General features: G+C 74.9%; 180 protein-coding genes and 2 pseudogenes (1 of these 182 running past the window's edge). 117 read left to right on the top strand and 65 right to left on the bottom strand.

Translation table 11 applies throughout. The annotated features are described in order from the left end of the window. Nucleotides 1–25: 25 nt before the first annotated feature. Complete coding sequence (locus tag E1B22_RS11235) at nt 26–1,279, bottom strand: ROK family transcriptional regulator (RefSeq protein ID WP_135225720.1); 1,254 nt, start codon at nt 1,277–1,279, stop codon at nt 26–28. 226 nt (nt 1,280–1,505) lie between these two features. Between E1B22_RS11235 and E1B22_RS11230 the strand changes: the two genes are divergently transcribed. The 6 genes from E1B22_RS11230 (at nt 1,506) to E1B22_RS12945 (ending at nt 7,816) form a co-directional block, all read left to right on the top strand. After that, complete coding sequence (locus E1B22_RS11230) at nt 1,506–2,393, top strand: MoxR family ATPase (RefSeq protein ID WP_135225719.1); 888 nt, start codon at nt 1,506–1,508, stop codon at nt 2,391–2,393. Nucleotides 2,394–2,703: 310 nt separating this feature from the next. Then, a complete protein-coding gene (locus E1B22_RS11225; protein ID WP_135225718.1) occupies nt 2,704–4,059 on the top strand; it encodes an XdhC family protein in 1,356 nt (451 codons plus the stop codon). After that, entirely contained in the window at nt 4,056–5,204 is a 1,149-nt protein-coding gene (locus tag E1B22_RS11220; RefSeq protein WP_135225717.1) for a pseudouridine-5'-phosphate glycosidase, read from the top strand. The genes E1B22_RS11225 and E1B22_RS11220 overlap by 4 nt, the downstream gene beginning before the upstream one ends. 140 nt (nt 5,205–5,344) lie before the next feature. Beyond that, nucleotides 5,345–6,280, top strand: coding sequence for a carbohydrate kinase family protein (locus E1B22_RS11215; protein WP_167758921.1), 936 nt, complete (start codon nt 5,345–5,347; stop codon nt 6,278–6,280). A 268-nt stretch (nt 6,281–6,548) separates the two neighbouring features. Further along, nucleotides 6,549–7,313: a PfkB family carbohydrate kinase gene (locus E1B22_RS12950; RefSeq protein WP_207669875.1), complete on the top strand. Its 765-nt coding sequence runs from the start codon at nt 6,549–6,551 to the stop codon at nt 7,311–7,313. A 98-nt stretch (nt 7,314–7,411) separates the two neighbouring features. Beyond that, a complete protein-coding gene (locus tag E1B22_RS12945) occupies nt 7,412–7,816 on the top strand; it encodes a PfkB family carbohydrate kinase (RefSeq protein ID WP_207669874.1) in 405 nt (134 codons plus the stop codon). A gap of 420 nt (nt 7,817–8,236) precedes the next feature. On the opposite strand, the gene E1B22_RS11200 is transcribed toward E1B22_RS12945, so the two are convergent. From E1B22_RS11200 to E1B22_RS11175, 6 genes are all read right to left on the bottom strand, one after another. Beyond that, complete coding sequence (locus tag E1B22_RS11200) at nt 8,237–10,357, bottom strand: CocE/NonD family hydrolase (RefSeq protein ID WP_135225713.1); 2,121 nt, start codon at nt 10,355–10,357, stop codon at nt 8,237–8,239. A gap of 464 nt (nt 10,358–10,821) precedes the next feature. Then, nucleotides 10,822–11,196 (bottom strand): hypothetical protein, encoded by a 375-nt coding sequence (locus E1B22_RS11195; RefSeq protein WP_135225712.1) that lies wholly within the window; start codon nt 11,194–11,196, stop codon nt 10,822–10,824. Nucleotides 11,197–11,333: 137 nt separating this feature from the next. Beyond that, nucleotides 11,334–13,946: a long-chain-fatty-acid--CoA ligase gene (locus tag E1B22_RS14145; protein WP_371413472.1), complete on the bottom strand. Its 2,613-nt coding sequence runs from the start codon at nt 13,944–13,946 to the stop codon at nt 11,334–11,336. A 27-nt stretch (nt 13,947–13,973) separates the two neighbouring features. After that, the gene (locus tag E1B22_RS11185; RefSeq protein WP_135225711.1) at nt 13,974–15,779 is read right to left on the bottom strand and encodes an AarF/ABC1/UbiB kinase family protein; all 1,806 of its coding nucleotides are present in this window, start codon (nt 15,777–15,779) and stop codon (nt 13,974–13,976) included. Nucleotides 15,780–16,136: 357 nt separating this feature from the next. Continuing rightward, on the bottom strand, nt 16,137–16,697 hold the full coding sequence (locus E1B22_RS11180; RefSeq protein WP_135225710.1) for a PH domain-containing protein: 561 nt from the start codon (nt 16,695–16,697) through the stop codon (nt 16,137–16,139). After that, the gene (locus tag E1B22_RS11175; protein ID WP_135225709.1) at nt 16,694–17,521 is read right to left on the bottom strand and encodes an NTP transferase domain-containing protein; all 828 of its coding nucleotides are present in this window, start codon (nt 17,519–17,521) and stop codon (nt 16,694–16,696) included. Before E1B22_RS11175 ends, E1B22_RS11180 begins: the two co-directional genes overlap by 4 nt. Before the next feature lie 337 nt (nt 17,522–17,858). Here E1B22_RS11175 and E1B22_RS11170 point away from each other — a divergent pair, with 337 nt between their 5' ends. From E1B22_RS11170 to tnpB (E1B22_RS11140), 7 genes are all read left to right on the top strand, one after another. Next, the gene (locus E1B22_RS11170) at nt 17,859–18,545 is read left to right on the top strand and encodes a TetR/AcrR family transcriptional regulator (protein WP_135225708.1); all 687 of its coding nucleotides are present in this window, start codon (nt 17,859–17,861) and stop codon (nt 18,543–18,545) included. A gap of 100 nt (nt 18,546–18,645) precedes the next feature. After that, entirely contained in the window at nt 18,646–19,074 is a 429-nt protein-coding gene (locus E1B22_RS11165) for an SCP2 sterol-binding domain-containing protein (protein WP_135225707.1), read from the top strand. A gap of 397 nt (nt 19,075–19,471) precedes the next feature. Continuing rightward, complete coding sequence (locus E1B22_RS11160) at nt 19,472–20,518, top strand: alcohol dehydrogenase family protein (RefSeq protein WP_135225706.1); 1,047 nt, start codon at nt 19,472–19,474, stop codon at nt 20,516–20,518. A 234-nt stretch (nt 20,519–20,752) separates the two neighbouring features. Next, nucleotides 20,753–21,880, top strand: a complete 1,128-nt coding sequence (locus E1B22_RS11155; protein WP_243123394.1) for a R2-like ligand-binding oxidase — start codon at nt 20,753–20,755, stop codon at nt 21,878–21,880. Beyond that, a complete protein-coding gene (locus tag E1B22_RS11150) occupies nt 21,877–23,655 on the top strand; it encodes an aldehyde dehydrogenase family protein (RefSeq protein WP_243123393.1) in 1,779 nt (592 codons plus the stop codon). The genes E1B22_RS11155 and E1B22_RS11150 overlap by 4 nt, the downstream gene beginning before the upstream one ends. A gap of 139 nt (nt 23,656–23,794) precedes the next feature. After that, nucleotides 23,795–24,658, top strand: a complete 864-nt coding sequence (locus E1B22_RS11145) for a YhfC family glutamic-type intramembrane protease (protein ID WP_135225705.1) — start codon at nt 23,795–23,797, stop codon at nt 24,656–24,658. A gap of 356 nt (nt 24,659–25,014) precedes the next feature. Next, complete coding sequence (tnpB, locus tag E1B22_RS11140) at nt 25,015–26,283, top strand: IS607 family element RNA-guided endonuclease TnpB (RefSeq protein WP_135225704.1); 1,269 nt, start codon at nt 25,015–25,017, stop codon at nt 26,281–26,283. Here the strand turns inward: tnpB (E1B22_RS11140) and E1B22_RS11135 are convergent. Further along, nucleotides 26,270–27,952, bottom strand: coding sequence for a hypothetical protein (locus E1B22_RS11135; RefSeq protein ID WP_243123882.1), 1,683 nt, complete (start codon nt 27,950–27,952; stop codon nt 26,270–26,272). The two genes, tnpB (E1B22_RS11140) and E1B22_RS11135, sit on opposite strands and share 14 nt — an antisense overlap. A 350-nt stretch (nt 27,953–28,302) precedes the next feature. On the opposite strand from E1B22_RS11135, the gene E1B22_RS11130 reads away from it, so the two are divergent. Next, nucleotides 28,303–28,986 (top strand): Crp/Fnr family transcriptional regulator, encoded by a 684-nt coding sequence (locus E1B22_RS11130; RefSeq protein WP_135225703.1) that lies wholly within the window; start codon nt 28,303–28,305, stop codon nt 28,984–28,986. Nucleotides 28,987–29,056: 70 nt separating this feature from the next. On the opposite strand, the gene nirK is transcribed toward E1B22_RS11130, so the two are convergent. The 4 genes from nirK to E1B22_RS14140 all read right to left on the bottom strand — a co-directional run bounded on the left by nirK (nt 29,057) and on the right by E1B22_RS14140 (nt 33,449). Next, nucleotides 29,057–30,190, bottom strand: a complete 1,134-nt coding sequence (nirK, locus tag E1B22_RS11125) for a copper-containing nitrite reductase (RefSeq protein WP_135225702.1) — start codon at nt 30,188–30,190, stop codon at nt 29,057–29,059. A 536-nt stretch (nt 30,191–30,726) separates the two neighbouring features. Further along, nucleotides 30,727–30,993, bottom strand: a complete 267-nt coding sequence (locus tag E1B22_RS11120) for a 4Fe-4S binding protein (RefSeq protein WP_243123391.1) — start codon at nt 30,991–30,993, stop codon at nt 30,727–30,729. 124 nt (nt 30,994–31,117) lie between these two features. Beyond that, complete coding sequence (tnpB, locus tag E1B22_RS11115; RefSeq protein WP_135225701.1) at nt 31,118–32,386, bottom strand: IS607 family element RNA-guided endonuclease TnpB; 1,269 nt, start codon at nt 32,384–32,386, stop codon at nt 31,118–31,120. Nucleotides 32,387–32,543: 157 nt separating this feature from the next. Further along, nucleotides 32,544–33,449, bottom strand: a complete 906-nt coding sequence (locus E1B22_RS14140; RefSeq protein WP_135225700.1) for a DUF2249 domain-containing protein — start codon at nt 33,447–33,449, stop codon at nt 32,544–32,546. A 260-nt stretch (nt 33,450–33,709) separates the two neighbouring features. Between E1B22_RS14140 and E1B22_RS11105 the strand changes: the two genes are divergently transcribed. Next, nucleotides 33,710–34,192: a CopD family protein gene (locus E1B22_RS11105; protein ID WP_135225699.1), complete on the top strand. Its 483-nt coding sequence runs from the start codon at nt 33,710–33,712 to the stop codon at nt 34,190–34,192. A 238-nt stretch (nt 34,193–34,430) separates the two neighbouring features. Continuing rightward, entirely contained in the window at nt 34,431–35,510 is a 1,080-nt protein-coding gene (locus E1B22_RS11100; protein WP_135225698.1) for a multicopper oxidase family protein, read from the top strand. 307 nt (nt 35,511–35,817) lie between these two features. On the opposite strand, the gene E1B22_RS11095 is transcribed toward E1B22_RS11100, so the two are convergent. The 4 genes from E1B22_RS11095 to E1B22_RS11080 all read right to left on the bottom strand — a co-directional run bounded on the left by E1B22_RS11095 (nt 35,818) and on the right by E1B22_RS11080 (nt 40,622). Beyond that, a complete protein-coding gene (locus E1B22_RS11095; protein WP_135225697.1) occupies nt 35,818–36,930 on the bottom strand; it encodes an Mrp/NBP35 family ATP-binding protein in 1,113 nt (370 codons plus the stop codon). Nucleotides 36,931–37,162: 232 nt separating this feature from the next. Then, the gene (locus tag E1B22_RS11090; protein WP_243123389.1) at nt 37,163–38,320 is read right to left on the bottom strand and encodes a glycosyltransferase family 2 protein; all 1,158 of its coding nucleotides are present in this window, start codon (nt 38,318–38,320) and stop codon (nt 37,163–37,165) included. A 97-nt stretch (nt 38,321–38,417) separates the two neighbouring features. Continuing rightward, the gene (locus E1B22_RS11085; protein ID WP_135225696.1) at nt 38,418–38,972 is read right to left on the bottom strand and encodes a DoxX family membrane protein; all 555 of its coding nucleotides are present in this window, start codon (nt 38,970–38,972) and stop codon (nt 38,418–38,420) included. Between the two features lie 345 nt (nt 38,973–39,317). After that, nucleotides 39,318–40,622: a sulfurtransferase TusA family protein gene (locus E1B22_RS11080; RefSeq protein WP_135225695.1), complete on the bottom strand. Its 1,305-nt coding sequence runs from the start codon at nt 40,620–40,622 to the stop codon at nt 39,318–39,320. A 291-nt stretch (nt 40,623–40,913) separates the two neighbouring features. Here E1B22_RS11080 and E1B22_RS11075 point away from each other — a divergent pair, with 291 nt between their 5' ends. Next, a complete protein-coding gene (locus E1B22_RS11075; RefSeq protein ID WP_135225694.1) occupies nt 40,914–41,714 on the top strand; it encodes a DUF2249 domain-containing protein in 801 nt (266 codons plus the stop codon). Between the two features lie 186 nt (nt 41,715–41,900). Here the strand turns inward: E1B22_RS11075 and E1B22_RS11070 are convergent, their stop codons facing one another. The 3 genes from E1B22_RS11070 to E1B22_RS11060 all read right to left on the bottom strand — a co-directional run bounded on the left by E1B22_RS11070 (nt 41,901) and on the right by E1B22_RS11060 (nt 44,265). Further along, nucleotides 41,901–42,218 carry a metal-sulfur cluster assembly factor gene (locus E1B22_RS11070; RefSeq protein WP_135225693.1) on the bottom strand — a complete coding sequence of 106 codons (318 nt, stop codon included), beginning with the start codon at nt 42,216–42,218 and terminating at the stop codon, nt 41,901–41,903. Next, the gene (locus E1B22_RS11065) at nt 42,173–43,840 is read right to left on the bottom strand and encodes a hypothetical protein (RefSeq protein WP_243123387.1); all 1,668 of its coding nucleotides are present in this window, start codon (nt 43,838–43,840) and stop codon (nt 42,173–42,175) included. The genes E1B22_RS11070 and E1B22_RS11065 overlap by 46 nt, the downstream gene beginning before the upstream one ends. A 269-nt stretch (nt 43,841–44,109) precedes the next feature. Continuing rightward, a complete protein-coding gene (locus E1B22_RS11060; protein WP_243123386.1) occupies nt 44,110–44,265 on the bottom strand; it encodes a hypothetical protein in 156 nt (51 codons plus the stop codon). A gap of 279 nt (nt 44,266–44,544) precedes the next feature. Here E1B22_RS11060 and E1B22_RS11055 point away from each other — a divergent pair, with 279 nt between their 5' ends. Both E1B22_RS11055 and E1B22_RS11050 read left to right on the top strand, forming a co-directional pair. Continuing rightward, complete coding sequence (locus tag E1B22_RS11055; RefSeq protein WP_135225692.1) at nt 44,545–44,922, top strand: PH domain-containing protein; 378 nt, start codon at nt 44,545–44,547, stop codon at nt 44,920–44,922. Nucleotides 44,923–45,308: 386 nt separating this feature from the next. Then, the gene (locus tag E1B22_RS11050; protein ID WP_167758919.1) at nt 45,309–46,973 is read left to right on the top strand and encodes an aldehyde dehydrogenase family protein; all 1,665 of its coding nucleotides are present in this window, start codon (nt 45,309–45,311) and stop codon (nt 46,971–46,973) included. 78 nt (nt 46,974–47,051) lie between these two features. On the opposite strand, the gene E1B22_RS11045 is transcribed toward E1B22_RS11050, so the two are convergent. From E1B22_RS11045 to E1B22_RS11035, 3 genes are all read right to left on the bottom strand, one after another. After that, nucleotides 47,052–47,489, bottom strand: coding sequence for a DUF2267 domain-containing protein (locus E1B22_RS11045; protein ID WP_135225690.1), 438 nt, complete (start codon nt 47,487–47,489; stop codon nt 47,052–47,054). A gap of 145 nt (nt 47,490–47,634) precedes the next feature. Then, nucleotides 47,635–49,149: a 2-oxoacid:ferredoxin oxidoreductase subunit beta gene (locus tag E1B22_RS12940; RefSeq protein ID WP_207669871.1), complete on the bottom strand. Its 1,515-nt coding sequence runs from the start codon at nt 49,147–49,149 to the stop codon at nt 47,635–47,637. Further along, nucleotides 49,142–51,046, bottom strand: a complete 1,905-nt coding sequence (locus tag E1B22_RS11035; RefSeq protein WP_135225689.1) for a 2-oxoacid:acceptor oxidoreductase subunit alpha — start codon at nt 51,044–51,046, stop codon at nt 49,142–49,144. Before E1B22_RS11035 ends, E1B22_RS12940 begins: the two co-directional genes overlap by 8 nt. Before the next feature lie 390 nt (nt 51,047–51,436). Between E1B22_RS11035 and E1B22_RS11030 the strand changes: the two genes are divergently transcribed. From E1B22_RS11030 to E1B22_RS11020, 3 genes are all read left to right on the top strand, one after another. Beyond that, nucleotides 51,437–52,714, top strand: coding sequence for an MFS transporter (locus tag E1B22_RS11030; RefSeq protein ID WP_135225688.1), 1,278 nt, complete (start codon nt 51,437–51,439; stop codon nt 52,712–52,714). A 314-nt stretch (nt 52,715–53,028) separates the two neighbouring features. Beyond that, a complete protein-coding gene (locus E1B22_RS11025; protein ID WP_135225687.1) occupies nt 53,029–53,829 on the top strand; it encodes an enoyl-CoA hydratase/isomerase family protein in 801 nt (266 codons plus the stop codon). A gap of 245 nt (nt 53,830–54,074) precedes the next feature. Continuing rightward, nucleotides 54,075–55,427 carry a uracil-xanthine permease family protein gene (locus E1B22_RS11020; RefSeq protein ID WP_135225686.1) on the top strand — a complete coding sequence of 451 codons (1,353 nt, stop codon included), beginning with the start codon at nt 54,075–54,077 and terminating at the stop codon, nt 55,425–55,427. Between the two features lie 6 nt (nt 55,428–55,433). On the opposite strand, the gene E1B22_RS11015 is transcribed toward E1B22_RS11020, so the two are convergent. From E1B22_RS11015 to E1B22_RS10955, 11 genes are all read right to left on the bottom strand, one after another. Beyond that, nucleotides 55,434–56,408, bottom strand: coding sequence for an ABC transporter ATP-binding protein (locus E1B22_RS11015; protein ID WP_135226121.1), 975 nt, complete (start codon nt 56,406–56,408; stop codon nt 55,434–55,436). A gap of 104 nt (nt 56,409–56,512) precedes the next feature. Beyond that, a complete protein-coding gene (locus tag E1B22_RS11010) occupies nt 56,513–57,637 on the bottom strand; it encodes an ABC transporter ATP-binding protein (RefSeq protein WP_135225685.1) in 1,125 nt (374 codons plus the stop codon). A 181-nt stretch (nt 57,638–57,818) separates the two neighbouring features. Continuing rightward, nucleotides 57,819–59,600 (bottom strand): gamma-glutamyltransferase family protein, encoded by a 1,782-nt coding sequence (locus tag E1B22_RS11005; RefSeq protein WP_135225684.1) that lies wholly within the window; start codon nt 59,598–59,600, stop codon nt 57,819–57,821. 140 nt (nt 59,601–59,740) lie between these two features. Further along, nucleotides 59,741–60,274 carry a chromate transporter gene (locus E1B22_RS11000; protein WP_243123384.1) on the bottom strand — a complete coding sequence of 178 codons (534 nt, stop codon included), beginning with the start codon at nt 60,272–60,274 and terminating at the stop codon, nt 59,741–59,743. Nucleotides 60,275–60,571: 297 nt separating this feature from the next. Beyond that, nucleotides 60,572–61,498: an ABC transporter permease gene (locus E1B22_RS10995; protein ID WP_135225683.1), complete on the bottom strand. Its 927-nt coding sequence runs from the start codon at nt 61,496–61,498 to the stop codon at nt 60,572–60,574. Beyond that, the gene (locus E1B22_RS10990; RefSeq protein WP_207669870.1) at nt 61,495–62,454 is read right to left on the bottom strand and encodes an ABC transporter permease; all 960 of its coding nucleotides are present in this window, start codon (nt 62,452–62,454) and stop codon (nt 61,495–61,497) included. Before E1B22_RS10990 ends, E1B22_RS10995 begins: the two co-directional genes overlap by 4 nt. A gap of 346 nt (nt 62,455–62,800) precedes the next feature. Next, a complete protein-coding gene (locus E1B22_RS13535; RefSeq protein ID WP_243123383.1) occupies nt 62,801–65,380 on the bottom strand; it encodes an ABC transporter substrate-binding protein in 2,580 nt (859 codons plus the stop codon). A gap of 538 nt (nt 65,381–65,918) precedes the next feature. Continuing rightward, nucleotides 65,919–66,902 (bottom strand): NAD(P)H-quinone oxidoreductase, encoded by a 984-nt coding sequence (locus E1B22_RS10970; protein WP_135225682.1) that lies wholly within the window; start codon nt 66,900–66,902, stop codon nt 65,919–65,921. Continuing rightward, complete coding sequence (paaI, locus tag E1B22_RS10965; RefSeq protein WP_135225681.1) at nt 66,899–67,396, bottom strand: hydroxyphenylacetyl-CoA thioesterase PaaI; 498 nt, start codon at nt 67,394–67,396, stop codon at nt 66,899–66,901. The genes E1B22_RS10970 and paaI overlap by 4 nt, the downstream gene beginning before the upstream one ends. A gap of 188 nt (nt 67,397–67,584) precedes the next feature. Beyond that, a complete protein-coding gene (locus E1B22_RS10960) occupies nt 67,585–68,910 on the bottom strand; it encodes a phenylacetate--CoA ligase family protein (RefSeq protein ID WP_135225680.1) in 1,326 nt (441 codons plus the stop codon). A 417-nt stretch (nt 68,911–69,327) separates the two neighbouring features. Then, nucleotides 69,328–70,080 (bottom strand): molybdenum cofactor guanylyltransferase, encoded by a 753-nt coding sequence (locus E1B22_RS10955; protein WP_135225679.1) that lies wholly within the window; start codon nt 70,078–70,080, stop codon nt 69,328–69,330. A gap of 602 nt (nt 70,081–70,682) precedes the next feature. On the opposite strand from E1B22_RS10955, the gene fdhD reads away from it, so the two are divergent. The 12 genes and pseudogenes from fdhD (at nt 70,683) to trpA (ending at nt 89,422) form a co-directional block, all read left to right on the top strand. After that, on the top strand, nt 70,683–71,579 hold the full coding sequence (gene fdhD / locus E1B22_RS10950; RefSeq protein ID WP_135225678.1) for a formate dehydrogenase accessory sulfurtransferase FdhD: 897 nt from the start codon (nt 70,683–70,685) through the stop codon (nt 71,577–71,579). A gap of 75 nt (nt 71,580–71,654) precedes the next feature. Further along, nucleotides 71,655–74,075: a molybdopterin-guanine dinucleotide biosynthesis protein MobB gene (locus tag E1B22_RS10945; RefSeq protein WP_135225677.1), complete on the top strand. Its 2,421-nt coding sequence runs from the start codon at nt 71,655–71,657 to the stop codon at nt 74,073–74,075. A 105-nt stretch (nt 74,076–74,180) separates the two neighbouring features. Then, nucleotides 74,181–76,532: an FdhF/YdeP family oxidoreductase gene (locus E1B22_RS10940; RefSeq protein WP_135225676.1), complete on the top strand. Its 2,352-nt coding sequence runs from the start codon at nt 74,181–74,183 to the stop codon at nt 76,530–76,532. Nucleotides 76,533–76,866: 334 nt separating this feature from the next. Beyond that, on the top strand, nt 76,867–78,126 hold the full coding sequence (locus tag E1B22_RS10935) for an OFA family MFS transporter (protein WP_135225675.1): 1,260 nt from the start codon (nt 76,867–76,869) through the stop codon (nt 78,124–78,126). 635 nt (nt 78,127–78,761) lie between these two features. Further along, nucleotides 78,762–80,357, top strand: coding sequence for a trypsin-like peptidase domain-containing protein (locus E1B22_RS10925; RefSeq protein WP_243123380.1), 1,596 nt, complete (start codon nt 78,762–78,764; stop codon nt 80,355–80,357). A gap of 925 nt (nt 80,358–81,282) precedes the next feature. Then, the gene (locus E1B22_RS10920) at nt 81,283–83,001 is read left to right on the top strand and encodes an anthranilate synthase component I family protein (RefSeq protein WP_243123379.1); all 1,719 of its coding nucleotides are present in this window, start codon (nt 81,283–81,285) and stop codon (nt 82,999–83,001) included. Beyond that, nucleotides 82,998–83,567, top strand: a pseudogene (locus E1B22_RS10915) (aminodeoxychorismate/anthranilate synthase component II); the annotation flags it as partial. The gene E1B22_RS10920 and the pseudogene E1B22_RS10915, both read left to right, overlap by 4 nt. 258 nt (nt 83,568–83,825) lie before the next feature. Beyond that, nucleotides 83,826–84,866: an anthranilate phosphoribosyltransferase gene (gene trpD / locus E1B22_RS10910; RefSeq protein WP_135226117.1), complete on the top strand. Its 1,041-nt coding sequence runs from the start codon at nt 83,826–83,828 to the stop codon at nt 84,864–84,866. Then, entirely contained in the window at nt 84,863–85,786 is a 924-nt protein-coding gene (locus tag E1B22_RS10905; RefSeq protein ID WP_135225674.1) for an indole-3-glycerol-phosphate synthase, read from the top strand. Before trpD ends, E1B22_RS10905 begins: the two co-directional genes overlap by 4 nt. Then, nucleotides 85,783–86,640, top strand: a complete 858-nt coding sequence (locus tag E1B22_RS10900; protein ID WP_207669869.1) for a phosphoribosylanthranilate isomerase — start codon at nt 85,783–85,785, stop codon at nt 86,638–86,640. The genes E1B22_RS10905 and E1B22_RS10900 overlap by 4 nt, the downstream gene beginning before the upstream one ends. A 341-nt stretch (nt 86,641–86,981) precedes the next feature. Next, the gene (gene trpB, locus E1B22_RS10895; RefSeq protein ID WP_243123377.1) at nt 86,982–88,343 is read left to right on the top strand and encodes a tryptophan synthase subunit beta; all 1,362 of its coding nucleotides are present in this window, start codon (nt 86,982–86,984) and stop codon (nt 88,341–88,343) included. Nucleotides 88,344–88,564: 221 nt separating this feature from the next. Beyond that, nucleotides 88,565–89,422, top strand: coding sequence for a tryptophan synthase subunit alpha (gene trpA, locus E1B22_RS10890; RefSeq protein WP_243123376.1), 858 nt, complete (start codon nt 88,565–88,567; stop codon nt 89,420–89,422). Nucleotides 89,423–89,498: 76 nt separating this feature from the next. Here trpA and E1B22_RS10885 read toward each other — a convergent pair whose 3' ends face one another. The 4 genes from E1B22_RS10885 to E1B22_RS10870 form a co-directional block, all read right to left on the bottom strand. Continuing rightward, nucleotides 89,499–89,864, bottom strand: a complete 366-nt coding sequence (locus E1B22_RS10885; RefSeq protein ID WP_135225673.1) for a hypothetical protein — start codon at nt 89,862–89,864, stop codon at nt 89,499–89,501. A 98-nt stretch (nt 89,865–89,962) separates the two neighbouring features. Beyond that, entirely contained in the window at nt 89,963–91,174 is a 1,212-nt protein-coding gene (locus E1B22_RS10880) for a DUF4097 family beta strand repeat-containing protein (protein WP_135225672.1), read from the bottom strand. Beyond that, on the bottom strand, nt 91,171–91,662 hold the full coding sequence (locus tag E1B22_RS10875) for a DUF2089 domain-containing protein (RefSeq protein ID WP_135225671.1): 492 nt from the start codon (nt 91,660–91,662) through the stop codon (nt 91,171–91,173). Before E1B22_RS10875 ends, E1B22_RS10880 begins: the two co-directional genes overlap by 4 nt. Continuing rightward, nucleotides 91,659–93,149 (bottom strand): MFS transporter, encoded by a 1,491-nt coding sequence (locus E1B22_RS10870; protein WP_256369310.1) that lies wholly within the window; start codon nt 93,147–93,149, stop codon nt 91,659–91,661. The genes E1B22_RS10875 and E1B22_RS10870 overlap by 4 nt, the downstream gene beginning before the upstream one ends. A 317-nt stretch (nt 93,150–93,466) precedes the next feature. On the opposite strand from E1B22_RS10870, the gene E1B22_RS10865 reads away from it, so the two are divergent. Beyond that, nucleotides 93,467–94,423, top strand: coding sequence for a TIGR01777 family oxidoreductase (locus E1B22_RS10865; RefSeq protein ID WP_135225670.1), 957 nt, complete (start codon nt 93,467–93,469; stop codon nt 94,421–94,423). A 49-nt stretch (nt 94,424–94,472) separates the two neighbouring features. Here the strand turns inward: E1B22_RS10865 and E1B22_RS10860 are convergent, their stop codons facing one another. The 4 genes from E1B22_RS10860 to proC all read right to left on the bottom strand — a co-directional run bounded on the left by E1B22_RS10860 (nt 94,473) and on the right by proC (nt 98,389). Continuing rightward, the gene (locus tag E1B22_RS10860; protein ID WP_135225669.1) at nt 94,473–95,834 is read right to left on the bottom strand and encodes a class I SAM-dependent rRNA methyltransferase; all 1,362 of its coding nucleotides are present in this window, start codon (nt 95,832–95,834) and stop codon (nt 94,473–94,475) included. 62 nt (nt 95,835–95,896) lie between these two features. Further along, on the bottom strand, nt 95,897–96,607 hold the full coding sequence (locus tag E1B22_RS10855; protein ID WP_167758918.1) for a PaaI family thioesterase: 711 nt from the start codon (nt 96,605–96,607) through the stop codon (nt 95,897–95,899). Beyond that, on the bottom strand, nt 96,604–96,924 hold the full coding sequence (locus E1B22_RS10850; protein ID WP_135225668.1) for a 4a-hydroxytetrahydrobiopterin dehydratase: 321 nt from the start codon (nt 96,922–96,924) through the stop codon (nt 96,604–96,606). The genes E1B22_RS10855 and E1B22_RS10850 overlap by 4 nt, the downstream gene beginning before the upstream one ends. Nucleotides 96,925–97,516: 592 nt before the next feature. Next, nucleotides 97,517–98,389 carry a pyrroline-5-carboxylate reductase gene (gene proC / locus E1B22_RS10845; protein ID WP_135225667.1) on the bottom strand — a complete coding sequence of 291 codons (873 nt, stop codon included), beginning with the start codon at nt 98,387–98,389 and terminating at the stop codon, nt 97,517–97,519. An 824-nt stretch (nt 98,390–99,213) separates the two neighbouring features. On the opposite strand from proC, the gene E1B22_RS10840 reads away from it, so the two are divergent. From E1B22_RS10840 to erpA, 8 genes are all read left to right on the top strand, one after another. Then, nucleotides 99,214–100,323 carry an amino acid ABC transporter substrate-binding protein gene (locus tag E1B22_RS10840; RefSeq protein ID WP_243123372.1) on the top strand — a complete coding sequence of 370 codons (1,110 nt, stop codon included), beginning with the start codon at nt 99,214–99,216 and terminating at the stop codon, nt 100,321–100,323. A 149-nt stretch (nt 100,324–100,472) separates the two neighbouring features. Continuing rightward, entirely contained in the window at nt 100,473–101,651 is a 1,179-nt protein-coding gene (locus E1B22_RS10835; protein WP_135225665.1) for an amino acid ABC transporter permease, read from the top strand. Beyond that, nucleotides 101,652–102,758 carry an amino acid ABC transporter permease gene (locus E1B22_RS10830; protein ID WP_135225664.1) on the top strand — a complete coding sequence of 369 codons (1,107 nt, stop codon included), beginning with the start codon at nt 101,652–101,654 and terminating at the stop codon, nt 102,756–102,758. Between the two features lie 347 nt (nt 102,759–103,105). After that, nucleotides 103,106–103,834 (top strand): amino acid ABC transporter ATP-binding protein, encoded by a 729-nt coding sequence (locus E1B22_RS10825; RefSeq protein ID WP_135226111.1) that lies wholly within the window; start codon nt 103,106–103,108, stop codon nt 103,832–103,834. Between the two features lie 297 nt (nt 103,835–104,131). Next, a complete protein-coding gene (locus tag E1B22_RS10820; protein ID WP_135225663.1) occupies nt 104,132–105,346 on the top strand; it encodes an NAD(P)/FAD-dependent oxidoreductase in 1,215 nt (404 codons plus the stop codon). Nucleotides 105,347–105,753: 407 nt separating this feature from the next. Beyond that, complete coding sequence (locus tag E1B22_RS10815) at nt 105,754–107,547, top strand: 2-oxoacid:acceptor oxidoreductase subunit alpha (RefSeq protein ID WP_243123371.1); 1,794 nt, start codon at nt 105,754–105,756, stop codon at nt 107,545–107,547. Then, nucleotides 107,540–108,400 (top strand): 2-oxoacid:ferredoxin oxidoreductase subunit beta, encoded by an 861-nt coding sequence (locus tag E1B22_RS10810; protein WP_135225662.1) that lies wholly within the window; start codon nt 107,540–107,542, stop codon nt 108,398–108,400. Before E1B22_RS10815 ends, E1B22_RS10810 begins: the two co-directional genes overlap by 8 nt. 182 nt (nt 108,401–108,582) lie before the next feature. Beyond that, nucleotides 108,583–108,957, top strand: a complete 375-nt coding sequence (gene erpA / locus E1B22_RS10805) for an iron-sulfur cluster insertion protein ErpA (RefSeq protein WP_135225661.1) — start codon at nt 108,583–108,585, stop codon at nt 108,955–108,957. A gap of 238 nt (nt 108,958–109,195) precedes the next feature. Here erpA and cimA read toward each other — a convergent pair whose 3' ends face one another. The 3 genes from cimA to E1B22_RS10785 all read right to left on the bottom strand — a co-directional run bounded on the left by cimA (nt 109,196) and on the right by E1B22_RS10785 (nt 113,179). Continuing rightward, nucleotides 109,196–111,340: a citramalate synthase gene (gene cimA, locus E1B22_RS13530; RefSeq protein ID WP_243123370.1), complete on the bottom strand. Its 2,145-nt coding sequence runs from the start codon at nt 111,338–111,340 to the stop codon at nt 109,196–109,198. 831 nt (nt 111,341–112,171) lie between these two features. Then, nucleotides 112,172–112,630, bottom strand: a complete 459-nt coding sequence (locus tag E1B22_RS10790) for a DUF4395 domain-containing protein (protein WP_135225660.1) — start codon at nt 112,628–112,630, stop codon at nt 112,172–112,174. A 183-nt stretch (nt 112,631–112,813) separates the two neighbouring features. Next, on the bottom strand, nt 112,814–113,179 hold the full coding sequence (locus tag E1B22_RS10785; RefSeq protein ID WP_135225659.1) for an antibiotic biosynthesis monooxygenase: 366 nt from the start codon (nt 113,177–113,179) through the stop codon (nt 112,814–112,816). Between the two features lie 436 nt (nt 113,180–113,615). Here E1B22_RS10785 and purE point away from each other — a divergent pair, with 436 nt between their 5' ends. The 18 genes from purE to E1B22_RS10695 all read left to right on the top strand — a co-directional run bounded on the left by purE (nt 113,616) and on the right by E1B22_RS10695 (nt 138,004). Further along, nucleotides 113,616–114,515: a 5-(carboxyamino)imidazole ribonucleotide mutase gene (gene purE / locus E1B22_RS13525; protein ID WP_243123369.1), complete on the top strand. Its 900-nt coding sequence runs from the start codon at nt 113,616–113,618 to the stop codon at nt 114,513–114,515. Next, nucleotides 114,512–115,960, top strand: coding sequence for an adenylosuccinate lyase (gene purB, locus E1B22_RS10775; protein WP_243123367.1), 1,449 nt, complete (start codon nt 114,512–114,514; stop codon nt 115,958–115,960). The genes purE and purB overlap by 4 nt, the downstream gene beginning before the upstream one ends. Before the next feature lie 190 nt (nt 115,961–116,150). Further along, nucleotides 116,151–116,885, top strand: a complete 735-nt coding sequence (gene purC / locus E1B22_RS10770) for a phosphoribosylaminoimidazolesuccinocarboxamide synthase (RefSeq protein ID WP_135225658.1) — start codon at nt 116,151–116,153, stop codon at nt 116,883–116,885. Next, entirely contained in the window at nt 116,882–117,466 is a 585-nt protein-coding gene (gene purS / locus E1B22_RS10765) for a phosphoribosylformylglycinamidine synthase subunit PurS (RefSeq protein ID WP_135225657.1), read from the top strand. The genes purC and purS overlap by 4 nt, the downstream gene beginning before the upstream one ends. A 12-nt stretch (nt 117,467–117,478) precedes the next feature. Continuing rightward, complete coding sequence (gene purQ, locus E1B22_RS10760; protein WP_207669867.1) at nt 117,479–118,396, top strand: phosphoribosylformylglycinamidine synthase I; 918 nt, start codon at nt 117,479–117,481, stop codon at nt 118,394–118,396. A 206-nt stretch (nt 118,397–118,602) separates the two neighbouring features. After that, a complete protein-coding gene (locus E1B22_RS10755) occupies nt 118,603–121,338 on the top strand; it encodes an AIR synthase-related protein (RefSeq protein ID WP_243123365.1) in 2,736 nt (911 codons plus the stop codon). Further along, nucleotides 121,236–122,732, top strand: coding sequence for an amidophosphoribosyltransferase (gene purF, locus E1B22_RS10750; RefSeq protein ID WP_243123879.1), 1,497 nt, complete (start codon nt 121,236–121,238; stop codon nt 122,730–122,732). Before E1B22_RS10755 ends, purF begins: the two co-directional genes overlap by 103 nt. Continuing rightward, nucleotides 122,729–123,826, top strand: coding sequence for a phosphoribosylformylglycinamidine cyclo-ligase (gene purM, locus E1B22_RS10745; RefSeq protein WP_135225655.1), 1,098 nt, complete (start codon nt 122,729–122,731; stop codon nt 123,824–123,826). The genes purF and purM overlap by 4 nt, the downstream gene beginning before the upstream one ends. A gap of 7 nt (nt 123,827–123,833) precedes the next feature. Next, complete coding sequence (gene purN / locus E1B22_RS10740; protein WP_243123364.1) at nt 123,834–124,721, top strand: phosphoribosylglycinamide formyltransferase; 888 nt, start codon at nt 123,834–123,836, stop codon at nt 124,719–124,721. Then, a complete protein-coding gene (locus E1B22_RS10735; RefSeq protein WP_243123362.1) occupies nt 124,718–126,652 on the top strand; it encodes a bifunctional phosphoribosylaminoimidazolecarboxamide formyltransferase/inosine monophosphate cyclohydrolase in 1,935 nt (644 codons plus the stop codon). Before purN ends, E1B22_RS10735 begins: the two co-directional genes overlap by 4 nt. 222 nt (nt 126,653–126,874) lie before the next feature. Next, nucleotides 126,875–128,173: a phosphoribosylamine--glycine ligase gene (gene purD, locus E1B22_RS10730; RefSeq protein ID WP_135225652.1), complete on the top strand. Its 1,299-nt coding sequence runs from the start codon at nt 126,875–126,877 to the stop codon at nt 128,171–128,173. A 765-nt stretch (nt 128,174–128,938) separates the two neighbouring features. Then, nucleotides 128,939–130,303, top strand: a complete 1,365-nt coding sequence (ribD, locus tag E1B22_RS10725) for a bifunctional diaminohydroxyphosphoribosylaminopyrimidine deaminase/5-amino-6-(5-phosphoribosylamino)uracil reductase RibD (protein WP_135225651.1) — start codon at nt 128,939–128,941, stop codon at nt 130,301–130,303. A gap of 80 nt (nt 130,304–130,383) precedes the next feature. Next, nucleotides 130,384–132,696: a 3,4-dihydroxy-2-butanone-4-phosphate synthase gene (ribB, locus tag E1B22_RS14135; RefSeq protein WP_135225650.1), complete on the top strand. Its 2,313-nt coding sequence runs from the start codon at nt 130,384–130,386 to the stop codon at nt 132,694–132,696. Continuing rightward, nucleotides 132,672–133,148 carry a 6,7-dimethyl-8-ribityllumazine synthase gene (gene ribH / locus E1B22_RS10715; RefSeq protein ID WP_135225649.1) on the top strand — a complete coding sequence of 159 codons (477 nt, stop codon included), beginning with the start codon at nt 132,672–132,674 and terminating at the stop codon, nt 133,146–133,148. The genes ribB and ribH overlap by 25 nt, the downstream gene beginning before the upstream one ends. Before the next feature lie 334 nt (nt 133,149–133,482). After that, nucleotides 133,483–135,042, top strand: a complete 1,560-nt coding sequence (locus E1B22_RS10710; protein ID WP_243123360.1) for a spore germination protein — start codon at nt 133,483–133,485, stop codon at nt 135,040–135,042. 108 nt (nt 135,043–135,150) lie between these two features. Continuing rightward, nucleotides 135,151–136,323 carry a GerAB/ArcD/ProY family transporter gene (locus tag E1B22_RS10705; protein WP_135225647.1) on the top strand — a complete coding sequence of 391 codons (1,173 nt, stop codon included), beginning with the start codon at nt 135,151–135,153 and terminating at the stop codon, nt 136,321–136,323. A gap of 137 nt (nt 136,324–136,460) precedes the next feature. Further along, nucleotides 136,461–137,600, top strand: a complete 1,140-nt coding sequence (locus E1B22_RS10700; RefSeq protein ID WP_167758916.1) for a Ger(x)C family spore germination protein — start codon at nt 136,461–136,463, stop codon at nt 137,598–137,600. A 164-nt stretch (nt 137,601–137,764) separates the two neighbouring features. Further along, entirely contained in the window at nt 137,765–138,004 is a 240-nt protein-coding gene (locus E1B22_RS10695; protein WP_135225645.1) for a hypothetical protein, read from the top strand. Between the two features lie 336 nt (nt 138,005–138,340). Here the strand turns inward: E1B22_RS10695 and E1B22_RS10690 are convergent, their stop codons facing one another. Further along, the gene (locus E1B22_RS10690) at nt 138,341–138,970 is read right to left on the bottom strand and encodes a TetR/AcrR family transcriptional regulator (protein ID WP_135225644.1); all 630 of its coding nucleotides are present in this window, start codon (nt 138,968–138,970) and stop codon (nt 138,341–138,343) included. A 242-nt stretch (nt 138,971–139,212) separates the two neighbouring features. Here E1B22_RS10690 and E1B22_RS10685 point away from each other — a divergent pair, with 242 nt between their 5' ends. From E1B22_RS10685 to E1B22_RS10645, 9 genes and pseudogenes are all read left to right on the top strand, one after another. Then, a complete protein-coding gene (locus E1B22_RS10685; protein WP_135225643.1) occupies nt 139,213–140,058 on the top strand; it encodes a polysaccharide deacetylase family protein in 846 nt (281 codons plus the stop codon). Between the two features lie 749 nt (nt 140,059–140,807). Beyond that, nucleotides 140,808–141,887, top strand: coding sequence for a hypothetical protein (locus tag E1B22_RS10680; protein WP_135225642.1), 1,080 nt, complete (start codon nt 140,808–140,810; stop codon nt 141,885–141,887). Between the two features lie 87 nt (nt 141,888–141,974). Beyond that, nucleotides 141,975–142,465, top strand: a pseudogene (gene tnpA / locus E1B22_RS14130) (IS200/IS605 family transposase). Nucleotides 142,466–142,728: 263 nt separating this feature from the next. Beyond that, nucleotides 142,729–145,557 carry an FtsX-like permease family protein gene (locus tag E1B22_RS13965; RefSeq protein WP_135225641.1) on the top strand — a complete coding sequence of 943 codons (2,829 nt, stop codon included), beginning with the start codon at nt 142,729–142,731 and terminating at the stop codon, nt 145,555–145,557. A gap of 119 nt (nt 145,558–145,676) precedes the next feature. Then, nucleotides 145,677–146,417, top strand: a complete 741-nt coding sequence (locus E1B22_RS10665; protein ID WP_207669864.1) for an ABC transporter ATP-binding protein — start codon at nt 145,677–145,679, stop codon at nt 146,415–146,417. Between the two features lie 180 nt (nt 146,418–146,597). Continuing rightward, the gene (gene moaA / locus E1B22_RS10660; protein WP_135225639.1) at nt 146,598–147,680 is read left to right on the top strand and encodes a GTP 3',8-cyclase MoaA; all 1,083 of its coding nucleotides are present in this window, start codon (nt 146,598–146,600) and stop codon (nt 147,678–147,680) included. A 114-nt stretch (nt 147,681–147,794) separates the two neighbouring features. Beyond that, on the top strand, nt 147,795–148,373 hold the full coding sequence (locus E1B22_RS10655; protein WP_135225638.1) for an HD domain-containing protein: 579 nt from the start codon (nt 147,795–147,797) through the stop codon (nt 148,371–148,373). A 151-nt stretch (nt 148,374–148,524) separates the two neighbouring features. Continuing rightward, on the top strand, nt 148,525–149,379 hold the full coding sequence (locus E1B22_RS10650; protein ID WP_135225637.1) for a cobalamin-binding protein: 855 nt from the start codon (nt 148,525–148,527) through the stop codon (nt 149,377–149,379). Beyond that, complete coding sequence (locus tag E1B22_RS10645; protein ID WP_135225636.1) at nt 149,339–149,683, top strand: hypothetical protein; 345 nt, start codon at nt 149,339–149,341, stop codon at nt 149,681–149,683. The genes E1B22_RS10650 and E1B22_RS10645 overlap by 41 nt, the downstream gene beginning before the upstream one ends. 37 nt (nt 149,684–149,720) lie before the next feature. Here the strand turns inward: E1B22_RS10645 and E1B22_RS10640 are convergent, their stop codons facing one another. Then, the gene (locus tag E1B22_RS10640; RefSeq protein ID WP_207669863.1) at nt 149,721–151,685 is read right to left on the bottom strand and encodes a hypothetical protein; all 1,965 of its coding nucleotides are present in this window, start codon (nt 151,683–151,685) and stop codon (nt 149,721–149,723) included. Nucleotides 151,686–151,938: 253 nt separating this feature from the next. Here E1B22_RS10640 and E1B22_RS10635 point away from each other — a divergent pair, with 253 nt between their 5' ends. The 5 genes from E1B22_RS10635 to E1B22_RS10615 all read left to right on the top strand — a co-directional run bounded on the left by E1B22_RS10635 (nt 151,939) and on the right by E1B22_RS10615 (nt 158,450). Beyond that, a complete protein-coding gene (locus E1B22_RS10635; protein ID WP_135225635.1) occupies nt 151,939–152,739 on the top strand; it encodes an enoyl-CoA hydratase-related protein in 801 nt (266 codons plus the stop codon). 370 nt (nt 152,740–153,109) lie between these two features. Beyond that, nucleotides 153,110–153,799: a (2Fe-2S)-binding protein gene (locus E1B22_RS10630; protein WP_243123358.1), complete on the top strand. Its 690-nt coding sequence runs from the start codon at nt 153,110–153,112 to the stop codon at nt 153,797–153,799. Further along, nucleotides 153,783–156,332, top strand: coding sequence for a xanthine dehydrogenase family protein molybdopterin-binding subunit (locus tag E1B22_RS10625; RefSeq protein WP_135225633.1), 2,550 nt, complete (start codon nt 153,783–153,785; stop codon nt 156,330–156,332). Before E1B22_RS10630 ends, E1B22_RS10625 begins: the two co-directional genes overlap by 17 nt. Then, nucleotides 156,329–157,477: a xanthine dehydrogenase family protein subunit M gene (locus E1B22_RS10620; RefSeq protein ID WP_243123356.1), complete on the top strand. Its 1,149-nt coding sequence runs from the start codon at nt 156,329–156,331 to the stop codon at nt 157,475–157,477. The genes E1B22_RS10625 and E1B22_RS10620 overlap by 4 nt, the downstream gene beginning before the upstream one ends. Before the next feature lie 58 nt (nt 157,478–157,535). Beyond that, a complete protein-coding gene (locus tag E1B22_RS10615) occupies nt 157,536–158,450 on the top strand; it encodes an SDR family NAD(P)-dependent oxidoreductase (protein ID WP_135225632.1) in 915 nt (304 codons plus the stop codon). Here the strand turns inward: E1B22_RS10615 and E1B22_RS10610 are convergent. Beyond that, nucleotides 158,372–160,450 carry a glycerophosphodiester phosphodiesterase family protein gene (locus E1B22_RS10610; protein WP_243123354.1) on the bottom strand — a complete coding sequence of 693 codons (2,079 nt, stop codon included), beginning with the start codon at nt 160,448–160,450 and terminating at the stop codon, nt 158,372–158,374. The two genes, E1B22_RS10615 and E1B22_RS10610, sit on opposite strands and share 79 nt — an antisense overlap. Nucleotides 160,451–160,743: 293 nt before the next feature. On the opposite strand from E1B22_RS10610, the gene E1B22_RS10605 reads away from it, so the two are divergent. The 6 genes from E1B22_RS10605 (at nt 160,744) to aceB (ending at nt 170,740) form a co-directional block, all read left to right on the top strand. Next, a complete protein-coding gene (locus E1B22_RS10605) occupies nt 160,744–162,276 on the top strand; it encodes an FAD-binding oxidoreductase (RefSeq protein ID WP_243123353.1) in 1,533 nt (510 codons plus the stop codon). Then, nucleotides 162,273–163,577, top strand: coding sequence for an FAD-binding oxidoreductase (locus E1B22_RS10600; RefSeq protein WP_135225631.1), 1,305 nt, complete (start codon nt 162,273–162,275; stop codon nt 163,575–163,577). The genes E1B22_RS10605 and E1B22_RS10600 overlap by 4 nt, the downstream gene beginning before the upstream one ends. A 78-nt stretch (nt 163,578–163,655) precedes the next feature. After that, the gene (locus tag E1B22_RS10595; RefSeq protein WP_135225630.1) at nt 163,656–165,131 is read left to right on the top strand and encodes a (Fe-S)-binding protein; all 1,476 of its coding nucleotides are present in this window, start codon (nt 163,656–163,658) and stop codon (nt 165,129–165,131) included. A gap of 181 nt (nt 165,132–165,312) precedes the next feature. After that, nucleotides 165,313–166,725 carry an FAD-binding oxidoreductase gene (locus E1B22_RS10590; RefSeq protein ID WP_243123350.1) on the top strand — a complete coding sequence of 471 codons (1,413 nt, stop codon included), beginning with the start codon at nt 165,313–165,315 and terminating at the stop codon, nt 166,723–166,725. A 404-nt stretch (nt 166,726–167,129) separates the two neighbouring features. Next, nucleotides 167,130–168,602, top strand: coding sequence for an Nramp family divalent metal transporter (locus tag E1B22_RS10585; RefSeq protein ID WP_135225628.1), 1,473 nt, complete (start codon nt 167,130–167,132; stop codon nt 168,600–168,602). 542 nt (nt 168,603–169,144) lie between these two features. Next, a complete protein-coding gene (gene aceB / locus E1B22_RS10580) occupies nt 169,145–170,740 on the top strand; it encodes a malate synthase A (protein WP_135225627.1) in 1,596 nt (531 codons plus the stop codon). A 170-nt stretch (nt 170,741–170,910) separates the two neighbouring features. Here the strand turns inward: aceB and E1B22_RS10575 are convergent, their stop codons facing one another. Next, a complete protein-coding gene (locus E1B22_RS10575; RefSeq protein ID WP_243123349.1) occupies nt 170,911–171,867 on the bottom strand; it encodes a co-chaperone YbbN in 957 nt (318 codons plus the stop codon). A gap of 148 nt (nt 171,868–172,015) precedes the next feature. On the opposite strand from E1B22_RS10575, the gene E1B22_RS10570 reads away from it, so the two are divergent. The 8 genes from E1B22_RS10570 (at nt 172,016) to E1B22_RS10535 (ending at nt 179,274) form a co-directional block, all read left to right on the top strand. Beyond that, nucleotides 172,016–172,456 (top strand): hypothetical protein, encoded by a 441-nt coding sequence (locus E1B22_RS10570; protein WP_135225626.1) that lies wholly within the window; start codon nt 172,016–172,018, stop codon nt 172,454–172,456. A gap of 161 nt (nt 172,457–172,617) precedes the next feature. Then, entirely contained in the window at nt 172,618–173,082 is a 465-nt protein-coding gene (locus tag E1B22_RS10565) for a CopD family protein (RefSeq protein ID WP_243123348.1), read from the top strand. A 477-nt stretch (nt 173,083–173,559) separates the two neighbouring features. Continuing rightward, nucleotides 173,560–174,150 carry a GTP cyclohydrolase I FolE gene (gene folE / locus E1B22_RS10560; protein ID WP_135225624.1) on the top strand — a complete coding sequence of 197 codons (591 nt, stop codon included), beginning with the start codon at nt 173,560–173,562 and terminating at the stop codon, nt 174,148–174,150. An 86-nt stretch (nt 174,151–174,236) separates the two neighbouring features. Further along, nucleotides 174,237–176,045 carry a PLP-dependent aspartate aminotransferase family protein gene (locus E1B22_RS10555; protein ID WP_135225623.1) on the top strand — a complete coding sequence of 603 codons (1,809 nt, stop codon included), beginning with the start codon at nt 174,237–174,239 and terminating at the stop codon, nt 176,043–176,045. Nucleotides 176,046–176,175: 130 nt separating this feature from the next. Continuing rightward, complete coding sequence (gene rpsD, locus E1B22_RS10550; protein WP_135225622.1) at nt 176,176–176,781, top strand: 30S ribosomal protein S4; 606 nt, start codon at nt 176,176–176,178, stop codon at nt 176,779–176,781. Between the two features lie 79 nt (nt 176,782–176,860). Continuing rightward, complete coding sequence (locus tag E1B22_RS10545; RefSeq protein ID WP_135225621.1) at nt 176,861–177,073, top strand: acetyl-CoA carboxylase biotin carboxyl carrier protein subunit; 213 nt, start codon at nt 176,861–176,863, stop codon at nt 177,071–177,073. A 70-nt stretch (nt 177,074–177,143) separates the two neighbouring features. Then, entirely contained in the window at nt 177,144–178,685 is a 1,542-nt protein-coding gene (locus E1B22_RS10540; RefSeq protein ID WP_135225620.1) for an acyl-CoA carboxylase subunit beta, read from the top strand. Nucleotides 178,686–178,878: 193 nt separating this feature from the next. Continuing rightward, entirely contained in the window at nt 178,879–179,274 is a 396-nt protein-coding gene (locus tag E1B22_RS10535; protein WP_135225619.1) for a response regulator, read from the top strand. 521 nt (nt 179,275–179,795) lie between these two features. Here the strand turns inward: E1B22_RS10535 and E1B22_RS10530 are convergent. Beyond that, complete coding sequence (locus E1B22_RS10530) at nt 179,796–180,293, bottom strand: SH3 domain-containing protein (RefSeq protein ID WP_135225618.1); 498 nt, start codon at nt 180,291–180,293, stop codon at nt 179,796–179,798. Between the two features lie 590 nt (nt 180,294–180,883). Here E1B22_RS10530 and E1B22_RS10525 point away from each other — a divergent pair. Further along, nucleotides 180,884–181,741 carry a LacI family DNA-binding transcriptional regulator gene (locus E1B22_RS10525; protein WP_135225617.1) on the top strand — a complete coding sequence of 286 codons (858 nt, stop codon included), beginning with the start codon at nt 180,884–180,886 and terminating at the stop codon, nt 181,739–181,741. An 89-nt stretch (nt 181,742–181,830) separates the two neighbouring features. Here the strand turns inward: E1B22_RS10525 and E1B22_RS10520 are convergent, their stop codons facing one another. Continuing rightward, nucleotides 181,831–182,094 (bottom strand): DUF3243 domain-containing protein, encoded by a 264-nt coding sequence (locus E1B22_RS10520; RefSeq protein ID WP_135225616.1) that lies wholly within the window; start codon nt 182,092–182,094, stop codon nt 181,831–181,833. Between the two features lie 162 nt (nt 182,095–182,256). On the opposite strand from E1B22_RS10520, the gene yfmH reads away from it, so the two are divergent. The 6 genes from yfmH (at nt 182,257) to E1B22_RS12920 (ending at nt 187,969) form a co-directional block, all read left to right on the top strand. Further along, the gene (yfmH, locus tag E1B22_RS10515) at nt 182,257–183,555 is read left to right on the top strand and encodes an EF-P 5-aminopentanol modification-associated protein YfmH (protein ID WP_135225615.1); all 1,299 of its coding nucleotides are present in this window, start codon (nt 182,257–182,259) and stop codon (nt 183,553–183,555) included. Next, on the top strand, nt 183,555–184,928 hold the full coding sequence (gene yfmF / locus E1B22_RS10510) for an EF-P 5-aminopentanol modification-associated protein YfmF (RefSeq protein ID WP_135225614.1): 1,374 nt from the start codon (nt 183,555–183,557) through the stop codon (nt 184,926–184,928). Before yfmH ends, yfmF begins: the two co-directional genes overlap by 1 nt. A 455-nt stretch (nt 184,929–185,383) precedes the next feature. Beyond that, entirely contained in the window at nt 185,384–185,851 is a 468-nt protein-coding gene (locus tag E1B22_RS10505; protein WP_243123346.1) for a hypothetical protein, read from the top strand. Between the two features lie 387 nt (nt 185,852–186,238). Continuing rightward, nucleotides 186,239–186,625, top strand: a complete 387-nt coding sequence (locus E1B22_RS13960; RefSeq protein ID WP_305791199.1) for a twin-arginine translocase TatA/TatE family subunit — start codon at nt 186,239–186,241, stop codon at nt 186,623–186,625. A 3-nt stretch (nt 186,626–186,628) separates the two neighbouring features. Then, nucleotides 186,629–187,426, top strand: coding sequence for a twin-arginine translocase subunit TatC (gene tatC, locus E1B22_RS10495; RefSeq protein ID WP_135225612.1), 798 nt, complete (start codon nt 186,629–186,631; stop codon nt 187,424–187,426). Nucleotides 187,427–187,513: 87 nt separating this feature from the next. Next, nucleotides 187,514–187,969: a hypothetical protein gene (locus E1B22_RS12920; RefSeq protein ID WP_207669862.1), complete on the top strand. Its 456-nt coding sequence runs from the start codon at nt 187,514–187,516 to the stop codon at nt 187,967–187,969. A gap of 60 nt (nt 187,970–188,029) precedes the next feature. Here the strand turns inward: E1B22_RS12920 and E1B22_RS10485 are convergent, their stop codons facing one another. From E1B22_RS10485 to E1B22_RS10475, 3 genes are read right to left on the bottom strand one after another with little or no spacing between them, the layout of a single operon-like run. Next, nucleotides 188,030–188,740: a hypothetical protein gene (locus E1B22_RS10485; protein ID WP_135225611.1), complete on the bottom strand. Its 711-nt coding sequence runs from the start codon at nt 188,738–188,740 to the stop codon at nt 188,030–188,032. 54 nt (nt 188,741–188,794) lie between these two features. Next, complete coding sequence (locus tag E1B22_RS10480) at nt 188,795–190,291, bottom strand: M20/M25/M40 family metallo-hydrolase (protein ID WP_305791198.1); 1,497 nt, start codon at nt 190,289–190,291, stop codon at nt 188,795–188,797. Between the two features lie 9 nt (nt 190,292–190,300). After that, entirely contained in the window at nt 190,301–190,945 is a 645-nt protein-coding gene (locus E1B22_RS10475) for an NUDIX hydrolase (RefSeq protein ID WP_243123345.1), read from the bottom strand. Between the two features lie 423 nt (nt 190,946–191,368). Between E1B22_RS10475 and E1B22_RS10470 the strand changes: the two genes are divergently transcribed. The 5 genes from E1B22_RS10470 to yjjX all read left to right on the top strand — a co-directional run bounded on the left by E1B22_RS10470 (nt 191,369) and on the right by yjjX (nt 195,947). Beyond that, complete coding sequence (locus E1B22_RS10470; RefSeq protein WP_135225610.1) at nt 191,369–192,154, top strand: AzlC family ABC transporter permease; 786 nt, start codon at nt 191,369–191,371, stop codon at nt 192,152–192,154. After that, nucleotides 192,121–192,444 carry an AzlD domain-containing protein gene (locus tag E1B22_RS10465; protein ID WP_135225609.1) on the top strand — a complete coding sequence of 108 codons (324 nt, stop codon included), beginning with the start codon at nt 192,121–192,123 and terminating at the stop codon, nt 192,442–192,444. The genes E1B22_RS10470 and E1B22_RS10465 overlap by 34 nt, the downstream gene beginning before the upstream one ends. A 500-nt stretch (nt 192,445–192,944) precedes the next feature. Beyond that, nucleotides 192,945–194,054, top strand: coding sequence for a sensor histidine kinase (locus tag E1B22_RS10460; RefSeq protein ID WP_135225608.1), 1,110 nt, complete (start codon nt 192,945–192,947; stop codon nt 194,052–194,054). 292 nt (nt 194,055–194,346) lie between these two features. Beyond that, nucleotides 194,347–195,000 (top strand): response regulator transcription factor, encoded by a 654-nt coding sequence (locus E1B22_RS10455; RefSeq protein ID WP_243123344.1) that lies wholly within the window; start codon nt 194,347–194,349, stop codon nt 194,998–195,000. A gap of 314 nt (nt 195,001–195,314) precedes the next feature. Further along, nucleotides 195,315–195,947: an inosine/xanthosine triphosphatase gene (gene yjjX, locus E1B22_RS10450; RefSeq protein WP_135225607.1), complete on the top strand. Its 633-nt coding sequence runs from the start codon at nt 195,315–195,317 to the stop codon at nt 195,945–195,947. A 531-nt stretch (nt 195,948–196,478) separates the two neighbouring features. Here the strand turns inward: yjjX and E1B22_RS10445 are convergent. The 3 genes from E1B22_RS10445 to E1B22_RS10435 all read right to left on the bottom strand — a co-directional run bounded on the left by E1B22_RS10445 (nt 196,479) and on the right by E1B22_RS10435 (nt 200,606). After that, nucleotides 196,479–197,054, bottom strand: coding sequence for a DinB family protein (locus tag E1B22_RS10445; RefSeq protein WP_135225606.1), 576 nt, complete (start codon nt 197,052–197,054; stop codon nt 196,479–196,481). Nucleotides 197,055–197,948: 894 nt separating this feature from the next. Continuing rightward, the gene (locus E1B22_RS10440; protein ID WP_135225605.1) at nt 197,949–198,827 is read right to left on the bottom strand and encodes a 2-oxoacid:ferredoxin oxidoreductase subunit beta; all 879 of its coding nucleotides are present in this window, start codon (nt 198,825–198,827) and stop codon (nt 197,949–197,951) included. 3 nt (nt 198,828–198,830) lie between these two features. Further along, nucleotides 198,831–200,606 carry a 2-oxoacid:acceptor oxidoreductase subunit alpha gene (locus tag E1B22_RS10435; RefSeq protein ID WP_135225604.1) on the bottom strand — a complete coding sequence of 592 codons (1,776 nt, stop codon included), beginning with the start codon at nt 200,604–200,606 and terminating at the stop codon, nt 198,831–198,833. Between the two features lie 427 nt (nt 200,607–201,033). Here E1B22_RS10435 and E1B22_RS10430 point away from each other — a divergent pair, with 427 nt between their 5' ends. Further along, nucleotides 201,034–201,294 (top strand): alpha/beta-type small acid-soluble spore protein, encoded by a 261-nt coding sequence (locus E1B22_RS10430; RefSeq protein WP_135225603.1) that lies wholly within the window; start codon nt 201,034–201,036, stop codon nt 201,292–201,294. 91 nt (nt 201,295–201,385) lie between these two features. Here the strand turns inward: E1B22_RS10430 and E1B22_RS10425 are convergent, their stop codons facing one another. The 4 genes from E1B22_RS10425 to bshA all read right to left on the bottom strand — a co-directional run bounded on the left by E1B22_RS10425 (nt 201,386) and on the right by bshA (nt 206,120). Beyond that, the gene (locus tag E1B22_RS10425; RefSeq protein WP_135225602.1) at nt 201,386–201,820 is read right to left on the bottom strand and encodes a methylglyoxal synthase; all 435 of its coding nucleotides are present in this window, start codon (nt 201,818–201,820) and stop codon (nt 201,386–201,388) included. 541 nt (nt 201,821–202,361) lie between these two features. Further along, nucleotides 202,362–203,927, bottom strand: a complete 1,566-nt coding sequence (locus E1B22_RS13955) for an oligosaccharide flippase family protein (RefSeq protein WP_135225601.1) — start codon at nt 203,925–203,927, stop codon at nt 202,362–202,364. Between the two features lie 248 nt (nt 203,928–204,175). Further along, a complete protein-coding gene (locus E1B22_RS10415) occupies nt 204,176–204,538 on the bottom strand; it encodes a S1 RNA-binding domain-containing protein (RefSeq protein ID WP_135225600.1) in 363 nt (120 codons plus the stop codon). A 31-nt stretch (nt 204,539–204,569) separates the two neighbouring features. Beyond that, nucleotides 204,570–206,120: an N-acetyl-alpha-D-glucosaminyl L-malate synthase BshA gene (gene bshA, locus E1B22_RS10410; protein ID WP_243123343.1), complete on the bottom strand. Its 1,551-nt coding sequence runs from the start codon at nt 206,118–206,120 to the stop codon at nt 204,570–204,572. Between the two features lie 289 nt (nt 206,121–206,409). On the opposite strand from bshA, the gene E1B22_RS10405 reads away from it, so the two are divergent. From E1B22_RS10405 to E1B22_RS10375, 7 genes are all read left to right on the top strand, one after another. Continuing rightward, nucleotides 206,410–207,759, top strand: a complete 1,350-nt coding sequence (locus E1B22_RS10405) for a M20 family metallopeptidase (RefSeq protein ID WP_135225599.1) — start codon at nt 206,410–206,412, stop codon at nt 207,757–207,759. Between the two features lie 130 nt (nt 207,760–207,889). After that, nucleotides 207,890–208,792, top strand: coding sequence for a diphthine--ammonia ligase (locus tag E1B22_RS10400; protein WP_243123341.1), 903 nt, complete (start codon nt 207,890–207,892; stop codon nt 208,790–208,792). A 140-nt stretch (nt 208,793–208,932) separates the two neighbouring features. Next, complete coding sequence (locus tag E1B22_RS10395; protein WP_135225598.1) at nt 208,933–210,885, top strand: AarF/ABC1/UbiB kinase family protein; 1,953 nt, start codon at nt 208,933–208,935, stop codon at nt 210,883–210,885. A gap of 45 nt (nt 210,886–210,930) precedes the next feature. Next, nucleotides 210,931–211,182: a DUF1232 domain-containing protein gene (locus E1B22_RS10390; RefSeq protein ID WP_135225597.1), complete on the top strand. Its 252-nt coding sequence runs from the start codon at nt 210,931–210,933 to the stop codon at nt 211,180–211,182. A gap of 504 nt (nt 211,183–211,686) precedes the next feature. Then, nucleotides 211,687–212,268 carry a sulfite oxidase-like oxidoreductase gene (locus tag E1B22_RS10385; protein WP_135225596.1) on the top strand — a complete coding sequence of 194 codons (582 nt, stop codon included), beginning with the start codon at nt 211,687–211,689 and terminating at the stop codon, nt 212,266–212,268. A 224-nt stretch (nt 212,269–212,492) separates the two neighbouring features. After that, nucleotides 212,493–213,266 (top strand): response regulator transcription factor, encoded by a 774-nt coding sequence (locus E1B22_RS10380; protein WP_135225595.1) that lies wholly within the window; start codon nt 212,493–212,495, stop codon nt 213,264–213,266. Between the two features lie 4 nt (nt 213,267–213,270). Next, on the top strand, nt 213,271–214,755 hold the full coding sequence (locus E1B22_RS10375; RefSeq protein ID WP_135225594.1) for a cell wall metabolism sensor histidine kinase WalK: 1,485 nt from the start codon (nt 213,271–213,273) through the stop codon (nt 214,753–214,755). Here the strand turns inward: E1B22_RS10375 and E1B22_RS10370 are convergent. After that, entirely contained in the window at nt 214,739–215,071 is a 333-nt protein-coding gene (locus tag E1B22_RS10370) for a sulfurtransferase TusA family protein (RefSeq protein ID WP_135225593.1), read from the bottom strand. The genes E1B22_RS10375 and E1B22_RS10370 overlap by 17 nt on opposite strands. A gap of 149 nt (nt 215,072–215,220) precedes the next feature. Beyond that, a complete protein-coding gene (locus E1B22_RS10365; protein ID WP_135225592.1) occupies nt 215,221–216,402 on the bottom strand; it encodes a YeeE/YedE family protein in 1,182 nt (393 codons plus the stop codon). A 405-nt stretch (nt 216,403–216,807) separates the two neighbouring features. On the opposite strand from E1B22_RS10365, the gene E1B22_RS10360 reads away from it, so the two are divergent. From E1B22_RS10360 to E1B22_RS10350, 3 genes are all read left to right on the top strand, one after another. After that, nucleotides 216,808–218,460 carry a hypothetical protein gene (locus E1B22_RS10360; RefSeq protein ID WP_135225591.1) on the top strand — a complete coding sequence of 551 codons (1,653 nt, stop codon included), beginning with the start codon at nt 216,808–216,810 and terminating at the stop codon, nt 218,458–218,460. A gap of 156 nt (nt 218,461–218,616) precedes the next feature. Then, nucleotides 218,617–219,591, top strand: a complete 975-nt coding sequence (locus E1B22_RS10355; RefSeq protein WP_135225590.1) for a fumarylacetoacetate hydrolase family protein — start codon at nt 218,617–218,619, stop codon at nt 219,589–219,591. Nucleotides 219,592–219,923: 332 nt separating this feature from the next. Then, entirely contained in the window at nt 219,924–220,901 is a 978-nt protein-coding gene (locus tag E1B22_RS10350; RefSeq protein WP_135225589.1) for a ketopantoate reductase family protein, read from the top strand. Nucleotides 220,902–221,046: 145 nt separating this feature from the next. On the opposite strand, the gene E1B22_RS10345 is transcribed toward E1B22_RS10350, so the two are convergent. The 3 genes from E1B22_RS10345 to E1B22_RS12740 all read right to left on the bottom strand — a co-directional run bounded on the left by E1B22_RS10345 (nt 221,047) and on the right by E1B22_RS12740 (nt 224,752). After that, on the bottom strand, nt 221,047–223,002 hold the full coding sequence (locus tag E1B22_RS10345; protein WP_243123339.1) for an adenine deaminase C-terminal domain-containing protein: 1,956 nt from the start codon (nt 223,000–223,002) through the stop codon (nt 221,047–221,049). Between the two features lie 380 nt (nt 223,003–223,382). Beyond that, nucleotides 223,383–224,468 (bottom strand): HAD hydrolase family protein, encoded by a 1,086-nt coding sequence (locus E1B22_RS10340; RefSeq protein WP_135225588.1) that lies wholly within the window; start codon nt 224,466–224,468, stop codon nt 223,383–223,385. Between the two features lie 44 nt (nt 224,469–224,512). After that, on the bottom strand, nt 224,513–224,752 hold the full coding sequence (locus tag E1B22_RS12740; RefSeq protein ID WP_167758914.1) for an aspartyl-phosphate phosphatase Spo0E family protein: 240 nt from the start codon (nt 224,750–224,752) through the stop codon (nt 224,513–224,515). 706 nt (nt 224,753–225,458) lie between these two features. On the opposite strand from E1B22_RS12740, the gene E1B22_RS10330 reads away from it, so the two are divergent. The 5 genes from E1B22_RS10330 to E1B22_RS10310 all read left to right on the top strand — a co-directional run. Beyond that, nucleotides 225,459–225,950: a pyruvoyl-dependent arginine decarboxylase gene (locus E1B22_RS10330; RefSeq protein WP_243123876.1), complete on the top strand. Its 492-nt coding sequence runs from the start codon at nt 225,459–225,461 to the stop codon at nt 225,948–225,950. A 469-nt stretch (nt 225,951–226,419) separates the two neighbouring features. After that, nucleotides 226,420–227,310 (top strand): N-acetylmuramoyl-L-alanine amidase, encoded by an 891-nt coding sequence (locus E1B22_RS10325; RefSeq protein WP_135225585.1) that lies wholly within the window; start codon nt 226,420–226,422, stop codon nt 227,308–227,310. A gap of 385 nt (nt 227,311–227,695) precedes the next feature. Further along, nucleotides 227,696–228,397, top strand: a complete 702-nt coding sequence (locus tag E1B22_RS10320) for a hypothetical protein (RefSeq protein ID WP_243123337.1) — start codon at nt 227,696–227,698, stop codon at nt 228,395–228,397. Beyond that, nucleotides 228,382–229,299: a coenzyme F420-0:L-glutamate ligase gene (locus tag E1B22_RS10315; protein ID WP_243123336.1), complete on the top strand. Its 918-nt coding sequence runs from the start codon at nt 228,382–228,384 to the stop codon at nt 229,297–229,299. Before E1B22_RS10320 ends, E1B22_RS10315 begins: the two co-directional genes overlap by 16 nt. A gap of 300 nt (nt 229,300–229,599) precedes the next feature. Further along, on the top strand, nt 229,600–230,686 hold the 5' portion of the coding sequence (locus tag E1B22_RS10310; protein ID WP_135225584.1) for a long-chain fatty acid--CoA ligase. 566 nt of this gene lie beyond the right edge of the window; the window shows 1,087 of its 1,653 coding nt (coding positions 1–1,087); the start codon lies at nt 229,600–229,602; its stop codon lies beyond the right edge, outside the window.

Here is a 230,686-nt window from a genome sequence, read left to right as displayed (position 1 = left end):
CCGAAAGGGCGGGTCGCCTCTTCGCTTAGCCCCCGGCCCCCTGGGGCACCGGCCCCGAGGGGGGCAGCGCCTCAGCACCCATGGTGAAGGGCGACTGGAAGAGACCCTGCAGCGCCAGCAGCGCGGCCCCGCGGGCCACGCTGGTTCGACCCAGCTGGGTGGTGGCCAGCTTCACCTCCCCCGTGCCGAACCGGCGGCGCCCCAGCTCCCGGCGGGCCGCCTGGAGGAAGGACGGGCTGCGGATGGACCGGCCCCCCAGGACCACCACTTCGGGGCTCACCAGGTTCGCCAGGATGGCCAGACCGGCGCCCAGGGCCCGCCCGCCCCGGGCCAGCACTTGGCGAGCCAGGGGGTCTCCCGCCGCCTCGGCCGCCAGGAGGTCGTCGAAACCGGCGGGCGCCGGGCCGGCAGGCTGGTGCCGGAGGGCGGCGAAGCGTTCCAGCATGGCATCGGTGGAGGCGATGGCCTCCACACAGCCCCGCCGGCCGCAGGGACAGGGCGGGCCGCCCAGCTGCACCGGGCAGTGGCCCAGCTCGCCGGCGCCGCCGGCCCCGCGGTACAGCTGGCCCTCCAGCACCAGGCCCGCGCCGACGCCCGCGTCGGCCAGGACGAAGGCCAGGTTGCGGCTCTGGGGATAGCCGAGGACGTGTTCGGCCAGGGCCCCGGCATTGGCGTCGTTTTCGATCCAGACCGGCACCCGGAACCGCTCCCGGAGCAGGTCCCGCAAGGGCACGTAGGACCAGCCGCGGAAGTTGGGCGGCTGGATCACCGTGCCGGCACTGGCGTCCAGCGGGCCGGGCACACCCACCCCGATGCCCACCAGGCGCCGGGGATCCACCCCGGCCTCCTTCAACAGGCCGCCGGCCATGGTGGCCAGCCGGGCCACGTCGTGCTCGGCCGTCTCGCCCCGCGGCTGGCCGGCCTGGGCACGGACGCCGCCCTGCAGGTCGCTGAGCACCACGGAGATCTGGTCCCGGCCCAGCTCGGCACCCAGGACGAACCCGGCCTCCGCCCGCAGGTGCAGCCGGGTGGCGTGGCGCCCACCCGTGGCCTGCTTCTGGCCTTCCTCCACCAGCCCGTCGCGGATCAACTGGTCGACCAGCCGGGATACGGTGGGCAAGGCCAGTCCGGCCCGGCGGGACAGTTCGGCCCGGGACAGCGGCTGCTGGCGGAGCAGGGAAAGGATCAGGGTGCGGTTGTGGAGCCGCAGCAGCTGGGGCCGGCCGGAAGGTGCGGCCAAGCCCTTGCCCTTGCCCTGCTGTGGGGGCCGGCGCTTCATGGTGCGGTGGCGGACCTCCCAAGATAATTGCTAACGGTAAATAACTTAGTTGGAACCGGCCCCGTTTCCTGCCGGCCCCGGCTCCCAAAGACCCCAGCCGGCCCGCGGAGGGCCGTGGAAGCCGCCGGGCTGGGGGGAATCGGCTGGCCGGCGGCGAATGGCCTTTCCTGACGCAACGCAACGGAGCACGGGGTGCGGAACCCCGACCTGCGGGAGGGACACGGGGGTGCATGAGGCCGTTCAGGACATCCTGACCCGGCTGGCGGAACGGGGCTACATCGGCGACCGGTCCATCGCCACGGCGATCCACCTGGCGATCCGGCTGGAGAAGCCCCTCCTCATCGAGGGGCATGCCGGCGTGGGCAAGACGGAGATCGCCCGGGTGATGGCCGATGTCCTGGAGACCGATCTGATTCGCCTGCAGTGCTATGAAGGGCTCGATGCTGCCTCCGCCCTGTACGAGTGGAACTACCCCCGCCAGCTGTTGCGGATCCGGATGCAGGAGGGGGACCGGCGGGATGCGGCGGAGCGGGAGGCCGAGATCTTCTCCCCGGAGTTTCTGCTCAAGCGGCCGCTGCTCGACGCCATCACCCGGGAAGACCGGGCGCCGGTGCTCCTCATCGACGAGGTCGACCGGGCCGACGAGGAGTTCGAAGCCTTCCTGCTGGAGGTGCTGGCCGACTTCCAGGTCACCATTCCCGAGCTGGGCACGATCCGGGCGCAGCACCGGCCCTTTGTCGTCCTCACCTCCAACCGGGTGCGGGAGCTGTCGGAGGCCTTGCGGCGACGCTGCCTGTACCTGTGGATCGGCTATCCCGACTTCGCCAAGGAGACGCGGATCGTGGAGGCCCGCCTGCCCGGCATCAACCGGCGGCTGGCCGAGCAGATCGTGCGGTTCATCCAGCGGCTCCGCACCCTCGGGTTGAACAAGCCGCCGGGGGTGGCCGAGACCCTGGACTGGGCCCGGGCGCTGGTGGCCCTGCACCGGGACGAGCTGGACGAGGAGACGGTGGAGGCGACCCTGGGCTGCGTCCTCAAACACGTGGAAGACGTGGAGCGGCTGGGCCGGGGGGAGCTGCAGAAGATCCTGGCCTCGGTGCGGGGTGAGCCGTAGGCGGCCTTGATGGCGGCGTGGGGGCCGGCGTGGGGGTGGCGTTGGGCGGTATTGTTGGGGGAGGCGTGGGGCCCGGCGCTGGGCGGCCCGTCCCGGGGCGGGTTCGGGCGGGCCGGAGAGGGTGCGCCGGGGACGGCGTGGGGTGGCTGGCTGCCGCCGGCCCGCCGGCGGGCAACCGGGGGAGAGCCCCGGGGATGGTCGGGTAGAGTCTCGGAGAGTTTGGAAGCGCCCGGGAGTGGCCGGGCGATTTCGGGAGAGTTCGGGAGAGTACGGGAGGGCGATCGGGAGAGTCCGGGAGAGGGGTGGAACCATGGAGGCGGTGACGGCAGCCATCCTGGCGGCCCTGGAGGAGGGCCGGACGGGTGCGGTGGCGACCATCACCCGGGCGCGGGGGTCCACCTACCGGCGGGAAGGGGCCCGGATGTGGATCCCCGCTGCGGGCGAGCCGGTGGGCAGCCTGAGCGGCGGCTGCCTCGAGGGCGACGTCTTGGCCGTGGCGGCGGAGGTCATCGCGACCGGGCGACCCCGGCGGGTCGGGTACGATATGACGGCCGACGACGATGCCGTCTGGGGCCTGGGTCTGGGCTGCAACGGGGCGGTCGACGTGCTGGTCGAGCCGCTCCAGCCCGCGCACGGGCAGGTGCTCCGCTGGCGGGAGCAGGGGCATCGCCTGGCCGTGGTGGTGCCCCTGCCGCCCCTGGAGTCCCGGAACCCGGCGGGGGCCGAGCCGGCAGCGGGCACCCCGGGCCGTTCGGACGCGAGCGGGGCGGTGGCCGGCTGCGCGACGGCGTGGCCGGACGAGGACGACGGCGTCTCTCCCGGGGCCAGTGCCGGCGCTGCCCCGGGAGCTCTGCTGCCCGGGACGGCGGATGGCAGGATGGAAGGCAGGCCGGACGATGGGGTGACGGGGGCTCGCGCAACCGGGCACGCGGTTGGGGCCGCTGCCGGCCGGTTCGTCCCCCGCCGGCAGCTGGTGGTGTGGGCGGGCGGCGGCAGCGAGGGCTCTTTGGGCTCGCCAGAACGGGACGCCCACTGCGCCGCCGCGGCGCGCGAGTGGCTTTCCGCCGGCCGCACGGGCACCCTGGCCGTGCCCGGGGAGGGTGAGTTCTTCATCGAGGTCCTGCTGCCGCCACCGGTCCTCCTGGTCTGCGGGGCCGGGCACGACGCGGTGCCCGTGGTGGAGGCGGCGGCGCCCCTGGGGTACGACGTGGTGGTGGCGGACAGCCGGCCGGCCTTTGCCCGGCACGACCGGTTCCCCCGCGCACGGCGGGTGGTGCACACCCACCCCGAGGACTTGCGGCGCCACATCGCCCTGGACGACCGCACCTTCGTGGTGATCATGACCCACAACTTCTTGCAGGACGTGGGCTTTCTCGAGGCCGTCCTGGACAGCCCGGTGCGGTATATTGGCCTTCTGGGCCCCCGCCACCGGGCGGAGCGGCTTTTTGACGAACTTCGCCGGCGCGGGATCGAGCCGGCGGAAGAACAACTGGCCCGGATCCATGCCCCGGTGGGGCTTGACACCGGGGGCGAGACGCCCGAGGAGATCGCCTGCAGCCTGCTGGCGGAGGTGCAGGCGGTGCGGTACGGCCGGAAGGGCGGGTTCCTCCGCGACCGGCCGGGCCCCATTCACCCTCGGGCCGAGGAGGAGCGAGCACGAGGATGACGTCCCAGACCCGGTCCCAGCCCCCGTCCCAGGCCGGGGCGTCCCCGGCACGAGAGGAGGGTCCCGGCGGCCCGGTGGCCCCGGCCGGACCGGCGGCGCCACCCGCCCCTTTCCGGAGCGGGACTCGCACCGGGCTCCAGGGCGGGTTCCCCCCGGGTTCCCCACCGCCCCGGTTCCACCTGGGGGACGAGGTGCGGGAGGCGCTCAGCCGGGGCCGGCCGGTGGTGGCCCTGGAGTCGACCATCATCGCCCACGGTTTTCCCTATCCTGACAACCTGGAGATGGCCCTGGCGGTGGAAGAGGAGGTCCGGCGGGCCGGTGCCGTCCCGGCCACGGTGGCGATCCTCGACGGCTGCCTGCGGGTGGGGTTGAACCGAGCGGAACTGGAGCGGGTGGCCCGGAGCCCCGACCTGCCCAAGGCGTCCATCCGGGACTTGCCGGTGCTGTGCGCCCTTGGGCGCAGCGCCGCCACCACCGTCGCGTCGACGGCCCAGGTGGCGGCCTGGGCGGGCATCGACGTGTTCGTTACGGGCGGCCTGGGCGGGGTCCACCGCGGCTGGGGACAGACCCTGGACATCTCGGCCGACCTGCCGGCCCTGGCCCGGCTGTCCCTGGTGGTGGTGTCGGCGGGGGCCAAGACGGTGCTGGACGTGGCGGCGACCCTGGAGTACCTGGAAACCCACGGCGTCACGGTGCTGGGCTACGGGACCAGCGAGTTTCCGGGCTTCTACCTGCGCTCGACGGGGTTGCCCGTGGACGCCCGCATCGACTCCCCGGACGATGCGGCGGCGGTGCTACGGGCCCGGCGGGCTCTTGGGCTCCCGGGTGCCGTGGTGGTGGCCAATCCCATTCCCTCCGCCGACGCCGTGGACGAGGCGGAGTTCAACCGGTGGCTGGCCCAGGCCGAGGCCGACCTGGCGGCCGAGGGGGTGAAGGGCAAGGCGGTCACGCCCTTCCTGCTGGCCCGGCTCCACGCCCTGAGCGGGGGGCGGACGGTGGCCGCGAACCGCGCCCTGGTGTTGAACAATGCCCGGCTGGGCGCGGCCATCGCCCGCAGCCTGTGCGGGCTGTCGCCTTCCCCGGCCACCTCCGGACCGGAAGAACCGGCCGCCCGGGGGCGGGGAGGGCGCCCGGTACTGCGGTGAGCACCATGGACAGAAGGCGTCCAGGGCCGGACATCACGGGGGTGCCGCCCGCCGGCATGGCGGGCGGCCGGCCGTCAGGACGCCCGTTGCCGCCGGCGGGGCGCCCCGTTCTTCCGATCCGGCGGGAGGGGCCCGTGGTGGTGGCCGGTGACCTGGTGCTGGACCTGGTGGTCCAGGTTCCGGAGCGGCTGCACCGCGGCAGTGACACCTGGGGCGCCCTGCACCCCCGCCAGGGCGGCTCGGCGGCCAACACCGCCGCCTGGCTGGCCCGGTTGGGGGTACCCGTGGTGTTTTGCGGCAGGGTGGGCCGGGATCCGCTGGGCCACGCCCTGGTTGTCGCCCTGGAGGCCGAGGGCGTGGAGGTCCGGGCCGTCCCGGACGACCAGGAGCCCACGGGCGTTATCCTGGCGCTGGTGGGACCGGATGGGGAGAAGTCCATGGTGATCGGCCCAGGGGCCAACCACCGCCTGGAGGCGGGCGACCTGCCGCCCGGCCTGGTGGAGGGGGCCAGCCTCTGCTACCTCACCGGCTACTCCTTCTTCTGGGAAGATGCCCGGGATGCCGCCCGGGCGGTGATGGCGCGGGCGCTGGAGGCAGGGGTGCCCGTGGCCGTCGACGCCTCGTCGGCGGCGCTCCTTGCCCGCCAGGGAGCCGAGGGCGTGCTGCAACAGTGGCAGGGCGTCTCCATCCTCTTCGCCAATGAGGAGGAGGCGGCGCTGCTGGCGGGCGGTATTCTCGGGGATGAGGTGGCGGAGCGGCTTGGCGGGCTCTTTCCGCTGGTGGGGATCAAGGCCGGCCCGCGGGGCGCCTGGGGGGTGGCCTGCGGCCGCCGCTGGCGGGTCGAGGCGCTGCCCGTGCCGCGGGTTGTCGATACGACGGGCTGCGGCGATGCCTGGAATGCGGGCATGCTGGCCGGCCTCCGGGCGGGCCTTGATCCTGAGGCGGCCGCCCGGCTGGGGCGATTCGTGGCGGCCTGGGTGGCCCAGCGGCCGGGTGCCGTGCCGCCAGGCTGGACGGCGGCCGACAGGCAGGCGGTCTGGGATCACGCCGGCCAGGCGGCGGCCGACGTGCCCTGACGGCAAGGCGGCCTGGGACCCTCTGGCCAGCCGCGGGCGGAGCGCCGCCAGGGCAATGCGGCCTGGGATCTCGCCGGATAACACCCGGCCGGAGCGCCCCGAGGGGCCGGGCGGGCTTCGGCCTCCCCGGCGAGGGCCTGGCCAGAGAATCGGGGCCAGTCGGATGGCACCAGAGGCCCTTTGGGAAAGAGGCCCAGCACCCCGGGGGTGGCAGGGGGAGTCCATGATGGAACCGCAAGACGGGCCCGTCAAACGACAAGGCGGCTCCGTGGAACCACCGAGTGGCGCCAGGGGATGGCAAGGCGGGTGGGCTCCGTCGTCCTGTGCACCGGCCGCTGGTGCGCCTGGCGTCGAGTCCCGGCCGGCGGGGCGCCTGCCCGCTTCCCGCGCGGCCGTGGTGGTGGCGGGCAGCCTCAACATGGACCTGGTGGTGGTTTGCCGCCGCGCCCCCGAGCAGGGCGAGACGGTGTCCGGCGAGCGGTTCTTCACCGCCTGCGGCGGCAAGGGGGCGAACCAGGCCGTCGCGGCCGCCCGCCTCGGGGCGCCGGTGGCCATGCTGGGCTGTGTCGGGGACGATGCCTTCGGCGAGCAGCTGGTGGCCGCCCTCCGGGCCGAGGGCATCGACATCGCAGGGGTGCGGAGGGTACCGGGACCCAGCGGTGTGGCAGCCATCACCGTGGAAGCCGGCGGGGCCAACCGGATCGTGGTGGTTCCAGGGGCCAACGCCCGCTTCACGGAGCTGGACGCCGTGGCCCGCCGCTGCATCGCCTCCGCCCGGGTGCTGCTCCTGCAGCTGGAGTCGCCCCTGCCTCTGGTCGAACAGGCCGCCCGGGTGGCCCGGGCGGCGGGGGTGACGGTGATCCTGACGCCCGCTCCCGTTCCCCCCGATCCCCCTGATCCCCTACCCCCGGCCTGCTGGAGGCGGTGGACTGGCTGGTGCCCAACGAGCATGAGCTGTGGGCGCTGGTGGGCGGGAAGGGCGGCCCGCCCGGCGCGGGTTCCCCGGCGGAGCCTCCGGCCCGAGGCCCGGTAGGCGGTTCTTCCGTTCGCGGGGTTTGCGGGGGCACGGGGCCGGCGCTGAGCCCGGCGGCGGGGCCTGCGGCGCCACCGGCAGGGTCGCCAACGGAAGCGGTGGGACCGGATGCGGCGTCGGGGGCGCCCCCGGCGGGCCCCGACGGGACCGGCGCACTGGAAGCTGCAGCCCGCCGCCTGAGCCAGGGCCGGATCCACGTGGTGGTCACCCTGGGCGAGCGGGGCTGTCTCTACGTTCCGCCGGCGGGAGCGGCCCGGGCCATCCCGGCGCTACCCGTCGCGGCGGTCGACACCACGGCGGCAGGGGACACCTTCGCCGGTGCCCTGGCAGTCGCCCTGGCCGAGGAACGGTCCGTCGACGAAGCCCTGGCATTCGCCACCCGGGCGGCGGGGATCTCCGTCACGCGGCCCGGCGCCCAGCCTTCCATGCCGTCGCGGGCGGAGGTGGAGGCCTGGACCGGTCCTGCCAGCGGGGGGCCTGCCCCGCCGGCGCCGACCCGCTGAACGCGGGAGGCTTGCCCCGTCCAGCAGCGCCCGGGGCGGTCGCGGGCGACCGTGGGGCCGGCAAGGGATAGGTCCGTTGTGCGCGGAAAGGCTTGGCATGAACCCAACGCGATGACAACCGCGAAAGGAAGGGGCCCCACCCGCCGGTGGGGCCCCCTTTTGCCTTACCGTTGATCCCTGCTTGTTCCGACCGCGGGGTTCCTTGTTCCGGGCCGCATCACCCTTGGATGAAATCGGCTGCAGGCGGGCCGGGCGGCCGCCCGGATCCACCGTTCCGCCCGGGTGGGTCGCACCAGCTCGGGCGTGCCCCGGGCGGATCCCCCGGTTCGGGCGTCCCTGAGGGTTGCCGCCCCGTTTTGCCGTACGAGGCTTGCGATCACCGCTCCTGCGGGGCTCCACCCCTCCCTGCGGGGGCTGCCTCTACCGCTGTACCGTCCCCGAACCGATGCGAATCTCGAGGTGCCCCCGCCCGGTAAGGTAGGCCGAGGAGGCTGGCTTGGCGCCGCCGCTCGGGGCCGGATCCCCGCCACCGGATTCCGGACCGCTACCACCGGGCAGGAGCTCCCGGCTGCCCGCCGGGATGCACCGCACCCCCAGCTGGGCGCCGCAGGGCAGTTCGGGTCCCAGCTTGACCCCCGTCAAGGGCACCACCGGCAGCATCAAGCGGGAGGGATGCTGGGGGTCGTGGTAGATGGTGTTGACGGACGGCACCCGCCGCGGGACATAGAGGTAATAGCTGTCCAGCAGCGGCGGGGCATGGACCTTGACCACCAGCCGGTGCCCGGGCCGGAAGACGTGACCCACGGGGAAGATCTCGATCAGGTACTCCTCTACCTGTCCCGGCGTCACCAGTTCGGCATTGGTGTGGGGGTGGTACGGCCGGTAGAGCACCTTGCCGGCATAGTCGCTCTGGCTGTAGTCCACCGCCCGGTGGGCCGCCCGCAAGAGGCCCCGCTGCAGGTAGCTGCGGCTGCCGTCGGGTCCTTCGTCGATCAGCTGCACAAAGAGCTCCGTATCGGGGGCCGTGGTCGACAGGTAGAGGGTGGCCGTGATGGGGCCGGCGATGAGCATGGGCCGGTCGAAGGGCTTGCTACGGTATTCCACCTCATCGAGCAGGTGGGCAGTGGTCAGGGGCGGGCCCGCCGACGGCCCCAGCTGGTAGCTCCAGGACTGGCGGCCGGGGCCGGAGAGGTAGCGGGCCGGTTCTTCCGGCGCGGCGGGCGGGGTGGTGGAGAGGGTTCCGTCCCCGTGCAGGTACCAGCGGGTCCAGCGGGTATCCTCCAGGGGGAAGGTGCGGGAGACCTTCCGGCCATTGGAAACCAGCACGTCCCCCTGGCGGTGCATCTCCAGCAGGGTGACCACCGAGGTCCGCTTCTGGCTCGGGGTGCCGAACCCGCCGTCGACCCGGCGCAGCCAGTGGTCCATCCAGGCCAGCCGGTCCTTCCAGATCTCGGGCGGGTCCATCTGGGTGCCGTGCACGCCGTTGGTCAGGACCAGGCGCTTGGGCACGCCCTGCACCGCTTCCCACAGGTGGGCCGGCCCGCGGGGGCCCGTCTGCTCGTCCTGGTAGGCACCGGTGATGTGGATGGGCACGCGGATTCGATCGGCGTAGGTGATCAGCGAGCGGGAGCGGTACCAGTCGTTGTCCGTGTCCGAGGCCAGCCCCTGGAGGATCGGGTCGTCGGCCAGGTTGCGGCGGTGGGAGGCCACGTTCCGGGCGCACACCGGGTCCGCCGCCAGGATGCCCGGTGCCACGCCGCCGCCCAGCTCGTAGGCGGGCCGGACGATGCCCGTCCAGAGCAGGGGGAAGCCGTAGTTGGAGACGCCTCCGGGGTACACGATGCCCCGGTACAGGTCGTCGATCAGCCCGGACACCGTCACCGCCACCAGGTGCGGCGGCTGGGTGGCGGCCACCATGAACCCGGTCAGGCCGCTATAGGAGTGGCCCATGATGCCCACCTTGCCGTTAGACCACGGCTGGCGGGCGATCCACTCGATCACCTCCCGGCCGTCCAGGGCCGTGCGCCAGCTGAACAGGTCGAACTCGCCCCCGGAACAGCCGGTGCCGCGAATGGAGGCGTGCACCGTGACGTAGTGCTTGTTGAACATCCACGTCAGCTGGGTACGGCTGTCGGCCACGCCGGCAATGGTGGTGCCGCTGGAGGAACCGCCGTCGTAGCCGTCCATCAGGAAGATGGCCGGGTACTTGCGCCCGGGCATGTAATCGTCGGGCATGCGGACGTTGACGGCGATGAGCACGCCGTCGCTCATCCGCACGTAGCCCGTGGGTGCCGCTTCCGCCGGGCGGGCGGGAGAAACCAGGGTGGCGGCCGCGGCCAGGCCCAGGGCGGCCGCCGCCGGCGCCGCGGCCGCGGCGGCCGGGGCCAGGGCCGAGGTGGCCGGTGCCAGGGCCGAAGCCACCGGGGCGAGGATGGACGCCAGAAGAGAGAACAGGGCGGTGAGGGTGCCGGCTGCCCGCCGGCCCAGACCCTGGGGCCGGCACCACGCAGGCCTGCACCGGGAGAGCGGCGGAACCTGCACCCCGCTCCCGCCGGCGGACCGGTGCAGCGAAAGCGGCAGGCCCCATGGCCGCCGCCCGGCCGGTGGCCGCCTCCGCACCTGCCCGTGCGGCCGCCCCGACGGGGACCGGTTATCAAGCCGCAGAAGGATCCGCTGGATCAGCCCGAGCCCCTCAACAGGAAAGGGGGTCGGGTCATCGGGCCGGAACACCCGGCCGCCGTTCCGGCGGGTGGGCGTTGCTGCCCGCACCCGCCCCGTGCCGGATCGCATGGGGCGATCCCTCCCCGTGACGCGTGGTGTGCTGGTCCACCCACCCGAACCGGCCCGGCTCCCCCACACCGGGCGGGCCCAATCTAGCACCGTCGCAGGTTCTCCTATCCTCGAGGGGACGCTGGCAGGGACCGCGGGTCACGAAGCGGCGGGCCCGGGGGCCTGGGACCCCCGGGCCCGGCTGCGCATGGAGCCTCGCCTTTATTCCGTTCCACCTAGACGCTCTGCCCGAGCCGCTCGACGGCCTCCCGCAGCCGGGCCACCTCCCGCTCCAGCCGCTCCAAACGCCGCAACAGTTCCGGATCGGTGCTTCCGCTAGCCCCACCGGCCTGCTGGCGCTCCCGCTGGCGCTGGGCCCGCCAGCGCTGCAGCCGCTCGTAGATCAAAAGCAGTGAGGGGTCGCCCACCACGGCGTCAATGAAGGCGTCGGCGAAGGTTTCCCGGTAACCGGGGATGCCGTGGTCTTTGCCGTAGAGCAGGTGCTTTTCCACCAGCTTGGGAATCTGCGGGTTGTTGGGGCCGCCGCTCTGCCGGAAGAAGGCCTGGATCCGCTCTTCCATGGTCATGCGGCGGCCGTTGCTGGACGGCATGGGGTCACCTCCCGCCTGGTGTGATCTAGAACCCTCTCATGCCACTTGCCGCCGCCGTGCTCCCTGGGTGCTGGCTCCGCCGGTTTCGGTGGTGGCGTGCCGGGCCGGTGGCGTGCCGGGCCGCACGTGCGGGGCCGTTACCGGAACCACTTGCGCCAGTCGCCTTCGCCCTCGGCGGCCTCGCCCCGGGGTCCCGTCTCCAGCAGCTCCTGCGGCGTGACCATGCGGGCGGGCGGTTCGGGCGGGAGGTGGGCCGGCCCACCAGCCGGTTCGCCCGCCGCCGCCCCGGCCGGGGTATCGGATTCACCGGTCCCCCGGCCGGCGCCACCGGCCTCACCGCGGCCTCCGCCGGGACGATCGGGGCCCGTTTCCTCCTCGTCGCCTTCGGTGGCGGCGGTTCCCGCAGCACCGGCGGCCTGGGCGGGCGCCGCAGGATTCCCCACGGCTTGCTTCTGGCGCTCTTCTTCCAGCAGGGCCCGGCGCAGCACCTTGCCGATCAGTGTCTTGGGCAGTTCGCTGCGGAACTCCACGGCCCGCGGGACCTTGTACTTGGCCAGGCGCTGGCGGCAGAACTCGATGATCTCCTGCTCCGTGGCGGTCTGGCCGGGCTTGAGCACCGCGAAGGCCTTGACCATCTCGCCGCGGTAGGGGTCGGGGGCGCCGATGACGGCGGCTTCCAGGACCTTGGGGTGCTCGTAGAGGACTTCCTCCACCTCGCGGGGGTAGACGTTGTAGCCGCCGCTGATGATCATCTCCTTCTTCCGGTCCACGATCCGGAAGAAGCCGTCCTCGTCCATGGTGGCGATGTCCCCCGTGTAGAGCCAGCCGTCCCGCAGGGCCCGGGCCGTTTCCTCGGGCCGGTTCCAGTACCCCTTCATCACCTGGGGGCCGCGGATGATGAGCTCGCCCACCTCGCCCGGCCCCAGCACCCGTGTCCCGGTCTCGATGTCCACGATGCGGGCGTCGGTGTCGGGCACAGGGAGCCCGATGGTCCCGTTGCGCTTGTACTCGTTGGGGGGATTGGCATGGGTGACGGGCGATGCCTCCGTCAGGCCGTAACCCTCTACCAGCTGGCCGCCGGTGCTGGCCTCGAAGCGCTCCTGCACCTCCAGGGGCAAGGGAGCCGCCCCGCTGACACAGGCCTCGATGGACGAGACGTCGATCTTGTGGAACTTGGGGTGGTTCATCAAGGCCACGTACATCGTGGGCACTCCGGGCACCATGGTGGGCCGGTATTTGTCGATGGCCCTGATCACCATCTCCGCCTCGAAGCGCGGCAGGGGCACCATGGCGCACTGCAGGGCGATGGCCAGGTTCATCACCGTGGTCATGCCGTAGGAGTGGAAGAAGGGCATGACGCCCAGGATCACCTGCTGGTGCGCCTCATCCCAGCGGCCCCGCAGCGTCCACTCCGCCGTCTGCAGCACGTTGGCCACCAGGTTGCGGTGGGTCAGCATGGCGCCCTTGGCCGTGCCCGTGGTGCCGCCGGTGTACTGCAAGAGGGCCAGGTCGTCGGGTTGAACCTGCACCGGCGGCGGCACGGGGGGCGCCTCCCGAAGAAGCCGGCTGAGCCAGAGCACGCCATCCTGCCGCCCGATCTCCACCCAAGTGCCGTCTCTCTTGGCCTTGAGGGGGTAGAGCCGCCGCAGCAGGGGCGACATGAACTCGTTGATTCGCGTCATCAGCACCCGCTCGAGAGGCGTGGCGTGGACCACCTGCCGGACCGTGGGATACATCAGGTCCAGGGCGACGATGACCCGGGCGCCGCTGTCGTTGAGCTGAAATTCCAGCTCCCGAGGGCTGTAAAGCGGGTTGCAGTTGACGACCACGGCCCCCGCTTTGAGGGCGCCGTAGTAGGCGATGACGAACTGGGGGCAGTTGGGCATCATCAGGGCTACCCGGTCGCCGGGCCGAATGCCCAGGTTGGCCAGCACCCGGGCAAAGCGGTTGGCCAGCTGGTTCAGCTCGCCGTAGGTCATGGTCCGGCCGAAGAAGTGGATTGCCGCCTGCCGGGGCCGCATCTCCGCCGCCCGCTCCAGCAGCCGCTGCAGGGGAATCTCGGGGTAGGGCAGATGGGGCCGGACCCCCGCCGGGTAGAAGCGCAGCCACGGCCGCTGACGGACCTCTTCTTCGGAGACCAGCTCCGTGGCCTGGAAGTCGGCCCCGGGCGGTGGGGCCGCTTGGCCCCGGCGGCGGCCCTTGGCACCCGCCCCCGCGGACGAACCCGGCCCGGCAGCGCTTCCGTGGGCCGCCCCCCCGACGCCATGGGCCTGCCCGTTCATCATCGCGGGGGTCACGCTTACCGGCTGCCAGGCCACCATCAGCGACCCGCCGAGGATCCCCAGGATGGCTCCCACGAACAGGCCACCCAAGGCGCCGAAGATCGACACGATGGAGAACAGGATGACCAGGATGCCCAGGTATGTCGACGCCGCCGGGAGCAGAAAGCCCGCAATGGCCGTGGCGATGACCAGCCCGGAGAAGAGATACCCCAAAAAGATCAGGGTATCGGGCAGGAACGCGAAGGGAAACAGGTTGAGCGGCATCCAGAGGATGAGGAGCCCGGCGATCAGGCTCAAGGTGGCTCCCCAGAAGGGACGCTGGGCCTTCCAGGCGCGGAAGCCGCCGCCGGGCCGGGCAGGAACCTCCTGGGGTCCCCTCCCGGCGCCTCCGGTGCCGGGACCCGCCGGGTCCCGGGCCAGGGCGGTCCCGGGTCCGCCCGGGCCGGAGGCTGCATGCTGCATGGACATGGTCCTTCACCCCTCCCGCTTGGCTTTTCAGGCCTTGTTCGACCGCAACACGCGCCAGACGGTGTAGACGCCAACCCCCAGGGATCCCCACAGCGCGGTGGTGGTCACCGCCGCCAGCCCTGGAATCCGGTCCAGGGCGCCGCCGCCCAGGGCCGCCAGCAGGGCGGAGCCCAGGAAGAAGCTGCCCGAGATCAGGCCCAGGGTGGCCCGGTTGACCATCCGGTTCAGGTTCCGGGTGGCCTGTTCGCTGAGCCTCCCTTCCACCGGCAACTTGAAGTCGTTCCACGCCGCCCGCTCCAGGATCTTGTTCAGCCGCCGCGGCAGCGTGGCCACGAGCTCCGAGGCCTCGGCGATCCAGGCGGCGTTGGCCCGGTAGTTGAAGCGGCGGGCGAGGAGGCGCCGCAGGATCTGGACGTCGGCCGACTCCACGACCGTGTGGTAGCTGATCTCCGGGCAGAGCCAGCGGGCCGTCCCCTCCGCCGCGGACCAGCCCTTGGCCCAGAGGGAGAGGCCGGTGGGGATGCGACAGTGGTTGTCCATAGCGATGCGGATCTCTTCCACCAGCAGATGGCCCCAGTTGTGGGGCCCCGCCTGTTCCGTGTCGACGTAGCGGATGTAGAGCGAGCGCAGTTGGTCCTTGAGCCGGCCCACGTCGGTGTAGGGGGTGGGCTCGAAGACGTCCAGCATCACCTCGGCGGCGTCTTCCGCCTGATTGAGGCGGATGTGCAGGAGGTGCCGGAAGATCGCCTCGGTGTGGAGGGCGTCCATGCGCCCGACCATGCCCCAGTCGATGACGTAGACCTTCTTGCTGTGGCGCCAGACTATCAGGTTCGACCCGTGGGGGTCGGCATGGTAGCGACCGTTGAGGAACTCCTTGATGTAGAGGTGGGCCAGGTCGATCATGCGCTCGAAGCGCTCTTCGAAGGTGAAGAAGTCCACCGGGAAGTCCTTGATGTTCCAGCCGTCCACGTACTCGGTGACGAGCACCCGCCGCGTGGCCAGGTAGACCTCCGGCACCGCCAGGGTGCCGAACTCCTCCACCAGCTCGCGGCCTTCCCGGGTGTTGCGGGCTTCGATGCGCATGTCCAGCTCGCTCTGCACGCTGCTGTAGTAGTCGCGGATCAGGCCGGGGAGGTCGGACGAGGCGGCGACCGCCGGTGGGAGCAGCCGCTGCAGGCGCCGCGCCAGCCTGGCGATGTTGGCGATGTCCGTCTGGAACAGCTTGTCGACCAGCGGCCGGATCACCTTGACGGCGCAGCGGCGCCCGTCGCGAAGCTGGGCGCGGTAGACCTGGGCCAGGGAGGCCGAGCCGATGGGTTCAGGGTCGATCCAGGCGAAGGTCTGCAGCCCGTCGGGCAGCTCCTCGTCGAGGACGACGGCCAGGTACGGGAAGGGCATGGGCGGCACCCGGTCGAGCAGCTGCGCCAGCTCCGCGGTGATGGGGTCGGGCAGGAGCTCCTGCCGGGTCACCAGCACCTGTCCCAGTTTGATGAAGGCCGGGCCGAGCTCCTGGAAGGCCAGGCGCAGGCGGCGACCGATCTGGCGCAGGCGTCGGTCGGGGTCGCGGTGGGGATGGCGGCCGTGGGAGGCGTCGCCGGCCGATGGCGCGGCGGCGCGCCGATCCTGCATCAGGCGCAGCAGGCCGTGGCGCGCCAGGGTCCGGATCACCGCCCGCAAGCGCCGGCGCGGCGTGATGCGGGCCTCCAGGGCGGCCAGCTCCCCTCGGATGCGCCGTTTCTCCTCCTGCCACCGCGGCGAGGACCACCAGGGCGCCGACAGGTCGAGCCGCCGGCCCGCCTGGGCGGGCGCCTCCCGCGGGGTTTGGGTGGCCATGACCGTGGAACCCCCCTCGCTCTCCGGACGACCCGTTCCACCGAACGGTCGTTAAGGAAGTGGCGGTCGCAACCCCATCGCCCCCAGCGTCCTGTCCAGGCTCCCCCGCGAACCGCAGTCTTGAAGGGCGTCCTTGCTGGTCCCGTGCGTGGCACCCCGTGCGCGTCGCCACGCCAAGCCTTCCGTCGAGGCCTTCGACGCCGGGACGTCCCGCCGGAGGGTGCCGTCAGCACCGGCCGTCCCGGCTGGCGGGCGTCCAGGGGCACTTCACGAGAACATATTCGCAGCCTCGCGGCGGCTTTGCGACGCGAGGGGGCGGCCCGGGCCGGGGGTGCGGCTGCGGTCTCGGTGGCGCGGTCACGAGCGCCGTCGGCGGCGGATCTCCCGCAGCACCCATCGGGGTGCCTCCACGGGGATGCCGCGTTCGTCCAGCAGGGAGAGGGCGGCCACGGGATCCTGGGGCGTGATGATCACGGTGCCCCGGATCAGGTGCAATCGCACGGCGGGCCCTCGGTCGGTGCTGCCCAGCACCTGTTGACGCCCGATGCCGCTGAGGTAGAACCAGCCGACGGCGTACCCCGGCGCGAAGGTCGCCAGGAGCCGGAGTCCGCCACCGAGCTCAAGGTATTCGGCCCGGCGGATCGTTCCGTAGGGAACCGTGCGCCGGCCGGCCAGGGTCTGGATCACCATGTGCTCGGGCCCGAGCAGATAGATCAGGCGGGCCCGGGCCAGGTATGCCAGGAACACCAGCAAGGGCGCCGGGGCGAACAGCCAGGGGACCCCGGTGGCCCATGCCGCGAGACCGAAGAGGAGGAGCACGAGGCCGGTCCACAGGGTCTCATCCCGCGGGGGGGTCGGCGCCAGGGCGTGCCATCGACGCGACGGGCCTTGTGGACGGTCGGGAGGGGGTGGCGTCACGTGCGGGCCTCCTTCCCGGCTCCCGGCCTGCCGCCGGGGCCGGGCCGTGGATTGCGGGGCGTGGGGGCGCCGTCGGGGACTGCGTCCGGGGACGGCGGGTCCGCAATCGAGTGGCCGGCGGCCGCTGGGCCCGCCCACGTCGGGGGAGCGTCCGGCCGCGTCGGCGGGCGGTTCGAGCCGGTCCGGGATCGGCAGGCGGCCGCATAGTCTGCCCAGGTGTCCAGGTCACGGATCACCTCGGGACCGGGTGCCGGCCAGTGCAGCACCCGGGACCGGTGCCGCGCCAGCAAGGGCTGTGCGCCCGCGTCCCCTTGGAGCCGCAAGACCTCCGGGAACAAGCCGCGGGCGAGCAGGACCGGGTGCCCGGGCACCCCGTCCCAGACCGGCCGGGCGGCCAGGGGACCCGCAGGCCCGTGGGGTGCCGCGAGGAACGCCTGCACCAGCCCCCTCACCACCTCCGGCGTGATGAACGGCTGGTCGCCGAGCATGACGACGGCGGCCACCAGCGCCGGCTCGACCTGCAACAAGCTCCGAAGGCCGAGGCGCAGGGACCGGGCCTGGCCGTCCTCCGGCCATGGGTTGACCACGGGGTGCACCGCCGGGTGGGGCGTCCTGGGGACGCCCGCGGCCGCTACGGCCGGGTGGAGCACGGCGACCACCGGACCGATCCGGGCACCGCTCGCTGCCGCCACCACCCAGTCCACGATCCGACGGCCGCCCAGAGGGAGCAGCTGTTTCAGCCTGCCCATGCGGCGGCCCTGCCCGGCCGCCAGGACGATGACCCCAACGGGACCGTTCGTTGCCGGCGCAGCGGTGGTTTCCATGTCCCTGCCCTCCCGGTGGCGTCGTCCCCGTCGGGCGCATGGCCCGGACCGTGCGGGGCGGCGGGGTTCGGTGTTGGCGCGCGGCGACCCCCAGCCGGGGCACCCACGGCATCCGGCGACCTCCCCATTCTCCACCGCCGCGCCACCGCTCCTTCCGAGTGCCCCGACCGTCCGCATCATATCGAGTCCCGGGCCCCGGCCGGAAGCTGCCGCGGCAGGAGACGGCCGCGCCGCGGCGAAGGATGCCTCGACGAGTCGCTTAATGAACGTTCAGTCGACGCTCAGGGGCGTCAAGCCGGTCACCGAGGGCAATCCGCACCGATCCGGGGGGACACCGTTGGCACAGAACAAGATCGTCGCTCCGCAGCGCGAGACCATCCTCCACCAGGCGGCCCGGCTCTTCGCCCGCCAGGGCTACCCCGCCACCACCATGCGGGACCTGGCGGCAACCCTGGGCGTGACGCCGGCCGCGCTGTACTACCACTTCAGCAACAAGGACCAGCTGCTGCTCGAGGTGGTGCTGCACGGGATCGAGGTGGTCCACCGGCGGGTGGAGGCGGCCATGGCAGCCGCGCCGACGGTGGCGCAGCGGATCTGGGCCGGCTTGCGGGCGCACCTGCTGGCGTGCCTTGACCACCAGGACTTCGTCGCCGTGATCCTCCAGGAGAGCCGCTACCTCAGTCCCGCGGCAGCCGAGCGGGCGGTGGCGGCGCGGGATGCCTACGAGGCCCTGTGGGCCCGTACGCTGGAAGCGGGGGCGGAGGCGGGCCTCTTCCAGGGGGGCGTGGACCTGCGCCTGCTGCGCCTCTTCGGCTTCGGCGCGATGAACTGGGTCACGGTCTGGTACCGGCGGGACGGCCCGCTGCCGCCCGAGGCCATCGCCGACGCGTTCCTGCTCTACATCGCGAAGGGGGTGTTACGGCCGGAGGTAGCCGACGACCTGGTGGCCCAGGTGGCCGCGGTGGCCGGGTGCCCGCCCGCGGCCGGTTCCTCCGGCAGAGGGAGCGAGGGACGCAGCGACTGAGCGCGCCATGGCGGGACCGCAGTGGCACGCCCGGTGCCAACGCGACCATGCCGGGTTGGATGGGGACGAACCGGCACCACTGCAAGGGAGGGACGGGCCCATGGCATACCAGGCCTTCACCGAGGAGTGGGCAAAGGCCTACAAGGAGCGCATCAACGCCAACGCCAACTACCGCGAGGCCGCCCGCACCTGGGAGTGGCCCCTGGCCTTCGTCCTTGAGGCCGATCCGTCCTTGGGCATCGAGGAGGAGCGGGCCATCATCCTCGACCTGTACAAGGGCGAGTGCCGCGATGCTCGGGTCGGGACGAAGGCGGACCTGGAGAACGTGCCCTACGTCATCAGCGCCGACGCCTACACCTGGAAGCAGGTGATGGACGGCGAGCTGGATCCGCTGGCGGCCATGATGCGCGGCAAGCTCAAGATCCTCAAGGGCGACATGGGGGTGCTCTCGGGGTACGTCATCGCCGCCAAGGAGCTGGTCAACTCCGCCCAGCAGGTGGAGACCGAGTTCCCCGAGGGGGTGGCCTGAGGCCGCGGGATGCGGCGGCCCGGCCGCGCCACGCGGCCGCCGGCGCCTGCGGCCGTCGGGCACCACGCGTACGCCGGTGGGACGCAGCCGCCGGGCCCCACGCGGTCGCGGCGCCGATGGCCCTCGGGTATGACGGCGGCCGTCGGCACCATGCGGCCGCCGGGCCCCGCGGGGCCGCCGCGGGACGCGGCGCCAGCCGTCACGCGGCCGCGGCGCCACACGGTCGCCAGCACGGCGCGGGCCGTGCCGGCGGATCCGCCGGCGGGGCGGGCGGCATGCCGTCGAGTGGCGACGGGGTGCGGTCCAGGGGCCGGCGGCCGCGACGGGGCGGGCGCGAGGTCGCGGCCGCGGCCCGGCGGGGCAGGAGGAGTTGCGGCCGAGCGAGGAGGGGCCTGAGATGAAGGCGGTCACGTACCGCGGCGTGGGCCAGGTGGCCCTCGAGGAGGTGCCCGAGCCCGCGATCCAGCAGCCCGACGACGCCATCGTCAAGGTCACCCGCTGCGCCATCTGCGGCTCGGACCTGCACATCTACCACGGGCACATCCCCGGCATGGTGCCGGGTTTCGTCTGCGGCCACGAGTTCACCGGCGTGGTGGTGGAGGCCGGCCCCGCCGTCCGCGCCTTCCGGGCCGGCGACCGGGTGGTGGGGACCTTCCACACCGCCTGCGGCCACTGCGCCATGTGCCGCAAGGGCGCCTACAACCAGTGCCGGGAGTACGGCGTCTTCGGCTACGGCGTGGCCTTCGGCAACCTGGCCGGCTCCCAGGCCGAGTTCGTCCGGGTGCCCCACGCCGACGTCAACCTGCGGCCGATCCCCGAGGAACTCAGCGACGAACAGGCCCTGTTCTGCGGCGACATCCTGACCACGGCCTACGGCGCCGTCCGCAACGCCCACCTCCAGCCGGGCGAGACGGTGGCCGTCATCGGCTGCGGGCCCGTCGGCCTGATGGCCGTCCAGAGCGCCTTCGCCCAGGGAGCCGCGCGGGTGCTGGCCATCGACCTCCTGCGGGACCGGGCGGAGCTGGCCGAGCGGCTGGGGGCCGTGCCCGTCGTGGCCAGCGAGACGAACCCCGTGGCCCAGGTCAACAAGCTGACGGGGGGTCTCGGGGCCGACGTGGTCATCGAGGCGGTGGGCGGGCCGAAGACCGTCGCCCTGGCCTTCGAGCTGGTGCGGGGCGGCGGGCGGATCGTCGCCGTGGGCGTCACCACCGTCGAGAGCTTCGCCTTCCCCCTGGCCACCAGCTTGACCCGGGACATCGCCTTCCGCATCGGCCTGGCCAACATCCACCGCGACATCGACGCCACCCTGGCCCTGGTGGCCGGCGGCCGGATCGACCCGGAGGTCATCATCAGCCACCGGCTGCCCCTGACCGAGGCGGTGGAGGGGTACCGCATGTTCGACAGCCGGGAGGCCACCAAGGTGGTGCTGATCCCCGACGCCTGAGGGGGGCGCCCGGTCCCGGGGCGCGCCGGGTGGCAGGCTGACCCGGATGGGCTCCAGGAGACGACCGAGGGCGGGTCCTCGATGCCGGTGCCGCGACAGGGCGCCGGGCGGTCCGGCGACCCGCCGCCTGCGACGGCTCTTCCGAGCCTTCGGGGGGTCCCTGGGGGGTGGACCCTCGCCGGCGATCCGTCGGCCGGATCGCGGCGAGAACGACACGAGCGGGAGGGGATGCCCATGTCCGGTGCGGCGACGTCCGGAGCGGCGGGCGGGCGCCCGGGGACGGTGGAGGCGCGCCACAACGCCTTCGTCACCACCAGCGGCCGGGGCCTGAACCACGACCTGCCGCCCATGCGGCTCTACCACAAGGCGAAGCGGTTCGGCACCTGGGACCCGCGGTCCATCGACCTCAGCCAGGACAAGGAGGACTGGAAGCTCCTCAACGACGCCCAGAAAGACGCGCTGCTGCGCCTGGTCGCCCTGTTCGCCGCCGGGGAGGAGTCGGTCACCCTCGACCTGCTGCCCCTGATCATGGTCATCGCCCGCGAGGGCCGGCTGGAGGAGGAGATGTTCCTGACCACCTTCCTCTGGGAGGAGGCGAAGCACACCGAGTTCATGCGCCGGTTCCTCGACGAGGTGGCGGGGGTCGCGGGGGCGGACCTGCACCACTACCACACGCCGAGCTATCGCAAGATCTTCTACGAGGAGCTGCCCCGGGCGATGCACCGCCTGCTGGACGACCCGTCGCCGGCGGCCCAGGCGGAGGCGTCGGTGACCTACAACCTGATCGTCGAGGGCGTGCTGGCCGAGACGGGCTACTACGCCTTCTACCGGACCCTGCAGCGCCAGGGCGTCATGCCCGGGTTCATCCAGGGCATCCGCAACTTCCAGCGGGACGAATCCCGGCACCTGGCCTACGGCGTCTTCCTGCTGCAGCGGCTGGTGGCGGCGGACGACGCCATCTGGCACGTCATCGACCGCCGGCTCAACCACCTCTTGCCCTACGCCCTGGGCGTGACCCACGAGATCTACGCGGCCTACGGTGACCAGCACCCCTTCGAGGTGGACCAGAAGGAGTTCATCGACTACGCCATCAAGCAGTTCAGCCTGCGGGCCCGGCGGATCGAGCAGGCCCGGGGCAAGTCCCTGGCCGAGGTCTACCGGCTGGCCGCCGACCAGGTGGAGGAGGCAACCCGCGATCCGGACGAACCCGGCGCGGCCGCCGGCGATCCGGCGGGGGGACCGCCGGCCGCCACGGGGAGCCCCGCGGGGCCGGCGGCGACCACGGGAAGCGGCCCAGGACGAGCCGAGGCGCGGGCCCAAGGGGGCCCGGCTGCGGGCGGCGGAGGAGGGTCCGGCGCATGAGCTCTCAGGAGCGCGGGGGGCCGGTGCCGCCGGCGGGCGGCACCGGCCCCGAAGGCGCGGCGGCGTCGGCGAGGGGTGCGTCCGGGGGCGCTGCGGCCGGCGAGGTCGCGGCCAGGGGCCCCGGCACCGGGGGCGCTGCCGCCAGGACGTTCCGAGCGCACGCGGGGGTCCAGGCGGAGCCCGCACCCGCGTCCCCGGCCGCGGGTGCAGCCGCCGCCGACCCGCGGGCCGTACCGGGGGAGGCCGGCACCGCCGGGGCCGGCGGGCCGGGTTCGTCCCGGTCGCAGACCCTGGAGCTTCCCTTCGTGGCTCCAGCCCTGCGGCAGTGGCTGAGCTCGCCCAAGCCGCTCTTCATCGGCGGGCGGTGGCAGGAGCCCCGCTCGGGCCGCTACCTGACGGTGACCGACCCCGCGACGGGCGAGCCGCTGGCCGAGGTGGCCGAGGCGGGGGAGGAGGACGTGGACCTGGCCGTCCAGGCGGCCCGGCGGGCGCTGGAAGGCAGCTGGGGCAAGCTGCCCCCGGCGGAGCGCGGGCGGCTCCTCTGGAAGCTGGCCGACCTTGTGGAGGAGAACGCCCAGGAGTTCGCCCAGTTGGAGTCCCTCAACACCGGCAAGCCGGTCACGGAGACCACCATGGCCGACGTGCCCCTGGCCGTCGAGCACTTCCGCTACTTCGCCGGCTGGGCCACCAAGTGGACGGGGGAGACGCTGCCCGTGTCCTTCCCCGGCGAGTACCTGGCCTACACGCGACGGGAGCCGGTGGGGGTGGTGGGGGCCATCGTGCCCTGGAACTTCCCCCTGCTGATCGCCTCCTGGAAGCTGGCGCCGGCTCTGGCCGCGGGGAACACGGTGGTGCTCAAGCCCAGCGAGCTGACGCCCCTGACGGCCCTGCGGCTGGCGGAGCTGGTGCGCCAGGCCGGCTTCCCCCCGGGGACGGTCAACGTCCTGCCGGGCTACGGCGAGCCGGCCGGCCGGGCGCTGGTGGAGCATCCGGGGGTCGACAAGATCTCCTTCACCGGCTCACCGGCCGTCGGCCGCAAGATCATGACGGCGGCGGCCCGGGACTTCAAGCGGGTCACCCTGGAGCTGGGCGGCAAGTCCCCTAACATCGTCTTCCCGGACGCGGATCTGGACAGCGCCGTGGCCGGAGCGATGATGGGCATCTTCTTCAACCAGGGCGAGGTGTGCTGCGCCGGCTCTCGCCTGTTCGTCCACAAGGAGCACTTCGATCGGGTGGTCGGGGCCATCGCTGAGCGGGCGGGCCGCCTGCGCCAGGGGCCGGGCATCGACCCCATGACCCAGATGGGGCCCCTGATCAGCCGCACCCACATGGAGCGGGTGCTGGGCTACATCGAAAGGGGCCGCGCCGAGGGGGCGGAGCTTCTGGTGGGTGGCGAGCCGAACCCCGAGGCGGGGCCGGGCTATTTCGTCAAACCCACGGTGTTCCTGGGCCGGGACGACATGACCATCGCCCGGGAGGAGATCTTCGGGCCGGTCCTGACGGTGCTGCCCTTCGAGAGCCTGGACGAGGTGGTGCGCCGGGCCAACGACACGCCCTACGGGCTGGCGGCGGGGATCTGGACGCGGGACGTGGCCAAGGCTATCAAGGTGGCCCACCGCCTCAAGGCGGGGACGGTGTGGATCAACGGCTACAACCTGCTGGACGCCACCAGCCCCTGGGGCGGGTTCAAGCAGAGCGGCATCGGGCGGGAGATGGGGCGGTACGCCCTGGAGCACTACACCGAGGTGAAGAGCGTCTGGGTCAACCTGGGTTGACGGGTCGGGACCGCGGTTCGACGGGGTCGACCGGGGTGGAAGCGGTCCCGGCGGCTCGGGATGGGGTCGCGGAGGCTCCGCAGCCTCCGCCGCGTCGCGGAGGGATGGAGGTCCAAGGCGGTCCACGGGGGGTACCGCGGTGGACGATCGGCTGCGCGCGATCGCGCTGATGTACGGGCTGGCGGGGGCGGGGGCCATCCTGCTCCCCGCCGTCGTGTTCTGGGTGGGCCATCGCCGCTGGGGGTGGCGCGCCCGGGTGGCGCTGATCGGGGCTGCCACCTTCCTGGTCTTTCAAGGCCTGCTGCGCTTGCCGTGGCTGCCGGCCTTCAACGCCTGGGCCACGGCGCGATGGGGCGTGGCGGCCACGGCGCTGCTCGCCTCGCTGACGGCCGCCCTGTGGGAGGAGACGGGGCGGTACGTGGCCTACCGGCTGGTGGTGCGGCGGCCGCGGGCCGCCGATGCCGTGGCCATGGGCCTCGGCCACGGCGGCTTCGAGTCCGCGGTCCTGGTCGGGCTCAGCCTGCTGGCGACGGCGATCGCCCTGTGGCTGTTGCCGTGGGCCGAGGGCATGGGCGGCCCGGCCGGTGGGGACCGGCCTGGGGCGCCCTTCGGGTTGCCTCCCGAGGCGGCGGCCGGACTCCGCCAGGCCCGGGAGGCCGTCCTGGCGGGCGGGTTCGCGGCGCCCGCGCTGGCCTTCGTGGAACGGGTGGCGGCCCTGGCACTGCACGTGGGGCTCAGCGTGCTGGTGGCGGCCGCGTGGGTGCGCGGCCGGGCCATCCTGTGGGCGGCGGCGGTGGGCGTCCACTTCGCCGTCAATGCGGGCGCCGTGACGCTGGCCCAGTCCGGCCACGGCCTGCTGGCGGAGGGGGTGGCGCTGGTCCTGGCGGCGGGGTTCCTGTGGCGCGCCCTGCGCTGGGCCCCGGTATTGGATGCCGCGGTCGTCGGGGTAGAAGGTGCGTCCGTCGGGGTAGCAGGTGCCCACGGGCGAGCCGGGGGTGGGTGAGGGGCGGCGCCCGGGCGTCCGGATCGAAGGGAGGGCGGGAAGGCCGGGTGGGAGGCGAGAAGGCCGGGTGGGAGGCCGGAAGGCCGGGGGGAGGCGGGAAGGTCGGGTGGGGTCCCGACGGACCGCTCGAGCCGTGAAGCCGTGTCCGGACGGCCGTTCGATCGTCGCACGTCGCGGTCGGCTCAAGGCCGCTCGGCCTGCCGGTGGCCTGCGGGGTTGATAACAGCTAGTGCGTTTCCTATCGTTTCTCGTCCAATGTCATCAAATCTTCGCATCTCCTTCCCTCCTCGGCCGGCTCGTTGTCTGAGAACAGATGTTCTGGTACGATGTCCTTGGATGATCTTGGGGGCTTCCCCATGCGTGTGTTGCAGGCGTACCGCTTCGCCCTGGACCCCACACCCCGCCAGGAACGGGCGCTGGCCTCCCACGTGGGCGCCCGCCGCTTCGCCTTCAACTGGGGCCTCGCCCTGGTGAAGGAGCGCCTGGAAGCCCGCGCCCGGGGCGAGGATGTGGAGGTGCCCTGGACCCTCCCCGCCTTGCGGCGGGAGTGGAACCGGCAAAAGCACCGCGTCGCGCCCTGGTGGCGGGAGAACTCGAAGGAGGCCTATTCCTCCGGTCTGGACGGACTCGCCCGGGCCCTGCAGAACTGGTCGAAGAGCCGCCAGGGTGAACGCAAGGGCCGCCGGGTTGGATTCCCGCGTTTTCGGAAGAAGGGCCGAGGGCGGGAATCGGTGCGGTTCACCACCGGCGCGATCCGGGTGGACGACCAAAGCCACGTGGTCCTGCCCCGGATCGGGCGGGTGAAGACCCACGAGCCGACCACGGCCCTGCTCCGGCGCATCGAAGCGGGAACGGCCCGCATCCTGTCCGCCACGGTCGCCCGGGAAGGGGGCCGATGGTTCGTCAGCTTCACCTGCGAGGTGGAGCGGCAACCGGGCCGCCCCCGGTTCCCCGGGCGGGTGGTGGGCGTGGATGCGGGGGTGAAGCACCTGGCGGTCCTTTCGACGGGCGAGAAGTGGCCGAACCCTCGGTCCCTTGAAAAAGTCCTCCGAAAGATCACCCGGTCCAGCCGCGCCCTGGCCCGCCGGCAGAAGGGCAGCCGGGGGTGGCAAAAGGCCCGCCGCCGGCTGGCCCGGCTCCATGCGCGAGCCCGAAACCTCCGCCAGGATGCCCTTCACAAGCTGACCCACCACCTGGCGAGCACCTACGGTGTGGTGGTCGTCGAACAGCTGCACGTGGCGGGCATGCTGAAGAACCGGCGGCTGGCCCGGGTGCTGGCGGATGCGGCCCTGGCGGAAATCCGCCGCCAGCTCAGCTACAAGTGCCCCTGGCACGGGGCGGTCCTGGTCGAAGCGCCGCCCTTCTATCCCAGCAGCAAGCGTTGCTCGCGGTGCGGTGCGGTCAAGCCGTCGCTGCCGCTTTCGCAGCGCACCTTCCGCTGTGAGGAATGCGGGCTCGTGCTCGACCGGGACGAAAACGCGGCCCGGAATCTCGCGGCCCTGGTGGCCGCCGTCGCCGGGAGTGGCCCGGAGACGAAAAACGCCCGTGGACGGGATGGAAGACCTGCCGCAAGGCAGGCGATCCCGGAGGAAGCGGGAAGCCGGCGCCGGCTCATCGCTGGGTAAGACCGGCACCGCCGATCCGCAAGGATCGGCTGCCTGAAAACAGATGACGATGTTTCAGGTAACGGATCCGCCAGCTCCTCCACAGCGTCACCACCAGCAGGACGACCGCCAGGGCACCGGCGGCGCCCGCCACGGCCATCGCCCCGGTGCTCCAGGCGGGTGCCCGCCCCTCCACCGCCTGGATCAAGCCCGGAGCCACCCGCAAGAGGGCGGCCAGGCCGGCCAGGGCGACGGCCGCCGCCACCAGGCCGGGGTCGCGCAGCCGCCCCCCGCCGAAGCCGGGCAGCATGGTGGGGGCCACCGCCATGATGAGCAGGGTCATGAAGCCGGCTCCGACGGCGTGCAGGGCGGCGTCGGCGGGCGGGGTCGCGGGGGTCAGGCGGATGCCGAGGCCGTCGAGTCCGCGGACGACGAGGACGGCGGCCGCCACCACCGCCCAGACGTAGGCCAAGAGGGCTGCCACCGCCGTGGGATCGCGCCACACCCGGTACCGGCCCTTGTCTCCGGGGAACGGGAGCCGCCGCTCGAAGATCCGTACCGCGCCGGTGCCCAGCAGCAGGGCCGTTCCCCAGGCGAGGTCGGCCAGCGCCCCCCACGCGGGCGGCGCCCCTCGGCCGCTGACCAGCGCCATGGCGCCCGGGACGGCGTCGAGCACCGACGCCGTCCCGAAGGCTCCCGCCGCGGCACCCAGGAGCGGCACGCGAGCCGGTTGGACGCGGAAGAACAGGCCGAAGAGGCGGGCCGACATGGCCACCGAGGTGGCGCCGATGAAGCCGAACAAGGCCAGGCGCACCGCCGCGGCATCGACGGGAGCGGGCAGGGTGGCGGCCACGGCAGCACCGACGGCGGCACCCGGCATGCCGCCCCTCCCCGCGGCGACGGACCCATCCGGGACGGCCCCTCCCGCGTGACGGACGCCGGACCCCAGTCCGAAGCCGATGCCGGCCGGGGTCACGGTGGACAGCGCCGCCCCCGCCCACAGGGCCAGCGCCGCCAGGAGGCTGGCCGCGGCGACGGCGAACAGCGGGACCACCTGCCCGAAGGCCTTCTTCTGCCCGAGGGGGGGACCGGCTGCGAGACTGCGGGCCAGCAGGGTCAGCAGGCCGGCCGCTGCCAAGAGCTCCAGGACCGCCCCGGCCGCCAGGATGCCCAGGCCCCCGGGCGCCGCGGCCGGCACCAGCGCGGCCAGCGCCTGTCCGCCGACGCGCATCCCCAGGCCGGCGGCCAGCGCGCCGAACCAGAGGGGCACCCGGTCGGGCTGCACCAGGGCACTCCCTCTCAGCCGCGGCAGGAACTGCAAGGCCACGCCAAGGATCAGGGCGCCGCCCCAGCCGACCAGCTGCGCGTGGCCGTGGGCTTGGGCCAGGGCGGGGTAGGCATGGACCCATGACCAGCGCCGCCACGCGGCGGCGGCCATCAGGCCGCCCAGGAGGAAGCCGGGCACCAACGCCGCGGCCACGGCCAGATCGAAGAACGGTCGCCACGGCCAGCGGCGGTCTGCCCGCGCGCGGGCCGCGGCGCCCTCCGTCGGTGCGGTTGGCCGGGGGCCGGGAGACCGTCGGCCGCCGGCGGCCGACGTCCCGTCGGGTCGTTCGGCGCCGCGCCGGCCTGCAGCGGCTTGCTTCGCCTCCTCCCGCGATCGGGTGCTCCCCTCCGACTCCCGCGGCATCGTGCTCACCTCTGACGTCCTCGCCTCGCACCCTTGTGTCGCATCCATTGTGCCGCATCGGTCCTGGCTTGCAGTAGCCACGGTCACAGACCCCGTCCACGGGCGTGCCGGTCCGTCGGGGCGGCTCGACCCGGCGTCCCCGACGGACCCCCATCGCACCCGCCGGCCGAGGGCGTGGCCGGCGGTTCCAGCCGGTCCCCGCGGTGGCGATGCCATGACGGGTCAGCCGAACGTCGCGGTCCCCCTTGGCGTGCCTGGGTCTGTCGGTCGGTGCCTGCAGGGCGGATGGGGGAGGAACGCGCCTGCGGGGAGAAAACTCAGGGGACGGGAGGCTCCTCGGGAGGATCGCCATGGATCGTGTCGGTGCGCCGGCCGGCGGCGGCGCTTTCCGGTCCCGTGAGGCCGTGGTCACGGCCCTCCAGCGCATCCACCCCTTCGATCGGGTTCCAGCCGAGCTGGTCGCCAAGGTGGCGGAACACCTGCGCTGGCGCGCGTGCCGCAGCGGGGAGGTGCTGTTTCGCGAGGGGGAACCGGTGCAGGCCGTGTTCCTCCTCCGCAGCGGCCGTGTCAAGATCGTCACCGTAGACGACGACGGCCGCGAGTACATCATGCACCTCCTGGGACCTGGCGATCTCTTCCCCGCCGTCGGGCTGTTCACCGGCGGAGGCTATCCGGCCACGGCCGAGGTGATCCAGGACGGCGTCGTCGGGGTGGTCACCCGGGAGGCCATCCTTGGCCTGGTCCGCGAGCACGGCGACCTGGCCATGGCCCTCTTGATGGCCCAGGAAGAGCGGATCCGCTACCTGCAGGACCGCATCCGCAGCCTGGTGTGGCGCGACCTGCGCACCCGCGTGCTGGAGGTGCTGGTCAAGCACATGGGCGACCAGCTGACCCATCAGGAGATCGCCGCGCTGGTGGGGGCCGCCCGCGAGAGCGTGAGCCGGGTGATCAGCGAGTTCAAGCGCCAGGGACTGATCACCAAGGACCCCGGCGGCCGCTGGCGGGTGCGCTCGCGGGAGCGGGAGGGGGGCTGACCGGCGCCGCCTGGGATCCGGCGGCACGAGCCGTCGCATCCCAGGCGGCGGTTCGACCGAGGGCGAGGCCTCAGTGGGTGTCCGGGCTGGTCGCCGGCGCGTCGAAGACCTCCGGGTCGGGATCGCCCTCCACCACGATCTGGGCCAGGGCGCCCTTGTCGATGGAGCGGCTGATGGAGTGGTCCACCAGGGTGTAGGTGCCCGGGACGTCGACGGTGAACTCCACCCAGGCCGCACCGCCCGCCGGGATCAGCGTGGTCTGCACGTTGTGCACCGCCTCCGAGGCCCCCTGGTCGTGGACCACGTCGAAGACCTCGCCGATCACGTGGAAGCTGGAGATCAGGTTCGGGCCGCCGTTGCCGACGAAGATCCGGATCCGGTCGCCCACCCTGGCCTTCATCGCCCGCTCGCCCGTCCAGTAGGCGCTGGCGCCGTTGAAGACCACGTAGTTGGGCTCCTCGTCCAGCAGGGCGTCATAGTCGTAGCGCGCGTGGCCTTTCTCGCCGTGCTTCAGGTCGGTGTAGAGCTCGCCCTGGACGATGTAGAACTCCTTGTCGACGGGCGGCAGGCCGCCTTCCGGCTCCACCAGGATCAGGCCGTACATTCCGTTGGCGATGTGGGTCGGGATGTGGGGCGACGCGCAGTGGTAGATGTACAGGCCCGGGTTGAGCGCCTTCCAGGTGAAGACCTTTTCCTCACCGGGCTTGACCTGGGTCGCCACCGCGCCGCCGCCCGGCCCGTTCACGGCGTGCAGGTCGATGGAGTGGATCTGGCCGCTGTCGGGCGCGTTCTTCAGGTGCAGCTCCACCGTGTCGCCGACCCGCACCCGCAGCATGGGCCCGGGCACCTGGCCGTTGAAGGTCCAGTAGGTGTACGTGGTGCCGTCGGCCAGCTGGCCGTCGAGTTCCACCGCCTCCAGGTCGATGCGCACCGTCTTGGGCGGCCGCTTGCCCGCGGGTTCCGGTACCGCCGTCGGATCGGCGGCCACCACCTTGGCATCGGCGAGGGCCGGTTCGACCTGCTGGGCCTGCTCCGCACCCGGACCGGACGAACCCGCCTGCCCCGGGTTGCCGTCGCCGGCGGCGGTGCTGCCGCAGGCCGTCACCGCCACCATGCTGAGAGCCAGAAGCAGCGCCAGCAATCCGCGCCTACGCCGCCTGCTCTGTGCCGGGAGGCCCTGGAGGCCGCTCACTGGACCTGCCATGGGAGGTCCCTCCCCTTTCGGAGGTCGCGCACCGCTCCGCCCCGCCGGAATCCGCACGCGGGTGGGCCGGGTCGCGTCGAGTCCGGAGCGCGGTGCGGTGCTCACTTCCGATGCTGGGGGAGGATCCTGAGTTTCGGCTGAGGCGGTCCTGACCGCACCCTGAGGATTCGTCGGCGCGGTGACTGCATCGGCCACCAGGGGCAGAAGGGGGTCGGGCCCGCCGCGCGGCGGCACCCAGCAGGCGCCGCGTCGAAAGCCGGGATTGCCAGCGGGGTCGCCGTGCCGTTCGTGGCCCTTTGACGACGCGCGGAGAACGCGCGCGGTCGCCCGGCGTCACGCCGGGCGACCGCGCGGGCCCACGCTCTACCGCCCGCCCGTCCCGCCAGAGGGCCACCACCGACCCGCAGGTACGCAGGACTGGGACGCAGGCGGGCCCTGCAGCCTCGATCCCGCTCGATCCCGTCGGGGGATGGCCCCCCAGGGACCGCCACGGGCCTTCACGGCCGACGGGTCGGGGGTGGGTCACGGGCGGTGGCTCACTGTTCGAAGAACCGCCGGTTCTTCTCGATGTAGTCCTTCCACTGCTCCGGCACCTCGTCCTCGTCGTAGATGGCCTCCACCGGGCACACGGCCGCGCAGGCGCTGCAGCCGATGCACTCGTCGGGGTTGATGTAGCACTGGTCTTCGCCCTCGTAGATGCAGTCGACGGGGCAGACCTCCATGCAAGACTTGTCCTTGACCCCGATGCAGGGTTCGCAGATCACGTAGATCACGATACTCACCTCCACCTCGATGATAGCCATGCCCTCGACCGCCGTCGGTGACGGACGTCACCGCCCCAGGTTCGGGCCGACTCGCGGACCCGTTACCTGAAACATCGTCATCTGTTTTCAGGCAGCCGATCCTTGCGGATCGGCGGTGCCGGTCTTACCCGGCCATGCGCCGGTGCCGGCTTCCCGCTTCCTCCGGGATTGCCTGCCTTGCGGCAGGTCTTCCATCCCGTCCACGGGCGTTTTTCGTCTCCGGGCCACTCCCGGCGACGGCGGCCACCAGGGCCGCGAGATTCCGCGCCGCGTTTTCGTCCCGGTCGAGCACGAGCCCGCATTCCTCGCAGCGGAAGATGCGCTGCGAAAGCGGGAGCGATGTTTTCACCGCGCCGCACCGGGAGCACCGCTTGCTGCTCGGGTAAAAGGGCGGTGCTTCGACCAGAACCGCCCCGTGCCAGGGGCACTTGTAGCGGAGCTGGCGGCGGATCGCCGCCAGGGCGGAATCGGCCAGCACCCGGGCGAGCCGCCGGTTCTTCATCATGCCCGCCACGTGCAGCTGTTCGACGACCACCACGCCGTAGGTGCTCGCCAGGTGGTGGGTCAGCTTGTGAAGGGCATCCTGGCGGAGGTTTCGGGCTCGCGCATAGAGCCGGGCCAGCCGGCGGCGGGCCTGTTGCCACCCCCGGCTGCCCTTCTGGCGCCGGGCCAGGGCGCGATTCCACCGGGCGATCTTTCGGAGCGCCTTTTCAAGGGACCGGGGGTTCGGCCACTTCTCGCCCGTCGAAAGGACCGCCAGGTGCTGGACGCCCGCATCGACGCCGACGACTTTCCAGGGGAACCGGGGGCGGCCCGGTTGCCGCTCCACCTCGCAGGTGAAGCTGACGAACCATCGGCCCCCTTCCCGTGACACCGTGGCGGACAGGATGCGGGCCGTTCCCGCTTCGATGCGCCGGAGCAGGGCCGTAGTCCGCTCGTGGGTCTTCACCCGCCCGATCCGGGGCAGCACGACGTGGCTTTGGTCGTCCACCCGGATCGCGCCGGTGGTGAACCGCAGCGACTCCCGCCCCCGGCCCTTCTTCCGGAACCGGGGGAACCCCACCCGGCGGCCCTTGCGTTCACCCTGGCGGCTCTTGGACCAGTTCTGCAGGGCCCGGGCCAACCCGTCCAGCCCGGAGGCGTAGGCTTCCTTCGAGTTCGCCCGCCACCAGGGGGCGACGACGTGCTTTTGCCGGTTCCACTCCCGCCGCAAGGCGGCGAGGGTCCATGGCACTTCCACGTCTTCACCCCGGGCGCGGGCTTCCAGGCGCTCCTTCACCAGGGCGAGGCCCCAGTTGAAGGCGAAGCGGCGGGCGCCCACGTGGGAGGCCAGCGCCCGCTGCTGGCGGGGTGTGGGGTCCAGGGCGAAGCGGTACGCCTGCAACACACGCACGGGCAGGCCCCCCAAAATCATCCAAGGACAGCATACCAGAACATATGTTCCATGTTAAAGGGCGACCGAGGAGCAGAGGGGAGGGAATGCGAAGATTTGATGACGTTGGGCAAGAAATGATAAGCAGCGCGTTAGCTGTTCTCAGCCCTCTCGGGCCCTAGGGGAGTCCACCAGGCCCTCCGGCACCTGGGGCGTCAGGCTGGCCGCCGCTTGCGACCTTGCCGATACGAACCCGCCAGGCCGCGGGACCGCGCTCCAGGTATTCCCATTCAAACCGCCCGGCGTGCTCCGCCGCGAACTGGTAGTAGAGCGGCTTCGGATCGTGGTCGTTGACCAGGATGAAGGCCTGGCCGGGTTCCAGGGCGTGGAACGTTGCGAAGATCACCGGGTGGCGCTGGGCCGGTGGGTAGCCGCGCACGTCGAGCTCGGGCGCCCCTTCCGGCGGATCCGTGGGCTTGGGCAAGTCCGTAGACGTCGTGCCGGCTCGCCCGACCCTCCCTACCGGTTCGCCCGACTCCGTCCCGTCCGTCCGTGCGGCCGGGTCCTGCCCCACCCTCTCCGGGTCGAGGGTTTGAGGGCAGCCGCCGTCAGCGGTGGCGTCGGGGGCCGCCAGGCGTCCCTCCATCCCTTGGAGGAGCCCCGCCAGGTCGACGGCCGGTTCTTCCAGGAGCATGGGCAAGAGCACGTCGTTCTCCTTGGCGACGTGACCCTTGAAGAGGGCGGCCAACGCCGCGGCCGCGGCCACGGCCTCGAGGGCATCGCGCGCGCCTTCGAGCCGCTCTAGGGCGGCGCGGATGGCGCCGTGCTCAGCGGTCAGGGCGGCCACCATCGCCCGCCCCGCCGGTCGGCCCGTGGCCGCCACGTACAACGTCGCCTCCTCGGCAGCCGCGTGGCGCAGCACCTCCTCCCGGGCGTAGCGCGCCAGTTCGGCCAGGGCGGGGCGATACGGCTCGCCGTGGCGCACGGCGGCCATCAGTGCCTCTTGGCGCTGGTCCACGGCGAGCATCATGGCCTCGTGGTGGGCGCGGATGCGCGCAGCCGCGTCCGGATCCCGTGGGACCATGGGGCTCCCCCTCCTTCGACGGTGGCAACCGGCGCTTTGGGGCCAGCGTACGCTGGCCGGGCAGACGGGGCTGTGATGGCCGTCACAGCTGGGCCGAGGCGGCGTGGTACGGTAGCGTGGGTGAACAGCGTCGGGGCGGGGCTGGTCGGGCGCCGCACGCCAGGGCGGGCCGTGCGACCGCGCCCCGCCGTCCATCCGGGACCGAGACGTGCTGGGCGCCAGAGCCGACGCGCTTCGTGCAGGGGGAGGGCGAACCGGGCATGCGGGGCTATGAGCTCGTGGTCTTCGTCCACGTCCTCGCGGCCATGGTCTGGGTCGGCGGCATCCTGTTCCTCAGCCTGGTGGTGGTGCCGGCGTCGCGCCGATACCCGGCCGACGTACGCGCCCGGCTCTTCGCCGACGTGGGGCACCGCTTCCGCGTGGTGGGGTGGACCGCCCTGGCCATCCTGGCCGTCACGGGCGCCGTGCAGATGGCGGCTCGGGGAGCCACCCTGGCCAACGTGATGGACGGCAGCTTCTTTCAGACGCCATGGGGTCGGATCCTGGGCGCCAAGCTCCTCGCCGTGTCCCTGATGATGCTGCTCACCGCCATGCACGACTTCGTCGCCGGGCCGGCGGTCGAGCGGGCGGCCCGCGCCGGCGGCGATCCCGAGCGACTGCGCCGCAGGGCGGGCCGCCTGGCTCGGGTGACGGCCATTCTGGCCCTGATCGTCGTGTTCTTGGCGGTACAGCTCGTGCGGTAGTCCCCGAGCAGGGGGCCGCGACGCCTCGCGGCCACGGCCGACTGGCGGCCATGGCGCACGCCAGCACCCCGGGGCGGTGCCTTTGGCCGTCGCATCCGCTCGCCAGCGTCGATCCGCTGCCTCGGCACCCCCGGGACGCGGCTCCTCCGGCGTAGCCCCTTTCTCAGCTGGCCCTCAGGTTTCGCTCAACCGTCGCTCAGCTTGCTCTGCGACCATGGCACCGGGAGGTCGGTGCGCCATGACGCGGGGCAAGACGGACCGGAAGCGCAAGGCATGGTGGCTCCTGACCGGGGCGGTGGTGGTCGGCCTGGTGGTCTGGGCGGTCGCCCCGCAGGTGGGCGCCCTCGGATCCGGCCAGGCGCCGGCCGCCCCGGCGAGGGGCGGTGCGTCGGCCGGAAGCGGGGACGCCGCGGGCACGGGGCAGACCGCGGCCGGCCACGGCTCCGGGAGCACGGCCGCGCCGGCGGACTACACGATCTACCCGGCGGGGACGGGCTCCGAGGGCCAGCAGCCGCTGCCCGAGGGGCAGCAGTTGGCCAAGTACCGGGTGGAGGACGGCGTCAAGGTCTTCGAGCTGACGGCGCTGCCGGTCAAGTGGTCGGTGGGCGACAAGGAGTACGAGGCCTGGACCTTCAACGGGACGGTGCCCGGTCCCCAGATCCGAGTGAAGGAGGGCGACCGGGTCCGGATCATCGTGAAGAACCAGCTGCCCGAGCCCACGGTGGTCCATTGGCATGGGTTGGCGGTCCCCAACAAGATGGACGGCGTGCCCATGGTGACCCAGGACCCCATCCCGCCCGGGGGCCGGTTCGTCTACGAATTCGTGGCCAAGCCGGCGGGGACCCACATGTACCACACCCACTTCAACACGATGAAGCAGAAGGGCTTGGGCCTGTACGGGACGTTCATCGTCGAGCCCAAGGGGCCCGAACCCTGGAAGTACGACAAGGAATACAGCCTGATGATCGGCGACGGTCAGCTGGGGTACGTCATCAACGGCAAGTCCTTCCCCCACACGCCGGTCATCAAACTCAAGCTGGGTGAGACGGCGCGCTTCCGCCTCATGAACATCGGCGAGTTGGTGCACCCGATGCATCTGCACGGGGCCGACTTCACCATCATCGCCAAGGACGGCCAGCCGCTGCCCCAGCCGATCAAGGCGAACACCCTGGACATGATGCCCGGCGACACCTACGACGTGCTGGTGAACTTCGACCGTCCCGGGACGTGGGTCTGGCACTGTCACATCATCTCCCACGTCGAGGACTCCCACGGCAACATGCTGGGCTTGATCCAGGTGCTGCAGGTGGAGGAGTAGGGCGGTTCGGACGGGACTCTGAAGCTTGCCTCATGGCCTCCTGGCGAACCGCGGCGCCGGCCTGGATGGCCGGCGCCGTCGCAGTTTCACGGCGTCAGCCCGGTCAATCCACAAACCGGCGGAGGACCTGCGTTGGCGCTTCCACCGCACAGGCATTTGCCGCAGGTCGGTCGCCCGACGAGAGGGCAACGCGGTACAGCGCGGGCCGGGGGTGGTGGCCCCGGCCCGCGCGCGAGGTGGAACGGGAGCAGGGTCCTCCGTCCGACCCGAGCCGCCCACGCCCGCGGCCCGAGCCGTCGACGAGCCGTCAGCGGGAACGCCCGGCGGGACGCGCCGCGTCCTGCCGGTTCAACCCCAGTCGTGCGGCCACCGTTGCGGCCAGTTCCTCGTACGCGCGCCCCGCGGCCGATGCGGGCGGGAACAGGCCGTCGGTGCGAAGGCCCGGCGGCGGGGGTTCCATGGGGATGCGCGCCAGCACCTGCGTGCCCAGCGCCGCCGCCACGGCGTCGCCGCCTCCCCGGCCCAGCAGGTACTCGCGCCGCCCGCAGCCGCTGCACTCCCGGTACGCCATGTTCTCCACCACGCCCATCACCCGGTGGCCCATCTTCACGGCCATGGAGCCCGCGCGCTCGGCCACGCGGGCGGCGAAGGGGTCGGGGGTGGTGACGATGAGCACGTCCATGGGCGGGAACTGCTGCTGCACGTCCAGGGCCATGTCGCCCGTGCCCGGGGGCAGGTCCAGGACCACCACGTCGGGATGGTTCCACGCGGTGTCGAACAGGAACTGGCGCAGGGCCTTCCCCAGCATGGGCCCGCGCCACACCACCGGGCTGTTGTTCTGGACGAAGAAGTCCATCGACATGACGTCGACGCCGTGGCCGTGACCGGGAATGACCTTGCGATTGTCGTCCAGGGCGGGCGACCGTTCCAGGCCGATCAAGGCGGGGACGCTGAAGCCGTAGATGTCGCAATCCAGGATGGCCACCCGCAGGCCGCGCCGGGCCAGGGCCACCGCCAGGTTGACGCTGACGCTGGACTTGCCGACGCCGCCCTTGCCGCTGGCCACGGCGACGAAGCGGGCGCCGGCCAGGCCCTCGGGCAGCTTGCGGGCCGGGGCGTCCCCTCCCCCCGGAGCGGGCGCGGCGCCGGGGACCGTCACGCCCCGGGCGCGGGGGCGCGGCCGCGGGACGATGCGCACCGACGCGACCCCCGGCATCGCCAGCACCGCTTGCCGCAAGCGCTCCTGGGCGTCGGCCGGCGGCGAGCCGCCGTCCCAGTTCTCATCGATCAGGATCGCCACGTGGGCCCGCTCGCCGTGCATCTCGATGAGCACGTCCTGGATGCGGCCATCCGCCAGGGGACTGCTGCCGTCGGCCAACCGCACTCGGACCAGCTGCTGCAACACGTCGCGCTTGTTCATGGGCCAGGTTCCTCCTGTTCGCAGGCCATGGGCCCGTCCGGTTCCAGCGTAGCGCCAGGGACGGGTGCGGTCGGTGATGGGGGTCACAGGGGAAGCTGGTCGAGCCGGTGAGGGCTAGCGGGCAAACCGCTCCTCCGGGGAGGGTGGAGACGCGAGCGGGATCGGCGATCGGATCTTGCTGCTGGCGATCCCTGGACGCCGGCTCCGCCTTCCCTCGGGCGGTGCCGGTTCGTCACAACGAGGCGTTGTGCGTGGTGTTCTGCCGCAATTGCTCAAGGGGGAAGAACCGGCCACCCCAGTAGATGCCGCCCCGGAGGGCGGTGATCACCAGCGCCCGCGCCAAACCGTAGACCAGCACCACGGACCCGACCGGCAGGACGAGAAGACCGCGCCACAAGGGGGGCGGGTTTGCCAGCAGGTAGCCGACCGCGATGGCGATGATCGCGGCGGCGGCTGTCCACCGGATCCACCCGGCGCCCAGGATCAGCGCGATCCATGGCAACAGCATCGCCAGGGCGACGGCAGCCAGCCCGACCAGCGCGATGTCCCAGCGGTAGTCCATCCCTGCAAGCGTGTTCTTCTCGATGCCGCGGAGCGCCTCTCCGAGCGTCTGGTACCAGGCGACGCGGATCCGTTCCCCGCCGACGAGCAGCTCCTGGGCGTAGCCGTGGCGTTTCACTTGCCGGCCCAGCTGCCGGTCGTCGTCCGGACGGAGCGCGATGGCACGATGGGTGCCGATGGCCTCGTACACCGCGCGCCGAATCAGGTTGAACGCTCCGACGCCGACCCCGTGGCTGCATCTTGGGTCCCGGACCCGATGGGGTCTTTCCGAGGCGATGAACAGCAGGGTGAAGAGACCGACCCAGGCCGCGAGGACCAGACCGCGGACCGTGAGAAGGGGCGCCACCGTGAGGTGGTCGAGTCCGTGGCGAAGGGCGTGATCCACGGCGCGGCGGACCGTGTCGGGGTGCATGTGGACGTCGGCGTCAGTGAAGAGGAGCCACTCGCCCGTGGCTGCTCGAGCCCCGAGCCACATGGCGTGGTTCTTTCCCATCCACCCCGGCGGAAGATCGCGTACGTGGAGCGCCCGGATCCGGGGATCCCGGCGGGCGAGTTCGTCCACCATCGCCCCGGTCCGGTCCTCGGACCGGTCGTCCACGAGCACGATTTCGAGGTCGGGGTAGTCCTGCGCCATGAGGGAGCGAACGGCCGGTTCCAGATGGGCTTCCTCGTTGTGGGCCGGCACGACGATGGACACCCGTGGCCAGTGCGGGCGATGGCCGATGGGTGCGTCGCCCAGGCGCCGGATTCTCAGACGGGCGCCCAAGGCTTCGATGCACAGTGCCGCGCTCAACGTGCACGCGGCCAGGAGGAGCGCGACGAACAGCAATCTGACCAGCCTCCGCTCCCCCCGCCGGCAACCGCAGGGCAAGGGTCCCCGTGGGGCCACGGGCGCCGCGGTCGTCGACGCGGCGTGGTGGCCGCTCCTAGCGCCGGAAGGCGCGCCCCGGCTGCCACGGCGTGCCGAGAAGGGGGAGCAGCCACCGATCCAGACCGATCCATCCCGCCACCCGCCAGGCCAGCACCAGGGCGGTGGCGACGGCGAACATCACCGGGTTGCTGCTGGACGTGCCGGCCAGCATGAAGCTGAAGTTCATGAAGCTCCCGAAGAAGGCCGCAATCCCCGTGAGCATGCCGGCCAGCAGGGCGATGCCCACCAGCAGCTCCCCGTAGGCGACCAACTTGGCCCACGAGGCGGCGTTGGGCAAGACCACGTCGCGGAGGAAGCGGGCGTACCAGCCCGTCACCTCGGGGTGGGGACCCCCGGCGCGCTGCAGGGCACCCTGGATGAAACCCTGCAGGGCCGCGCCGGCCTGGGCTCCTGTCCAGGCGGGATCACCCAGCTTGCCCAGGGCGGCCTGCAACCACTGCCACCCCAGCCACAGGCGGGGAACGAGCCACAACCAGCCCGCCCGGGGATGGGCCAACAGCCAGCGCACGGGCGCAGGCTCATGGATCTCGAGGAAGACGTCGCGTGCCATCGTCACCCTCCTGTCGGCGCGGCCGCCAGCATTACTGTGCACCCCGGCCCCCCGCCCTACGCTGGCTGGGCGTGCACTTCCGGAATGGGGCCGAGCCGACCCCGGGGCGCGGAAGCCCGCGCCCCCCACGGGAAGCCGGAGGCCGTCGAATCTAACCTAATCTACTGTGGGTGGCAAGGTGTTCCATGGCTTCATCATGCGGCACGGGGGGCACGGAGGCAACAGGGTAGCAGGCGGGCGCCCGGTTGGAGGCCGGCACGAGGCGGCAAGGCGGCGCCGCCCACCGGGGGGTCGGCGGGCGGCTGCTCGATCCATCAAACCCGCTTGCGGGACCCGGCACGGCGGTTACGCGCCGCGCTGGATGAGGAACCGGAAATACCGCCAGGGCCACATCCGGCGCCGCTCCCGGAACAGCAGCCGGTGCCCGTGGACCTCCAGCCACGCCGGAAGCTCCCACCACGAGATGGGATCGGAACTCAAAAGCTCCAGCACCTCGCCCGGCGCCATGGCCGCCAGGGCTTCTTCTACGTGGACGAACCCGGCGCACCCGGTGCCGCGCCGGTCCAGGCGCCGGACCGGGGCAGCCGCTACCGCGCCCTCCACGGTGGCCCTGGTGAGGCGTCCCGGATGATCGCGCCCGGGCGCTGGCTGGCCGCCCGGTGCCGTGCCGGCTGCCGGACCGGCCAGTTCCTCTAGGTCGCACATCCCCTTGATCGGCGAGCAGGCGCGCCAGAGCGGGCAGGTGATGAAGATGACGAACAGGACCGCCACCAGCCCCAGCTTGACCAGCGCCAGCTGGCCCACCCCGCTCCCCGTCCAGGCCAGCGGGTTCCAGCCGGCATAGGCGGCCGCCTGGGCGAAGCCGCTGACTAGCAGCAGCGGCAGGAAGATCCGAACCCGCTTGCGGAAGCGTTCCAGCTGGGTGGCCGAGGCGGCCACGGTGGCGAAGGCCAGTTCATCCCGGGCAGCAGGCACGGCGACGAAGATGTTCCACACGGCACCACCAAGCCAGAGGCCGAAGGCCCCCAGGTGGAGCACGCGCAAGGTCCAGGCCGGCCAGTAGGCCCCGAAGGTGAGGGCGGCATCCAGCACCGCCATGGTGATCAGCAGGGCGATGGCGGCAACCAACACCGCCAGGGCCTGGCGCCGGGCCTCCAGCGCTTCCCGATCAGGCCGGCTGAGCAGGGCCAGGGTGGCAGCCACCAGGGTGCCGTGCAGGGCAATCACCAGCAACCACAACCCAAGCCAGCCGCGGGTCGCAGCCACGGGACCCATCCAGGCCGCCCAGGCGCCCCCGCCCATCAGGGCTGCGACGAGCGCGCCGGCTGCCAGGGGCCGGTAGTGCCGGGCCTGGGCGACGGCCAACCGCGCCATGGCCGCGGGCTGGGTGTCGCGGGGCACGACGAACCGGGACCACCACATGGTGCCACCGGCCAGAATTCCGAGGCCCACCAAACCCGACCAGCGGGGTAGGACCAACCACAGCGGCACGCCCTGCATCCGCAGGGTCAGGTAGACGCCGATCAGGGAGGCCAGGCCGATGACCGTGAGCGCCACCCGTGGCAACAGATAGCGGTTGACGTAGCGCCCCAGCAAAGAATCGTCCGTCTCCCCGGCGACGGGACCCGGGGACGCGGCAGGGCTTGCCATCCTGGCCTGGTGCGGCGGGACACCGTTGCCGGCGCCAGCCGGGGAACGTGCCGGCGCGGGAGCGGCGCCGCGGACCAGGACCGGGGAATCTGCGGCCTGCGTCGGAACCGGCATCGCTCGTCACCTCCGGGTTCCCTCCGCCTTTACACTGCCCCAGCGGGAGCGGGCCGGGCTGTGACGGGGGTCACCGGACGCGGCAGGTGACGGGGGGCCGGGGAGGTGATGACCGTCACAGCCGGCGGGCCGTCCGGTCGGGCACCATCGCGATGAGGAGACGAGGAGGTGGGGGGCATGTTCTTCCGCAAGGGAAAGGGTGCCGGCCGGGGGCCCGCCGGCGAAGCCGCAGGACCGGCCGCCGGTGGCTTGCCGGCGGCCGGCGGGAGGCCCGAAACGGGCTTGCGGCTGCCGCCGGCCCCGGCAGAACCGGCCCTGACCCTGGACAACCGCGGGTTGCAGCCGCCGGAGCCCATGGTGCGGATCCTGTCGGCCCTGGACCAGCTTCAGCCGGGCCAGGTCCTGCAGGCCCACAACGACCGCAAGCCCATGTTCCTCCTGCCCCACTTGGACGAGCGCGGCTTTGCGTACGCCATGGCCGAACAGGACGACGGCACGGTGATCATCCGCATCTGGCGCTCCGAAGCGGCGCCTGCGCCGGACGGCGACGGCCTGGCGCCTGTGCCTGCTGAACCCGCCAGAGGAGCCCCGGCGACGGGTAGCCTATCCGCCGGCTCCGGCTCGGACGGAGGGCCTGTGGGGGGACGGGCGCAGCGGCCGCAACAGCAGGCAGGGGCGGCAGCGCAGGACGGGGAGCAGGTGAGTGTCCCCGGCAACCCGAGCGGGCAAGAGGCCGTGCAGGAAGCGGTGGAGCCCCTGGTCATGGACGTCCGGCCCTATTTCGCGCGGCGGCAGGAGCCGTTCCGGGACATCATGGCCAATGTGGCCCGCCTCAAGCCGGGCCAGCCCTTCGTGTTGATTGTGGGATTCGAGCCGGTGCCCCTGTATTGGGTCATGAAGCGAAAGGGCTTTCAGCACCGCGCCGAACGGGGGCCCGACGGCGCCTGGCGCGTCACTTTCTGGCGCCCCGAGCGTTAGGGGAACGACCGCAGCCTACCGACCAGAGGCGCATCTTGCCGTCGGACCGGTAGCAGCGCAACGGGCCGGGTCCTGGAATGGGGGCCCGGCCCGTTGGGCTCTTCCAGCGGCCGCGTGCAGGCGGGCGAACCGGGATGCAGGCTCCGGCGGCGCCATACGGGGTTGCCGGGGAAGGCAGGCTGCCGGTCAGCCTTCGATCAGCCCGAAGAAGCGCTTGGCACGGTCGCTCATCAGGTCGGGTGTCCAGGGCGGCGACCAGACCACCTGGACCTCCACGTCCTTCACCCCGGGAACCGCCAGCGCCCGTTCCCGCGTGCCTTCCTGCAGGTAGTTCGTCGCCGGACAGCCGGGTGTCGTCATGGTCATCACGATGTGGACCTTGCCGTCGTCGACGGTGATGCCGTAGATCAGCCCCAGGTCGACGATGTTGAACCCCAGTTCGGGGTCGATGACGTCCATCAACGCTTCCCGGATGTCATCCTCGGTGACCACGGGTTCGGCCACGCCGTCCACCTCCCTCCCGCCGGCCGGCTTGCGCCGGCCCGTTTCCCCACGGGTTGCGCAGGGAAGCCTTCGCCGGCGGCGGTTCGCGGGTCAGGTCGCGGGATCGTGCCCGCCGTACTCGCGCCGGTACGCCCCCTTTCCCCCAGCCAGGGCGGAGGAACCGGTGCCCCGTGGGGCCTGGGCTCGGCCCGCCGGGCGCGCCACAGCTCCAGCGCGATGGCCAGCGTGCTGGCCAGGGTGAGAGCGGTCATGGCCCGCCACAGGTCGTCCCAGCCGGCGAGTATCGCAACCGTCGCCACCGCCACCGCTGCGAAGTAGAGCCGGAACCAGGGCTGCGCCCGGCGCTCGTTCACCAGATCCTGGACGCGGACGGCCGGTCCCCGGCCGAGGCGCGGCCCGAACTTTTCGAGCCAGGTGAGAAAGGGCACGATCTTGTACAGCTGGGTCAGGCCAAGACCGGAAAGCCAGCCAAAGAGCAGCAGGTAGGCCAGCGCCGGTGTGACCGCAGCCAACCGGCCGGTCAGGGCGCCCGCGGCCAGCATCCCCATGGCCACGGCCAGCGCGCCGAAGGCCCAGGGAGCGCAGCGGGCGTTGAGTTCCAGCACCTTCCGCCGCCGCTGCCGGTAGAGGCGGCGCATGTCGCAGAGGTAGATCACCACCCCCACGCCGGCCGCGACCCATCCGGCGGTGGCCAGGCCGGAGAGCACCTGCGCCAGACCGGCCAGTCCTTCACCGGCGGCCCCGGTCCCTGCGGCCGTCCCGCCCGCCGTTCCCGCCAGCAGCAGGTGAGCCAGGCCGCCCAGCCAGGCCAGCAGCAGGCCTGCGGCGCTGAGGCGCAGGACCCAGCGGCCGGCGGGGCCGCGATCTTCCGGCGCCAGGGTGAACATGCTCAGCAGCTTGTAGGCGACGCCCATGGCTGTCAGGGTGAACCAGCCGCCGATGCCCGCGGCCATGTGCAGGGGCAGGCCGCGCCCCAGCAGCCGGGCCACCAGGGGTGCGCCGAGGTGCCGGACCGCGCCCTGGGGATGGGCCAGGATCCATGCCAGGAGCACGCCCAGGCCGCCGGTCAGCAGCAGAAAGTTCAGACCCACAGCGACAAAGCGTGCCGGCAGCACCAGCGGTCGGGCGCGCCAGAGGCCGATGGCCAGATTGACCGTGGCCACGGCGAAGCCGGTCAGCACCAGCGTGCCGCCCAGGGGCAGGGCGACGGCCAGCGGGCCGCCGCTCCCCGCCGGGGCGACGGCTTGCTGGGCCCCCACTGGCGGCGGGACCGTTCCGCTCACGCCGGTGCTGACCCCGGCCAGCGGGCCGCCGAACAGGGAAAGAAAGCCCACCACCATGCCCGCCAGACCCGATACCACGAGGCCCAGCGCCCAGGCCGCCGCCGTGTCGCTGGCCAGCGACCGCCCGGTGATGACGGGAACGAATTGCTGCAGGGCGCCAAGAATGAGCAGGCTGAGCCAGCCGATGGTCAGCAGGTGGACGGTGGCTAGCGTGGCCGGCGCGCTCAGGCTTGCGCCGGGATAAGCCCAGCCCAGGGCTAGAGCCACCTGAGCCGTCGCGAAGCAGGTCAGGGCGGCGGCGAAGTAGGGGAGGGTCCAACGGGAGACGCGCACGCCCATGGCAAATGCCTCCCTTGTCGTCGGGTACCGCTGGCGGTGCCGTGCTCTGCCCCACCAGCCCCGGCGTCCGCTTCGGCGTCGCCCTTAGAGTAGGAAAGCGGCGGGGTGAGTGCCGTGATGGCCATCACAGGGGACCGGCGATGGCGGACGGACCGGCAGCGGTGAACGATGGACCTGGGAACTTGGGTTCTGGGGGGGCCAGGTGAGAAGGGCAATCAGCGACCAGCCGGTCCGGCGCCGCCGCCTGGAACCACTGGTGCGCCTTGCCCTCAGTGCGGTAGGTTGCGCTCCGGGCCGCCGGCGGGCCCACCTTCACCAGGGGCGTCGTCTAGCGGTCCCCAGCGCAGGGCATCCAGTTCTTCCACGGTGCCATCGTCCCACCGCACCACCACCACGGGCATCAGGCAGGTAGGGTTGGTTCGCACCGCCAGAACGATACCTCGCTGGGGGCGTTCGGGGTGGGCAATGGTTTGCCCCGGCCGGATGAACACGATCCTGCCTCCTTCAATGACCGATTGCTACACCTGCGAACCCATGGACCCACTGGTGGCGGGTCAAAACCGGCGTCTTCCTGCGCAGGCGTTCTCCACAACGAACGTACGCACAACGTACGCATAATACAGGCTCGTGAACAATGATCACAACATGACGGTCCCAACAGGCGGGGCGAACAGAATGGCAAAGGGATGAGGAGGGAGCCGCCCGTGAGCTGGATCGGCCGCATGATGGGCCACGCCGGGGAAGCCGACCTGGACCGGGTCCAGCAGGAATACCGCATCCTGCTGGCGGAGGGGGAGCGGATCGAGGCCGCGTACCAGGTGATCCGCGACCTCTTCATCTTCACCAACAAGCGCCTCATCCTGGTCGACAAGCAGGGACTGACCGGCAAGAAGGTGGAGTACCTGTCCATCCCGTACCGCAGCATCAACCGGTTCGCCGTCGAGACGGCGGGCCACCTGGATCTGGAGGCCGAGCTGAAGATCTGGCTGGCGGGTAGCCGGGAGCCGCTGGTCAAGACCTTCCACCGCGACCTGGACATCTACTACGTGCAGCGGTTGCTGGCGACCTACGTCCTTCGGTGAAGGGCGCCCCGAATAACGAAAAGCGGCTGTGCATCATGCTGCTCTACCCTCCACCGGCGGCGCCGCATGCGAAGGGTTATTGGCATGGGGGGATGCGTATGCAAGCCAGGGTTCCCGAATGGGGTGCCGCCGGGACGGCTCGGGTGGTGCCCCGGACCGAGCAGGCCGCGGCCGCCGGCGGCCCGGCTCCGGCCGGCCAGCCGTCCACCGACGCGCCAGCTGCCGGCCCGGATCCAACCGGCCCGGCGGCCCCCGGCGGCGGCGCGGCCGCAGCTGCAGCGGTCGCCGATCCGGCTGCGGCTTCCGGCACCTCGGCGATCCCCCGGTCCGCCCCGGCTTCCGGTTCCACCGGCGCCGCGGGGGGAGGGGCCGCCGGATGGACGCCCGTGGCCGAGATCCCCGCCGTGGTGGCCCGGGCGCGGGCGGCCTTCCCCGCCTGGTCCCGGCTGCCCGTGCACGCGCGGGTCGCCTGCGTCGCCCGGCTGCGGCGGTACATCGTCCGCCACCGGGACGAACTGGCCCGGGTGATCAGCGCCGACACCGGCAAGCCCCTGGTGGAGGCGCTGGCCCACGACCTGCTGACCACCGCCGACGCGCTGAAGTCCATGGAGAAGCTGGCGCCCAAGGTGTTGCGCCGCCAGCGCCAGCCCATGTCCCTGCTCCTCTTCGGCAAGGTGCCCTACGTGGAGCGCAAGCCGTACGGCTGCGTCCTGGTGGTGGCCCCCTGGAACTACCCCTTCAACTTGGCGGTGGTACCGGCGGCCACCGCGCTGCTGTCGGGCAACACCGTGGTCCTCAAGCCGTCGGAGGTCACCCCTGCCGTCGGCCGGGCTATCGAAGAAGCGTTGTTCGCCGCCGGGTTCCCGCCGGGGGTGGTGCAGGTGATCCACGGCGGCCCGGAGGTGGGGCAGGCCGCCCTGGACGCGGGGCCCGACTTCGTGTTCTTCACCGGCAGCACCGCCACCGGCCGGCGGATCGCCGCGGCCGCGGCCCGCCGACTGACGCCAAGCGTGCTGGAGCTGGGCGGCAAGGACCCGATGATCGTCTTCCCCGACGCCGACCTCCGCCGGGCGGCGCGGGCGGCGGTGTGGGGGTCGCTGGCCAACGGGGGCCAGACCTGCATCGGCGTCGAGCGCATCTACGTCCACGAGGCCGTCAAGGACCGGTTCGTCCGCCTGATCTTGGAGGAACTGGCACGGCTGCGCACGGTCGAGCCGATGGGCGCGGGCGAGGAGGGGGGCGGGGCGGCAGCACCGGCCGCACCGGCCGAGGGCGTCATGGCGGCGGCGTCGGTCCAGCAGGACGATACGACGCCGACGGACCGGTCCGGAGGGGCGCCGACGGGCCGGCCGGGCGCGGCGCCTCCGGACGGGCCGGGCGGGGTGCCTTCCCAGGGGCCGGGTGCGACGCCGTCATCCGGACAGGACGCCGCCGCGCCCGGGCGGTGGACCGACGCCGGTCGGGTGGTGAGGGACCCGGACCTCGATCTGGGCTACATGACCACGCCGCGCCAGGTGGCCGTCGTCCGCGAGCACGTCCAGGACGCCCTGGCCCGCGGGGCCCGGGCGCTGACGCCCGTGCCCTCCTTCGACGGCCGGTTCGTCCCGCCCGTCGTGCTGGTGGACGTGGACCCCGAAGCGCGGGTGATGCGGGAGGAGACCTTCGGCCCCGTGATCGCCGTCGCCGGCTTCCGCTCGGCGGACGAGGCGGTGCGCCTGGCCAACGACTCGCCCTTCGGCCTGGGGGCCAGCGTCTGGACCCGCGACGGGCGGCTGGCCCGGGAGATCGCCTCGCGCCTCGAGGCCGGCGGGGTGTGCATCAACGACGTCATCCTCCACTTCGCCCATCCCAGCCTGCCCTTCGGCGGCGTCAAGGAGAGCGGCTGGGGGGCCTACCACGGCCGGGCGGGCCTGGAGGCCTTCACCTACCCGTCGGCGGTGCTGGTGGAACCCGGCTGGCTGCCGGGCAAGCTGGTCTCGAACCTCCTCTGGTACCCGTACCGGGGCAAGTACAAGCTGTTCTCCTGGCTCATGCGCATCTTCTGCTCTTGATGGCGCCTGCCCCGGCATGGCGCCCGGGACCGCCGTAGAGCCCGGGACCGGGCGCGCCCGGCCCGTCGTGGGACCGCGTCAGCTGGCGTCCCACCAGTCGCGGATCTCCGGTGGCAGCGCCGCCGCCACCCGCTGGGCGGTGCCGGGATCGAGGTGCCGCCGCAGGGCGCCGAACACCGCCTGCAGGCGGGTGGAGGCGTCGTCGTCCATGTAGGCCGCCACCAGGTCCAGGCCGCCCACCGTCTGGTCGTAGCCGTACTCCGTGTCCATGCGGTTGACGAGCCGCCCCACGAAGACCTCCCGATCGATCAGGGGGTCGGGTCGCGCGGGCGCCCGGCCCAGCTCCGCCGCCAGCTCCGGCGGCAGGGCGGCGGCCAGGGCGCGGGCCCCCTCCTGGCCCAGGACCTCGGCCAGGCTCTGCAGGGTCATGCGGGTGACGACGGCGGCCTCCTCCACGGAGCCCAGTCGGCCCCGCTGCTGCACGTCGCGGTAGATGGCCTCGGCGTCTGCACCCACGGGTCCCGTCCTCCCTTCCCGTCGTCGCCGACACCGTCACGCCCCGGCGACGGCGCCCAGCCGGCTGCCGAACGCGAGGGGCGGCCGTCCCGGCAGCTGCCGCCCCCGCATGCCACCGTCCCGGCCTGCACCCGGCCCGGCCGACCTAGAAGAAGGCTTCCTTCAGCCGCTCCAGCCCCTCGGCGCCCAGTTCGTCCAAAGGCCGCTCCACGACGGGCGGCCGGCCGGCCAGCCCGGGCACCCGCTCCTCGTAGGGCTCCGACTTGTCGTTGCGCCAGAGGATGCCGATGGGGATGCGGTCGCCCCACTCGTTGCACTTCGCCCAGGCCGCCTCGGGGTCCGTGGGGTCGTGCCCCTCCTCCTCCACGGAATAGGCCCGCTCGGCGTACCAGTCGTAGGTGTTGAGCTTGTTGAAGGTCACGCAGGGCTGGAGCACGTCGATCAGGGCGTAGCCGCGGTGCCGGATGGCGGCGGCGATGATGTCCGCCAGCTGGTTGGGCTGGCCGGCGAACCCCCGGGCGATGAAGCTCGCCCCGGCGGCGAACGCGACCCGCGTCGGCAGCACGGGGTCCTCGGGCGCGCCGGTGGGCGAGGTGGTGGTCTTGAACCCCCGCTCGCTGGTGGGCGAGTACTGGCCCTTGGTCAGGGCGTAGATCTGGTTGTTCTCCACGATGTCCACCAGGTCCACGTTCCGGCGCATGGTGTGCAGCCAGTGGTTGCCGCCGATGCCGTAGCCGTCGCCGTCGCCGTGGACCACGATGACGTGCAGCCTGGGGTTGGCCAGCTTGATGCCCGTGGCCACCGCCAGGGGCCGGCCGTGGATGGTCATGAAGCCGTTGGCGTTGATGTAGTCGGGCAGCTTGCTGCCGCAGCCGATGCCGGAGACGATCATCACCTCGTGGGGCCAGATCTCGAGGTCCACCAGCGCCTTCTTCAGGGCGGTGAGGATGCCGAAGTCGCCGCAGCCCGGGCACCAGGTGGGCCGGTGGTCGCTGGCGTAGGCCTTGACAGTGAGCCGCTCCGCCCGGTCGGCCACGGCCGCGCGGGCGCCCGTGCGGGCTCCCCCCGCGGCAGCCCGCGCCCCGCCCAACCCGGTGCCGGTGCCCCCCGCCTCGCCGCCGCGGAACGCGGCGGGCGGGACGTGGGCCGCGGGCCCGTCGCCCTCCCCCCCCTCACCGGACGAACCGGCCCGCGCGAGGCCGTCGCCCCCGGTCCCGCCTCGGGCCGGCCGGCCGCCGAAGGCCGCGGCCGCACCGGATCCCGGGTGGTCGGCGTCCGCCCTCCCTGCGTCGGCCCGGCCCGGGCCGCCGGCCTCTGCACCGTCCGCCCCCATGGACGGAGCCTCCCCCTCGCGGCCGGCACCGCGGTCCGGGTCGACCCGCTGCGCCCTGCCCCAGCCGCCGCCGTGGGGCGAGGCCGGCCGCTTGACCGCCCCGTGGAAATCGTTAGCGGCCCCGGTGGCCGCGTTCGTCCCACCGGGCGTCCCAGGCCGGGCAGCGGGGCTTGTGCCGGCGGCCTCCCCAGCGCCGGTGGGTGCGCCGGTGACGCCCGTCCCCTCGGCGTGGGGGCCTGTGGGCTGGCCACCCTGTCCGGCCGAGACGGCCGGGGGCACGCCGGGGGCCATCCCGTGGCCCGTGCCCCGTTCCTGGTCTTCAGGCATGGACCGGCACCTCCCCTTCGATCTGGGTCAGGATCTCCTGGGGCGCGATGGGCCGTCCGTCGAACTTGTTCACCGTGGCGTGGACCTCGAACCCCGTCATCATGCGCAGCAGTCGGGCGAACTGGCTGGTGTAGTTCTGCTCAACGGCCACGGCCCGGCGGATCTTGGGCAGCTCGGCCAGGGTCCGCTCCACCGGGAAGGGCCAGAGGTCGGTGAAGTGCAGCAGGTTCAGGCGACCCCCCTCGCCCTTGTCCCGGTTGAACAGGTCCACCGCCTCTCGGCACGGCCCGTAGGTGGAGCCCCAGCAGATCAGCGTCAGGTCCGCGTCCTCGGGACCGTACCAGGTGGGGCCGCGCATCTCCGCCTGGGCCGTGTCCAGCTTGCGCATGCGCTTCTCCATCTGCTGGCGGCGGTTGCGGATCTCCTCGCTGATGTGGCCTTCCTCGTCGTGCTCGTCGGTGGTGATGGCGTAGACCGCCTTGGGGTGGCCGGGGATGGCCCGCGGCGAGATGCCGTCGTCGGTGTCCTTGTAGCGCAGGTACGGGCCGTCCAGGCGGTCCAGCTGCTCGTGGGTCCAGGTGGTGGCACGGTCGTGGCGGACGTCGTCCCACCGGATGGCGTCGGGGTCCACCGACCGTAGGTGGCTCGACAGGAACTGGTCCAGCAGCACGATCACCGGCGTCTGGTAGTGCTCGGCGAAGTTGAAGGCGCGCACCGCCGCCTCGAAGCACTGGTCGACGGTGCCCGGGGCCAGGACGATGCGGGGGAACTCGCCCTGGGAGGCGTGGATCGCGAAGAGCAGGTCGCCCTGCTCCGTCCGGGTGGGCAGGCCCGTGGAGGGGCCGCCGCGCTGGGAGACCACCAGCACCACCGGCACCTCCACCATGCCCGCCATGCCCAGCGCCTCGACCATCAGGGAGAAGCCGCCGCCGGAGGTGGCGATCATGCTGCGGGCGCCGGCGTGGCCGGCGCCGATGGCCATGCAGATGGCGGCGATCTCGTCCTCGGCGTGCTTGGTGACGATGCCGAGTTCGTCCGCGTGGGCCACCATCCACTCGAACAGGCTGGTGCCGGGGGTCATGGGGTAGGCAGCGACGAACCGGCAGCCGGCCGCCACGGCGCCCAGGGCGAAGGCGTGGTTGCCGTGCAGCACCATGCGGCGCGGCCGGCCTCCCGGGTCGGGCAGGGTGTAGGGAAAGTCGCCCGCCGCGTCCCGGGCCAGCTTCCACCCCTCCCTGACTACCGCGAGGTTGGCCTCCACCACCCGGTCGCCCTTGCTGGCGAAGTTCTCCTTGATGACCGATTCCAGGTACTCGATGTTGTAGTTCATCAGCCCTGCGGCGGCGCCCAGGGCGGCGGTGTTCATCATCACCTTGCTGCCGTGCTTCTTGGCGACCTCGGCCAGCGGCAGCGGCAGCGGCCGGACGTGGTGGCGGCGCAGCGCCTCGGCGTCCACGTGGCGGAAGCCCTCGTCGTAGATCACGGCGGCGTCGGGGGCCAGGTTGTCCAGGTGGATCTTGATGGTCTCCTCCGTCAGGGCGATGAGCACGTGGACGGGGTCGGCGTGGGAGTACAGCGGCCGGTCGGCGACGCGGATCTGGTAGAAGTTGTGGCCGCCGCGGATGCGCGAGCGGTAGTCCGTGATGCTGAAGACGTGCAGGCCGCTGCGGGCCAGCGCCTTGGTGAAGCCGGCCCCGCTGGACTCCACGCCCTGCCCGGCGTCGCCGCCGATGGTGAGGCTGAGGTCCAGCGTCCCCGGCGCGGGGCGGTCCCCGCCGGGTGCGCCGCCCACGGCCGTGGCCACGGCGGACGCCGGGGCACCGTCGTCCGCGGTTCCGCGCACCCCGCCATGGCGCGACGATCCCAGGGCTCGGGAACGGGCGTGGTCGGTGGACATGGGCAACCCTCCCCAATGCGTGGCATTGGTCAGGATGCCGAAACGGAGGGGGATTATACCCCGGCGCCCGCCGTGGCGCCGGCCGCGGCGTCGGCGGTGCCCCACGACGTGCCGGTCGCGCCGCCGGTCCATCGCCTCCACCATCACCGCCTGCGCCCGGCTGTCGGCGGTGGCTCCACGACGTCCCGCTCGCGCCGCCGGGGCCGGGACCCCCGGCGACGGGACGGCGGCGGACCGCCCGCCCGTTGGTCGGCGGGCCCCTTTGCACTACCATGGGGCTTGTGGCCACGGGCGGGGCCTGCGGCGCCCGGCGCTCCGTGCCGGGTGGGGGTGCCACCCGACGGGAGGCGGGCTGGCGCCGCCGTGGATCCGCGGGGAGAGGCGATGCGCATGCCGGGTGCCTTCTGGGCGTTGGCCGCCGGCCGGTTCGTCAGCGCGCTGGGCGACGGCTTCTTCTTTCCGTTCATCGCGATGTTCCTCCAGCAGGTGCACCGGCTGCCGCCGGAGCAGGTGGGCGTCATCATGAGCACCGCCGGGGTGGGCTCGCTGCTGGCGCGGCTCCCGGCGGGCTGGCTGACGGACCGGCTGGGGTTCAAGCCCGTGGTGGTCGGCGGGCTCGCGGGCGCCGGGTTGGCGGTGGTGGCGGCGGGGTGGGCGCCGAGCCCGTGGGCCTTCGCGCTCTGCTACGCGGCGATGAGCGCGATGGTGTGGGGGTCCTTCCCCGCCCTGCTGCACGGCGCGGCGCTGCTCGTGCCGCCCCGGCGGCGGGAAGAGGCCTACAGCATCTTGAACCTCTTGTCCAACGCCGCCATCGCCGTCGGGCCCGTGCTGGGCACCTACGTGGTGGACCGTGACATCCGGCTGATCTTCCTGCTGGACGGCGTCTCGTTCCTGGTGTTCGCGGTCGTGGTGGCGCGGTGGGTGCCGGCCCGGCGGGAAGGGGGGGCGGTCACGGCGGCACGGTCATCGGGTTCCGGGACGAACGCGGCCCCCCGCGGCGCCCCGCGCCCGACGGTGGGCCGCGGGGGGTGGGGCCGGCGGGCGCTGCGCTCGGTGGCGGGCTTCTTCCCGCCCCTGGGGCACCGGGCCTTCTGGCAGCTGGCGGTGGGCGCCCTGGCCATGAACCTGATCTACAGCCAGATGAGCTCCAGCCTGCCGCTGGACCTGCACCGGCGCTTCGGCGAGGTGCCCTGGTACGGCTGGCTGTGGACGCTGAACGGGGCGATGATCGCGACGCTGCAGTACCCGGTGACCCGCTGGGCGCAGCGGTACGACGCGCGGCCGCGCCGGGTGGCGGCAGCCCTGCTCTACGCGACGGCCGCCCTGATCATCCTGGGGGCGCGGCCCGTGGCGCCGTTCTTCTTCGCCTTCGTCGCCCTGACCGCCGGCGAGATCCTGTTCACCCCGCTGCTGCAGGCGAGCGTGGCCGCCATGGCACCGGCGGGGCAGGGGGGACGCTACCAGGCGGCCGCCAGCCTGCTGTTCGGCTTGGGTTGGACGCTGGGGCCGGCCGTGGGCGGGGCGCTCCTGGGCGCGGGCGGGCCGCGGCTGCTGTGGCCGACGATGGCCGCCCTCGGCCTGGCGGCCGCCGCGGTGTTCGGCCTGGGGGCGCTGGGCGCGGGGGGCCGCGCCCAGCGCCCCCAGGGCCAGGCGGTGGGGGCCGGCTGACGGGCCGGGGCGCCGCCCGCGGGCCGGGCCCGGCCCAAGGCCCGCGCGGGTCGCCCGGCGCCGGACGGCGCCGCGGCGACCCGCGGCGCCGGGCGGACCCGCGACGTCGGGCCGACCCGCGGCGCCGGGCGGACCCGCGGCGCCGGGACCGAAGGGGCGCTTCCCGCTCCCGCCCCGGCGGCGCCGCCGGGGCGGGAGCGGGAAGCGGCGAAGGACCGCCTGCCTCCGGCGGGGAATCCATCCCGCGACCGGGGGGCATCCGCCCCGTGACGCCGGCGGGGAGTCCCCCGCGGGGCCGGGGAGGGGGTGGGGCGATGGGCCATCTGCGGGTCGACGAGGACGGCGCCGTGGTGACCGTCACCATCGACCGTCCCGAACAGCACAACGCCATCGACTTCGCCACGTGGCGGGAGCTGGGGTCCATCCTGGACGACCTGGCCCACGAGGCCCGGCACTACGACGGCCTGCGGGTGGTGATCCTGCGGGGTGAGGGCGGGCGCGCCTTCTCGGCGGGATCGGACCTCAAGGAGTTCGCGACCATGACCATCGACGAGGTCCGGCGCTGCTTCCTCACCATGGAGCAGACCATCAGCAAGGTGGAGCACCTGCCGTATCCCGTCATCGCCGCCATCGGCGGCTACGCCCTGGGGTCCGCCTTCGAGCTGGCCTGCGCCTGCGACCTACAGGTGGCGTCGGAGCGCGCCCGGTTGGGGATGCCGGTGGCACGGCTGGGGATCATGCTCAGTCCGGAGTTCACCAAGCGGCTGGTGGCCCTCATGGGCCCCAACCAGGCCAAGGACCTGCTCTTCACCGGCCGGCTGCTGGGCGCCGCCGAGGCGCGGGCGCTGGGGTTGGTGACCCACGTGGTGCCCCACGACGAGGTCGACCCCTTCGCCCGGCGGCTGGCCGAGACCATCGCCGCGCTGTCGCCCTCGTCCATCCGGGCGGCCAAGCGGTCGGTGCTGCTCTCCCAGCCGGCGCCGCCGCCCGACCCGGCAGGCGAGCCGGTCCCGTACTACATCGACGAGGACGACTTCCGCGAGGGCGTCCGGGCCTTCCTCGAGAAGCGGCCCCCGCGCTTCCGGCGCCCGGCGCCGCCGCGAGCCGGCGACTGACGCCGGCCCTGCGGTGGAGGAAGACGCGGCGGCGGAGGAGGAAGGGGACGGGCCATCGCGAATGGCGCGGAGGGTGTGCGTCCGCAGGGGAGCAGGGCGGCGGGGCCGTCCGCGGGCCGGGTTCCCGGCGCCACGGGCGCCGGGAACCCGGCCGGGTAGGCGGCTTCCCGGCGCCGAAGGCCAGGGGCGGACCGGCAGCGACGACCGGGAGAATCGACCGGGTGACGCCAAGGGGGCTTGCCGTGGTGCAGGCGAATCGAGGCCGGGTGATGGGATACCTCCCCCAGGATCGTCCACCCCTGGGGGCGCTGGTGAGCCTCGGCTTCCAGCACGTCCTGACCATGTTCCCCGCCACCGTCCTGGTGGCCATCTTGACGGGGTTCGACGTCGAGGTGACGCTCTTCGCCTCGGGGCTGGCCACCATCGTGGCGGTGCTCGGTTCGCGGGGGCGCATCCCCCTGTACTACGGGGGCAGCTTCGCCTACATCGCGCCCGTCAAGACGGTGGCCGACGCCAGCTGGGGCGGCCTGCAGGTCGCCCAGGTGGGCGTGGTGGCCACCGGTGTGGTCAACGGGATCGTGGGCTGGCTGATCCAGCGGGCTGGCAAGGCGCGGCTCGACCGGATCCTGCCGCCCGCGGTCACGGGCGCCGTGGCCGTCGTCATCGGCATCGCCCTGGCCAAGACGGCCATGGACATGGCCTCCAAGCACTGGGGCATCGCGCTGGCCACCCTGGTGCTCACCATCCTGTTCTCCGTCTACCTCCAGGGACGCGGCCTGTGGGGCATGCTGCCGGTGCTGCTCGGGGCCGCCTGCGGGTATGCCCTGGCGGCGGCCATGGGCTACGTGGACCTCACCCCCGTCCGCGAGGCGCCCTGGTTCGCGGTGCCGCGGTTCCAGCTGCCGGCTTTCACCGCCCCCGGCGCGTGGCAGGCCGTGTTGGCCATCGCCCCCGTCGCCATCGCCACGATCCCCGAGAGCACGGCCCACCTCTACCAGATCAGCCTCTACGTGGACCGCCTGGCCGAGGAGATGCAGCGGCCGCCGCTTCGCATCAAGGAACTGATCGGCCTCAACCTGGTCCTCGACGGACTGGCCGACGTGGTCCACGGGCTGCTGGGCGCCTCCTCGGGGACGAACTACGGCGAGAACAACAGCCTGATGGCCATCACGCGGAACTACTCGACGGCGGTGCTGGTGGCGGCCGGGGTCATCGCCATGGCCCTCGGCTTCTTCAGCAAGCTGGCCGCCCTGGTGGCCACCATCCCCGAGTTCGTCACCGGGGGGCTGGCCATCTACCTCTTCGGTGTCATCGGCATGCAGGGCATCGCGCTGATGATGGCCGAGCGGGTGAACCTGTTCGACCCGCGGCAGCTGGCCATCGGCGCGGTGATCCTGGTGATCGGGATCGGCGGCAACGCCTTCGAGGGCGGCAACATCCCCGTCGGGGGCGTGCGCCTCCCCGCCATCGCCACCGCCGCCGTGGCCGGCATCCTGCTGAATCTGCTGTTCCTCGCCCTCGACGGCCGGCGTGCCGGCGGGCGCGGGCCGGCCGGCGCCCCCTCCCGCCCCGCGCCCGCCTCCGCCGGCGACGACTGACTGCCGTCAGCTGGCCTGCCCCATCGCCTCCTCGGCGAAGTGGCACGCCACCCAGTGGCCGGGTCGGATGGGCCGCCAGGCCGGTTCCTCCCGTCGACACCGGTGCTGCGCCAGGGGGCAGCGGGTGTGGAAGCGGCAGCCGCTGGGCGGCCGGGCGGGGCTGGGGACGTCGCCCCGCAACACGATGCGCTCCCGCCGCCGCTCCGGATCGGGTTCCGGGATGGCCGACAGCAGCGCCTGCGTGTAGGGATGGGCCGGCCGGGCGTAGAGCTCGTCGGCGTCGGCCAGCTCCACCAGCCGGCCCAGGTACATGACGCCGACCCGGTCGCTGACGTGCCGCACCACGTTGAGGTCGTGGGCGATGAAGAGATAGGTCAGCCCGTAGTCGCGCTGCAGCTCCATCAGGAGATTCAGGATCTGCGACTGGATGGACACGTCCAGGGCGCTGACCGGCTCGTCACAGACCACCAGCCGCGGGCGCAGGGCCAGGGCGCGGGCGATGCTCAGCCGCTGGCGCTGGCCGCCCGAGAACTCGTGGGGCAGCCGGCGGGCGTCCTGGGCCGTCAGGCCGACCCGTTCCAGCAGTTCGGCGACCCGGCGCTCCCGCTCCCGGCGGGGCACCCCGTGGACCACCAGCGGCTCGGCGACGATCTGGCCCGCCGTCATCCGCGGGTCCAGGGAGCCGAAGGGGTCCTGGAAGATGATCTGCATCTCCCGCCGCAACCGCCGCAGGGCCCGGGCCGGGAGGCGGGTGATGTCCTGGCCGCGGTAGCGCACCCGGCCCCCGGTCGGCTCCACCAGGCGCAGGATGGTGCGCCCGGTGGTGGTCTTGCCGCAGCCGCTCTCGCCCACCAGCCCCAGCGTCTCGCCCTCGTACAGGTCGAAGGAGACGCCGTCCACGGCGCGGATGAACCCCTCGACCCGCCCGAAGACCCCGCGGCGGATGGGGTAGTACTTCTTCAGGTCGCGCACCTCGAGCAGCGGCGTCGACGAGCCCGACGCCCCCGCGGCCGCCGCCGCGGCCGGGGGTGGGGAGCCGCCGGGGTGGGCGGCCCGTCGCGCGGCCCCCAGGGCTAGGGCACGGGTCACGGCGCGGTCACCTCCTGGACCGACGGCGCGTGCAGCCAGCAGCGGGCGCCGTGGTCGGGCTCCAGCTGGACCCAGGGCGCCGGCTGGCTGCGGCACACCGGCATGGCCTCGGGACACCGGGGGGCGAAGGGGCAGCCCGGCGGCCGCCGGGAGGGGTGGGGGACCGCCCCCTCGATGGCCGGCAGCGGCGTCTTGCGCGGCGTGTCCCGCCGGGGGATGGAGCGGAGCAGGCCCGCGGTGTAGGGGTGGCGCGGCGTCTTGAAGACCGCCCCCACGGGCCCCTCCTCCACCACCTCGCCGGCGTACATCACCACCACCCGGTCCGCCATCTCCGCCACCACCCCCAGGTCGTGGGTGATGAACAGGATGCTGGTCCCCAGCCGGTCGCGCAGCGCCCGCAAGAGGTCGAGGATCTGGGCCTGGATGGTCACGTCCAGCGCCGTCGTGGGCTCATCGGCGATCAAGAGGCGCGGCCGGCAGGCGACGGCCATGGCGATCATCACCCGCTGACGCAGACCCCCCGAGAGTTCGTGGGGGAACTGGTCCATGCGCCGTTCGGGGTCGGCGATGCCCACCTGGCGGAAGGCCTCGAGGGCCAGGGCCCGGGCCTCGCGCCGGCTGCAGCGGCGGTGCACCCGGATGGCCTCGGCCACCTGCTCGCCGCAGGTGTAGACGGGGTTCAGGCTGCTCATCGGCTCCTGGAAGACCATGGCGATCCGGTTGCCCCGGATGCGCCGCATCGCTCGCTCCCCGGCCTGGGCCAGGTCCATGCCCTCGAACCGGATCCGCCCCCGACGGATCCGCGCCTGGGGTTCGGGAAGCAGGCGCATGATGGACAGGGCGGTGACGCTCTTGCCGCAGCCGCTCTCGCCGACCAGCGCCACCGTCTCGCCTTCCCGGATCTGGAAGGTGGCGCCGCGGACGGCGTCGAAGGGCCCGTCTTCGGTCTCGAAGCGGACCCAGAGGTCCTCGACGGCCAGCACCGGCGCCGGGGCACCGGCGCCGGGCGGCTCCGGCGCCGACCGCCCGGGAGCCCGGGCGGGAGCGTCGCGGCCGTGCGGAGCCGGTCCGCCGGGTTCGTCCCGCTCCGGCGCCAAGGTTTGGCCAGGCCGTTCCGTCACGCCGTCGCACCTCCTCCTCGTGGACCGGGGTCGCGCCCCCGGGTCTTGGGCCGGGGGCGCACCGTCCGCGTCTCCGCGGCGGGGTCGCGCCCTCCGCGTGGGGGCGCACCCGGCGCACCCTTCGAGTCTCGGAACGGGTCGCACCCTCCGAACGGAATTGCGGGTCACCGGAACCCGCGGTTCACAGCCCCAGGGCGACGCCGCCGTCCCGGGGGTCCGCCGCGCCCTCGTAGACGCCGCGATCCAGCACGCGGATCAGCATGGCGGATCCCCCGGCCGCCCAGGGGCCGACGCCCCGCAGTACGTGGCCCCGCCGCAGCAGCTCGGCGGCCGTCTCGGCCGGGAAGCGCGACTCCAGGCGCAGCTCGAGGGGCGCCTTGAGGCTGATGGGGTCGGTGCCGGGGAAGCTGGTCCAGCGCGGCGCCGCCACGGCGCGATAGGCGTCCATGCCGAAGTCCAGCACGTTGACCAGCACCTGCAGGTTCCACTGGGGCTGGCCGTCGCCGCCGGGCGTGTTGCCCACCAGCACCAGCTCACCGTCGCCCAGCCCGTCGCTGCCGGCGCCGCCATCGCCGGCCCGGGCGCCGGGGGAGGGGGTCGCGGGACCACCGCCCGCGGTTCGCCCGTCCGCCGCTCGGGATCCCGCCGTGGCCGGCGCCGGCGCCGGCGTGCCGTCGGCATCCGCCGCGGCCGGCGCCCGCGTGACCAGGTAGGTGTTCAGCGTGTGCATGGTGCGCTTGCCCGGCGCCAGGCCGTTGGGGTGCTCCTCGCTCAGGACGAACCCGCGCCCCGCGCGGTTGTTCAGCAGGATGCCGGTCCCCCGCGCCATGACGCCCGCCCCCCAGAGGGCGGAGATGCTGTGGATGAACGAGACCGCATTGCCCTCGGCGTCGACGACGACGAAGGAGGTGGTATCGCCGTCCACCTCGCCGGCCGCGGGCGCGTTGTTGGCCCGCTCCAGGTCCAGATCCCGCCGGCGGCGGGCGGCGTACGCCTTGCTGAGCAAGCGGTCCACCGGCGCCTTGACGAAGCGCGGATCGCCCAGGTAGGCGTTGCGGTCCGCGAAGGCCAGCTTCTTGATCTCCACCAGCAGGTGGACCACGTCGGGATCGGTGGGCGACTTGCCGGCCAGGTCGAAGCCCTCCAGCAGGTTCAACATCTCCAGCAGGATCAGACCCTGGGACGGCGGCGCCGTCTCGAACACGCGATAGCCGCGGTAGGTGGTGACCAGCGGCCGGTAGACCTCGACCTCGAATGCGGCCATGTCCTCGGCCGTCAAGAGCCCGCCGGCGGCCTGGGAGGCGTCGCCGATGGCCCGGGCCAGCTCCCCCTTGTAGAAGGTCTCGGCGCCCCCGGCGAGGACCCGTTCGAAGCTGCGGGCCAGGTCGGGATTGCGCAAGATGGTGCCCGGTCGGGGCCGGGGGCCCGCCGCCAGGTAGACGGCTGCCGCCTCGGGATCCCGGGCCAACTTGTCCGCGCCGGCGGCGATGTTGGCCGCCAGGCGGGCATCGATGGGGAAGCCCTCCCGGGCGTAGCGGATGGCCGGCGCCCAGAGCTCCTCCAGGGGCCTGGAGCCGAAGCGGGCGTGCATCTCCAGGTAGACGCCGACGGCGCCGGGGACGGCGACGGACCACCAGCCCTCGAAGGGCATCTCCGTGTGGCCCGCTGCCCGGTATCGCTCCACGGTGGCGGCCATCGGCGCGGGGCCGCTGCCGTTGAAGGCCGTCACCGTCCGGGTGCGGGCGTCGTAGACCAGGGCGAAGGCGTCGCCCCCCAGGCCGCACATCTCGGGCATGGTGACGCTCGTCACCGCGGCCACGGCCAGCGCGGCGTCGACGGCATTGCCGCCGCGGGCGAGCACCGCCAGGCCCGCCGCGGTGGCCAGGGGCTGGCCCGTGGCCACCAGCCCGTTGCGGGCCCAGACGGGGCGTCCGGGATCCGACGTCAGCGCGGGATCGATCATGGCGCTCACCTCACGATGCGTGTTTCGACGGTGGGATCCGGGGAGGGGCCGGGGGGCACGGTGGCTCCGTCCCGCACCGCCACCCCGGGCGCCTCCTCCGTGCACCGCCGTCCCCGACGGTGCCCCAGCGGCAACCGGCGCTAGATCCGGAGCACCGCGCCGGTCACCAGGGCCAGCGCCACCACCAGCGCCGGGTTGACTCCCGCGAAGAGCAGCACGGCGCTGACGGCCCCGATGATCCAGGTGGCGGCGCCGGGGAAGGAGCGGGTGCCCAGATCCCACGCCACCTGGAGCATCAGCGCCACCGCCACGGGCTTGACGGCGTTGAGGGCCCCGGCCACCGCCGGCGAGTGCCGGTAGGCCTGGAACAGGCCCACCAGGGCGATCATGGCGATGGCGGTGGGCGCCACCGCGGCGGTGGTGGCCACCAGCAGGCCGAGGAGACCCGCGACCTTGAACCCGATGAAGGCGGCCAGCTTGGTGGCGATGGGCCCGGGCAGGGCGTTGCCCAAGGCCAGCGTCTCGGCGAAGCCGGGTTCGTCCATCCAGTGATACCGGTCGACCACCTGTTCCTTGATGAAGGGCACGACGCCGGGACCGCCGCCGAACCCCAGGAGGCCGCTCTGCCCGAAGGCCACGGCCAGCTGCCACAAGCGCTCCCACGACACCGGCACCCTCGTCCCTCCTTCCGAGCAGGACCGCCCCCCGGACGGACCCGGGCGGCCGAGCAGGACCGCCCCCCGGACGGACCCGGGCGGCGGGCGGACCTGGCATGCCCTCGGGCGGGCGACCGCCGCCCCCCTCCGACGCCGGTTCCGGCCGTGCACGGCGAGCCCGGCCCCCGGCGTGCGGGCGGCGCCCGCGACCCGGCCGGCGGCCGCCGGCCGTCCCCCCGCCGTGGCCCCGCCCGCCCTCGTGGGGCGCTGCGTCGGGGACGCCCGGCCGGCCCTGCCCCTGGCGTGGGCGGGGCGTCACGTGCGCAGGCGAGGGTCGAACAGGTCCCGCAGCCCGTCCCCCAGCAGGTTGAAGGCCAGCACGGTGACGAAGATGGCCAGTCCCGGCCAGTACGCCATCCACGGCGCGACGGCGAGATACCCCTGGGCGGTCCGCAGATCGTAGCCCCAGCTCGGGTTGGGCGGCTGGGTGCCCAGCCCGAGATAGCTCAGGCTGGCCTCGCTGATCACCGCCGACGCCAGGCTCAGCGTCGCCTGGACCAGCACGGGGCTCAGGATGTTCGGCAGGATGTGCCGTCCGATCTGCCAGAGGTGGCCGGCGCCCGCCGCCCGCCCCGCTTCGACGTATTCCAGCTCCCGCACCGCCAGCACCTGCCCCCGCACCAGGCGGATGAAGGTAGGGGCGAGGCTGATGCCGATGGCGATCATCGCGTTGCCGAAGCTCGGTCCCAGCACGGCGGCGATGGCCAGGGCCAGCACCAGCGACGGGAAGGCCATCAGGGCGTCGGTCAGGCGCATGATGACCCATTCGTCCCAGAACCCGCGGAAGTAGCCCGCCACCAGGCCGATGGGCAGGCCGATGGCCAGGGCCAGCCCGACGGAGATCAGCCCGGCCAGGAGCGAGACCCGCGCGCCGTAGATCAGGCGCGAGAGGATGTCCCGGCCCAGCTCGTCGGTGCCCAGGGGGTGGGCGACCGACGGGGGCTGCAGGACGGCGCCGTAGTCGGGCTCCTCGGGATCGTAGGGCGCCAGCACCGGCGCCAGGAGCGCCACCAGCCCGAGCAGCACCACGACCGCGGCCCCCAGGGTCGCCAGCCGGTGGCGGACGAACCGGCGCACCGTGCGGCGCCACCCCGGAGCGGGCGGGGTCCCGGCGGCGGGACCGATCCCCTGGCCGCCGGGGTCGGGGACCGGGGTCGGCACCGGCTCCGGTTGCAGGCTCATGCCCGGCTCCCTCCCGTCACCTTGATGCGCGGGTCCAGCCACGCGTAGAGGATGTCGACCACCAGGTTCACCGCCACCACCAGGCACGCCGCGACCAGGACCGCGCCCTTCAGCGTGATCAGGTCGCGGCTGAAGATGCTGTCGACGATCAGCCGCCCGAACCCCGGGATGACGAAGATCTGCTCGGTGATCACCAGCCCGCCCAGCAGGCCGGCCAGCTGCAGCCCGCTGACGGTCAGCACGGGGACCAGGGCGTTGCGGGTGGCATGGCGGACGATCACACCCCAGCCGCCGAGGCCCTTGGCCCGGGCGGTGCGCACGTAGTCCAGCCGCAGCACCTCCAGCAGGCTGGACCGCATCATGCGCATCAGCACCGCCGACTCCCGCAGGCCCGTGACGACGATCGGCAGGATCATCGTCTTGAGGTTCTGCACCGGGTCGACGGTCAGGGGCACGTAGCCCGACGCGGGCAGCCAGTTCAGCCGGACGGCGAAGAACAGGATGAGCATGAGCCCGAGCCAGAACTGGGGCACGGACAGGCCCGCCAGGGCGAGGACCGTGCCCGCGTGGTCGGCCACGGTGCCGCGGCGCGTGGCGGCCAGGATGCCCGCGGGGATGGCGACCAGGGCGGCCACCAGCATGGCGCCGACGGCCAGCTCCACCGTGGCCGGCAGCCGCTGGGCGATCAGCGTGGCCACGGGCGTGCCGTCCACCAGCGATCGGCCGAGGTCGCCCCGCAGCACGCCGGCCAGCCACGTCAGGTACTGGACGTGCAGCGGCCGATCGAGACCGTGGGCCCGGTTGAAGGCGGCCACGGCCTCGGGCGACGCCTCGGGGCCCAGGATGGCGCGCCCCGGGTTGCCCGGCACCACGTGGATCAGGATGAACACCAGCAGCGTGACCAGGATCAGCACGGGGATGCTGAGCAGCAGGCGGCGGACCACGAACTGCAGCAAGGGCTCACCTCCCCGCCGCCGGGCAGGGGCGGGAGGCCGTCCTCCCGCTCCCACCGGCCCGCGCGGTGCAGGGCGCCGGACCCCTTGGGGCCGGGGGGTCCGCCGCGGCTGCGGGCAGTCCCTCGCCGCCGCGGGCGGCCCCTTCGCCGCCGGCGACGATGCGGCGCTGCGGCGGGCATCCGGCGTCAGAGCCGGCGCTCCCGTCAACCGCCGCGCCGGCACCACCGCCATTCACCACCGCCGGCCCCACCACCGGCACCGCCGCCGGCCTCACCGCCGGCCCCGCCGCCGGTCTCACCGCCGGCACCGGCGGCCCGGCGGGTCCGGTCCCCGCCCCCCGCAGGCGTCACGGCGCCTTGGTCAGGTTCTCCGTGCGGATGATGCCGTCGGGGTAGTTCACGAACCCCTGCACCTTGGCGGAGTACGCCTTCACGTTCTTCGGGTAGTAGAGGTAGATGTAGGGCGCGTCGCGGTGGACCTGCTCCATGACCTGGCGGTAGAGCTCGACCCGCTGGTCCATGTCCAGGACCTGCCGCGCGCGATCCAGCAGCCGGTCCACCTCCGGGTTGCTGTAGCGGGAGTCGTTCTGGCTGCCGTCGGTGTACAGCCACGGGTAGATGTTGCCGTCGGGATCCGGCCGGCCGCTCCAGCCCAGGGCGGCCGCCTGGAAGTTGCCGTTGTCGGTGTCGTCCAGCAGGCTGCCGAACTCCACCTGCTGGATCTCCATCTCGATGCCGGCGTCGGCCAGCATGTCCTTGATGACCTGGGCCACCTGCTGGGTGACGGGGCCGGTGGCCGTCTTCAGGGTGAAGCGGAAGCCGTCGGGGTGGCCGCCCTGCTCCAGCGCCCTCTTCACCGCGTCCAGGTCGCGCTGGGGCGGCTCGCCGGACGCGGCCGCGGCCGGGCTGGACGGCGGGAAGGGGCCGTAGCCGGGATCCGCCGTCTCCTGGAACACCACCCGCACCAGGGTCGCCCGGTCGATGGCCAGGTCCACCGCCCGGCGCAGGTGGGGGTTGTCGAACGGGGCCTGCTGGGTGTTGAGATAGATGCCCTGGAACCCCAGGCCGGGTCCGATGTCGACCTTGAGGTTGGGGTTGGACCGCAGGTCGGCGAGGGCCTGGGCGGGCACGGTGTCGATGATGTCCAACTGGCCCGCCTTGAGGTTCACCACCTTGACGTTGTCGTCGGTGACGACCTTCCAGACGATCTTGTCGGCCTTGGGCAGGCCCTCCTTCCAGTAGTTCGGATTCTTCACCAGGACGATCTGGTCGCCCTTGATCCGGCTCTCGAACATGAAGGGGCCCGAACCCACCGGGTGCTGGGCGAACTGGTCGCCCTTCTCCTGGATCGCCTTGGGCGACGCGATCATGCCCGCCCGGTCCGTCAGGGTGTAAAGGAGCGGGCTGTAGGGCTGCTTCAGCACGATGCGCACCGTGTAGTCGTCCACCTTCGCCACCCGCTCCACGGCGGAGAGCTCGCTGTAGCGGGCGGAGTCGGGATCGAGGTAGCGCTCGAGGTTGAAGACCACCGCGTCGGCGTCCACCGGCGTCCCATCGTGGAACGTGACGCCCTGCCGCAGCTTGATGGTGTACACCTTGCCGTCGTCCGAGATCTCCGGCAGCGACGCGGCGAGCTCGGGCACCACCTGGAGGTTCTCGTCGAGATCGTAGAGCTTGTCGAAGATGCTGTTCTGGACGTAGCGGTCCACCAGCGCGCTGGACATCGCCGGATCCAGGTTCGGCGGATCGGCGTTGATGCCGATGGTGATGGTGCCGCCGCCGGCCGCGCCCGTTCCTCCGGACGAACCGGCCGGTTGCGGGCCGCTGCCGCCGTCACCGGTGGCGCCGCTGCCGCAGCCCGCCAGGAGCAGCAGGGTCGCCGCCGCCAGGGCCAACCAGCGCCGGCCCCGGCCGGGCCGGCCGGGATCGCGGTGGGTGGCGACGAGCGTCCCTCGGCCCCTTTGCCCTCCCACGGGGCGCCGCGGTGCCCGCGGTCCCATGGTCTCGGTTCCCTCCCTCCACGCCATGGTCCGACTCATGGCGCTGTGACCTCCTCTCCCTCCTGGTGATCCACCTCGGGGGGCGGGGGCGGCGCCCCGGGGTTCGGTCGCCTTCGGCCCCGTCGGCGCAGCGGGCGGCCAGGGGGCGGGCCACGCGCCCCGCCATCCCAGGAGGCGGCTGAGTTCCCGGGCCGCCGCCTGCACCGCCGCCACCATCGCCCCCACCGGGCGCCGACCCAGGCGCTGCCGCGGCCCGACGATGCTGACGGCGCCGATCACCTGGCCCAGCCCGTCGAAGACCGCGGCGCCGAAGGCCTGGATGTCCACCTCCACCTCCGAGTCGCTCTCCGCGTAGCCGCGCCGGCGGATCTGCTCGAGGTTGGCCAGGAGCTGGTCGCGGTCGGTGATGGTGCGCGGGCCGCGGCGCACGAAGTACGGCGACCGCAGGTAGGCGTCGATCTCCTCCGCCGGCATGTGGGCCAGGATCGGCTTGTTGGACGCCCCCGAGTGCAGGGAGGCGAACCGCCCGACCTCGGCCGCCATCCGCACCGGGTGGGGGCTGTCCACCTTGGCGGCGCAGACGCTGCGCCAGCCGGCCCGCAACATCAGCACCGACGTCTCGCCGCTGGCGTCCGTCATCCGCTGCAGCAGCGGCATCGCCAGCCGGGCGACGTCGAGCCCCTGTTCGGCGATGCGCCCGGCGACCAGGAAGGCCGGCCCCAAGCGATACCGCCGGGTGACGGGATCCTGCAGCAGGTACCCGTGTTCCTGGAAGGTGGCCAGGATCTTCGACACCGTCCCCTTGGGGAGGCCGGTGGCCGCCGCCAGCTCGCCCACGCCCCACTCGGGGGTCGAGGCGGAGAACTGCTGGAGCAACCGCAGCGCCCGCCCCAGGGACTGGATGGTCGTGCGTCCCGCCGCCCTCACCTCCCATCGGGCTCCATCCCGCGGTCGAACCGGCCGGGACCGGCGGCGCCGGGACCGGCTCCCGGCGCCGCTTCGGGACGCCGCCTGGCCGCCTGATCGGCCGGGCGTCCGGCCCGGCATCCGGCGCCTCCGGGCATCCCGCGGCGCGCCGGCTGCCGCCGAGCTCCCTCCCCATGCCGCCGCGCGACCACCCCACCATGCCGCCGCCCGGCCGCCCCGCCATGCGGCTGCCCGCACGGTGGAGCAGCCGTCCGGCCGCCGGGGTTCTCCGGCCCGCGCGCCGCGGCGCCGGGGAGTCGTCGCCGCATAGCCCGCCCGCGGTTTCCTCCTGCGAAACATCGTTTCTCTCCCGGGAGATTGACATCGCCTATTCGCGGCCTTCGCCAGGATTCCTGCCTGCTCGTCCGGATTTGGACACGAAAGAGACGGCCCCCGGCGGGAACCGTCACGGGCTCGGATCCGCCGGGGGCTCCACAGATCTGCGAGCCACGGGGCGGACGGACGGCCTGGGTGCCCTGGCGTCGGGATGCCCCGTCGCTCAATCGACCCGCAGCACGATCTTGCCGATGTTCAGGTTGCGCTCCATGTACCGGTGGGCCTCCCGCACCTGATCCCAGGGGAAGACCCGGTCGATCACCGGGCGGATCGCCCCGCGGGCCAGCTTGGGCAGCACCCGCACGGCGAATTCCCGGGTGAGCTGGACCTTGTACTCCAGGCTGCGGGAGCGCAGGGTGGTGCCCGTCACCTGCAGCCGCTTGCCCATCAGCCGTCGCAGGTCGAAACGGTCTACCACCCCGCCGCCCATGGTGGCGATCAGGACCAGCCGGCCGTCGGTCGCCAGGCACTCCAGGTTCTGCTCCCAGTAGGGCGCCCCGACGAAGTCGAGGATCAGGTCGACCCCGCGCTCGCCGACGGCCTCCCGCAGGGCGGGGGCGAAGGGGCCCAGCTTGTAGTTCAGCGCCACCTCCGCGCCCAGCTGGCGGCAGGCCTCGAGCTTCGCCTCGCTGCCGGCCGTCACCGCCACCCGGGCGCCCGCATCGCGGGCCAGCTGGATGGCGGCGGTGCCGACGCCGCTGGCGCCCGCGTGGATCAGCACCCACTCGCCCGCCCGCAGGCGCCCGATCCAGAAGAGGGTCTGGTAGGCCGTCAAGAAGGCCTCGGGGATGGCCGCGGCCTCCTCGAAGCTCAGGTTGGGGGGAACGGGCAGGGCCATGGCGGCCGGTACGGTGACGTACTGGGCGTAGCCGCCGCCGGGCAGCAGGGCGAAGACCCGATCCCCGACGCGCCACCCCTCGCATCCCTCGCCCAGCGCCGCCACCTCGCCCGCCGCCTCCAGGCCGAGCAGGGGGCTGGCGCCGGGCGGCGGGGGATAGAGCCCCCGCCGCTGCAGGATGTCGGCCCGATTGAGGGCCGTGGCCCGCACCCGGACCAGCAGCTCCCCCGGACCCGGGGCGGGGGTCGGCACCTCGCCGAGCACCAGGTTCTCCGCACCCCCCGGTTGCCGAACCAGCACGGCCTTCATCGTTGCGCCTCCCCGTCATCGCGCGAAGGTCCTGGGCGAGCCGCACCCGCTGGGCCGGCGTCGGCGCCAAGGGGGCCGGCGCCGGGGCCAAGCCGCGGTGGCGATCCGCCCCCGGGCTCTTCGCGAAAGACCCGGCCGTGCCCTGCGGCCACCAGGCGGCCGTCGGGATGGCGCCGCACCGCCAACCGGTACAGGGCCGTACGCCGTCCGCGATCCTCCTCCCACGCCTCGGCCACCAGCCGCTCGCCCGGCCGCGCGGGCGCCACGTAGTGCAGGCCCACGTGGAGGGCCACGGCCGGCACGCCGTGGCTGTTGGAGGCGGCGGCGTGGGCCGCATCGGCCAGCGCGAAGACCGCCCCGCCGTGCCCCACGCCGTGGAAGTTCGCCATGTCCGGACGAACCGTCATGGACAGCCGGGCATAGCCGGGCGCCAGGGCCTCGAGGTGGATGCCCAGCAGCCGGCAGAAGGGGTCGGCCGCGATCCGCTCCCGCACGGCCGCGGGGACCGCGGGCTCCCGCGTCGCCGCCGGGCCCGGCGCCCCCGTCCCCGCGCCGACCGGGCGGGGCCGGTGGGGTCCCGGCGCGTCGGGGGGCGCCTGACCCCCCGCGCGGGCCGGCCCCGGTGGCGGCTCCGGCGGCGGCCCGGGTGCCGAACCGCGGGGCCCACGACGGGGATCCGCGGTCACGGGCTCACCTGGCGGCGGTCGACCACCCGCACGGCCTTCCCCTCGCTGCGGGGAATGGAGCCGGGCGCCACCAGCCGCACGTCCACCTGGAGGCCCAGGGCCCCGCCGAGCACGTCGGCCACTCGTGCCTCCAGCCGGCGGGCGACCTCGGCCCCGGGGTCGAACCCGCCCCACGCGCCGGTCACCGCGGGCGCCGGCTCCACCCACACCTCGATCCGGTCCAGCGCCCGGCCGCGGTCCACCACCAGCTGGTAGTGGGGCGCCAGCTCGGGGATCTTGAGCAGCTGGTACTCCACCTCCGAGGGGAAGACGTTGACGCCCCGCACCACCAGCATGTCGTCGACCCGCCCCTTGATGCGGCTCATGCGCACCAGGGTGCGGCCGCACCGGCAGGGTTCGGGGTACAGGGCGGCGATGTCGCCGGTGCGGTAGCGGATCACGGGGAAGGCCTCCTTGGTGAGGGAGGTGAACACCAGTTCGCCGTACTGGCCGGGCGGCAGCGGCTCGCCGGTCTGGGGATCCACCACCTCGGGAAGGAAGTGGTCCTCGTTGATGTGCAGCCCGTCCTTGGCCTCGCGGCACTCGTTGGCGACGCCCGGCCCGATCACCTCGCTGAGCCCGTAGATGTCCACCGCGTCGATGCCCAGGCGCGCCTCCAGCTGCTGCCGCATCGACTCGGACCACGGCTCCGCCCCGAGGATCCCGTAGCGCAGGCTGGTGGACCGCGGGTCGATGCCGTGTTCGTCCATGGCATCAGCCAGGTTCAGGAGGTAGGAGGGGGTACAGGCGATGCCGTCGGGGCGCAGGTCCTGGATCAGCAGGATCTGCCGGGCCGTGTGGCCGCCGGAGGCCGGCACCACGGTGGCCCCGACCCGCTCGGCGCCGGCGTGCAGGCCGAGCCCGCCGGTGAAGAGCCCGTAGCCGTAGGCGTTGTGCAGGACGTGGCCCGGCTCGCCGCCCGCCATGCAGAAGCAGCGGGCCACGCACTCCGCCCACACCTCCAGGTCGTGGCGGGTGTAGCCGACCACCGTCGGCTTGCCGCGGGTCCCCGAGGAGGCGTGGATGCGGACCACGCGCTGGAGGGGCTCGGCGAACAGGCCGAAGGGATAGTGGTCCCGCAGGTCCTGCTTGGTCATGAAGGGGAGCCGGGCCAGGTCCTCCAGGTGGCGGAGGTCGTCGGGCGCGAGGCCCCGCTCCGCCATGCGCCGGCGGAAGAGGGGGATCCGGTGGTACGCCCGCTCCACGGTGGCGCGCAGGCGCTCCAGCTGCAGGCGCCGCAAGGTGTCCCGGGACGCCGTCTCCACATCCCGGTCCCAGATCATGGCGATCCCTCCCGTGACGCAGCCGCCCCCGCCGCGCGGGTTCGCGCGGCGGGCGGCGTATCCCCCGTCGGGGAATGTTCCGCGCGCCAAGCGGTCGAACCTCCCGGCGTGACAGCAGGCGTCCACCGCCTCGCGGGACGGGAGGTCGACGGGGACACGTCGCCGGGAGAGGCGGTCGAGGGGGCGCGCGGGCTGCGGCTCGGGCGGTCGGCGGGGACGCGCCACAGCGCGGTGCGGTCGAGGGGGGCACGGGGGCTGTGCTCGGGCGGTCGGCGGGGATGCGCGACAGCGCGGTGCGGTCGAGGGGGGCGCGGGGGCTGTGCGTGGGCGGTCCGAGGGGATCTGCCGCCGGACGGGGAGGTCAAGGGGGCGCTCGGCGCCGCCTGCGGCGAACGGGGCGGGCTCGGCCCGTCCCCGCTACCCTCCGGGGAGACCCGCGGGCCCGGGGGAGTCCGGGGGGAGCTGGCCGCGGCGCCAGGCCGCCCAGTCGGCGGGCGTGTTGAGGTTGACCAGGCAGCGGAGATCGGGGTCGATGGTGCGCAGCTCGGCTTCGTCCACCCACGCCACGCGCACCCCCGGAGCCGCCAGCAGGGCCCTGAGCGGGGGACGACCCTGCTCCAGCAGCGCCTCCGCCACGGGCGCCAGGCGGCGGGCGTAGACGGCCAGCAGGGGCTCCGGCCGGCCCCGGCGCAGGGGGACCACGGCGTCCACCGGGGTGCCCCGCCGCTCCGCCTCCAGCGCCCGCTGGACCAGGAAGCGGGCCACCGCCGGCGTCAGACCGGGCATGTCGCACGCGACCACCAGGCCGTAGGCATGGCGCATGGCCTCCAGCCCCGCATGGAGCCCCGCCAGGGGTCCGCGGCCGGGGAGACGGTCGAGCACCACGGGCAAGCCCAGGTGACGGTAGCGCCCCGGGGGCCGGTCGACCACCAGCACCTCGGCGCACGTGGTGGCGAGGGTGCGGGCCACGTGGAGCAGGAGGGGCCCTCTGGCCGTCGGCAGCAGCGCCTTGTCCCGCCCCATGCGCCGGCTCTCCCCGCCGGCGAGGACGAGGCCGGTGACGGGCAGGGCCCGGGCCGGCTGGGGCGCATCGCCCTCGGCGTCGGGCTGCGGTTCGGGTCGGGTGGCGGGCGGTTTCGCTCGGGAGGCCGGCACGGCGGCTCCCCCCATGCAGCGCAGGGCCTCCTGACGGCCATCGCCGCAGCCGGCGGCGGGCTGCGGGGGCGGGTCCGGCGGGGGACGAACAGCCTGCAGCCCCTGATTCGCCGCGGGCGTCTCGGCCTCCTGCGGGCTGCGGGGCGGGGGCGTCCGGAGGCTGCGGGGCGACCGCGGCATCCGCGGGCGGTGCGCTGGGCAGTGGCGGCCCGTTCGTCCCGCGCCGGCGCTTTCCCGACCGAGGAGCGGCTTCCCGCGGCGTTCCGCAGCAGGAAGCGGGCGCGGGCCGGCTCCGGACCAGGTCGCTCAGCGAGGGATCCGCCGGCTCGCGGAGGAAGGGGACGCGGACGGACCCCCGCTTCCCCTTGGTGGGAATGGTTCGGCTTGGTAAACTTGTGGTGAGGGCGCCGTTCGCATCACCCCCGGTGAGGCCCCGGAGAGGGACCGCCGCCGCGACGGGACCCGGGAGCGGAGGTCGCTGCCCCTGCAGCGGAGATCCGCCCGGCCCGTGGTGACGGGCGGCGGGGCGGCGGAGACGGCGGGCCGACGCGGGTGGCGGGTCCGGCTGCAGCGGGGCCGCCGGGGTGGCATTGGCGTGGCTGGGGGAGGGGAGTGCGGTGCAGGCGGTGCGGACCAGCACCGTCCGCCGGCGGGTGCAGCACTGGCAGCAGGGCCGCGCCCGCTGGGCCGACGACGTGCTGGTGACGGAAGAGCCGCTGGAGATCCGCTTGCGGCCCGCGGGACGGGACGAACCGGTCCGCGTGGCCGTCACCATGCGCACGCCGGGCCACGACTTCGAACTGGCCGGCGGGTTCCTCTTCACCGAAGGCCTTCTCGACGACCCCCATCAGATCGCGGCCATCAGCTACTGCACCGACCCCGACGTCGACGGCGAGCAGCAGTACAACATCGTCAACGTGTGGCTGCGGCCAGGCGTCCAGGTGGAACCTCGGACCCTGCAGCGCAACTTCTACACCACCTCGAGCTGCGGGGTGTGCGGCAAGGCGTCGCTGGAGGCGATCCACAGCCGGGGCGCGTGTGCCCTCCCCCAGCCGACGGGGCCGGTGCTGCGGCCGGAGGTCATCGCCTCGCTGGGGGAGACCCTGCGGCGTCAGCAGGCGCTGTTCGACCGCACCGGCGGCCTGCACGCCGCGGCCCTGTTCGACCTGGAGGGACGCCTGCTGGCGCTGCGGGAGGACGTGGGCCGCCACAACGCCACCGACAAGCTGATCGGCCACTTCTTCCTGCAGGGCCGGACCCCGCTGACGGACACGATCCTCATGGTCAGCGGGCGGGCCAGCTTCGAGATCGTGCAGAAGGCGGTGGTGGCCGGCATCCCCGTGGTGGTGGCCGTCTCGGCCCCGTCCAGCCTGGCCTGCGACGCCGCCCGGGAGTTCGGCCTGACCCTGATCGGCTTCGCCCGGGGGGATCGCTTCAACGTCTACACCGGGGCCGCACGGGTGGGCGACCCGGCGGCGGCCGCGGCGGCCGGGACGTCGGGATCGGGCGGGTAGCGGGTCAGCGCCTCGGGGACGGGGTTCGGCACGACGATCGTCACGGGCGGCGGCGGGAAGGCGGGGTCACGGGCCATGGTCTCGCTGGAACAGGCCTTCGCCACGCTGATCCAGGCGGCGGGCCCCCTGGGCACCGAACGGGTGCCGGTGGTCCGGGCGGCCGGTCGGGTGGCGGCCGTCGACGTGACGGCCCCGGGGCCCGTGCCCGCGGCGCCGCGCGTCATGATGGACGGCTACGCCTGCCGGGCCGCGGACCTCGCGGGGGCGGGACCCGGCCGGCCCGTGCGCCTGCGCCTGACGGGGCGGCGCTGGGCGGGATCGGCACGGGAGGCGGCCGATGCCGCCCCTGCGGGCGGGACGGGAGGGGTCGGGCCGCGGGAGCGGGAGGCCTGGCAGGTCAGCACGGGAGCCCTGCTGCCGCCCGGGGCCGACGTGGTGGTCCCCACGGAACGGGCCCGACGGGTCCGGGACGCCGCCGGGGAGTGGGTGGAGGTGGCGGTCCCCCTGCCCGCCGGGCGACACGTGGCGCCGCCGGGGGAAGACGTCCTGGCCGGCCAGCGGCTGGTGGCGGCGGGGGACCGGATCACCCCGCGGCGAGCGGGCCTGCTGGCGGCCGCCGGGATCGGCTGGGTGACCGTCTGGCGCCGTCCCCGCGTGCTCCTGCTCGCCACCGGGGACGAGCTGGTCCCTGCCGGCCGCGGATCGCCCGGGACGGACCCCGCGGCCGTCCCCAACAGCAACGCCCTGACGCTGGCCGCCGCCATCGCCTCCCTCGGGCTCGAGGTCGAGACGGGCGGCATCGTGCCGGACGAACCGGCCGCGCTGGCCGCGGCCCTGCGCCGGGCCGCGGCCAGCGGCGCCGACGTGGTGATCACCACCGGTGGCGTCTCGGTGGGCCCCCGGGACCGGGTGGCGCGCACGTGGCTCGACCTGGGCGCCCGCCGCCTGCTGGGGCGCATCGACGTCAAGCCGGGCGGCCCCTTCTTCGCGGGGCGGCTCGGCCCCGTGTGGGTGCTGGGCCTGCCCGGGAGCCCCGCCTCGTGCCTCGCCGCCTTCGAGGTCCTGGTGCGCCCCTTCCTCCTGCGGCTGGCGGGGCAGCGGACCATCGTGCGCCCGGCGGTCCGGGCCCGGCTGGCGGCGCCGTGGCCCAAGGCCGGGGACCGGCCGCGGCTGGTCTGGGCCCGCCTCGACCGCGCCGGGGGCGCCGTCGAACCCCTGGTCCCCTCCATGGGTCGCCTGGAGGCCGTGGCGCGCAGCGACGCGCTGCTGTACCACCCGGGCCGTGGCGCTGCGCCGCGGCCCGGCGAGGCGGTCTGGGCCCTCGACCTGGAGGCCTCCGAGGACCGGGCGTGGCCCGACTGGTTCGCCCCACCCGCGGTCCCGGCCGGGTGGGCACGCGAGGGCGCCGCGGTGCCGGGCTCCCGGGCCATGGGCGGGGGCGGGCCGGACCGACCCGGTGGGGACGGGGAACCGGACCCGGGGGAGGCGGCGAGGTCGCAACCGGGCGGGACAGCCGGGCCCGGGGAGGAAGGGTTGGGGCAGCCGGGCGCCGGCGCGCAGCCGGGTCCCGCTGACGCCGGGCGGCCGCCTGCCCCCAGGACCGGCGCACCGCGGCCCGGCCCGCCCGTCGTGGCGGTGACGGGCCGCTCGGGCAGCGGCAAGACCCAGGCCGCGGCCGGGCTCATCGCCCAGCTGGCTCGGCAGGGGGTGCGGGTGCTGGCCGTCAAGCATGCCGCCCACGGCTTCGACCTCGACCGGCGGGGCAGCGACAGCCAGCGCCTGGCCGAGGCGGGGGCGGTGGCGGTGGCCCTGATCGGCCCCGAGGAGTCGGCCCTGCGGCTCTTGCGGCCGGCGGGCGACGCCGACGGCGGATGGGGTCCGGACCCTGCCGGGCCCGTGCCGGCCCGGGTGAGGCCGGCGGGGGCCGGGCCGCCCCCACCGGCCAGCACCGGCACCGCACGGGACGGCGGCACCGCGGGGGGCGACGGCGAGGCCGCGGAGGGGATGGCGCACCCCCGTGCCGGCGCAGCCCGACCGCCGGCGTCCGGGCTGAACCCGGCGGTGCCTGCCCCCGGCTGTCCGCACCCGGGCGACGCCGGGGCCTCGCAGCCCGGCGCTCCCGGCAGCGGGGCCGGGACGGGCGGGATCGCCTGGACGGGCTGGGTGGATCGGCTCGTCGACGCCTGCCAGCACCTCCTCGGGGCCCGGCCCGACCTGGTCCTGGTGGAGGGCGGGGCGGGGGCTGGCTGGCCGGAGATCGTGGTGGGCGAGGCCAAGGTGCCGCCGCGCGGGGAGGTGGTCGCCCGACTGCGCCCGGGCTTCGGTCCCCGGGAGCTGGAGGCGGCGGCCGCCGCCCTGGCGCGCTGGCTCGCGGCCGGGCCCGGAGGGGGTGGGTCGCGGGGGGCCGAGCCGTTCCGCGAGGGGCCAAGGGGCGGCTGCGGCGAGGGGGGCGCGGACCGGGCGCCGCGGCCGAGGGCCACGGCGCCCAAGCCGTGACGGACGGAGGGAGAGCAGGCGTCCGAAGGCCCTCCGGCGGCCGACGCGGCCGCCGGAGGGCCGGAGCCGGAGGCGCGGAAGAGGCGCGGAAAGGGAGGGAGCGGCATGGCCGCCGAACTGCAGCGGTCGACCGATGGGGCCTCGGGTCCGGCCGCCGGGCCCGGTGGGGGCGCGGCGCCGCGGCGGCGCCGGTTCGACCCGCGGCACTGGGCGGGGCTGCGACCGTACGGCCTGGGCGAGCAGCGGCCCAACCACTACAAGGAGATCCTGAAGACCATCTGGGAGAACCGCGACCAGCTGGGCTACGCCTGGCGCATCCTGCGGGACGGCTGCTGCGACGGCTGCTCGCTGGGCACCACGGGGATGCGCGACTGGACCATCGACGGCATCCACCTGTGCACCATCCGCCTGAAGATGCTCCGGCTCAACACCATGCCGGCGGTGGACCCGCGGATCCTGGAAGACCCGGGTGCCCTGCGCCGCAAGACCAGCCGCGAGCTGCGGGAGCTGGGCCGGCTGCCCTATCCCATGGTCTGGCGCAAGGGCGAGCCGGGCTACCGCCGGGTCTCGTGGGACGAGGTCCTGGACCTGGTGGCGGAGCGCATCCGGGCGACGGTGGCCCGCGATCCCGATCGCCTGTTCTTCTACATGACCTCGCGGGGCATGCCCAACGAGGCCTACTTCGCCTTCCAGAAGGTGGCACGGTTCCTGGGCACCAACAACATCGACAACGCCGCCCGCATCTGCCACGCGCCCAGCACCTCGGCCCTGGCCAAGACCATCGGCTACGGCGCCACCACGGTGTCGTACAAGGACTGGATCGGCTGCGACCTGATCGTGTTGGTCGGGACGAACCTGGCCAACAACCAGCCCGTGACGACCAAGTACCTCTACGAGGCGAAGAAGGCCGGCACGCGGGTGGCCGTGGTCAACCCGTACAGGGAGGAGGGCCTGGAGCGCTACTGGGTCCCGTCCAGCGTGGAGAGCGCCCTCTTCGGCACCCGGATCATGGACGAGTTCTTCCAGATCAACCAGGGCGGCGACGTGGCCTTCTTCAACGGGGCGCTCAAGCACCTGATCGAGACGGACCGCCTCGATCACGCCTTCATCCGGGAGCACACCGCGGGCTTCGCGGAGCTGGCCGCCTTCCTGCGCGAGCTGTCGTGGGAGGAACTGGAGCGATCGGCCGGCGCGCCGGCGGCGGCGATGCGGCGGTTCGCCGAGCTCTACGCCTCCGCCCGCACCTCCATCACCGTCTGGAGCATGGGGGTGACCCAGCACCGGCACGGCACCCACAACGTGTTCGCCATCTCGAACCTCGCCCTGGCGCTGGGGCGCATCGGCAAGCCCCACTGCGGCCTGATGCCCATCCGCGGCCACTCGGGCGTCCAGGGCGGCGCGGAGATGGGGGCCGTGCCCAACACGTACGGCATGGGACGGCCGGTGGGCGATCAGGCGACGATGGCGGCGATGAAGGCCATCTGGGGCTTCGAGGTGCCGGCCAAGCCGGGCCTCACGGCGACCGCCGCCATCGACGCCATGTACCGCGGCGAGATCGACGTGCTCTACTCGGCCGGCGGCAACTTCCTCGAGACGCTGCCCGACCCGGCCTACGTGCGGGCGGCCCTGGAGCGGGTGCCGGTCAAGGTCTTCCAGGACATCGTGATCAACCCGATGATGCTGCTCGAGCCGGGGGAGCTGAACGTGATCCTGCCCGCGGCGACGCGGTACGAGACGCCGGGCGGCGTCACCCAGACCTCCACCGAGCGGCGGGTGATCTTCAGCCCGGAGATCCCCGGCCGGCGCATCGGCGAGGCGCGGCCCGAGTGGGAGATCCCCGTGCGCATCGCCGAGCGGGTCTTCCCCGAACGGGCGCACCTGATCCGCTACGAGAACACGCACCAGATCCGGGAGGACATCGCCCGGACCGTCCCCCTCTACGACAGCATCCAGCACCTCAGGCGGAAGGGCGACCAGTTCCAGTGGGGCGGGCCGCTGCTGTGCGCGGGGAACCGCTTCAACACCCCCGACGGCAAGGCTCACTTCGTGGTGGCGCCCCTGCCCGAGCAGGACGTGCCGGAGGGCAAGTTCCGCGTCAGCACCCGGCGGGGCAAGCAGTTCAACAGCATGGTGTGGGACGAGGTCGACCCGCTGACCGGGGCGGGCCGGGACGACGTCTTCATCGCGCGGGAGGACGCCGAGCGCCTGGGGCTCAAGGACGGCGATCCGGTGCTGCTGCGCTCCGACCACGGCGAGTACCGGGGTCGGGTGCGGATCAGCCGCATCCGGCCGGGGAACCTGCAGGTCCACTGGCCGGAGGGCAACGTGCTGATCCCCACGGGGGTGTGCGACCCGTACTGCGGCGAGCCCGACTACAATGCCATCTGCGAGCTCATCCCGCTGCGGGAGCAGGCGACCGTGGCCGAGCCGGCCCGCGGCGCGCCGGCGGCCCCGTGACGGGCCGCCGGCGCGGCGGCGGCCGGGGGCCCGGCGCCGCGGGTCCGGCGCAGGGCGGTGCGGTTCCGTGGCCTCTCCCGCACCACGTCGGTCGCCATCGGCTGGAGGGCCCGGGACCGGCTGCGGTTCCGGGGCGGGGTGGCGTTGGTGTTGCGACCGGGCGCGTCGACCCGGGGCCCCGCCGCGGAGCAAGTGGAGACCCGGTGGCGGTGGGCGCAGGCTCGGCACCTGCGGCCGCGGCGCCCGTGCCGGTGGACGGGGCCCGGCGCAGTGGGCCCGGGGCGGGTGGGGGCGCGGCCTTCGTCCCATGGGGGACGGGAGGGAGGGGTGTGCCATGGCGACGGCGGCGGACGAACGGGTGCCCAACCGCTGGGTCATGGTGGTGGCCGCCATCCTGATGCAGCTCTGCCTGGGCGCCGTATACGGATGGAGCGTCTACGTCCGACCGTTGATGGAGGCCTTCGGGTGGACCCGGTCCCAGGTGACCCTGGCCTTCACCCTGTCCATCGCCTTCCTCGGCGTGGGGACCATCATCGGCGGCCTGCTGATGGACCGGCGCGGGCCGCGGCTGGTGGCCACCGTGGCGGGCGTCGTCTACGGGTTGGGCTACACCCTGACCGGCACCGCCGACAGCCTGGGGGAGCTGTACCTCTGGTACGGGGTGGTCGGCGGCCTGGGCATGGGGATGGGCTACATCGTGCCGGTGGCGACCCTGGTCAAGTGGTTCCCCGACCTGCGCGGCTTGATCACCGGACTGGCGGTGGCCGGGTACGGCGCGGGGGCCCTGGTCATGAGCCCCTACGCCGCGGCGAGCCTCGAGGCGCGGGGCATCGCCCCGACCTTCTTCACCCTGGGCCTGGTGTACCTGGTGGTCGTGGTGGCGGCCGCCCAGTTCTTCCGCAACCCGCCCGAGGGATGGGCGCCGCCGGGCTGGCAGCCCTCGGCGCGGCAGCAGGCCGCCCGGGCGTCCCGCGACTTCACCGTGCAGGAGGCGCTGCGCACCTGGCAGTTCTGGGTGCTGTTCGTCATCCTCTTCCTCAACGTCTCGGCCGGCATCATGATCATCTCCCAGGCGTCCCCCATGGGGCAGGAGATCGTCGGCATGACGGAGACGCAGGCGGCGGCCGTCGTGGTCGGGACGATCTCGATCTTCAACGCCCTGGGCCGGATGTTCTGGGCGGCGCTCTCGGACTACATCGGTCGGCGGGCCGTGTTCCTCACCATGTTCGCGCTGCAGGCGGCGCTGTTCGCGCTCCTGCCCTCCCTCGAGACGCCCTGGCTCTTCGTCGCCGCCACCGCGCTGATCGCCCTCTGCTACGGCGGCGGCTTCGGCACGATGCCGTCTTGGAGCGCCGACTACTTCGGTCCGCGGTACGCGGGCAGCATCTACGGCATCATGCTGCTCGCGTGGGGTCTCGGCGCCATCCCGAGTCCGCTGATGATCGCCCGGGTGCGGGAGGTGACGGGTACCTACACCACCGCCCTGTACGTGATCGCCGTCACGATGCTGGTGGCGCTGCTGCTGCCGCTGGTGGCGCGACCGCCCGCCGCGGCGCGGCGGGCGGCGGGCACGGCGGCCGCGTCGGGGGACTGACGCCCGCGCCGCCCGCGCCGGGGGTCCGTGCGAGCGGGGGCGGCCCGGCCGTGCCGGGCCGCCCCCGCCGTCTGTCGCGCGGATCCCGGGCGGTGTCCCCGGGCGCCGTCGACCGACGGCCGTCGGCCGGGCTCCCGCTCGGCGGCCGCCAGCCGTCGACGGCAGGAGTTTACAGAACGTTTACAGGATCGCGACGCCTTCGTCACAGGCAACGAACCCCGCGGGGTTACAATGGACCCGGTATGGGACACGGCGCGAGGGCGTGGATGCCGACGCCGACGGCCGGGACCGCCGCGTCCCGGCCCCAGGGCGCCGGGCGCGGGGAGCGGCCGCGACGGCGGCCGGCGACTTCGCCCCGCCCGCGCCCCCACCGCGGATCGCCGACGCGAGGCGGATGGTGGAAGGGGTCGAAGGCCATGGGCAAGGACGACCGCATCGATGCGTCCGGTGGCGCCGGACCCTCCGCGGGCACTGAACCCTCCGCAGGCTCGGAGCCTTCCGCTGGCCTCGGGCCCTCGGCACGCCCTGGGCCCTCCGGGGACCCGCCCGGCGGACCCGCGGGGAGGGAGGGCCGATGGGATCGGGTCGCCCCGCGCCCGCGCCCCGCGTCCGACGGTCCGGACGGCGGGTGGGTGGTGTTCGAGCCCGAGCCCGGCAGCGTGCGCGGGTTCGCCCTCCATGACGATCTCCATGACGATCCCGCGCCGGTCCCCGGCGGCGACGCCATCGGCGGGGGCGTCGTCCGCGCGGCCTCCGCGAAGGGGGCCCACGCCCCTGCGGGCCGCGGCGGCGCCGGCCCGCTGCGGATGGCGGCCGGTGAGGGTCCCGCGGGAGGGGGGACCCCGTGGGCTCCACCGGCTTCACCGGACGCGGGCGCCGAGCCCGAGGGGCCCACTGGCGCCGCCGGCGCCGGTCACCACGGCGGGGCTGCCGGTGGCGGCCCGGGGGGCGACGGACCGGGCGGGTACGGGCAGGACGGCGGCTACGGGGCCGCGTCCCCGGGCGGGCCCGCCGGCCCCGCGGGGCGACATGCGTGGTGGTCGCGGCTCGCCACGGCGCTCTTGGGAGGGCTGCTGGGTGGCGGACTGGTCCTCTATGCGGTGACGGCGGGTCCCCTGGCGGTGGCGCCGGACCGCGGCGTGGGGACCGGCGGCTCGCCGACGGGGACGGGGAGGGAGGCCGCGGAGGCACCGCCCAGCGCCTCGCCGCCCATCGCGGCCGGCGGCACCGTGGTGGACTTCTCCGCGGTCTACGAGCGGGTCGCCCCCTCCGTCGTCCGCGTGGTGCGCACGGCCCGGGGCATCAACCCCTGGCTTGGCATCGTGGAGGAGGAGAGCTCGGGGTCGGGGGTCGTGATCGACGAGCAGGGCCACGTGGTCACGAACTTCCACGTGGTGGAAGGTGCCTCCCAGCTCCTCGTCGTCCTCGACGACGGCACCCAGGTCGAGGCGCGCCTGGTGGCCCAGGACCCGAGCCACGACCTGGCGCTGTTGCAGGCGGACCTTCCCCCCGACCGGGTGCGACCAGCGCGGCTGGGCGATTCCGACGCCCTCAAGGTGGGCGAGCCGGTCATGGCGGTGGGCTACCCCTTCGGGCTGCCGAAGACGGCGACGACGGGCGTCATCAGCGGGCTGCACCGCAATTACCTGGAGGCGCCCAACGGCCGCATCATCCGCGAGGTGATCCAGACCGACGCGCCCATCAACCCCGGCAACTCCGGGGGAGCGCTGGTCAACGCCCGCGGCGAGGTGATCGGCATCAACACGGCGATCCTGTCGACCTCGCCGTCGCCCGGCTCCATCGGCATCGGCTTCGCGGTGCCGATCAACATCCTGAAGCGCGAGATGGACCTGTTCCTGGCCGGCGGGACGGTCCAGCACCCCTGGCTCGGCATCGGCGGCCTGGCCGTCGACCCCGACAGCCACCGCCAGCGCGGCCTGGCGGTCGACCACGGCGTGCAGGTGGTGGAGGTGGTGCCCGGCGGGCCGGCCGACCGGGCGGGGCTGCAGCCGGCGCGGTACGTTCGGGTGAACGGCGCGCTGGTCCCCATGGGCGGCGACGTCATCGTCGCCGTCGACGGACAGCCGGTGCGGGACGTCCCGGAACTGGTGGGATACCTCGACCAGAAGCGGGTGGGCGATCGGGTCACCCTCCACATCAACCGCGACGGCCGGGACCTGCAGGTGCCGGTGGTGTTGGGGGCGTTCCCCGACGAGCGGCGCGGTCCGTGAAGCCGGTGCACGGCAGGGCCGGGGAAGCGGCGCGATCCGCCGCCCGCCTGGTGGTCGCGGCCGGATTCGCGTTCGCCGCTCTGCCGTCATGCCCCGGGCAGGCGGTGCGAACTGCGGCCCCCTCGGCGGCCGCCGCGGGAGCAGCGTCCGACGCCCCGGCGTCATGGCGCGGGGCGGCGGGCGATCCGCCGCCCGCTTCGCGGCGGCGGCCTGGGGTGCGGTTCGGCGGGCTCGCTGGTCGAAGCCCCGCCCCGCGAGCCCCCGGCCCCGCGAGCCCCCGCCCCGTTGACAGCGGTCGCATGCCGGCTTAGAATCCGTGGCAACAGCCCAACGCGGGAAAGGCGATGCGCGGGACGAGTAGGCGTGTACCGGCGGCCAGCGAGCCGGCGGCCCGGTTCGTCCGGGAGGGTGCGAGGCCGGTCCGCCAGAGGGCACGCTGAATGGACCCGCAAGCCGCAGGCCGAACGCCGTCCTCCGTCCGTCCCCCGGCCAGGGGGCCCCAAGAGGGCTCCCACCCCGCGGGGGAGCCGACGGGGATCCCCGGTCCCGGGTCCAGCGGCGCGGATCCCGGGTCCAGCCGGGTCGAGGGAATCCCCAACCGATCGGGCGGGGTCGCGGGGCGCCCGGAGGGGACGGTGCGACGGCCAGTAGGCCCTGCCGGAGCCCCCACCGTGATCCGGGGGAGGGTATCGGCCTTGCGCCCGTACCCGAACGAGTGAGGCCCACCGGCCTAAGTCGGGTGGCACCGCGGAAGTCCCCCTTTCGCCCCGAAGGCGAAGGGGTTTTTTGTTTGCGGCGGTGGGCCTAATTGGGGTGGCACCGCGGAACGGCGCCTTCCGTCCCCGGACGGAAGGCGCCGTGCGCTTCTTGCGGACGGTCCCACCCCGCCGCTGGCGGTGACGGAAGCCGAAGGGAGGCGGTCGCCATGCAGGGCGTCCTCGGTGCCATGGTCGTCGAGCTGGCCCTGGACCAGGAGACCCCCGTGACCCTGTTCCGGCGGCTGGCCGGCGACGGCCCCGGCTTCATCCTGGAGAGCCTCGGTGGCGGCGAGCGCTCCGGGCGGTTCTCCTACGTGGGGGCGATGCCGCTCCGGGAGCTGATCTGCACCGGAGCGGGCTCGGCCGTCTACCACCGGGACGAACCCGGCTCGGCGGTGGTGGACGTGGTGCCGGGCCCCGCCGACCCGTTCGCCGCCCTGCGCCGGTTCGTCCCCCGCCGGTCGCTGCGGGTGGGGCCCCGGTTCGCGGGCGGAGCGGTGGGGTACGTGGCCTACGATGCGGTGCGCTTCCTCGAGCGCCTGCCGGGTCGCCCGCCGGCGGAGCCGCTGTTGCCCGTGGCCCGGTTCATGGAGTGCGCCCTGCTGGCCGCCCTGGACCACCGGACCCACCGGCTGCGGCTGATCGCGCCGCTGCTGCCCGCGGCAGGCGATCCCCGCCGGGCCGCGTCGCGCCGGCTGGAGGCGGCCCTGCAACGGCTCGCCGAGCCCCTGCCGCCGCGGTCGCCCCTGCTGCTGGGGGAGGCCGGCGGCGGGGCCGGGGCCGGCGGCGGGTTCGGCGCGCGGCTGGCGGTGCGCAGCAACGTGGACCGGGACGCCTTCCTGGCCGCCGTCCGCCAGGCCCAGGCGTACATCCGCGCCGGCGACGTCTTCCAGGTGGTGCTGTCCCGGCGCCTGGAGTTCCCCTGGCCGGGCGGCCCGGGCGCTCCGTCGGACCTCGACCTCTACCGCGCCCTGCGGGTGGTCTCGCCGTCCCCCTACATGTTCTTCCTGCGGTTCGACCGGGAGACCACGCTGCTCGGGGCATCGCCCGAGCTGCTGGTCCGGGTCGAGGGGCGGCGCGCCCTGACGCGGCCGCTGGCCGGGACCCGCCGCCGGGGGGCCACCGAGGCCGAGGATCGCGAGCTCGAGCGGGAGCTGGTGGCGGACCCGAAGGAGCGGGCGGAGCACACCATGCTGGTCGACCTCGGCCGCAACGACCTGGGGCGGGTGTGCCGGCCGGGCACCGTGCGGGTGGAGCGCCTGATGTACGTCGAGCGCTACTCCCACGTGATGCACATGGCCTCGGACGTCACCGGCGAACTGGCGGAGGGCCGCGACGCGGTGGATGCCCTGGCCGCCTGCTTCCCGGCCGGGACCCTGACCGGCGCGCCCAAGGTGCGGGCGATGGAGATCATCGACGAGCTGGAGCCCGTGGCGCGGGGACCGTACGGCGGCGCCGTGGGCTACCTGGGCTACGACGGCGACCTGGACATGTGCATCGCCATCCGCACCCTGGTCCTGCACCGCGGGCGGGGCCTGTTGCAGGTGGGCGCAGGCGTGGTGGCCGGCTCCCGGCCCGAGGCGGAGTGGGCGGAGACCGAGGCCAAGGCGCGGGCGGGCCTGCGCGCCCTGGAGGTGGCGCTGACGGGCCTGGCCGCCGCGCCGGCAGCCAGCGCGTGCGCGGCCGGCGGGGCCGGCGCCGAGGCCATCGCCCCGGATCCCATCGCGACGCCGGGCGATGCCTGGGCGGCCCAGGTGGTGGAGCTGGGGGCGGGGACGCACGAGGGACGCGCAAGCCGGGCGCCGCAGCCGGGCGGGGCCGCGCCCGCGGCCGCGGCGGGTCCGGCCCGGGCAGGGGCTTCCGGCGAGAGGGGGCGGACGGTGTGAAGGGACCCGGCGAGGGCCTGCGGGTGCTGGTGATCGACAACTACGACTCCTTCACCTACAACCTCGTCCAGCTCCTGGCCGAGCTGGGTGCGGAGGTCGAGGTCTTCCGCAACGACGCCATCGACGCCACCGGGGTCGAGGACCGCGATCCCGACGCCGTGGTGCTGTCCCCGGGCCCCTGCACCCCCGCGGGGGCGGGCTGCTCGGTGGAGGTCGTGCGGCGGCTGGACCCGGGACGGCCCCTGCTGGGCGTCTGCCTGGGCCACCAGGCCATCGCCGCCGCCCTGGGGGCCCGGGTGGTGCGGGGGCCCGAGCCCGTGCACGGCATGGCCTGGACGGTCTACCACGACGGGACGGGGGTGTTGGCCGGCCTCCCCTCGCCGCTGGAGGCGGGCCGGTACCACTCCCTGGTGGTGGAACGGGCCTCCCTGCCGCCCGAGCTCGAGATCTGCGCCTGGACCGAGGACGGGCTGATCATGGGGATCCGCCACCGAAAGCGCCCGCTCTTCGGGCTGCAGTTCCACCCCGAGTCGGTGCTCACGCCCCTCGGGCGGCCCATCCTGGCGAGGTTCCTCAGCCTGGCCCGGGCGGTGCGGCTTGAGCGGCCGCGCCGCCGCGGAGGGCCGGGCACGCCGCCACGAGCCAAGGAGGGGATGCCCATGGAGACCATGCCGTCGGTCGGCGAGGCCACGGGGCCGGGGTCGGCGCCGCCGGGTCCCCCGGGCGGACCGCTGCCGGGTTCCGCAGGCGGACCGCCGCCGGCCTCCCCGGGCGGCCAGGCCGGGTCGGCTGCACCCGCGCCGTCGGCGCCCGCCCGCAACGCCTTGCAGGCGGCCCTGGCCAAGGTCCTTGCCGGGCGCGACCTGACCGCGGCCGAGGCCGAGGCCGCCATGGACGTCATCATGTCCGGTGCGGCGACGCCCGCCCAGGTGGCCGGCTACCTGGTCGCGTTGCGCATGAAGGGGGAGACCCCGGCGGAGATCGCCGGGTCGGCCCGCGCCATGCGGCGGCATGCCACGCCCGTCCGCACCCGCCGCCAGGGGGTCATGGACACCTGCGGCACCGGCGGGGACGGCCGGCACACCTTCAACATCTCCACGGTGGCCGCCGTCGTCGTCGCAGCGGCCGGCGTGCCCGTCGCCAAGCACGGCAACCGCTCCGTCTCCAGCCGCTGCGGCAGCGCCGACGTGCTGGAGGCCCTGGGGGTGCGGCTCGACCTCGACGCCGCGGCCCTGGGACGGTGCCTGGACGAGGTGGGCATCGCCTTCCTCTTCGCGCCGCGCCTGCACGGGGCCATGCGCCACGCCGCCGGGCCGCGGCGGGAGCTGGGGGTGCGGACCATCTTCAACCTGCTCGGTCCCCTGACGAACCCGGCCGGCGCCCGCTACCAGCTGCTCGGGGTCTACGCCGCGGAACTGGTGGAGCCGGTGGCGCGGGTGCTGGTGGACCTCGGCGTGGAGCGGGCCCTGGTGGTCCACGGGGCCCCCGGCCTGGACGAGATGTCCGTCTGCGGCCCGACGGTGGTGGCCCGGGTGGAAGGCGGCTCGGTGACCCTGGGACGGGTCGAGCCGGCCGACGCCGGCCTGCCGGTCTACCCGCTGGAGGCCATCGCCGGCGGGGACCCCGCGCACAACGCCGCCATCGCCCGCCAGGTCCTGGAGGGACGGCCCGGCGCCTACCGGGATGCGGTGTTGCTCAACGCCGCCGGGGCGCTGCTGGCGGCCGGCCGGGTGGCGGACCTGCGGGAGGGGGTGGCGGTGGCGGCCCGCACCATCGACAGCGGGGCGGCCCTGGCCAAGCTGCAGGCATGGGTGCGGCGGACGCACGAGCTGGCGCCGGAGGCGGCGGGGGAGGTGGCAGGATGACCGGGCGGGCCCACGGGTCGCTGCGGACGGGAGCCGCCGGCGCGGCCGGAGCGGCGGCGGGAGGCGCCGGACGGATCGGCGCGGGTGCCCACGGGGCGGGCCGGCTGGCGGCCATCGTCGCCAGCGTGCAGCGGCGCCTGGCCGAGCGCCAGGCCCGCCGGCCGGAGGCGGCGCTGGAGCGGGCCGTGGAGCAGGTCCTGGCCCGCGAGCCGCGGCGCAGCCTGACGGCGGTGTTGCGGGGCGGGCGCCGCCGGCCCACGCCGCCGGTCATCGCCGAGATCAAGCGGGCCTCCCCCGCCGCCGGGCGGCTGGCCCCCGCCGGCGGGGGCCGGTTCGACCCGGTGCGCCAGGCGCGGGCCTACGTGGCCGGCGGCGCGGTGGCCCTGAGCGTCGTGACCGAGCCCGACCACTTCCACGGCGACGCGGCGGACCTGGGCCGGGTGCGGCCGCTGGGGCGGCCGGTGCTGCAGAAGGACTTCGTCCTCAGCCGATACCAGCTCCTGGAGGCCGTGTTGGCGGGGGCGGACGCGGTGCTGCTGATCGCCCGCATCGTGCCGCCCCGGGAGCTGGGGCGGCTGGTGCGGTCGGCCGAGGAGCTAGGCCTCGAGCCGCTGGTGGAGGTCAACGACCGCCGGGACGTGGAGGCGGCCCTGGCCGCCGGGGCGCGGCTGATCGGCGTCAACCACCGCGACCTGGACACCTTCGCCATCGATCCCGGCCGGTTCGCCGCCCTGGCGCCCCTGCTGCCCCCGGAGGTGGTGCGGGTGGCGGCCAGCGGCATCGGCACCCCGCAGCGGGCCCGGGAGCTCCATGCCCTCGGCGCCGATGCGGTCCTGGTCGGGGAGGCGCTGATGCGCAGCGGCGACCCCGCCCGCTGGTTGCGCGAACTGGCGGCGGCCGGAGGGGGTGCGGCGCGGTGACGCCGCCGGGAGAGGGCACGCCCGGCTGCCCCGCGGGCGCGGGCCCCGTGTGGATCAAGATCTGCGGCATCCGCGACGCCGAGGCCGCGTTCGCGGCGGTCGAGGCGGGTGCCGATGCCCTCGGCTTCGTCTTCGCGCCGAGTCCCCGGCGGGTCGACCCCGACGGCGCGGCGCGGATCGTCGCGGCGGTGCGCGGCAGGGTGGCGAGGGGAGACGGGGATGGGGGCGCGCGGGCTCCGGCGAGCGTGGGCGTGTTCGTCGACGCGCCGGTGACCGAGATGGTGGCCGTCGCGCGCCACGTCGGCCTCACCCACATCCAGCTGCACGGGGATGAGCCGGAGTCGGTGGTGGCGGCCTTGCAGGAACGGGGGTTTGGCGTCATCCGGGCCGTGCCCGTCCCGCGGCCAGGGGTCGCGGACCATGCCGTCGCCGCGCCGCTTCCGGCCCTCGCCCTGACCACCCGCGCCGACCGGGTCCTGGTGGACGCCGCCGCGCCCGGCCGCCGCGGCGGGACGGGACGGCTCGCCAACTGGGCGGCAGCGGCGCGCCTCGCCCGCCGCCGTCCGGTGATCCTGGCCGGGGGCCTCGATCCGGGCAACGTCGCCGAGGCGATCCGCGTCGTACGGCCCTGGGGGGTCGACGTCTCCAGCGGCGTCGAGCGGGCCCGGGGCCTCAAGGATCCCGAGCGCATCGCCCGCTTCGTCGCGGCGGCGCGGGCGGCGGCGCCCCGGACGGGGGGAGGCGTCGCGGCGGGATCGGGGGCACCCCGGGACGGATCGCTTGCCGGCGGGGTCGGGGCGGGTCCGCGGGCGCGAGGCGGGGATGCCTGCGTCCCCCCGCCCGCGGGCGGGTGAGCGCGTGGGGGCCCCGCGGGACGTCGCTCCGCGGGGTGCGGCGGGAGGCAGGCGAGGTCGGCGAACCGCGAGCCGCGGTACCTCCGGCGCATCGACCAGCGCATCGACCGGCGCATCGACCCATTGGCCCGGCGCACCTGGCGTGTCGCTGGCGCGTCCCCGGGCCGAGGAACCGGATGCCGCGGGATGCCAGGCGCATCGACGGGGGCGCGCCGGGGCCCGGGCGGTGGACGGGGCGCGCGGCGCCAAGCGACGGGATCCGGCGGCGGGCCGGACGCACGCCGCGGCGGCCGGCCGGGCGTTGACGCCGCGGCGGTCCGACAGGGAGCGAGGGAGAGGCCATGGCGAGGCAAGACGTGGAGACGCGGAGGCGGTCGCCGGTGGGCCAGGCGGCGAGGACGGTCCCCGGCGGCCCGGGAGCGCAGGGAGGCGGTGCGCCCACTGGCGCCGCCGTCCCCGACGCGCGGGGCTACTTCGGCCCCTTCGGGGGCCGGTTCGTCCCGGAGACGGTGATCCCGGCCCTCGAGGAGCTGGCGCAGGCCTACGAGGAGGCGATGGCCGATCCCGCCTTCCGCGCGGAGCTGGACGGGTATCTGCGCGAGTTCTGCGGCCGGCCCACCCCCCTGTACCGGGCGGATCGGCTGGCGGCGGCCTGCGGCAACCCGCACGTCCGCGTCTACCTCAAGCGGGAGGACCTCAACCACACCGGCGCCCACAAGATCAACAACGCCCTGGGCCAGGCGCTGCTGGCCCGGCGCATGGGCAAGCGGCGGGTGATCGCCGAGACGGGGGCCGGGCAGCACGGCGTGGCCACGGCCACCGCGGCGGCGGTGCTGGGCCTGGAGTGCGAGGTCTTCATGGGCGCGGAGGACATGCGGCGGCAACGGCTCAACGTCTACCGCATGGAGCTCCTCGGCGCCCGGGTGCGGGCGGTGACGGCCGGGACCGGCACGCTGAAGGACGCCACCAACGAGGCGATCCGCCACTGGGTGACCCACGTGCGCACGACCCATTACATCATCGGCTCGGTGGTGGGTCCCCACCCCTACCCGCGCATGGTCCGGGACTTCCAGGCGGTGATCGGCCGGGAGGCGCGGGCCCAGGTCCTGGAGCGGGAGGGCCGCCTGCCCGACGTGCTGGTGGCGTGCGTGGGCGGGGGCAGCAACGCCATGGGCCTGTTCCATCCCTTCGTGGACGATGCGACGGTGGCCATGATCGGCGTCGAGGCGGCGGGCGAGGGCCTGAGCAGCGGGCGCCACGCCGCCTCGCTGACGGCGGGCCGGCCGGGGATCCTGCACGGCGCCCTGAGCTACCTGCTGCAGGACGAGGACGGGCAGGTGCAGCCGGCCCACTCGGTCTCCGCCGGTCTCGACTATCCCGGCGTGGGGCCCGAGCACGCCTACCTCAAGACGACCGGCCGGGCGCGGTACGAGGCGGTGACGGACAAGGAGGCGCTGGCGGCCTTCGAGCTGCTATGCCGGACCGAGGGGATCGTCCCGGCCCTGGAGAGCGCCCACGCCATCGCCTACCTGCGGCGGCTGCTGCCCGAGCTGCCGGCCGGCAGCGTGGTGGTGGTGTGCCTGTCGGGGCGAGGCGACAAGGACGTGGCCGAGGTGGCGCGGCTGCGGGGCCGCGCGGCCGACCCCGAGCCCGCGGGGCCCCCGGCGCCCACGGCGCCTACGGGAAGGGAGGAAGGCCGGTGAACCCAGCAAATCCCTGGCCACCCACAGCCATCGGAGCATCCGGGAGAGCCGCCGGCGCCCCCGCCGGGGTTGGGGGCGCCAGCCCCGGAGCACCAAGGTCCTTGCGCCCCGAGGCCCCTGCCGGAGCAGCCACCCCCCCGGCAGGGGACGCCGACGCGGTCGCCGGCGGCGCCGGGGCAGCCGGTACGGCGCCTGCCTCCTCCGCGTCCACCGGTGCCGGGGTGGCCGAGCCCAACAACCGCCTCGACCATGCCCTGGCCCGGGCCCGGGCCGAGGGCCGGGCCGCCCTGATCGTGTACGTCACCGCGGGGCACCCGGACCTTCACGCCACGCGCCGGCTGGTCCCCGCCCTGTTCGCGGCCGGCGCCGACGTGGTCGAGCTGGGCATGCCCTTTTCCGATCCCCTGGCCGACGGCCCCACCATCCAGCGGTCGACCCAGCATGCCCTGGCGCAGGGGGTCCGGCTCCCGGACGTCCTGGACCTGGTGCGGGGCCTGCGGACGGACGGGGTGGCAGGTGCCGTGGTGTTGTTGGGCTATGCCAATCCCTTGCTGGCCCGCGGCCTGCTGGACGAACCGGCCCCCCTGGCGGCGGCGGGCTTCGACGGCGTCATCGTCCCCGACCTGCCGCTGGTGGAACGAGGGCCGGTGGAGGCGGCGTTTCGGGCGGCCGGCCTCCACCTGATCCCCATGGTGGCGCCGACCAGCTCGCCCCAGCACGTGCGCCGGGCCGTCGCAGGCCGGGGTGGGTTCGTCTACTGCGTCTCGGTGACGGGCGTCACCGGTGCGCGGAAGGACCTGCCCGCGGAGCTCCCCAGGTGGCTGGACCGCGTCCGGGCGGCGGGGCAGCGGCCGGTGGCCGTCGGCTTCGGCGTCTCGGGACCGGACCAGGTCCGGGCGCTGGCCGCCCACGCCGACGGGGTCATCGTGGGCTCGGCGCTGGTGGAGCGCATCGAGGAGGCGGTGCGGATCGCCGATCCGGACGCACCCGACGGGGACCACCGCACCCGCGCCGTGGTGGACGCGGCGACCGCCTTCATCGCAACCCTGCGGCGGGCCGTCGCCGGCCACCGCGCCTGAGCCGGGTGGCGCCGCGCCGGCGGGCCGGTGCTGCGTCCGCGGCCGGTGACCCGGCGGCGGGTGCTCCGGATCGCGGTCAACCCTGGCCGTCCCCCTTCGGCTCGATGACCGCCGTCTCCCAGGCCTCCGGGTCTTCGATCAGCGCCTGGGCCACCCGGTGGAGGACGTGGCCCAGCTCCGTCCAGCGGTCGGCGGCGTTCTTCCCCAAAGGAAAGACGGAGGCGTTGCCCTCGCGGTCCCAGCTCACCAGCACCGACGCCGTGTCGCCCCCGGGGACCGTCGGCAGGGCGTAGCCGGCGCCCCGCAAGAGCGAGAGCACGATGCCGAACCAGAGGGTGGCGCTGACGGGCCGCAGGGTCCCCTGGGTGGGGGCGCGGGCGGCACCGGGGATGTACCCGTAGTGCCAGGTGGTGCTCGCCGGGTCGAACATCAGCACGTGCACGGGACGCACCTCCCGGCGCCCCACCGTCACCGGTGGGCGCGCGTGGGCTCGGCCCCCCGTTGGGGCGCCGGTTCCAACGTGCCCACGGGCTTCCAAGGCTATGCATGGGGAGCGGAGCCATGGTCGGCGGGGCCTCCGGCGTCCCGGGGGGACTGCGGATGGTCCGGCGGCGCTTCGGGGCCCCCGGCCCCCGGGCCTTGCCCCGGGGCCGGCGCTCCGCCGGACGATTCCAGGACCCGGAGCCAGTGGTCGGCCTCTTGCACCGTCAACTCGCCGCGGGCCAGGGCCTCCAGCACTTGGCGCGGGTGGCGATAGGGTGCGGCCATGCTTCCGGCGGGTCGTCCCGTGCCGGCGTCTTCGCCCTGGGGGGCACCGGGCCCACCGTCCCCCTCCCCGCGGCTCTCCCCGGCCGGCCCCCCGCTGCCTTCGACAGCCCGCTCCGAACCTCCCGGGGTGGCCGCGCAGGACGGGTGCTGGGCAACGGAGCCCTGCCCCCAGGGCTGGGCGCCGTAACCCACCACGCGGATGGTGCCCGCTCCCGTGGTGACCTCGATGGCCCCGTCCCCGGGGCCCAGGGCGTCGACGACCCGCTGGCCCAGCCCTCCCCGCCGCCCCACGTGGATGCCGCCGGGCAGGTGGATCGTCCCGGCGCCGGTCTGCAGCTCCACGCGCCCGCCGCGCACGCCGGTCAGGTCGAGGATCACGTCGCCGAACCCGGACCGGGCCTGGACGCGGGCGGACCCCTGGTTGCGGGGCCGGAGGTCGACGGACCCGGCGCCGGTGGTCACCTCGGCCTGCACCGCGATCTCCGCGTCCAGGTGCACGTCGCCCGCGCCGGTGCGGATGCGCAGCCGGTCCAGGCGTCCACCGCGGACCGTCACCTCGCCGGCCCCGGTCTGCACGTCCAACTCCCCTCGCTGAGCCATGAGCGTGACGTCCCCGGCTCCCGTGCGGATGCGCCACCGGCCGCGACAGCCCGAAGCCCGCAGGTCGCCGGCCCGCAGGTGGAGATCGGCCTCCACGTCCAGGTCCCGCAGGTCCAGATCCCCCGTGCAGCGCACCACCAGCACCTCGACGGCGGGGGGCAGGGTCAGGGTCAACGTCTCGGCGGGTCCGATCCAGCCGGCCCAGCGGCGGGGGTGGGGGGTCCGCAGGACCAGGCCGTCGCCCTCGCGCCGGGCCACGAGGGTGGCCGGCCCGTCCCAGGCCAGGGGGTGACCGGGACGGACCCGAACCGCCAGCCGCCCGCCGTGGATCTCCACCCGGCGGATGCCCTCCACCGGCCAGGAGCCGGTCGTCTGCGCCATCATCGCGTTTCCTCCCCCCCGTCCGGGCGGCCGGGGACGGGTCCCGCCCCCCGGGGCGAGGGACCGGCCTCCCCGGAAGCCACCCGGCTCAAGAGCACCAGCGCCTCGTCGACCGTCAGCTCGCCCCGGCGCACCCGCTCCAAGATGGCTTGCCGCGTTCCTCCGCGCTGGGAGGCGCCGTCGGACGAACCGGCCCCGCCCTCGCCGCCGGACGCCGTGGCAGGGCCGCCGAGGACGGCGATGACCTCGTCGAGCTTCTTGCGCACCGTCGGGTACGACACGCCCAGCAGCCGTTCCATCTCCCGCAGGTTGCCGGCCGCCCGCAGGAACAGCAGGGCGAAGCGCCGCTGCTCCGGGTCCAGCCGATCGAACGGGCTCAGGCGGTAGCGGGAGCGGATCTGGGTCTCGCAGGCCGGGCAGGCCACCTCCCGGACCTCCAGGTCGTGACCGCAATGGGGACAGCGGGCGGGCACCTCGAAGGGGGGCGTCACCCCAGGCTCACCTCCCCGGTGGCTTGCGGCACCGTACCCCGGCCTCCGGCACCGGTGCGGTCCAGCAGGGTGCGCATCGCCGGCGCCCGCCACCAGGCGGCGGCCAGGGCGAGCACCGTCAGGGCGGTCGTCGCCGCGAAGACGGCGGGGACGGGCACGCGATCGGCCAGGATGCCGCCGGCCATCTGCCCCACGGGTTGCAGGATCATGGCGACGGTGTACAGCAGGCCGAACACCCGCCCGCGCAGCTCCGGGGCCACGGCCTCCTGCAGCATGGTCGTGGCGGCCACGTTGACCAGGGCGTTGGTCACGCCGAAGATCCAGCCGGCGGCGAGGCTGACGCCCAGCCAGCGACTGGAGCCGATGACGGTGCCCAGGACCGCCTGCAGGACGGCCAGCTGCACCCACGCCCGGGAGCGCCGTGGCACCCGGCCGGCTCCCGCCAGCACCCCGCCGGTCACGGCGCCGACGGCGAAGGACACCTCGAGCCAGCCCAGCGCCTCCGGCCCCCCGCGGAGCACCCTCTGCACGACCACGGGGATCAGGACGAAGGACGCGCTGAAGGCCAGGTTGAGCACCGAGACCAGGATGAAGAAGGGCCCGAGGTCGGGCCGCCCGAAGACGGCCGCCCATCCCTCCCGGAACTGGGCGGCGAAGGTGCGGCCGCCGGCGGGGCCGCCGCCGGTCACCCCGGCCGGGCTCGCCTTGGTGGAGGGGGCCTTCCAGGCGAGGGCGCCCGCCGCCACGATGGCCACGGCGGAGACGACGTAGGAGACGGCGTCCACCAGGGCGGCCCAGCCCGGATGCCGGCTGGCCAGGACGCCGCCCATGGCGGGGCCGGCGATCCGCCCGAGGCTCTCGCCCGTGGCCACCAGGCCGTTGGCCGCCGCCAGCTGCGACGCCGGCACCAGTTCCGGCCAGATGGCGCTGCTCAGGGGCATGAACAGCGCCAACCCCGCCGCATCCAGGGCCAGCAGGGCGAGTACCGTCGGGATCGTCGCCCGGCCGGTGAAGAGCAGGACGGCCAGGGCGGCCATCACCAGCCCGCGGCCGATCTCCAGCGCCAGGAAGAACCGGCCCCGATGCCAGCGGTCGACGAGGACGCCGGCCGGCAGCCCCACCACGGCCACGACCAGGGTGACCACCGCATTGGCGCCGGCCATCCACCGGGCGGAGCCGGAGCTCTCCAGGATCCACCACTGGATGGCCATCATGCTGGCCATGCCCCCGGCCACGGACACGATCCGGGCCAGCCAGAGGACGACGAAGGGCTGTTGGCGCCAGAGGGAGGGGGTGGCCGGGCCTGGGCCTGCCGGGCCTTGGGGGCTCGGAGGGCTCGGCGGGGGCGGCGCGGTCGGTGCGGGCGGTGGGGGCGGTGGGGGCGGTGTCGCCGGGACCTCCCCGCATGGCGCCCCCGCATGGGGAGGGCGCTCGGAGGGGGTCGGCGTGGCAACGGCGGACGCCTCCGCCGGTACGGGCGCGCCCATACGCGCGTGCGTGGGGGTGTCGGTCACAGGGCTTCCTCCTCGCGGGCAGAGGCTTACGCGACAATCGTGATCCCTAGATTGAATGATGTCAAGATCCAAATTAGAAATCTTAATTATCGCCGTGGAATGGTGACGGGACCGGGCGGTTCCGCGGGTGGTTCGGCTTCAGGCGCACGACGCAGGGGGCCAGGGCAGGGGCTTTTGGCCCCGCGGCGAACCCCGAGCACGGATCGCCGACGAACCACCCATGACGGGGCGTCGCCGACGGCGGCCCCGCGGGCGGTGGCGGGGGGACGGGTTCGAGGAGGGGACGAAGGGTGCGGGTGGTGATCGCGGGCGGGACGGGCCTGATCGGGTCGGCCCTGGCCCGTTGGCTCCAGCGGGAAGGACGCGAGGTGATCGTGCTGACCCGGTCGGCGGCGGCCTCGGGGGTCGGCGGGGGTGGCGGGTCCGGAGTGGGCGACGGCCGGTTGCGGCACGTCGCCTGGACGGCGGCCCCGGTGCGCCCCGGCGAGCCCCGGCCGCCCTGGTGGGAGGCCGTCGCCGGCGCCGCGGCCGTGGTCAACCTGGCGGGTGCGTCCATCGCCGCCGGGCGGTGGACCCCGCGCCAGAAGCAGCGGATCCGCGAGAGCCGCCTGCAGGCCACCCGCGCCCTGGTGCAGGCCATCGAGGCCGCGGAGCCCCGGCCGGCGGTGCTGGTCAGCGGATCGGCGGTGGGCTACTACGGGCCCCGGGGCGACGAGGTGGTCGACGAGGCGACCCCGGCGGGGGACGACTTCTTGAGCCACGTCTGCGTCACCTGGGAGGCCGAGGCCCGCAAGGCCGCGGCCGCCGGCGTGCGGGTGGCCCTGGTGCGCACGGGGCTGGTGCTGGCCCGGGAGGGTGGCGCCCTGCCGCGGCTGGTCCTCCCCTTCCGGCTGGGCGCCGGCGGGCCGCTGGGCAGCGGCCGGCAGTGGATGCCCTGGATCCACCTGGACGACCTGGTGGCCCTGCTGGTCTTCCTCATCGAGCGGCCGGGCCTGGAGGGCCCCTTCAACGGCACGGCCCCCAACCCCGTGAGGAACCGGGACTTCGCCCGCAGCCTCGGCCGGGTGCTGGGCCGGCCGTCCTGGTTGCCAGCGCCGGCCTTCGCCCTGCGCCTGGCCCTGGGCGAGATGGCCGATGCCCTGCTCCTCAGCGGCCAGCGGGCGGTGCCGCGGCGCGCCCAGCAGGCGGGCTTCCGGTTCCGGTTCCCCGAGGTCGAACCGGCCCTGCGCGACCTTCTCGCCCGCTAGGCGCCCCGGGCCGGTCCGGGATCCGCGGCGCCAAGGCCGGCGGACGGCCTCACCAGACCTCGAGCACGTAGCACTTGAGGTAGTCGCTCTCGCCGGCTCCCAGCAGCACCGGGTGGTCCGGTGCGGCTCCCCGCCGCTCGAGGATCCGCACCCGGCGCCCCACGTCCCGCGCCGCATCGAGCAGCATCGCTTCGAACAGGTCGCGGGTCATGGGGTAGGAGCACGAGCAGGTCACCAGGATGCCCCCGGGCGGCAGCATCTTCATGGCCCGCAGGTTGATCTCCTTGTACCCGCGGTAGGCACCCGGCAGGGCCTGGCGGTTCTTGGCGAAGGCCGGCGGGTCGAGGACGACCACGTCGTAGCGATCGCCGTCGGCCGCCCGCGCCCGCAGGAAGTCGAAGGCGTTGGCGTGGTGGAAGGACACCGGGGCCTCGGGGTCGGCCGCGGCGAAGGGGGCGTCGCCCGGTCCGCGTCCAGCCCGGGTGGCGTCGGCCCCACCGCCCTCGCCGGACCCGGGGGACGCAGCCGCCGCCCCCCGGTCCCGCAGCATCCGGCGCACCCGTTCCACGTTGGTGCGGGCCACGGCCAGGGCCCCCTCGTGGATGTCCACCGCCACCACCTCCCGCGCCCCGTAGGCCAGGGCATGGCACGCGAAGGCGCCCGTGTGACAGAAGACGTCCAGCACCCGGGCGCCCGCCACGTACCGCCGCAGGGCGGCCCGGTTGTCCCGCTGGTCGAGGAAGTGCCCGGTCTTGTGGCCCTCGGCCACGTCGACCACCAGGGGCAGGCCGTTCTCGCGGATCGTCACCCGCGGGTCGCAGCGACCGTGGAGGAAGCCGGTCTTCTGGGGCAGGCCCTCCAGCTCCCGCACCGGCACGTCGTTGCGCTCGTAGATCCCGCGGGGGGCCTCCAGCTCGGCCAGGAGGTCGACGAGCACCGGCTGCCACCGATCGATCCCCAGCGCCAGCGTCTGCACCACCAGCACGTCGGCGAACCGGTCGACGATCAGCCCGGGCAGGAGATCCGCCTCGGCGAAGACCAGCCGGAAGCTGTCGGTGTCGGGGTGCGCGGCCTCGAGGCGACGGCGCAGGGCGAGGGCCCGCTCCAGCCGTCCCCGGAAGAAGGCCCGGTCGATGGGTTCGTCGGGGTCGGTCGTCAGCAAGCGCACGAAGATCATCGAGCGCGGGTTGATGTAACCCTTGCCGACGAACCGGCCCCTGACGTCGACCACCCGGACCACGTCGCCGGGGTCGTACGCGTCGTCGCTGACCGTGTAGACGTCGGTGCGGTAGACCCAGAGGCGGCCTCGCCGCAGGGGCGCGTCGCGCCCCGGCTTGAGCCGCACCTCGGTGCGACGTTCCCGCGGGAGATCCGGTGCCGCGGGTGGGGTGGCACGGGTCGACGACGACAAGGGCAACCCCTCCGTGGGGCGCGACCGGTGGCGCGCCGGCTGCCGCCACCGGTCTCACCGCCTCATGGGTTCGTCGGATGGGGCCCGACGTCGGGGGGCGCGGGCGGGCCGGCGGCGCGGGCCGGGCCCCGGGGGCCGGGTCCCCTCGGCTCGCCGCCGGGATCGCCGCCGGCCCTGCGCGCCGGCGGCTGGGCGTGCCGGGCGGCCGGTTCGTCCCCAGGCCGCCGCTGCAGGGCGTAGCTGCCCTGGGCCGTGGCCACCAGGCGCCCGCGCTCGTCCCAGACGTCAGCCTGGGCGAAGGCGATGCGGCCACCGAGGCGCAGCACCCGCCCCTCGGCGCGGACGCTGCCGGTGGCCGGTTCGAGGAAGCGGATCGAGAGCTCGATGGTGCCGCCGATGCGGTCACCGCGCGGCAACGCCGACAGGATGGCGTTGCTCATGGCGCCGTCCACCAGCGTGGCCAGGGCGCCCCCGTGGACGTTGCCGAACCGGTTGCCCACCTCGGGCCGGGCGGGCAGCAAGAGCACAGCGCGACCCTCCGCGGCGGCCACCACCCGGATGCCCACGTGCCGGCGGAAGGGGATGGCGTCGTCGGGGTGTTCGGCGGCCGGCGCCGTCGGCCCGGCCACGTCCTCCCGTGGGGACGCCGGGTCGGCCCGCCGCGCCGGCGCCCCTGCCGACCCGGGCGTCCCCTCGGCGGCGATGGAGGGGGGCGCCCCATTCCCGCCCCCGGCGCCCGGGGCCACGTCCCGACGGTCCCGCCAGGCCCTCATGGGGCGGACGCCGCCTCCCCGGCGCCCCGCCAGCGGGCGGTGTGCCGGTCGATGGCCCCCGCCAGCTCGAAGTCCCGGTCCGTCAGCCCGCCGGCGCTGTGGGTGGTCAGGGTCAGGGTGACCTGACGATAGCGGATGTCCACGTCGGGGTGGTGGTTCATCCCCTCCGCCAGGGCGGCCACCGCGTTGACGAAGAAGACGGCATCGCGGAAGGTCGCCAGCCGGTAGGTGCGCCGGATCGCGTCGCCGGTGCGCTCCCATCCCGGCAGCGCCGCCAGCCGCTGGCGGATCGCCGCTTCGTCCAGCCGCTGGACCATCCTCCTGCCTCCTCGCCGGGTCCCGTCTCCTTCTCCCCCGAGGGGACCGTCCCCTCATCCGCCGCGGCGGCGACGGGCGGGCCGGCGCCGGCCGGCCCGCCCTCCCTCCAGACCGCGGCCCCGCTCCCCCAGGCCTACAGGGGTGCGACCCGCCTCCGGTCCACCGCGGACGGGGCGAACTCCACCGCGAACGGGCGGACTCCACCGCCGAGCGGACGGGCTCCACCGCGGATCGTGTGGGCCCCACTGCGGATCGGGCAGGCGGTCACCCCCACGTCCAGCCGACGGGGATGGCGACCGCTTCCCTTCCCCCGGGGGAGGGCGGCCCCGCCACGTCCGACCGCCGGGGGTGCGATCGCCATGCAGCCCTCGCGGACCGCCCCTCGCGCTCCCCCTCATGGTACACCAAGGTGGCCCCCGGTGGCGGCCCCACACCGCCCTCCACCAAGGGACCCGGCTGGCGGCCCGCCGGAGCCTGGCGACGGGGGGCGCCCGCCGGCAGGGGCCGCCGTGGGGGAGGGGGTGACGGGGCGGGAGCAGGGGGCAGGGGCCTCCGTGCCCCGGGGTCGCGCGCCGTCCAGCCGACGGGAGGTTAGCTCCCCATGGCGGCGGCGCGCGCCCTCGCGTGGTCGGGACCGTCGTCGGCGACCAGGGCGGCCAGCTCCGCCGAGCGGGCGGCGGCGCGGTTCACCGCGCGGCGGACCGCCGCGGGCATGGCCATCTCCTCCAGGACGGCGATGGCCGCCGCGGTGGTCCCGTTGGGCGAGGTCACCTGGCGGCGCAGCTCGGCGGGCGAGAGGCCGGTGTGCCGCAACATGCTCCCGGCCCCGACCACCGTCCCCACCGCCAGGTCCCGGGCGACCCCGTCGGGCAGGCCCAGGTCGCGGGCGGCCTCCAGCATGGCCTCGACCAGCAGGTACACATAGGCCGGTCCGCTGCCGCTGAGAGCGGTCACGGCGTCGAAGGCCTCCTCCCCGACCTCCACCGTGGTGCCCACCTGGTCGAACAGCCACCGCACCCGGTCGAAGGCGGCGGGGCTGCAGGTGGGGGCGGCGCAAAGGGCGGTGACCGCCTGCCGCAACCGGCTGGCGGTGTTGGGCATGGCCCGCACCAGGTGGGGCTGGCCGGGCAGGCGCCGCGCCATGGCCTCCAGCCGGATGCCCGCGGCCACCGAGACCACGGCGACCTCGGCCCCCAGATGGGGTGCCACCTGCTCCAGCGCTGTGGCCATGTCGACCGGCTTGACGGCCATCACCACGACCTGCGCCCCCTGGAGGACCGCCGCCTTGTCCCGGGCCGTCCGCACGCCGTAGCGGTCGGCCAGCTCGGCCAGGCGCTGGTCGTTGCGCCGGTTGGTCACCGCGATGGCCTGGGGCGCCAGCCCCGCCTCGATCCACCCGGCGATCAGGCACTCGGCCATCTTGCCCGCTCCGATCAGCGCCACGGTCGTATCGGACTGCGCCACCGATCGCCACCTCCTCGCAGCGAAACCCGTCCCTGGGGCCGATCCGGCGCAGGGAAGGAAAAACCCCCGCCGGGCAAGGGCGGGGGTACCGCGGTACCACCTTGCTTCACCGGATCGCAGCGGGCAGCGGGCCAGGGCGTGCGGGCCGCCCCGCCGCGACCGGTCTCGAGGGACGCGCCCCTGGGCGCGTCCCCTTGCCCGCGTAACGGGCGGGCGCCGGTGCGGTTCGGGCCGTGCGCACCGGGGTCGGCGGGCGTCGGGTTAGACGCCCCACCGCCGAACTCGCTGCGGCCGTTGCCGCACGGCTCGGGGGTGGGTCGGGGCGGGGACCGGGCCGGCCCTCCCAGCCGCCGGGGCCGGCTCTCTGCACCGGACCGGGGCCGCCCCTGGGCCCCCTCATCGCCGTCGTCGATGGGCTGTTTTCGCTTATTTATACACGGCGGCCGCCTCCCATACAAGACCGGATCCGTGGCCGCGACCCCCGCGCAACCGGATCCGTGGCCACGACCCCGGCCGGAGACGGCGGGATCCGAGACCCCGCGCGGCACGACCGGGACCGCCCGCGCGGCGCGACCCGGACCGCCGTCGTGGCACGGCCGGGACCGCCCGGGTGCACGACGGGGGGATCCGCGAGGGGGACCGCCCGGGCGCACGACGGGGGATCCGCGACCGCGACCGCCCCGGCGCACGACGGGGACGCCCCGCGGACGGCAGGGTTCGCCGATTCGCTGGCGAAACGCTAGAGTCGTCGCCGAATCCCGGCGATGGCGGGCCGCGGCGTGACCCCCGGCCCGCGGATTCCGCGACGTCCCAGCTCTCTGGGGGTGGTCTTTTTGTCGTTTCGACGCGTGCGGCGGTTCGCGGCGGCGCTGGTGGCCACCGTGGCGGTGGTGGCCACGGCGTGTTCCAGCGGCGGCTCGCAACCGGCCGGTTCCTCCGGAGCGGGTGGAGCCGGGGGCGGTGGCGAGGGCTCGCAGGCCGGCCAGAGCCGGCTGCAGGTGGTCTTGCAGCGGGGCAAGCTGATCTGCGGCGTCAACGGGCAGCTGCCCGGTTTCAGCTACCTCGACCCGAGCGGGAAGATGACCGGCTTCGACGCCGACTTCTGCCGGGCCATCGCGGCCGCGCTGTTCGACGACCCCGAGGCCGTCGAGTTCCGGCCCCTGAGCGCCCAGGAGCGGTTCACCGCCGTCCAGTCCGGCGAGGTGGACGTCCTGATGCGGAACACCACCTGGACCCTGGGGCGCGACACCGTCAACGGCATGGAGTTCGCCCCGACCACCTTCTACGACGGGGGCGGCATCATGGTCCGCAAGGACCGCAACGTCAAGGACCTCAAGGACCTGGACGGCGCCACCATCTGCGTCCTGAGCGGGACCACCAACGAGATGGTGCTGACCGATCGGATGCGGGCGCTGGGCGCCAGCTTCACGCCGAAGACCTTCGAGGACGTCGACCAGCTCTACGCGACCTACGAATCCGGCGGCTGCGACGCCGTCACCAGCGACAAGTCGCAGCTGGCCGGCCGGCGGGCGACCCTGTCGAACCCCGACGAGCACGTGATCCTCGACGAGACGCTGTCCAAGGAACCCCTGGGGCCGGCCGTCAAGAACAACGACTCGGCGTGGTTCGACGTGGTCAAGTGGGTGGTCTTCGCCACGATCCAGGCGGAGGAGTTCGGCATCACCTCCCAGAACGTCGACGAGTTCAAGAACAGCGACAACCCCGACATCCGCCGCTTCCTCGGGGTGGAGGGCGAGCTCGGCAAGGGGCTCGGCCTCAGCAACGACTTCGCCTACCGCGTGATCAAGCACGTGGGCAACTACGGGGAGATCTACGACCGCAACCTGGGTCCGAACACGCCGTTCAAGCTGGAGCGCGGGCTCAACGAACTCTGGACCAACGGCGGCCTGCTGTACGCGCCGCCCTTCCGGTGATCCCGGCCGCCGGCGCCTGACGAGGGCACGGACGCGGCGCCGCGCGGTCCCCGAGGGTCGCGCCATCCCCGAGGGTCCCGGAGGGCCGGATGTCCTGGACGGCGGGGGAACCGGGCGGTTCCCCCGCCGCATCCGAAGGAGGGGGGTCCATGGCGACGAGGCCCACCCGACCGGTGCGGGCCGGGGTGGGCGACATCCGCCGGCGACGGCTGCTGATCCAGGCTGCGGTGGTGGCGGCCGTCGTCGTGGTGGGGGCCTACCTGGCCGGCAACGTCCAGCGGAATCTCCAGCAGCTGGGCATCACCCCGGGATTCGACTTCCTCCGGCATCCCGCCTCCTTCGCCATCGGCGAGACGTCCATCCCGTACCAGGCCTCGGACCCGTACGGGCGGGCCTTCCTGGCCGGCCTGGTCAACACCCTGCGCGTCTCGGTGCTGGGGGTGGTGCTGGCCACCGTCCTGGGGGTGACGGCCGGCCTGGCCCGCCTGTCGGCCAATGGGCTGGTGCGCCTGATGGCAGGCCTCTACGTGGAGGTCGTCCGCAACACCCCGCTGCTGCTCCAGCTCTTCTTCTGGTACGGGGCCATCGTCTACACCCTGCCGCCGGCGGCGCAGGCCGTGGCCCTGCCGGGCCCGGTGTTCCTGATGAACCGCGGGGTGGTGGTGCCCGCACCGCGACCCGGGCCCGGCTTCGGCGCCGCCCTGGCCCTGGTGGCGGCCGGCCTCATCGCAGCGGCGGTGGCGTACCGCACCCTGCTGCGGCGGCGGGTGGAGGAGGGCCGGGAGACCCGGCCGGGCCTGGTGGCGGTGGCGCTGGTGGCGGCCTCGCTGCTGGCCGCCGTCGTCCTGGCCCCCGGCCAGCCCGTGGTCCTGGACCGGCCGCAGCTGGCGCGGTTCAACTTCCAGGGCGGCCTGGTGCTCTCGGCGGAGTTCTGCGCCTTGCTGCTGGCCCTGGTCATCTACACCGGGGCCTTCATCGCCGAGGTGGTACGGGGCGGCGTCCTGGCGGTGCCGCGGGGACAGTGGGAGGCGGCCCGGGCCCTGGGCCTGCCACCCCTGCTGGTGCAGCGGCTGGTGGTCTTCCCCCAGGCGCTGCGCATCATCATTCCGCCCCTGACGAGCCAGTACCTCAACCTGATCAAGAACTCGAGCCTGGCCATGGCCGTCGCCTTCCCCGACCTGCTCAACGTCAGCAGCACCATCGTCAACCAGACCGGCCGCACCCTGGAGGTCCTGCTGATGGTGGGGGCCACGTACCTGGCCTTCAGCCTGCTGACGTCGCTGCTGATGAACCTGTACAACCGCTCGCTGCGGCGGGGGGTGGCGTGAATGGACGAACCGGCGCTGCGCACGGCCTCCGTCGAGGCCATGCCGGCCGCCGGCGAGGCCGCGCCCCTGGCGTCCCCGCCGCCCCAGGCGCCGTGGCCGCGGCGGGTGGCCGCGTGGATCCGCGCCAACCTGCTGGCCACCTGGTACCACGGCGTGTTGACGGCGGTGTCCCTGGCGATCCTCATCGCCGCCGCGCGGGCTGTGGTGGCGTGGGCCGTCGGCCGCGCCCAGTGGGCCGTGGTCCGGGACAACCTGCTGCTGCTCCTGGTGGGCGCCTATCCCCGCCAACAGCTGTGGCGGGTGGGGGTGGCCCTCGGGGTGCTGGCGCTGCTGGTCGTGCTCAGCGGCCTCGCCTGGGTGGGCCCGACGCGCTGGCGGCGCTGGCAGATGGGGGTGGTGGGGGCGTGGGTGGTCCTGGTGCCGGCCGCCGTGGCCCTGGTCCTGTCCGTGCCGCGCACGGGTGGTGCGGGCACGGGCTACGGCCTGGTGCTCACCCTGGTGCTGGCCGTCGCCGGCATCACGCTGTCCTTCCCCCTGGGCGTGGCGCTGGCCCTGGGTCGGGTGAGCTCGCTGCCGGTGATCCGCGTCCTCGCCATCGCCTACATCGAGCTGGTGCGCGGCACGCCGCTGATGGTCGTCCTGTTCTTCTCCATGACCGCCCTGCCCCTCTTCCTGCCGCCCTCGGTGCGGCCGGACCTGGTCACGCGGGCGGCGGCGGGGCTCGTGCTCTTCACCGCCGCCTACGTGGCCGAAGCCGTGCGGGGGGGCCTGCAAGGGGTGCCGCGGGGCCAGATCGAGGCCGCCCAGGCGCTGGGATTGACCGGCTCGCAGGCGATGTTCCTCGTCGTCCTGCCCCAGGCGCTACGGGCGGTGATCCCCGCCCTGGTCGGCCAGTTCATCAGCCTCTTCAAGGACACGTCGCTGGTGGCGGTCTGGGGCCTCTTGGAGTTCGTCGGGGTGGCCCAGAGCGTGCTCTCGAACCCGGCCTACCTGGGCCGCCATGTGGAGGTGTACGCCTTCGTGGCGGCGGTGTACTGGGTCTTCTGTTACGGCATGTCCCTGGCCAGCCGGCGCCTGGAGCGACGGCTGGGCCTGGGCGAGCGGTGACGGAGGGCCGCCGGACCGCCGGACGGGTGCGGTGCGGACGAACCGGCCCCAGCGGGATGCCGTGTTCGTCCACCCGGTCGGGGTCCCGCCGCCCCCCAAGGGCTGGGGGGCCGCGGCGACGGAGCACCGCGGGGCTCGGACGGGTCGACGGTGGATCCGGTGGCCGGGGCGGCGGTGGGGGCGGGGCGGAGGGCGGGCACGGCGGGCATCGGGAAACGGAGGTGCGACCGTTGGCAAGGACCGGGATGAGGGGGGCGGGGTCGGCGACCCCCGGATCCGACGGGCCGCGCGGGCGCGAGCCGACGGGTCCCGGCCCGGGGACCGGGGCCGCCGCGGCCGCGCCACCCATGGTCATCTGCGAGGACGTGCACAAGTGGTTCGGTTCCGTCCACGTGCTCAAGGGCATCAGCCTCCAGGTGCGCCAGGGCGAAGTGGTGGTGATCATGGGCCCCTCGGGCTCGGGCAAGTCGACCTTCATCCGCACCATCAACGCCCTCGAGCCCATCCAGCGCGGCCGCATCGTGGTCGACGGCATCGAGCTCGGCCCCGACCCGCGTCGCATCGAGGCCGTGCGGCGGGAGGTGGGGATGGTCTTCCAGCAGTTCAACCTGTTCCCCCACCTGACGGCGCTGCAGAACGTCACCCTGGGGCCCGTGTGGGTCCGCCGCTGGCCGCGGCGCCGGGCGGAGGAGCTGGCTCTGGAGCTCCTGGCCCGGGTGGGCCTCGCCGAGCACGCCCACAAGTACCCCGCCCAGCTCTCGGGCGGCCAGCAGCAGCGGGTGGCCATCGCCCGCGCCCTGGCGATGCAGCCCAAGGTGATGCTCTTCGACGAGCCCACCTCGGCGCTGGACCCGGAGATGATCAAAGAGGTCCTCGACGTGATGCGCGAGCTGGCCGCCTCGGGCATGACGATGCTGGTGGTGACCCACGAGGTGGGCTTCGCCCGGGAGGTGGCGGACCGCATCGTCTTCCTGGACGAGGGCATGGTGCTCGAGGAGGCGCCGCCCGACCGCTTCTTCCGCGAGCCGGCCCACGAGCGGGCACGGCGGTTCCTCTCGCAGATCCTGCATCCCTGAGGGCGGCCGGGACCGCGCCGGCCGGGCCGCCTTCCTGCCGGCGACGGCGGCACGGCCGGGTGGCCGGACGGGCGGCGGACCCCGCGGGGGCGGTGGGCCCCGCCGGGGGGCCGTCGCCGGGGGCGGCGACGGACCGCGCCAGGAGGGGGCGGAGCGGGCCGGGGCCGACCGCGCCGGTCGGCATCTTGGGACGGGCGGCTGGTTGCGCCCCCCACCGCGGACCAACATAATGGATGTGGCATTCGCCCGCGGCGGGCCGCCCCGGGCGGGCGCCGGGGGCGGCGAGGAGGAGCGTCGATGGCCGACTCGAAGCGCTACGTCATCGTGGGCAACGGCGTGGCGGGCACCACGGCCGCCGAGACGTTGCGGAGGCTGGATCCCCACGGCCGGGTCACCCTCCTGGCGGCGGAGCCCTACCCGCTCTACAACCGGGTCTCCCTGCCCCACTACCTCAAGGGCACCGTCTCCGAGGACAAGGTCTTCATGCGCTCCGTCGAGCAGCATGCCCAGCGGGGCATCGACCTGCGGCTCGCGACGCGGGTCGTCGCCGTCCACCCCGACGAGCACGTGGTGGTGACGGACTCCGGCGAGGAGCTCCCGTACGACAGGCTGCTGGTGGCCACCGGCGGCCGTCCCCGGCACCTGCCGGCGCCGGGCGCCGACACCCCCGGCGTCTACTACTTCCAGACCCTCGACGACACGCGGGCCATGGTGGAGCGGCTGGCCACGGCCCGGCGGGCCGTGGTGGTCGGGGGGAGCTTCATCGCCTACGAGCTGGCGGAGGGCTTCCGGCGACGGGGCCTGGAGGTGGTGTGGCTGATCCGCGGGCCGCGGTGGCTGCGCCGCATCCTGGACGAGGACGGCGGCCGGTTGGTCGACCGGCTGGCCCGCGACCACGGGGTGGAGATCCTCTACGGCGAGGAGGTCGCCGCGGTCCACGCCGCCCACGGCACCGTCAAGGCGGTCACCACCACCGGCGGGCAGACCATCGAGGCCGACATGGTGGGCTGCGGCCTGGGCCTGGACTACCATACGGAGCTTTTGGCGGGCACCGCCGTGGAGATCCAGGGCGGGGTGGTGACCGACGAGTACCTGCAGACCAACGTCCCCGACATCTTCGCCGCCGGCGACGTGGCCCGCTTCTTCGACGTGTTCATCGGCCGGCACAACCAGATGGGCACGTGGAACAACGCCATGATGCACGGGCGGGTGGCGGCGGCCAACATGGCGGGCGCCCGGCGCCCCTACCGCGAGGTGCCCGTCTACTCCAGCGGCCTGTTCGACTCGAAGATCACGGCCATCGGCGCGACGCCGGAGAACCACCCGGAGGTGGAGGCCGTCTCCCACGTGGACTGGGAGAGCCGCCAGTACCAGCGCCTGTTCTTCCTCGAGGGGCGCCTGGTGGGCGCCGTGCTCATCGGCGACCTGCGCGCCCGGAAGAAGATCGTGGAGATGATCACCCAGGGGGCGACGGTGGACGACCCCAACCGCTTGATCCTGTCCTTGACCTGACGCGCCTGATGTCGGCCGCACCCGCCGGGCGGTGGACGAACCGGCCCGGCACGGAGGAGCCCGCGAGGCGCGGGACGAACCGGCCAGGCGATGGCGAGGCGATGGCGGGGCCCGGTGCGAACCGGGCCCCGCGTCTTCGTGCAAGGCGGGTGCCACCCATCCTGCACTGCGTGCCGCCCCCTGCAAGTCCCATGCCCGCCGCCTTGCGACCGGGACCGGGCGGGAGGGGACGCCGGGCGCGGGTGCCTCCCGCCCGGCCGGTTCGTCCCGGGGAGGGGGCGGGGCCAGCGGGCGGTTTGGGGTGGTGAACGGCATCGAAACGTCGGCGAACTGCCTGTCGGCGGCAGGAGCCGATGGCGTCATCGCCAACTGCTGTATACTGACGGTAGGGAAAAGGGGTGAGGGCCGTGGCCAAGGAGCTGCAGCGTCCTGCAACGGGCGCTCCCAAGACCTTGACGGGCGAGTTCAGCTGGAAGGTGGGCGGCCAGCAGGGCGAGGGCATCGACAGCACGGGCGAGATCGTGTCCCAGACGCTGAACCGGCTGGGGTACTACGTCTACCAGTACCGGCACTTCATGTCGCTGATCAAGGGCGGCCATACCAACTACAAGGTGCGGGCCGCCGACCACCTGATCCGCCATCACGGCGACGAGCTGCACATCCTCATCGCCTTCGACCAGAAGACCATCGACCACAACCTGCACGAGCTGGTGCGGGACGGCGTCATCGTCTACGACGACGCCTTCAAGGCCCGGGTCCCCGCCGAGCGGCAGGTGCGGGTCTACGGCGTGCCGCTGACGAGGATCGCCCGCGAGCTCGGCAACCCGATCATGAAGAACATGGTCGCCGTGGGCGTGACGGCGGCGCTGGTGGGCCTGCCGGTGGAGGAGTTCCGGCCGACCATCGAGGCCCGCTTCGGGGCCAAGGGCGACCAGGTGGTGGAGCTCAACATGGAGGCGCTGCGCCGCGGCTTCGAGTACGGCGCCCGGGAGATCGGCCAGGTGGCCACCCTGCCCCGGCGGCCCGAGGTGCGGCGGCGCCTGTTCATCTCCGGCAACGAGGCCTTGGCCTTCGGCGCCCTGGCGGCCGGCTGCCGGTTCCTGGCGGCCTACCCGATCACGCCGGCCACGGAGATCATGTACTGGTTCCTCAAGAACTTCCCCAAGTACGGCGGCGTGGTGGTCCAGGCCGAGGACGAGATCGCCGCGGTGAACATGGCCATCGGCGCCAACTACGCCGGCGTGCGGGCCATGACCTCGACCTCGGGCCCGGGCATCTCCCTGATGCAGGAGGCCGTGGGCCTGGCGGGCATGTCCGAGACGCCGCTGGTGGTGGTGGACGTGATGCGGGGCGGCCCGTCCACCGGCCTGCCGACGAAGACGGAACAGAGCGACCTCAACGAGCTCATCTTCGGCACCCATGGCGAGATCCCGCGCATCGTCCTCACCCCGGCGACGGTGGAGGACTGCTTCTACATGGCGGTGGAGGCCTTCAACCTGGCCGAGCGCTACCAGTGCCCCGTGTACCTGGTGAGCGACCTCTCCCTCGGCATGTCGCGCCAGTCCATCGACGGGCTGGACTACAGCCGGGTGCGCATCGACCGCGGCGCGCTCATCAGCCAGGAGGAGCTCGACGCCATGGAGCGGGGCGCCTACAAGCGGTACCTGGTGACCGAGTCGGGCATCTCGCCCCGCAGCCTGCCCGGCATGCGCAACGGCCGCTTCGTCGCCCTGGGCAACGAGCACGACGAGGCGGGCACCGAGGAGATCGAGGACACCTCCACCCGCGAGATCCAGATGAAGAAGCGCATGCGCAAGCTGGACGGCCTGGATCTCAGCGACTACGTGGACTACTACGGGGATGAACCGGCCGACCGGGTCGACCTCCTGGTGGTGGGCTGGGGCTCCACCATCGGCCGCATCCAGGAGGCCGTCGCGCGCCTGGAGGCCGACGGCTACAAGGTCGGCCACCTGCACCTGCGGGCGCTCTATCCGTTCCCCAAGGAGAAGGTCCGGCGCTACCTGGCGCCGGCGCCCAGGGTGCTGGTGGTGGAGAACAACTACACCGGCCAGCTGGCGGGCTATCTGCAGCGGGAAGTGGGCTTCCACGAGAAGCTCCACGGCTGCCGCAAGTTCAACGGCGACCCGTTCCTGGCCAGCGAGATCTACTCCCGGGCACGCGAGGTGTTGCTCCATGGCTAAGGTGGCGGACTTCAAGGCGGCTCGGCCCACGTGGTGCCCGGGCTGCGGCGACTTCGGCGTCCTCAACGCCCTGACGCGGGCGGTCGCCGACCTGGGGCTCGAGCCGGAGGAGGTCGTGGTGGTCTCGGGCATCGGCTGCTCGGGCAAGATCTCCCAGTACTTCGGCAGCTACGGCTTCCACGGGATCCACGGGCGGGCGCTGCCCATCGCCCAAGGCGTCAAGCTGGCCAATCGCGAGTTGACGGTGATCGCCGCGGGCGGCGACGGCGACGGCTACGGCATCGGTCTCAGCCACGTGATCCACGCCATCCGACGCAACGTGGACCTGACCTACATCGTCATGGACAACCACATCTACGGGCTGACCACGGGCCAGCTGGCGCCGACCAGCGACAAGGGCATGAAGACCAAGACGTCGCCCTACGGCTCGGTGGAGGAGCCCGTGCGGCCGCTGGAGCTGGCCCTGGGCCAGGGTTGCGGCTTCGTCGCCCAGGCCTTCTCCGGCGAGATCCACCACATGGCCGAGGTCTTCAAGAAGGCCATCCAGCACAAGGGCTTCTCCCTGGTCAACGTGTTCAGCCCGTGCGTGACCTTCAACAAGCTGAACACCTACGACTACTTCAAGGAGCGCCTCGTCAACCTGGACGAGGACCCGGACTACGACCGGCACGACCGGCAGGCGGCGCTGCGCAAGGTGATGGAGACCGGCGGCATGGTGATCGGCGTGATCTACGAGGCCGACAAGCCCACCTACGAGGAGCAGCTGCCCGGCTTCCCCGAGGAGGGCCTGGCGCGGCGGCCGCTGGAGCTGCAGCCGGACGACTACGAGGCGCTGGAGGCCCAGTTCGTCTGAGGCCCCGGGTTTCGTGGCCGCCGGCGAGCGGCGCCGAAGCTGGGCGACCACAGGCCGCCCCCGGCGGGGTCGACCGGTCTGGCCACGGGCGCCGAGCGGCGGGCCGGAGCTGTGCTATGCTGGAAGGGAAGGCGGGGCGGGGCCGGCAACCGGCCCCGCCCCGCCGCCCGGGAGGTGACACCGTGATCACGCTGACGCCGGAAGCGGCCAGCAAGGTCAAGGAGCTCCTGGCCGAGCGCCAGCGGGACGACCTGGCCCTGCGGGTGTTCGTCCAGCCCGGCGGGTGCAGCGGCTTCAGCTACGGCCTGGCCTTCGACTCGCAGCGCAACGACGACGACCAGGTGATCGAGCAGGACGGCATCCGCGTGGTGGTCGACGCGATGAGCGCCCGCTTCCTCAAGGGCGCCCGCATCGACTACGTGGAGTCCCTGTCGGGCTCGGGGTTCACGATCCACAACCCCAACGCCGTCCAGACCTGTGGGTGCGGCCAGTCCTTCCGCACCCGGGACGAGGCCGGCCAGCCCCGCTCCTGCGACGAGGCGGGCGCTGCGGTCTGACGCGGCGCCCGCCTCGTCCTGGCGGGAGGGCGGCCGGCGGCGGCCTGCCGCGGCGAAGCGCGGCGCCCGGGCGCGGGGGTGGCGTCGGCGTCACAGCCCCTCCGTGGGCCGCCCAGCGGCGACCAGCGGCGTCCCGCCGGCCTGGGCCGCGAGCGTCGGCGTCACAGCCCCTCCGTGGGGCCGCCCAGCGGGGCTCGCCGTCGGCTGCACGCCCGTCGGGGCGGCTCACCCGTCGCCGTTACGCCGGCCGCTCCGCCGCGCCCGGGGTCGGGCCGCTCGCCCGCCCCGGCGAACCGGCGGCGTCGGACCCGTAGCTTTCAGCGGCCGTAGGGCGCGGGTCGGGAAGGTGCGAGGGCCCGGCGCCCGATGCCGCAGGCGACGCGACGTGCAGACCGGCGGGCGGCGCACCTTCTAGAGCGTTGGGCGGTGCGCCGCCCCGATCGGCGGGCTGCGGCGCGTCCGAACCCTCGGGACCGACGGCCGGTGCGGGATCCGGACCGGTGGGCGGTGCGTCGTCGAGATTGGCGGACTGGGTGGCATCCGGGCCCGCCGATGGCGCGCCGTCGGGACCGACGGGCGATGCGGCGTGCGGATCCAGGGCCGGTGCGGCGTCGGGAGCGGCAGGCGGCGCCGCGGCCGCATGCAACCCCAGCAGGTAGCAGCACAGGCCGTCGGCCAGGGCCTGGCACGACGCCTCGACGATGTTGGTCGAGACGCCGACGGTGCCCCACCGCGCCTGCCCGTCGGTGCACTCCACCAGCACCCGCACCCGGGCGCCGGTGCCGGCGTCGCCCTCGAGCACCCGCACCTTGTAGTCCACCAGCCGGACCCGCCCCAGGTTCGGGTAGGCCTCGCGCAGCGCCTTGCGCAGGGCGGCGTCCAGGGCGTTGACCGGGCCGTTGCCCTCCGCCGCGGTGTGGATGACCCGGCCCCCGACCCGGACCTTGACGGTCGCCTCCGCCCGCGAGCCGACGCCGGATTCGTGGGCGGCGGTCACGCGGTAGGCTTCGACGACGAAGGGGATCCCGGCCGCGACACCTGCCGTCGCCGCCTGCCGGCGGTCCCGGGTGTCGCGCCCGGGGGGCGCGGCGGGGTCCGCACCCGACCCCTTCCCCGGTGCGCCGGGGCGGTCGGGCGGTGCTCCCCCGTCGGCATCCGGCCCGGAGCCGGGAGGGACGATCCCTTCGGCGGCGCCGGGGCGTCCGGCGGCCTGCCGCGCCTCCGGCACCCCCTGGCGCGCCTCCCAGGCCAGCAGGGCCAGGGTGCCCTCCGCCCCTTCGAACTGGTACCCCTGGTTCTCGAGCTCCTTGATCCGTTCCAGCAGACGGGCGAGAGCCGGTTCGTCCAGGTCGGAGCCCAGCACGTAGCGGAGGTTGGCGCGGCCGCTCAGCTCGGAGACCAGGACCCGGCGCCCGTTGCCCACCCGCGCGGGCTCCACGTGCTCGTAGAGGGCCGGTTCCTTGAGGAGGGCGGAGACGTGGATGCCCGCCTTGTGGGTGAAGGCGTTGGCGCCCACGTAGGGTGCCTCCTCGCGATGGGGCAGGTTGGCCACCTCGCTGACGAACCGGCTCAGGGCCGTGAGGCCGGCCAGGGCGCCGGGCGGCAAGCAGCGGCGGCCCATCTTGAGCTCCAGGTTGGCGGCGACGGTGAGCAGGTTGGCGTTGCCGCAGCGCTCGCCGTAGCCGTTGACGGTGCCCTGGACCATCCGGCACCCCGCCGCCACGGCGGCCAGGGAGTTGGCTACGGCGAGGCCGGCGTCGTCGTGGCAGTGGATGCCCAGGGGCGCGCGCACGCCTGCGGCCGCGGCCCGCACCGCCCGGGCGATGGCCTCGGGCAGGCTGCCGCCGTTGGTGTCGCACAGCACCAGCCAGTCGGCGCCGGCGGCGTCCGCCGCCGCGAGGACCGCCAGCGCGTAGTCCGGGTTGGCGGCGAAGCCGTCGAAGAAGTGCTCGGCGTCGAAGATCACCTCGCGGCCGTGCTCCTTGAGGAACGCCACCGTCTCCCGGACCATGGCCAGGTTCTCCGCGAGGGTGGTGCCCAGGGCGACGGTGACGTGCCGGTCCCAGGCCTTGCCGACCACGCAGACCGCCGGCGTGGCCGCGTCCAGGGCGGCGGTCAGGGCCGGGTCGTCCTGGACGCGCCGGCCGGGGCGACGGGTGCTGGTGAAGGCGACGAGCCGGGCCCGTTCCAGGGGCTGGTCCTGCAGGGCCCGGAAGAAGGCGGCATCCTTGGGGTTCGACCCGGGCCAGCCGCCCTCCACGTAGGGGATGCCGAAGGCGTCCAGCCTGCGCGCCAGCCGCACCTTGTCGGCCAGGGTCAGGTGGATCCCCGCGCGCTGGGTGCCGTCGCGCAGGGTCGTGTCATAGAGGATGACGTCGCCCATGGGGCTCACCTCCGGGGGGTCGAAAATGGAAAAGCCCCCGTCCCGAGGGACGGGGGCTTCGTCGCCTTCCGCGGTACCACCCTCATTGACCCTCGCCGCCGTGCCTGCGACCCCGGGCTGGGAAGGGTGCCGGCGCGACGGGATGGTCCCCTCGCCGGGCACGGCTCGCCGCCCGGGCCCTCGGCCGGCGGCCCTAGCCGCCGCGAAGCCGAGAAGCCGACCCCGCGAACCCGTCCGGACGAACCGGCGAGGCCGGCGGCCGGTCGGGCCGGCCCCCGGTCCCGGGGTCCGACGGTCGACGAGCGATGCCCTGTCTCGCTAACGGGAGAACCCGGCCGCGTCTACTGGGGCACGGCCCGGCCGCCGGCGACGGCCCGACCCGGGAAGCGTCGAAGCGTGCGGAGCCTCCCCGGCGGCCGGGCCGGGTCGCGGGGCCTGCGTGCCCGTTCGGGCGGCGGCGGGCCGGGGGGGACGCCGGCGATGCGGCCATCCCTGCCCGACCGGGGAGGGGATCTTCCCGCGGCACCGCCGGACGGGACTCGCAGCGCCAGGTCCCGCTCTCTGGCCGGCCGGTGGCCGGGTACTCGTCCTCCCCGACGCCGTTGGTCCAGATGGGGGCCGTGGGTGGCCCGTGTCAGGTGGCAAGGCGCCTCTCGGGCGCCGGGTCGGCGGCTTCGACTCCGCCGCGGTTTGGCGACTACTATGGGCGGTTTCGGCTCCGCTGTCAAGTCCTGCCCGATCGGGCGAGTCACCATCGTGTGGCCCGGGTCACGCTCGCCGGTTGGCCCGGGTCACGCTCGGCCGGGTGGCCCGGGCCACGGTCGGCGTCCCTCACGCCACCGGCGTCGAGCCGGGCCGGCGGATCCACCCGCGTCGGACCAGCTGGTAGTAGATCGTGCAGCCCAGGCAGAAGCCCCGGGTGGCGATGAAGGCCACCGCCGCCACGGCCAGCAGCGCGCCCCATCCCACCACGGCGCCCCACCGGGGCCACACGGGATCCAGGATGTACAGGCCGGCGGCGCCGACGGCGAAGAAGAGGGCGGCCAGGCTCTGGTTGAACCGCTGCACGTGCGGGTCCTCCCGCTCGGCGTCCGCCAGCCGGCGGGCCACCAGGGGCCGGGCCAGGCGGAACACCAGGTGGGCGCGTGGCCCGAACAGCAGCGGCAGCAGCAGCACCGCCAGGCCGATCAGGGCGCCGGCGCGGAACTGGAAGGCGAAGCTGAGCACGGCCGTCAGGATGATGAAGGCCTGGTTCGCGCGGACCAGCGGCACCGGGATGCCGTCGCCCACGGGCGATCCCTCCTCGGGGGCGGGCCGAGGGCGGCGCGGCGGCCTGGGATTCCCATCGGCCCGTTGTCCGCAAATCCCCATCGGTTTACTTGCTATTTGCCTCATCCCGATTATGGGGGCGCCCCGGGCGACGGTCAACGGCCAACGGCGGCCGGGCTCGGAGGCGGGCTGCCGGCCGCGGCCTCAGGCCTGGCGCAGCACCTCGTACATCACCAGCTCGCTGCGCGCACCGGCGGAGGCCGACGGGTCGCGGTGGGCGTGCTGGAAGTGGGGACTGCGCCGCCACGCCTCGAAGGCCTCGCGGGACGCCCACCGGGTGACCACCAGGTACTCGGCCCGGCGGGGTTCCCCGGTCGGCCCGACGTCGGGCGCCGCGGCGGTCGGATCGGCCTGCCGGGGGTGGCCGGCGGGCGCAGCGGGCTGCCGCCGCCAGAACTCGAAGCCCAGGCAGCCGGGCACATCCTTCATGGCAGGGGCGCGCGCGAAGGCCTCCTCGAGGCGTCGCTCGCTCCCGGGCTCCGGCCAGATGCGGTTGATCACGACGAGCATGAGCGTGCCTCCCTCCGCGATCCCTTCCGGGCGGGCCGCCGTCGGCGGCCCGCCCTCGGCGGACCCGGGGCCCTGGGCGGGCCCTCGGCCCAGGGGCCGCCAATCCCAGGGTTCCTCTTCCGATGGCCCGCTCCTCCCCGGCGGGCGGGGTGGGAAGGTGAATCCGAACATTCTTCGCGAATCCTGGGGATTGACATTCGATACTGGTGCCGATGAAATCGTAAGTGACAAGAAAACGTGTTGTAGAGGACGAACGTTTTTCGCGTCCCCCGCGACGCGACCCTGCGGCGGCGATCCCCGGCCGCCGGCATCGGCGGGCCCGAGGTCCCGCGCCCGGCGGGCGGGGGGAGGGGGACCCGATCGCCAACAGGTCGCCGCGCGGTCGCCACGAGATCGGCACGAGATCGCCACGAGATCGCCACGAGGAGGGACGGCCGTGGCAGCCGAAGCGACGCCGAACCCACCGACCCAGGACGCCGAGTCCGGCGGCTGCATCCCCCGGGTCGGCATCCTCATGGGCAGCGACTCCGACCTCCCCATCCTCCGCCAGGCCTTCGAGGTGCTGAACGACCTGGGCATCCCCTTCGAAGCCACCGTGGCCTCCGCCCACCGCACGCCCGAGCGGGTCGCCCGCTACGCCGCCTCGGCGGCCGACCGGGGCCTGGAGGTGCTGATCGCCGCCGCGGGCAGCGCCGCCCACCTGGCGGGCGTGGTGGCCGCCCACACGCTGCTGCCGGTCATCGGCGTGCCGCTGCAGGGCGGGGCGGCGGGGGGGCTCGATGCCCTGTTGGCGACCGCCCAGATGCCGCGCGGCGTGCCCGTCGCCACCGTGGCCCTGGACGGTGCGGCCAACGCCGCCCTGCTGGCCGCCCGCATCCTGGCACTCAAGGATCCCGGCCTGCGGGAGCGGCTGGCGGCCTACCGCCGGCGGATGCAGGCGCGGGTCGCGGAGGCCGACCGGCGGCTCCAGGCGGAGCTGGCCCAGATCCCGGCGGCCGTGACGCCGCCCGGCGATCCCGCCGCCTGGCAGGCCGACGGTGTGCCGACCGCGGCACCGCCCGCGGACGCCGCCCCGACCGCGGCCGGCATCGGGACGGTCCAGGCCGCGCACCCGGCCGGGGCGGCCGCCGACCGGCCGGCATCGCCCGGGGGCGTGGCCGGTTCGTCCGCCGCAGGGGCCCGCGGGCCGGGTCGCGGTGCCGCTCCAGGGGCAGCCGGCGCGACCGGGCGGCAGGGTGAGGCGCCCGTCGCGTCCGGGCGGGCGGGGGAGGCAGCGGTCGCGACCGGGCAGGAGGGCGAGGCGCCCGCCGCGACCGGGCGGGCGGTGGCCCCATGATCGAGCGCTACACGCGGCCCGCCATGGGCCGCCTGTGGACCCTGGAGCACAAGTACGCCACCTGGCTCGAGGTCGAGCTCCTGGCCCTGGAGGCGTGGGAGGAGCTGGGCACCGTGCCCCGGGGAACCGCCGCCCGCATCCGCCAGCGGGCCCGCATCGACGTGGAGCGCATCCTGGCCATCGAGCGCCGGGTCCACCACGACGTCATCGCCTTCACCACCGCCATCGCCGAGCAGGTGGGCGACGACGCCCGCTGGGTCCACTACGGCCTGACCTCCTCCGACGTGGTGGACACCGCCCTGGCGGTCAACCTGGTCCAGGCCGTCGACCTGCTGCTCGCCGAGGTGCGCACCCTGCGGGAGGCCGTGGGGGAGCAGGCCCGCCGCCACAAGGACACGGTGATGGTCGGTCGCACCCACGGCGTCCACGCCGAGCCCATCACCTTCGGCGTCAAGCTGGCCCTCTGGTACGCCGAACTGGGCCGCAACCTGGACCGCCTGGCCCGGGCGCGGCAGGCCGTCGCGGTGGGCAAGGTCTCCGGCGCCGTCGGCACCTTCGCCCACGTGGACCCGCGGGTGGAGGCCTACGTCTGCCGCCGGCTCGGCCTCGAGCCGGAGACGGTCTCCAGCCAGATCGTCGCCCGCGACCGGCACGCCGAGCTGCTGGCCGCCCTGGCGATCCTGGCCGGCACCTACGACAAGATGGCCGTGGAGATCCGCCACCTCCAGCGGACCGAGGTGCGCGAGGTGGAAGAACCCTTCCGCGCCGGCCAGAAGGGCTCGTCGGCCATGCCCCACAAGCGCAACCCCGAGAAGTGCGAGCGCATCTCCGGCCTGGCCCGGGTGATCCGCGGCTACCTGGTCAGCGCCCTGGAGAACCAGGCCCTCTGGCACGAACGGGACATCTCCCACTCCTCCGTGGAGCGCATCGTCCTGCCCGACGCCCTGATCCTGGCCGACTACATGACCGCGCTGCTGACCGAGATCGTCCGGGACCTCCACGTCTACCCCGCGGCCATGGCCGCCAATCTGGAGCGGACGGGCGGCCTGATCTTCTCGCAGCGGGTGCTCCTGGCGCTGGTCGAACGCGGCCTGCGCCGCGAGGAGGCCTACGCCCTGGTCCAGGAGCTGGCCATGCGCGGCTGGCAGGGGGAGCGGCCCTTCCGCCAGCTGGTGGCGGAGGACCCGCGGGTGCGGGCGGTGCTGTCCCCGTCGGAGATCGAGGCCCTGTTCGATCCCAAGCCGTACCTGCGCCACGTGGACTTCATCTTCCGCCGGGCGGGACTCTTGCCGGACGGGGGCGGCGGGGCCGCCCCGCGACCCGGCGGCGCCGGGGCGACCGGCGGCGTGGCCACGGGCCCGGGCGGGGAGGCGGCCGCCGGCGACGGTCCCGGCCAGGGGCCGGCGGGCGGCGACGGCGGGGGTGCCACGGGCGACGGTGGGTGACGCCGGTGCGACCGCCCGGTCGCGCGCCGGGCTGGACCGCTGCCCCGGCCGGCCCGGCCGCGTCGGCCCACGCCGCCCGCCCACGTCGCCCGGTGGCGTGCGCCGGCGACCGAGGACGCGATCCAGCGGATGCCGCGGCATCGGATGCAGCGGCCGGCTGCGGCCGGCCGCCCACAGGGAGGGGAGCACCATGGCGTTGCCGCAGGCGCAGATCCCCCCGCGGGGCGAGCGCCTCTACGAGGGCAAGGCGAAGGTCGTCTACGCCACCGCGGACCCGGGTCTGGTGCGCATCTACTTCAAGGACGACGCCACCGCCTTCGACGGCCGCAAGCGCGGCACCATCGGCGAGAAGGGGCGCCTCAACGCCCGCATCGCCGCCCACCTGTTCCAGGTGGTGGAGGCGGGCGGCGTCCCCACCCACCTGGTGGCGGTGGCCGGGGAGCAGGAGCTGCTGGCCCGGCGGGTCGCGATCATCCCCCTCGAGGTGGTGGTGCGCAACGTCGTCGCCGGCAGCCTGGCCCGCCGCCTGGGGCTCGCCCCGGGGCAGGTCCTGGAGGAGCCGGTCCTCGAGCTCTACTACAAGCGGGACGATCTGGGCGACCCCTTGATCAACCGCGCCCACGTGCGCCTGCTGGGGATCGCCACCGCGGCGGAGCTGGACCGGATCGAGGCGCTGGCCCTGGCCGTGAACCGCATCCTGCGGCCCTACCTGGCCGAGCGCGACCTGATCCTGGTCGACTTCAAGCTGGAGTTCGGGCGCAGCGGCGACGACATCCTGCTGGCCGACGAGATCTCGCCCGACACCTGCCGGCTCTGGGACCGGGCGACGGGCGAACCCCTGGACAAGGACCGCTTCCGCCACGACCTGGGCGGCGTCGCGGACGCCTACGCCGAGGTGTGGCGGCGCCTGGAGGCGAGGGGATGAGCGGGTCTGGAGCCCGGGCGCGGACCCGGCTGGCGGCGAGGGCGGAGGGGGTCCCGGTGGAGCCGGGGCGGCCGGGGAGGGGGATCCCGCCCGCCGGCGTCGCCCGAGGCGGCGAGGCGGGCGCCGGTGCGGGGGAGGCCACGCGGGGGGACGGCGCCACATCGCCCACTGGCCCCGGCCGGTTCTTCCGCGCGGTGGTGGAGGTGGACCTGCGCCCCGGCTCCCTGGACGCCCAGGGGGAGGCGGTGCGGTCGGCGCTCTGGGCCATGGGCTTCGGCGAAGTGGCCGCAGTGCGCGTGGGCAAGCGGATCGAGCTCGACCTGACGGCGCCCACGGCCGCAGCGGCGGAGGCCCGGGTGCGGACGATGGCGGAGCGGCTGCTGGCGAACCCCGTGCTGGAGGTCTTCCGGGTGCGGGTGGAACCGGCCACCGCTCGACCCGCGGCGACGCCCGGGCCGGCCGGCGCGGCGGGGGCGGCGGGGCCGACGCCCGGCCCCGTCCCGGCGGCGCCGGCTGCGCCGGGCAGGGGGCGCGGGCGGGCCGGCCCGCGGCGGCGGGCGAGGGGTGCAGCCGGCGGGTGAGGGGGATCCTCCGTGCGCCTGGCGGTGGTGCGGTTCCCGGGCTCCAACTGTGAGGTCGACGTGGCCACCGTGCTGGCCCGGGACCTGGGCCGGCGGGTGGAGATCGTGGACCATCGCCGGCGGGACCTGCGGGCCTTCGCCGGGGTGGTGCTGCCCGGGGGCTTCGCCTTCGGCGACTACCTGCGGCCCGGGGCCCTGGCCGCCCGCACGCCCGTGATGGAGGCAGTGCGGGCCTTCGCCGCGGCCGGCGGGCCGGTGCTCGGCATCTGCAACGGATTCCAGATCCTGTGCGAGGCCGGCCTGCTGCCGGGCGCCCTGCGGCCCAACCGGCAGCTCCGGTTCCAGTGCCGGCCGGTGTGGGTGCGCATCGAGGGGCCCTCGGCCCTGACGGCGGGGCTTCCTCCCGGCCGGGTCGTCCGCCTGGAGATCGCTCACGGCGAGGGGGCCTACGTCGGGGAGGGACCGGAAGGCCGGCTGGTGCCGGGCCGCGGCGCCCGGGTGATCCTGCGCTACGTCGACGGCGCGGGACGGCCGGTCCCCGCGGCCAACCCCAACGGCTCGGTGGCCAACATAGCGGGCATCTGCAACGCGACGGGCAACGTGGTCGGCCTCATGCCCCATCCCGAGCGGCGGCCGGCGGAGGCGCCGGGCGGCGCGGCGGGGAGGCCAGCCCGAACCGCCTTCTCGGTGCTGCTGGTCTGGCGGTTCGACCGCGGCGCCGGGCGGCGCGGCGGGGAGGCCAGCCCGAACCCGTCGCGCCGGCGGCGGACCCGCGGAGGGGGACGGACCGGCCTCGCGTTCCGCGGTGGCGGGGAGCGGCGCCTGGGACGGGCTCGCGCTCCTCGCCGCCTGGGCCGAACAGGCCGAGGTCTGGTGGACCCTCCGGTGGTCGGGTCGGGCGGCGGGGCCCCGGTGCTCGGGTCGGGTTGAGGGGCCCCAGTGGTCGGGTCGGGAGGCGGGGGGCCGGCGGTCGGATCGGGCGGCGGGGGGTCGCGCCCCGGCCCGCCCCCAAGGGCGATCCACGCCGACCGGGGCGGCGCCCCGGGTTCCGTCGGGACTGCCGCTGCCGCCGCGGGCGCTGGACGGCCCCGCAGGCGACGGGAGGGGTCGGGGGCGGCGGGAAGGGGGTGGAGACCGTGGGCGCTAGGACCGAGGGACGCCCCGGCCCCCGCGATCCCGATCCCCTGGATCGCTGCGATGCCCTGGCGATGGAGGGCGCCGTCGGCCGTCCCTGGGAGGCGGTGGGGCTGACCGCGGCCGAGTACCGGCGGGCCTGCGCCTTGCTGGGACGGCAGCCGAACCCGGTGGAGCTCGGGCTGATCGGCGTCCTCTGGTCGGAACACTGCGCCTACAAGCACTCCAGGCCGCTCCTCGGCCGCCTGCCCACCCGCGGTCCCCAGGTGCTGCTGGGACCCGGCGAGAACGCGGGCGCCGTCGGCCTGGGCGACGGCACGGCGGTGGTCTTCCGCATCGAGTCCCACAACCACCCGTCCTTCGTCGAGCCCTTCCAGGGGGCCGCCACCGGCGTGGGGGGGATCCTGCGGGACGTGCTGGCCGCCGGGGCCCGGCCGGTGGCGCTGATGGACTTCCTCTGCTTCGCCGACCCCGCGGACGACGCCGCGCGGCGGCTGATCCGGGGGGTGGTGGCGGGCATCGCCGCCTACGGCAACTGCACCGGCGTGCCCGTGGTCGGGGGCCGGCTGCTCTTCGAGCCGGGGTACCGGACGAACCCGCTGGTCAACGTCCTCTGCGTGGGCGTCGCCCCCGCCCACCGGCTGCTGCGGGGCGTGGCGGCCGGACCCGGGGCGCGGCTCGTGTTGATCGGCCCCCCGACCGGCCGCGACGGCGTCCATGGGGCGACCTTCGCCTCGGCGGGCCTGGGCGGGGACGGGGACGACCGCCGCCCCGCGGTGCAGGTGGGCGATCCCCTGGCCGGCAAGGTGCTGATCGAGGCGTGCCTGGAGATGGTCGCCGCCGGCCTAGTGGCGGCCCTCCAGGATCTGGGGGCCGGCGGCCTCGGTGCGGCGGCGGCCGAGCTGGCGGCCCGGGCGGGGTGCGGCGCGACCCTCACCCTGGACCGGGTGCCCCTCCGGGAGCCGGACCTGCCCGCCGACGTGATCCTGCTGGCCGAATCCCAGGAGCGCATGCTGGCGGTGGTCGAACCGGCCCGCGTGGCCCGGGTCCGCCGCATCGCCCGCCGGTGGGGCTTGCCGGCGGTGACGGTCGGCCGGCTGGAGGGGCATGGGCGCCTGCGGGTCCGGCACCGGGGCCGGCGGGTGGCCGACGTCCCCGTCGACCTGTTGACCCGGCGCGCCCCGGTGTACGGGCCGCGGGAGGTGATGGCGACGCCGGGCGGGTCCGCCGGAGCGGCGGAGAGGGCCGACGGCCCGGCGGCGGGCGCCGTCGCCCCGGTCGCCGCCGATGGCGAGGCCTCCCCCGGGGCCGCCGCGGCCCGGGGCCTCTCCCCCGCTGGCCATCGCCCGTTGCCGGCGGTCGACCGAGGGTTGCCGGGGGACCCTGGCGGCTCGCCGGTGAACCATCGGCGCGGGCCCTTCGGGTCCCGGCCCGGGTCCCCGGCGTCGCCGGAGGACCGGCCGCGGGAGGGGCCGCCCACCCGGCTGGAAGGGGAAGGCTCCGCCCCGATCCCCGACCTGGCGGACGCCGCGGCGCTCGGCGCCGCCCTGCGGCGGTTGCTGGCCTCTCCGGCCGTCGCCGCCAAGGGCTGGGTGTACACCCAGTTCGACCACCTGGTCGGCGGCCGCACCCGGCTCCGACCGGGGGCCGGCCCGGCGGCGGTGCTGGAGGTCCCCGGCAGCGACCGGTTGCTGGCGGTGGCCATGGCGGGGACGGGACGGCAGGCGGCCGTCGACCCCTACCGGGGCGCGGCCCTGGCGGTGGCCGAGGCGGCCCTGCGGGTGAGCTGCGTCGGCGGGCGGCCCCTGGGGCTGACCAACGGCCTCAACCTGGGCGATCCCCGGCGGCCCGCGGTCTACGGCCAGCTGGCCGGCCTGATCGACGGCCTGGCGGCCGCGTGCCGGGCCCTCGACCTGCCGGTCACCGGCGGCAACGTCAGCCTGTACAACGAGACGGCGGGTCGGGACATCGACCCGACGGTGGCGGTGGGGGTGGTGGGGGTGATCCCGCCGCCGGGCCGCTGGGCCTGCGGCTTCTTCCCCGAGCCCGGCCTGGCCGTGGCCCTGCTCGGTCCGCTGGCCGGTCACCTGGCCGGCAGCGAATACCACAAGCGGTGTCACGGCCGGGTCGAGGGTCCGCTGCCCGAGGTCCCCTGGAGGCTCCAGCGCCGGCTCCAGCAGCTGCTGCAGGAGGCGGTGGCCCAGGGGTGGGTGGTGGCGGCGCGGCCCGTCGGGCGAGGGGGCCTGCTGGTCGCCCTGGCGAAGATGGCGTTCCCCGGCGGCCCGATCCCCCCAGGGGGCGACGGCGGCGCCACGGCCCTGGGCGTCGAGGTCACCCTCCCCGATCGAGACGGGGAGCCCGCCGGCGGCCGGTGGGATGCGGTGTTCTTCGGCGAGGGCCCGGCCCGCGCCCTGGCGGCCGTGGATCCGGCAGCCCTGGAGGCGCTGGCGCGCCGGGCGGCGGAGCTCGGCGTCCCGTGCCGGCTGCTGGGCACGGTGACCGGGCCGGGAGGGCGGCTCACGGTGCGGGCGGGCGGCCGCACCTGGCTGGACGACCCCGTGGCGGAGCTCTGGACGGTGTGGGAGGGGGCGCTGCCATGCCTTCTGGACGAACCGGCCCGCGGGAGGCATGCGGCATCATCGGCATCTGGGGCCATCCCGAGGCGGTGGCCTGGACCGTCCGGGGGCTCCATGCCCTGCAGCACCGCGGGCAGGAGAGCGCCGGCGTCGCCGCCCTGACCCCGGACGGGCGCCTCGTGGTCCGGAAGGCGGCGGGCCTGGTGGGGACGGTCTTCCTCGATCCCCGGCATCACCCCTGGTGCCCGCCGGGCGCGGCGGCCGCCATCGGGCACGTGCGCTACGCCACCGCCGGCGACCCCGGGCCCGGGAACGCCCAGCCCCTGGTCTTCCCCGGGGTGGCGGCGGGCGGTCTCGATGCCTTCGCCCTGGCCCACAACGGCCAGCTGGCCGGCGGGGTCCGCTGGCGCCAGGTGCTGGCTCGGCGCGGCGTGACCCTGGCGACCACCGCCGACAGCGAGATCATCGGCCACGTGGCCGCGCGGCTGGCCGGGCTCGGCCGCGCGGGGGGGCCCGCCCGCCCGGGGACGCCCGCGGGGGAGGCGACCGGCGCCGACCAGGGCCCGCCCCTCCCACCCCTGGCCCTGCTCCGCGCCCTGGCGGCGGTGCGGGGCGCCTTCGCCGTGGTCGTCCTTACGCCCCGGGGGCTGCTGGCGGCGCGGGATCCCTGGGGCATCCGCCCCCTGGTGCTGGGACGGGTCGGCGACGCCTGGGCCGTGGCGTCGGAGAGCTGCGCCCTGGAGACGGCGGGCGGCCGGGTCGAGGGCGAGGTGCCGCCGGGGCAGTGGATCTGGATCACCGACGGGCGCGACCTCGCGCGGGGCCCCCTGCCCGGGAGGGCCGCCCGCGGCGGCGCGCGCGAGGCCTTCTGCCTGTTCGAGTACATCTACTTCGCCCGGCCCGACAGCCGCTTCGGCGGGCGCAGCGTCTACGCCGTCCGCAAGGAGCTGGGGCGGCGCCTCGCCCTGCTGCATCCCGCCCCCGCCGACGTGGTGGTCGGGGTGCCGGACTCGAGCCTGCCCGCCGCGGCCGGCTACGCCGAGGCGGCCGGCCTGCCCCACGAGCTCGGGCTGGTGAAGAACCGGTACGCGGGCCGGACCTTCATCCGTCCCGACGCGCGGTCCCGGGAGGAGGCGGTGCGGCTGAAGCTGCGACCCGTGCCCGACGTCGTGGCGGGCCGCCGGGTGGTGCTGGTGGACGATTCCCTGGTGCGGGGCACCACCGCCCGCTGGCTCGTGGCCGCCCTGCGGGAGGCGGGGGCCCGGGAGGTCCACCTGCGCATCACGGCCCCGCCCTACCGCTTCCCGTGTCACTTCGGCGTCGACACCAACACGCCCGGGGAACTCCTGGCCGCCGGCCGGTCGCCGGAGGCGGTGGGCCGGGCCCTCGGCGCCGACTCCCTGGCGTTCCTCTCGCTGGAGCAGGTGGTGGCCGCCACGGGGCGGCCCGCGGCCAACCTCTGCCTCGGCTGCTTCACCGGCGCCTACCCACTGGACCCGGGCGGCAAGGACCGACGCCGGCCGGTGGCCAGGGGATCCGGGAGGGGTGCACCGTGACGGACCGGCACGCCGGGCAGGGGAGGGACGCCCTGACCTACCGGGGCGCCGGCGTGGACCTGGACGCGGCGGAGGCCGTCGTCGGTCGCATCGCCCGCGAGGCGGCCCGGGCCCGCCGGGCCGAGGTGGTGGGCGGCCTGGGCGGCTTCGCCGGGTTCTTCCGGTGGGAGGGGCAGGTCCTGCTGGCGGCGACCTGCGACGGCGTCGGCACCAAGCTGGCGGTGGCCCTGGAGTGCGACGCCCTGGAGGCCATCGGCCGCGACCTGGTGGCGATGAACGTCAACGACCTGCTGGTCCACGGGGCGGAGCCCCTCTTCTTCCTCGACTACGTGGCCGTGGAGCGGCTCGACGCGGAACGGGTGGCGAGGGTGGTGCGGGGCATGGCCGACGCGTGCCGCGAGGTCGGTTGTGCCCTGCTGGGCGGCGAGACGGCGGCGATGCCGGGGCTGCTGCCGCCGGGCGGCATGGAGCTGGCGGGCTTCGCCGTCGGATGGGTGGCCGCGGACCGCCTCGTCGACGGGCGCAGGGTCCAGCCGGGCGACGCGATCCTGGGGCTGCCCGCCTCGGGTCCCCACAGCAACGGGTTCTCCCTGATCCGGCAGGTGGTGGCGGCCGCCGGCGCCCGCTGGGACGACCCGCTGCCCGGGACGGGCCGCACCCTGGCCGAGGCGGCGCTGGTGCCGACCCGGATCTACGCCGCCGCGGTCCGGCGGCTGCTGGCGGAGTTCGACGTGCGCGCCATGGCCCACATCACGGGTGGCGGGCTGCCGGGCAACGTGCCGCGCACGCTGCCGGAGGGGTGCCGGGCCGTCATCCACTGGGGGCGCTGGGCGGTCCCGCCCCTCTTCCGGTGGATCCAGCGCCACGGCCCCGTGGCCTGGGGCGAGATGGCGCGGGTGTTCAACCTGGGCATCGGGTTCACGGTGGTGGTGCCGGCCGTACAGGCGCCGGCCGCGGCGCGGGCGGCCGCCGACGTGCTGGGCGAGGAGGTACCCGTGATCGGGCGCATCGCGGCGGGCCCGCGGGGCGTGGCATTCGACCCGCCCCTCGGCGCCGATGCGCCGCCCCGCTCGGACCCCGTCTCGAGGAGCTGACCCAGCCGTGGAGCCCTCCGAGCGGTGCCGGATCGTCGTGCTGGCCTCGGGCGCCGGGACGAACCTGCAGGCGCTGCTGGACGCCGAGCGCCGGGGGCGGCTGGGGGGCCGCATCGTGGCGGTCCTGTCGGACCGTCCCGGGGCGGGGGCGCTGGACCGGGCCCGGGCGGCGGGCAAGCCGGCGGTGCTGATCCGGCCCGACGGCGGGATGGCGGCCGCGGACCGGGCCGGTTCGTCCGGAAGGGGAGCGCCGATCCAGGCCCAGGCCGGCGGCCGGGGCCGGCCCGGCGGCCCGCGGGCGCCCGGCGAGACCGGGGGGCGGACCGACGCCCGCGGCGGTGGCACCGGGGGGCGGCGGGACGGCGGCCCATCCGGCGCCGTCGGGGACCGGTCGGCCTGGGACCGGGCGATCCTCGCCGAGCTGGGGCGCTGGCGCCCGGACCTGGTGGTGCTGGCGGGATTCATGCGCATCCTGGGGCCGGCCGTCGTCGCGGCGTACCGGAACCGCATCCTCAACGTCCACCCCTCGCTGCTGCCGGCCTTCCCGGGCAAGGACGCCCCGCAGCAGGCCCTGGCGCACGGGGTCAAGGTTACGGGGTGCACCGTGCACTTCGTGGACGAGGGGGTGGACACCGGGCCCATCCTGCTCCAAGCCCCCGTGCCCGTGCTGGAGGGCGACGACGCCGCGACCCTGCACCGCCGCATCCAGGCGGTGGAGCACCGCCTCTACCCGGCGGCCGTGCGGCTGGTCGCCACGGGACGGGTCCGGGTCGAGGGACGGCGGGTGCGGCTCCTGGGGCCCGCGGGGCGGCCAGGGCGGGAGGCCGGGGCGCAGGGGCCGGATGGCCGTGGAAGGCCACCTTGGAAGGCCGGCGATGGAGGTCGATGGCGTTGATCCGAGGGACGCGCACCACGGAAGGGGCCCATCGGGGCGTGGCGGCCGGGACGGCCGAGACGGGGGACCGGCCCGGCCCCGCCGCCGGGGCCCCGGGGGCCAGGGCGGCTGCGGCGCGCCGGCCCCGGGCCCTGCTCAGCGTCGCCGACAAGACGGGCATCGTCGCGTTCGCCCGGGTGCTGCACGAACGGGGATGGGATCTGGTCTCCACGGGGGGCACGGCCCAGGCGCTGGCGGCGGCCGGCCTGCCGGTGATCCCCGTGGCGCAGGTGACGGGGTTCCCCGAGCTGCTGGATGGCCGGGTCAAGACCCTGCACCCGGTCATCCACGCGGGCATCCTGGCCCGGCGCCACCGCGCGGACGACATGGCCGCCCTCGAGGACCACGGGATCGTCCCCGTCGACCTGGTGGCGGTTAACCTGTACCCCTTCGCCGAAGCCGCCGCCACCGGGGCCGCCGGCGAGGCGCTGCGGGAACAGATCGACATCGGCGGGCCGGCCCTGATCCGGGCGGCGGCGAAGAACTGGCCCGACGTCGTCGTGCTGGTGGATCCCGCCGACTACCCCCGGGTGGCGGAAGCCCTCGGGCGGGCGGACGGCGTGCCCAGCGCCCTGCGGCGGGCGCTGGCGGTGAAGGCGTTCCGCCACACCGCCTTCTACGACGCCTTGATCGCGACCGTCCTGGCCGGCGAGGGCGAGGCCCGGGACGAGGCGGGGTGGCCTGACCTGCTGGTCCTGCCCTTGCGGCTCGAGGCCGCGCTGCGGTACGGGGAGAACCCTCACCAGCGCGCGGCGCTCTACCGGCTGGCGGTCCCGGAGCCGGCCGCCGTCGACGCCCCGGCCGGCTCCGACGACGGTGCCCGCGCGGACGGGGCGCCCGCGGAGGGCCAGGCGGCGCCCGACCCGTCCGGTGCCGGCCCCGGCGGTGCGCCCGCGGAGGAGCAGGCGCCGGCCGGCGCCGTCTCCGGGGCGGGTCACGTCCGGCCGCCCGCGGCCCTGCGGGCGGCTCCCACCGGCGCCCCGCCCGGACGGACCGCCGGCCACCGGCCGACGGCGGCCGGGTTCGTCCAGCACCAGGGCAAGCCGATGTCGTACAACAACTGGCTTGACGCCCTGGCGGCCTGGCGGGCGGTGCAGGAGTTCGATCGGCCGGCGGCGGTGGCGGTCAAGCACGCCACCCCCTGCGGCGTCGGCGCCGCGCCGACCCCCGTGGAGGCCTTCCGGCGGGCGCGGGATGCCGATCCGGAGTCGATCTTCGGCGGGATCGTCGCCTTCAACCGGCCCCTGGATACCGCGACGGCCGAGGTGCTGGCCGAGGTCTTCCTCGAGGTGGTGGTGGCGCCGGCCGTCCCCTCCGAGGCGCTGGCGATCCTGGCGCGGCGCAGGAACCTGCGGGTGCTGGCGGCGGACGGAGGCGGGGTGCCGGTCGGGACGCCGTCGGGGTCGGGGGTGGCGGCGTGGGAGGTGCGCGGCGGCGGTCCCCTCTGGCTGATCCAGGAGGCGGACCCCCCGATCCCGCGGGACGTCCGCGCCACGTGGCGGCCGGTGACCCGGGCGGTGCCCACCGCCGCCCAATGGGAGGCCCTGGACTTCGCCTGGCGGGCCGTCAAGGCGTGCCGGTCCAACGCCATCGTGGTGGCGGCCGCCCACCCGGAGGGCGGCTGGCAGACCCTGGGCATCGGCGCCGGCCAGACCAGCCGCGTCCGGGCGGTGGAACAGGCGCTGGCGCAGGCGGGCACGGGGGCGAGGGGGGCGGTGCTGGCCTCCGACGGCTTCTTCCCCTTCCCCGATGCGGTGGAGCGGGCGGCGGCCGCCGGGATCGCCGCCATCGTCCAGCCGGGCGGCTCGGTGCGGGACCGCGAGGTGATCGCCGCCGCCGACGCCGCGGGCATCGCCATGGTGTTCACCGGCCGGCGCCACTTCCGGCACTGAGGCCGCCCCTTCCGGCACGGAGGCGGCCGCCGCCGGCCCCGGGCCCGCCGGCCCGGGGCCGGCGTGGGGCCGGCGCGGGAAGAGGCACCCCGGCACCGGCAGCCGGGCCCGGCGCGGGAAGGGCCACCCCTGGCGCCGGCAGCCGGGCCCGGTGCGGCAGGAGCGAGCATCGCGGCACCGGCGGCCCAGGCGGTGCCGGCATGAGGATTGGGGGGCGTTGCGATGCGCGTCGCCATCGTCGGCAGCGGCGGGCGGGAGCACGCCCTGGCCCGGGCGTTCCTCCGCAGTCCCCGGGTCGAGCGCGTCCTGGCGCTTCCGGGGAGCGACGGCATGGCCGCGTTGGGGGTCGAATGCCTGGGCGGCGATCCCCTGGACCTGGACGCTGCGGTGCACCGCCTGGTCGCGTGCGGTCCGGATCTGGTGGTGGTGGGCCCCGAGGCGCCCCTGGTGGCCGGGCTCGCCGACCGGCTGGAGGCCGCGGGCGTCGCCGTCTTCGGACCGCGGCAGGCGGCCGCCCGCATCGAGGGCAGCAAGGCGTTCGCCAAGGCGTTCATGGCCCGGCACGGGATCCCCACGGCGGCCGGACACGTCTTCGACGACCCCGCGGACGCCGAGGACTTCCTCCGGCGCAACCCCGGGCCGTGGGTGGTCAAGGCCGACGGGCTGGCGGCGGGGAAGGGCGTGTTCGTCTGCGCCGACGCGGCAGCGGCCCGGGCCGCCGTCCACCGGCTGATGCGCCGGGGCGGCCTGGGGCCGGCGGGCCGGCGGGTGGTCATCGAGGAGCGCCTGCAGGGTCGCGAGGTCTCGGTGCTGGCCATCACCGACGGGGAACGGGTTCACCCGCTGGCACCGGCCCGGGACTACAAGCGCCTCGCCGATGGCGATCGCGGACCCAACACGGGCGGCATGGGCGCCTTCTCGCCGGTGCCCGACGTGACGCCGGAGCTTTTGGACGAGGTCCGCCGGCGCATCCTCGAGCCCACGGTGGCGGGGCTGGCGGCGGAGGGCCGTCCCTTCCGCGGCGTGCTCTACGCCGGGCTGATGCTGACGACCGAGGGGCCCCAGGTGCTGGAGTTCAACTGCCGCTGGGGCGATCCCGAGGCCCAGGTGCTGATCCCCCGGCTGGCCACGGACCTGGCCGCCCTGTGTTGGGACGCGGCCACGGGCCGGCTGCCCGCCGAAGCCCCCGCATGGCGGGCCGAGGCGGCGGTCTGCGTCGTGCTGGCGGCCCCGGGGTATCCGGACGAACCGGCCCGCGGCCTGCCCATCACCGGCCTCGAGGAGGCGGCTGCGCTGCCCGGGGTCTGGATCGACCACGCGGGCACGCGGCGGGAGGGGGGTCGCTGGGTGACGGCCGGCGGCCGCGTGGTCGGCGTCACGGCCCGCGGGCCCACCCTGGCGGAGGCCCGCCGCCGAGCCTACGAGGCGGTGGCCCGCATCGACTTCCCGGGTCGCCAGTTCCGCCGCGACATCGCCCTCGACGTGCCGGGCCCGGACGGGTCGACCGCCGCGAGGGGCTAGACGCCGGCATCCGCCGGCTCGCCGGCAGCGGCCGGCGTCTCGGGAGGGACCGCGCCGCGAAGGGCCCGCCGGTCGAGGCCGGGCTCCGGCCGCCGGGCTGGGCCGGCTCGGGCCGCCGGGCTTCACCGGCTCCCGCCATCCCGCCATCGCGATCGAGGACGGGGGGCGGGGTCGGCAGGAGTTCGGCGGTCGGCCGCGAACAGCATTGAAGCAGACGTTTGTGAACGGCGTCACAATCCCAGAGGTCGTTGGCCAGTCCGTGTCTCCTTCGGGGCAGGGTGAGGTGACCGGGGACCGGCATGCGGTCGGTTCCCCGGGGCACCAATTCCCGACCGGCGGTGATGCGTGGCGCCCGTGGCGCCACGACGAGCCCGCGAGCCGCCGGGCGGCGCGGTCGACGCCGCCCGGGGCAGGAGCCGGTGCGATCCCGGCGCCGACGGTATAGTCCGGATGGGAGAAGGAGGCAGGGGCCGCGGCTGTCCGCGTCGCTCGGCCAGTCGAGGACCCGCCTGCGTCCCGCCCCGGTGGTGCCCGGGGCGGTTTCCGTCTTGGTGGTGCCGCGGGGTTTCTTCCGTCTTGGTGGTGCCCGGGCGGTTCTCGGCGTCGCCGGGTGCCGGCATGCGCGCGTGTCCAAGGAGGGGCCGCCGCCCGGCGGCGGGCGCCCCGCGCCCGGCGGCGGGCGTCCCGGCAGCACCCTCCCTCCCCGTCTCCCCACCCTTGCCCCGCCCGGTGCATGCCGCATCCGCTGCGAGGGAGTTGAGGTCCATGGATGTGCCCCTTGCCGCCGCCGCCGGCGGGAACGGCGAGCCGCCGGCGGACGGCGGGACGGCCGGCACGCCGGCCGGCGCGGCGGCCCGCCCGCAGGCCTGGACGCCCGCCGACCGGGCCTTCATGCGGCGGGCGCTGGCGCTGGCGGCGCGGGCCCGCGGCCGGACCCATCCGAACCCCATGGTCGGGGCCGTGATCGTCCGCGAGGGGACCGTGGTCGGCGAGGGCTTCCACCGGCGGGCGGGGTCGCCCCACGCCGAGGTGGAGGCGCTGCGCATGGCCGGGCCCCGGGCGCGGGGCGCCACCCTCTACGTGACCCTGGAGCCGTGCTGCCACCACGGCCGCACCCCGCCGTGCACCGATGCGCTCATCGCGGCCGGATTGCGCCGCGTGGTGGTGGCCATGCCCGACCCGGACCCGCGGGTCGCCGGCAAGGGCATAGCGGTCCTGGCCGCCGCCGGCATCGACGTGGCCGTGGGCTTGGAAGAGGCCGCGGCCCGGCGGCTGAACGAGGCGTACATCGTCCACCGCCGGCTGGGTCGACCGATGGTCACCGCCAAGTATGCGATGACGCTGGACGGGCGGATCGCCACCGCCCGCGGCGACAGCCGCTGGGTGACCGGGGCCCGGGCCCGGCGGTGGGTCCACCGCCTGCGGGACCGCGTCGACGCCATCCTGGTGGGGGTCGGCACCGTCCTCGCCGACGACCCCGAGCTCACCGTCCGGCTGCATCCGGGCGGCCGCGACCCGATCCGCATCGTCCTCGACAGCCGTGCTCGCACGCCCCCCACCGCCCGGGTGGTCCAGGTCGCCCGCCGCTCGCCGGCTCCGACCTGGGTGGCGGTGACCCCGGCCGCCCCGGCCCCGCGGGTCCGGCGCCTCGAGGCCGCCGGCGCCCGCATCCTGACCATCCCGGCCGGGCCGGACGGCCGCGTCGCCCTCCCCCACCTGCTGCGCACGCTGGCCGCGGAGGGCGTCGTCCACCTGCTGGTCGAGGGCGGCGCCACGGTTCACGGTGCCTTCTTCGGCGCGGGGCTGGTGGATCGCGTGGTGGCCCTGGTGGCACCCAAGCTGGTCGGCGGCGCGGCCGCCCCCGGGCCTATCGGCGGGCAGGGCGTGGACCGGATGGACGAGGCGCCGGTCCTCAGCGGGGTGTTCGTCCGCCGGCTCGGGCGGGACTGGCTGATCGGCGGCTACTTGAACGATCCTGTGGCCCTAGAGGACCGCGCGGCCCCCGCCCCGGGGGCGGCGCCGAGGGGCCCTGCCATCGACCCGGGCACTGCCGCGCCGGCGCCCCGGGCCGGGGCGCCGGCGCGGCCCGGCGGCCCGGCGGACCCGGTCGAAGGCGGCCGCCCCGGCTGATGGGCTGGGCGGGGTGGGGGTGGGCCGCATCGCCCCGGTGCAGGCCGGGGGCGCGGCGAGAGCGGGAGGAGGTGGGTCGGATGTTCACGGGCATCGTCGCCGGGACCGGCCGGTGCGTGGCCGTGCGCAGCGGCGACGACGGCGTGGAGCTGGAGGTCGAGGCGCCGTTCCTCGACGGCACCCGTCCGGGGGAGAGCGTGGCGGTCAACGGGGTGTGCCTCACCGTGACGGCGGCCGAGGGCGGGCGGCTCACCTTCACGGCGGTGTCCGAAACCCTGCGGCGGACGACCCTGGGCGATCTGCGGCCGGGCGACGTGGTCAACCTCGAACCCGCCCTGCGCTGGGGAGAGCCGGTGGGCGGCCATCTGGTCCAGGGCCACGTCGACGGGACGGGCACGGTGCGCGCCGTCGCCCGGCACGGTGGCGAGGTGCGGATGGCGGTGGAGGCGCCGGAGGCGCTGGTGCCCTTTCTCGCGCCCAAGGGATCGGTGGCGGTGGACGGGGTCAGCCTGACCGTCGTCTCCGTCGAGGGGAACCGGTTCACCGTCGCCCTGATCCCCCACACCCTGGAGCGCACCACCCTGGGGCGGCGGCGGGTGGGGGACCGAGTGAACCTTGAGGTCGACGGCCTGGCCCGTTATCTCGTGCGCTGGCAGGCGGCGAGCGCCGCCGGCACCGGCGTCGCCGGCGCCTCGCGGCGGGCTGGCGACGCGGAGGCCGGCCGTGCCTCGACCGCCCACCCGGAGGCCGGCGGGGCCGCGACCACCCACGCGGAGGCCCGTGGGGCCTCGACCGTCCCCCCGGCGCCGGGCCCGGGCCGGCCGGCGACGCCCGACGGCGCGGGCGCCGGCGATCCCGTGGCCCGGGTGGAGGCGGCCCTGACGGCGCTGCGGGCGGGCGGCATGGCGGTGGTGCTCGACGACGCCGACCGGGAGGGCGAGGGCGACCTGGTGGTGGCCGCCCAGCACGCCACCCCGGCCCACGTCAACTTCATGCTGCAGTGGGGGCGGGGGCTGATCTGCGCCGCCATGGCGGAGGCACGCTGCCAGGCCCTGGATCTCCCCCTGATGGTCGATCCGCCCGGCGATCCCATGGGGACGCCCTTCACCGTCTCGGTCGACGCGCGGCAGGGCGTCACCACCGGCATCTCCGCCGCCGACCGGGCGCGGACGCTGCGGGTCCTGGCCGATCCGGCCAGCCGACCGGGGGACCTGGTCCGTCCGGGTCACGTGTTCCCCTTGCGGGCGCGGCCGTGGGGCGTCCTCCAGCGGCGCGGCCACACCGAGGCCGCCGTCGACCTGATGCGGTTGGCCGGACTCGAGCCCGTGGCGGCGATCTGCGAGATCCTGGGGCCCGACGGCGAGGCGGTCAGGCCGGACGCCATCGTCGCGTGGGCTGCCTACCACGGCTTGCCGTGGGTGCGGGTGTCCGACGTGCTCGCCTACCGCGTGCGGCGGGAGCGCCTGGTGCGGCCGGTGGCCGCCACCCGCCTGCCCACCCCGTACGGCCCGTTCCGGCTCCTGGCCTTCGAGTACGGCCCCAGCGGCGCCGTCCACCTCGCCCTGACCCTCGGGTGGGAGGGCCCGATCCCGTCCCAGGACCCGGAGGGCGCCGGGGGTCTCCCTGCGCCGGACGGGCGCTCCGGGGCCATGACCCCGGGCGGCGCACCGGCGCCATCGGATCCGGCGCCGCGCCCTGCCGGCACCGACCCGGCGCCCGTCCTGGTCCGGTTGCACAGCCAGTGCCTCACCGGTGACGTCTTCGGGTCGCTGCGCTGCGACTGCGGCGACCAGCTGCAGGCGGCGTTGGCGGCCATCGCCCGCGAGGGCCGGGGCGTGCTGGTGTACCTCCAACAGGAGGGACGGGGCGTGGGCCTGGTGGCCAAGCTTCAGGCCTACCAGCTGCAAGACGGGGGCCTGGACACGGTGGAGGCCAACCAGGCCCTGGGCCTGCCCGTCGATGCGCGGGACTACGCCGCGGCGGCCCAGATCCTCCGCGCCCTGGGCGTCGAGGCCGTCCGCCTGCTGACCAACAACCCGGACAAGCTGGCGCAGCTGGAACGCTACGGCATCCGGGTGGTGGAGCGGGTGCCGCTGCCGCCGGTGTGGCGCCCGGGGAACCGCCGCTACCTGCTGGCGAAGCGCCGGCGCCTGGGCCACTGGATCGATGGGCCGGACGAACCGGCCGGGGAACCCGGGCCGGAGGACCCCGAGCAGCGCCTGTTCCCGGCCGCACCGGGGGCCCCCTTCGAGGAGGCGGCGCCGACCGTCCAGGTCGACCTGCACGCCGGCACCGGCGCGGGTGCCCCGGACGCGGCCGGGGTGGCGCGGGCCGCGGAAGGCGCTGCGGAGAGCGGAGGGGAGGAGCCATGGCGGTCTACGAGGGAAGGCTGAGGCCGGATGGGCTCCGGCTGGCCCTGGTGGTGGCGCGATACCACCGCCCCATCACGGAGGCCCTTCTGACGGGCGCCCAGGAGGCGCTGCGCCGCCACGGCGTGCCGGCCGAGGCCGTGGACGTGGTCTGGGTGCCCGGCTCCTTCGAGCTGCCGGTGACGGCCCGCCGCCTGGCGGCGACCCGGCGCTACCACGCGATCGTCGCCCTGGGGGCGGTGCTCAAGGGGGAGACGGCCCACTTCGAATACGTGGCCGGTGCCGCGGCCCAGGGGTTGATGCAGGCGGGCCTCGCCACCGGCGTGCCGGTGATCTTCGGGGTGCTCACCTGCGAGACCCTGGAGCAGGCCCTCGACCGCACGGGGTTGCGGGCGGGCGACCGGGGGGCCGAGGCGGCGCTGGCCGCCCTGGAGATGGCCAACCTGTTCCGCGAGCTGCCCGAGGGGCCCGCATGAGGCCTGGCCTGGCGTGCCGTGCCCTGCTCGTGGCCGGCCGGGCGCCCGGGGTTCCGGGCCGGGCGCGAGCCGTCCCGGACCGGGCACCCGTGGACGGCCGGGGGTGATGCGGTCCACCTGGGAGGTTGGCACCCGATCCGGACCCGATCCCCCGTCCCGCCGCGGTGCCGGGGACGCGCGATGGCGCGGACCGGCGAAGCGCGGACCGGCTGCGGCCTCAGGGCGGAGGCGTCGGACCCCGGCAACCCCGAGCGTCGCTCCCTGGCGGGCTGGGCCGGAATGGGGCCGCTGCCCCCGGCGCATGCTGATGGCGAGCCGGGGGTGGCGGTGTCCCGTGACCGATGGGCGTCGGCGGGCCCAGGTGGCCCAGCAGGTCCAGCAGCTGGAGCGGCTCTCGGCCGCCCTGGCGGAGCGGCTCGGGGACCTGGTCCAGGAGCTGCGATCGTCCGCCCGGGCCGGCATGACCGGGGGCTTCACCGGTTCGGTGGCCGTGGACGTGGAGCGGCTGCGGGCGGCCCTCTACCACACGGCAGACCTGAACGTGCGGTTCTTCCGGCGGCGGGGGCGGCAGGTGGCCGCGCTGCTCTTCCTGGAGCCCCTGGTGGACACCCAGCGGCTCAAGGGCCTGGTGGAAGACCTGGACCAGTACCTGCGCCAGGGGCCGCGCAAGGTGGCGCCCGACCCCACCTGGTGGCGCTTCAGCGACGAGGCCGAGGCCCTGCCCGGGCTCGACGAGACGGTGACCCGCCTCCTGACGGGGCACGCCGTGCTCTGCCTGGAGGGCTTCGCCCAGGTGTGGGTCTTCGAGGTGCGGCTGTTCCGCCAGCGGGCCGTGGAGGAGCCGGCCGCCGAGCGGTTGGTCCGCGGACCGCGGGACGGGTTCGTCGAGAACACGGAAGTCAACGTCGGCCTGGTGCGGCAGCGGCTGGTCACGCCCAAGCTGGTGGTGCGCGTCTACCGCCTCGGGGACGTGGCGCGAACCCGGGTGAGCTTGCTCTATTTGGAGGGCATCGCCCCGGTGCCGCTGATCGCCGAGGTGGAACGCCGGCTGGCCCGGGTGCGCAGCGACTCGTTGCTGGACACCGGCCAGCTCGAGCAGTGGCTGGAAGACCGCCCCCACTCCCCGTTCCCCCAGCTCATGGAGACGGAGCGTCCGGATCGGGTGGTGGCCAACCTCCTGGCGGGCCGCTTCGCCCTCTTCGTCGACGGCAGCCCCTTCGCCCTGGTCGGTCCCGCGCTGTTCAACCAGCTGTACCAGTCGCCGGAGGACTACTACCAGCGCTGGCTGATCTCCACCCTGATCCGCCTGATCCGCCTGCTGGCCATGGCCCTGGCGCTGCTGATGCCGGCGCTGTACATCGCCTTCGTGTCCTTCCACCCCGAGATGATCCCCACGCCCCTGGCGGTGCTGCTGGCCGCCATGCGGGGCGGCGTGCCCTTCCCCGCCATCGGCGAGGCGCTGCTCCTGGAGACGGCGGTGGAGATCCTGCGCGAGGCGAGCATCCGGTTGCCCGGCCCCATCGGGCCCGCCATCAGCATCGTCGGCGGCCTGATCATCGGCGAGATGACCGTCTCCGCCGGTCTCGTCAGCCCGGCCATGGTCATCGTCGTCGCCGTCACCACCATCGGCTCCTTCGCCGCGCCCACCTACAGCGCCGCCATCGCCCTGCGCATCCTGCGGTACCCGCTGATGCTGGCGGCCTCGGTGTTCGGGCTCTACGGCGTGGTCATCGGGCTGCTCCTGATCGTGGTCCACCTGGCGGATCTGGAATCCTTCGGCATCCCCTATCTGTATCCGTACACCCCGCCGCGGTCGCTGCGGGAGCTGCGGGACACGCTGATCCGGGCGCCCCTGCCCGCGGTCCAGCGCGGCGAGGGGGCGACGCGGCCGTAACGGGTCCGGCCGGGGGCCGGTTCGTCCGGGGCGGAGGCGGCCGGAGGTGGCCCGGCCGAAGGGCGCACGGCACCCCGGCGGGCCGGCGGCGGACGAGGGGAGGCGGCGATGCGCACGGATCAGGCCGTCACCGTACGCGGCGCCTTGACGGTGGTGGTCAACATCGTCATCGGCGTCGGCATCCTGACGCTCCCTCGCGAGGTGGCCGCCAAGGCGGGTCCCAACAGCGTCCTCGCCACGCTGCTGGGCGCCGTGCCCGTGGCCGTGGCGCTGGCCGCCCTCAACGCCCTGGTGCCGTGGATGCGGCGGCAGCGCCTGGAGCGTGGCCTCGAGGGGCTCATCGGGCGCGGCGCGACGCGCCTGCTGCTGGGCGGCTACTTCGTCTTCTACCTCGCGTTCGCGGCGGTGATCGCCCGGGCCTTCGCCGAGGTGGTCAACGCCAACGTGCTGCGCAACACCCCGGTGGAGGCCATCCTGCTGCCCATGCTGCTGGCCGCGGTGTACCTGGTCCATCACCGCACCGTCACCATCATGCGGGCCATCGAGCTGACCTTCCCCGTGCTCCTGGTGACCCTGGTGGTGCTGGCCCTGGCCACGATGGGGCGCGCCAACGTGATCTACGTCCGCCCCCAGCTGGGGCTGGGATTGGGACCCGTGCTGGAGGGCGTGGCCGCCTCGCTCTTCGCCTACTCGGGGTACGGCATCTACCTGTTCCTCCTGCCGGAGCTGGAAGACCGGCCGCGCCGCCGCCTGCCCTGGCTGGCGGCGGGTACGGTGGGGCTGATCTACAGCATGGTGGTCTTCTCCGCGGTGGCCACCTTCGGCACCGTGGAGGTCCAGCGGATCACCTGGCCGACCATCGAACTGGTGAAGGTCACCCAGATCCCGGGGCGGGTGCTGGAGCGCCTCGAGTCGGCGTTCCTGGCGGTCTGGGTGACGGCGGTTTTCACCACCGTCGGGCCCGGCCTGTTCGCCGCGGCCAAGGCGCTCCAGGCACTCCTGGGGCTCGAGGAGCACCGCGCGCTGGCGCCCATGGCCCTGCCCGTCCTCTACGTGGTGGCGCTGCTGCCGCCCAACTTCGCCGCCGTGGCCCAGGTGCTGATGGTCCTCGGTTGGGCCAGCCTGGTCCTGGAGATCGCCGCGCCCCTGGTGTTGTGGGCGGTGGCCGCCGTGCGCGGGTGGCGCCACCGATCCGCGCCGGCACCACGAACCCGGCCCGCCGTCCCGCACCTCCGCGGCGCCGCCCCCGTCCGGCCGGGTCCCGGCGGCCGCGGGGTGTGAAGGCCGTGGCCCGGCGACGGCCCCGGGGGCGGGCCGACGCGCCGCCCCGCCAAGCGGTACCGGTGGCGGCCCGGCGGACCGCGCCGGGTCCGGGCGGGCCTGGCGGGGGGAGGATCGTCGGTCGGCTGGCCGCCGCGTTGCTCGTCGCCGTTGCCCTGCTGGTGGGGGGCTGCTGGGACGCGCGGGATGTCGAGGATCGGGCCATCGTGCTCGGCGTCGGGCTCGATCGGGCGCCGGGCGGCCGCATCCTGCTCAGCCTCGAGGTGACCGTGCCCGGCGGCACCGCCGCCCGCCCCGGGATCAGCGGCAACCAACCCGGTCAGCGCGGGCGGGCGGCGGGGGAGACCAAGGTGGTGCTGACCGGCACCGGCGACACCGTCCACGAGGCCCTGGCCGCCATGCGCGACGGGGCCCGCTTCGACATCTTCCTGGGTCACGTGCGGGTGGTGCTGGTGGGGGAGGACCTGGCCCGTCAGGGTGTGCTCCAGCACCTGGAGATGTTGGTGCAGAACCCGGAGATCCGCCGGCTGATCCCGCTGGCGGTGGTGGAGGGGCGGGCCCACGACGTCCTCACGATGACCATGGCCCAGGACAGCACGGCCGCCTTCTACCTCAGCCAGATGATCGACGACCTGGTTCGCACCGGCCGCGCCCCCAACGTCGACCTCTCCCGGTTCCTCACCGACGTCTCCGAGCCGGGGATCGATCCCGTGGTGTCCGTGCTGGGGCGCGGGCGCGGCACGGAGGCCGGCATCGCGTTGCAGGGCCTCGGCGTGTTCCAGGACGACCGGATGCGGGCCGTGCTGCGGCCGCCCGACGCGTGGTACCTGATGTGGGCCATGGGCAGCCCGCGGCGCACGACGCTGTTCGTACCCATCCGCGAGGCGGTGGCCGGCGGCCTGATCCTGGACATCTTCCACGTGGACTCGCGTCTGCGCATCGCCGGGCCGGCAGGGGCCCGGCAGGCGACGTTGCGACTCCTCGTCGAGGGTCGGGTGGCCGAGCACCGGGCCGGCGGGGTCGATCTCAGCGACCCGGCCACCATGCACCGCATCCAGACCCGGACCCAGCGGGACCTAGGCAGGCGGGTCGACGCGGTGGTCCGGCAGGCGCGCCGCCTGCGCGCCGACCCCCTCGGCGTCGGGCGCGCGCTGCGGGTGGCCGAGCCGTCCCTGTGGCGACGCCCGGAGCCCGTGCTCCGGCAGGCCGCGGAGGCGCTCCCGCTCCGGGTCGAGGTGGTGGTCCGGGTCCGGCGGACGGGGCTGACCATCCGGTAGGCCGGCCGCCGAGGATGGCCGTCGGCCCGCGGGGACGAGCGGGACCAGCGCCCCGCGGACCCAACCCCGGACCGGGCGCCGAGCCCCGGATCGGGTGACGCCCGGGGCGCTTCCGGCCGGGATGCTGGCCGCAGCGCCCCGGGTCGGCAGGAAGGGGTGGACCCGTGACGCCGTGGATGGCGACGGTGGCGCTGGTGGCGGAGGTCGCCGAGCCGGTGACGGCCGCCATCTTCCTGGTCTGCGGCCTGTTCCTCCTGGAGGTGGAGGCCCGGTCCCCGGCGCTGGACCCGGGCTGCCGCCGCCTGGCCCGCGGGGTGGGATGGGCCTACGTGGGGGTGGCGGCGATCATCGCCGCGTTGCTGCTGCTGGGGATCGTGCCGTGGGGCGTCGCCCGCTCCGGGTAGGCGTCCGTCGCTGCGGGACGCCGCGGCGGTGCCCGTCAAGGGGCCGCCCCGGCGAGGGTCGGGGCGCCGGGCGGCCCCGCTCCACCGCCCGCCGGCGCCGCGTCGATCCGCAGAGCGGCCAGGGGGCGATGGACCCGCTCCCGGACGACCGTGAGGCCTTGACCCGAAGGCCGGTGCCGGCGCGGGGCGCCGGCACCGGCTCGCACGGCCGCGGGCCCGCCGGCTTACGGGCCCCGACCCTGCGCCTCCCAGGGCGCGGGCCTGGCGGCTTGCGGGTGCCGACCCGGCGTCTCGCAGGGCGCGGGCCCGGCGGCTCGCGGGGTGCCGACCCGGCGGTCAGCGCGGCGGCGGCCAGGCCGCCCCCAGGCCGCGCAGGCAGAAGGCGACCAGGGGTTCGACGGCCTCCTCGAGCCGGGCCGGGACCTCCGCCTGCAGCCAGCTGATCACCACCTCGTACAGCGCCCCGATCAGCGCGCGGGCGCTCAGGTCCGCCCGCTGGGGGGGCAGCAGCCCCTCGGCGATGGCCTCGGCGATGTCCTCGGCCACCAGGTCCCACAGCTCCCGATGGATGCGGGCCAGCAGCTCGTCGAAGAGGGGGTGCGCCCCCGGCGCCCGGACCAGCGCGATGTGGGCCAGGTTGCGGTGGGCGCCGAACACCTGCAGGGCGGCGCGGATCGAGGCCGCCAGCTTGTCCAGCTTGGTGCGCTTGCCCGCCCGGGCCGCCACCACCTCCGCCAGGACGCGGCCGTAGAGCCGCTCGATCAGGGCGGCGCACGACTGCTCCTTGTTGGCGAAGTACAGGTAGAAGGTGCCCGTGGCGACCCCGGCTCGCTCGACGATGTCCTTGACGGTGGTCTGGTGGTAGCCGCGGGTGGCGAACTCCTCCGCGGCCGCCGTCAGCAGCTGCTCGTAGCGTTCCTGCAGGCGGGGGTCGTCGCGCCCCGCCAGCGGCGGTTGCCTCCCCATCGCCTCGCTCCCCGGCCAGCCGTCCTGCTCCCGCCCATTCCGTCGCACGGCTGCGGTGGCGCCATCCGCGCCGGTCCCGCCCGCGGCACCGGCGACGACCCCGACGCGATCGGCGCGGAGGCGGTTGGGCCGCAACGCGTTCATTCTAGCATGGCCCGGCGTGGCGGCACATAGGCATGAAGGGACGCCTCCCGGGGTGCCGCGACCGCCCCGGGAGCGAAGGCCCCGGAGGGGGAACCGCCGTGTATCGGGATGAACGCCGCTGGTTCGCCGGCGGCCTCCTGACCGGCCTGTTCGTCCTGATCCTGGCGCTTCGGGTGGCGGCTCCCACCCCCGCCGACGAGATGGTCTCCCCCGCGGGCCCCGCGCCGCTGGTGCCGCGCTTCGCCGTCACCGACCCGCGGGCGCCGGCCAAGAAGAAGCTGCCCATCTACAGCGTCGAGACCGACCGCAAGCGCATCGCCATCTCCTTCGACGCCACCTGGGGGGCCGACAAGACGCCGAAGCTGCTGGAGATCCTGCGCCGGCACCACGTCAAGACCACCTTCTTCCTGGTCAGCATGTGGATCCGCAAGTACCCCGAGGAGACCCGCATGATCGCCCGGGAGGGGCACGAGATCGGGCTGCACTCCGCGACCCATCCCGACTTCCGCACCCTCTCCGACGCCGAGATCCGGCGCGAGCTGGAGGACAACCTGCGCGCCGTGCGCGAGACGACGGGCTTCGAGGCCCGGCTGTTCCGTCCGCCCTTCGGCGCCTACGACGACCGGGTGATCACCGTGGTCGAGGCCATGGGGCTCATCCCCGTCCAGTGGGACGTGGACTCCCTCGACTGGATGGACGTCACGCCGCAGCAGATCGTCCACCGCGTGACGCGGCTGGTGCGGCCCGGATCCATCGTGCTCTTCCACAACAACGCGGAGTCGACGCCCGCCGCCCTGCCGGAGATCTTGCGCCGGCTGCAGGCCGAGGGGTACGAGATCGTCCCCGTCTCGCAGCTCCTGCACAAGGGGCCCTACTACATCGATCACACCGGGCGCCAGATCCCCACCGGCCCGCCGCGTCTGGCTCCTCGCCCCGGGCGATAGGGCTCCCCGCCCTCAGTGCTGCGGCGGGAGGCGTCCCCCGACGGCTGCCGAATGTAAAGAGTTGCGAAATCTTGAATCCGAAGCGGCTCCGTCGAGACGACCCTTGGAGGGCCGAACCCGCGAAGCGGCCGGGGTTCTGGTATTCGAGGGAAGGGGGTGAATCGGGTAAGCCTGTTCGCGCGTCTCGGCTCGCTACTTGTGGGCGACGCCGTAGTGCCCAACTACCCCATTCTGTAGCAGCGTCCGACTGTGTGACCGTTGGTGTGACTCGTTGACACGGTATGGCTGCGTCCGGTACTGCATAGCCGTACTGGCGAGTCTGCTGCGAAAAATGTGGTTATGGTTGTCTGTCGCGCTGCTAACCTCCTCGGAAGAAACGGAAAGCGGGGGCGGGGTTGATGGTTGTTCCCCGCCCTCGGTCTTTACACCATGGTCGGGCTGCTGTACGGGGCCGGGGCCATGGAGGCCTGGCGAACAGCGGCATGGGTGTGGCTGGTCCCGGTGGGGTTGGGGGCGCTAGCGGGGTTCCTCAGCGCCGTGGTGGAGCTGCGGTCCTGGGGCTGGCAGGCGCTGGCGGGGGTCGAGGCCCGGCAGGTGCTGTGGGGTGGGCGGGCCCTCCGCTGGACCTCGCTCGCCGTGGCCCTCGCGGCGTTCGGGACCATTCTGGTCCTGACCGTACCGAGAGCTTTTGCAGAGTGGAGACACCGCGCCGCCGCGGGCGCACTCACCGCGGATACCGCTGGAAGGTCGTGCAGGACATCGTCGCCCGGCTGGAGGCGCAGGCGGAAGCCGCATCGGAAGGAGATCTCGCAGGTTTTCTGGATACCGTCGATCCCGATGCGCCGGCGTACCGAATGGTCAAACGACACTGGTTCGAGGACTTGCAACTCTGGAAGCAGGCGCACCCACGGAGCCGGATGAACATGGAGCCGCAGGACGTGACGTTGCTCGGGGAGCGCTCTGCGCTTGTCACGGTGCGTGTCGAGGTGGTGGACCCCGAGGAACCGGGGGCCTCACAGGTTTATTTGGTCGGCACGGTCTGGGTGAAGCGGGACGACCGCTGGTATGAGCACGGGCTCAACCTGGATGCCCTTGAGCATGCCGGAGTGGTGGTCTGGCACCACGAGCGGATCCCGCAGGAATCTGCCCAAGAGGCCGCGAGGGCTGCGGGGCGGGTCGCGACAAGGCTGAAACGGGAACTACAGCTGACCCCATCTCCTCCGCTGGTTCTGGAATGGCACGCGACACCGGACCACCTGCACCGGTTGCTAGGCCCTAACCTGGGAACCAAACGCGGCATCCCACCGTGGGTGGAGTATGGCGAGCCGTTGCGGGTCGCGGGAAACCACATTCCCTCAGAGGAGCTTCTGGCCTACCTACTGGGCCAGAAGGCTGCGATGGACATGAGCCACAACCACGCCTCCGAGTGGTTGCGGGAGGGAGTAGGGCGGTACGTGACGGACCGGCTCACCGGCCGGGACCTGGCAGCTCTCGTTTCGAGCCTGCGGGAGGCGGGCGGACCGCTGCCGCTGCCCGATCTGCCCCGCTATCAGAACGGCCTAGACCTGCCGCCCGAGCAATGGAACCGGGTGGCGGACACGGCGGTGCTGCTGGTGGCCTACTTGGAAGAGGAGCAGGGGCAGGGGACGCTGGCCCGGGTGCTTGAGGCTCTGGCGCGGCAGCCGGCGGACCCGCGCATGACCGGCCCGGCGACCTTTGACGAACGCAGCCGGGCCACCATCGAGGCCATCGAAGAGGTGACGGGGAAGTCTTGGGCTGACCTTGACCCAGCGTTCCACAGTTGGCTCTACCGTGACAAAGGTCACTAGGTATCACGCGTGAAGTCTGTCGTTTTTTGTCGAAAAGTTCTTGTCACCTTGTGGCAGGATTTCCCGTATTCGTGGTGAAGAGTTTTTCTGCCAAAGCTGAGGGCGCAAAACCGACGGAGATTCAAATCGAACCGCAATGTAGCGTATTCCTGCCAAAATCATGTCGTGTGGTGCCCGACGTACCGTTGGCGGGTTCTGGTTGATGGAGTCGATGATCGCCTGAAAGCCATCCTCCGCGAAGTGGCCGTGAACGACAGGATGACATTACCGCGATGGAAGTCATGCCAGATCATGTTAATCTCCCTGCCGAAGTGGATCCTCAGTTCGGAATTCATCGGCTGGTGCGGCTCATGAAGGAGCGGTCGTCGCGCATTTACCGATGGACGCGGTGGAAGGGAAGTCCAACCATGCCGGCATCCGTTGGCGGGACGGGGCGGTCGAGGGGAAGGGACTTGTCCTCCCCGCCATCATTGATCTGCGTGATCCCGGCGTGGCCCATGCCCTCGGTTGCCGGCTGCAGTTCGTCCGGCTGGTGCGCCGCAAGTTCGCCAACGGCGACCGGTTTTATGTCCAGTTGATCTGTGAGGGCCTTCCGTATGCCCCAACAGCGGATTGGCGAGGGAGTGGTTGGGCCGGATATGGGCCCGTCCACCGTCGCGGCGGTGGGCGAAGACGACGCCCTTCTCGAGCCGTTCTCCGAGGGCGTGGTGCGCCAACACCATGCGACCCGGCGGCATCAGCGGAAGATCGACCGTGCTGGGGCGCCGCGTTGGCAAGGTGGGGGTTGGGCGCGCCCCCACCTTTGCCCATTGATTGGTTAACGGTGATCGGGGGTTGAATGATGGCCTGGCGATTCTGGAGCGGGCGGCGGGACCGGCTGGCGCTGGCGATGATCGGGGCGCTGGTGTTGGGGGTGGGCCTCTCGGTCATCGCCCTGTTGTCCGGTTCCGTGATGGGGACCGTGGTCGAGGTCTACTCCAAGTCGGCCCGCGCTCCGTATGACATCCTGGTGTACGTGCCCCGAGCGAACGGCGAACCGTTGCCGGACCTCCTGCCCCCCAATGACCCCTTGCACCTCGCACCGGGCATCCGTCCCGAACAGGTCGAGGCGATCCGGCACATTCCCGGCGTCGCGCTGGCGGCGCCCCTGGCTGTGGTCGGGTTCATCGAGTTGGGGCCGGGCAAGTTCTTCCCCCGGTATGATCCGGAGGGGCCGGTCTCGCCTCCACGGCGATGGCCGCCGGGGGTCTACCGGGTGACGGAAACGGTCCGTTCCGACCGGGCAGGGTTGAATGAGTCCTTTTCCCGGACGACGTGGGTGGCGGCGAGCGACAACGGCGTGCTGCCGGTGGGGGCTCCAGACGGGATCAGCGACTACTACGCCGCTGGGATTCCGCCGGATTGGGATTCGCTCCAGCCAGCGTACGCCGTGGCGCCCGCACCGGTCTTGCTGGTAGGGGTCGATCCCGGGGCGGAAGCGGCGTTGCTCGGCATGGACCAGGCGGTCACGGAAGGTCGCTATTTTGCTCCTTCGGATGCGGTCCGCAGCGAAGACCGCCTGGCCATTCCGATCGAGGAAGTGAAGGAGACGAACCTGCGATTCGACGATCCGAATCTCCTGCAAGAGCTGGCCCAGTTGCGCAAGGTGCGGGTCGGTCAAGATTTCTACATCCCGGTTCTTGTCAATACCCGGGCCTTGGATGGCGTCCGCGCCGAATTCGTGGTCGAACGGATGGGCCCCGAGGGGCGACCGGTCGACGTCGCCTTCCGGGTGGTCCATGAGGGGCTCGACATCATCCGCGCGAGTCTGGGGGCGGGTTGGCAGGACGACGACATGACCTACTGGCGAGAGGGGTATGTCCGGTGGCGCGGTCTACTGGGCCGGACAACCTTGCTGCCCTACGACGATACCGTCAGCCCCTTTCCCTCCCGCTGGCCCCGGGCGGTCCGTCTGCGGAGCCTGGACGCCACACCATTAAGCGAGGCGTGGGATTCCTCAAGGATTGTCAACGCTTACTATGAACGGAACTATCTTTCCCTGCGGCAAGCCCGATTCATTGAGGTCGATCCCCGCATCACGGACACCCGCAAAGCCTCCTTCGGGCGCGTCTACCGCTCCTTTCAACTCCCGCACCGGTCGGCCGCGGCCATCTTCCCAGAGGTCGTCGGCTACTTCGACCCCCAGCGGCTGGCGGTCAGCAAAGACGCAAAGGGCCGGCCGCTGGAGACCTACCGCCCGGCCGAGGCGACCCTGGTGCTCGATCCCCAGGGGCGGCCGGTCAATCCCCCACAGACGATCCAGGGCGGGCTCACCCCCACCGACTTTCTGACCTCCCCGCCGGTGTTCGTCACCACCCTGGAGGCGGCCCTGAAGATCGAGGGCGAGGACGCCATCAACGCCGTGCGGGTCAAGATCGAGGGCAGCGAGCAGATCACCCCCGAGACCATCGCCCGGGCGCGGGACATCGCGCGGACGATCGAGGAGCAGACGGGCCTGGTGGCCCGGGTCACCATGGGAGCGGCCCCGGCCCGGGTGCTGATCGAGGTGCCGGAGTCCAACGGTCACCCGGCCCTGGGCTGGGTGGAAGACGTGTGGCTCGACCTGTCGGGTGCGGTGACGGCGGTGGAGCAGGCGGAGTTTGGCCACGGGGCCTTCGTGGTGGTGGCGCTGGTGGTGGGGTTGCTGTATGCGGTCGCCACGGCCCTGACGGGGATCACCGCCCGGCGGCGGGAGCTGGGGGTGGCGGCAGCGGTGGGTTGGCCGGGGCGGGCGCTGGGGCGGCTGGCGGTGGGAGAACAGGCGCTGCTCGGTGGCGCGGTGGGGCTGATGGCGGCGCTGGCGGCGGCGGTGGGGGGGCTGCCCGCGGGCGCGGTGGGCTTGATCCTGCTGGCGGGGCCGGTGCTGTACCTGCCGGCCATGGTGGCGGCGGGGTGGGCGGTGCGGGATGTGACGCCCGGGGAGGCGGTGCGGTGGGGCGATGTGGCCCCGGGGCGGCGGGTGCTGCCGGGGAGTGGGATCGTGCCGCTGGCGGTGGCGAGCCTGTTCGGGCGGCCGGGGCGGACGCTCTTGACGGGGCTCGCCGTGGCCCTGCCGACGGGCCTGATCCTGCTCTTGAGTCACATCGCCCTGCACCTGCGGGGGGTGCTGTACACGACCATCACGGGCGAATACGCGGCGCCGAAGGTCGGGCCGATCCAGTACGCCCTCGGGGTGGTGGCGCTGGTGGTGGCGGCGGTGACGGCCTTTGATCTGATTCGCCAGAACGCCATCGACCACCGGCAGGAGCGGGCGCTGCTGCACGCGCTGGGGTGGCCGCGGGGGTGGATCGGGCGGCTGATGGTGGCGGAGGGAGCGCTGCTGGGGCTTTTGGCGGGCGTGGCAGGCGACCTGCTGGGGATGGGCGTGGTCGGGCTATTGTATGGGACCGGCGGCCTGCAAGCCTGGCGAACGGCGCTGTGGGTGTGGCTGGTGCCGGTGGGGCTCGGGGCGCTGACGGGGTGGCTCAGTGCCCTGCTGGAACTGCGATCGTGGGGCTGGCAGGCGCTGGCGGGGGTGGAGGCCGGACAGGTGCTGCGGGACGGGCGGTGGTGGCGGTGGGCGTTTTGGGCCGGCGTGCTGGCGCTCCTGGGAGCCGCCGTGGCGCTGATCGCAGCAGGCGGCATCCGGTGACGCGGTGTGCACCGCGCGGCGTCGCCGGCAACCTCGCGACGGGAATCCGGGTCCGGGGACGGCGCAGGGCCGGCTCCTGGCGACCGGTCGGAATCGGAATGGGGAAAGGAGCCGTCGATGTGAACGACCGAACGGGCTTGGCACCTGGGGCGGGCCGCGACGGGAACCCGCAGGGGCCCGCAGGCGAAAAGGCGCTGGTGGTGGAGGGGCTCACCAAGTCCTACCGCATCGGTGACACCCAGGTCGACGTCCTCAAGGGGGTGGACCTGGTCCTCGAGCGGGGGGAGAAGGTGGCCCTGGTGGGCCATTCCGGGTCGGGCAAGTCCACGCTCCTCTCCATCATCGCCGGGCTGCAACCACCCAACGAGGGGCGGGTGAGCGCCGCCGGAGTGGACGTGACCGCGACGCGGCCTGCCGATCTGGCACGGTTCCGGTTCCAGCACGTCGGGTTCGTGTTCCAGCAATACCACCTGATCCCGACCCTGACCGCGCTCGAGAACGTCATGCTGCCCTGCGTGCCCTGGAAGGTGGGCTACGATCCCAGGGAGCGGGCCCGGGAGCTGCTCGAGCTGGTCGGGTTGGGCCACCGCTTGAACCACCTGCCCGCCCAACTCTCCGGCGGAGAACAGCAGCGGGTCTGCATCGCCCGGGCCCTGATCAACCACCCCACGCTGCTGCTGGCCGACGAGCCGACCGGGAACCTGGACGAGGATTCCGAACGCGACGTGATGCGCCTCATCCACGACCTGGCGGACCGCTTCGGCATGACCGTCCTGTTCGTCACTCATGACCTCGGCCTGGCCAGGGCATTCCAACGGGTGGTCCGCCTGAAGGGAGGGGTTGTCGTCCCGGAGGCGTGAACGCCCCCTCCGGTGGGACGCGACCGGTGCAGGTCGGACGGATCTTGGGTTGACGTGGAGCCGGCGGGAGCCGGTTGACAGGAACCGCCCCCATGGTCTCCGAATGGAAGGGACGGAGCGGTCGGGGGCCGGATCCCTCACCGGACGAACCCGGCCCCGTACCCGCCTGGGGGTGAGCCCATGACACTGGGGGGGCCTGAACCGGCCGCCGCGGCGGTGCGGACGGTGGTCAGCCGGGCGACGGACCCGGCGCCGCCGGGGATGCCCACCACCGGCCCGCTGGTCGACCGGTTCGGCCGGGTGGTGCGGAAGCTGCGCATCTCGCTGACGGACCGGTGCAACTTCCGCTGCGTGTACTGCATGCCGGAGGGCGACATCCCCTGGATCCCGAGCGAGGAGATCCTGACCTTCGACGAGATCCAGCGGGTCGTGCGCCTCTGCGCCGCCATGGGGGTGGAGAAGATCCGCCTGACGGGCGGCGAGCCGTTGCTGCGGCCCGGCGTCGAGGAGCTGGTCGCCCGCCTGGTGCGGATCCCGGGCATCCGGTCCGTCAGCATGACGACCAACGGGTTCCTCCTGCCCCAGAAGGCGGCGGCGCTCAAGGCGGCGGGCCTGAGCGGCATCAACATCAGCCTGGACTCCCTGGACCGGGACCGGTTTCGCCAGCTCACGCGGCGGGACGAGCTCGATCGCGTGCTGGAGGGCATCGCCGCGGCCGCCGCCGCGGGCCTTGGGCCGATCAAGATCAACGCGGTGGTGATGCGCGGGATCAACGACGGCGAGGTGGAGACCTTCCTGCGCTGGGCCCGGGAACAGCCCGTGGAGCTCACCGTGCGGTTCATCGAGTTCATGCCCCTTGACGGTTCCAACGTGTGGACCCGGGAGCTGGTCTACACCGCCGCGGAGATCCTCGAACAGGCGCAGCGCATCGCACCCGTGGAGCCGGTGAACAACGACCCCGCCGACCCCGCCCGCCTCTACCGCTTCGCCGACGGGCGGGGCACCTTCGGCATCATCGCCTCGGTGACCCAGCCCTTCTGCGCCAGTTGCGACCGCATCCGCCTGACGGCCGACGGCAAGATCCGCAACTGCCTGTTCGCCGTCGAGGAGTTCGACCTGCGCGAGCTGCTGCGCGGCGGGGCCGACGACGCGACCCTGGCGGCGGCCATCCGCCGGGCCGTCTGGGTCAAGTGGCGCGGGCATCTGATCGATCAGAAGGGGTTCGTCAAGCCCCAGCGGGCGATGTACGCCATCGGCGGCTAGCCGGTGGAGGAGGGGCGCTGGGGCACGGCGGCCCGCGTCCGCCCGCGCGGCAGCGACGGGACTGGCCCCCGTCCCTCCTTGGCGCTATGCTGGTTGGCGATGGGAGGGATGGCGATGGCCGAGTCGACGCAGCAGACCTTCGATCGGCAGGCTGCCTGGGAGCTCTTGACCGAGTACACCAAGTCCCCCCACCTGATCAAACACGCCCTGGGGGTGGAGGCGGCCATGCGCTACTACGCCCGCCTCTACGGCGAAGACGAGGAGAAGTGGGGCATCACCGGTCTGCTCCACGACCTGGACTACGACCGATACCCGTCCCTCGAGGACCACCCCTTCCGCGGTGCCGAGATCCTGCGCGAGCGGGGCTGGCCCGAGGAGATCATCCGGGCGATCCTGTCCCACGGCGACCACACCGGCGTGCCGCGCCAGACGCGCATGGAGAAGGCGCTGTACGCCGTGGACGAGCTGGTGGGCTTCGTCATCGCCTGCGCCCTGGTGCGCCCCAACGGGCTGGCCGACCTGACGGTCAAGTCGGTGAAGAAGAAGTTCAAGGACAAGGCCTTCGCCCGCGGTGTGAACCGCGAGGACGTGATCCGCGGCGCCGAGGACCTCGGCGTGCCGCTGGATCAGCACATCGCCAACGTGATCGAGGCGCTGCAGGGCATCGCCCCCCAGCTGGAACTGGCCGGATGAGGGGAGCCGGCCCGCGGCCGGGCGGCGCCACGGCCGGCGCGGGCGGCGGGACCGAGGGGCTGGGGCGGTTCGGCGGTGCCGGCATGGGCGGGAAGCCCGAGGCGCCGCCCCGCAGCGCCAGCGGCGGGCCGACGGCGGGGGAGGAGTGCGCATGCGCATCGTGTCGCTGGCGCCGAGCAACACCGAGATCGCCTTCGCCCTGGGCCTCGGTCCCCAGGTGGTGGGGGTCGACGACCACTCCGACTACCCGCCCGAGGTGGCGCGCCTGCCGCGGGTCGGTCCCGACCTGACCATCGACGTGGACCGGGTGGCGGCCTTGAAGCCCGACCTGGTCCTCGCCTCCTTGAGCGTCCCCGGCATGGAGCGGAACGTCGAGGCCCTGCGCCGTCGCGGCCTCCCCCACTTGGTGTTGGATCCCCGGCGATGGCCGGAGGTCCTGGCCTCGATCCAGGCGGTGGCCGACGCCGCCGGCTGCGGCCCGCGGGGCCGGCACCTGGTTCGCCAGCTGGAGGAACGGGCCGCGGCCGTCCGCCGCCGCATGGCGGCCCTGGTCGCTCGCCGCGGGCGCCCGTGGCGGCTGTTCCTGGAGTGGTGGCCGCGGCCACTGATCACACCGGGTCGGCACAGCTGGTTCACCGACATGGCCGAGATGGTGGGCGGGGAGAATATCTTCGCCGACCTCGACCGCACCAGCGGGGTCGTCGACCCCGGCGCGGTGTTGGAGCGGGAGCCCGACGCGATCCTGCTCTGCTGGTGCGGGACCCTGCAAGGGCACATGGATCCCCGGCGGGTGGCGGCGCGCGCCGGGTGGGAGCGGCTCGCGGCCGTGCGCCAGGGGCGGGTGGTGCCGCTGCCCGAGGCCCTGTTCGGCCGGCCCGGCCCGCGGCTGGTGGAGGGGCTCGAGCGGCTGGCCGCCATCCTGACCGGGTTCTTCCGCGCGGAGGTCGGGGAAGGAGCGGCAGACCATGGAACCGCAGGAAGTGCAGCTCTCCCATCCGGCCCGTGACCCGGCATCGGCGACGGTGGTCGCGGAGGTGCGGCGGGTGGCGCCCGACGTGTCCGCGCTGGGGGATCGCCTGCGCTTCACCGGCGACCTGGTGGCGCGGATCGAACCCTTCACCCGGCCCGGGCGGGTGGAGATCTACCACTGCCCCGAGGGCTGGCTCTTGTACTGCTACGACTCCGCCAAGGACAACTGGGCGTGCGCCGGGCCGACCCTGGAGCAGATGATCGGCCGGCTGGAGGAAGAGAGCCTGGCCCACCTGGTGCGGGCGGGCCTCGAGCGGAGCGGGCACCTGGCGCCGCGGTGAGCGGAGCGGATCGCCGGCAGCCAGGGGTCGCCGGCCGTCATGCCTTGGTGTTGCGGTCCCCGCGGCCGCTCCTGCGCCGCCGGCCCAGGAGGACCGCCGCTGCCACCGCCGCCACCGGCGCGAAGATCAGCACGACCTCCACCAGCAGCCGTGCCATCTCCACGAGACCGATCCAGAGTACGCCCTGGCGAGCCATGATCACCGGGATCAGGGCCAGCAGCGCGAAGTACGCGATGCCGGCATAGCGAAAGATCGCATTGGCCCGCCGCCGGGCCTGCTCCCGGAGCGCGTCGTCCGGTTCGTCGCCCTCGGCGCCGCGCCGGCCCCCTGGGCCGTCGACGGGCGAGCGGCCGCCCGCGCCCGTCGACCCCTGCCGGGTCCCGCCGGCGGCGTCGACGCCGCCGGCGGGCGAGTCGGCGTTGGCCCCGTGAGTGGGGCCGTGTTCGATCCCGTCGGCTCCGAAGGCGGCGGAGGGCGGATCGTCGGGGCCGCCGCCCGGCCCTCTGCCTGGCGCCCCCCGAGTCCCGGCGGCCGCCAGCGCAGCCTCCAGTTCGTGCGGCGTCAGCCGCCACACGGCGGCCGGTTCCTCCAACAGGCCCCGGGCGGCCAGGGCGCGACCGGCCCCCAGCACCGCCCGGCGCCACCACGAGCGCAAGACCAGCATGTGATAGCCCATCTCCGCGGCCACCCGGACGGTGACCTCGGCCAGCCGTCGCGTCTCCGCGATGCGCCCGCGGTCCACCGGGCGGCGGGCGAGGTGGCGGGCGATGGTCGCCTCGAGGGCCTGCTGGCGCCTGCGGGCGTTGATCTCGTCGGCGATGGGGCTGAGGCGGCGGTCGTGGAAGAACCGGGCCAGCAGGGCCAGTACCGGCTCGGGGTCCTCGGCCCAGGTCGGCGCCGCCAGCTCGGCGGCCGGCCAGGCCACATAGCCGTAACGCTCGAGGAACTGGTGCCAGAGCGCGAAGAAGGGCGCAGGGTGCGCCGCCTGCGTCGGGGACGCGGCGACCGAGCGGTCGAGCCCGGGCCGGACCCCGGCGGCGAGGCGGGAGAGGCGCGAATGATAGGGAGGCTCCGTGAAGACGGCGGTCACCGCCGGGTCTTCCCGCCCGCGGGCGGCCAGGTGCCAGAGGCGCTGGGGGATCTCGGCGACCACCCCCGGCACGGGGACCAGGTCGGCGGCCCGCGGCGACCCCGGCAGGCGGAAGGCGTCAAGCAACGCCTCCAGCTGCCAGAAACTCAAGGTGGCCAACGCTTCCAGCCGCAGCATGCGGTCGAGGTGGGTCAGCCAGATCTCCCGGCAGCGTTCCAGCACCCGCCGCCACTCCCGGGCAGTCGCGGGATCGCCGGGGTCCTGGCGCTCGAGGGGGATCACCCGCAGCCGCAGCTCGCCAGCGTCGGCCAGCAGGGTGCGGGGGCCGGCCTCATCCCACCAGCGCACCAGCGTTGCCGCCTGGCGGCCCGCCGTCCAGCCGTGGCGGGCCGCCCGCCAGGTCAAGACCCCCGGTGCACGGCCCACCGGGTGCGGGCGGCCGAGCAGCCGGCCGTGTTCGTCCACGGCTAGGTCGACACCGTCGCTGGGCAGGGAGAGGTCCCGGCTGATGCGGGCGGTGAGCGTGGGCAGCGTCTCCTGCCACAGGGCGGCGGAGTAGGGCGTCAGGGGCCGCGGCGACAGACCCTCCTCGATGCGCCAGGGGCTCGACGGGCCGGCTGCGGGCTCGAGCCAGGTGCGGGGGAGGAAGGTCCACGGTGCCCGCGGGCCCGTCCCCGGTGGCATCGTCGGGCGGCGGGCGGCGCCGGCCGCGGCGGTCCCGGTGGACGGCGTGCCCGGGGCACCCGCGCCGTCGTCGGTCGAACCGGCCCGCGTCCCGACCTCCCCGAAGAGGGCCTCGAGGAAGGGGGCCCCACCGGGCGCGGCGCCATCGGACGTCGCCTCCGGCGGGAGGCCGGCGGCGCCCGGTGCAGGGTTTGCTGGTGCGTTGCGCTCGCGCTTGCCGGTGCTCACGGGTCGTTCCTCCCCGCATGGGTGGGACGGGGCGCGCCTTGGCCGCGACCTCCGGCGGCCCGCGCCGAGGGACGCCGGCCGACCGGGCGCGCCGGACGCCGCTGGAGGGCGTGGGAGCCCCGGCGTAAGGCGCCTTGCTCATGATAGCAGAACGGGCGCCGGCGAGCCGCGGTCCGTTCCGCCGAGGGGCGACGGAGGCGTACGCAGGGAACCGGTTCTTCCCAGGCGAATGAAGGGGCGGAGGTGAGCCGCCTTGACCGCGACGGGGGATGGGCGGAGCTCGGGCGACGGATACCTCGTGGTCGAGACCGACGGGCCGGTGGGGATCGTCCGGCTCAACCGGCCGAAGGTGCTGAACGCCCTGTGCCGGGCGCTGATCGAGGAGCTGGCCGACGCCCTGAGCGCCTTCGACCGCGATCCCGCCATCCGCTGCATGGTGCTGACGGGCAACGAGCGCGCCTTCGCCGCCGGCGCCGACATCGCCGAGATGGCGGACAAGGGCCTGGCGGAGGTGACGGGCGACGACCTGCTGGGGACCTGGCAACGCCTCTGGCGCATCCGCAAGCCCGTCATCGCCGCGGTCCAGGGCTACTGCCTGGGCGGCGGGTTCGAGCTGGCCATGGGCTGCGACCTCATCGTGGCGGGCGAGTCGGCCCAGTTCGGCCAGCCGGAGATCAAGATCGGCGTGATGCCGGGCGCCGGGGGCACCCAGCGGCTGACGCGGGTGGCGGGCAAGTACAAGGCGATGGAGGCCATCCTCACGGGACGCATGATCCCGGCCCGGGAGGCGGAGGCCTGGGGTCTGGTGACCAAGGTGGTGCCCGACGAGCAGTGCCTGCCCGAGGCCCTGCGCCTGGCCCACGCCATCGCCGGGATGCCGCCCCTGGCCGTGCAGATGGCCAAGGCGGCCGTGCTGCAGGCCTACGAGACGCCCCTGGGCGCCGGGCTGGAGTTCGAGCGGCGGCTGTTCTACAGCCTCTTCGCGACGGAGGACCAGAAGGAGGGCATGCAGGCCTTCCTGGAGAAGCGCGCCCCCCAGTGGAAGGGGCGGTAGCCGGCGGCGCAGGGGCGGTAGGCGGCGGCGGCCCGCGGGGCGGGCCGAGGCCGCCCGGCGGGCCGGGCATCCTCTAGGGGACGCCGAGGTGGCGGCGCTGCGGGCGATTGATGCCGATTGCGTCCGCGCCCGAGGTGTCGGTGCAGGCCCGCGGGGAAGAAGGCGCGCGTCGCGGCGGCGCGCCGCGGGGCGGCGGGCCGGCAGGCGGCCCGGGGCAGAGGGCAAGGGCCCGGCCCGCGATGCGCCGCCCGCCCCAGGCGTCGCGGCGGGCGGGCCGCCCCGCCGCAGGGTCGCGAGCCGCCGACCGGGGCCGGGACCGACGGCCGGCGCGGGGGATGGGACGGCGGCGATGGGGAGGCGATGGCCTACGTTGCGCGACGAGGAGCGACGGATCGACGGCCGGCCCGATGGACCGGGGGCGGAAGGCGGGGCACCGCGGGGGGAGGGCGGCCGCAGCCCCCAGGTCGCTGCGCCGGGGCTGCCGGCGACGGCCTTCCACCCGTCGGTGGCGGTCCGGCTCGAGGTCAACGGCGAGACCTGGGTGGGCGAGGTGCCCGCCACGGAGACCCTGGCCACGTTCCTCCGGGACCGCCTGGGGCTGACCGGGACCAAGATCGGCTGCGAGGAGGGCAACTGCGGCGCCTGCAGCGTGATCCTCGACGGAGCGCTGGTCTACAGCTGTCTCGTGCTGGCGGCGGCCTGCGACGGCGGGCGGGTCGAGACGGTGGAGGGACTGGCGCGGGGGGACCGGCTCCACCCCGTGCAGGAGGCATTCGTCGCCGAGGACGCCCTGCAGTGCGGCTTCTGCACGCCGGGCCAGATCATGGCGGTCAAGGCGCTGCTGGACCGGGAGCCCCGGCCGACCCCCGAGCAGGTGCGGGCCGCCCTGGCGGGCAACCTGTGCCGCTGCGGCGCCTACCCGCGCATCGTCAAGGCGGCCCTCCGGGCGGCGGCGATGGCGGGTGCGGCGGAGACGGCGGCGAGCCGCCGCGGGGACGACGGCTCCGCGGACGGCGCCGCCGACGGGGAAGGGGGGACGCGGGGTGCCCCGGCTCGTTAAGACCCGGTTCGAGTTCGAGGGCCGGGTCCAGGAGCGGTACGTCGTGGTGGAAGACGATCCCGCCGGCCCCCTGCCCGATGGGGCCGCGCTGCGCTACGTCGGCCGGCCCCAGACCCGGGTCGACGCCTGGGAGAAGGTGACGGGACGGGCGCGCTACACCCACGACGTGCGCCTGCCCGGCATGGTCCACGCGGTGATCGTGCGCAGCCCCTACCCCCACGCCCGCATCCGCGCCATCCGCACGGAGCGCGCCCTGGCCATCCCCGGGGTGCTGGCGGTGCTGACCCACGAGAACTGCCCGCCCATCCCGTGGGGCCGGGAGGGCGACCGCGTCCTCAACCCGGTGGTGCGGTACCACGGCGACGAGGTGGCGGTGGTGGCGGCCCGGGACCTGGCCACGGCCCGCGCCGCGGCGGCGGCCCTCGAGGTGGAGTACGATCCGCTGCCCTTCGTGGTCGGCCTGGAGGAGGCGATGAAGCCCGACGCGCCGCCGGTTCGTCCGCAGGGCAACGTGCGCTGGGACCGCGCGGCTCGCTACAGCCGCGGCGACGTGGAGGCCGGCCTGCGCCAGGCGGCGGTGGTGGTCGAGGGCACCTTCCGCACCCCGGTGCAGCTGCACAACTGCATGGAGACCCATGGCAGCGTGGTGGACTGGCAGCCCGACAAGGTGACCATCTACGACTCGACCCAGCACATCTTCGGGGTGCGGGACCGGTTCGCCCAGCTGTTCGGCCTGCCCGTCCACCGGGTGCGGGTGGTCAAGGAGCACATGGGCGGCGGGTTCGGCAGCAAGAACGGCTTGCACAAGTACACGGTGCTGGCCGGCATCCTCAGCCGCCAGCTGGGCCGGCCGGTGCGGTGCGTGCTGGACCGCGAGGAGGAGAACCTGGCGGCGGGCAACCGCCACAGCACCCTGCAGCGCCTCAAGCTGGGCGCCACCGCCGACGGCCGGCTGGTGGCCATCGACCTGGAGGCCTACGCGGCGGTGGGGGTGATGGGCAGCCCGGGGGCCATCGGCGGGCCGGCCCGGCAGCTGTATGCCTGCCCCAACGTGCGCACCGTGGAGGTGCCCGTCCACACCAACACGGGGCCGGCGTCGGCCTTCCGCGCCCCCGGGTACGTGGAGGGCACCGTGGCCCTGGAGGTGCTGATGGACGAGCTGGCCCGGCGCCTCGAGCTGGATCCCATCGAGCTGCGCCTGCGGAACCACACCGACGTCGACCCCACCAGCGGTCGGCCCTACTCCTCCAAGGGGCTGCGGAAGGCGTACGCCCTGGGCGCGGCCATGGCGGGCTGGGAGGCGAAGCGGCGCCGGCCGCCGCTGGGGCCCTCGGCGGCGGAGGGGGCCGGGGCGGACGAACCGGCCCCGGGGCCGGGGCGTGGCGGCGCCGGCGCGGCCGCGGCGGGCAGGGCGCTCGCCGCGCCGGACCGGGGCGAGCGGGCCGACGGGTTCGCAGGGGGCGGCCCCGCGACGCCGGCGGCGGCTTCGGTCCGCGCGGGAGCCCGCCGGCCGAAGCTGCGCGGCATCGGCATGGCCAGCCAGATCTGGGGCGGCGCCGGCGGGCCGCCGGCCCAGGCGGAGGTGCGCATCCACCCCGACGGCACGGTCACCGTGGTGACGGCCAGCCAGGACATCGGCACCGGCACCCGCACGGTGCTGGCGCAGATCGCCGCCGAGGAGCTGGGCGTGCCCATCGAGCGGGTGCGGGTGCTCCTGGGCGACACCGACGGCGGGCCCTACGCGCCCATCAGTGCCGGCAGCATGACGGTGCCGTCCGTGGGCCCGGCGGTGCGCTCCGCGGCCGCCGACGCGGCGCGGCAGGTCGTGGAGCTGGCGGCGGGGCTGCTGGAGGCCGACCCCCGCGACCTGGAGCTGGTTCCTCCGGGACGGGTGCAGGTCCGGGGCGCCCCGGACCGCGGCGTCGACCTGGCGGAGCTCGGCAAGACCCTGGGGCAGTACGTGATCACCGGCCGGGGGAGCCGCGGTCCCAACCCCGACGAGTACGCCATCCACACCTTTGGCGCCCAGTTCGCCGAGATCGAGGTGGACCCCGCCACCGGCGAGGTGCGGGTCCTGGACCTGTGGGCGGTCCACGACATCGGGCGGGTGGTCAACCCCCTGACGGCCACGGCCCAGATGGAGGGCGGCATGATCCAGGGCCTGGGCTTCGCCCTGTTCGAGGAGCGGGTCGTCGACCCCGTCAGCGGCCGGGTGCTCAACGCGAACCTGGAGAACTACCGGGTGCCCACCGTGGCCGACGTCCCGCGGCTGCACGTGGCCTTCACCGACGACCCCGACCCCCACGGCAACAACCTGGGCGTCAAGGGGGCGGGCGAGCCGCCCATCATCCCCACGGCGGCGGCCATCGCCAACGCCTTCTACCACGCGACGGGCATCCCCGTACGGGAGCTGCCCCTGACCCGGGCGCGGGTGCTGGAGCTGCTCCGGCGGCACGGCATCGGGCCCGACGGGCGCCGGCGACCCCGACGCCCGGCGGACGGCGGCGCGGCTGGAGGAGGTGAGGGCCGGTGAGGGCGGAACGGGGCTCGGAGCGGGGGACGGCCACGGAGGCGGACCGGATGGCGGCTGCCGAGCACGGCGTCCCGCCGGATCCGTCGGGGACGGCCGCCGGCGCCCCGGCCTACGCGCGGGCGCGAACCCTGGAGGAGGCCCTGGCCGTCCTCGCCGGGGGTCCGGCGGCGACGGGGGACCCGCGGCCCGTGGTGCTGGCGGGCGGCACCGACCTCCTGACCCTGTGGCGACGGCATCGGCGCCAGCCGTCGCGCCTGCTGGACATCGGGCGCCTCGACGCCCTCCAGGGCATGGGGCCGGACGCCGAAGGCGGGTGGCGCATCGGCGCCCTGGTCACCCTCTCGGAGCTGGCGCGCGCCGGCGCCCTGCCGCCCGCGTACCAGGCGCTGGCGGAAGCCGCGGCGGCCTCGGCGACGCCGGCCCTGCGCAACCGGGCGACCTTGGGCGGCAACCTCGAGCAGCGGGTGCGCTGCTGGCACTACCGCAGCGGGTTGCCGTGCCGCTTCGCCGGCGACGACCACTGCAGCTGCGCGGCGCCCGAGGCGGCGGCGCCCTTCCAGGCCATCTTCGGCCACGGCCCGGGGGAGCCCGGGGAGGGCTGCGGGGCCGTCCATCCCTCGGATCCCGCCGTCGCCCTGACGGCGCTGGGGGCGGAGGTAGAGCTGGCCCGGTGGGAAGCGGGGCGCATCACGCGGCGCCGCGTGCCGGTGGACGCCTACTTCACCGGCCGGCCGACGGCCGGGGCGCCGGGTCTGACCGTCCGCCGGCCCGACGAGTTGGTGACGGCCGTGGTCCTGCCACCGCTTGCCGAGCCCTCCGCCAGCACGTACCGCAAGGTCATGGATCGGCGGGTGTGGCAGTTCGCGCTGGTCAGCCTCGCGGCCTGGGTCCGTTGGGCGCCGGGTCCCGTGGTGGGGGCGGTGCGGCTGGCGCTGGGCGGCGTCGCCCTGAAGCCCTGGCGCCTCGAGGCCGTCGAGGCGTGGCTGCGGGGGCGCGCCCTCGACGGGGCGACGGCCTGGGAGGCCGGGGAGCGGGCCGTGGAAGGGGCCCGGCCGCTGGCCGGAAGCGGGTTCAAGGTGGAGCTGGTGCGGTCGCTGGTGGCCGACACGCTCCAGGACCTGGCGGACCGCGCCGCCACCACCTAGGGACCTCGGATGGACCCGGGGCGCGGGGCCCGCCGGTGCGGCACGGGAGGGATGGGGGGTGCCCACGGTCCTGATCACCGGCGCCAGCAGCGGCATCGGCCGGGCCACCGCCCTGGCCCTGGCCCAGCGGGGCTGGCGGGTCCTGGCGGGCGTGCGCCGGGAGGCCGACGGCCGCGCCCTGCGGCAGGCCGCCGGGCCGGCGGTCGAACCGGTCCTGCTGGACGTGACGAACCCGGCCCACGTGCGGGCCGCGGCCGAGGCGGTGGATCGATGGACGGGGGCGGCCGGGCTGCAGGGGCTGGTGAACAACGCCGGCATCGCCGCCGCCGGGCCGGTGGAGCTCGTCCCCGAGGCGGTGTGGCGCCACCAGCTGGAGGTCAACGTGGTGGGCGTGGTGGCCGTCACGCGGGCGCTGCTGCCGGCCCTGCGCCGCGGGCGGGGGCGCCTCGTGCTCATGGGCTCCGTCGCCGGCCTGGTCGCCCTGCCCTTCATGGGTCCCTACGCGGCCTCCAAGTTCGCCCTGGAGGCCTTGGCCGACGCGCTGCGCATCGAGCTGGCCCCCTGGCGCATCCAGGTGTGCCTCATCGAGCCGGCGGCGGTGGCCACGCCCATCTGGGCCCGCTCGGTGGAGGTCGCCCGGCGCTCCCTGCTCCCGCCGCCACCGGATGCGGCCCCCGTCTACCAGGCCGCGGTGGCGGCCATGACCCGGGTCGCCGAGCGCAACGCCCGGCGGGGTCTGGCGCCCGAGGTGGTGGCCGAGGCCGTGGTCCACGCCCTCACGGCGCGGCGGCCGCGGTCCCGCTACCTGGTGGCGCCGCCGGGCCACGCCCGGCAGATCCGCCTCCTGCGCTGGCTGCCCACGGGCCTGCGGGATCGGCTGGTGGGGGCCACGGTTCAGCGGCTGCTTGCGCGGTCGCGGACGGCGCCGACCGGCGCGAAGGCGGTGGAGCCCACGGAGCCTGGATCCGGGTGAAGCCCCGGCCGCGGCCGGCGCCCCCCGGCGGGCGCACGGCCGGCGTCCGCGGCCCCGCCCGCGCCCGGGGGCCCGAACAGGTGGGACCGCACCGCCAGGGCCAGGTCCGGCCGGTCCGTCACGATCCCGTCGGCCCCGGCGAGGAAGAGCTGCTCCATCTTGCGGGGGTCGTTGACCGTCCAGGCGTGGACCTCCAGCCCGCGGTCGTGGGCGAGACGGACGAGTCCCGCCGCGAAGACCTTGAGGGGGCCGTGGTACTCGGGCACCTGCAACGCCACCCCCGGCGGCCGCAGGAAGGGCGTCAGGCCGAGCCGCTGCGCCACCACGAACCGCAGCGCCTCCCCGCTGGCGAGGCTGGTGGGCACCTCGGGCGCCACCGCGCGGAAGTGGCGCAGGGTGCGGTCGTGGAAGGAGGCCACCATCACGCGCCGGGTGGCGCCGTGCTCCCGCAGCGTGCGGGCCACGTCCTCGGCCAGCCGGGGATCGTCGTCCTTGAGCTCGATCAGCAGCCGCTGGCGGGGCAGCGCCGCGAGGACCTCCTCCAGGGTGGGGATCCTCAGCCCCCGGCCGCGGTAGGGGTAGGTGCGGCCGCCGTCGGGCGTCCAGCGGTACCCGGCATCCAGGGCCTTCACCTGCTCCAGCGTCATGGCGTGGACGTCGCCGGAGCCGTCGGTGGTCCGGTCGACGGTCTCGTCGTGGAGCACCACCAGGGCGCCGTCGGCGATGCGGTGGACGTCCAGCTCCACCCAGTCCGCGCCCAGCGCCGCGGCGTACCGGAAGCTGGCCAGCGTGTTCTCGGGGCGCCGATCCCCGCCCCGATGGGCGATGACCAGCGGCAGCGGCCGGTCGGGGGACGGCCCGGCCATCGGGCCGAACGCCTCCCGGGGCACCGGCGGCCGGGCGAGGACGCTGCCCACCACCGCGGCGGCCAGCAATCCGAGGGCGAGCCGCCCCAGCCGCTGAGCCGGTCGCCCGCCGGCCGGCCCGCCGCCTCGCATCGGGCGGCCCGACGCGCCGGGGAGCCCGTCCGGATCGGCGCCCTCGGACCCGGCCGGCCCGGCGCCGGCGGGGGCATCGCCCGGCCCCGCCGCCGGGCTCCCTGCTGCCGCGGTCCGCGCCGACGGGTCCGCCAGCCCCAGGCGGTGGAAACACCAGGGCGCCCCGGCGGTCACCCAGAGGCCCAGCAGGGCGTAGCCGGGGAGTTCTGGCAGCCCGTTGGGGATCAGCGCCCCGTGGAGGGCATAGAGGGCGGCGAAGCCGGCCATGCCCACCACCCACCGGGCGATGGCCACCCGCGCCGGCGCCGGGGTGCGCAAGGGGAAGGCCGCGAAGGCGTCGAGGTCGCCGGCCAGGAACCCCATGAGGAAGCCCAGGGTCTGGTAGGCGACGGACTCGCCGTAGAGCGGCAGGAGCAGCAGGGGGACCACCACGGTCGCCACCCGCTTGCGGCGGCGTGGCCAGGCCCCGCCCAGTCCCCGCCGGAACCCCCAGCGGAAGGCGGCCACCACGGCCGCCCCGATGGCCAGTCCGCCCAGGGTGTCCCCCAGGTAGTGCACGCCCAGGTAGGGCCGCGAGAAGGCGATCAGGGCGATCAGCGCCGGCGCCACCGCGCGCCACCAGCGGACGCGGTACTCGAGCCACAGGTAGCCGAACAGCGTCATGGCGCCCTGGGCGTGGCCGGAGGGGAAGCCCGGGCTCGTCTCCCGCACCAGCACGCGCACCCCGTCGAAGAGGGCCGAGGGCCGCGGCAGGTTGGCCAGATCCTTCAGGAACCCGTTGAGCCACATCGACGCGAGGAAGAGGAAGGCCAGCTGGTGGCCGCGCCGCCGGTCCAGGCACCAGTACACGAAGGGCAGGACCAGCATGTAGAAGTACTCGCTGCCCAGGTACGTGAAGAGCTGGGCCACCGCATCGAGGCCGGGCGTCGCCACCTGCTGGAGCACCCGGATGCCGTCGCCGTCGAACACGGCACCGCCCCCGTTCCGCCGCGGCCAGGCCACGGCACCGCCTCCGTCTCCCGCGCCGGTGCCGGATCGCCGTCGCTGATTTCGCGGCCCCACGACCCCGTTCCTACCGGCGCCGCAGGGCCGCGTTCGTCCGCCAGGGCTGTTGCCCGGACCGCCCTGGGGCCACCGACCGGCCGCCGCGCGGCGCGGCGGCACCGGCCCAGCGCCGCGGCGGCACCAGGAACTCGGTCGATCACAAGGAATTAAGAATTCCTAAGGCGAGATGCCACCGACGGCGAATTCCCCCAAAGGCGGACGGCGAGACGACGAACCCCGGAGCGGGGGCGATGGCCATGGAGGCGGGGCGGACGGCGGCCTTCCTCGCCGCACTGCGGCGACTCTACCCGCCGGGGGCGATGCATACGGACCCGGCCCAGCTGGCGGCCTACGAGTGCGACGGGTTGACGGTCTTCCGGGCCCGGCCGCTGGCGGTGGTGCTGCCCACGTCCCGGGAGCAGGTGGCGGCGACGGTGCGGCTGTGCCGGGAGCACGGCGTGCCCTTCGTCGCCCGGGGCAGCGGCACCAGCCTCTCCGGAGCCGCGGTGCCCGTACCCGGCGGGATCGTCATCGCCCTGAACCGCATGAACCGCATCCTGCACCTGGATCCTGACCAGCGGCTGGCGGTGGTCGAACCTGGCGTGGTGAACCTGCAGATCAGCAAGGCGGCCGCCCCCTACGGGCTCTACTACGCGCCCGACCCCTCGAGCCAGGTGATCTGCACCATCGGGGGCAACGTGTCGTTCAACTCCGGTGGCGCCCACTGCCTGAAGTACGGGATGACCGCGAACCACGTGCTCGGCATGAAGGTCGTGCTGGCCACGGGCGAGACGGTGGAGGTGGGCGGTGCGAGCCTCGACGTGGCGGGCCCGGACCTGCCGGGGCTCTTCACGGGCGCCGAGGGCCAGTTCGGGGTGGTGGTCGAGGTGACCGTCCGGCTGCTGCCCCGCCCGGAGGCGGTGCGGACCGTGCTGGCGGCCTACCAGCGCCTGGAGCAGGCGGGGGACGCCGTCAGCGCGGTGGTGGCCGCGGGGCTCCTGCCGGCGGCCATGGAGATCATGGATCGCCTGGCCATCGAGGCCGCCGAGGCCGCCGTCGGCGCCGGCTACCCGCGGGACGCGGGCGCGGTGTTGATCGTCGAGCTCGACGGGCCGCGGGACGAGGTGGAGGCCGACCTCCGGCGCCTGATGGCGGTCATCGAGGGCTCGGGGCCCCAGGCGGTCCGCCTCGCCCGGGACGAGGCCGAGCGCATGCGCCTGTGGAAGGGGCGCAAGAGCGCCTTCTCCGCCGTCGGCCACATCAGCCTCGGCTACCTGGTCCAGGACGGCGTGGTGCCCCGGACCCGGCTGGGGGAGGCCCTGGCCCGCATCCAGGCGCTGGCGGCGCGGCACGGCCTGCGGGTGGCCAACGTCTTCCACGCCGGCGACGGCAACCTCCACCCGCTGATCCTCCTGGACGACCGCTCGCCGGAGACGGTGGAGCGGGCGGAGGAGCTGGCCGCCGCCATCATCGAGGCCTGCATCGAGCTGGGGGGATCCATCACCGGCGAGCACGGCGTGGGGCTGGAGAAGCGCCGCTTCCTCCCGCGGCTGTTCGATCCCGTGACCCTGGACCTGATGCGTCGCATCCGCCGCGCCTTCGATCCCGACGAGCTGGCGAACCCGGGGAAGGTCTTCCCGGACGAACCGGCGCCGGCACGGGGCACTGCTGCCGGCCCGGCGCCGCGCGACGAGGCGTCCCGGGGACCGGCGGAGGGCGGCCGCGGGGCCGGGCCGGGCGATCCGGTGGCGGCGGCCGGCGGGCGCAGGGGGGAGCGACGGTGACCGCCGCCGGGCGGCCCGACGGGGGGCCGGAGCGGGCGGCCGTCGTCCGGCCCGCCTCCCTCGAGGAGCTGGCCCGCCTGGTGCGCGAGGCCCGCCGGGTGCTGCCCCGGGGTGGCGGCACCAAGGTGCGGTCCTGGGAGGCGGCGCCGGCGCCGCCGGCCGGCGGGGGGCGGGACGCCGCGAACCCCTGGGCCGCGGATGACGTCCTGGTCCTGGACACCACCGGCCTGGCGGGGGTGGTGGAGTACGACCCGGCGGAGTTCACGGTGACGGTCCGCGCCGGGACGCCCGTCGCCGCCCTGGAGGCCCTGCTGGCCGAGCACGGGCAATACCTGCCCTTCGACCCGCTGTTGGTCGACGCCGGCGCCACCGTGGGCGGCACCGTGGCCATGGGGGTCTCGGGGGCCTGCCGGCTGCGGTACGGTGGCGTCCGCGACTTCGTGCTGGGGGTCACCTGCGTCGACGGCGAGGGGCGGGTGGTGCGCGCGGGGGGACGGGTGGTGAAGAACGCCGCCGGGTACGACCTGCCCAAGTTCCTCTGCGGCAGCATGGGTCGGTTCGCCGTGCTGGCCGAGCTGACTTTCAAGGTCTTCCCCCGCCCCGAGGAGTTCCTCACCGTGGTCCTGGCCTGTCCCGACGTCGCCGAGGCCGCCACCGCCCTGCGGGCCCTCTACCGCTCGCCGCTGGAGCCCCACGCCCTCGAGGTCGCGGCGCCCGGCGTCCTCGACGGGCTCCTCCCGGCGGAGGTCGCCCCCGCGGCGCCCACCGAGCCGGCGGGGTCGGCCTACCTGCTCCTGGTCCGGATCGGCGGTCCCGCGGCCATCCTCCGCGGCTGGGCCGATCGGGTGATCGAATGCGTGCGCGAGGCCACCGGTCGCCCCCCGGCGGCCGAGGTGCTGGCGGGTGCAGCGGAGCGCCGGCTCTGGACCGCCCTGCGGGAGCTGGCGTGGGCGGGGAGGCGGGATGCGGGCCGGGCGGACGGGGGCCCCCTGCTGCGGCTCTACAGCCGGCCGGCCCTGATGCCCGAGCTGGACGCGCTGCTCGACCGCCACGGCGCCCGGCGCCTGCACAGCCAGGCGGCCACGGCGGCGTGGGTCCTCTTCCCGGACGAACCGGCCTGGGAGGCGTTGCTGCCGGCCCTGCGAGCGGCGGCGGTGCCGGCCCTGCTCTGGGCGGGCAGCGGCCCGTGGCCCGGCGGGTACCTGGTGCCGCCCGCCGGCACCGCGGTGGCTCAGGCCCTCAAGCGGGTCTTCGATCCCCACGGCCGCCTGCCGCCCCTTCCGTGGGAGGAGGGCGTCTGAGCCCCGCGCCGGTGGGCCCGATCCCCGACGCGGCCGCGACGGCACGGCGACGACGGGAACGGGGGAGGGGGCTGACCCGTGCAGCACCAGATCCCGGTGGACCGCCTGGGGCCCGCCGGCCCCGCCATGGCCGCGGCGGTCGATGCCTGCGTCCACTGCGGCTTCTGCCTGAGCGCCTGCCCCACGTACCTGCTGCTGGGCGAGGAGATGGACTCGCCCCGCGGGCGCATCTACCTGATGAAGGAGGCGCTGGAGGGGCGCATCCCCGTGGGCGGCAGCGTGGCCGCCCACGTGGACCGCTGTCTGGGCTGCCTCGCCTGCGTCTCTGCGTGCCCCTCCGGGGTCCGCTACGGCGAGCTGCTGACCCCCTTCCGGGCCCTGCGCGAGGCGCAGGCCCCCCGGCCGCGGACGGAGCGGTGGCTGCGGTTCGCCCTGCTGGCCACGCTGACCGATCCCCGGCGGTTCCGCCGCGCGGTGCGGCTGGCGGCGGCCGTCGGGCCCCGTCTCCGGGGCGCCCTGGGGCGGCTGGCGGCCGAGCCCCGGGGGTCCGCGGCCGCCGTCGCCGGTGACTCGCCGACGGCCGGCGCCGCCGATGGGACGGCCGCCGCCGGGGGTGCGGGCGGCGAAGCGGCGGGCTCGCCAGTCGCCCCCGGATCGGTCGATCCCGCGGCGGGGTTCGCCCCGGCGGTGGCCGCCGCGGGAGCGGCCGAGGCTTCCAGCCCGCTCCGGCGGCTGTTGCGGCAGCTGGTGGCGTTGCTGGAGCTGGCGCCACCCCGGGTGCCTCCGCCCGACCCGCTGCCCCGCGTCATCCCCGCCCGCGGCCGTCGCCGGGCCCGCGTCGCCCTGCTCGTCGGGTGCGTCCAGCAGGTCCTGGCGCCGCGGATCAACCGCGCCACCGCCCAGGTGCTGGCGGCCAACGGCGTCGAGGTGGTGGTGCCGCCGGTCCAGGGCTGCTGCGGGGCCCTGCCCCTGCACGCCGGCGACCTGGAGCGGGCGCGGCGCCTGGCCGCCCGCAACCTCCGCGCCTTTCCCGCGGACGTGGACGCCGTGGTGGTCAACGCCGCCGGCTGCGGTTCGGCGATGCGGGAGTACGGCCACCTCTTCGCCGGGCACCCGGCGGAGGAGCGCGCGCGGGCCCTGGCCGCCCGGGTGCGGGACGTGGCCGAGTTCCTGGACGAACTGGGCCCCCGCGCACCGGGGCCGCTGCCGGCACCCCGCCGGGTCGCCTACCACGACGCCTGCCACCTGGCCCACGGCCAGGGGGTCCGGGAGGCGCCCCGGCGGCTGCTGGCCGCCATCCCGAACCTGGAGCTGGTGGAGCTGGACGAGCCCGACCTCTGCTGCGGATCGGCGGGCACCTACAACCTGGAGCATCCCGACCTGGCCCGGCGGCTGCAGGCGCGCAAGGTGGCCAGCATCCGCCGCAGCGGCGCCCAGGCGGTGGCCACGGGCAACATCGGCTGCCTGGTGCAGATCCGGCAGGGGCTGGAACGGGAGGGCCTGTCGCTGCCCGTCGTCCACACGGTGGAGGTCTTGGCCGAGGCCTACGGCTGAGGCGGCCGGCGGGTCCCGCGGATCCAGGGACGCCGGGCCTCACCAGGGCGCCCCGCGGCGACTCCGGGGGCGACGGCGCCGGGTGGGGAGCGGCTCGCCGGCGTACCGTCGCCATGGGGGCGCTGCGCAAGGATCGGTCCAGGCCGGAAGGGCCGGGCCGTCGATGGAGGGAGGGAGGGGGGTGCCGGCACCGTCGCTGAACCGGCCGACGCCGACGCAACTCGACGAGCTGCGATCGCTGCTGGGCGACCCCCGCAAGGTGGGCACCGGGCAGGCGGTGCGCGAGCACCACAGCCACGACTTCAGCTACCACCGGCCTCGCCTGCCCGATGCGGTGGTCTACCCCGAGTCGACCGACGACGTGCGGGCGGTCCTGGAATGGGCGGCGCGGCACCGGGTGCCCGTGGTGCCCTTCGGCGTGGGCAGCAGCCTCGAGGGGCACACGGTGCCCCTGGCGGGCGGGATCAGCCTCGACATGACCCGCATGGACGCCATCCTCGAGGTCCGCCCCGAGGACTTCCTGGTGCGGGTGCAGCCGGGCGTGACGCGCTCGCGGCTCAACCAGCGCCTGGCCCGCGAGGGCCTGTTCTTCCCGGTCGATCCCGGCGCCGACGCCACCATCGGGGGCATGATCGCCAACAACGCCAGCGGCACCAACGCCGTGCGCTACGGCGCCATGAAGCACCAGGTGCTGGGGCTCGAGGTGGTCCTCGCCGGGGGCCGGGTGGTCCGCACGGGCAGCCGCGCGGTGAAGTCGTCGGCCGGGTACAACCTGACCGCGCTCTTCGTCGGGTCCGAGGGCACGCTCGGGGTGGTGACCGAGGCCATCCTGCGCATCTACCCGTTGCCCGAGTTCGTCCTGGCTGCCCGGGCCAGCTTCCCCAGCGTGGAGGCGGCGGCGCGGGTGGCGGTGGCCCTGATCCGCGCCGGCGTGCCCGTCGCCCGCGTGGAGCTGGTGGATGCCCCGACGATCCGGGCGGTCAACGCGTACAAGGGCACGCGGTATCCCGAGCGGCCCACCCTGTTCCTCGAGTTCGCCGGGACCGAGGCCGCGGTCCGCGAGGAGGTGGCCCTGGCCCAGGAGCTGGCCGCCCTGGAAGAGGGCGTGGACTTCGCCTTCGAGACCGAGCCGGCCGCCCGGGAGCGGCTGTGGGAGGCGCGGCACCAGGCGGCGCTGGCCATCGCCGCCGCGGCTCCCGGTCGCCGCATGATGGCCACGGACGTCTGCGTGCCCCTCTCCCAGTTGCCGGCGGCCGTCGCCTTCGCCCGCCGGGTGGCGGAGGAACACGGCCTCGAGGCCGCCATCCTGGGGCACGTGGGCGACGGCAACTACCACGTGACCTTCATGGTCGACCCCGACGATCCGGCCGAGGTCCGGCGGGCCGAGGCGGTCAACGAGCGCATCGTCCGCGATGCCCTGGCCCGGGGCGGCACCTGCACCGGCGAGCACGGCGTCGGCATGGGCAAGGTCAAGTACCTGGAAGCGGAGCACGGGGCGGAGGCGGTGGAGCTGATGCGCGCCCTCAAGGCGGTGCTGGATCCCCTGGGGATCCTCAATCCGGGGAAGGTGGTGGGGACGCCGGTCCCGTCATAAGGGTGATGGGGGCGGGTCAGATCGTCGGGCGAGGGAGGGGCGAGCCGCCGGGGGCGGGTTCGCCCCCGAAGGAGGGGAGGGGGGATGGCGCGCCGGGGCGGCGGCGCGGGGGGCGTCGCGTCGGACCGGGGCGGGATCCGACGCGGAGGGCGGAGGAGTCGGCCCGCCGGGCGCCCGCCGCAGGGTGCGGCGAGGAGCCCGGCGCGGGCGGGATGGACGCCCCGGCCCGCCGGTCGCAGGGGGGTGGACCGGTGGTCGGGGGCGGTGGCATGCGCACCGGGTTGGCGGATCGCTGGCGGGGCCGGGACGCCCGCCCCCGCTGGCGGTGGGTGCCCGGGGCATGCGGAGCGGCGACTGGAGGGTTGCCGGCGGGGGTGGACGCTCCGCGACGGGAGGGGTGAACCGTGGCGAAGGCCGTGCGCACCGTGCCCATGGGGTTCGGCCCGGCCATGGAGGTGGGCGAGCTTCCTGCGCCGCCTCCCTTCACCCTGCGCAACTTCCTCGGGATGGTCGGCGTCAGCGCCATCCTGATCAGCATCTCCATCGGCAGCGGCGAGTGGCTGCTGGGGCCGCGGACGGTGATCCAGTACGGCCCGGCCCTGCTGTGGATCGTCACCGTGGCCACCGTGCTGCAGACGATCTTCAACCTGGAGTGCCAGCGCTACACCCTGGCCACCGGCGAGTCGGTCATCCCCGGCCTGATGCGCCTGTGGCCCGGCCGGTGGTTCTGGGGACCGGTCTGGGCGCTGATCTGCATCCTCTCGGTGTCCCCGGGGTGGGCCGCCTCGTCGGCCACGGCGCTGGCCGCCCTGCACCTGGGGCGCCTGCCCGCGGACGCCGATCGCGGGCTGGTCCTGGTCTACGGCATCCTGGCGATGCTGCTGGTCATGCTGGTGGTCGCCTTCGGGACGCGGGTCGAGCGGACCCTGACGCGGGTCTCGACCTTCGCCGTGGTCTTCATCTTCGCCAGCCTAATCGTCCTCGACCTCTGGCTGGTGCCCTGGGAGTGGTGGGGCCGCGTCGCCGCCGGGTTCTTCCAGTTCGGGTTCCTGCCCTCGGGCGAGGGCGGGCGCGTGGACTGGGCCCTGATCGGCGGCTTTGCCGGCTACGCGGCCACCGGCGGCGTGCTCAACATGGCGGCCTCCAACTGGATGCGCGACCGCGGCTGGGGCATGGGCGGCCAGGTGGGGTACATCCCCGCCCTGATCGGCGGCCGCAAGGTGCAGGTCTCGACCACCGGGAAGATCTTCGACCTGACCGCCGAGAGCCTGGCGCGGTTCCGCGAATGGCTCCGGTACAGCCGGTGGGAGCAGTGGACGCTGTACCTCGGCGGTTGCCTGCTGGGCATGTACCTGTGCGTGCTGCTGGCCGTGGGCCTGATCGCGCCGGGGACGCCGTTGAAGGGCACCTACGACGTGGCGGCCATCCAGGCCGAGGCGGTCTCCCGCTTCCTGGGTGGTCTCGGCTGGGTCTGGGTGCTGCTCATCGGCTTCTGGGTCCTGTGGGGGACCCAGCTCAGCGCCACCGACGCCGTGGTGCGGCACCTCACCGACCTGGTCTGGTCGCTGGGATTGGGGCGCTGGACGCGGGACGACATCCGCGTGGTCTACTACCTCATCATGGCCGTGGTCACGGTCTGGCTGGCCTTCTTGTTCGCCTACAACCCCCTGACCCTGGTGCTGCTGGTGGCCAACATGGCCGGCGTGGCCTTCGTGGTCGGGGGGCTGACGCTGCTGTGGCTCAACACCCGGATCCTGCCGCCGGAGCTGCGGCCGGGATGGCTCGCGCGCCTGGGCCTGGTGGCGCTCTCGCTCTTCTATGCCTTCTTCGTCTACCAGACGGCGCAGCAGGTCCTGGGCCAGCTGTGGCGGGCGTGACGTCGGCACCGAGCCGGTGCGGGCCCGGCCGACGCCCGGCGGGGGCACCGGGGGAGGGGGCTTCAGGTCAGCAGCGCTCCAGGGCCCACCGCGGGATCGGCCGCGGCGGACCAGCCGGCGGGGGGCCCGGCGACGCCGATCGCCGGGCCCTCGCCGCGGGCGGCGGGACGGGGCGCAGGGCTGGGGGCCCCGACGCCAGGGGCGCGGAGGGACCGGCCGCAGCGGCCTTGTCGGGACGGGTTCCGCTCACGGCGCCGGCGAGGTCGTCCACCCCCCGAGACCGGCGGCTGGCCGCCTCCGGCAGGGACGGCGGGACGGGCGGCGAAGGCCGAGGGCGGGGCGGCCGCGGGGGATCGCCGTGCGCAACGCGCGCCGGGCGGCGGGCGACGGTGGCCGGCGGCGCCCGGCCCCAGGGGCGGCGGCGGCCCCGTCGCCCCGTGGGCCCGGCGGGCTCGGCGTGCACCAGGGGGATGCGCCGCGGGGGACGGCTGCGGCCGGTGGAGAGGTGACCGGCGGCGGCCCAGCGACGGGGAGGGATGGGCATGGCGGCCCTGGACGGCATCGAGGTGCGGGGACCGCTGCGGGAACGGTACGACCAGGTCCTGACGCCGGAGGCGCTGGCCTTCGTGGCCCGCCTGCAGCGGGAGTTCAACCCGGTGCGCAAGCGGCTGCTCCAGCGGCGGGCCGAGCGGCAGCAGGAGCTGGCGGCGGGGGCCCGCCCGGACTTCCTGGCCTCCACCCGTGCCATCCGGGAGGGGGATTGGCGCGTGGCCCCGGTCCCGCGGGACCTGCAGGACCGTCGCGTGGAGATCACCGGCCCCGTGGACCGGAAGATGATGATCAACGCGCTGAACTCCGGGGCGCGGGTGTTCATGGCCGACTTCGAGGACGCCAACACCCCCACGTGGGACAACTGCATCCAGGGCCAGATCAACCTGATCGACGCGGTGGCGGGCACCATCGAGTACACCAGCCCGGACGGCCGCCACTATCGCCTCGGGGAGCGGGTGGCCACCCTGGTGGTGCGGCCGCGGGGCTGGCACCTGGTGGAGAAGCACGTGCTGGTGGACGGCGAGCCCGTGTCGGCGAGCCTCTTCGACTTCGGCCTCTACTTCTTCCACAACGCCCACCGTCTGCTGGAGAAGGGCTCCGGGCCGTACTTCTACCTCCCGAAGCTGGAGAGCCACCTGGAGGCGCGGCTCTGGAACGACGTGTTCAACCTGGCCCAGGACGCGCTGGGCATCCCGCGGGGCTCCATCAAGGCCACGGTGCTGGTGGAGACGATCCTGGCCGCCTTCGAGATGGACGAGATCCTCTACGAGCTGCGGGACCACGCCGCGGGGCTCAACGCCGGGCGCTGGGACTACATCTTCAGCGTGATCAAGAAGTTCCGGCACGATCCCGCCTTCCTCTTGCCGGACCGCGCCCAGGTGACGATGACCGTGCCCTTCATGCGGGCCTACACCGAGCTGCTGGTCAAGACCTGCCACAGGCGGGGGGCCCATGCCATCGGCGGCATGGCCGCGTTCATCCCCAGCCGGAAGGATCCGAAGGTCAACGAGGTGGCGCTGGCCAAGGTGCGGGAGGACAAGGTCCGCGAGGCGGGGGACGGCTTCGACGGTACCTGGGTGGCCCACCCCGACCTGGTGCCCGTGGCGATGGAGGTCTTCGACGGCGTCCTGGGCGAGCGGCCCAACCAGGTGGACCGCCAGCGGGACGACGTCCAGGTCACGGCCCGCGACCTGCTGGACGTGCGGGTGCCCGGCGGGCGCATCACCGAGGCCGGCTTGCGCAACAACGTCAGCGTCGGCATCCAGTACCTGGCCTCGTGGCTGCGGGGCAACGGGGCCGCCGCCATCTTCAACCTGATGGAGGACGCCGCCACGGCCGAGATCGCCCGCGCCCAGGTCTGGCAGTGGACGTATCACGGTGCCCGCTTGGACGGGGGGCCCACGGTGACCGCCGACCTGGTCCGGCGGATCGCCGACGAGGAGATGGAGGCCATCCGGCAGGCGGTGGGCGACGACTTCTTCCGCACCGGCCGCTTCGACGAGGCCCGGGAGCTGTTCGAGCTGGTGGCCCTCAGCCGGGACTTCATCGAGTTCCTGACGATCCCGGCCTACGAGCGCATCGACTGAGCCGTGGGGCGTGGGCTGGGGGATGCGGCGGTGCACGCCGAGGGGTGGGCCGGGGCGTGAGGCAGCCGGGACGAACGCGGCGGGGCGGGGGCGAGGATCGGCGGATCCTCGCCCCCGCCCCGCCGTGGCCTGCGCCGGGTCGTCGCCGCCGGGCGGCGACGACCCGGCGCCTACGAGGACCGGTCCTCGTCGGCCGGCGGCTCGCCACCGCCCTGGGCAGCCTCGGGCGCCGCCCCGGTCTCCTGGCCTGTGCCCTCGGCCTTCGCGCCCGGGGCGGCCGCCTGCCGGCGCTCCGGGGCCGCGGCCGCACCCTCGGTGGGCGTGGCCTTCGGGGCGGCGGAGGGGGGCGCCGCGGGCCGGTCCGTGGACCCGCCTGCGGCGGCGGTGCCGGCGCCGGCCGCCTGCCGCTGGGCCCGCTCGGCCTTGAGCCGCGCCGCCTTCTCCAGCGCCGCTTGCACGCGGGCGTCCTTCGCGGCCCCGCCGGCCGCGGCGGCCTTCGCCCCCGCCCCCGGGCCGCCACCGGGCGCGGCCGCCGCCGGCTGTGCGCCCGCCCCGTCGCCCGAAGCCGCTCGCTGCTTGGCCCGCTCCGCCTTCAGCCGCGCCGCCTTCTCCAGGGCGGCCTTGACCTTGGCGTCCCTGTCGTCGGCGGCCGCGGCAGCCTTGCCACCCGCCCCGGCGCCGCCGGGGGCGTCGGATTCGTCCGTGGGCACCGAGGTCTTGACGTCTTCCACGAACTTGGCCAGGAAGACGTCCAGCTGGCGGCGGACGTTGTCGGCGATCAGGTCGGGATGGGAGTTGACGATCAGCGGCTTCATCGTCGTGATCAGCTTGCCGTTCCGGAAGAGGGCCACGCCCGGCACGTGGGCGAGGTCATAGGTCTGGTTGATGGCGCGGCGCCGGTGGTACTCGTCGATCAGGTCCCGGTACTCGTCGACGTTGATCCGGACCAGCTTGACGTCGGGGTGCCGCTGGGCCTGCTCCACCAGCGCCTGCGTGAAGAACCGGGTGTCCTTGCCCGGTCGCCAGAGCTCCACCAGGACCTGGCCCCTGTGCTGCAGGACCTCCTGTTCGAACCGGTCGCGGGGGACCTCCTGGGGCCGCGGGAGGGTCGGCGTCGCTGTGGCCATCGCCCTGCACGCTCCTTCGTCGTGGACGATCGACACGGTTGCCAGGAAACATTGTACTACAGGGTAGGCGGGTCACGCCGGCCGGGGCCGCCGGCGGGTGCCGTCGGGCACCGCCGGCGGCCCCGGCCGCGGGGGGAGGTGGCGATCCGTGCGCGTGACCATCACCCCGGCCGCCGCGGCCTACGCCGCCCGCGAACTGAAGCGGCGGCCGGAGCTCGACCGCACCCTGACCGTGGAGGCGTTCCTGGTCGCCGGTTGCTGCTCGCCCAACCTGCCTCCGGAGGTGCGCCTGGGCCCGCCGCCCGAGGGCGGGTTTCGCGCGGTGACGGTGCCCCTGGCCGGCCCCGCCGTCGCCGCTGCGGACGGGGCGGCGACGGCGCCGGCAACGGACGCACAGCCCGACATGGCCGCGGTGGAGGTCTACCTCGACCCCCTGGTGGAGGACTTCGTGCGCGACTGGTACGGCGAGGCGGACCGGGAGCAGGCGGAACGCGCCGTCCTGTGCATCGACCTGGTGCGGTACGGCGACCGCGAGGAGCTGACCGTCCGCCCCTGGCCGCCACGGCCTGGCACCGCGCCGGCGTCATGACCGGCGCGCCCGGGCGGGCGGCCGCGCCGCCCGCCCGGGCGCGCCCGGTGAGCCCTCGGCTCGGCGGCACGGGCGGTTTTGCGGTGCAGCCCGCGGCTCTGCGGCATGGTACGTTCTTCCCCCTGGCGGCCCCACGTAGGGTACGCAGGGGGTGTGCCGCCGTGGCGCGGACCTGGTGGGTCTGGGTCCACGACCTGGGAGCCGTCCTGTGGCTGGGTAGCGTGTTCTACCAGCTCCTGGTGGTGGCGCCCGTGTTGGCCGGCCAGCCGCCCCTCTTGCGACGCCGGCTGTGGCTGCAGCTGATCGGGCGCTTCCACGGCGTGGCCGCCCTGGCAGCCCTCGCCGTGGTCGTCACTGGCATCGCGCGGCTCCTGGCCTTGCCCTGGCCGCTGGCACGGCTCCCCGCCACCCTCTACGGGCGCCTGCTGCTGGCCAAGATGGCGGGTGCCGCCGGCATGCTGCTCACCGGCGGCGCCATCGCCTTCGGGGTGACGGCGATGCTCCGCGACCCGCGGGGCATGGACCGGTTCCCGGCGGCTGCGCGTTGGCTGGTGGGGCTGTTGATGCTGGAGGCGGCGCTGGGCACGCTGGTGCTGTGGTGCGTCGCCCGCATCCACGGCGGGTGAGTCAACCGGGGGGCCGGCCGCCCTGCCGGCAGCCGCGCAGCCTGGCCGCCCCCACCGGGAGCCGCGCGCAGCCTGGCCGCCCTGAGCCGCGCGGCCGCCTGACAGCCCCTGCCGGGAGCCCCGCCAGCCCGGCCGCAGCCGCGCCCGCGCCGGCCAAGTCCCCGCGGGACCCGTCGGGCGAGCCGCGTGCCGCACCGCCTCCGGCCTCCAGGACCCGGACCGTGGCGGCCTTCCACCCGCACCGCCTCCCCGTCCCGTACCCATCGGCGCGACCGGGGGCCCGTTGGCGAGCCCCCCTTCGGCTACAATGGGGGCGTACCGCGCGGCCGCCCGGACGAGCCGGCTGGACGACCCCGCCGGGCAAGCCGGACGGGCCGCTGGACGCGGGCCACCGGCCGGACCCGCGGAGCCTGCCGGCTCCCGCCGCGGGCGGCCCGGCGCCGCCGGCCGGTGATCCTACCGGAAAGGAGACGCCCCATGCCGCGACGCGCCGAGGAGTTCGACCTGCAAAGGATCCAGCGGGCCGTTCTCGAGATCCTGGAGGCGGTGGGGGAGGACCCCACCCGCGAGGGTCTGGTGGACACCCCCCGGCGGGTGGCGGAGGCCTACCAAGAGCTCTTCAGCGGCCTCGGCCGCGACCCCGCCGACGAGCTCACCGTGTTCTTCGAGACGGACCACGACGAGGTGGTGCTGGTCAAGGACATCCCCTTCTACTCGATGTGCGAGCACCACCTCCTGCCCTTCCACGGACGGGCCCACGTGGCCTACCTGCCGCGCAACGGCCGCATCACGGGGCTCAGCAAGCTGGCCCGCGCCGTGGAGGTCGCCTCGCGCCGACCCCAGCTCCAGGAGCGCCTGACCTGCCAGATCGCCGACGCCATCGAGGCGCGGCTGAACCCCCGGGGCGTGGTGGTGGTGATCGAGGCGGAGCACCTCTGCATGACCATGCGCGGAATCCAGAAGCCCGGGTCCTATGCGGTGACCTCGGCGGTGCGGGGCCTGTTTCGCGAGAACGTGGCCAGCCGGCACGAGGTGTTCGCCCTCATCCGCAGCGACCTGCGGCCCTAGCCGCCGTCGCGGGCCCAGGCCGGCCTGCGGCAGGAGTCCGCCGCCCCATGGGGAACCGCATTGGTCGACCAGGAGGAGGGATCCCCGTGACCGACCGCCGTGACCCCTTCCGCGAGTACTCCATCGAGACCCTGGCGGTGCACGCGGGCCAGGCGCCCGACCCCGCCACCGGCTCGCGGGCGGTGCCGCTCTACCAGACCACCTCGTTCGTGTTCCAGGACACCGACCACGCCGCCCAGCTCTTCAACCTGGACGAACCCGGCAACATCTACACGCGCATCAGCAACCCGACCACCGAGGTCTTCGAGAAGCGCATGGCCTATCTCGAGGGCGGCGTGGCGGCCGTGGCCACCGCCAGCGGCCAGGCGGCGACGACGCTGGCCATCACCAACATCACCCGGGCGGGCGAGGAGGTGGTGGCCTCCTCGAGCCTCTACGGCGGCACCTACCAGCTGTTCGCCAACACCTTCAAGGACCTCGGGATCACGGTGCGCTTCGTCGACCCGTCGGACCCGGAGAACTTTCGCCGGGCCATCAACGAGCGCACCCGCTGCATCTACGCCGAGATCATCGGCAACCCGAAGCTGGACGTGCTGGACGTGGAGGCGGTGGCGCGCATCGCCCACGAGCACGGCATCCCGCTGATCGTCGACAACACCTTCGCGACGCCCTACCTGTGCCGGCCCTTCGAGTGGGGGGCCGACATCGTGGTCCACTCGGCCACCAAGTGGATCGGCGGCCACGGCACCTCCATCGGCGGCGTGGTCGTGGACTCCGGCCGCTTCGACTGGGGCAACGGCAAGTTCCCGCGGCTGGTGGAACCGGATCCGGGCTACCACGGCATCTCCTACTGGAACGACTTCGGCACCCTGGCCTACGTCACCAAGCTGCGCGTGCACATGATGCGCGACGTGGGCGCCTGCCTGAGCCCCTTCAACGCCTGGCTCTTCCTGCAGGGGCTGGAGACGCTGCACGTGCGCATGGACCGCCACTGCGAGAACGCGCTGGCCCTGGCGCTGTGGCTCAAGGAGCACCCCGCGGTGGAGTGGGTGGCCTACCCCGGCCTGCCCGACCACCCGTCCCATCACCTGGCCCAGAAGTACCTGCGCCCGGGACGCTTCGGAGCGATGATCGTCTTCGGCGTCAAGGGGGGTCTGGAGGCCGGGCGCAAGGTGATCGACAGCGTGGCGCTGTGGTCGCACCTGGCCAACGTGGGCGACACCAAGTCGCTGATCATCCACCCGGCCTCGACCACCCACCAGCAGCTGACGCCGGAGCAGCGCCGGGCGGCGGGCGTGTCCGACGACATGATCCGGCTGTCGGTGGGCATCGAGGGGCTCGCCGACCTCCAGGCCGACCTGGACCGCGCCCTGCGGCTGGCGGCCGGCCTGCCGTCGGCGGACGGGGCCGTCGCCGACGGCGTGGCCGTGCCCCGCCTCAACGACGAGGCGGTGATCCGGGAGGTGGTCGGTCGCTCGCAGGTGGACGAACCCGGCGGCCCGCGGCCGCGGGTGGTGGCCGTGGTCGGCCTGTCGTCCGATCCGGGGCGGCCCAGCTACCGCGTGGCCCGGAAGCTGCAGCGCATGGGCTACAAGGTGGTGCCCGTCAACCCGCGAGCCACGGAGATCCTGGGGGAGCGGGCCTATCCGGACCTGGCGTCGGTGCCCGGGCCGGTGGACGTGGTGGTGGTGTTCCGGGCGCCGGAGCACGCGCCGGCGGTGGCGCGGGAGGCCGTCGCCCGCGGCGCGCGGGTCCTCTGGCTGCAGGAGGGCGTGGTCAGCCCCGAGGCGGCGCGCATCGCGGCCGAGGGCGGCCTGGCGGTGGTGATGAACCGCTGCATCTACAAGGAGGCCCAGCGCTGGCGGGGCCACGTGGCCACCTTCCGCGGCGCGTGAGAGGCCGCCGCGGGTCGGGATGGCGAATGGCGCCCGCCGCGGCCGCCGCGTTCGTCCCGATGCCTCTTCCCTCGTCGGGGCGATGGGTTAAAATAGCGCTTGGCTGCTGGCATCTCGGGAGGTCGGTTGGATGGCACGCTACACGGGCCCGAAGCACGCCATGTGCCGGCGCGTGGGCCGACCGCTCTGCGGGTCGCCCAAGTGCCCCGCGCTGAAGCGGCCCTACCCGCCCGGCCAGCACGGGCCGGGCCGGCGGCAGAAGCTCAGCGAGTACGGCCGCCGCTTGCTGGAGAAGCAGAAGCTTCGCTTCATGTACGGGGTGCTGGAGCGCCAGTTCCGGCGCTACTTCGAGCGCGCCCAGCGGGCCAAGGGGAACACCGGGGAGCGGCTCCTGCAGCTCCTGGAGACGCGGTTGGACAACCTGGTCTACCGCATGGGCTTCGCCCCCACCATCTGGTCCGCGCGGCAGCTGGTGGTCCACGGGCACATCCAGGTGAACGGGCGGAAGGTCGATCGCCCGTCGTATCAGGTCCGGCCGGGCGACGTGATCGCCGTGCGGGAGAAGAGCCGGCGCATCCCGCTGATCCAGGAGAGCCTGGAGAACGCCCAGCGGGCGCCGGACTACGTCAGCGTGGAGCCCGAGAAGTTCCAGGGCACGCTGCTCCGGGTCCCCAGCCGCGAGGAGATCCCCGTCGACGTCGAGGAGTCGCTGATCGTCGAGTTCTACTCGCGCTGAGCGGGGCGAGGCCGGTGCCGAGGCACCGGCCCTTTGTCTTTTTGACGCCGTGTTTGACGCCGTGCGGGAGGGAGCGACGGTGCAGATCCAGGCGGAGATGGCCGGGATCGTCCAGGAGGTGCTGGTCCGCGAGGGGCAGGCGGTGGAGGCCGGTCAGGACGTGGTGATCCTGGAGTCGATGAAGATGCAGATCCCCGTGACGAGCCCGGCGGGCGGGACCGTGCGGAGCGTGCGGGTCAAGCCCGGGGACTTCGTCAACCAGGGGGACGTGCTGATCGAGCTCGAGACCTGACGGCCGCGCCGCGGGAGGGGCGCGCGGGGGGGCGGGGGAGCCGGCCCGGCAAGTCGCGGGAGGGGAGTCCATGAGCCGTGGGACCGGGGATCTGGACCGGCAGCTCCTGGAGCGCCTGGAGGCCGTCCGGCGGGGCGGGCCGGAGCGCTACCACCAGCGGAACCGGGAGCAGGGCAAGCTGTTCGCCCGGGTGCGGCTCGAGCGGCTGCTGGACTCGGGCAGCTTCGTCGAAGACGGCACCCTGGCCAACGCGTTGGCGGAGGAGCTGCCCGCCGACGGCGTGATCACGGGCCTGGGGCGCATCGGCGGTCGGCCGGTGGCCGTCATGGCCAACGACTCCACGGTCAAGGCGGGCTCGTGGGGCGCCCGTACGGTGGAGAAGATCCTGCGCATCCAGGAACAGGCCCTGCGCCGGCGCATCCCGATGCTGTACCTGGTGGACAGCGCCGGGGCGCGGATCACCGACCAGGTGGAGATGTTCCCCGGGCGCCGGGGCGCGGGGCGCATCTTCTACAACCAGGTGCGGATGTCGGGCGTGGTGCCCCAGGTGTGCCTGCTCTTCGGCCCGTCGGCGGCGGGCGGCGCGTACATCCCAGCCTTCTGCGACGTGGTCATCATGGTCGAGGGCAACGCCAGCATGTACCTGGGCTCGCCGCGCATGGCGGAGATGGTGATCGGCGAGCGGGTCACGCTGGAGGAGATGGGCGGCGCGCGGATGCACTGCACCGTCTCCGGCTGCGGCGACGTGCTGGTGGCCAGCGAGGACGAGGCCATCGCCGCGGCGCGCACCTACCTCTCGTACTTCCCCAGCCACTGGGAGGAGCGGCCGCCCCGCGGGGAGCCGCGACCGCCGGCCCCCGGGCCGGCGGTGGAGGAGATCGTCCCCGCCGACGCCAACGTCCCCTTCGACATGTACCGCTTGATCGAGCGGCTGGTGGACGAGGGCTCCTTCTTCGAGATCAAGCGCCTCTTCGCCCCGGAGATCATCACCGGCCTGGCCCGCATCGAGGGCCGGGCCGTCGGCGTGGTGGCGAACCAGCCGCGGGTGCGGGGCGGGGTGCTGTTCGTCGACTCGGCGGACAAGGCGGCGCGGTTCATCTGGCTGTGCAACGCCTTCAACATCCCGCTGCTGTTCCTGGCCGACGTCCCGGGGTTCATGATCGGCTCGGCGGTGGAGCGCCAGGGCATCATCCGCCATGGCGCCAAGATGATCGCCGCCGTGGCCGAGGCCGAGGTGCCGAAGATCTCCGTGATCGTGCGCAAGGCGTACGGCGCCGGCCTCTACGCCATGGCCGGGCCGGCCTTCGAGCCCGACGCCTGCCTGGCGCTGCCCACGGCGCAGATCGCGGTGATGGGACCCGAGGCGGCGGTCAACGCCGTCTACTACAACCACATCGCCAGGCTGGAAGGCGAGGAGCGCCGGCGCTTCGTCGAGGAGAAGCGGCGGGAGTACGCGCGGGACATCGACATCTACCGCATGGCGTCGGACCTGGTGGTCGACGAGGTGGTCCCCGCCGGTCGGCTGCGGGAGGAACTGGCCCGGCGCTTCGCCCTCTATGAGAACCGCCGCCGGGAGTGGCCCGCCCGGCACTGTCCCGTCCACCCGGTCTGACGCGGCACCGGCGCGCCCGGCCGGGGTGTCGAAACCTGTCTTTCGCTCGACATCGGCAGGAATCGCCAGCAGGCGACGGTATCCCAGAATGTATGGACGAAGCCGTTCCCGGCCCGAGGAGCGGAGGTGGACGGGCCCGGCGACAGGCCGTGACCGTCATTCCCACGGTGGGCCGGGTGGGGAGGGTGAGGGGGTGCCACCGGAGCGAAAGTCGGTCGGGCGCCGCGTCCTGGTCGCGGACGACGTGGCCGCGGTGCGGGCCTTCCTGCAGCTGGCCCTGACGGAGCAGGGCTACGAGGTGGTCCTGGCCGCCGACGGCAGGACCGCGTTGCAGCTGGCGCGGGAGATGCGGCCCGATGTGATCCTGCTGGACTGGGTGATGCCGCGGATGAACGGCGCCCAGGTGCTGCAGGCCCTGCGGCGCGATCCCCAGTTGCGGCAGGTGCCCGTCATCCTGATGACGGGGAGCGTGGGCGTGGACGAGATCACCTCGGAGTTCGGGGTGCGCTGGGTTTTGGAGAAACCCTTCGGCATCGACGACCTCTTCGTGACCCTGGAGGATGCCCTGGCCGCCGCCGAGCCGGCCTGAGCCGGGGCTCGCCCCGGTGGCCGTGGCGCACGGGGCGGCGCGGGGCCCACCGCGGGGGCGGTGGCGGGCGGACGGCCCGCCACCGCCCCCGCCGCCTTTCGGGCCGTCCCGGCGTCCCGGCGCCTCCGCTGATGCGGTCGAGGGGCCGGCCGCCCCCGCCCCCGCCGCCGTACGGGCCGTCCTGGCTCTCCCCCGGGGCCGGGGCCGAGGCGAGGGGGTCGTGGGTCCTGCCGCCGGAAAGGGGATCGCGGCCTCCTGGCGAGGCCGCGGGCCATGGGCTGCGGCGGGATGCGGTTCGCCGTGGGGGGCCGGGTCGTGGGCCGGTCAGGGCTGGCGACGGTCCCGAGGCGACGGGCGGGGAGGACGCCCTGCAGGGTCGGGCCGGGTTCGTCCGACGGCGCGGGTGGGGCGACCGCGCCCGGGACCGCGGCCGGTGGCGGCGGGGCACGGGCCTCTGACCCCTCGAGCTCGCCCGGGCGCGGCGGCGCGCCCGGATCGGGCGGCCGCCCGCACCGGTGGCGTCAGCGCTGCAGGTAGCGGGCGTCGACCCAGCCCTCATAGGTGCGCCCGTTGGCCTGGTAGCGCACCCGGGCCCACCCGTTCTGCTCCTCCAGCACCTGGACGGTGCTCCCCTGGGCCAGGGTGCCGATCCGGGTGGAGTCCTGGGTCGGCTCGGCGCGCACGTTGAGGTACTGGGTGGTGACCGTCGCCGTCTGGCCGGCGCTGGCCTGGGGCTCGGCCGGTTCCTCCGTCTGGCCCTGGCTGTCCTGCGGCTCGCCGGTGGCCGGCTGCTGGTCGCCGGCGGCCTGGTCGTCCCAGCCGGCCGCCAGCTCGCCGTCTCCCGCCAGGGCGGCGGAGATCTCGGCCTGCTGGGCCTCCAGCTGGGTCATGCGGACCATCAGGTCGTCGACGGCGGTCATCGTCTGCTGGACGTTGTTGAGCCAGCCCCCGACGCTGTAGGCCATGAAGGCCACCACCAGGACGGCGACCACGACCCAGAGGCGATTGAGTCGCTCCATACCCGCACCCTCCTCTCGTGGTACCAGGAATATGGGGGGCTGTCAGCGATTATTCCGCCCGTCCAGGGTTGCGGTCGGGTCGTTGTCCCCTGCGTGCGCCGTGGGCTAACCTGGGGCTGATGGCGTGGACGTCCGCCGGCGCGGGCCAGGACGCTGCGGGCGTGAAGGCGAAGCCGCGGACCGGGGCCGTCCGGCGCCGCCCGGCGGAGCCTGGAGGGAGGCCGCGGCGCGAGGGTTGCCTCGGTCCGGGGGCTATGGGGCGAGGGGCGGGATGGCCGCCGACAGGGGCCGGGCAGCCCCTGGGCCGGTCGGTGGGGAACGGTGCGGCCAGCCCGGCGTGCAGACCCGTCCGGCGTGAGGGTCAGCCCCGGCGGGCGCACGAGCCCGGACCGCATGCCCGTCCGCATGCGGTCCGGCCTGGCGTGCGGTCCAGCCCCGGCGGGCGCACGCACCCGGCCCGCGTGCCCGTCCGGCATGCGGTCCGGCCCGGCTTGCGGACGAGCCCGGCGTGCGGAGGAGGCCGGCGTGCGGGCTACGGCCTGTCCCGCCCGGACGGTGGCGCGGCGAGGGGAGCGAGGGAGGGTTGCGCGGTGCGGAGCGCAGCGGCCGCCGCCGGGACGGCGGTCCATCTGGTCACGCCGTGCCTTGCGGGCGAGGAGGAGGGGTTGCCGGAGGCGCTGGTCGCCGCCCTGGCACGGCAGGGGTGGCGCGTCGCCGTCTGGCCCGTGGCGGATGACGCGGCCCAGCAGCTGGCTTGTCTTCGCGCTTTGCCGATGGACGAGCCGGTGCTCCTGGTGCCGGCCCGGGACGCCGGCCCCGACCTGGCGGCCGCGGTCGCCCAGCGCGTGGCCGTGGCGGCGGGCCGCCCGCTTCCCGGGAGTCGTCTGGACACCTGGCTGGTGGAGAACTACCGGGCGGGCTATCTGGCCGGCAAGCACCTGGTCAACCTCCGGCACCAGGAGGTGGCCTACCTGGGCCCGGCGGGCGCCTCGCCAGCCGCGGCCGAGCGGCTCCGGGGGTTCCGGCAGGCTCTGCGCCACAACGGGCGGGAGCTGCCAGCCCAGCGGGTCGCGGAGGTGCTGCCCGACGCGGACGCCGTGGCCGCCGCCTTGCGCCGGTGGTGGTCGGACGAACCCGCCCCCACCGCTCTCTTCGCCGCCTCGCCGCAGCTGGCGGCCTGGGCGCTGGCGGCGCTGGAGGAGATGGGTCGGCGGGTGCCGGACGACGTCGCCCTGGTCGGCTACGGCGATGGACCCCTGGCCCGAGCCCTGCGGCCGCGGCTGACGGCCGTGGTCCCGCCGCTGGACGAACTGGCCCGCCAGGCGGCCGCAACGCTGGCGGAACGAGCGCGATCCGCCCAGCGGGCCGGCGAGAGGCGGGCCGAGCCGGTGCGCTTGGCCCCGCGGCTGATCATCCGGCAGTCCTGCGGGATGCGGGCTGCCGGCTGACGGCGGACCCGGGGCCGTGGCACGGCAAGATGCGATGGGCCCGAGCGGCGCCCGGGCCACGCCGCGGCCGGCGCGCCGGCGGCCGGCCCTCAGCCGCTGACCCGGGGCTGGCGCTCGACCAGCTTGACCAGCGAGCTGGCGATGGCCTCCTGCTCCTGGGCGTTGGCCACCTGCCACATCTCCTTCAGGAGACGCTGCTCCGGCGTCCGCGGCGCCACCTCCTGGGCCAGCCAGTCGCCGATCTGTTGCGCGCGCGCCTTGATGTCCTGTTGGGACATGCCGGCCTGCTTGGCCGCCTGGATGCGCTGGGCGAGCTCCTGGGTGAACTGCTGGAACTGGTCGGTCACCGGCATGGAGACCCCTCCTTTGGTCTGGTCGGCTGCCGTCGCGGGGGCGGTGGTCGCCTCCCGCCGGCGCGGGCCGCGATGCGGGTCGTCCTCGGCCGGGCGTAGTATCCACGGCCGCAGGCGGCGGTATTCTGAACCTCGGAGACGCCGAAGGGGGGCGGAACGGCGGTGAACGTGGTGGAGCGACAGGTCCCCGGCCTCGACGAGCGGCTGTTCGAGGCGCGGGTCGCCCCGGGCGCGGAGGTGGTGGTGATCCGCAAGCCCGGCTTCCGCAAGAAGTATGCCACCTACGCCACCCGCTACGGCAGCATCGACCGCGTGCTGCGGGATCCGGCCACCGGGCGGGAGGTCGAGGTGCCGCCCGGCGCGGCCCACTTCCTGGAGCACAAGCTGTTCGACAAGCCCGAGGGCAGCGTGTTGGAGCGGTTCGCCCAGCTGGGCGCCAGCATGAACGCCTACACCGGCCCCTTCTACACGGTGTACCTCTTCTCCGTCGTGGAGCCCTTCGAGGCATGCCTGGAGCTGCTGCTGGACTACGTCCAGGACCCGCGCTTCACGCCGGAGAGCGTGGCCAAGGAGCAGGGGATCATCGGTCAGGAGATCGCCACGGCCCGCGACCACCCGCTCATCCGGCTCCACTACGACTTCCTGGAGGCGATGTACCGCCGCCACCCCGTCCGCGACTGGATCCTGGGCTCGCCCGAGTCCATCGCCACCCTGACGCCCGAGCTCTTGGAGGCCATTCATCGGGCCGCCTACCATCCCGCCAACATGACCGTCTGCGTCGTCGGCGACGTGGACCCCCAGCGGGTCGTGGCCATGGTCGCCGAGGACCTCGGGCGGCGAGGCATCCCGCCGCGACCGCGACCGGAGCGGCGCCTGCCGGCGGAGGGCCCGGACCTGGCGCGCCCGCAGACGGCGCGGCGGATGGGCGTCTCGCGCCCTTACGTCCAGTGGGGGATCAAATTCGGTCCCTTCCCGCCCGACGAGGGCGGCCTGCGGGCGGCGGTCCTCGGCGACCTGGTGGCCGAGGCGCTGTTCGGGCGGCTGACGCCGTGGTACGAGGAGCAGTACCGGCGCCAGGTGATCACCGACCGGTACTGGTACGGCCTGTCCGTGGTCCCCGGCGCCGCCCACTGGGAGGTGGGCGGGGAGACCGCCGACCCGGATGCCTTCGCCAACGCCTGCGAGGCGCGCTTGGGCGAGGCCTTGAGCCACGGCATCGACCCGGATCTCTTCGAGGCGGTCCGGCGCAAGGCCATGGGCGAGTTCCTGGCGCTGCTGGACTCGCCGGAGGAACTGGCCCACGGCTTCCTGGCGGATCGCTTCCTGGGGTGGGACCTCTACCGGCGCCTCACCATCCTCGACGAACTGGACGCCGACGCCGCCACCCGCTGGCTGCGGGAGCACGCCGACCCCCGGCGGACGGTGCGGGCGGCGGTGCTGCCCCAGGAGGAGGTGGCCTGATGGGCGCGTCCCAGGGACGGACCGCCGGCTTCACCCGGCACGAGCTCCCCGGCCTGCGCGTGCACGTGCGCCCCGATCCGCGCTTCAAGCGGGTCACGGCGGTGCTGGCGTGGCAGATGCCCCTGGCTGCCGAGACCGCCAGCCCCTTCGCCCTGCTGCCCCGGCTGCTGCGCCGCGGGACCCGGCGCCATCCCGACCTGCCGTCGCTGGAACGGGCGCTGGCCGACCTGTACGGAGCCCATCTGGGCGTCGGCGTCGAGAAGATGGGCGACCGGCACCTGGCCACCCTGACGTTGACGTGGCCGGCGGGCCGGTTCGTCCCGGGAGCCGCGGGGCCCGGCGAGGCTCTGGCCCGCCGCGCCCTCGGGCTGTTGCTGGAGGTCTTCGCGGAGCCGTACCTGGAGGGAGAGGGCTTCCCCGCCCAGCGGGTGGAGGAGGAGCGCACGGCGCAGATCCAGCGCATCCGCGCCCTGGTCAACGACAAGGCGTCCTACGCCCTCCGCCACTGCGTGGAGCACCTGTGTGCGGGCGAGCCGTACGGCATCAGCGAACTGGGCGATCCCGACCGCCTGGCGACCCTGGACGGCGAGGACCTGGTGCGGCTCCATCGGCGGGTGCGGGCGGTGGCGCCCCTGGACCTGTTGGTCACCGGTCCGGTAGAGCCCGGGGCCGTCGTCGAGGCCGTGGCGGAGGCCTGGGCGGCCCGGGGCGGCGGGACCCGCGAGGTGCTGGAGCTGCCGCCGCCGGTGATCCGGGGGCCGCGACCCGAGCCGCGCCGCGTGGAGGAGACCCTGCCCATGGAGCAGGGGTGGCTGGTGCTGGGGTTGCGCGCGCCCATCGGCTTCGACCACCCGCTGCGGCCGGCGCTGGAGATGTACAACGGCATCCTGGGCGGGTTCGTCCACTCGAAGCTGTTCATGAACGTGCGGGAACGGGCCAGCCTGGCCTACTCCGCCTGGTCGCGGCTGGTGCGGGGCAAGGGGCTCATCCTGGCCATGGCCGGCATCGACCCCCGGCGGCGGGCCGACGCCGAGGCCATCATGCTGCGGCAGATCGACGACATGGCGGCGGGACGGATCGACGACCGGGAGCTCGAGGCCACCCGTCGCTCCCTGGTCAACGGCCTGCGCTCCGACCAGGACCAGCCGGCGGCCGTGATCCGCACCGCCCTGGAGTCGTTGGTCTACGGCCACGACGAGGACCCCGAGGCGGCCATCGCCAGGCTGCACGAGGTCGGGCGGGACGAGGTGCGGCAGGTGGCGCAGCAGGTGGGCCTCGATACCGTGTACTTCCTCCACGGCGGAACCCCGGTAGCCGACGGCGGCGCCGGGCGCGGGGAGGACCAGGCCGCCGGTGGCGACGGCGGACGCTGAGCCGGGATGCGGGTCTCCGCCGGTGGCGACGCCGGATGATGAGCGGGGGACCGGAGTCTCCAGGGGGCGATGGCGGACCGTGAGGGAGGACCGGGCTCCCGGTGCCGGCGCCGGACGGCGAGCCGCGACCCGGGCCGGCGGCGAGCCGCCCTCCCAGGGACGGCGGGGGCATCGCAGCGGGTCTGCGGAAGACGCCGTGGGGGGACGGCGCGGCGGTGGGCCGCCCCGGCGGACGAACCGGCCCGCGAACGGCGGGTCGACGCGCCCGGCCGACCTCGGGGGCGGGTGCGGGCGACCCCGGCGGTCCGGGCATGGCGGCCGGCGGGCGTCCGAATCGCCGGGGCAAGGCGATGCGAGCGATCCGGAGGGCGGGTGCAGGGCGGTGCCAGCGACCCGGTTCACGGGGGTGGGGCGGTGCGAACGATCCGGCTCACCGGCGCAGGGAGGTGCGACGGGTGGTGATCGACGCGCAGGGTCAGCACCCGGCCCGCCGGGACCCGGGTCGGGGTGGGGGCGTGCTGGATCGGGCAGGGTCCGGCGCCGCGCCGGCCGACGCCCCGGAGGGCCCGCCGGCTACGCCCGGGTCGCGGCGGTCGGGCGCCGGCACCCGTTGGCTGCGGTGGTTGGCGCCGGTGGGGGCCGCGGGGGCGCTGGCGATCCTGACGACGGCCGTCGTGGCCCTGGCGCCCGGTCCCTTCCGGCGGGAGACCCTGGGCCGGGCGCTGGCCGTCGAGGTGATCGCCGTGCTCCTGGCGGCGCTCAACTACTCCGGCTTCCTGTGGGGCCGTCGGACCTTCTTCGAGCTGGTCACCGCCCAGCCCCAGCCCCCGCCCGAGGAGCTGGCCCGGCGCGACGTCCTCTTCGTGCAGCTGATCCTGGGCGGGGCGACGCTGTTCGCCCTCTGGCTCTGGCTCGGCGGATGAGCGGGCCCTGCGGCCCATGCGCGGGGGCCGACACCCCGGTGTGCGAGCCCTGCGATGCAGCGATACAATAGCGGCGAAGCCGGCGGGGGAGCGGCGAACGCGGCGAAGCCGGCCGGAAGGGGCGAAGCCGGCGGGGAAGGCGGATCGCGGTGCGGCCACACCGCGCGGCACGGCGGGGCACGGCGCAAGGCCGGGCGCGGCGGGCCGCGGCCCGCGATGCCCTCAGGTCCCGGGGTCGGGCGCTGCGGCCGTCGCGACGGCGCGGCCCCAGCCGGGCGCCACGGCGGGGACAGGGGGCCGGGATGCGGGTCGCGGCACCGGCGGACGAGGCGGCGCCGCCGGCGGGCGCCCTTCCCGCCGGGGGCGGACGCGAGGAGGTGCCGTCCATTGGGTTCGGTCGGTCTGCCGGAGATCCTGTTAATCGCAGCGGTGGCCCTGGTCATCTTCGGGCCGGCGCGGTTGCCCGAGGTGGGGCGGGCGGTGGGGCGGGCCATGCGCGAGTTTCGGTCGGCCATGCGCGGCATCGACGAGGACGAACCGGCGGCAACGGGGGGGCCGTCGGCCCGTGGGCGGGGGGTGCGGCGGGACGACCCGGCCCTTGACCCGCAAGACGGTGCCGGGGAGCGCGACGCGGCTGGGGGGAGCGCAGCGACGCCCCGGGGCGGCGAGGTGGCAGGGGCCGGTGCTGCGGCCGCGCAGGGCGGGAACGCGGGGGCGTCCGGCGTCGCGCCCGCGGAGGATCGGGGGGAGCGGCGGCAGGGGTCGGCCGGTTGAAGCATGGGCCACCGACCTGGGGAGGCGGAGACCGGGGGCGGCGGCGTCTGGCCGTCCCTGGTCGGCCACCTGAGCGAGCTCCGGTTGCGCCTCATCTACTCCGCCCTGGCGATCGCCGGCGGGACGGCGATCGGGTTCGTCTACGCCCGCCCGGTGCTGGGGTGGTTGATCGAGCGCGGGCCCGACGTGCGGCTGGTGGCGCTGGCACCGGCGGAGGCGTTCCTGGTGACCCTGCGCATCGCCGTCCTCCTGGGCGTGGGGCTGGCGTCCCCGGTGGTGATCTACCAGGCGCTGCGCTTCGTGTGGCCGGGGCTCACCGAGACGGAGCGGCGCTACGTCCGCTGGTACGCGCTGCCCGCCCTGGTCCTGTTCGCGGCGGGCCTCGCCTTCGGCCTGCTGGTGGCGGTGCCGCTGGCCCTGGACTTCCTCCTGGGGTTCAACGCCGGGCCGATCCAGCGCACCGTGTCGGTGCAGGCCTACGTGGACTTCGTCACCGGACTGGTCTGGCCCTTCGGGTTCCTCTTCGAGCTGCCGGTGGCGGTGGCGCTGCTGACCGAGATCGGGCTCTTGACGCCTCCCTTCATGGTGCACCTGCGCAGGTACGCGCTGCTGGCCGCCCTGGTGATCGCCGCGTTCCTCACCCCCACCACCGATCTGGTGACCCAGCTGCTCTTCGCGGTGCCGCTGCTCGTCCTCTACGAGGCTGGCTACGGCCTCTGCTGGCTGCTCCACCGGCGCCGCGCCCGCGGCCCGGCGGAGCGGGCGGGCCAGGCGAGCCCCCGAGCCGAGGGGGATCCGTGACGACGCCGGGGCCATCATCGGCGCCGGCGTGGGGCACGGTCGCGGCAGGCGTCGTGCACCGTCGCGGCAAAGGAGGCAGGAGGACCTGTGGACGGACGGACCGAGGACCAGGGCCCAAGGCCCCCGCGCGACGGCGGGGTCGACCGGCCGCGGGCGCGAGAGGGCGGGTCCGCGGAGGGAGCCCCTTCGGATCCTGCGGCCCACGACCGAGGTGGCGACGGCGGGCGCCGGCCGGAACGGGAGCCGGCGGCGGCCGGGACTCGCATCGCCGACGCCGGCGCGCTCATGGACCTCTACTACGAGGTCTCCATGGAGGGCGTCGATCTGCGGCGGTTCCTCGACCGGCTCGACGCCGGCGAGTGGGGTCCGGTGGATCCCGAGGTGGTGGTGGAGTTCCTCCGGGAGCTGCAGGCCGTGATCTTGAGCAACATCGAGGTCAAGGCCACGGAGGGACCCCACTACGCCGAGCGCCGGGACGAGGTGATCGCCGAGACCCAGCGCGAGTTCGAGGAGCTGATCGGCCGGTATCTCGACCGGACCTGAGGCCGCCGGCCGACCACGGCCCGGAGGGCGGGGCCCCGGGCGGGGTCGGCGCCGCGCGCGTCAGCGCCCGAGCCGCAGCTCGCCGACCCCGCGGGTGTCCCCCGGTCCCAGGGGCGGCAGCCACGTCACGGTGCCGAAGCGCGCCAGTTCGTCCGGCTCGAGCCGGCCGTCCCGGGCCGCCCGCTGGTATTCCGCCCGGGTGAGGGTCACCGCCGCCACCATCTGCTCGCCGGCGCGGGTGGTGGGGTAGGTGGCGCCAACCGACACCGCCTGCCACTTGCGGTACTCCGGCCGCGCGAAGACCACGTCCGCGATGCGACGGCAGTCTTCGAGGATGCCGGCCTTCAGCGCCGCCTTGGTGGGAGCCCGGTTGGCGCGCAGGGTCACCAGCAGGGTGGTGCTGGCCGCCTGGGAACCGCGGTGGTCCTCCGGACCCTGCTGGACGAAGACCTTGCGGTTCTCCCCCCGGTTGGAGGGAGTCACCGCGGCCTGCAGGTCGGCACTGAGCACCGGCCCCGCGTCCCAGCGCGGCTTGGTGAACACCGCGGCGCCGCCCGCGGCGTTGGGCTCCCACCCGATCCACACCGCCAGCGACAGGATGGCCAGGGAGAGGGCTGCCACCAGCCACCCGGCGCCGCGGCTGCGCAGGCGGAACAGGCTGCTGCGGCCGGTGACGATGGCCGTCACCCCCGCCACCATCCCCGCCAGGGCGACCAGCCCCAGGATCCCGAGCACCACGTAGGGAACCGGTTCGAGGAGGAACCGCGTCACCGGGAAGGCCTCCTCCCGGGCGGCCTTCGGCCGCGGCCGCCCGTGGGCTCGGCCCTATTGTTCCCCCGCCCGTCCCCGTCCCACGCGGGGCGGCGACGCCGCCTGGCGCCCGTCGGGGCCGCCGGGCGGCGAGGGGGCGCCCGGATCTGGCGACGGTTGGCGCGCGTCGGGGTTGGGGGCCGACGACGGGCTGGCCGCGTCGCTCGCCGGCGGCTCGCGCCCGCGGGCGTCGCCGGGCGCCGGGGTGCCCGGGCGGCGGGGGCGCGGACCCGTGGGCCGGTGGGCGGCGGGGCGGCCGGGTCCCACGACGCCGTGGAGGGCCTCCACCCAGCGGACGGTGGCCAGCAGGGCCAGCAGGGCGAGGCGCAGGCCCCGGTCGAGCCCCGCCCGGTCGATGTACTCGTCCACGGTGTGGGCCCCGTCGCCGTGCCGGACGCCGAAGGTGACGGCCGGGATCCCCCGGCTCAGGGGGAGGTTGGCGTCGGTGCTGGCCGGCAGGTCGTGGGCCGGCACGCCGCTGGCGCGCATGGCCGCCCGCACCAGCTCCACCAGCGGATGGTCCGCGGGGAGGGCCCCCTGGGGGCGGTCGCCGATCACCTCCACCGTGAGCGCCGTCCCCTCGTCCTCGGCGGCGGCCTGGAGGGCGTGGCGGATCGCCCGCTCCAGTTCCGCCAGCGCCCCGCCGTCCTCGGAGCGCAGGTCCAGCTCCAGGCGGCAGGTGGCGGCGATGGCGTTGACCGACGTCCCGCCCTCGATGCGCCCTGCGTTCCAGGTGGTGCGCGGCGCCGCCGGCACCGGCAGTTCGGCCAGCCGGGCCAAGGCCCGGCCGGCGGCGACGATGGCGCTGGGCTGCCCGAAGTCCTTCCAGCTGTGGCCACCCGGGCCGGTGAAGGTCACCCGCAGACGCCGGCTGCCCACCCCGCGGTAGCACAGCATGCCCAGCCCGCCGTCCAGCACCAGCATGGCCACCGGCGGGACGGCGCAGCCGTCCAGGAAGGCCCGCATCCCACGGAGGTTGCCGAGGCCCTCCTCACCGGTGTTGAAGAGCCACACCACCGGCACCCGGGGCGCCCACCCCGCCGTGCCCAGTGCCTCGGCCAGGAGCAGGAGGCACGCCACGGACGTCGAGTTGTCGCCGATGCCGGGGGCGTAGAGGCGGCGTCCCTGACGGCGGACGGTGAGCGGCGTGCCGGCGGGGAAGACCGTGTCCAGGTGGGCGGAGATGACCACCGGCGGTGGGGCGCCGGGCGCGGGCGCCGGCGCGGGAGGCGGCCAGGGGGCCCACACGTTGCCCGCCGGGTCCCGGTGCACGGCCAGGCCCAGCGCCTCAAGGCGCTGCGCCACGTAGCGGGCCCGCGGCTCCTCGCCGAAGGGGGGCGCCGGCACCTGGGTCACGGCGACGATCTCCTCGACATAGCGGTCCAGGTGGCGGCGCAGGAAGCGCCACGCCTCCCGCCACACGGCGTCGCGCAGCACCGCCCGCACCAGCTCGGCGGGTGCGGGGAGGGAGGGCGCGGTGGCGCGGTTCGATGGCGGCGAGGAGGGGGGCACCGGCAGCCATCACGCTCCCGGGGGGTCGGCGAGGCAGCCACTCTGGGCCAGGGCCGCCAGGGTCGCGTCGGTGAGGGCCACCCGGTAGCGGAAGAGGCCGCGGCCGGTGGCCAACATGCGCTGGCGGATGGGGCCCGCCAGTTCCTCCACGGTGACGAAGCGCGCCTCGGCGATCTCCCGGCGGTCCTGGGGATCCAGTCGCGTCGAGGCGGTGCGGGCCACGAAGACGTGGCTGACCCAGTCTTCCCACTGCTCGCCACACGTGAAGCGGGCGCGGACGCGCAGGAGGTAGCACGTCGGTTCGATGTCCAGCCCGGTCTCCTCCCACGCCTCGCGGCGCAGGCCGTCGAGCAACGGCTCGCCCGGGCGGGCGCCGCCGCTGGGCGCCCGGTAGACGCCTGGGGGGAAGGACGGCTTGCGGATGGCGGCCACGCGTCCCGCGGGATCGAAGGCGAAGAAGGTCAGATCGTGATGCCGGCCGCGCCGCGTGCTGGATCGCACCAGCGCCAGCTCCTCCGGCCCCACCTCGCCCTGCCATGCCATGGTACGGGGGCGGCCGAGACGGGCCTCCACGGCGGCCAGTTCCTCCGCGGGGAAGTCGGGGCACTCCACCATCGCCGCTCCCCTCTCCCGGGACGCCCATGGCGCGTCCATGCGGGCTCCGCTTGCGGCTTCGCTTCCAGTATAGCATCCATCACCCGGTGACTCCGTCGCGAGGCGGCTCGGGCGCGCCCGGGGCGTCGCCATGGGACCGTCCCTGCCGACGGCACCGGCCTGCGGGGTCGGGACACGGCGGCGAGGCCCTGCTGCGCGGCCCCCGCCCCGGCGAGGGGCGGTGGACGAACCGGCCCGCCGCCCGGGCGGGTGGTGGGCACGGGTCCGGCTGCGGCCCGCATCGCCACCCGGGGAGCCGATGGACCCGGGCACCTCCGGCGGGGCGGCATCGGCCGGGCCCGCCGGGCCGGTGTTGCAGCCTGGTGGGGCCGGTGTCGCAGCCTAGCGGGAGGAAGGGCCGGACGGGCGTGGTATCCCTATCCCATGCGTAGCGAACTTGGGCGAGTGGAGCGTCGAGCCGCCATGGAGCGGGGGGCGGAGCGGAGCGAGGGACGACCGGGGGCGTGGTGCGCCCTGCGCCGGCCGGCATGGGCTGAGGCCGAGGCGACGCGCGCCTTTGCCCGGGGTCTCTGGGCGGGCCTCCCCATCGTGGCCGGCTATCTCCCCATCGGCCTCGCCTTCGGCGTGGTGGCGGTGCAGGCAGGCCTGACGCCGGCCGAGGCGCTGGCCATGTCGCTGGTGGTCTTCGCCGGGTCTGCGCAATTCGCCGCCGCGGGCATGGTGGCGGCGGGGGCGGCCCCTGCGGCCCTGGTGGCCACCACCTTCTTGATCAACCTGCGGCACGTGCTGTTCGGCGCCGCCCTGGCCCCGCGCCTGGGTGAGCGACGCTGGGGGCGGCTGGCCGTGGCGGCCTTCGGTCTCACCGACGAGGTGTTCGCCGTCGCCCAGGCCACGCTGGACCGGGTCCCGCGGCCCTGGCCTTACCTGATGGGCCTCGAGGTGGCGGCATACGGTTCCTGGTGTGCGGCGTCGTGGCTGGGCGCGGCGATCGGCGGCGCCCTGGAGGGGCTGGGCGCCTGGGGACTCGACTATGCGCTCCCAGCCATGTTCCTGGCCCTGATCGCGCTCCAGCTGGGTGACCGAGCCGGGCGCGGCCTGGTGGTGGCCGCGGTGGCGGCCGGCGTGTCCCTGGCCGTGGGCGCCCTGGGCTGGACCCACTGGCGCGTCCTGGCGGCGGCGCTGGTCGGCAGTGCGGTGGGGGTGGGGATGGAACGGTGCGCGAGTCGCTGCTCGGGGCCTTCCTCCTGATGGGGCTCGTCACGTACCTGCCGCGGTGCCTGCCGTTGCTCGGGCTCAGCCGGGTCCGGCTCCCGCGCGCCGTCGAAGGCGCCCTGCGCTACGTGGGGATCGCGGTCATGGCGGCGTTGGTCGCCCCGGACCTGGCCAGCACCTGGGGTCAGCCGCCGGCGGGCCTCGGGCCGCGGCTGGCGGCCGCCCTGCCTGCGGCGGTGGTGGCCCTGGCGACCCGCAGCATGGCGCTGACGGTGGTGGTGGGCGTCGTGGCCTATGCGGCGCTGCTGCGGGGCGTCGGCGGGTGACGACCGGGAGACCGCCCGGGGAGCTGGGTGGCCGGCGGGCAGGGGGCGGGAGGCTTCGCGGCTCCGGCGCCGTCGATGCCGTCGGGCACCCCGCCGGCGGCGGGGGGCGGTGCGCGCTCGGTTCGGTGTTCGTTGGTCGTTCAGCTGTCGTGGGCGCTTCAGGGGACGGCCCGTACCGGCCTTTGCCTTGAAGGACCGCGCGGCCGGCCGTATGCTGGCGGTGGCGGGATCTGCGTCGGACGTGGGGCCGCGGTCCGGCAGGATCGGATCGGCCGCGGCTCGCCGGCCCGGAACCCGGTGCGACGGAGGGGCCGGGGCGGCGAGGGAGGCCGGAGGCCGGCGCCACCGCGCGCCGTCGCGCCATCGGTTGGGGACCGGGGGCGACCGGGGGGGCATCCGATGCCGGCCGGCGACCGGACGGGGGGCACCCGGCCCCGGGCCCGATGGACGGAGGGTGCGCCGGCGCGTATCATGGCCCCGCCATGGGCGAGGCTGCGCGGATGCGCTGGATCTATGCCATCCACAACCGGCTGAACATCTTTCAGAAGGTGCTCATCGCCAACGCGGTGTTGCTGGTGGTCACGGGCGTGGGCGCCGCGGCCCTGGCCGTCCACGTTCGCCAGCTCCCGCTGGTCCAGCGTTGGCTCCAGGACCAGGCCTTGACGGTGGTGATCATTGTCTTCCTGGCCGTCGGGCTGGCGGTGAGCCTGGGCATCAACTGGGTCATCCTGCGGGTGGCCTTCCTCCCCCTGGTCCGCCTGCGCGAGATCATGGACGACGTCCGCGCCGGCCAGTTCCACGCTCGGGCGCCGGCCATCGTCGGCGACCCCGACGTGGCGGCCATGGGCGCGATCTTCAACGAGATGCTGGACCGGCTGGACGACTACCGCCGGGCGACGGCGTCCCAGGTGTTGCGCGCCCTGGAGGACGAGCGCAAGCGCATCGCCCGCGAGCTGCACGACCAGACCAGCCAAGTGCTGACCTCGCTGCTGATCCACCTGGACCTGCTTCGGGAGCGGCTGGGGGAGCAGGCGCCCGAGGACGTCACCCGCAAGCTGGAGTTCATCCGCCGGTTGACCAGCGACACCCTGGAGGAGATCCGCCGGCTGACCTTCGACCTCCGGCCGACCATCCTCGACGACGTCGGCCTGGTGCCGGCGGTCCGTTGGTACGTGCAGAACGTGCTGGAACCGGCGGGCATCGACGTCGAGCTGGTGGCCGACGGCTTCGACGGTCGGCTGCGGGACGAGATCGAGACCGCCCTCTTCCGCATCATCCAGGAGGCGCTGACCAACATCCTCAAGCACTCCCGCGCCACCCGGGCCCAGGTGCTGCTGCGCCGGGAGCCCGGCGGCGTCTCCGCCGAGGTCCGCGACAACGGCGTCGGGTTCAACCCGCGGCAGGTGGTCCCCGGCGTGGGCCCCGACCCCGGACGGGGTCTGGGCCTCTTCGGCATGCGGGAGCGGGCCGCCCTGGTGGGAGGCCGCATGGAGCTGCACTCGCGGCCCGGCCAGGGGACGCGGCTGCGGGTGTGGATCCCGCTGGACGGTGCCACGGAGGCGACGGAAGAGGGCACCAGCAGGGAGGAGGCGGCCATGGGTCATGCCTGAGATCGACGGGAGTGGGCGCGGGGGGCTCCGCGGGGAGGTCGGGATGTCGCGGACGAACGCGGCGGCGCCGCGGACGCCAGGTGCCGCCGCCGCGGTGCCGGCGTCGGCTGGCGCGGCGGCCGGTCCCGGTGGGCGCCCGAGGTCGCCGGGCGATGGCGCCGGCGCTGCGGACCGTCCGCGGACACAGGCCGCCCAGGTCGCGGCGGGGGGTGCCGCCGGCCCCGCCTCCGGGGGGACGTCGCCCGCCGCGGGAGGGAGCGGGGGCGAGGGAGGCGGGCCGCGCCCCATCCGGGTGCTGGTCGCCGACGACCACGCCATCCTGCGGGACGGCATCCGCACCCTGCTCGAGGCCCAGCCGGACATCGCGGTGGTCGGCGAGGCCGCCGACGGCCGGGAGGCGGTGGAGCTCGCTCGCCGCCTCCGGCCGGACGTGGTGCTGCTGGACATCGGCATGCCGGGCATGAACGGCATCGAGGCGACGCGGGCCATCCTCAAGGAGCGACCGGAGACCCGCGTCCTGATCCTCTCCATGCACGACAACGAGGAGTACATCTTCCCGATCCTGGAGGCGGGCGCGGCGGGTTACGTGCTCAAGCGCTCGGCGGCGACGGAGCTGGTCTCGGCGCTGCGGGCGGTGGTGCAGGGGCACACCATCCTCCACCCCGACGTCGCCGCCAAGGTGGTCAGCGGCGCCGGCCGCCGCCCGAAGGAGGCTCCCACCGGCCGACCGCGCCGCGTCGACGGCCTGACCGAACGGGAGACCGAGGTGCTGACGCTCATCGCCCAGGGCCTGACGAACCAGGAGATCGCCGACCGGCTCTTCATCAGCATCAAGACCGTCCAGGCCCACCGCTCCAACATCATGGAGAAGCTGGACCTGCATGACGCGGTGGAGCTGACCAAGTACGCCATCCGCCACGGGTTGATCTCCCTGGATGACGACTGACCCGACGCGGCCGGGGGCCGTGAAGGACGCCGGGGGTCGGAGGGCGCCTGGGGGCGGTTGATGGTCGGCTGCGGGGGGCGGGCGTGCGGCACCGGGACCCTCCGGACCGCCTCGACGCCGACGGCGAACGCGCGGTCACGATCCGCCATGCGACAGGGGCCGGTGCGGCGGGGGCCGGCACCCCAGGCGACGCCGGCGCGGGCAGCGTGGGCGGGACCCGCGCCATGGTGGCTCCCGTCCGGGCCGCCGCCAGCGCCCCAGGGGATGCCCGCGCACCCAGGGCCGGAGCAGCCCAAGCGTGGGAGGGATCGCCCTTGGACGAACCGGCCGCACCGCGCCGGGTGGTGGTGGGGTCGACGAACCCGACCAAGGTGGAGGCCGTGCGGCGGATCGTGCAGGCGGCGTGGCCGGGGACGCAGGTCGTCGCCCGCGCGGTGCCCAGCGGGGTCGCGGCCCAGCCCGTGGGCGCCGCCGAGACCGAGGCCGGGGCGCGGCAGCGGGCGCGCAACGCCCTGGCGGCCGAGCCCGACGCCGACCTGGCCATCGGCCTGGAGGGCGGGGTGGACCGGGAGGGCTACCTGCTCAGCGCCGGCTGCGCCCGCGACCGGAACGGCCACGAGAGCGTGGCGTGGAGCTTGCGCATGCCGTTGCCGCCGCCGGTGGTCCGGGGTGTCCTGGCGGGGGAGGAGCTGGGGCCGCTGCTGGAGCGGCTCAGCGGACAGCCCGGCATCGGCCGCGGTCCGGGCGCCGTGGGGCTGTTCACCCGCGGGCTGATCGACCGCACCCAGCTGTGGGCGATGGCCGTGGCCGGCGCCCTGGCCCCCTGGTTGACCCCGCAATGGGCCTGGTTCACCGCCGGGGCGGGGCCCGCCGGCGGACCCCGCCCCGGCGGGCCGCGAGCGCACCGGGAAGCGCGCGGCGACCCCGGGGAGCGGCGGGCGGAGTAGGGCCGTGCCGCCGGGTTGAGCGGTGCGATGCCCGTCGAGACGGCGGACGTCCGGGGAGAGGCGGGCGGCGTAGGGCTGCCGGGCCGGCGCCCGTGCCGGCCCGGGGCACACCAGGGGATGGGGCCTAGCGCGCTGCGCACCCCCGGAGGGTGGTGCCGCGGCACGCCGCACAGCCCCGGCGAGGGGCGGTCCGAACGTGCGCCCCATCCCCGGAAGGACGACCGTGTCGAGCGTGCTGCACACCCCGGGGGACGGTGGTGCCGACCGTGCTGCGCACCCCGGGGGCATGGGGCTCCGGCCGTACCGCGCATCCGCAGGACGGGGGGGCGACCGCAGTGTGCACCCCGGGGCCTGGGGCGGCGACCGTGCTGCGCATCCCGTGCTGCGGCGGCCTCGGGTCGTCTGGAGGCCGAGAACCAGCGTGCGTACCCGGGGGCCTAGGGGTCCACCGTGCTGCGCATCCCCGAGGGCCGGGGCGGCGACCGTGTCGCGCACCCCGGGGCCTGGGGCGGCGACCGCCCTGGGCCATGCCTACCGCGCGGGACGATCCCGCTGCCCTGGGGCGGCCTCGGCCCAGTGCCTTGCGATGCGCTCCAGCTGGCGGGCGTGGACGTTCTCGTGCAGGCCCACGAAGTGGACCCACTGGGCGGCGTTGAAGGGCCAGCCGTAGGGGGGGTGGGGTTCGATCACCCGCTCCACGTCATACCGGGGGAGGTCCCGGAGGATCGCCTCCAGCCGCTGCCTGGAGGCGGCCAGTTCCTCCGCCACCTCTTGCTCGTCCCAGCGTCCGCGGGGTTCGGCCCAGACGGGGGCGGTGTAGGTCTTGCCCTCGGCGTCGAGCATGACCGGCCGGGCGTCGACCCACCGGATGGGCAGGCCGCGGCTCATGCGCCCCTCGCGGCGCGCCCGCTCCAGCATCCGCTCCAGGAGATCGCCGCAGAAGCGCTCCGTCAGGACCAGGTGCTCCAGGTTGTCCAGCACCGACCAGCGATCGGGAGCCGGCCGCCGCGTCCAGAGCTCACGGGGCACCCGGTCGGCCAGCCCGAGGACCTTGCGTCGCGCGTGGTCGAGGTAGCTCTGGAGGTCGTCCAGGGTGTGGACCGGCATGGCCGGCACCTCCCTCGCCCGGGCCGCGGCCGCCGCGCACCGGGCGAGCCACGGTTCGCGTCAGCGCGCGGTGCGCGTGCTGCGCCCTGATGCGGTTCGACGCGGCGCCACTCCTCCCTGCGGTTCGGTCGTATTGTACCCGACGGACGGACGCCATGCCTCCGGGCGGTGGCGAACCGCGGCGGCGCCCGGAGGCGCCGGGGGGCCGACGTGGACGGCCGGTCAGCCCCGTGGACGGCCCGTCGGCCCCGTGGACGGCTTGTCGAGAAGTGCCAGACGGCGGCCGCCCATGATGCGCGGGGGTCCCGGTCGCCGCGGCGACCGGGACCCCCGCGCGGCCGACGCGGCGACGGTCGCCCCGCGGGGCGACCGTCGCCGCGGGGTGCTCACCGCCTGTCGCAGCCCCTGTTGGTACCGACCCGTCCGTCCCGGTGCCGGGCGCCTCGTCGCCGTCTCCGGGGCGCGGCCAAGTGGACGGGCCCGTCCCGTGGGCTTGCTCGACGCCGCAGACGTCCCCGCCGACCTGGCCGTGTCCCGCGGGCCCGGTCGACGTCCCGGACGTCGCGGCCGACCTGGCCGTGCCCCTCCCGTGGGCTTCGGCGACGGCCCGGGCCTTCGGGCGTGCTGGCCCTCCCGGACCGCCGGCCGTCCGGGTCCTGGGCCGCGCGCCCGGAGCCCTTCGTGGAGGCCCCGGGCCCTCGCGGCCGTCCCGGCCGCGGTTTGTGCCCCGCGCTCCGTCCCCTCCCCGGACCCTGCGCGTCGCGGGCCGCGCGTCACCGCCGTCCCGCGCGCTCCGCAGCCGTCCGACCGCTGGACAGGCGTCCGTCAACGCCCCGGACCCGTCGCGGCGCTCCGTGGCCAGATCGCGCGGGACCGCCGCCGGCCGGGCCGCGTTCACGCGAACTCCTTCAGGATCGCCCGCCAGTGCTCCGGCTCGTACTCCAGCCGAGCGTGGACCAGCGGCTCCTCGGCGTAGCCCGGCAACAGATCCTGGTAGGTGGGCTGGCTGTCGTCGATGTAGATGCGCCCGATCACCAGCTCGTCGTACTTGCGGACCGTCTCGACGGCCAGGTCGTAGTTGCGCGGGTCGTAGTCCGGGTCCTCGTCCAGGTTGACCAGGTTCTGCTTGTAGAAGTCGTAGGTGTTGACCTTGTTGTAGGTGACGCACGGGCTGATGCAGTTGACCAGCGAGAAGCCCTTGTGCTGGATGGCCTCGGCGATGATCTCCGCCATGTGGTCCGGGTAGGACGAGAAGGCCTGGGCCAGGTAAGTGACCCCCGCCGCCAGCGCCAGCTGCAGCGGCTTGACGGGGCGATCGGCGGTCCCCGCCGGGGACGAGGTGGTCTTGAACCCCTGGGCGCTGGTGGGCGAGAACTGCCCCTTGGTCAGCCCGTAGATGTGGTTGTCCATCACGATGTAGGTGATGTCGATGTTCCGGCGCACCGCGTGGATGAAGTGGTTCAGCCCGATGCCGTAGCCGTCGCCGTCGCCGCCGGCGGCGATCACCGTCAGGTTGCGGTTGGCCAGCTTGATGCCCATGGCCACGGGCATGGTGCGCCCGTGGACCGTGTGGACGCTGTAGGAGCGGAAGTAGTCGCCGATCTTGCCCGAGCAGCCGACGCCCGCCACCAGGACCACGTTCTCCGGCGCCAGGTTCAGCTTCGCGGCGGCTTCCTGCAGCGCGCGCAGCACGCCGAAGTCGCCGCAGCCGGGGCACCACCACGGTGCCGCGTTGGTCCGGTAGTCCTTGGGCGTACGGACGACCGTCGCCATCGCTCATCCGACCTCCTTGGCCGCGGTGGCCAGGGGCGAGACCGCCTCCAGGACCGGCTCGACGATCTCGCCCGGGAGGAAGAGGGTGCCGTCGTACTTGTTGATGGTCCGCAGCCGCGCCTTGTCCGCGCTGTCCACGTGCTGGCGGATCAGCGCCGCCAGCTGGCCGAGGGCGTTGTTCTCCGCCACGAAGACGTGCTTCGCGCGGCCGAGCAGATCCGCCACCGCCGCCACGGGGAACGGCGCCAGCAGGCGGATGTGGGCGTGACCGACCGACAGCCCCTGCGCGCCCAGCGCCTCCCGCGCCTCGCGCAGGGCTCCGTAGCTGGCGCCCCAGCCCACCAGCAGCACGTCGGGGTGCTCGGGCCCTTCGTAGCGCACGGTCTCGATCCCGTTCACCGCGGCGAACTTGCGCAGGCGCTTCTGCATCATCCGCACCCGGTTGCCGCGGTCTTCCGTGATGTGGCCGGTCTCGTCGTGTTCCAGCCCCGTCGCCAGGTGCAGGCCTCCGGGCATGCCGGGCAGCGACCGGGGCGAGATGCCGGTCTCGGTGAACCGGTAGCGCTTGAAGTCGCCGCCGTCCCAGTTGAGGTCGTCGGGCACGGCGATCTCGCCGCGATCGATGCGCACCCGGCTGAAGTCGATGTCGTCGACCGTCTGCTTGCTCAATCCCAGCGCCAGGTCCATGGCCAGGACCACCGGCGTCTGGTAGCGGTCCGCCAGGTTGAACGCGTCGACGGCGGCGTAGAAGCAGTCCTCGATGGTCACCGGCGCCAGCACGATCCGCGGCAGGTCGCCGTGGGATCCCATCACCATCTCGAACAGGTCCGACTGCTCGTGCTTGGTGGGCATGCCCGTGCTCGGACCCGCGCGCTGGACGTTGACGATGACGCACGGCGCCTCGATCATGCCGGCGTAGCCGATGGCCTCCTGCATCAGGGAGAAGCCCGGCCCCGACGTGGAGGTCATGGCGCGCACGCCGGCGTAGCCCGCGCCGATCACCGTGCTGATGGCCGCGATCTCGTCCTCCGCCTGGACGACCACGCCGCCGTACTGGGGCAGCTTCTTGACCATCCAGTGCATGATCTCGGAGGCGGGGGTGATCGGATAGGCCGCCACCAGGCGGCAGCCCGCCACCAGGGCGCCGAAGGCCGCCGCCTCGTCGCCGGTCATGAGGTACCGCCGCCGGCCGTCGGCCGGACCCAGGCGCAGGCGGTCGCCCGTCTCGCCCAGCGCGGCCAGGGCCGCCTCGTAGCCGCGGCGCAACGCGGCCTTGTTGGCCTCGACCAGCTTGCCGCCCTTGCCGGCGAAGCGCTCGTCGACGACGGGCTCGATGTCCTCGACGGCAAGGCCGAGGAGCGCCGCCGAGACGCCGACGCCGACCATGTTCTTCATGATGGGGTTCCCCAGCTCGCGGGCCAGCTCGAGCATGGGGACCTCCACCAGACGGACGTCCCGGACGCCCGGCGGCAGCTTGCCGCGGCCGCCCTTGCCGTTAAAGACAACGACGCCTCCCCGGGCCATCTCACCGGCGAGGCGATTGATGGTATCCTGGTCGAAGGCGACGAGGACGTCGATCTGGGGGGCGATGCCGTAGACCGGCCGCTGCGCGATGCGAACGCGATAGTTGGTGTGACCGCCTTTGATCCGGGACCCGAAGGTCCGATAACCGAAGATATGATAGCCAAGGCGGTTCAGCGCCGACGCCAGGATCTCGCCCGTCGTGTCGATGCCCTCGCCCTGCTGGCCGCCTACCACCCAGGTGAGCTCATTGCTCACGGACGCTGCCTCCTTAGCGGGATTCGGCGGAAGCCGCCCTTCGCGCTTCGTCGCAAAGGTATTGTACTATAGCCCCTTGGCAACCGCCCATGCAACTTTGCAGGGCAGCGCAACGATTCCTGCAGGTTTTCCAGACCGTTCCAACCATCGCGAACCTTCCGCGAACCTTCTCCGCGCCCGCGGCCTCGCGCATCGCCTGCACGCCCGCCTGCATGCCTGCATGTCCCAGGGCGGCCGTCGCGCGCCGGCGGCGTCGCCGGGTCGTCCTCGTCGCTGCGCGCGGTGGGGCCCGTCACGGCGTGGGCGGGGGGACCGGATGCCGGCGCAGGACCCTGAGCTTGGCAGCATGAAGGCGGTGGGGCGTCCTCATGCTATGACTGCCTCGGGCAACGACGGCCCTCTAGGAAGCCGCGAAGGAGGTGCGACGATGGCCCAGGGTCAGCAGCGGAACCGCGCCCTGTTCCGCGGTGCGGAGCCGGCGCTGGACCGCTTCAAGTATGAGGTAGCGCAGGAGCTCGGCATTCAGGTTCCCCAGGACGGCTACTGGGGTGACATGCCCACCCGTCTGACGGGCGCCGTGGGCGGTCACATGGTGCGGCGGATGATCGCGCTGGCCGAGCAGCAGCTGGCGCAGCAGGGCACCCTGCCGCCGGTAAGCCAGCAGATCCCCGGCCAGCAGACCCGGTGACGGGAGCCTGAACCGCGAGCGCCGGCGTCGCGATGCCCGGGCCTGGACCCGGTGGTCCGGTGCCGGCCTGGTCTCGACGCCGGGACTCGACTCAGGACACCCCGAGGCGGGGGCTTCGGTCCCCGCCTCCTTGCCGTTGTTCGTCCGCACGGGCCGCGCTCATCCGCGCGAGGTGAGCCATGACCGCCTCGGCCGTGCCCAGGTTCGTCGCGATGGGCAGGTTGTGGACGTCGCAGAGGCGGAGCAGCGCGGAGACGTCGGGCTCGTGGGGATGGGCCGTCAGGGGGTCGCGCAGGAAGAAGACCACGTCGATGCGGCCGGCGGCGATCTCGCTCCCGATCTGCTGGTCGCCGCCCAGGGGCCCCGACAGGAAGCAGTGGACCGGCAGGCCCGTGGCCTCCGCGACCATGCGCCCCGTGGTTCCTGTGGCCACCAGCTCGTGCTGGGCCAGGACGTCCCGATAGCGGCGGACGAACTCCAGCAGCTCCGGCTTCTTCTTGTCGTGGGCGATCAGCGCCACGCGCACGCCCTTCACCCCCGGTAGCGGTGTTGGCGGTCCCCACCACATGGAACCACCGCCGTTAAGTTCGCCATCGGTCCACCGGATCCATGCCCTGCGGCAGGGCCGGGGGTGCACGTCCGGATCCTCACGAGCCCCGAGGGCCCGGCGTGGCGTGAGGGCGACCTCGGCGTCCCCGTGGCGGTGAAGATGGCCTCGCGCACCCTGGTGCACGGGGGCCCCTTGTCACGTGGGGGAGCGATCCCTTCGCGCCCCGCAAGGCGATGCGCTCCGCGGCCGCACCCGGCCGGTGGCGAGGCCCGCCGCCCCCCGCCCCCCGTCCGGCCCCTCAGGACACCGTCGGGTCCCGGGGCCTCCCAGTCGCGCGCGACGGGGTTCCGCGGAGCGCGTCCCGGTCGCCCCGCGCGCGTCCTGGTTACGCGGAGCCCGTCCCGGTCGCCCCGCGCGCGTCTGGTTGCGCGGAGCCCGTCCCGGTCGCCCGGCGCGCGTCCGCGTCCCCCAGGCGGGCGACGCCCCCCGGGCCCAGGCGGTCGGCGTCCCTCCGGGGTCACGCCCGCACGGGGGGCCGCCCCGGTCGGGCGGGGGCGGCAGCGACCCAGGCGATGACCGCCACCGCCAGGGCTGCCGCCGTCCAGGTGAGGAGGCGGCCGGGCAGCGCCGCGCCCAGCAGCGGCCCGACGCCGTCGAGGATGCCCAGGGCGGCCACGCCCGCGCAGGCGGGGAGCACGATCCAACCGACCAGGTCCGGCCGCGTCCCCGTGCGCCACAGGGCACAGGCCAGGTTGCCGCATCCCGCCACGGCCACGTCGGCCACCAGGGACAGGCACACCACCCGTACCGCCGCCTCGGGGTCCATCGCCGGCCGGATGCCCCCCGCGATCACCGCCACGCGCACGGCCGCCGAGGTCAGGTCGACCAGCATGGGCTCCAGCGGCCGGCCGAGGCCGCGCATCACCGCCGCCGCCACCTGGTCGGTGTAGAGTAGCAACGCCGCCGGTGCCACCCAGTGGATCAGGTGGCCGGCGCCGGGGTAGTCGCCGCCCACGGCCCCTGGGAAGAGCAGGGCCGCCAGGGTCGCGCCCTCCCGGTGGAAGAGCACGGCAGCCAGCACCCCGAGGTGCAGCGCCACGGCCACCGCGCGCCGCACCTGCTGGCGCAGGCGCGCGGGATCGGTCTCCGCCTGGGCGACGGCGGGGACGATGGCGGCGGCCAGGGCGCCGCTGAAGACGGTGGGGAGCAGCAGCAGGGGCGCGGCCAGGCTCCCCAGCTCGCCGTAGACCGCCAGCGCCTGGTCGAGGGTGAGGCCCACCTGGACCAGCCGGGTGGGCACCAGGGTCGCCTCCACCAGCCGTCCCGCCGAGAGGAGGATGCGTTCCACGGTGGCAGGGGCTGCGAGACCCAGCACCTCTCCTAGGCGCGGGGGCACGTCGGCGGCCGGTCCTCGCGGGGTCCCGGAGGCGGCCGCGCCCGGAGCCGTCGGGCGCGGACGGGTGGCCGGGGCGCGCACCGCCTGGTGGGCGAGCATGGTGGCGAGGAAGCCCACCGCCTCCCCGGCCACCAGGAGGCCGACCAGGAACCCCAGGGGTGACCAGGGGAGGACGAACCCGGGGTGGACCGCCAGGAAGAGGGCGCCGACCCGCACCAGCTGCTCCACCAGCTGGGCCACCACGATCCAGGCGGCGCGGCCGTCGCCCAGGAACTGGCCGCGCAGCACCGCCGAGGCCGCGGCCAGGGCGACGGCCGGCAGGAAGAGCGCCAGGGGGACGGCCCGGCGCGCCTCGTCCCAGCCGGGGCCGGGCGGCGTCCAGCCGGTCCCGAGCAGCACCAGGGCCGGCACGGCCACGCCGAGCACCGCCAGTGTCGCCGTGCGGGCGATGACCCGCGGCAGCAGCGGGTGGGCCGCGCTGCGCGCCGTGACCCGGGCCACCGCGTCGGGCAGCCCTGCGACCACGGGGGTCAGGAGGGAGAAGTAGAGGGACATGGCCAACTGGAAGAGGCCCAGCCGGGCGGGATCCAGGAGGCGCGCAAGCAGCAGGCGGTAGAGGAGCCCCAGCGAGCGGTTGGCCAGGTTGCCGGCCGTCAGCCAGAGGGTGGAGCCCAGGATGCCGCCCATGCCGATCCCGTCCCCTCTTCACGCCACCATGGCTATGCGGCGGGGGACGGGCTCAAAACCCGGCGAACCCATCGGACCGCGGGGGCCCGGCCCGCCGGGCCCGGCCGGTCGCGGGACGGGGACGGGGGCGGCCGCCGCATCCGCCGCGGCCGCGCTGGAGCCGTCGGCGCGCCTCCGCGCAGCGACGTGGGGCGTGAAAACAAAGGGGCCGCCGGCGCCATGGCCGGCGGCCCGGGGTGCGGGTGGGCCTACCAGCGCTCCAGGCGGGCATCCCGGAGCTTCTTCTCGGACTGCTTGAGGAAGTCCGCCAACTTCCGCTCGAAGTCGCGATTGTCGCGCCGCGGCCGGCGCCCGCCGTCGGGGGGTGCCGGCTGGGTCGCCTTGATGGACAGGGCGATCTTGTTGTTGGCCTCGTCGATGCGCAGGATCTTCACCTTCACCGTGTCGCCCACCGACAGGTGGTCGCTGACGTTCTCGACCCACCCGTGGGCGACCTCCGAGATGTGGACCAGGCCGGTCCGCCCATCGGGCAGCTTGACGAAGGCACCGAATCCGGTGATCCCGTCCACCGTGCCCTCGACGATGTCGCCGACCGTGTATGCTTCCGCCATGCCACGCCTCCTAGCTACCAGGATGGTGCTATTATCTCACATCGCGGCCCGGAACAGAAGGGGTGTCCGTCCCTGCGGCGACCCTCCCCGGCGAGGGGGCGCCGTCCCCCGGGGAAGGGGCGGTGCCCCCCGGCCCCGCGGTGGCGTTCGCGGGCGCGGTGGCGAGCAGGCGGCGATAGAGCGCCTCGTACCGCGGGACGATGGCCTCCGCCGCGAACCGGCGCCGGGCCGTCTCGGCGGCCGCCCGGGCGAAGGCGGCGTGCCGGTCGGGATCCCGCAGCAGCTCGAGGGCGCAGCGCGCCATGCCTTCCACGTCGCCCGGCGGCAGCAGATAGCCGGTCCTGCCGTGTTCGACCACCTCGGGCAGCCCGCCGGTGCGGGCGGCGACGACGGGCACGCCGCAGGCCATGGCCTCAAGGGCCGCGAGGCCGAAGGCCTCCTGCCGCGACGGCAGCAGGAACAGGTCGGCGGCCGCCAGCAGCCGCGCCACGTCGGCGTGTTCGCCCAGGAAGCGCACGCGGTCGGCGATGCCCAGCTGGTGCGCCATGTGGGCGCAGCGGTCGACGTCGGGACCGTGGCCCACCAGCAGGAGCCGCGCCGGCACCTCCCGGCAGACCCGGGCGAAGACCGCGATCACCGTGGGGGCGTCCTTGGCCGGGCGGAAGTTGGACACGTGGACCAGGACCCGTTCGCCCGGCTCGGCCAGGCCGCGACGCAGGGCCGGGTCGTCCCGGTGGCGGGGCGGGTGGAAGACCGCGGGATCGACGAAGTTGGGGATCACCTCCAGCGGCCGCTCCACCCGGAAGGCGGCCAGCGTCGCCTCCCGCAGGTGGTGGGAGACCACCGTCACCGCGTCGGACCGGTTGATGCTGAACTCGACGATGCGCTGGAAGGAGGGGTGGGTGCCCAGCAGCGTGATGTCCGTGCCGTGCAGCGTCGTCACCACCCGCAGGGGGCGGCCGGGGCCCAGCATGGCCCGCGCCAGGTACGCGGCGGTGGCGTGGGGGATCGCGTAGTGGACGTGGAGCAGGTCCAACCCCCACGTCTCCGCCACGGCGGCCATCTGGTTCGCCAGGGCCAGGTCGTAGGGCGGGTAGGTGAAGAGCGGGTACGACGGCACCTCCACCGGGTGGAAGTGGATCCCGGGCCGCGTCAGGTCCAGGCGGAAGGGTACGTCGTGGCTGATGAAGTGCACCTGGTGGCCGCGGGCGGCCAGCTGGTGGCCGAGTTCGGTGGCCACCACGCCGCTGCCCCCCGAGGAGGGGTAGCAGCTGATGCCGATCCGCAGGGGACGGCGGTCGGCCGCGACCCCTGCCGGGCCGTGGGCCGGGGCGGGCCCCGCCCCTGGGCCGGGTTCTTCCGGACGAACCGGCCCGGCCGCGTCCCCCGCCGGGTCGACCGGCGCGACTCCAGGCGGGCAGGCGGCGGCGGACGTCCCGCGCCCGGGGCCGAAGGGCTGGCGGACGTCGAGCACGGCGTCCGCGAGAGCGTTATCGTGGATGGCGAGGTGATCGGGGATGGCGGGCGCCGCCAGCCCCTCGTCCCAGGCTGGCAGCCCGCGGTGCGCCGGCGCGGTGCGCACGGGCGTCCTCCTCTCCGTGGGACCGGGCCCCGCGGGCGGGGGCCACCGCCGCCCCGGCGCGGGGGCGGCCCGGGATGCGCCTCCGGGTCCCGCGATCCGCGGTCCCCATTGTAGCAGTCTCCGCGGCGCAGCAGGCGCCGCTGCCCATGTCCCCGAACGGCGAGCCGCAGCGCGGTCGCCACCGGTAGCAGCCTCCGCTGCGCAGCATCGCCGCTGCAACCGTCTCCCGCAGCCCGCCGCGGCCCGCGTCCCGGCGGCTGCGGAGCCGTGGAACGGAGAGGTGAGGTCCATGCCGACCAGCGGGTTCCCGCCGGCCAGGGGCATCCCGCCGGCGGTGCCCCAGCCCTGCGGCGAGGGCACCGGCGGCGCAGGGCCCACGGAGGTAGCCGGCGACGGGCCGACCGCAGGATCGGGGAGACCCCCGGCGGCCGGCGGTGGGCCAACCGACGGCCTGGCCGCCCTGGTCCCGCGACTGGCCGCGGCCCTTCCCCGGGAGGCGGTGGTCGACCTGGCCCGCGACCTGATCCGCGCCGTCACGGTCAACCCGCCGGGCCGCGAGGCCCGGGCGGCCGCCGTGGCGATCCCGTGGCTGGAGCGCCACGGCTTCGCGGTGACCACCTACGAACCGCGGCCGGGTCGGGTCAACGTGATCGCCCGCCGCCCCGGTGCGGAGCCGGGACCGACCCTGCTGTGGTGCGGGCACCTGGACGTGGTGGCGGCCGGCGACCCTAGCGCCTGGCCCCACCCGCCCTTCGCGGCGGTCCTCGACGGCGGGCGCCTCTACGGCCGCGGGGCGGTGGACATGAAGGGACCGGTCGCCGCGGCCCTGGGCGCCGCCGCGGCCCTGGCCCGACTGGGTGGCCCGCGGCGGGGCACCCTGGTCCTGGCGTTGGTCGCCGACGAGGAGGCCATGGGTCGCCACGGGGCGGGCTGGCTCGCCCGCCGTGGCCTGCTGCGGGCGGACGGGGCCATCGTGGGCGAGCCGACCCGCCTGCACCTGGTCCGGGCCCAGCGGGGCGCGGCGTGGATCCACCTGCGACTCCGGGGGCGGCCGGCCCACGCGGCGACGCCGCACCTGGGCGCCAGCGCCGTGGCCGCGGCCGCCCGCCTGGTGCTGGCCCTCGAGGAGCGCGTGGGGGACGTCTTCCACCCGCTCCTGGGGCCGCCCACTGCCGTCGTCGGGCGCATCCGCGGCGGCGACAGCCCGAACCGGGTGCCGGAGCGGTGTGACCTGGTGGTCGACCGGCGGGCGGTGCCGGGCGAGACGGAGGAGGGGGTGCGCCGGGAGGTGCAGGCGCTGATCGGCGAGGTGCTGCGGCGGCATCCGGGCGTCACCGCCACCATCACCCGCTGGCGCTGGGCGGAGCCCGCGGAGACGCCGGAGGACGCCGCCGTGGTCCAGGTGGTGCGGGCGGCGGTCCGCGCGGTGACGGGTCAGGACCCCCCGGAGGCCGGCACGGTGGCGGTGACCGACATGCGCTACCTGGTGCGCGCGGGCATTCCCACGGTGATCTTCGGTCCGGGCCGCCCGGACCTGGCCCACGCCCCGGGCGAGTTCATCCCGGTGGAGGAGCTGGCCGAGGGCGCCCTCCTCTACGCCGTCGCCTTTGCGGGGTGGCTGGGCGTCGCCGGGGCGTAGCCCACCGCGCCTCCCGGGTGCCCCAGGCGAGGACGCCCCATCCCCCGACGGACCGGGCCCTGCCCGATGGGAGGGCCGGCCCTCGCGCACCGTGCCTGCCGGGTCGCCGGGACGAAGGGAGGTGGGCCGAATGGACCACGCGGAGGTGGGCCGAGGGGACCAGGCCGCGCCCTCTGCGGTCGCGGAGGAACGAGGAGGCCGGCGTGGGCAGGCCGCCGCTCCCCGGCAGCGCTGGGATGCCGGGAGGGGGCCTGCGACCGGGCAGGAAGGCGGTGGGCGTCCAGGCGGGATGGCCCATGGGCGCGGGCCGGGCCGCCATCCGCAAGGGCCGGGCGCTGCGCCGGCCGACCCGGCGGGGCGCCGCCGCGTTCCTCCCGTGGCCCTGAGCTGGAGCGGGGGCAAGGACTCCACCCTGGCCCTGGCCCGCCTGGCGGCCGACCCGCGGGTGCGGGTGGCCGGGCTGCTGGCCACCTTCAACGAGACCAACGGCCGCATCAGCATGCACGGCGTGCGCCGGGAGCTGATCGCGGCCCAGGCCCGTTCCCTGGGCCTCCCCCTGTGGGAGGTGCCGCTGCCCCAGCCCTGCTCCAACGCCGAGTACGAGCGCCGCATGGCGCGGACGCTGGCGGAGCTGGCGCGCCGCGGCATCGGTGCGGTGGCCTTCGGGGACCTCTACCTGGCGGACGTCCGCGCCTATCGGGAGCAGCAGATGGCCCGGGCCGGCCTCCGCCCGCTCTTCCCCCTGTGGGGGGAGGATCCCGCGGCCCTGGCCCTGGGGGCGGTGGCGGCGGGCCTGCGCGCCGTGGTGGTCTGCGTCGACCCGCGCCACCTGGGGCCGGAGTGGCTGGGGCGGGAGTACGACCGCCAGTTCCTCGCGGACCTGCCCCGTGGGGTCGACCCGTGCGGCGAACGGGGCGAGTTCCACACCTTCGTCTACGACGGCCCCGGCTTCGGCCGGCCCGTCGCCTTCCGCCGGGGCCGGCGGGTGTGGCGCGACGGCTTCTGGTACCTGGACCTGGTCCCGGCGGGCTGAGGCCCGCCGGAGGCCGGCGCCGTCGGCTCCCGGACCGCCCGGCCGTTTACAATGGCCCCGGGGTGACAGCCTCACCCAGAGGTGCAGGCTCTCCCATGGGCGCGGGCGCGGAGCGCCGCGCAGGGGAAGGGGGGATCGGCGTGGCGGCCACGGGCCGTTACCACCGTTACCAGCGGTTGCGTCACCTGCGGCGGTACCGCGAGATCGCCACCGTCCTGGCGCGCCACGGCCTGACGGCGCTGGTGGAACAGGCGGGCCTGCCGCGCCTCGGCCGGCCGCGACCGTGGGGATGGTTCAGCCGACGTCGTCCCGGGCCGAGCGGCGCCCCTCCCCTGGAGATGCCCGCCCACCCGCCGCGGGACGCCGCCGCTGGCGGGCGGGACGCTGCAGGGGCTGCCCAGGCGCTGGGTTCCGCCGCGGGTGAGGGGCCCGCGGCCGGCGGCCCGGTCGAGAGCGGCGCCGCCGGGGAAGCGGGTGGCCCGGGCGGCCGGTCGTCGCAGCTGGCGGCAGCGCCGTCCCCGCCCCCCGGTGGGCCGCCTCCCGGCCCTCGGGCCGGTCCCGCTGCCTGGGATCGGGAGCGCAACCTGGGCCTCCATCTGCGGCGGGCGCTGGAGGAGCTCGGGCCCACCTTCGTCAAGCTCGGCCAGGTGCTCAGCACCCGCCCCGACCTCGTGCCGCCGGACGTGTTGCGGGAGCTGGAGCGGTTGCAGGACCGGGTGCCGCCGTTCCCCTACGAGGAGGCGGCGGCCCAGATCGAGCGGGAGCTGGGCCGGCCGATCCACCAGCTCTTCGCCCGGTTCGAGCCGCGCCCGCTGGCGGCCGCGTCCATCGGCCAGGTCCACGCGGCCCAGCTGCCCGACGGCCGCCCGGTGGTGGTGAAGGTTCAGCGGCCCGGGATCCGCCGCACCATCGAGGCGGACCTGGCGCTGCTCATGGACCTGGCGGACCTGGCCGAGCGTTACAGCCCCTGGGCGGCGTTCTACCCGTTCCGCGACATCGCCGCCGAGCTGGCGGCGAGCCTGCGGGCGGAGCTGGACTTCGTGGGCGAGGGCCGCAATGCCCAGCGCCTGGCCCGGGCCCTGGCGGGCCGGCCCGACGTGCGCATCCCCGCGGTGATCTGGGAGTACACCACGCCCCGGGTGCTGACCCTGGAGCGCCTCGAGGGGACCAAGCTGCTGGAGCTGGACGCCTTGGCGCCCGACGCGGCCCGTCGCGTGGCGCGGACCGTGGTGGACGCCGTGCTCGACCCCCTCTTCCGGACCGGCTTCTTCCACGCCGACCCGCACCCCGGGAACATCCTCTTGCTACCTGGCGGTCGCATCGGGCTCGTCGACTTCGGCGTCGCCGGTCAGCTGGACCGCACCACCCGGCGCCAGCTGGCGGCGGCGGTGGTGGCCCTGTGGCGCAGGGACGCGGGGGCGCTGCTGGCGGCCGTCGAGGGGGTGGCGACCATCCCGCCCGACGCCGACCGGCGTCGGCTGCGCCGGGATCTGGAGCTGTTGCTGGACCGGTACCTGGACGTACCGGTGGGCCAGCTGGACCTGGCCGAGCTGCTGCCGGTGTTCTTCGACCTCTTGCGGCGGCACCGCGTGCGCGTGCCCGCCGATCTCGCCCTGGTGGGCAAGACCCTGCTGTCCCTGCAAGGGGTCGTGCGGGCCATCGATCCTGCGCTGTCGGTCCTCGATCTCGCGCGCCCCCTGGGTCGACGCCTCCTGCGCCAGTATCTCTCGCCCGCGGAGGTGGGCCGGCGCTGGCTGGACCGGTGGGAGGAACGGGCCGAGCCCCTGCTGGACCTGCCCGTCCAGCTCCACGCCCTGCTGGCCGCAGCCCGGGCGGGCCGCCCCGTCTTCAAGGTCGAGGTGGTGGAACGCGCGGAGCTGCACCAGGGCCTGAGCCGGCTCGTCAACCGGCTGGCCTTCAGCGTGCTCCTGCTTTCCTTTACGATTCTGATGGCGGCGCTGGTGGTGGCGGGGGCGCTGCTGGGTCGGAGCGAACCCGTCCTGCGGTTCCCCTTCCTGGAGGTGGGCGTCGGGCTCCTGGCCCTCGCCACGGCGGCGCTGCTGTGGGCCATCGTACGGTCCGGGCGCCTGTGAGGGTCCCAGGGGCGCAGGGGCCCGGGCCGAAAGGGGCTTGCGGCCGTGGCGAGGGCATGGAGGCGGCGCCCGCGACCCGGGTGGCGGGACTGGCTTGAGGTCATCCGGTTCCTGCGGGATCCCCGGGCGGGGACGGGACCGCGGCTGGTGGCGTTGCTGGCGGCCCTGTACCTGCTGTGGCCGGCGGATCTGCTGCCGGGGCTGCCACCGCTGTCCTGGCTGGACGACGCCGCCGCGGTCTGGATCGCCTACCAGGTCCTCCGGCACCAGCTGCAGAGGGCGCGGCGCCGCGACTAGGCCGCCGCCGGTTCGTCCGGCAGGTGGCGGGGGACGTGGCGGAAGGGCCCGCCGCGGCGACCGACGCCTTGGATGCCGGTGGCGTTCCCGGCCCGGAGCGGCCGATCGTTCCCGGACTGGAGCGGCCGATCGCCGCGTCGGATGCGACGGGCGCCGGCCCTGCCGCGATCCCCCCGGCCGCGGGTGCGGGTGGGTGCGGACGGCCCGGCCCGGGCGGGCCGGGGGAGACTAACCAGCGGGCGCAGGGCTCCCGCGGACCCGAAGGGGTCCGTCCCGCCGAACCATGCGGCCGTACGAGGCAGCCGCCCGAGGCCCGGGACCCGCAGGGGACCATGCCGCCCGACCCCGGCAGCGCGCCGAGGCAGCGCCCCGGGACGGGGTCCGGCGCGGGAGGGGACCCGGCCGGCGTCCACCGGGCGGCAGGGCACGGCCACCATCGCCAGGTGTCGGGGCCGTGCGTCCCAGGGGGTTTCAGGGGCCGGGGCGGTCGAGGAGGTGGTGAGCATGGCGGAGGCCTCGCTGCGCCAACGGATCCCGCCGGGCCAGGTGGTGACCGAGAAGTTCCCCGTGCTGCACACGGGGGTCGTGCCCCGCTACCGCGACGACCTGAGCGACTGGAGCTTCCGCGTCTTCGGCGAGGTGGAGCGGCCGCTGACGCTGACATGGGAGGCGTTTCGCCGACTGCCGACGCGGGAGGTGGTGGTGGACATCCACTGCGTAACCCGCTGGAGCAAGCTGGGGACGCGGTGGCGCGGCGTCCCGGCGGCCCGGGTGCTCGAGGAGGCCGGCGTTCGCCCGGAGGCCCGGTTCGTCCTGGTGCACGCCGATCCCGACTACACCACCAACATCCCGCTGGACGACCTGTATCGCGACGACGTGCTCCTGGCCTTCGAGTACGAAGGGAAGCCCCTCACACCCGAGCACGGCTACCCCGTGCGGCTCCTGGTCCCGCACCGCTACTTCTGGAAGAGCGCCAAGTGGGTGCGCGGCTTCGAGCTTTTGCGGGAAGACCGGCCCGGCTACTGGGAGGTCCGCGGCTACCACGACGAGGCCGATCCGTGGAAGGAGCAGCGCTATCGGCTCTGACCGGCCGGTGTGCCGGGATGAACCCGGCCCCGCGTCCGCGGGGCGCGGCGGGCGCGCGACGCTCCCCGTCGCCGGCGCCGGGTGCGGGGGATCCCATCGGCCTCGCGGGAGCGGCTGCCCCGGCCCTTCCGCTCGCCCCGCCGCGGGCCGGGGCGCATCGGGCGGCGGGCGGCGCCGCGGAGGGGGTGGGGCGGCGCCCGCGAGCCGGGAGAGGGGGCGCGGGGGTGGCGGCGGAGCGCATCCTGGTGGTCGACGACGAGCCGGGCATTCGGGAGATCTGCCGGCTCTACCTGGAACGCGAAGGGTTCGCCGTGCGGGAGGCGGCCAGCCTGGCGGGCGCCCGCGCCGCCTTGCGCAGCGAGGCCCCGGCGCTGGTGGTGCTCGACCTGATGCTCCCCGACGGCGACGGCCTCGACCTCTGCCGCGAGCTGGTGGAACAGGGCGTGCCCGTCGTGTGCTTGACCGCCCGGGCCGAGGAGACCGACCGCGTGCTGGGCCTGGAGCTGGGCGCCGACGACTACGTGACGAAGCCCTTCAGCCCGCGGGAGCTGGTGGCCCGGGTGCGGGCGGTGCTCCGCCGCGCCGCCCGGGGACCGCGGTCGCCGGTGCCGGCGGTGGTCCGCTTCGGCCCGTGCGCCGTCGACCTGGCGGCGCGGCGGGTGCGGGTCGACGGTCGCGAGGTGCCCCTCACCCCCAAGGAGTTCGACCTCCTCGCCCTCCTGGTCACCCATCCCCACCGCGTGTTCACCCGCCAGCAGCTCCTCGAGCGGGTCTGGGACTTCGCCTACGCCGGCGACACGCGTACCGTCGACGTCCACGTCCAGCGGCTGCGCCGGAAGATCGAGCCCGATCCCCAGCGGCCGCGCTACCTGAAGACGGTGTGGAGCGTCGGCTACCGGTTCGACCCCGAGGGGGAGGCGGGTGCGCCCGGTCCAGGACGCCCCGGTGAGGCGACAGGGCCGGGATCGCCCAGGGCGGGGACGAGGCCCGGGAGGTGAGGCGGTGCGGCTGGCCTGGCGGCTGGGGGTGATCTACGCCGCCATCCTCGCGGTGGTGGCACTGCTGCTCCTGGTGGGCGCGCCGAGGGTGGCCGAGCAGGCCATGGTCCACGCCCTCGGTCCGGTGCTGCTGCGGCAGGCCCGCAGCGTGGTGGCCCTCCTGGACGTGCAGGCCTTCCCCGGCCGCCCGGCCACCTACCTGGCCGACCTGGCCGCCGTCCGCCTCTCGCGCCTGTACGTGGACGGGGAGGTCCTGGTGGTCGACCCGGCCGGCGAGATCCGGTGGAACTCCGCCACCTTGACGGGCGATCTCCGCGGGTGGCGGCTGGCCCCCGAGGTGATCTCGGGCATCCGCGTGCCGGGCTACGGCGTGCGGGAGGTCCTCGCCAACGTGCCGGCCGTGGTCGCCGTGGCGCCGATCCCGACCCCGGGCGGGGAGGGCACCCTCGGAGCCGTGGTGGTCTTCCGCCCCCTGCGGGAACTGGTGGGGGTCCGCCGCCAGCTGGGTACCTGGATCGTGCTGGGGACCGGGGTGGCGGTGGCCGTGGCCCTGGCGGCGGGATGGGCCGTGGGATACCGGCTGGTGCGCCGGCTCGCGGCCATCCAGGAGGCCGCGGCGGCGCTGGCCGCGGGCAACCTCTCCCGACGCCTGGAGGTCGCCGGCCGTGACGAGGTCGCCGGTCTGGCGGCCGGATTCAACCACATGGCCGAGCGCATCGAGGCCCTGGTCGAGGAGCTGTGCCGGTCCCAGGCCCTCCGGCGCGCCATGCTGGCGACCATCTCCCACGAGCTGCGCACCCCGGTGACCGTGATCCGCGGGCTGGGCGAGGCGTTGCGCGACGGGGTGGTCGCGCCCGGGCCCGACGCGGCGCGCCACGCCGGCCAGATCGTGGCCGAGGCCGAGCGCCTGGGCCGGCTGATCGACGACCTGTTCCAGCTGGCGCAGATCGAGACGGGCCAGCTCGACCTGCGGCTGGCGCGCTTCGCGGTCGGCCCGTGGCTCCAGGAGCGGGAGACCGCCCTGGCGGCGCTGGTGCGGGAGCGCGGCGCCCGCTGGACGGCCCGCATCGACCCCTCCCTCGCGGGCGTGGGGCTGGAGGCCGACCCCCACCGCCTGGCCCAGGTGCTGGGCAACCTGGTGGACAACGCCGCCCGCCACGCCGGTCCGGGCGGCCACGTGACCCTGACGGCCACGGCCGTCCCCGAGGGCGTGCGGGTCGAGGTGGCCGACGACGGCCCCGGCATCGACCCCGCCGACGTGCCGCGGGTGTTCGAGCCCTTCTACCGGGGCCGCGAGGCGGCCCGCAGCCGGGGAGCGGGCCTCGGACTCAGCATCGTCCGCGCCCTGGTGGAGGCCCACGGCGGACGGGTCGGCGTTGCCTCGGCGCCGGGCAGGGGTGCGCGCTTCTGGTTCGTCCTGCCTCGGGCGGGCGGCCCCGCCGTCCCGGCGGCCGGGGCACCGGGCCGCGCTGTCAACGGCGGCGGATGAGGATGCGGTACAGCCCCGGCTCCTTCTCCTCGATCCGCAAGACCTCGCCGAGGCCGGAGCGCTCGACGGCGGCGGGCACGGTGTGGGTGGAGATGGTGTGATCCGTCAGCTCGGCCAGCACCTGGCCCGGGGTCATGGCGGCCAGCGCCTCGAGGGCCGCGTCCACCGGGTAGGGGCAGATCTCGCCCGTGACGTCGATCTCGCGGTCCACCGCGATGGGGGCGTCCCCACCCACCCGGTCGACCAGGTTGGCGCCGCTGAGGGCCGCCAGGCGCTGGCGAGCCTGCTCCAGATTGGGGCGCTTGAACAGGGCCATGGTCGGTCATCCTCCTCTCCGTTCCGCCTCGCATCCGGAGCATCCGGAAGCGCTCGGGTCGCTGGGAGACCGCCAGCGGCGGGCGGCGACGCGCGCCGGGCAGGCCGCCGGCCGGCGCCTGCCTTCGTCGGACGAACCCGGCCGCCGGCTCACGACACCGCCGAGGGCGAGGCCGTCGCGGCGCCTTCGGCGGGCGTGGACGCCGGTTCGACCCCGCACGACCGCACCGCCGCGGCCTGCCGCAGGTGGGCCACCTTCCACGCGGCGTAGATGCCGGCCGCGATGCCCACCGTGGCCAGCAGGCTGTGCAGGGACAGGGCGGGCAGGCCGCTCAGGAGGTTGCCGACGTTGCACCCCGGCGTCAGGCGCGAGGCGAACGCCAGCAGGAAGCCGCCCGCCAGCGCGTTGGGAAGCCGGCGCAGCCGGGGCCGGCGCCAGCGGAAGGTGCCGTTGAGTCGCGCCGAGAGGGCGGCACCGGCGATGATGCCGACGATCAGCAGCTCCTCGGGCCCCGGCACCAGCCCGGGGTAGTCGCGGAACAGGTTGGCCACATAGGGGTTGGCGGCGACGCGGGCCGGGTCGTCCAGCGCCCCCCAGGCCACCGCCACGAGCCGGGTCTCCGGGCCGGTGATCCCCCAGATGGTCCAGAGGCTGAACTGCAGGGTGGACACGAGGCCCAGCAAGAGCCCCACCGCCCGGGTGTCCCAGGACCGCAGCCGCAGCAGCGCCGCCGGACCCTGCCGGAAGAACGCGGCCGTCTCCGCCACGGCGCGGCCGATGGACGCCGGACCGGCCACCACCGCGATGGCCGCCAGCAGCACCGCCACCGCCAGCGCCGCGGTGATCAGCGGCGGCCACGGCAGCAGGCGATAGAGGGTCACCGGTCCGGTGATGGCGAGCGGCTCGAAGAAGTGCGGCGCGAGCACGTCGGGGAAGAGGCGCAGGAAGGCGTAGTAGCCCGCCCCCATGCCCGCCAGGGTCAGCCAGAACTGGCCGTATCCCATGCCCGCCCGGTACAGCGTCCCCGAGGCACACCCACCCGCGATGTACATGGCGACGCCGAACAGGAAGCCGCCCAGCAGACTGTTCCAACCGACGGGCGGCACCCAGAGCCGCTCGGGGGTCGCCCATCCCGCGGTCATCGCCAGGCCCCACCCGAGGGTGGTGACGACCACGGCCACGACGATGCCCTGCAGGACGCGGGTGTGACGGAAGGCGTACAGGTCGCGGAAGGCCGAGGTGAAGCAGAAGTCGCTGCGCTGCAGCAGAAAGCCGTAGACCACGCCGAAGGCGGCACCCAGGGCCAGCAGAGTCGACCAGCCGAGCTGCATGGTTGCGCCTCCCCGTTGCCGATTCAACCGCGATTGTACCCGTGAGGCCACGTGGGGTCAACGAAGCCGATAGACAAAGTAAGTATTCCGGGCCGGCGAGGGGGACCGACGGCGGGGCCGGATCCACCGCGGCGGGATCCCCAGGGTGGAAGACGATCGCCTCGCCCGCGGGACCTCGAGCGGGCCTCCCCGAGCGGGGCCGCCCATATTCGGGTGTGGGACCCCCAAACCTGGCGCGGATCGATCCGAAGATCTGGCTGGACGAGAACGCGGGCGCTGGACGGGAACGGGGCCTGCGTGGCTCCCTTGCACGGCCAGCGCAGGTGGGCCCCTCGTCGGAGGCCGCTGCGGCGAGGGGCCCCGGTTCGCCCGTTCCCGGAGCAGACCGTGGTGGGAGGTGATGGTGTGCCACGATGGCACGGTGCGAGGCCGGCCTGCCGGGGGCTGGCCACGCTCCTGCTCGGCGCCGTGATCGCCTCGGCCGCGGTGCCGGGGGTCGCCCTGGCGAGTACGGCGGAGCCGGGTGGGAACGGCGGTGAACCGGCGTGGGTGGTCGCCGTCGGGCACTACGTCCGAACGGCGGTGGAACGCGTGCGGCTCTGGGCGAGCCGCGACCCGGCGACCGAGGCCGCCCTGGCCGCGGGGTTCGCCGCCGCACGGGCGGAGGCGATGGCGGGCTTGGGGCCGGACTCGGCGTGGTTCCAGCGCCTGGCGGACGAGGTCGTCGCCTACCTGCGGCTGGCCCAGGCGAAACTGGTGGAGGCCGCGGCCAACGGGGCCGACACGGCCCGCGCGGTCCAGGCCCTCGAGGCGGCGGTCGCCCGCGTCGCTCAGCTGCCCGAGCGCGTCGGCGCGGCCGCGGGCGAGTCGCCCAGCGGGACGGACGCGACCCCGCCCGCGGCCGCAGGGCCGGAAGCGGACGGCACGGCGGGGTGGGCCGCTGCCGGCGCGGGGACCGGGACCGCGGCGGCCCCGGGGGCGGTCTCCCCCGTGAGCGATCGGGCCGACGGCCAGCCGGCCCCGGCCGAGGGGGACGAAGGGGCCGTGGACGCCGGCGCGGCCGCCCCCGAGGACGGCGCCGTGTCCGCGGGCGGGGCCGAGGGGGATCGCTCCGGGAGCGCCTTGGACGAGGCGCTGGAGGCGGCGGCCGAGGCCCAGCTGGTGGCGGGCTCCGTGGCGATGATGGAGCCCGAGGAGATCGCCGCCCTGCGGGAGCAGGGTTACGGCTACGGCCAGATCGCCCTGCTCTATGCCGTCGCCCAGGCCGTGCGGCTGGCGAAGGGCGAGGCGCTGACGGCCATGGACGTCGCCACCCAGCTGGCCGCCCTTGACGCGGACGGCGCCGCCGCGCCGGAGCCGGACCCGTCGGCCTCCCTGCCGGCCGCCGAGGGTGCGGCCCCGCTGCCGGACATCGGCGCGGCGCCGGGAACGGGCGGCGAAGCGAGCCAAGGTGCGGGGGACGGGTCGGTCGCCGGCACGGCAGGGATGACGGCGGCCGGCGGCGCGGCCACCGCGATCGCCGCGGACACCGGCGAGGAGGAGGGGACGACGGCTCGCCTCGAGGCCTTCGGCCGTCGGTTGAACCAGCTCCTGGCCCTGTACGGCATCGAGCGCCGGGACCTCAAGCCCGGCCGGTGGATCGCCGCGGCCCATCGCGGCCAACCCGAGGACGACGGATCCGACCCGGCCGGATCGGACGCCACGCCGGACGCGGTGGCGCCGCGGGCCGACGAACCGGCCGGCGGCTCCGCGACGCCCGCGCAGCCCGCGGCCGCCGGCACCCCGAGCCGGGGCGCCGCGGTGAACGACGCGACGGCATCGCGGAAGGCGCCCGCCGGGGACGCCGGAGCGGCTGCCCCGGCCCCCCGGACCTCCGGGGCCGGGCGGGACGACCACGCGTCGCCGCGGCTGGCCCCCGACGACGGGGACCGACGGCCGGAACGGCCGACGCCGGGCGTGCGGGGCACGGCCCACGGCAAGGACCGGGCGGGCGAAGCCCGCGGGCAGGGGCGCGGCGCTCGGGCGGCCGCCGGCGCCACCGGACGGCCGCAGCGGTAGCGCTTCCGGCCAGCGGGCGAACCGGCCCAAGCGGCGAGGCGGGGTGCTCTCGGCGCGGGCACCCCGCCTCGCCGCTTGCAGGATCGTCGCCGGCCGCCGGGAATTCCCTAGCGTTACCTGCTGCGCCCGATGCGACGCCGACGGGAGGGATGCCGGTTGCGGTTCGTCCGGTTCGAACGAGCGGGTCGGATCGCCCTGGGTCTGGCCGATGTGGATGAGCGCGGCCGTCTGCGGCGGGTGCTGGACCTGGCCGCCGCCCGGGCCCGGTGGGGCGGGCCGGAGGTCCCCGCCGACATGGTCGCCTGGATCGCCCTGGGCGAGCAGGCGGTGGCGGCCGCCCGGGAGTGGTGGCAGCGGGCCCAGGCGGCGGGGGACGATGCGGCTTTGCCGGGCGGCGAGGGCGCCGACGGCCGCGAGCCGGCCGCCCGCCCGCTCTGGCACCCGGCGGAGGCGGTGCGCCTGCTGGCCCCCATCGCCCGGCCGCCCAAGGACGTCATGGCCATCGGGCTGAACTACCGCGACCACGTCTTCGAGATCAGCGGTCGCGACATCCCGAGGTACCCGGTGGTCTTCAGCAAGGCGGCGTCGTCCATCGCGGGTCCCGGCGACCCGATCTACACCCACCCCGGCGTGACGGAGGCGGTCGACTACGAGGGCGAGCTGGCGGTGGTCATCGGGCGGCGGGGTCGCGCCATCCCCCCCGAGCGGGCACGGGAACACGTCTTCGGGTACATGGTGCTGAACGACGTGACGGCCCGCGACCTCCAGCGCCGCACGAGCCAGTGGCACCTGGGCAAGAGCCTCGACACCTTCTGCCCCACCGGCCCGTACCTGGTGCACCGGGACGCCGTGGGCTGGCCCGTCGAGCTGGACGTGCGGACCTGGGTGAACGGTGAGCTCCGCCAGGAGGCCAACACGCGCCAGCTGATCTTCGACATCCCCGCGCTGATCGCCACGTTGTCGGCGGGCATCACCTTGGAACCCGGGGACATCATCGCCACCGGGACCCCCGGCGGCGTCGGCATGGGCTTCGACCCGCCGCGCCTCCTCCGGCCCGGCGACGTGGTGGAGATCGAGATCACCGGCCTGGGACGGCTGCGCAACCCGGTGGTCGACCGGCTGCCTGCGTGATCGGACGCCGGCGCCGGGTCGGGGGCCGCGGCACCGCCGGGGGAGGGGCCGTCGCCCGCGGCGGTCGTCAGGGCGGTCGTCTCCCCGGTCGGCGGGCAGGACCCGTACCCCGTGCGAATGGCGATGGTGCCGATGCGGCGGCCGTCCCGAGGGTCGGCGGGCAAGTCCGCAAGTCCGGCACCGTTCCGAGGTCCGGCCGGTCGCCGCGGCGGGGAGGGCCGACGCCGTCCCGGGTGCGGCCGGTCGCCACGGCGGGGAGGGCCGACGCCGTTCCGAGGTCCGGCCGGTCGCCACGGCGGGGAGGGCCATCCTCCGCGTATGGGGGTGAGATCGTGCGCATCGCCGTGATCGGCGCCGGTGGCGTCGGCGGCTACTTCGGCGCCTTGCTGGCGCGAGCCGCCGAGTGGGCGGAACCCGGGTCCGCGCTACACGAGGCGCGGGTGGGGTTCCTCGCCCGGGGACGCCACCTGAGGGTCATGCGCCGCGACGGATTGAAGGTGGAGAGCGTCCACGGCCGGTTCAGCATCCGCCCCGTGGCCAGCGACCGGGGGGTGCGGCTGGCGGAGGAACTGGCCGTGGCACCCGGTCAGGGCGCCGACCTCGTGCTGCTGGCGGTCAAGGCCTACAGCCTGGAGGGCGCGCTGGACGAGATGGAGCCCCTGGTCGGGGCCGACACGGCGATCCTGCCGCTGATGAACGGCGTGGACTACCTGGAGGTGCTGGAGCGCCGCTTCGGCCGCGAGCGGGTGTTGGGCGGCCTGTGCCACATCGAGACGGCCCTGGTGGAGCCGGGCCGGATCCGGCAGACCAGCCCGCGGCGGGACATCACCTTCGGGGAGCTGGACGGCCGCGTCACCCCCCGGGTCGAGCGCATCGCCGCCGCCTTCGCCGCCGCCGGCATCCCGCACCGCATCTCCACCCAGATCGTCGCCGACATGTGGATGAAGCTGATCTTCATCTCGGCCATGGGGGGCATGACGGCCGTCGCCAACCGGCCGCTGGGCGCGGTGCTGGGCGATCCCGACGGACGCCAGGTCTACGAGCGGATGGTCCGGGAGGCGGTGGCGGTGGCGCGGGCAGCCGGGGTCGACCTGCCGGCGGACGCCTTCGAACAGGTCATGGCGACCACGATGGGGATGGACCCCGCGATGACCTCGTCGATGCAGCGGGACCTGGCCGCGCGGCGACCCGTAGAGGTCGACGCCCTGTGCGGGACCGTGGTGCGCTACGGGCAGCGCCACGGCGTGGACACGCCCTGCCAACAGGCGGTCACCGCGGCCATCCGTCTGCGGGCCGGCGCGGACGCGTGAGGGGCCGCCCGCTCGCCGCGGCTGCGCCCTGGCGGACCGCGAGCCGCGCGACGCCCCTCGGGGCCCGCGGGGCGAGGCGCTGCGCCGGCGGGTGCGAGCCACCCGGCCCGGCCAGCCGGCGTGAGGTCGCGCCGGGAGGGTGGCCTCACCCGGATCCTGGCGGGGTCGCCGCCGTCACGGCCGGTGCCAGGAGGCGGTGGCCCTTGACGTCCCAGAGGCCGGCGGGCGTCAATCGAGGTCCCGGCAGGTGATCGGCGGAGAGGAAGAGCAGGCTGTAGATGGCGTCGTGGTAGGGGTAGCCGCGCTCGCGCAGGAGGGCCTCGAGCTCGCGGCAGCGGCGGGCCAGCTGGGGCATGTCGAGGTCGGAGAGGAACCCGCCCAGCGGCAAGGGGAGGTGGAAGAGCACCCGCGTCCCCTCCACGAGGACGATGCCGCCGCCGGCGGCGCCGGCCGCAGCCCGCACCATGGCCTCCGGGCGGCGGCCGAGGACCAGCATCCCCCCGGCCATGGTGTAGGTGGAGGCCAGCCCTTCGATCCCGCTCCCGAACCCCGCCACCAGGGCGCGGGTCACCCGCCCGCCGGTGGGCGCGAAGAGCAGGGCGGCGAGCAGGTCGTCCTCCGCTCGCAGCACCGGCATCCCCTCGGCGTCGACCTCGACCTCGCGCGTCTCCCACCGCGTGATCACGGCGTCGACCAGGCGGATCACGGGCAGGGCCACGCGCCGCCCGCGGTGGCCCGCGCCCGCGAACCGCAACGCCTCCCGCACCGCCTCGGCACGGACGGCGACCCGGCGGGCGCCCAGGCCCAGCGCGTCCCAGTCCAGGGGGGCCGGTTCGTCCACCAAGCGCCCCTCTTGGGCCACCGGCCGTCCGTCGATCCACACCGCCAGGGGGACGGGGTCCTCCGGATGCTGGAGCACGTTGACGTCCGCCAGGCGGCCGGGGGCGATGGCGCCCAGGTATCGGTCCAGGCCGAGGTACGTGGCGGGGTTGATCGTCGCCATGCGGTAGGCCTGATCCGGCTCCAGCCCCGCCTCCATGGCGACCCGCAGGGCCAGGTCGAGGAAGCCCCGTTCCACCATGGCCGGGGTGGGACCGTCGGTGGTCAGCGCCAGGCGATGGCCGTAGCCCTGGGCGAAGGCCTCCCGCGCCGCGGCGATCAGGGCGGGCAGATCGGGTCGCAGCGAGCTGTGGCGCAGGATGGCGAAGAGCCCGAGGCGCACGCGGGCGAGCACCTCGTCGGCGCGGATGCTCTCGTGGCAGTCGCCCACCCCAGCGGCGGCCAGAGCGGCCAGGGTGCGGTGGGATGCCCCGGGGGCGTGACCGTCGACGGCCAGGCCGCGCTGGAGGCCGGCGGCGAGCACGGCGGGGAGGGGCGCCTCCCGGCGCAGGGTGTCCGCCCACCGGGTCCACTCGAAGATCTCCACGATCCGGGGATGCTGCAGGAGGGCGATGCCCTCGGCGGTCGTCATGCCGTAGGCGGCGGCGAAGTCCGGGTCCTCCAGGTCGGAGCGGGCCGGCCCACCCGGCGCCGGGGTGACGGACTGGGGCGCCACCCGCAGTCCCCAGAGGTCGCGGACCGGCGCGACGAGCCCGGCGTCCAGGACGGCGGGGAACCGCCGGCCCAGCATCTGTCCGAGCAGCAGCGTATCGCTGACCAGCGTGGTGGTCCCGCGCGGGGCGATGGCGGCCCCCAGGGCCCGCGGCGAGTACAGCTGGAAGGGGTGGGCGTGGATCTCCAGGTAGCCGGGCACCAGGTAGCGACCGCGGCAGTCGACCACCCGGGTGTCGGGGCCGACGGTCGGCCGATCCGGACCCACGTAGGCGATGCGGGCTCCCGCCACCCACACCTCGACCGGTTCCCACCGGCCGGTGTAGACGTTGAGCACCGTACCGCCCCGAAACCACACGTCGGGCGGTCGCCGGCCCATCGCCACGCGCACCGCCAGCTCCCGGGCGGCGGCCGTCTCGTGCCGCCAATCCCGGGCCCCCGCGGCCCGGGCGGCCGACGCGAGGCACGCCTGCCCCGGCCCCGCCTCGGTCACGGCATCGCCGGCGGGGGATGGGGCGGAGCTGCGGGATCCACGGTCGGGGATGCGCACGCCGCGGCCTCCTTTCCTGCTGCGAGGGGGCGGCCCGTGCCGGCACGGGCCGCCCCCTCGCAGCCCTAGTCCCGGCGCCCTGCCGGCGTCGTGCCTGGCCGCCCCGGTCCCGGCGCCCTGCCGGCGCCGGGCCTGACCGACCCCTGTCGGCCGGGTCGCCAGGCGGCCGGGGGCCGGGCTGCAGGGCAGCTGGGCGGACGAGCGGCCGCGGACCGCTGCGCCGTCACCGATCCCTGTCGAACCCGACGGGCAGCGGTTCCGCTCGGGGGACGAACCGCACCGGGCCGGGCAGCCGCGGGCTGGGCCGGACGACCAGCGCGCCTCCGGGCCGGCGCGGTCCCGGCGCAGCCCGCAGCTGCCCCCGCGACCGCATCCTCGCCTCAGCGGGCCTGCCGCCGGCTCACCACCGCCTCGAGGAAGCGGGCCACGCCGTCGTCGGCGTGATGGCCGATGATCAGTCGGGCCGCCGCCCGGACCTCCGGCTGCGCGTTGGCCATCGCCACGCCGAGCCCCGCCCACCGGATCATGCCCAGGTCGTTCTCCCCGTCGCCGATGGCGATCACCGCCTCCCGCGGCACGCCCAGCATGCGGCAGAGGTCCGCCAGGGCGGCCTCCTTGGTGGCGTCCGGGCGGACGATCTCCAGGAGGCCGGGCAGGGTGGCGACGCAGCAGGCGTCCAGGTCCGCGAGGCCCCGTTCCACCGCCGGCCGCACCCGCGCCGCCCGCTGGGCGTCCGTGGCCAGCACCACCTTGTAGACCGGCCGACCCCGCGGCCCCCCGGCGGGGGTGGCGGGATCCGCCGCCCCCGCCGCCCCCGCCGCAAGCCCTGCCGGCCCGTGGCGCGGATCCGCCGGCGGTTGGGCCGGAGCCGCGGGTCCCCCGGCTGGATCGGACACCGGGCCGGGTTCGTCCGCCGTGAGGCCGTCGGAGGTCACGGGCGTGAGGCCGTCGGGATCGACGGGGATGGGGGTCTCGTTGAGGTGGGCCAGGCGGTCGCGCCAGGCGCTGGGGCGGTCGGTGACGATGCCGTCGGCACCGTAGAGGAACGGGATGAGGTCCAGCTCCCGCGCCAACCGCAGCACGCGCTGGACCGCCGCCGGATCCAGCGGGCGTTCCCGCAGGGGGCGGCCGGCCGTGGGCCATGCGGTCAGGGCTCCACCGCAGACGATGACCGGACGGCTCAGCCCGGCGCGGAGCCACACCCCCATGGCGGCCGGCAGGGCGCGACCCGTGACGATGACCGGGTGGAGGCCCGCGCGCTCGGCAGCGGCCAGCGCCCGCAGCCCCTGCGGGCTGACCCGGCCATCGGGACCCGCGGCCGTCCCGTCCAGGTCGACGGCCACCAGCCGAAAGGCCTCCCAGTCGATGCGGTCCAGGGCCGCGGGGCCGGGGGCAGCGTCCCCGCGGTCCGGGAGGTCGGGTCGTTCCCGTCTCGCTTCCGCCCGGGGGATGTCGTGGTGGTCCATGTCCTGGATTTTATCACGAGGCATCACGAGGCGGTGGCGAGGCATCACGAGGCGGTGGTCGCGGGGCCGGGGTGCGGCGCCTCGCCGCCGCGGTGGGCCCGGTACCAGCCGACGATCAGGGCGTCCAGCCGCCGGCTGAGATCCAGCACCGCGGGATCGCTGCAGCCGTGGCGGCGGGCCATGCGGTAGAGCATCCGGCGCAGACGTTCGATCTCCACCTGGGCGGCCCGGTGCGCGACCGGGTCGACGTCGACGGACCGGCGGGCAGGTTGCGGGGACGGCATGACCGTCCACCTCCGGTGGGAAGCGGCAGGATCCATCCGGGCGGACCCGGTCCCTCCCCCGGACGACGGGTCGCCCCGCCCTCCCCTCGGGGCGACCCGGGTCCGGGGGGCCGACCGGTGGTGCAGGCCGCTGATGGGCTGTCCCTTCTTGGGAGATCGTGTCGCTCCTTGTTGACAAGCTGTGGGCAAGTGTCGATTCCTGGGGATAACAGCGGGGTCCATTGGGGATAAGCCCGCTCTTCCTGGGGATGAGCCGGCCGCCGGTTGTGGACGAACCGGCTTGGCGACCCCGCGATCCCCCCGCGGAGCCGCCACGTCGCCACGGAGCCGCGAAGCCACCACGGCGGTACCTCCCACCCGTCCGGCGCCCCGGGCGGCCGTGCACCCCCCGGGCGACCCGGCCATAGCATGGGCCGAGAGATGCCCTGGTCTCGCACCGGGTCGTCGGCCTACGCGGCCCGCGCGGCCGCTGCGCCGGAGGAGGGCCGCGGCCGGGAAGGCGACGGGCGGCGGTCCCCGCCGGGTCGGCCACGGTTGGGGCCCACCTGCCCGGGGGCTCCGTGGCGTCCGCGGCCGCCTGGGGGCTGGCGCCCGACGCCGGCGTCGGGATCGGGCCGGAAGGATCCCGGGCCCCGGGCCCCGGGTCCCGGCACCGCGGGGCGGACGCCGGCGGGGGCGGGGGCCGCGACGGTGCCCGGTGCGGCGGATGAACGGCCGGGAGGTGCCCATGGTGTTGCCCATTCCCAACCGGTTCGCCCTGGTGACGGGCCGGGCCGAGGGCGAGACCCCGCTGACGGCCTTCGATGCGGCGCTGCTGGATGCCGGGGTGGCCAACGTCAACCTGGTCAAGGTCTCCAGCATCCTCCCGCCGGGTGCCCAGCCGCTGGAGCGGCTGGCGCTACCCCCCGGGGCGCTGGTGCCCATCGCCTACGGTCGGCTGGTGTCCGCCGAGCCCGGCACGCGCATCGCCGCGGCCGTCGCCGTGGGACGGGACGAACCCGGCCGCTTCGGCATGATCATGGAGCACACCGCATATGCCAGTGCCAGCGAGGTGGAAGCCACCATCCGCCGCATGGTGGAGGAGAGCTTCGTCGTTCGTGGGGGGCGCCCGCGGGAGATCCTGGTGCGCTCCGTGGAGCACGTGGTCGCGCGGTGCGGGTGCGTCTTCGCCGGTTGCGTCCTCTGGTACGGGGCCTAGGCGTCGCCCGGCCGGCGGGGCCCCGGGGGCGGGACCTACCGCCCCCGGGGCCCCGCCGGGGACGCCGGCACCGCCTCCCACGGCACGGCCACCGCCGAGCCCGGCCGCCGGCAGCTTGGCCGGCCCGGCGCGATCGACCCGGGTGCCCGCGGCCGGCGGGACAGGCCGGGGGGCTGCGGCGACCGCCGAGCGGGGCCAGCGCCGGGGAGGATCGGCCGGGGACGGCGCGCCGGCGGGGGCCGGCCGGCGGCGGGCGCCAGCCACCCGGAGCGCCCCGGGCCGAGGGCCGCCGCCGGCCGCCGCAAGCCGTCCGCCGCGGCCAGGGCCACGCCCAGGCCGACGGCCACCGCCATCGCCCACAGGCCGGCCGACCGGAGGCCGGCCCGGCGATGCCGGTTCACCCGCGCATCGCCCGCCGCCCCGGGCCCGGGCTCCCGGGGGCGCGCGCCCCCGCTGGGAGGAGGCAGCCTTGCACCGCGGCGACCTTGGCGGGGTACGGGGCGTCGGGGCGCCGCCCGCCTGGAGCGCCCAGGCGGGCGGCGCCCCATGGCGCACCGGGCTGGGCTGCCCGGCATGGGGAAGTCTGCTCTCCCGCCGCCGGGAGGGCCCGGACCGGGGGGTGCGAGCGGGGCCGGCGCCCGGGGCGGGCGCGGGCTCCCCAGGGCGCTCGGGCCGGGGTGGCCGCCCGTGGGCCCCGGGGCTCGTCCTCGCCCTCCTCGCCCTGTTGGCCCTCGCCCGGGTGGCGGGGATGGCCGCCTCGCCCGCGCGGGGTCCCCTGGCCGGCACCCTGATCGTGGTCGACCCCGGCCACGGTGGCGTCGACCGCGGCGCCTGCCACCTGCCCTCCAACACCGTCGAGAGCGAGATCACCCTGGCCTTCTCCTTCCTGCTGCGCGACCTGTTGCGCGAGCAGGGGGCGCGGGTGCTGCTCACCCGGACCCGCGACGAGGACCTCGACCTCGATCCCCGCATCGAGATCGCCAACGCCAACCGGGCCGACTACTTCCTCAGCATCCACGTCAACTGGTTCCCCGATCCCTCCTGCTTCGGCGCCCAGACCTTCTACTTCCCCGGTCGGGAGGAGAGCCGGCGGCTGGCCCTCCTCGTCCAGGACGAGCTCAAGAAGGTCGACCCGGCCAACTTCCGGGAGATCCAGACCGGGCGGTACCGGGTGCTGCGGCTGACCCGCATGCCCGGCGTGCTGGTGGAGCTCGGCTTCGTCGACAGCCCCCACGACCGCGCCTTCCTCCACGACCCCGAGCGGCGCCGCCAGCTGGCGGAGGCCATCGTCCGCGGCGTCATCCGCCATCGACGGGGCGAGGTGGGCCCCGAGCCCGCGCCGGATCTCCGCGACCGCTAGGGGACCGCGACCCGCCGGGGTGCCGGCCCGGCGGGTCGGCCCGCCCCGGCATGCGCGGCCGGTGCGGGGCGCCGGCGGCGGGGCACCCCCGGGGGCCGCTTCCCGCGGAACCCTGCCCCGCCGCCGTCCGGAGCGGGTGACGGCCCCGGACACCCTCACCGCCCCCGCGGGTCCGTCCCGGGCCCCTGGGGGGGAGGGGTGCCCCGGCCGGGGCCCTCCCGTCGTGCCGCGGGCCTGCGGCTCGGGCGCCGGTGCCGGCGTGACGGCCCCCGGCCCCGGCGCATATGGTGCGGATGCGCCGCGCCGGGGCAACGGTCCCGCCACCGCCGGGCGCCCGTCCCGCCGGGACGGCGGGTCGCCGAGCGCGGCGCAGGGAGGGAGCCCCTTGCGCTGGCTGGCATGGGTCCTGGCCGGCCTGGCCGCGGCCCCGGCGGGCCTCGCGGCCTACCTGCGGCGGCAGGGGGACGCCGACGTGCGGTGCGAGGCAGGGGCCGTGGAGGTCCTGGGCATCCAGCGGCGACCCGGCTGCTGGCTGGTCCGCTTCCGCCTGCCCATGGTGAACCGCGGGCGACAGAAGGGCATGCTCTACGAGATCCTGATCCGGCCGGAGTTCCTGGGCCGCTGGGCGGCCCCGCTGCGGTGGTCCGTCGCCCTCTTCTGGCCGGGCGTGCAGGAGACGGGGTACTGGAGTGCCGCCCTGCTCGAGCCCGCCCAGGTGGTCCCCCTGGAGGTGGAGCTGGCCGCCTTCGGGCCCGACGACGTCATCGACCGGCTGTCCCAACTGGAGGAGCTCGGCCTGGTGGTCCGCCACGGGTGCATCGGGCGCACGCCCCTGCGGTGGGTGCTGACCGAGGTGCGCCTGCCCCTGGCCGCGGCCCGTCCCGGCCAGGCCGCGGCCGCGGGCCTGCGGCGCAAGCCGACGGCCGGTGGGCGGGCGTTGGCCGCCCGCCCACCGGCCGGCATCGTCACCGGGCGATCCGCGACCGCCGGCCCGATCGCCGCCGCCGGCGGCCGCGCCGCGGGCCCGCCCCGCCCGGCGGCGGCCCGCGGTGGCGAGGGGAGGGGTCGACCGTGGCCCCGGGTTTGAGGGTCCGGCGCCGTCTGGCGCCCGCTGCCGCCCGCAGGCCGGGTTCGTCCCCCTCGGCCGGCCGGGGCGCAGGGGCCGGCGCCGGCGACCGGCCCCGCTTCGCGGTCGAGGTGATCCGCACCGAGATCATCACCCCCGCCCACGACCTCGCCGAGGTGGTGACCCGCTACACCCGGGGCCGGCTGCAGCCCGGCGACGTGGTGGCGGTCTCGACCAAGATCGTGTCCATCACCCAGGGCCGCCTGGTGCGGCCGGAGCAGCTGCGCCCGGGGATCCTGGCCCGCCTGGTGTCGCGGTTCATCGACCAGGAGGGCAGCTGCTCGTCGCCCCACTCCCTGCAGGCGGTGATCGAGCACACCGGGCGGTGGCGGGTGGGCCTGGCCTTCCTGGTCGGCGGGATCAGCCGGGTCCTGTTGCGCCGCAGCGGCGACTTCTATCGCATCGCGGGGTACTACGCCCGGGTCATCGACGACGTCATGGGCACGCTGCCGCCCTTCGACAAGCACATCGTCCTGCCGCCGGCCGACCCCGACGGGGTCGCCCACCGTCTCGCGCGGGCGCTGGGCCCCGGGATCGGCGTCTGCATCGTGGACGCCAACGACCTCGGCCGGGCGGAGGTGGTGGGGGCGAGCCCGGGGGTCGACCGCCAGGCGGTGGTCGAGGTGATGCGCGCCAACCCCTGGGGCAACACGGACCAGCAGGCGCCGCTGGCCATCCTGCGCCCCCGGCCGGACGAACCCGGCCGTGCGGACGAGGGCCGTCCCGCGGACGAACCCGCCTCGGCGGGCGAACCGCCGCCCGCCGATGGACGCGGCCCTGCGGGCGAACCCCGCCCCGAGGGCGAGACCGACCGGGCGGACGAACCCCGCACGGCGGGAGCCAGGCCGTCGCCGCGTCCGTAGTGCGCCCGTCGCGGGGTCGGGCGCTCGCCGGGGCCCTGGGGCCGCCGTCCGCGGCTGCGGCGTGCCCGCGGCGGCCCTCGGCTGCGGGGGCCGAGGGGGCACCACGGGGCGGCGCCGGCCGGCGCGGTCCAGGGGCCTCTACGCGACCGTCCTCGGCCCCGGGGCCGGGGGCCGGTTCGTCCGACGGGCACGAGGCCGCGGAGGAACCCGCCTCACCGAGACAGGGTTCCACCCGGCTGCGGCGAATCTCGCCATGGAGCCTTCCGGGTGGGGCGTCGCACCGCGAGAGGGGGAGCGAACATGGCGGAACGGCCGTGGCTCAAGCACTACCCGGCCAACGTGCCGGCCCATCTCGACTACCCCGAGGTACCGCTTCACGAGCTCGTGGCCCAGCGGGCGCGGGAGCACCCCGACCTCCCCGCCCTGCGGTACTACATGGTGCGCATGACCTATGGGGAGCTGTGGGCGCGGGTCAACCGGTGCGCCGCGGCCCTGGCGGCCCTGGGGGTGGCCAAGGGGGATCGGGTGGCGCTCATGCTGCCCAACTGCCCCCAGTACGTGATCGCCTACTACGCCACCCTGCGCCTCGGCGCCATCGTCGCCCAGGTGAACCCGCTCTACACGCCGCGGGAGCTGACCCATCTGATCGGGGACAGCGGCGCGAAGGTCCTGATCGTGGCGGATGCCGTGTACCCGACGGTCCAGGCCGCCCTGGGGGACCTGCGGCTGGAGCACATCCTGGTGGCGCGGCTGCTGGGCAACGTGCAGCCGGGGCCGGAGGCCAAGTCCTTCGAAGACCTGCTGGCCGGCGCCGCCGGCGAGCCGCCGGCGGTGGCCATCGACCCCTGGGACGACGTGGCCGTCCTGCAGTACACCGGCGGCACCACCGGCCGCTCCAAGGGCGCCATGCTGACCCACTTCAACCTGGTGGCCAACGTGGTCCAGACCCAGCACTGGTTCCCGGCCGAGGAGCGGATGAAGGCCGGTGAGGGCCGCATCCTGACGATCCTGCCCCTCTTCCACTCCTACGGCATGACGGTGTGCATGAACTACGGCCTCGCCTCGGGGTACGAGCTCATCCTGGTGCCGCGCTTCGAACTGTCCGAGGTCATGGAGATCATCCGGGCGACCCGGCCCCACTTCTTCCCCGGCGTGCCCACGATGTACGTGGCGGTCAACAACTACCCCAACGCCGAGGAGTACGGGGTCGGCTCCATCGAGTTCTGCAACTCCGGGGGCGCGGCGCTGCCGCTGGAGGTCATGAACGCCTTCGAGCGGCGGTTCGGTGCCCGGGTCGTCGAGGGGTACGGGTTGTCCGAGGCATCGCCGGTCACCCACTCCAACCCGGTCCGCGGCCTGCGCAAGCCGGGGAGCATCGGCATCCCCT

This window comes from Thermaerobacter sp. FW80 (assembly GCF_004634385.1).
In the GTDB taxonomy this organism is placed as follows: domain Bacteria; phylum Bacillota; class Sulfobacillia; order Thermaerobacterales; family Thermaerobacteraceae; genus Thermaerobacter; species Thermaerobacter composti.
The sequence above is the reverse complement of the archived record's forward strand: the minus strand, read 5'-3'. Positions and strand labels throughout refer to the sequence as shown.

Excerpts from the sequence above, each read along its gene's own strand:
- E1B22_RS11235 (WP_135225720.1), bottom strand. The coding sequence starts at position 1,279 with ATGAAGCGCCGGCCCCCACAGCAGGGCAAGGGCAAGGGCTTGGCCGCA.
- E1B22_RS11225 (WP_135225718.1), top strand. The coding sequence starts at position 2,704 with ATGGAGGCGGTGACGGCAGCCATCCTGGCGGCCCTGGAGGAGGGCCGG.
- E1B22_RS11220 (WP_135225717.1), top strand. The coding sequence starts at position 4,056 with ATGACGTCCCAGACCCGGTCCCAGCCCCCGTCCCAGGCCGGGGCGTCC.
- E1B22_RS11195 (WP_135225712.1), bottom strand. The coding sequence starts at position 11,196 with ATGCCGTCCAGCAACGGCCGCCGCATGACCATGGAAGAGCGGATCCAG.
- E1B22_RS14145 (WP_371413472.1), bottom strand. The coding sequence starts at position 13,946 with ATGTCCATGCAGCATGCAGCCTCCGGCCCGGGCGGACCCGGGACCGCC.
- E1B22_RS11185 (WP_135225711.1), bottom strand. The coding sequence starts at position 15,779 with ATGGCCACCCAAACCCCGCGGGAGGCGCCCGCCCAGGCGGGCCGGCGG.
- E1B22_RS11175 (WP_135225709.1), bottom strand. The coding sequence starts at position 17,521 with ATGGAAACCACCGCTGCGCCGGCAACGAACGGTCCCGTTGGGGTCATC.
- E1B22_RS11165 (WP_135225707.1), top strand. The coding sequence starts at position 18,646 with ATGGCATACCAGGCCTTCACCGAGGAGTGGGCAAAGGCCTACAAGGAG.
- E1B22_RS11160 (WP_135225706.1), top strand. The coding sequence starts at position 19,472 with ATGAAGGCGGTCACGTACCGCGGCGTGGGCCAGGTGGCCCTCGAGGAG.
- E1B22_RS11155 (WP_243123394.1), top strand. The coding sequence starts at position 20,753 with ATGTCCGGTGCGGCGACGTCCGGAGCGGCGGGCGGGCGCCCGGGGACG.
- E1B22_RS11150 (WP_243123393.1), top strand. The coding sequence starts at position 21,877 with ATGAGCTCTCAGGAGCGCGGGGGGCCGGTGCCGCCGGCGGGCGGCACC.
- tnpB (WP_135225704.1), top strand. The coding sequence starts at position 25,015 with ATGCGTGTGTTGCAGGCGTACCGCTTCGCCCTGGACCCCACACCCCGC.
- E1B22_RS11135 (WP_243123882.1), bottom strand. The coding sequence starts at position 27,952 with ATGCCGCGGGAGTCGGAGGGGAGCACCCGATCGCGGGAGGAGGCGAAG.
- E1B22_RS11130 (WP_135225703.1), top strand. The coding sequence starts at position 28,303 with ATGGATCGTGTCGGTGCGCCGGCCGGCGGCGGCGCTTTCCGGTCCCGT.
- nirK (WP_135225702.1), bottom strand. The coding sequence starts at position 30,190 with ATGGCAGGTCCAGTGAGCGGCCTCCAGGGCCTCCCGGCACAGAGCAGG.
- E1B22_RS11120 (WP_243123391.1), bottom strand. The coding sequence starts at position 30,993 with ATGGCTATCATCGAGGTGGAGGTGAGTATCGTGATCTACGTGATCTGC.
- E1B22_RS14140 (WP_135225700.1), bottom strand. The coding sequence starts at position 33,449 with ATGGTCCCACGGGATCCGGACGCGGCTGCGCGCATCCGCGCCCACCAC.
- E1B22_RS11105 (WP_135225699.1), top strand. The coding sequence starts at position 33,710 with ATGCGGGGCTATGAGCTCGTGGTCTTCGTCCACGTCCTCGCGGCCATG.
- E1B22_RS11100 (WP_135225698.1), top strand. The coding sequence starts at position 34,431 with ATGACGCGGGGCAAGACGGACCGGAAGCGCAAGGCATGGTGGCTCCTG.
- E1B22_RS11095 (WP_135225697.1), bottom strand. The coding sequence starts at position 36,930 with ATGAACAAGCGCGACGTGTTGCAGCAGCTGGTCCGAGTGCGGTTGGCC.
- E1B22_RS11085 (WP_135225696.1), bottom strand. The coding sequence starts at position 38,972 with ATGGCACGCGACGTCTTCCTCGAGATCCATGAGCCTGCGCCCGTGCGC.
- E1B22_RS11080 (WP_135225695.1), bottom strand. The coding sequence starts at position 40,622 with ATGGCAAGCCCTGCCGCGTCCCCGGGTCCCGTCGCCGGGGAGACGGAC.
- E1B22_RS11075 (WP_135225694.1), top strand. The coding sequence starts at position 40,914 with ATGTTCTTCCGCAAGGGAAAGGGTGCCGGCCGGGGGCCCGCCGGCGAA.
- E1B22_RS11065 (WP_243123387.1), bottom strand. The coding sequence starts at position 43,840 with ATGGGCGTGCGCGTCTCCCGTTGGACCCTCCCCTACTTCGCCGCCGCC.
- E1B22_RS12940 (WP_207669871.1), bottom strand. The coding sequence starts at position 49,149 with ATGCCTGAAGACCAGGAACGGGGCACGGGCCACGGGATGGCCCCCGGC.
- E1B22_RS11035 (WP_135225689.1), bottom strand. The coding sequence starts at position 51,046 with ATGTCCACCGACCACGCCCGTTCCCGAGCCCTGGGATCGTCGCGCCAT.
- E1B22_RS11030 (WP_135225688.1), top strand. The coding sequence starts at position 51,437 with ATGCCGGGTGCCTTCTGGGCGTTGGCCGCCGGCCGGTTCGTCAGCGCG.
- E1B22_RS11025 (WP_135225687.1), top strand. The coding sequence starts at position 53,029 with ATGGGCCATCTGCGGGTCGACGAGGACGGCGCCGTGGTGACCGTCACC.
- E1B22_RS11005 (WP_135225684.1), bottom strand. The coding sequence starts at position 59,600 with ATGATCGATCCCGCGCTGACGTCGGATCCCGGACGCCCCGTCTGGGCC.
- E1B22_RS10995 (WP_135225683.1), bottom strand. The coding sequence starts at position 61,498 with ATGAGCCTGCAACCGGAGCCGGTGCCGACCCCGGTCCCCGACCCCGGC.
- E1B22_RS10970 (WP_135225682.1), bottom strand. The coding sequence starts at position 66,902 with ATGAAGGCCGTGCTGGTTCGGCAACCGGGGGGTGCGGAGAACCTGGTG.
- E1B22_RS10960 (WP_135225680.1), bottom strand. The coding sequence starts at position 68,910 with ATGATCTGGGACCGGGATGTGGAGACGGCGTCCCGGGACACCTTGCGG.
- E1B22_RS10955 (WP_135225679.1), bottom strand. The coding sequence starts at position 70,080 with ATGGGGGGAGCCGCCGTGCCGGCCTCCCGAGCGAAACCGCCCGCCACC.
- E1B22_RS10945 (WP_135225677.1), top strand. The coding sequence starts at position 71,655 with ATGGTCTCGCTGGAACAGGCCTTCGCCACGCTGATCCAGGCGGCGGGC.
- E1B22_RS10940 (WP_135225676.1), top strand. The coding sequence starts at position 74,181 with ATGGCCGCCGAACTGCAGCGGTCGACCGATGGGGCCTCGGGTCCGGCC.
- E1B22_RS10935 (WP_135225675.1), top strand. The coding sequence starts at position 76,867 with ATGGCGACGGCGGCGGACGAACGGGTGCCCAACCGCTGGGTCATGGTG.
- E1B22_RS10920 (WP_243123379.1), top strand. The coding sequence starts at position 81,283 with ATGCAGGGCGTCCTCGGTGCCATGGTCGTCGAGCTGGCCCTGGACCAG.
- E1B22_RS10905 (WP_135225674.1), top strand. The coding sequence starts at position 84,863 with ATGACCGGGCGGGCCCACGGGTCGCTGCGGACGGGAGCCGCCGGCGCG.
- trpB (WP_243123377.1), top strand. The coding sequence starts at position 86,982 with ATGGCGAGGCAAGACGTGGAGACGCGGAGGCGGTCGCCGGTGGGCCAG.
- E1B22_RS10880 (WP_135225672.1), bottom strand. The coding sequence starts at position 91,174 with ATGATGGCGCAGACGACCGGCTCCTGGCCGGTGGAGGGCATCCGCCGG.
- E1B22_RS10870 (WP_256369310.1), bottom strand. The coding sequence starts at position 93,149 with ATGGGCGCGCCCGTACCGGCGGAGGCGTCCGCCGTTGCCACGCCGACC.
- E1B22_RS10855 (WP_167758918.1), bottom strand. The coding sequence starts at position 96,607 with ATGAGGGCCTGGCGGGACCGTCGGGACGTGGCCCCGGGCGCCGGGGGC.
- E1B22_RS10850 (WP_135225668.1), bottom strand. The coding sequence starts at position 96,924 with ATGGTCCAGCGGCTGGACGAAGCGGCGATCCGCCAGCGGCTGGCGGCG.
- E1B22_RS10835 (WP_135225665.1), top strand. The coding sequence starts at position 100,473 with ATGGCGACGAGGCCCACCCGACCGGTGCGGGCCGGGGTGGGCGACATC.
- E1B22_RS10830 (WP_135225664.1), top strand. The coding sequence starts at position 101,652 with ATGGACGAACCGGCGCTGCGCACGGCCTCCGTCGAGGCCATGCCGGCC.
- E1B22_RS10825 (WP_135226111.1), top strand. The coding sequence starts at position 103,106 with ATGGTCATCTGCGAGGACGTGCACAAGTGGTTCGGTTCCGTCCACGTG.
- E1B22_RS10820 (WP_135225663.1), top strand. The coding sequence starts at position 104,132 with ATGGCCGACTCGAAGCGCTACGTCATCGTGGGCAACGGCGTGGCGGGC.
- E1B22_RS10810 (WP_135225662.1), top strand. The coding sequence starts at position 107,540 with ATGGCTAAGGTGGCGGACTTCAAGGCGGCTCGGCCCACGTGGTGCCCG.
- cimA (WP_243123370.1), bottom strand. The coding sequence starts at position 111,340 with ATGGGCGACGTCATCCTCTATGACACGACCCTGCGCGACGGCACCCAG.
- E1B22_RS10785 (WP_135225659.1), bottom strand. The coding sequence starts at position 113,179 with ATGCTCGTCGTGATCAACCGCATCTGGCCGGAGCCCGGGAGCGAGCGA.
- purB (WP_243123367.1), top strand. The coding sequence starts at position 114,512 with ATGATCGAGCGCTACACGCGGCCCGCCATGGGCCGCCTGTGGACCCTG.
- purC (WP_135225658.1), top strand. The coding sequence starts at position 116,151 with ATGGCGTTGCCGCAGGCGCAGATCCCCCCGCGGGGCGAGCGCCTCTAC.
- purS (WP_135225657.1), top strand. The coding sequence starts at position 116,882 with ATGAGCGGGTCTGGAGCCCGGGCGCGGACCCGGCTGGCGGCGAGGGCG.
- purD (WP_135225652.1), top strand. The coding sequence starts at position 126,875 with ATGCGCGTCGCCATCGTCGGCAGCGGCGGGCGGGAGCACGCCCTGGCC.
- ribD (WP_135225651.1), top strand. The coding sequence starts at position 128,939 with ATGGATGTGCCCCTTGCCGCCGCCGCCGGCGGGAACGGCGAGCCGCCG.
- ribB (WP_135225650.1), top strand. The coding sequence starts at position 130,384 with ATGTTCACGGGCATCGTCGCCGGGACCGGCCGGTGCGTGGCCGTGCGC.
- ribH (WP_135225649.1), top strand. The coding sequence starts at position 132,672 with ATGGCGGTCTACGAGGGAAGGCTGAGGCCGGATGGGCTCCGGCTGGCC.
- E1B22_RS10705 (WP_135225647.1), top strand. The coding sequence starts at position 135,151 with ATGCGCACGGATCAGGCCGTCACCGTACGCGGCGCCTTGACGGTGGTG.
- E1B22_RS10690 (WP_135225644.1), bottom strand. The coding sequence starts at position 138,970 with ATGGGGAGGCAACCGCCGCTGGCGGGGCGCGACGACCCCCGCCTGCAG.
- E1B22_RS13965 (WP_135225641.1), top strand. The coding sequence starts at position 142,729 with ATGGCCTGGCGATTCTGGAGCGGGCGGCGGGACCGGCTGGCGCTGGCG.
- moaA (WP_135225639.1), top strand. The coding sequence starts at position 146,598 with ATGACACTGGGGGGGCCTGAACCGGCCGCCGCGGCGGTGCGGACGGTG.
- E1B22_RS10655 (WP_135225638.1), top strand. The coding sequence starts at position 147,795 with ATGGCCGAGTCGACGCAGCAGACCTTCGATCGGCAGGCTGCCTGGGAG.
- E1B22_RS10650 (WP_135225637.1), top strand. The coding sequence starts at position 148,525 with ATGCGCATCGTGTCGCTGGCGCCGAGCAACACCGAGATCGCCTTCGCC.
- E1B22_RS10645 (WP_135225636.1), top strand. The coding sequence starts at position 149,339 with ATGGAACCGCAGGAAGTGCAGCTCTCCCATCCGGCCCGTGACCCGGCA.
- E1B22_RS10605 (WP_243123353.1), top strand. The coding sequence starts at position 160,744 with ATGGCCATGGAGGCGGGGCGGACGGCGGCCTTCCTCGCCGCACTGCGG.
- aceB (WP_135225627.1), top strand. The coding sequence starts at position 169,145 with ATGGCGGCCCTGGACGGCATCGAGGTGCGGGGACCGCTGCGGGAACGG.
- E1B22_RS10575 (WP_243123349.1), bottom strand. The coding sequence starts at position 171,867 with ATGGCCACAGCGACGCCGACCCTCCCGCGGCCCCAGGAGGTCCCCCGC.
- folE (WP_135225624.1), top strand. The coding sequence starts at position 173,560 with ATGCCGCGACGCGCCGAGGAGTTCGACCTGCAAAGGATCCAGCGGGCC.
- rpsD (WP_135225622.1), top strand. The coding sequence starts at position 176,176 with ATGGCACGCTACACGGGCCCGAAGCACGCCATGTGCCGGCGCGTGGGC.
- E1B22_RS10540 (WP_135225620.1), top strand. The coding sequence starts at position 177,144 with ATGAGCCGTGGGACCGGGGATCTGGACCGGCAGCTCCTGGAGCGCCTG.
- E1B22_RS10530 (WP_135225618.1), bottom strand. The coding sequence starts at position 180,293 with ATGGAGCGACTCAATCGCCTCTGGGTCGTGGTCGCCGTCCTGGTGGTG.
- E1B22_RS10520 (WP_135225616.1), bottom strand. The coding sequence starts at position 182,094 with ATGCCGGTGACCGACCAGTTCCAGCAGTTCACCCAGGAGCTCGCCCAG.
- yfmF (WP_135225614.1), top strand. The coding sequence starts at position 183,555 with ATGGGCGCGTCCCAGGGACGGACCGCCGGCTTCACCCGGCACGAGCTC.
- tatC (WP_135225612.1), top strand. The coding sequence starts at position 186,629 with ATGGGCCACCGACCTGGGGAGGCGGAGACCGGGGGCGGCGGCGTCTGG.
- E1B22_RS10475 (WP_243123345.1), bottom strand. The coding sequence starts at position 190,945 with ATGGACGCGCCATGGGCGTCCCGGGAGAGGGGAGCGGCGATGGTGGAG.
- E1B22_RS10470 (WP_135225610.1), top strand. The coding sequence starts at position 191,369 with ATGGAGCGGGGGGCGGAGCGGAGCGAGGGACGACCGGGGGCGTGGTGC.
- E1B22_RS10460 (WP_135225608.1), top strand. The coding sequence starts at position 192,945 with ATGCGCTGGATCTATGCCATCCACAACCGGCTGAACATCTTTCAGAAG.
- E1B22_RS10445 (WP_135225606.1), bottom strand. The coding sequence starts at position 197,054 with ATGCCGGTCCACACCCTGGACGACCTCCAGAGCTACCTCGACCACGCG.
- E1B22_RS10440 (WP_135225605.1), bottom strand. The coding sequence starts at position 198,827 with ATGGCGACGGTCGTCCGTACGCCCAAGGACTACCGGACCAACGCGGCA.
- E1B22_RS10430 (WP_135225603.1), top strand. The coding sequence starts at position 201,034 with ATGGCCCAGGGTCAGCAGCGGAACCGCGCCCTGTTCCGCGGTGCGGAG.
- E1B22_RS13955 (WP_135225601.1), bottom strand. The coding sequence starts at position 203,927 with ATGGGCGGCATCCTGGGCTCCACCCTCTGGCTGACGGCCGGCAACCTG.
- E1B22_RS10415 (WP_135225600.1), bottom strand. The coding sequence starts at position 204,538 with ATGGCGGAAGCATACACGGTCGGCGACATCGTCGAGGGCACGGTGGAC.
- E1B22_RS10405 (WP_135225599.1), top strand. The coding sequence starts at position 206,410 with ATGCCGACCAGCGGGTTCCCGCCGGCCAGGGGCATCCCGCCGGCGGTG.
- E1B22_RS10400 (WP_243123341.1), top strand. The coding sequence starts at position 207,890 with ATGGACCACGCGGAGGTGGGCCGAGGGGACCAGGCCGCGCCCTCTGCG.
- E1B22_RS10385 (WP_135225596.1), top strand. The coding sequence starts at position 211,687 with ATGGCGGAGGCCTCGCTGCGCCAACGGATCCCGCCGGGCCAGGTGGTG.
- E1B22_RS10370 (WP_135225593.1), bottom strand. The coding sequence starts at position 215,071 with ATGGCCCTGTTCAAGCGCCCCAATCTGGAGCAGGCTCGCCAGCGCCTG.
- E1B22_RS10365 (WP_135225592.1), bottom strand. The coding sequence starts at position 216,402 with ATGCAGCTCGGCTGGTCGACTCTGCTGGCCCTGGGTGCCGCCTTCGGC.
- E1B22_RS10340 (WP_135225588.1), bottom strand. The coding sequence starts at position 224,468 with ATGGACCACCACGACATCCCCCGGGCGGAAGCGAGACGGGAACGACCC.
- E1B22_RS12740 (WP_167758914.1), bottom strand. The coding sequence starts at position 224,752 with ATGCCGTCCCCGCAACCTGCCCGCCGGTCCGTCGACGTCGACCCGGTC.
- E1B22_RS10330 (WP_243123876.1), top strand. The coding sequence starts at position 225,459 with ATGAACGGCCGGGAGGTGCCCATGGTGTTGCCCATTCCCAACCGGTTC.